At 69.9% G+C, this 191,800-nt stretch carries 186 protein-coding genes, 5 tRNA genes and 1 pseudogene; 101 read left to right on the top strand and 91 right to left on the bottom strand.

Annotated elements, in window-relative coordinates; all coding sequences use genetic code 11:
* Positions 1-501: 501 nt before the first annotated feature.
* On the bottom strand, positions 502-639 hold the full coding sequence (locus tag Afe05nite_RS07385; protein WP_203816210.1) for a hypothetical protein: 138 nt from the start codon (positions 637-639) through the stop codon (positions 502-504).
* 1,807 nt (positions 640-2,446) lie between these two features.
* On the opposite strand from Afe05nite_RS07385, the gene Afe05nite_RS07380 reads away from it, so the two are divergent.
* The 4 genes from Afe05nite_RS07380 (at position 2,447) to Afe05nite_RS07365 (ending at position 5,119) form a co-directional block, all read left to right on the top strand.
* Complete coding sequence (locus tag Afe05nite_RS07380; protein ID WP_203816209.1) at positions 2,447-3,295, top strand: hypothetical protein; 849 nt, start codon at positions 2,447-2,449, stop codon at positions 3,293-3,295.
* A 269-nt stretch (positions 3,296-3,564) separates the two neighbouring features.
* A complete protein-coding gene (gene orn / locus Afe05nite_RS07375) occupies positions 3,565-4,155 on the top strand; it encodes an oligoribonuclease (RefSeq protein ID WP_203816208.1) in 591 nt (196 codons plus the stop codon).
* Positions 4,156-4,244: 89 nt separating this feature from the next.
* A tRNA-His gene (locus Afe05nite_RS07370) sits at positions 4,245-4,320 on the top strand.
* A gap of 94 nt (positions 4,321-4,414) precedes the next feature.
* Positions 4,415-5,119, top strand: a complete 705-nt coding sequence (locus Afe05nite_RS07365) for an alpha/beta hydrolase (protein ID WP_203816207.1) — start codon at positions 4,415-4,417, stop codon at positions 5,117-5,119.
* Positions 5,120-5,134: 15 nt separating this feature from the next.
* Here Afe05nite_RS07365 and Afe05nite_RS07360 read toward each other — a convergent pair whose 3' ends face one another.
* Together Afe05nite_RS07360 and Afe05nite_RS07355 are read right to left on the bottom strand one after the other, a co-directional pair.
* Entirely contained in the window at positions 5,135-6,994 is a 1,860-nt protein-coding gene (locus Afe05nite_RS07360; RefSeq protein WP_203816206.1) for a hybrid sensor histidine kinase/response regulator, read from the bottom strand.
* A 7-nt stretch (positions 6,995-7,001) separates the two neighbouring features.
* Entirely contained in the window at positions 7,002-8,285 is a 1,284-nt protein-coding gene (locus Afe05nite_RS07355) for a hypothetical protein (RefSeq protein WP_203816205.1), read from the bottom strand.
* Between the two features lie 167 nt (positions 8,286-8,452).
* On the opposite strand from Afe05nite_RS07355, the gene Afe05nite_RS07350 reads away from it, so the two are divergent.
* From Afe05nite_RS07350 to Afe05nite_RS07335, 4 genes are all read left to right on the top strand, one after another.
* Entirely contained in the window at positions 8,453-9,301 is an 849-nt protein-coding gene (locus tag Afe05nite_RS07350; protein ID WP_203816204.1) for a S1 family peptidase, read from the top strand.
* Positions 9,302-9,518: 217 nt separating this feature from the next.
* A complete protein-coding gene (locus Afe05nite_RS07345; protein ID WP_203816203.1) occupies positions 9,519-9,869 on the top strand; it encodes a hypothetical protein in 351 nt (116 codons plus the stop codon).
* Positions 9,870-10,063: 194 nt separating this feature from the next.
* Positions 10,064-12,112 carry a cellulose binding domain-containing protein gene (locus tag Afe05nite_RS07340; RefSeq protein ID WP_203816202.1) on the top strand — a complete coding sequence of 683 codons (2,049 nt, stop codon included), beginning with the start codon at positions 10,064-10,066 and terminating at the stop codon, positions 12,110-12,112.
* Between the two features lie 87 nt (positions 12,113-12,199).
* Positions 12,200-13,372, top strand: coding sequence for a hypothetical protein (locus Afe05nite_RS07335; protein WP_203816201.1), 1,173 nt, complete (start codon positions 12,200-12,202; stop codon positions 13,370-13,372).
* Here the strand turns inward: Afe05nite_RS07335 and Afe05nite_RS07330 are convergent.
* From Afe05nite_RS07330 to Afe05nite_RS07305, 6 genes are all read right to left on the bottom strand, one after another.
* Positions 13,369-14,142 (bottom strand): hypothetical protein, encoded by a 774-nt coding sequence (locus Afe05nite_RS07330; protein ID WP_203816200.1) that lies wholly within the window; start codon positions 14,140-14,142, stop codon positions 13,369-13,371. The genes Afe05nite_RS07335 and Afe05nite_RS07330 overlap by 4 nt on opposite strands.
* A gap of 178 nt (positions 14,143-14,320) precedes the next feature.
* Entirely contained in the window at positions 14,321-15,157 is an 837-nt protein-coding gene (locus Afe05nite_RS07325) for an ABC transporter permease (protein WP_203816199.1), read from the bottom strand.
* Positions 15,154-15,945 carry an ABC transporter permease gene (locus Afe05nite_RS07320; protein ID WP_203816198.1) on the bottom strand — a complete coding sequence of 264 codons (792 nt, stop codon included), beginning with the start codon at positions 15,943-15,945 and terminating at the stop codon, positions 15,154-15,156. Before Afe05nite_RS07320 ends, Afe05nite_RS07325 begins: the two co-directional genes overlap by 4 nt.
* Positions 15,942-16,712 carry an ABC transporter ATP-binding protein gene (locus Afe05nite_RS07315; RefSeq protein WP_203816197.1) on the bottom strand — a complete coding sequence of 257 codons (771 nt, stop codon included), beginning with the start codon at positions 16,710-16,712 and terminating at the stop codon, positions 15,942-15,944. Before Afe05nite_RS07315 ends, Afe05nite_RS07320 begins: the two co-directional genes overlap by 4 nt.
* Positions 16,713-16,732: 20 nt before the next feature.
* Positions 16,733-17,806 carry an ABC transporter substrate-binding protein gene (locus tag Afe05nite_RS07310; RefSeq protein WP_239117620.1) on the bottom strand — a complete coding sequence of 358 codons (1,074 nt, stop codon included), beginning with the start codon at positions 17,804-17,806 and terminating at the stop codon, positions 16,733-16,735.
* A gap of 128 nt (positions 17,807-17,934) precedes the next feature.
* Complete coding sequence (locus tag Afe05nite_RS07305) at positions 17,935-18,489, bottom strand: isochorismatase family protein (RefSeq protein WP_203816196.1); 555 nt, start codon at positions 18,487-18,489, stop codon at positions 17,935-17,937.
* A gap of 70 nt (positions 18,490-18,559) precedes the next feature.
* Between Afe05nite_RS07305 and Afe05nite_RS07300 the strand changes: the two genes are divergently transcribed.
* From Afe05nite_RS07300 to Afe05nite_RS07275, 6 genes are all read left to right on the top strand, one after another.
* Positions 18,560-19,681, top strand: coding sequence for a type III PLP-dependent enzyme (locus Afe05nite_RS07300; RefSeq protein WP_203816195.1), 1,122 nt, complete (start codon positions 18,560-18,562; stop codon positions 19,679-19,681).
* 93 nt (positions 19,682-19,774) lie between these two features.
* Positions 19,775-20,095: a PASTA domain-containing protein gene (locus tag Afe05nite_RS07295; RefSeq protein WP_203816194.1), complete on the top strand. Its 321-nt coding sequence runs from the start codon at positions 19,775-19,777 to the stop codon at positions 20,093-20,095.
* A 24-nt stretch (positions 20,096-20,119) separates the two neighbouring features.
* The gene (locus Afe05nite_RS07290) at positions 20,120-21,052 is read left to right on the top strand and encodes a helix-turn-helix domain-containing protein (protein ID WP_239117619.1); all 933 of its coding nucleotides are present in this window, start codon (positions 20,120-20,122) and stop codon (positions 21,050-21,052) included.
* A gap of 437 nt (positions 21,053-21,489) precedes the next feature.
* Positions 21,490-22,578, top strand: coding sequence for a DNA glycosylase AlkZ-like family protein (locus tag Afe05nite_RS07285; RefSeq protein WP_203816193.1), 1,089 nt, complete (start codon positions 21,490-21,492; stop codon positions 22,576-22,578).
* Between the two features lie 164 nt (positions 22,579-22,742).
* Positions 22,743-23,795 carry a glycoside hydrolase family 43 protein gene (locus Afe05nite_RS07280; RefSeq protein ID WP_203816192.1) on the top strand — a complete coding sequence of 351 codons (1,053 nt, stop codon included), beginning with the start codon at positions 22,743-22,745 and terminating at the stop codon, positions 23,793-23,795.
* Positions 23,796-23,879: 84 nt separating this feature from the next.
* Positions 23,880-24,869 (top strand): pectinesterase family protein, encoded by a 990-nt coding sequence (locus Afe05nite_RS07275; protein WP_203816191.1) that lies wholly within the window; start codon positions 23,880-23,882, stop codon positions 24,867-24,869.
* A gap of 7 nt (positions 24,870-24,876) precedes the next feature.
* Here the strand turns inward: Afe05nite_RS07275 and Afe05nite_RS07270 are convergent, their stop codons facing one another.
* On the bottom strand, positions 24,877-25,248 hold the full coding sequence (locus Afe05nite_RS07270; RefSeq protein WP_203816190.1) for a hypothetical protein: 372 nt from the start codon (positions 25,246-25,248) through the stop codon (positions 24,877-24,879).
* A 398-nt stretch (positions 25,249-25,646) separates the two neighbouring features.
* Positions 25,647-26,567, bottom strand: coding sequence for a ricin-type beta-trefoil lectin domain protein (locus tag Afe05nite_RS07265; RefSeq protein WP_203816189.1), 921 nt, complete (start codon positions 26,565-26,567; stop codon positions 25,647-25,649).
* 183 nt (positions 26,568-26,750) lie between these two features.
* On the opposite strand from Afe05nite_RS07265, the gene Afe05nite_RS07260 reads away from it, so the two are divergent.
* A complete protein-coding gene (locus Afe05nite_RS07260) occupies positions 26,751-27,998 on the top strand; it encodes a putative acyl-CoA thioester hydrolase (protein WP_203816188.1) in 1,248 nt (415 codons plus the stop codon).
* Here Afe05nite_RS07260 and Afe05nite_RS07255 read toward each other — a convergent pair.
* The 7 genes from Afe05nite_RS07255 to Afe05nite_RS07225 form a co-directional block, all read right to left on the bottom strand.
* Positions 27,940-29,013 carry a VWA domain-containing protein gene (locus Afe05nite_RS07255; protein ID WP_203816187.1) on the bottom strand — a complete coding sequence of 358 codons (1,074 nt, stop codon included), beginning with the start codon at positions 29,011-29,013 and terminating at the stop codon, positions 27,940-27,942. The two genes, Afe05nite_RS07260 and Afe05nite_RS07255, sit on opposite strands and share 59 nt — an antisense overlap.
* Positions 29,013-29,990, bottom strand: coding sequence for a VWA domain-containing protein (locus Afe05nite_RS07250; RefSeq protein WP_203816186.1), 978 nt, complete (start codon positions 29,988-29,990; stop codon positions 29,013-29,015). The genes Afe05nite_RS07255 and Afe05nite_RS07250 overlap by 1 nt, the downstream gene beginning before the upstream one ends.
* A complete protein-coding gene (locus tag Afe05nite_RS07245) occupies positions 29,987-30,877 on the bottom strand; it encodes a DUF58 domain-containing protein (RefSeq protein WP_203816185.1) in 891 nt (296 codons plus the stop codon). The genes Afe05nite_RS07250 and Afe05nite_RS07245 overlap by 4 nt, the downstream gene beginning before the upstream one ends.
* The gene (locus Afe05nite_RS07240) at positions 30,877-31,875 is read right to left on the bottom strand and encodes an AAA family ATPase (RefSeq protein ID WP_203816184.1); all 999 of its coding nucleotides are present in this window, start codon (positions 31,873-31,875) and stop codon (positions 30,877-30,879) included. The genes Afe05nite_RS07245 and Afe05nite_RS07240 overlap by 1 nt, the downstream gene beginning before the upstream one ends.
* Positions 31,876-31,893: 18 nt before the next feature.
* A complete protein-coding gene (locus Afe05nite_RS07235) occupies positions 31,894-32,748 on the bottom strand; it encodes a S1C family serine protease (protein WP_203816183.1) in 855 nt (284 codons plus the stop codon).
* 67 nt (positions 32,749-32,815) lie between these two features.
* Complete coding sequence (locus Afe05nite_RS07230) at positions 32,816-33,574, bottom strand: ABC transporter permease (RefSeq protein WP_203816182.1); 759 nt, start codon at positions 33,572-33,574, stop codon at positions 32,816-32,818.
* Entirely contained in the window at positions 33,571-34,491 is a 921-nt protein-coding gene (locus tag Afe05nite_RS07225) for an ATP-binding cassette domain-containing protein (RefSeq protein ID WP_203816181.1), read from the bottom strand. The genes Afe05nite_RS07230 and Afe05nite_RS07225 overlap by 4 nt, the downstream gene beginning before the upstream one ends.
* A gap of 80 nt (positions 34,492-34,571) precedes the next feature.
* Between Afe05nite_RS07225 and Afe05nite_RS07220 the strand changes: the two genes are divergently transcribed.
* Positions 34,572-35,354 carry a TetR/AcrR family transcriptional regulator gene (locus tag Afe05nite_RS07220; protein ID WP_203816180.1) on the top strand — a complete coding sequence of 261 codons (783 nt, stop codon included), beginning with the start codon at positions 34,572-34,574 and terminating at the stop codon, positions 35,352-35,354.
* Here the strand turns inward: Afe05nite_RS07220 and Afe05nite_RS07215 are convergent.
* Positions 35,317-36,579: a DUF1479 domain-containing protein gene (locus Afe05nite_RS07215; RefSeq protein ID WP_203816179.1), complete on the bottom strand. Its 1,263-nt coding sequence runs from the start codon at positions 36,577-36,579 to the stop codon at positions 35,317-35,319. The genes Afe05nite_RS07220 and Afe05nite_RS07215 overlap by 38 nt on opposite strands.
* An 89-nt stretch (positions 36,580-36,668) precedes the next feature.
* On the opposite strand from Afe05nite_RS07215, the gene Afe05nite_RS07210 reads away from it, so the two are divergent.
* The 5 genes from Afe05nite_RS07210 to Afe05nite_RS44485 all read left to right on the top strand — a co-directional run bounded on the left by Afe05nite_RS07210 (position 36,669) and on the right by Afe05nite_RS44485 (position 42,310).
* A complete protein-coding gene (locus tag Afe05nite_RS07210; RefSeq protein ID WP_239117618.1) occupies positions 36,669-37,799 on the top strand; it encodes an ROK family transcriptional regulator in 1,131 nt (376 codons plus the stop codon).
* Between the two features lie 188 nt (positions 37,800-37,987).
* Complete coding sequence (locus Afe05nite_RS07205; RefSeq protein WP_203816178.1) at positions 37,988-39,736, top strand: YncE family protein; 1,749 nt, start codon at positions 37,988-37,990, stop codon at positions 39,734-39,736.
* Positions 39,733-40,149, top strand: a complete 417-nt coding sequence (locus Afe05nite_RS07200; protein WP_438867725.1) for a sigma factor-like helix-turn-helix DNA-binding protein — start codon at positions 39,733-39,735, stop codon at positions 40,147-40,149. The genes Afe05nite_RS07205 and Afe05nite_RS07200 overlap by 4 nt, the downstream gene beginning before the upstream one ends.
* Positions 40,146-40,814: an anti-sigma factor family protein gene (locus tag Afe05nite_RS07195; protein WP_203816177.1), complete on the top strand. Its 669-nt coding sequence runs from the start codon at positions 40,146-40,148 to the stop codon at positions 40,812-40,814. Before Afe05nite_RS07200 ends, Afe05nite_RS07195 begins: the two co-directional genes overlap by 4 nt.
* Positions 40,815-40,936: 122 nt before the next feature.
* Positions 40,937-42,310, top strand: coding sequence for a DMT family protein (locus tag Afe05nite_RS44485; RefSeq protein ID WP_275407452.1), 1,374 nt, complete (start codon positions 40,937-40,939; stop codon positions 42,308-42,310).
* Between the two features lie 589 nt (positions 42,311-42,899).
* Here the strand turns inward: Afe05nite_RS44485 and Afe05nite_RS07185 are convergent.
* The 5 genes from Afe05nite_RS07185 to Afe05nite_RS07165 all read right to left on the bottom strand — a co-directional run bounded on the left by Afe05nite_RS07185 (position 42,900) and on the right by Afe05nite_RS07165 (position 48,288).
* A complete protein-coding gene (locus Afe05nite_RS07185) occupies positions 42,900-44,129 on the bottom strand; it encodes a hypothetical protein (RefSeq protein ID WP_203816175.1) in 1,230 nt (409 codons plus the stop codon).
* Positions 44,126-44,644, bottom strand: coding sequence for a SigE family RNA polymerase sigma factor (locus tag Afe05nite_RS07180; RefSeq protein WP_203816174.1), 519 nt, complete (start codon positions 44,642-44,644; stop codon positions 44,126-44,128). Before Afe05nite_RS07180 ends, Afe05nite_RS07185 begins: the two co-directional genes overlap by 4 nt.
* A gap of 115 nt (positions 44,645-44,759) precedes the next feature.
* Positions 44,760-45,749, bottom strand: coding sequence for a polysaccharide deacetylase family protein (locus Afe05nite_RS07175; RefSeq protein WP_203816173.1), 990 nt, complete (start codon positions 45,747-45,749; stop codon positions 44,760-44,762).
* A 370-nt stretch (positions 45,750-46,119) separates the two neighbouring features.
* The gene (locus tag Afe05nite_RS07170) at positions 46,120-47,304 is read right to left on the bottom strand and encodes a Tad domain-containing protein (protein WP_203816172.1); all 1,185 of its coding nucleotides are present in this window, start codon (positions 47,302-47,304) and stop codon (positions 46,120-46,122) included.
* 141 nt (positions 47,305-47,445) lie between these two features.
* Complete coding sequence (locus tag Afe05nite_RS07165; RefSeq protein WP_203816171.1) at positions 47,446-48,288, bottom strand: SGNH/GDSL hydrolase family protein; 843 nt, start codon at positions 48,286-48,288, stop codon at positions 47,446-47,448.
* Between the two features lie 275 nt (positions 48,289-48,563).
* Here Afe05nite_RS07165 and Afe05nite_RS07160 point away from each other — a divergent pair, with 275 nt between their 5' ends.
* From Afe05nite_RS07160 to Afe05nite_RS07130, 7 genes are all read left to right on the top strand, one after another.
* Positions 48,564-49,703, top strand: coding sequence for a hypothetical protein (locus Afe05nite_RS07160; protein ID WP_203816170.1), 1,140 nt, complete (start codon positions 48,564-48,566; stop codon positions 49,701-49,703).
* Positions 49,704-50,064: 361 nt separating this feature from the next.
* On the top strand, positions 50,065-51,267 hold the full coding sequence (locus Afe05nite_RS07155; RefSeq protein ID WP_203816169.1) for an IPT/TIG domain-containing protein: 1,203 nt from the start codon (positions 50,065-50,067) through the stop codon (positions 51,265-51,267).
* 68 nt (positions 51,268-51,335) lie between these two features.
* Positions 51,336-53,000 carry a long-chain-fatty-acid--CoA ligase gene (locus Afe05nite_RS07150; RefSeq protein ID WP_203816168.1) on the top strand — a complete coding sequence of 555 codons (1,665 nt, stop codon included), beginning with the start codon at positions 51,336-51,338 and terminating at the stop codon, positions 52,998-53,000.
* A gap of 88 nt (positions 53,001-53,088) precedes the next feature.
* Entirely contained in the window at positions 53,089-54,819 is a 1,731-nt protein-coding gene (locus Afe05nite_RS07145) for a serine/threonine-protein kinase (protein ID WP_203816167.1), read from the top strand.
* A 214-nt stretch (positions 54,820-55,033) separates the two neighbouring features.
* Positions 55,034-55,237: a transcription antiterminator/RNA stability regulator CspE gene (cspE, locus tag Afe05nite_RS07140; RefSeq protein ID WP_203816166.1), complete on the top strand. Its 204-nt coding sequence runs from the start codon at positions 55,034-55,036 to the stop codon at positions 55,235-55,237.
* A gap of 136 nt (positions 55,238-55,373) precedes the next feature.
* Positions 55,374-55,655, top strand: a complete 282-nt coding sequence (locus Afe05nite_RS07135; protein ID WP_203816165.1) for a hypothetical protein — start codon at positions 55,374-55,376, stop codon at positions 55,653-55,655.
* A 608-nt stretch (positions 55,656-56,263) separates the two neighbouring features.
* Positions 56,264-56,572 carry a MerR family transcriptional regulator gene (locus tag Afe05nite_RS07130; RefSeq protein WP_203816164.1) on the top strand — a complete coding sequence of 103 codons (309 nt, stop codon included), beginning with the start codon at positions 56,264-56,266 and terminating at the stop codon, positions 56,570-56,572.
* A gap of 134 nt (positions 56,573-56,706) precedes the next feature.
* Here Afe05nite_RS07130 and Afe05nite_RS07125 read toward each other — a convergent pair whose 3' ends face one another.
* Positions 56,707-56,856: a hypothetical protein gene (locus Afe05nite_RS07125; RefSeq protein ID WP_203816163.1), complete on the bottom strand. Its 150-nt coding sequence runs from the start codon at positions 56,854-56,856 to the stop codon at positions 56,707-56,709.
* Between the two features lie 154 nt (positions 56,857-57,010).
* Positions 57,011-57,319 (bottom strand): alpha/beta fold hydrolase, encoded by a 309-nt coding sequence (locus Afe05nite_RS07120; RefSeq protein WP_203816162.1) that lies wholly within the window; start codon positions 57,317-57,319, stop codon positions 57,011-57,013.
* A gap of 363 nt (positions 57,320-57,682) precedes the next feature.
* Here Afe05nite_RS07120 and Afe05nite_RS07115 point away from each other — a divergent pair, with 363 nt between their 5' ends.
* The 3 genes from Afe05nite_RS07115 to Afe05nite_RS07105 all read left to right on the top strand — a co-directional run bounded on the left by Afe05nite_RS07115 (position 57,683) and on the right by Afe05nite_RS07105 (position 61,703).
* Positions 57,683-59,365 carry a cellulose binding domain-containing protein gene (locus Afe05nite_RS07115; protein ID WP_438867719.1) on the top strand — a complete coding sequence of 561 codons (1,683 nt, stop codon included), beginning with the start codon at positions 57,683-57,685 and terminating at the stop codon, positions 59,363-59,365.
* A gap of 234 nt (positions 59,366-59,599) precedes the next feature.
* Complete coding sequence (locus Afe05nite_RS07110) at positions 59,600-60,337, top strand: class I SAM-dependent methyltransferase (RefSeq protein WP_203816161.1); 738 nt, start codon at positions 59,600-59,602, stop codon at positions 60,335-60,337.
* 142 nt (positions 60,338-60,479) lie between these two features.
* Complete coding sequence (locus tag Afe05nite_RS07105; RefSeq protein ID WP_203816160.1) at positions 60,480-61,703, top strand: M20 metallopeptidase family protein; 1,224 nt, start codon at positions 60,480-60,482, stop codon at positions 61,701-61,703.
* A gap of 636 nt (positions 61,704-62,339) precedes the next feature.
* On the opposite strand, the gene Afe05nite_RS07100 is transcribed toward Afe05nite_RS07105, so the two are convergent.
* Positions 62,340-62,412: transfer RNA gene (locus Afe05nite_RS07100), tRNA-Lys, on the bottom strand.
* Positions 62,413-62,574: 162 nt separating this feature from the next.
* Here Afe05nite_RS07100 and Afe05nite_RS07095 point away from each other — a divergent pair.
* The 5 genes from Afe05nite_RS07095 (at position 62,575) to Afe05nite_RS07075 (ending at position 67,926) form a co-directional block, all read left to right on the top strand.
* A complete protein-coding gene (locus tag Afe05nite_RS07095) occupies positions 62,575-63,837 on the top strand; it encodes a L,D-transpeptidase (protein WP_203816159.1) in 1,263 nt (420 codons plus the stop codon).
* A gap of 205 nt (positions 63,838-64,042) precedes the next feature.
* Positions 64,043-65,272, top strand: coding sequence for a L,D-transpeptidase (locus Afe05nite_RS07090; RefSeq protein WP_203816158.1), 1,230 nt, complete (start codon positions 64,043-64,045; stop codon positions 65,270-65,272).
* A 73-nt stretch (positions 65,273-65,345) separates the two neighbouring features.
* Positions 65,346-65,753, top strand: a complete 408-nt coding sequence (locus Afe05nite_RS07085; protein WP_203816157.1) for a hypothetical protein — start codon at positions 65,346-65,348, stop codon at positions 65,751-65,753.
* Between the two features lie 199 nt (positions 65,754-65,952).
* Entirely contained in the window at positions 65,953-66,924 is a 972-nt protein-coding gene (locus Afe05nite_RS07080; protein WP_203816156.1) for an MHYT domain-containing protein, read from the top strand.
* Between the two features lie 66 nt (positions 66,925-66,990).
* Entirely contained in the window at positions 66,991-67,926 is a 936-nt protein-coding gene (locus Afe05nite_RS07075) for a 3-oxoacyl-ACP synthase III family protein (RefSeq protein WP_203816155.1), read from the top strand.
* On the opposite strand, the gene Afe05nite_RS07070 is transcribed toward Afe05nite_RS07075, so the two are convergent.
* Genes Afe05nite_RS07070 through Afe05nite_RS07060 form a run of 3 tightly spaced genes read right to left on the bottom strand, consistent with a single transcriptional unit; the run spans position 67,889 to position 69,163 of the window.
* Positions 67,889-68,236 carry a hypothetical protein gene (locus Afe05nite_RS07070; protein ID WP_203816154.1) on the bottom strand — a complete coding sequence of 116 codons (348 nt, stop codon included), beginning with the start codon at positions 68,234-68,236 and terminating at the stop codon, positions 67,889-67,891. The genes Afe05nite_RS07075 and Afe05nite_RS07070 overlap by 38 nt on opposite strands.
* A gap of 29 nt (positions 68,237-68,265) precedes the next feature.
* Entirely contained in the window at positions 68,266-68,706 is a 441-nt protein-coding gene (locus Afe05nite_RS07065; protein ID WP_203816153.1) for a response regulator, read from the bottom strand.
* Positions 68,707-68,761: 55 nt separating this feature from the next.
* Positions 68,762-69,163 carry a DUF2750 domain-containing protein gene (locus Afe05nite_RS07060; protein ID WP_203816152.1) on the bottom strand — a complete coding sequence of 134 codons (402 nt, stop codon included), beginning with the start codon at positions 69,161-69,163 and terminating at the stop codon, positions 68,762-68,764.
* 183 nt (positions 69,164-69,346) lie between these two features.
* On the opposite strand from Afe05nite_RS07060, the gene Afe05nite_RS43625 reads away from it, so the two are divergent.
* Positions 69,347-70,510, top strand: coding sequence for a collagen-like domain-containing protein (locus tag Afe05nite_RS43625; protein ID WP_239117627.1), 1,164 nt, complete (start codon positions 69,347-69,349; stop codon positions 70,508-70,510).
* Between the two features lie 556 nt (positions 70,511-71,066).
* On the opposite strand, the gene Afe05nite_RS07050 is transcribed toward Afe05nite_RS43625, so the two are convergent.
* Positions 71,067-72,290, bottom strand: coding sequence for a hypothetical protein (locus Afe05nite_RS07050; RefSeq protein WP_203816151.1), 1,224 nt, complete (start codon positions 72,288-72,290; stop codon positions 71,067-71,069).
* Positions 72,291-72,442: 152 nt separating this feature from the next.
* Positions 72,443-73,423, bottom strand: coding sequence for a magnesium and cobalt transport protein CorA (locus Afe05nite_RS07045; RefSeq protein WP_307835628.1), 981 nt, complete (start codon positions 73,421-73,423; stop codon positions 72,443-72,445).
* 298 nt (positions 73,424-73,721) lie between these two features.
* Here Afe05nite_RS07045 and Afe05nite_RS07040 point away from each other — a divergent pair, with 298 nt between their 5' ends.
* The 4 genes from Afe05nite_RS07040 (at position 73,722) to Afe05nite_RS07025 (ending at position 77,092) form a co-directional block, all read left to right on the top strand.
* Complete coding sequence (locus tag Afe05nite_RS07040; protein WP_239117617.1) at positions 73,722-74,699, top strand: helix-turn-helix transcriptional regulator; 978 nt, start codon at positions 73,722-73,724, stop codon at positions 74,697-74,699.
* 161 nt (positions 74,700-74,860) lie between these two features.
* Positions 74,861-75,394: a riboflavin biosynthesis intermediates N-glycosidase gene (ybiA, locus tag Afe05nite_RS07035; RefSeq protein WP_498371338.1), complete on the top strand. Its 534-nt coding sequence runs from the start codon at positions 74,861-74,863 to the stop codon at positions 75,392-75,394.
* 5 nt (positions 75,395-75,399) lie between these two features.
* Positions 75,400-76,242 carry an LLM class flavin-dependent oxidoreductase gene (locus Afe05nite_RS07030; protein ID WP_203816148.1) on the top strand — a complete coding sequence of 281 codons (843 nt, stop codon included), beginning with the start codon at positions 75,400-75,402 and terminating at the stop codon, positions 76,240-76,242.
* Between the two features lie 94 nt (positions 76,243-76,336).
* Entirely contained in the window at positions 76,337-77,092 is a 756-nt protein-coding gene (locus Afe05nite_RS07025; protein ID WP_203816147.1) for an SGNH/GDSL hydrolase family protein, read from the top strand.
* A gap of 38 nt (positions 77,093-77,130) precedes the next feature.
* Here Afe05nite_RS07025 and Afe05nite_RS07020 read toward each other — a convergent pair whose 3' ends face one another.
* Positions 77,131-77,682 (bottom strand): GNAT family N-acetyltransferase, encoded by a 552-nt coding sequence (locus Afe05nite_RS07020; RefSeq protein WP_203816146.1) that lies wholly within the window; start codon positions 77,680-77,682, stop codon positions 77,131-77,133.
* Between the two features lie 25 nt (positions 77,683-77,707).
* On the opposite strand from Afe05nite_RS07020, the gene Afe05nite_RS07015 reads away from it, so the two are divergent.
* Positions 77,708-79,171, top strand: coding sequence for a beta-N-acetylhexosaminidase (locus Afe05nite_RS07015; RefSeq protein ID WP_239117616.1), 1,464 nt, complete (start codon positions 77,708-77,710; stop codon positions 79,169-79,171).
* Between the two features lie 13 nt (positions 79,172-79,184).
* Here Afe05nite_RS07015 and Afe05nite_RS07010 read toward each other — a convergent pair whose 3' ends face one another.
* Positions 79,185-80,381 carry a cytochrome P450 gene (locus tag Afe05nite_RS07010; RefSeq protein ID WP_203816144.1) on the bottom strand — a complete coding sequence of 399 codons (1,197 nt, stop codon included), beginning with the start codon at positions 80,379-80,381 and terminating at the stop codon, positions 79,185-79,187.
* Between the two features lie 145 nt (positions 80,382-80,526).
* Here Afe05nite_RS07010 and Afe05nite_RS07005 point away from each other — a divergent pair, with 145 nt between their 5' ends.
* Both Afe05nite_RS07005 and Afe05nite_RS07000 read left to right on the top strand, forming a co-directional pair.
* Entirely contained in the window at positions 80,527-82,401 is a 1,875-nt protein-coding gene (locus Afe05nite_RS07005) for a M48 family metallopeptidase (protein ID WP_203816143.1), read from the top strand.
* A gap of 232 nt (positions 82,402-82,633) precedes the next feature.
* Positions 82,634-83,152, top strand: a complete 519-nt coding sequence (locus tag Afe05nite_RS07000) for a hypothetical protein (protein WP_203816142.1) — start codon at positions 82,634-82,636, stop codon at positions 83,150-83,152.
* Here Afe05nite_RS07000 and Afe05nite_RS06995 read toward each other — a convergent pair.
* The 3 genes from Afe05nite_RS06995 to Afe05nite_RS06985 form a co-directional block, all read right to left on the bottom strand.
* Positions 83,134-84,114: a helix-turn-helix transcriptional regulator gene (locus Afe05nite_RS06995; RefSeq protein ID WP_203816141.1), complete on the bottom strand. Its 981-nt coding sequence runs from the start codon at positions 84,112-84,114 to the stop codon at positions 83,134-83,136. The genes Afe05nite_RS07000 and Afe05nite_RS06995 overlap by 19 nt on opposite strands.
* A gap of 70 nt (positions 84,115-84,184) precedes the next feature.
* Positions 84,185-85,249 (bottom strand): hypothetical protein, encoded by a 1,065-nt coding sequence (locus Afe05nite_RS06990; RefSeq protein ID WP_203816140.1) that lies wholly within the window; start codon positions 85,247-85,249, stop codon positions 84,185-84,187.
* Between the two features lie 15 nt (positions 85,250-85,264).
* Positions 85,265-85,909, bottom strand: a complete 645-nt coding sequence (locus Afe05nite_RS06985; protein ID WP_203816139.1) for a hypothetical protein — start codon at positions 85,907-85,909, stop codon at positions 85,265-85,267.
* 255 nt (positions 85,910-86,164) lie between these two features.
* On the opposite strand from Afe05nite_RS06985, the gene Afe05nite_RS06980 reads away from it, so the two are divergent.
* Genes Afe05nite_RS06980 through Afe05nite_RS06965 form a run of 4 tightly spaced genes read left to right on the top strand, consistent with a single transcriptional unit; the run spans position 86,165 to position 90,266 of the window.
* Positions 86,165-88,891 carry a sensor histidine kinase gene (locus Afe05nite_RS06980; protein WP_239117615.1) on the top strand — a complete coding sequence of 909 codons (2,727 nt, stop codon included), beginning with the start codon at positions 86,165-86,167 and terminating at the stop codon, positions 88,889-88,891.
* A complete protein-coding gene (locus Afe05nite_RS06975) occupies positions 88,891-89,313 on the top strand; it encodes a roadblock/LC7 domain-containing protein (protein WP_438867709.1) in 423 nt (140 codons plus the stop codon). The genes Afe05nite_RS06980 and Afe05nite_RS06975 overlap by 1 nt, the downstream gene beginning before the upstream one ends.
* Positions 89,303-89,689 carry a DUF742 domain-containing protein gene (locus Afe05nite_RS06970; protein ID WP_203816138.1) on the top strand — a complete coding sequence of 129 codons (387 nt, stop codon included), beginning with the start codon at positions 89,303-89,305 and terminating at the stop codon, positions 89,687-89,689. The genes Afe05nite_RS06975 and Afe05nite_RS06970 overlap by 11 nt, the downstream gene beginning before the upstream one ends.
* Positions 89,670-90,266, top strand: coding sequence for a GTP-binding protein (locus Afe05nite_RS06965; RefSeq protein ID WP_203816137.1), 597 nt, complete (start codon positions 89,670-89,672; stop codon positions 90,264-90,266). Before Afe05nite_RS06970 ends, Afe05nite_RS06965 begins: the two co-directional genes overlap by 20 nt.
* Here Afe05nite_RS06965 and Afe05nite_RS06960 read toward each other — a convergent pair.
* On the bottom strand, positions 90,263-91,882 hold the full coding sequence (locus tag Afe05nite_RS06960; protein WP_203816136.1) for an AfsR/SARP family transcriptional regulator: 1,620 nt from the start codon (positions 91,880-91,882) through the stop codon (positions 90,263-90,265). The two genes, Afe05nite_RS06965 and Afe05nite_RS06960, sit on opposite strands and share 4 nt — an antisense overlap.
* A 300-nt stretch (positions 91,883-92,182) precedes the next feature.
* Here Afe05nite_RS06960 and Afe05nite_RS06955 point away from each other — a divergent pair, with 300 nt between their 5' ends.
* From Afe05nite_RS06955 to Afe05nite_RS06935, 5 genes are all read left to right on the top strand, one after another.
* Positions 92,183-92,839, top strand: a complete 657-nt coding sequence (locus tag Afe05nite_RS06955) for a hypothetical protein (protein WP_203816135.1) — start codon at positions 92,183-92,185, stop codon at positions 92,837-92,839.
* A gap of 103 nt (positions 92,840-92,942) precedes the next feature.
* A complete protein-coding gene (locus Afe05nite_RS06950; protein WP_203816134.1) occupies positions 92,943-93,548 on the top strand; it encodes a hypothetical protein in 606 nt (201 codons plus the stop codon).
* Between the two features lie 25 nt (positions 93,549-93,573).
* A complete protein-coding gene (locus Afe05nite_RS06945) occupies positions 93,574-94,626 on the top strand; it encodes a lactonase family protein (RefSeq protein ID WP_203816133.1) in 1,053 nt (350 codons plus the stop codon).
* 239 nt (positions 94,627-94,865) lie between these two features.
* The gene (locus Afe05nite_RS06940; RefSeq protein WP_203816132.1) at positions 94,866-96,566 is read left to right on the top strand and encodes a VWA domain-containing protein; all 1,701 of its coding nucleotides are present in this window, start codon (positions 94,866-94,868) and stop codon (positions 96,564-96,566) included.
* Between the two features lie 92 nt (positions 96,567-96,658).
* The gene (locus Afe05nite_RS06935; RefSeq protein ID WP_239117614.1) at positions 96,659-97,162 is read left to right on the top strand and encodes a MarR family winged helix-turn-helix transcriptional regulator; all 504 of its coding nucleotides are present in this window, start codon (positions 96,659-96,661) and stop codon (positions 97,160-97,162) included.
* An 82-nt stretch (positions 97,163-97,244) separates the two neighbouring features.
* Here Afe05nite_RS06935 and Afe05nite_RS06930 read toward each other — a convergent pair whose 3' ends face one another.
* Positions 97,245-98,378 carry an ROK family protein gene (locus Afe05nite_RS06930; RefSeq protein WP_203816131.1) on the bottom strand — a complete coding sequence of 378 codons (1,134 nt, stop codon included), beginning with the start codon at positions 98,376-98,378 and terminating at the stop codon, positions 97,245-97,247.
* Between the two features lie 74 nt (positions 98,379-98,452).
* Here Afe05nite_RS06930 and xylA point away from each other — a divergent pair, with 74 nt between their 5' ends.
* From xylA to Afe05nite_RS06915, 3 genes are read left to right on the top strand one after another with little or no spacing between them, the layout of a single operon-like run.
* Positions 98,453-99,640, top strand: coding sequence for a xylose isomerase (gene xylA / locus Afe05nite_RS06925; protein ID WP_203816130.1), 1,188 nt, complete (start codon positions 98,453-98,455; stop codon positions 99,638-99,640).
* Between the two features lie 7 nt (positions 99,641-99,647).
* Entirely contained in the window at positions 99,648-101,036 is a 1,389-nt protein-coding gene (gene xylB / locus Afe05nite_RS06920) for a xylulokinase (RefSeq protein WP_203816129.1), read from the top strand.
* Complete coding sequence (locus Afe05nite_RS06915; RefSeq protein ID WP_203816223.1) at positions 101,036-102,499, top strand: MFS transporter; 1,464 nt, start codon at positions 101,036-101,038, stop codon at positions 102,497-102,499. Before xylB ends, Afe05nite_RS06915 begins: the two co-directional genes overlap by 1 nt.
* Here the strand turns inward: Afe05nite_RS06915 and Afe05nite_RS06910 are convergent.
* The 7 genes from Afe05nite_RS06910 to Afe05nite_RS06880 form a co-directional block, all read right to left on the bottom strand.
* Positions 102,407-104,011: a glycoside hydrolase family 13 protein gene (locus Afe05nite_RS06910; RefSeq protein WP_203816128.1), complete on the bottom strand. Its 1,605-nt coding sequence runs from the start codon at positions 104,009-104,011 to the stop codon at positions 102,407-102,409. The two genes, Afe05nite_RS06915 and Afe05nite_RS06910, sit on opposite strands and share 93 nt — an antisense overlap.
* A gap of 9 nt (positions 104,012-104,020) precedes the next feature.
* On the bottom strand, positions 104,021-104,737 hold the full coding sequence (locus tag Afe05nite_RS06905; protein ID WP_203816127.1) for an HD domain-containing protein: 717 nt from the start codon (positions 104,735-104,737) through the stop codon (positions 104,021-104,023).
* Between the two features lie 16 nt (positions 104,738-104,753).
* The gene (locus tag Afe05nite_RS06900) at positions 104,754-105,626 is read right to left on the bottom strand and encodes an MHYT domain-containing protein (RefSeq protein ID WP_203816126.1); all 873 of its coding nucleotides are present in this window, start codon (positions 105,624-105,626) and stop codon (positions 104,754-104,756) included.
* Between the two features lie 164 nt (positions 105,627-105,790).
* Complete coding sequence (locus Afe05nite_RS06895) at positions 105,791-105,934, bottom strand: GPGG-motif small membrane protein (protein ID WP_203816125.1); 144 nt, start codon at positions 105,932-105,934, stop codon at positions 105,791-105,793.
* 39 nt (positions 105,935-105,973) lie between these two features.
* Positions 105,974-106,717 (bottom strand): metallophosphoesterase family protein, encoded by a 744-nt coding sequence (locus Afe05nite_RS06890; RefSeq protein WP_203816124.1) that lies wholly within the window; start codon positions 106,715-106,717, stop codon positions 105,974-105,976.
* Entirely contained in the window at positions 106,714-106,965 is a 252-nt protein-coding gene (locus Afe05nite_RS06885; RefSeq protein WP_203816123.1) for a hypothetical protein, read from the bottom strand. Before Afe05nite_RS06885 ends, Afe05nite_RS06890 begins: the two co-directional genes overlap by 4 nt.
* Entirely contained in the window at positions 106,962-107,531 is a 570-nt protein-coding gene (locus Afe05nite_RS06880) for a nucleotidyltransferase (RefSeq protein ID WP_203816122.1), read from the bottom strand. Before Afe05nite_RS06880 ends, Afe05nite_RS06885 begins: the two co-directional genes overlap by 4 nt.
* A gap of 168 nt (positions 107,532-107,699) precedes the next feature.
* Here Afe05nite_RS06880 and Afe05nite_RS06875 point away from each other — a divergent pair, with 168 nt between their 5' ends.
* Positions 107,700-108,410: a dTMP kinase gene (locus Afe05nite_RS06875; RefSeq protein WP_203816121.1), complete on the top strand. Its 711-nt coding sequence runs from the start codon at positions 107,700-107,702 to the stop codon at positions 108,408-108,410.
* A 1-nt stretch (position 108,411) separates the two neighbouring features.
* Here Afe05nite_RS06875 and Afe05nite_RS06870 read toward each other — a convergent pair whose 3' ends face one another.
* The gene (locus Afe05nite_RS06870) at positions 108,412-109,101 is read right to left on the bottom strand and encodes an SDR family NAD(P)-dependent oxidoreductase (protein ID WP_203816120.1); all 690 of its coding nucleotides are present in this window, start codon (positions 109,099-109,101) and stop codon (positions 108,412-108,414) included.
* A gap of 516 nt (positions 109,102-109,617) precedes the next feature.
* On the opposite strand from Afe05nite_RS06870, the gene Afe05nite_RS06865 reads away from it, so the two are divergent.
* The gene (locus Afe05nite_RS06865) at positions 109,618-110,616 is read left to right on the top strand and encodes a sigma-70 family RNA polymerase sigma factor (protein ID WP_203816119.1); all 999 of its coding nucleotides are present in this window, start codon (positions 109,618-109,620) and stop codon (positions 110,614-110,616) included.
* 63 nt (positions 110,617-110,679) lie between these two features.
* Here Afe05nite_RS06865 and Afe05nite_RS06860 read toward each other — a convergent pair whose 3' ends face one another.
* The 4 genes from Afe05nite_RS06860 to Afe05nite_RS06845 form a co-directional block, all read right to left on the bottom strand.
* Entirely contained in the window at positions 110,680-111,621 is a 942-nt protein-coding gene (locus Afe05nite_RS06860) for a C40 family peptidase (protein ID WP_239117613.1), read from the bottom strand.
* A 399-nt stretch (positions 111,622-112,020) separates the two neighbouring features.
* Positions 112,021-112,338, bottom strand: a complete 318-nt coding sequence (locus Afe05nite_RS06855; RefSeq protein WP_203816118.1) for a DUF3817 domain-containing protein — start codon at positions 112,336-112,338, stop codon at positions 112,021-112,023.
* Positions 112,339-112,349: 11 nt separating this feature from the next.
* Positions 112,350-112,763, bottom strand: coding sequence for a hypothetical protein (locus tag Afe05nite_RS06850; RefSeq protein ID WP_203816117.1), 414 nt, complete (start codon positions 112,761-112,763; stop codon positions 112,350-112,352).
* Positions 112,764-112,786: 23 nt separating this feature from the next.
* On the bottom strand, positions 112,787-112,987 hold the full coding sequence (locus Afe05nite_RS06845) for a hypothetical protein (protein ID WP_239117612.1): 201 nt from the start codon (positions 112,985-112,987) through the stop codon (positions 112,787-112,789).
* A 305-nt stretch (positions 112,988-113,292) separates the two neighbouring features.
* Here Afe05nite_RS06845 and Afe05nite_RS06840 point away from each other — a divergent pair, with 305 nt between their 5' ends.
* Complete coding sequence (locus Afe05nite_RS06840) at positions 113,293-113,481, top strand: hypothetical protein (protein WP_203816234.1); 189 nt, start codon at positions 113,293-113,295, stop codon at positions 113,479-113,481.
* A 48-nt stretch (positions 113,482-113,529) separates the two neighbouring features.
* On the top strand, positions 113,530-114,327 hold the full coding sequence (locus tag Afe05nite_RS06835; protein ID WP_239117611.1) for a GAF and ANTAR domain-containing protein: 798 nt from the start codon (positions 113,530-113,532) through the stop codon (positions 114,325-114,327).
* A gap of 46 nt (positions 114,328-114,373) precedes the next feature.
* Here the strand turns inward: Afe05nite_RS06835 and Afe05nite_RS06830 are convergent, their stop codons facing one another.
* From Afe05nite_RS06830 to Afe05nite_RS06810, 5 genes are all read right to left on the bottom strand, one after another.
* On the bottom strand, positions 114,374-114,682 hold the full coding sequence (locus Afe05nite_RS06830; RefSeq protein ID WP_203816115.1) for an antibiotic biosynthesis monooxygenase family protein: 309 nt from the start codon (positions 114,680-114,682) through the stop codon (positions 114,374-114,376).
* 123 nt (positions 114,683-114,805) lie between these two features.
* Positions 114,806-116,515: an MDR family MFS transporter gene (locus Afe05nite_RS06825; RefSeq protein WP_203816114.1), complete on the bottom strand. Its 1,710-nt coding sequence runs from the start codon at positions 116,513-116,515 to the stop codon at positions 114,806-114,808.
* On the bottom strand, positions 116,512-117,000 hold the full coding sequence (locus Afe05nite_RS06820; protein ID WP_239117610.1) for a MarR family winged helix-turn-helix transcriptional regulator: 489 nt from the start codon (positions 116,998-117,000) through the stop codon (positions 116,512-116,514). Before Afe05nite_RS06820 ends, Afe05nite_RS06825 begins: the two co-directional genes overlap by 4 nt.
* Positions 117,001-117,083: 83 nt before the next feature.
* Positions 117,084-117,674: a class I SAM-dependent methyltransferase gene (locus Afe05nite_RS06815; RefSeq protein WP_203816113.1), complete on the bottom strand. Its 591-nt coding sequence runs from the start codon at positions 117,672-117,674 to the stop codon at positions 117,084-117,086.
* 18 nt (positions 117,675-117,692) lie between these two features.
* A complete protein-coding gene (locus tag Afe05nite_RS06810) occupies positions 117,693-118,193 on the bottom strand; it encodes an HTH domain-containing protein (protein WP_203816112.1) in 501 nt (166 codons plus the stop codon).
* Positions 118,194-118,413: 220 nt separating this feature from the next.
* Here Afe05nite_RS06810 and Afe05nite_RS06805 point away from each other — a divergent pair, with 220 nt between their 5' ends.
* Both Afe05nite_RS06805 and Afe05nite_RS06800 read left to right on the top strand, forming a co-directional pair.
* On the top strand, positions 118,414-119,067 hold the full coding sequence (locus Afe05nite_RS06805) for a response regulator (protein ID WP_203816111.1): 654 nt from the start codon (positions 118,414-118,416) through the stop codon (positions 119,065-119,067).
* A gap of 103 nt (positions 119,068-119,170) precedes the next feature.
* Positions 119,171-120,655 (top strand): hypothetical protein, encoded by a 1,485-nt coding sequence (locus Afe05nite_RS06800; protein WP_203816110.1) that lies wholly within the window; start codon positions 119,171-119,173, stop codon positions 120,653-120,655.
* Between the two features lie 75 nt (positions 120,656-120,730).
* Here Afe05nite_RS06800 and serA read toward each other — a convergent pair whose 3' ends face one another.
* Positions 120,731-121,942 carry a phosphoglycerate dehydrogenase gene (gene serA / locus Afe05nite_RS06795; RefSeq protein ID WP_203816109.1) on the bottom strand — a complete coding sequence of 404 codons (1,212 nt, stop codon included), beginning with the start codon at positions 121,940-121,942 and terminating at the stop codon, positions 120,731-120,733.
* A 131-nt stretch (positions 121,943-122,073) separates the two neighbouring features.
* Positions 122,074-123,018 (bottom strand): phosphotransferase family protein, encoded by a 945-nt coding sequence (locus Afe05nite_RS06790; protein WP_203816108.1) that lies wholly within the window; start codon positions 123,016-123,018, stop codon positions 122,074-122,076.
* Between the two features lie 165 nt (positions 123,019-123,183).
* On the opposite strand from Afe05nite_RS06790, the gene Afe05nite_RS06785 reads away from it, so the two are divergent.
* The gene (locus Afe05nite_RS06785) at positions 123,184-124,017 is read left to right on the top strand and encodes a DMT family transporter (protein WP_239117609.1); all 834 of its coding nucleotides are present in this window, start codon (positions 123,184-123,186) and stop codon (positions 124,015-124,017) included.
* Positions 124,018-124,624: 607 nt separating this feature from the next.
* Here Afe05nite_RS06785 and Afe05nite_RS06780 read toward each other — a convergent pair.
* The 4 genes from Afe05nite_RS06780 to Afe05nite_RS06765 form a co-directional block, all read right to left on the bottom strand.
* Positions 124,625-127,096, bottom strand: coding sequence for a P-loop NTPase (locus Afe05nite_RS06780; protein WP_203816106.1), 2,472 nt, complete (start codon positions 127,094-127,096; stop codon positions 124,625-124,627).
* A 318-nt stretch (positions 127,097-127,414) separates the two neighbouring features.
* Positions 127,415-127,651 carry a hypothetical protein gene (locus Afe05nite_RS06775; protein ID WP_203816105.1) on the bottom strand — a complete coding sequence of 79 codons (237 nt, stop codon included), beginning with the start codon at positions 127,649-127,651 and terminating at the stop codon, positions 127,415-127,417.
* A 583-nt stretch (positions 127,652-128,234) separates the two neighbouring features.
* Positions 128,235-128,627, bottom strand: a complete 393-nt coding sequence (locus Afe05nite_RS06770; protein WP_203816104.1) for a hypothetical protein — start codon at positions 128,625-128,627, stop codon at positions 128,235-128,237.
* Positions 128,624-128,821, bottom strand: coding sequence for a hypothetical protein (locus tag Afe05nite_RS06765; RefSeq protein ID WP_203816103.1), 198 nt, complete (start codon positions 128,819-128,821; stop codon positions 128,624-128,626). Before Afe05nite_RS06765 ends, Afe05nite_RS06770 begins: the two co-directional genes overlap by 4 nt.
* A 176-nt stretch (positions 128,822-128,997) precedes the next feature.
* Between Afe05nite_RS06765 and Afe05nite_RS06760 the strand changes: the two genes are divergently transcribed.
* From Afe05nite_RS06760 to Afe05nite_RS06750, 3 genes are read left to right on the top strand one after another with little or no spacing between them, the layout of a single operon-like run.
* Entirely contained in the window at positions 128,998-129,690 is a 693-nt protein-coding gene (locus tag Afe05nite_RS06760; protein WP_203816102.1) for a hypothetical protein, read from the top strand.
* Positions 129,687-130,313 (top strand): hypothetical protein, encoded by a 627-nt coding sequence (locus Afe05nite_RS06755; protein ID WP_203816101.1) that lies wholly within the window; start codon positions 129,687-129,689, stop codon positions 130,311-130,313. Before Afe05nite_RS06760 ends, Afe05nite_RS06755 begins: the two co-directional genes overlap by 4 nt.
* The gene (locus tag Afe05nite_RS06750; protein ID WP_203816100.1) at positions 130,310-130,888 is read left to right on the top strand and encodes a tyrosine-type recombinase/integrase; all 579 of its coding nucleotides are present in this window, start codon (positions 130,310-130,312) and stop codon (positions 130,886-130,888) included. Before Afe05nite_RS06755 ends, Afe05nite_RS06750 begins: the two co-directional genes overlap by 4 nt.
* 93 nt (positions 130,889-130,981) lie before the next feature.
* Here the strand turns inward: Afe05nite_RS06750 and Afe05nite_RS06745 are convergent.
* A tRNA-Arg gene (locus Afe05nite_RS06745) sits at positions 130,982-131,057 on the bottom strand.
* A 14-nt stretch (positions 131,058-131,071) separates the two neighbouring features.
* On the bottom strand, positions 131,072-132,103 hold the full coding sequence (locus Afe05nite_RS06740) for an alpha/beta hydrolase (protein WP_203816099.1): 1,032 nt from the start codon (positions 132,101-132,103) through the stop codon (positions 131,072-131,074).
* Positions 132,104-132,258: 155 nt separating this feature from the next.
* On the opposite strand from Afe05nite_RS06740, the gene Afe05nite_RS06735 reads away from it, so the two are divergent.
* From Afe05nite_RS06735 to Afe05nite_RS06690, 10 genes are all read left to right on the top strand, one after another.
* On the top strand, positions 132,259-132,951 hold the full coding sequence (locus tag Afe05nite_RS06735; RefSeq protein ID WP_203816098.1) for a single-stranded DNA-binding protein: 693 nt from the start codon (positions 132,259-132,261) through the stop codon (positions 132,949-132,951).
* Positions 132,952-133,061: 110 nt separating this feature from the next.
* Positions 133,062-133,517, top strand: a complete 456-nt coding sequence (locus Afe05nite_RS06730) for a hypothetical protein (protein WP_203816097.1) — start codon at positions 133,062-133,064, stop codon at positions 133,515-133,517.
* A gap of 24 nt (positions 133,518-133,541) precedes the next feature.
* A complete protein-coding gene (locus Afe05nite_RS06725) occupies positions 133,542-134,474 on the top strand; it encodes a cobalamin biosynthesis protein (protein WP_203816096.1) in 933 nt (310 codons plus the stop codon).
* Positions 134,471-136,030, top strand: coding sequence for a cobyric acid synthase (locus tag Afe05nite_RS06720; protein WP_203816095.1), 1,560 nt, complete (start codon positions 134,471-134,473; stop codon positions 136,028-136,030). Before Afe05nite_RS06725 ends, Afe05nite_RS06720 begins: the two co-directional genes overlap by 4 nt.
* Positions 136,023-136,640, top strand: a complete 618-nt coding sequence (locus Afe05nite_RS06715; RefSeq protein WP_203816094.1) for a uridine kinase family protein — start codon at positions 136,023-136,025, stop codon at positions 136,638-136,640. Before Afe05nite_RS06720 ends, Afe05nite_RS06715 begins: the two co-directional genes overlap by 8 nt.
* Positions 136,637-137,683, top strand: a complete 1,047-nt coding sequence (locus Afe05nite_RS06710; RefSeq protein WP_203816093.1) for a M48 family metallopeptidase — start codon at positions 136,637-136,639, stop codon at positions 137,681-137,683. Before Afe05nite_RS06715 ends, Afe05nite_RS06710 begins: the two co-directional genes overlap by 4 nt.
* A 23-nt stretch (positions 137,684-137,706) precedes the next feature.
* On the top strand, positions 137,707-139,053 hold the full coding sequence (locus Afe05nite_RS06705; RefSeq protein ID WP_203816219.1) for a dipeptidase: 1,347 nt from the start codon (positions 137,707-137,709) through the stop codon (positions 139,051-139,053).
* A gap of 13 nt (positions 139,054-139,066) precedes the next feature.
* Positions 139,067-140,527: an FAD-dependent monooxygenase gene (locus Afe05nite_RS06700; RefSeq protein WP_203816092.1), complete on the top strand. Its 1,461-nt coding sequence runs from the start codon at positions 139,067-139,069 to the stop codon at positions 140,525-140,527.
* Positions 140,528-140,553: 26 nt separating this feature from the next.
* The gene (locus Afe05nite_RS44815; RefSeq protein ID WP_307835627.1) at positions 140,554-140,865 is read left to right on the top strand and encodes a hypothetical protein; all 312 of its coding nucleotides are present in this window, start codon (positions 140,554-140,556) and stop codon (positions 140,863-140,865) included.
* 115 nt (positions 140,866-140,980) lie between these two features.
* Positions 140,981-142,507, top strand: a complete 1,527-nt coding sequence (locus tag Afe05nite_RS06690) for an ATP-dependent DNA ligase (RefSeq protein WP_203816091.1) — start codon at positions 140,981-140,983, stop codon at positions 142,505-142,507.
* A gap of 13 nt (positions 142,508-142,520) precedes the next feature.
* On the opposite strand, the gene Afe05nite_RS06685 is transcribed toward Afe05nite_RS06690, so the two are convergent.
* Both Afe05nite_RS06685 and Afe05nite_RS06680 read right to left on the bottom strand, forming a co-directional pair.
* Positions 142,521-143,066, bottom strand: coding sequence for a hypothetical protein (locus tag Afe05nite_RS06685; protein ID WP_203816090.1), 546 nt, complete (start codon positions 143,064-143,066; stop codon positions 142,521-142,523).
* Positions 143,067-143,075: 9 nt separating this feature from the next.
* Positions 143,076-144,047: an SURF1 family cytochrome oxidase biogenesis protein gene (locus Afe05nite_RS06680; RefSeq protein WP_203816089.1), complete on the bottom strand. Its 972-nt coding sequence runs from the start codon at positions 144,045-144,047 to the stop codon at positions 143,076-143,078.
* A 104-nt stretch (positions 144,048-144,151) separates the two neighbouring features.
* On the opposite strand from Afe05nite_RS06680, the gene Afe05nite_RS06675 reads away from it, so the two are divergent.
* On the top strand, positions 144,152-145,780 hold the full coding sequence (locus Afe05nite_RS06675) for a cobyrinic acid a,c-diamide synthase CobB (protein ID WP_203816088.1): 1,629 nt from the start codon (positions 144,152-144,154) through the stop codon (positions 145,778-145,780).
* Between the two features lie 150 nt (positions 145,781-145,930).
* Positions 145,931-146,551, top strand: coding sequence for a TIGR03086 family metal-binding protein (locus Afe05nite_RS06670; RefSeq protein ID WP_203816087.1), 621 nt, complete (start codon positions 145,931-145,933; stop codon positions 146,549-146,551).
* A 444-nt stretch (positions 146,552-146,995) separates the two neighbouring features.
* On the opposite strand, the pseudogene Afe05nite_RS06665 reads toward Afe05nite_RS06670, so the two are convergent.
* Positions 146,996-149,098, bottom strand: a pseudogene (locus Afe05nite_RS06665) (transglycosylase domain-containing protein); the annotation flags it as partial.
* 66 nt (positions 149,099-149,164) lie between these two features.
* On the opposite strand from Afe05nite_RS06665, the gene cobC reads away from it, so the two are divergent.
* The 3 genes from cobC to cobA are packed head-to-tail and all read left to right on the top strand — an operon-like array spanning position 149,165 to position 152,555.
* Positions 149,165-150,217, top strand: a complete 1,053-nt coding sequence (gene cobC, locus Afe05nite_RS06660; RefSeq protein WP_203816086.1) for an Rv2231c family histidinol phosphate aminotransferase CobC — start codon at positions 149,165-149,167, stop codon at positions 150,215-150,217.
* A gap of 56 nt (positions 150,218-150,273) precedes the next feature.
* Entirely contained in the window at positions 150,274-151,371 is a 1,098-nt protein-coding gene (locus Afe05nite_RS06655) for a nicotinate-nucleotide--dimethylbenzimidazole phosphoribosyltransferase (protein ID WP_203816217.1), read from the top strand.
* Complete coding sequence (gene cobA / locus Afe05nite_RS06650; protein ID WP_239117608.1) at positions 151,368-152,555, top strand: uroporphyrinogen-III C-methyltransferase; 1,188 nt, start codon at positions 151,368-151,370, stop codon at positions 152,553-152,555. The genes Afe05nite_RS06655 and cobA overlap by 4 nt, the downstream gene beginning before the upstream one ends.
* On the opposite strand, the gene Afe05nite_RS06645 is transcribed toward cobA, so the two are convergent.
* The gene (locus tag Afe05nite_RS06645; RefSeq protein ID WP_203816085.1) at positions 152,541-153,968 is read right to left on the bottom strand and encodes an alpha,alpha-trehalose-phosphate synthase (UDP-forming); all 1,428 of its coding nucleotides are present in this window, start codon (positions 153,966-153,968) and stop codon (positions 152,541-152,543) included. The two genes, cobA and Afe05nite_RS06645, sit on opposite strands and share 15 nt — an antisense overlap.
* A 137-nt stretch (positions 153,969-154,105) precedes the next feature.
* On the opposite strand from Afe05nite_RS06645, the gene Afe05nite_RS06640 reads away from it, so the two are divergent.
* From Afe05nite_RS06640 to Afe05nite_RS06620, 5 genes are all read left to right on the top strand, one after another.
* On the top strand, positions 154,106-154,660 hold the full coding sequence (locus Afe05nite_RS06640) for a hypothetical protein (protein WP_203816084.1): 555 nt from the start codon (positions 154,106-154,108) through the stop codon (positions 154,658-154,660).
* A 166-nt stretch (positions 154,661-154,826) separates the two neighbouring features.
* Positions 154,827-156,503: an energy-dependent translational throttle protein EttA gene (gene ettA / locus Afe05nite_RS06635; RefSeq protein WP_203816083.1), complete on the top strand. Its 1,677-nt coding sequence runs from the start codon at positions 154,827-154,829 to the stop codon at positions 156,501-156,503.
* Complete coding sequence (locus Afe05nite_RS06630) at positions 156,496-156,897, top strand: acyl-CoA thioesterase (protein WP_275407450.1); 402 nt, start codon at positions 156,496-156,498, stop codon at positions 156,895-156,897. The genes ettA and Afe05nite_RS06630 overlap by 8 nt, the downstream gene beginning before the upstream one ends.
* Positions 156,894-157,556: a DUF8185 domain-containing protein gene (locus tag Afe05nite_RS06625; RefSeq protein ID WP_203816082.1), complete on the top strand. Its 663-nt coding sequence runs from the start codon at positions 156,894-156,896 to the stop codon at positions 157,554-157,556. Before Afe05nite_RS06630 ends, Afe05nite_RS06625 begins: the two co-directional genes overlap by 4 nt.
* A 132-nt stretch (positions 157,557-157,688) precedes the next feature.
* Positions 157,689-158,273 (top strand): type III secretion system chaperone family protein, encoded by a 585-nt coding sequence (locus tag Afe05nite_RS06620; RefSeq protein WP_203816081.1) that lies wholly within the window; start codon positions 157,689-157,691, stop codon positions 158,271-158,273.
* Between the two features lie 51 nt (positions 158,274-158,324).
* Here Afe05nite_RS06620 and Afe05nite_RS06615 read toward each other — a convergent pair whose 3' ends face one another.
* The 4 genes from Afe05nite_RS06615 to Afe05nite_RS06600 all read right to left on the bottom strand — a co-directional run bounded on the left by Afe05nite_RS06615 (position 158,325) and on the right by Afe05nite_RS06600 (position 162,715).
* Positions 158,325-159,581, bottom strand: a complete 1,257-nt coding sequence (locus tag Afe05nite_RS06615; RefSeq protein WP_203816080.1) for a delta-60 repeat domain-containing protein — start codon at positions 159,579-159,581, stop codon at positions 158,325-158,327.
* A gap of 67 nt (positions 159,582-159,648) precedes the next feature.
* Positions 159,649-160,038: a globin gene (locus Afe05nite_RS06610; protein ID WP_203816079.1), complete on the bottom strand. Its 390-nt coding sequence runs from the start codon at positions 160,036-160,038 to the stop codon at positions 159,649-159,651.
* A gap of 21 nt (positions 160,039-160,059) precedes the next feature.
* Positions 160,060-161,448 (bottom strand): MFS transporter, encoded by a 1,389-nt coding sequence (locus Afe05nite_RS06605; RefSeq protein WP_239117607.1) that lies wholly within the window; start codon positions 161,446-161,448, stop codon positions 160,060-160,062.
* 202 nt (positions 161,449-161,650) lie between these two features.
* Positions 161,651-162,715, bottom strand: coding sequence for a mechanosensitive ion channel family protein (locus Afe05nite_RS06600; RefSeq protein ID WP_203816077.1), 1,065 nt, complete (start codon positions 162,713-162,715; stop codon positions 161,651-161,653).
* Positions 162,716-162,907: 192 nt separating this feature from the next.
* Between Afe05nite_RS06600 and Afe05nite_RS06595 the strand changes: the two genes are divergently transcribed.
* Positions 162,908-163,456: an HNH endonuclease gene (locus Afe05nite_RS06595; RefSeq protein ID WP_203816076.1), complete on the top strand. Its 549-nt coding sequence runs from the start codon at positions 162,908-162,910 to the stop codon at positions 163,454-163,456.
* Here Afe05nite_RS06595 and Afe05nite_RS06590 read toward each other — a convergent pair.
* Positions 163,453-164,307 carry a class F sortase gene (locus Afe05nite_RS06590; protein ID WP_239117606.1) on the bottom strand — a complete coding sequence of 285 codons (855 nt, stop codon included), beginning with the start codon at positions 164,305-164,307 and terminating at the stop codon, positions 163,453-163,455. The two genes, Afe05nite_RS06595 and Afe05nite_RS06590, sit on opposite strands and share 4 nt — an antisense overlap.
* Positions 164,308-164,315: 8 nt before the next feature.
* A complete protein-coding gene (locus Afe05nite_RS06585) occupies positions 164,316-164,801 on the bottom strand; it encodes a hypothetical protein (protein ID WP_203816075.1) in 486 nt (161 codons plus the stop codon).
* Positions 164,802-165,033: 232 nt separating this feature from the next.
* Between Afe05nite_RS06585 and ctaJ the strand changes: the two genes are divergently transcribed.
* The 3 genes from ctaJ to Afe05nite_RS06570 all read left to right on the top strand — a co-directional run bounded on the left by ctaJ (position 165,034) and on the right by Afe05nite_RS06570 (position 166,465).
* On the top strand, positions 165,034-165,297 hold the full coding sequence (gene ctaJ, locus Afe05nite_RS06580) for an aa3-type cytochrome oxidase subunit CtaJ (RefSeq protein WP_239117605.1): 264 nt from the start codon (positions 165,034-165,036) through the stop codon (positions 165,295-165,297).
* 64 nt (positions 165,298-165,361) lie between these two features.
* A complete protein-coding gene (locus Afe05nite_RS06575; protein ID WP_203816212.1) occupies positions 165,362-165,769 on the top strand; it encodes a DUF5130 family protein in 408 nt (135 codons plus the stop codon).
* Between the two features lie 129 nt (positions 165,770-165,898).
* Positions 165,899-166,465, top strand: a complete 567-nt coding sequence (locus Afe05nite_RS06570) for a Uma2 family endonuclease (RefSeq protein WP_203816074.1) — start codon at positions 165,899-165,901, stop codon at positions 166,463-166,465.
* A 1-nt stretch (position 166,466) separates the two neighbouring features.
* Here Afe05nite_RS06570 and pepN read toward each other — a convergent pair whose 3' ends face one another.
* Positions 166,467-169,028, bottom strand: coding sequence for an aminopeptidase N (pepN, locus tag Afe05nite_RS06565; protein WP_203816073.1), 2,562 nt, complete (start codon positions 169,026-169,028; stop codon positions 166,467-166,469).
* A gap of 392 nt (positions 169,029-169,420) precedes the next feature.
* Between pepN and Afe05nite_RS06560 the strand changes: the two genes are divergently transcribed.
* The 3 genes from Afe05nite_RS06560 to Afe05nite_RS06550 are packed head-to-tail and all read left to right on the top strand — an operon-like array spanning position 169,421 to position 172,045.
* Positions 169,421-170,617 carry a DUF1015 family protein gene (locus tag Afe05nite_RS06560; protein ID WP_203816072.1) on the top strand — a complete coding sequence of 399 codons (1,197 nt, stop codon included), beginning with the start codon at positions 169,421-169,423 and terminating at the stop codon, positions 170,615-170,617.
* Entirely contained in the window at positions 170,617-171,519 is a 903-nt protein-coding gene (locus Afe05nite_RS06555; RefSeq protein WP_203816071.1) for an alpha/beta hydrolase, read from the top strand. Before Afe05nite_RS06560 ends, Afe05nite_RS06555 begins: the two co-directional genes overlap by 1 nt.
* Positions 171,520-171,574: 55 nt before the next feature.
* A complete protein-coding gene (locus Afe05nite_RS06550; protein ID WP_203816070.1) occupies positions 171,575-172,045 on the top strand; it encodes a ribose-5-phosphate isomerase in 471 nt (156 codons plus the stop codon).
* Between the two features lie 109 nt (positions 172,046-172,154).
* On the opposite strand, the gene Afe05nite_RS06545 is transcribed toward Afe05nite_RS06550, so the two are convergent.
* The 3 genes from Afe05nite_RS06545 to Afe05nite_RS06535 form a co-directional block, all read right to left on the bottom strand.
* The gene (locus tag Afe05nite_RS06545; RefSeq protein ID WP_203816069.1) at positions 172,155-173,063 is read right to left on the bottom strand and encodes an IS5 family transposase; all 909 of its coding nucleotides are present in this window, start codon (positions 173,061-173,063) and stop codon (positions 172,155-172,157) included.
* A gap of 96 nt (positions 173,064-173,159) precedes the next feature.
* Positions 173,160-173,960 (bottom strand): hypothetical protein, encoded by an 801-nt coding sequence (locus Afe05nite_RS45060; RefSeq protein ID WP_438867690.1) that lies wholly within the window; start codon positions 173,958-173,960, stop codon positions 173,160-173,162.
* Positions 173,961-173,989: 29 nt separating this feature from the next.
* Positions 173,990-175,213: a GNAT family N-acetyltransferase gene (locus tag Afe05nite_RS06535; RefSeq protein WP_203816068.1), complete on the bottom strand. Its 1,224-nt coding sequence runs from the start codon at positions 175,211-175,213 to the stop codon at positions 173,990-173,992.
* A gap of 93 nt (positions 175,214-175,306) precedes the next feature.
* Between Afe05nite_RS06535 and Afe05nite_RS06530 the strand changes: the two genes are divergently transcribed.
* A complete protein-coding gene (locus Afe05nite_RS06530) occupies positions 175,307-175,897 on the top strand; it encodes a DNA-directed RNA polymerase II (protein ID WP_203816067.1) in 591 nt (196 codons plus the stop codon).
* 31 nt (positions 175,898-175,928) lie between these two features.
* Here Afe05nite_RS06530 and Afe05nite_RS06525 read toward each other — a convergent pair whose 3' ends face one another.
* From Afe05nite_RS06525 to Afe05nite_RS06480, 11 genes are all read right to left on the bottom strand, one after another.
* On the bottom strand, positions 175,929-176,804 hold the full coding sequence (locus tag Afe05nite_RS06525) for an SDR family oxidoreductase (protein WP_203816066.1): 876 nt from the start codon (positions 176,802-176,804) through the stop codon (positions 175,929-175,931).
* 28 nt (positions 176,805-176,832) lie between these two features.
* Positions 176,833-177,204 (bottom strand): AtzH-like domain-containing protein, encoded by a 372-nt coding sequence (locus Afe05nite_RS06520; protein WP_203816065.1) that lies wholly within the window; start codon positions 177,202-177,204, stop codon positions 176,833-176,835.
* Positions 177,205-177,261: 57 nt separating this feature from the next.
* On the bottom strand, positions 177,262-178,851 hold the full coding sequence (locus Afe05nite_RS06515; protein ID WP_203816064.1) for a SulP family inorganic anion transporter: 1,590 nt from the start codon (positions 178,849-178,851) through the stop codon (positions 177,262-177,264).
* A 3-nt stretch (positions 178,852-178,854) separates the two neighbouring features.
* Positions 178,855-179,520: a cysteine hydrolase family protein gene (locus Afe05nite_RS06510; protein WP_203816063.1), complete on the bottom strand. Its 666-nt coding sequence runs from the start codon at positions 179,518-179,520 to the stop codon at positions 178,855-178,857.
* A gap of 2 nt (positions 179,521-179,522) precedes the next feature.
* Positions 179,523-180,215 carry a biuret amidohydrolase gene (gene biuH, locus Afe05nite_RS06505; RefSeq protein ID WP_203816062.1) on the bottom strand — a complete coding sequence of 231 codons (693 nt, stop codon included), beginning with the start codon at positions 180,213-180,215 and terminating at the stop codon, positions 179,523-179,525.
* On the bottom strand, positions 180,212-181,819 hold the full coding sequence (atzF, locus tag Afe05nite_RS06500; protein ID WP_203816061.1) for an allophanate hydrolase: 1,608 nt from the start codon (positions 181,817-181,819) through the stop codon (positions 180,212-180,214). Before atzF ends, biuH begins: the two co-directional genes overlap by 4 nt.
* Before the next feature lie 97 nt (positions 181,820-181,916).
* On the bottom strand, positions 181,917-182,552 hold the full coding sequence (locus tag Afe05nite_RS06495; protein WP_203816060.1) for a GntR family transcriptional regulator: 636 nt from the start codon (positions 182,550-182,552) through the stop codon (positions 181,917-181,919).
* Between the two features lie 25 nt (positions 182,553-182,577).
* A complete protein-coding gene (locus Afe05nite_RS44480; RefSeq protein ID WP_275407449.1) occupies positions 182,578-182,700 on the bottom strand; it encodes a hypothetical protein in 123 nt (40 codons plus the stop codon).
* 55 nt (positions 182,701-182,755) lie between these two features.
* Positions 182,756-183,262, bottom strand: a complete 507-nt coding sequence (locus Afe05nite_RS06490) for an SRPBCC domain-containing protein (protein ID WP_203816059.1) — start codon at positions 183,260-183,262, stop codon at positions 182,756-182,758.
* The gene (locus Afe05nite_RS06485) at positions 183,259-183,582 is read right to left on the bottom strand and encodes an ArsR/SmtB family transcription factor (RefSeq protein WP_203816058.1); all 324 of its coding nucleotides are present in this window, start codon (positions 183,580-183,582) and stop codon (positions 183,259-183,261) included. Before Afe05nite_RS06485 ends, Afe05nite_RS06490 begins: the two co-directional genes overlap by 4 nt.
* A 306-nt stretch (positions 183,583-183,888) precedes the next feature.
* A complete protein-coding gene (locus Afe05nite_RS06480; RefSeq protein WP_203816057.1) occupies positions 183,889-184,395 on the bottom strand; it encodes a hypothetical protein in 507 nt (168 codons plus the stop codon).
* 102 nt (positions 184,396-184,497) lie between these two features.
* On the opposite strand from Afe05nite_RS06480, the gene Afe05nite_RS06475 reads away from it, so the two are divergent.
* A complete protein-coding gene (locus tag Afe05nite_RS06475) occupies positions 184,498-185,244 on the top strand; it encodes an AraC family transcriptional regulator (RefSeq protein ID WP_203816056.1) in 747 nt (248 codons plus the stop codon).
* Between the two features lie 272 nt (positions 185,245-185,516).
* Here the strand turns inward: Afe05nite_RS06475 and Afe05nite_RS06470 are convergent.
* Positions 185,517-185,587, bottom strand: a tRNA-Gly gene (locus tag Afe05nite_RS06470).
* A gap of 130 nt (positions 185,588-185,717) precedes the next feature.
* Between Afe05nite_RS06470 and Afe05nite_RS06465 the strand changes: the two genes are divergently transcribed.
* The 6 genes from Afe05nite_RS06465 to Afe05nite_RS06440 all read left to right on the top strand — a co-directional run bounded on the left by Afe05nite_RS06465 (position 185,718) and on the right by Afe05nite_RS06440 (position 191,107).
* A tRNA-Pro gene (locus Afe05nite_RS06465) sits at positions 185,718-185,791 on the top strand.
* Between the two features lie 37 nt (positions 185,792-185,828).
* Complete coding sequence (gene tig, locus Afe05nite_RS06460; RefSeq protein ID WP_203816055.1) at positions 185,829-187,178, top strand: trigger factor; 1,350 nt, start codon at positions 185,829-185,831, stop codon at positions 187,176-187,178.
* A gap of 185 nt (positions 187,179-187,363) precedes the next feature.
* Positions 187,364-187,996, top strand: a complete 633-nt coding sequence (locus Afe05nite_RS06455; RefSeq protein WP_203816054.1) for a ClpP family protease — start codon at positions 187,364-187,366, stop codon at positions 187,994-187,996.
* Between the two features lie 11 nt (positions 187,997-188,007).
* Positions 188,008-188,673 (top strand): ATP-dependent Clp protease proteolytic subunit, encoded by a 666-nt coding sequence (locus Afe05nite_RS06450; protein ID WP_203816053.1) that lies wholly within the window; start codon positions 188,008-188,010, stop codon positions 188,671-188,673.
* Positions 188,674-188,932: 259 nt separating this feature from the next.
* Positions 188,933-190,225, top strand: a complete 1,293-nt coding sequence (gene clpX, locus Afe05nite_RS06445; protein ID WP_203816052.1) for an ATP-dependent Clp protease ATP-binding subunit ClpX — start codon at positions 188,933-188,935, stop codon at positions 190,223-190,225.
* Positions 190,226-190,312: 87 nt separating this feature from the next.
* Complete coding sequence (locus Afe05nite_RS06440; RefSeq protein ID WP_203816051.1) at positions 190,313-191,107, top strand: carbon-nitrogen hydrolase family protein; 795 nt, start codon at positions 190,313-190,315, stop codon at positions 191,105-191,107.
* Positions 191,108-191,133: 26 nt separating this feature from the next.
* On the opposite strand, the gene Afe05nite_RS06435 is transcribed toward Afe05nite_RS06440, so the two are convergent.
* Complete coding sequence (locus Afe05nite_RS06435) at positions 191,134-191,349, bottom strand: hypothetical protein (protein WP_203816050.1); 216 nt, start codon at positions 191,347-191,349, stop codon at positions 191,134-191,136.
* Between the last annotated feature and the right edge of the window lie 451 nt (positions 191,350-191,800).

Below are 191,800 nucleotides of genomic sequence, written 5' to 3'. Positions count from 1 at the left end.
GGGCCCACCCGACCCCGCCGCCTACGCGGCGGCCACGGCGATTCCCGGCCGTCCCCCGGCCACCCGGGATCCGGCCCCGGGCGAACCGCTGAGCTACATCAAGCCGACTCCCGGCGGGGCGTTGCCGTTGGGCGACCACCCCTCCTCGGCGGAAGCGTTGTTCGGCCGCCGAGGCGAACGAGGCTCCCGCAAGCGTGATTCGGAGCCGGGCGACATCCCGCTGTTCCAGGCTTCCGCCGTAGGCGCCTGGGTGGCCGAGACCGCAGCCGAGCGAGCCCGCGAGACCGAGGCGACGGCCGCGGCCCGCATGGCCGAAGTGGCGCGGAGGAAGGCCGCTGCCGCAGCCGCCGAGCGAGGCGGAACTGGCACCACCTCACGCGGCGGCGAGACCGCGGGCGGTGCCAAGCGACCGGGGAGCGCACCCGCGCCCTCCGGGGACGATGCCGTTGCGGCCGCCTACGAAGCCGGCGCAGCCGACGCCCGTGCTGCCCGTGCCGCCCATCAGCGCGCCGAGGCGATGTCCGGGGCGTCGTCCACGCCGCCGCCCGGCCGGGAGAGCATGACCGCCCACGAGGCCCGCGCGGCCGGACAACGGGTCTCGGTGATCACCGGCCCGGGAGCCGCCGACTGGGCAGCCACCGGCCTCCGCCGCGCCGACTCCCCACGCGTGGGCCGCCAGCAGACCCCGGCAGCCCGGCCGATCGAACCGCCGACCGTGCCGTCTCCGGGCCCGCCGGCCGAGTCGTCCCCGGCTCTGCCGGCTGTTACGCCGCCGGCTCCGTCGGCTGTTACGCCTCCGGCCGTAGGCGGATCCGTGGCCCCGCCGGCCCCCGCCTTCCCTCAGGTGACGGGTCTCGGCAGCCCCGCCCTGGCGACGGCTGAACGGGTCGTCGATGACGTCGAGCCCGGGTTGTCGGGCGAGCCGCTAGCGGCTGGGGCGACTACCGTGCAGGGCGAAGCCGCTTCCACTCCGGTGACCGATGGGGGCCCGTCGGGCGAGCGAAACGCCGCCCAGCCGCCCCGGTCACCCGCCGAAGCCACACCGGCCGGTTCCACCGCGTCGTCCGCTCGCGTGACGACCACGGACGCCGGCGCCGAGCCGCCCCTAACCGCCAGTAGGGCGCGGCAGGCCGCGGGAGCGGACACCGAGGCCGGCCGCGAAGGCCGCACTCCGGTGTCCGCTCCCAAGCTCCCCCCACCAGTCGCTGCCCCGGTGCCGGCCGCACCGCCCACCCCCGCAGCCGCCGGAACCCACCCCACCGACAGCCGCGGCCGGCACGCCGCCCGCGACGACAACGCAGCTCAGCCCAGCGCCCACCCGCCGGCCCCGGCCCGGCCGCGCCCCGCAGCGCCCGGCTCGGCCGTAGCACCTGGATCGGCCGCCAAGCCCGGCTCAGCCGCAGCACCTGGAGCGGCCGCGAAGATTGGCTCGGCGGCGGCGCCCGGCGCTTCGGCAGCGACCGGAACGCCCGTGCGGTCTGGGAGGCCCGGAATGCCACCGGCGTCCGCAGCGGCCACGCCCCTCAGACCCGCGGTACCACCGACGTCCGGGTCATCAGTGGGGCCTGCGTCGCCGTCAATCCCTGCTGAATCTGCGGTGCCGGGGAAGCCCGATGCTCCTGAGAGGTCGGCGGCACCTGCGTCGTCCGAAGTGTCCACGAAGTCTTCGGCGCCCGGAAGGCCGGAAGCAACCACGAGCTCCCCGACGCCGCCCCCGACGTCCCCGCTTGCGACGTCCGAGGTGCGCCCGAGGTCGTCAGCTCCTGCGACGTCTGCAGCGCCAGCGACGCCCCCTACGACCTCTGCAGTGCCCGCAGCGCCCGCAACGTCTGGAGTACCCGCGACGCCCGCAGCGCCCATGAGGTCTGCAGCGCCCACAGTGCCCGCGACGCCTGCAGCGTCCGCAGCGTCCGCGCCGTCTGGGGTGGGCGTGGCGCCCCTGGGGACGGTGTCGCCTGGCGTTTCGGCGGCGCCGATGCAGTCTGCCGGCCCGGAAAGCACGGCGGCTGGAGCTGATGGTGCCGAGTCCGGCTCGGGGGTTGTCGCTGGGGGCGGGCAGCGAGCGGTGCGGGTGGCTTCCGGTGGCGCGGACGTCCCGTCGGTCATGCATGCGATGGCGCGGGGGGAGCGGATCGGCACCGACCCGCGGGAGGTGCGGGCCGGCGTTGGCCCCCCGGATGAGCAAGCCGACATCGATGCGCGGGTTTCGGTGGGTTCGGCCGGTGGGCGGGCGGAACAGAGCTCGACCACCGAGGCCGGGGCGACGAAAGCGCAGCGGCCCATGCCCGCGCCGGAAGACCCGACGGCCGAGGGGCCCCGGCCGCCGGAGAACCGTCGTCGGCCGATGCCGTCGCCGAGCAGTTCCCGGGACGAGGATGCGCCGCAGGGAGGTGTGGGGACGGCGGGGCCGACTCCGATGGCCGATTTCCCGCTGACTCAGCGTCCGATGCCGGCGGCCGGGGGCGTACGCAAACCGGCTGATCCGTCCCGCCAGGTGCCCGCTGCCTGGCGCAAGGCGGCCGAGACGGTGGCTGCTCGGGCTGCCGCCGTGGCCCAGGCCCGTGGGGCGGAAGTGGCTGCCGACGTGGCTGAGGACGAGGACGCGGAGACGAGGCCGGTCAAGATCACCCGAGCCGGGGTAGCAAAGGCGGCGAAAGCGGCGAAGGCTACCAAGGCGACGAAAACCCGGGCCGACACCGCTACGCCCGCCAAAGGGCCCGCCAAGGCCGCCCAGCCGGCCAAGGTGACTCAGCCGGCCAAGGTGACTCCGGCCGCCAAGGTCACTCAGGCGGCCAAGGTCACTCAGGCGGCCAGGTCGGCTGAGTCGGGCAAGGTGACTCAGGCGGTCAAGAGCGGGGCGCCCGCCAAGGTCACGCCCGCCAAGGTCACGCCCGCGACGAAGGTGGCGAAAGCGGCTACCAAGGCGGCGTCCACCGTGGCGAAGCCGGCCGCGGCCAAGGCCGACCCCGCCGCCCCGGCGGCTTCGAGGGCTCCGGCGGCTTCGAGGGCCACAGCGGCGCGGGGGGCCACGGCGGCTCCGGGGGTCTCGGCGGCTCCGGGGGTCTCGGGCGCTCCGGGGGCCGCGGCGAAACCGGCGAAACCGGCTTCGCCCACCAAGGCGGCAGCGTCGGCCACTGGCATCTCCGGCTATGTGGCGGAGGCGGCTGAGCTGTTCGCGGCATCCGCTCAGCGGCGTCGGCGCGGAACCGTTACAAACCCCGGTGGGGTCGAGCCCGCTCCGCCCGAGCCGGTACGTCGGCGGCGTACCCCGCCGGGTCTGCCGAACGACGACTGACGCCGCTGGAAAAGGCCGCCCCAGGGCGGCCTTTTTGTGTTGCGGCATCCGAAGGGCCCTCCGCGCTGCCGACGTGGAGGGCCCTTACCGGGGGAACGGAGTAACCGAAGGGGGTCTTCGTCCGTTAAGCCCAGTTTAGCCGTATAACGACCAAACTGGGAAGTCCCGGACGGAAAGTGGACAAAGCGCGGCGCGTTCCGTATCGGACCGGACGGGTGGGGGGCCGGGACGTGACAGCGTGGTGGCCTGGGCGGGCGTAGGCTGTCGGCGTGGCTGATCTTCTGGTGTGGATCGACTGTGAGATGACCGGTCTCGATCTGGGCAAGGACAAGCTCATCGAGGTCGCGGCGTTGGTCACCGATCCCGAGCTCAATGTGCTGGGCGAGGGCGTCGACCTGGTCATCCATGCGGACGACGCGGCGCTCGACGCGATGCCCCCGGTGGTGCGCGACATGCACGCCAAATCGGGGCTCACCGAGGAGGTGCGGCGCTCGGCGATCACCATGGCCGAGGCCGAGGAGCAGGTCTTGGCGTACGTCAAGGAGTTCGTCCCCAATCCGCGCACCGCGCCGTTGTGTGGCAATTCCATCGCCACTGACCGGGGTTTCCTGGCCCGCGACATGCCGGCCCTGGACGCGTTCCTGCACTACCGCATGATCGACGTCTCCTCGATCAAGGAGTTGTGCCGCCGGTGGTACCCGAGGGTGTACTTCGGGCAGCCGCCGAAGGGCCTGTCCCACCGGGCCCTGGCCGACATCCGGGAGAGCATCCGCGAGTTGGAGTACTACCGCCGGACGATCTTCGTGCCGCTGCCGGGCCCGGACGTCGAGACGGCCAAGGCGATCGCCGCGGAGCTGTGACCGACTCGTCCGGGTAACCCGCTCGACGAAGCCCGCCGGGTGCCCGCTATGATTGTCCGGCGCGACGGGTTGAGTTCCCGTTCAGCATGGTGGTCGTAGCTCAGCTGGTAGAGCACCGGGTTGTGGTCCCGGGGGTCGCGGGTTCAAGTCCCGTCGGTCACCCCATGCAAGATGTTCGAAAGGCTCGGTCAAAAGACCGGGCCTTTCGTCGTCCGATATCCGATCGTGGTTGCCGATCGTCGTGGCTAGCCTGCTGGGCATGGACATCCTCAAGCCGCTCGTCCTGCCGGTCACGATCCGCCCCGCCGAGCGACTGGGTGCGGTCGATCTCTATCCGCCCGACGACGGGGCGCGGCGCCGGCCGGCGGTGCTGTTCGTGCATGGTGGTCCGGTTCCGGCCGAGCAGCGCCCGACTCCGCGGGACTGGCCGATGTTCCAGGCCTACGCGTCGCTGGTCGCCGGTCGCGGCGTGATGGGTGCCGTGGTCGACCATGGGCTGCACACGCCCGCCGATTACGCCACGGCCGCTGATGACGTGCGCGCGGCGGTGGAGACGCTGCGTTCCGATCCGCGGGTCGACGGCGGCCGCATCGCCTTGTGGTTCTTCTCCGGCGGTGGCCTGCTCAGCGCCGACTACCTGCGCGAACCGCCGGCCTGGCTGCGCTGCGTGGCGCTTACCTACGCGCTGCTGGCCCAGTTTCCGGGTCTGCCCGACGAGCCGCGTTTCCGCCCGGTGGAGGCCGTGACGGAGGCCGGTGACCTGCCGATCGTGCTGACCCGGGCGGGCGCGGACTACCCGCCGGTCCTGGCCGGGATCAAGGCGTTCATCGCGGCCGCCAAGATCCGGCCGGACATCGTCGAGGTGCCGCACGGCCGGCACAGCTTCGACATCCTGGACGACGACGACACTTCCCGGGCGGCCATCGAGCGCGCCGTCGACCTGGTGCTCTCCACCATGAAGTAGGCCGCGCGGTGCCGGCTACGGGCCGGGCGCGAAGAGCTGGTGGATCGCCTGCAGCAGCTGATGGTTCTGGAACGGCTTGTGCAGCAGCGGGGCGTCCGGTGGCAGCTCCTGGCCGCCTGGAGCGGAGCCGCTGGTGTAGCCGGACATGAACAGCACCGGCAGCTCCGGACGGGCGTGGCGGAGTTCGGCGGCCAGTTGGGTGCCGGACATGCCGGGCATGATGACGTCGCTGAGCAGGGCGTCGACCTGAAGGTGGTCGTCGAGGCAAAGTCGGCGGGCCTCGTGCGGGTCGGCTGCCGAGAACACCTCGTAGCCGGCTTTGGTGAGGATGCGGCAGACGATGTCGCGTACGCCGTCCTCGTCCTCGACCACGAGAATGCGCCGCCCCGCCCCGGCCGTCGTGGCCGCCCGGGCCGCGGGTTCGTGCTGGGCCGGCTCGGCACCGCCGATCGGCAGGCGCACCAGCACCGTGGTTCCGTGGCCGAGTTCGGACTCCAGGCTGATCGTGCCGCCGGCGTCGGCGACCACCCCGTAGGCCGTGGCCAGACCCAGGCCGGTGCCTTTGCCCCGGCCCTTGGTGGTGAAGAACGGTTCGAACGCGCGTGCCGCCACTTCGGGCGCCATCCCGGAGCCGGTGTCGGTGATGCGCAGGCAGACGTAGCCGGGTTCGGCGCCGGTGGCGATGGTGAGGCGGCCCCCGTTCGGCATCGCGGCCCGCGAGTTCATCACCGCGTTCATCAGCACCTGTTCGAGCTTGCTGCGATCCATCGTGACCGTCGACAGGTCGGCGGCCAGCTCGGTGCGCAAGGCGATGTCCTCGCCGAGGGTGCGGGCGAGGAGGCGCTGCATGTCGGCCGCGACCACGTTGAGGTCGAGCGACTCGGGGCGGGACGGTTCGAGCCGGCTGAAGATCAGCAGCTGCCGGGTCAGGCCGCTGCCGCGCGCCGCGGCCTGCACGATGGCCTGCACGTCGGACGCGACCGGGCTGTCGGCGAGTTCGTCGGAGAGCACGTCGGCGTACCCGGAGATGATCGCCAGGATGTTGTTGAAGTCGTGCGCGATGCCGCCGGCCAGCTGGCCGAGGGAATCGAGCCGCTCGGCCTGGCGCAGCTGTTGTTCGAGCTGCACCCGGGTCTGCTCGGCGAGGACCCGCTCGGTGACGTCGCGCAGGATGCCCTCGACCGCGCCGCCGGCCACGGCCGCGCGCTGCTCGATCCAGACGGTGCGGCCGTCCCGCCGGCGGAACCGGACGGTGAGCAGGCTCGGCTCCGGCGAGTGCCAGGAGCGTTCCAGGGCGCCCCGGTCCTCCTCGTCGACGACTCCGAAGATCAGCGCCGGGTCGGCGTAGAACTCCTCGGGCGGGTAGCCGATGATCTTCTCCACGGCCGGGCTGAGGTATTCCATGCCGGGAACGGGGTGCAGCCGGTATCGGAAGATCACGTCATGGGCGTGCTCGGCGAGCAGGCGGAAACGTTCCTCGCTGCGCCGCAGCGCGGCCTCGGCCTGCTTGCGTTCGGTGATGTCGGTGGAGATGCCGCAGATCGCGTACGCCGTGCCGGTCTCGTCCCGCAGCGGGAACTTGATGGTCACGTACGTGTGCATGCCGTCGTCGGCGGGCGCCTCCTCCTCCATCTGCAGCGGCTCGCCGCGCTCGATGGCGGCCAGGTCGTTGGCCCGGAACTCGTCGGCGATCGCGGCCGGGAACAGGTCGTGGTCGGTGAGCCCGACGATGTCCTCGCGACGGAGCCGGAAAAGCCGCTCGTACTCCCGGTTGACCAGCAGATAGCGGCCGTCGGCGTCGCGCATGTAGATGACCGCCGAGGTGTGGTCGAGGAGGGCGATCAGCTGCTCGAGTCCGACGAGCTGGGACTTCACGTGAACGTCACCCCACCAGCGCGACCGAGACCGACCGGCCCGACCGTACCCCCGTGGTCGGACTCTTTTCCCCGGTTTCCGCGGTTAGGGCGGCGCGAAGCGGAGCAAGCGGGTGCTGTTTGCGGGCCCGGGTCAGGGTCTCCAGGAACATCTCGTTCATGCCGGTGGTGCCGGCCCGGTTCGACACCAGCGGCCGGTCGCCCAGGCCCGCCTCGTCGCGCTTGCGCTGCGGCTTGAACAGGTATTTCTTGCTCAGCATGAGGTGCGCCCCGGCGGCGCGGGCGTGCGCCGCGAGCAGGCGGTACCAGTCGGCGACGGCCGGCTGGCGGCCGACCAGGCGGCGCAGTTCGGCGGCCGGTGCGCAACGCAGCTCGTCCGGGTCGAGCCTGAGCTCGTCGAGCAGCCGCCCGGGAAGCGTCGGGCGAGCCATCAGAGCTTCCAGCTCGTCGCGCTCGGCGTCGAGAAGGGCCGGGAACAGCCGGCGTACGTGGTGGTCGTAACCGGCCAGGTCGATCCCGAGCAGGAAGTCGCGTTTCAGCGCCTCCGGGTCGAGGGCGCCGCTCGGTGGGATGTCCCCGGTCGTCCAGTGCACCGCGAACTGCCGGAAGACGTCGAGGAACTGCTCCGCCGGCATGGACTCCTCGGGCGGTGCCGCCGCGAAGTCGACGAGCAGCCGTCGCAGGGCCTCCACCAGCTCGGTCGCGGCCCGCAGCCGGTCGACCGCGTCGTCGTCCAGCAGCGGCGCCTCGGCCAGCGGCTCGAGCACGTCGTTGATCGCCAGTTCGATCGCCTCACCCCGCTTGACCAGCAGGAAGAAGTTCTCCTCGCCGCGGGTGCCGGTGTAGGAGCGGATCCGGCCGTCGTCGAACGCGCCGGGCAGCACCGCCATCAGCTCCTCGCCGCGGCGCACTTCGAGGGTGCCGACGTTCCACCGCACCAGCGACGCGAAACTGTCCCGGTCGTAGTGGCCCTCGCCGGTTCGGGCGGCGAGGGCGGCGAAGTACTCCCGGAACGGCATGCCGTCGGCGGACAGTCCGTCGAATGCCCGCTCGGGTTCGGCCTTGCCCGCCGGGTCGTGCTCCTGGTGGTGCCGAGCCACCGAGGCGCCCACGAAACCGAGCCGCACCACGAGGCGTTTGGCCTGGTCGCGGCTGAGTTGGTGGGCCGGGGGCAACGGCGGGAGCAGCGTCTGCGCAACCTGTTCGAGCAGCAGCGCCGGCGGTGCGGCGCCGTGCAGAATGGCGCTGTTCAGGCGGGGAAGTTCCTCGTCGACCCAGGCACCGGGCACCATGGAGTGCCCTTCGACAGGCTCCCTGGATTCCTTAGCGGCGCGGCCGTCGATCTCGCCCCAGATCGATTGACATAGATGACACGCGATGCGAATGTCATGACACCTCTGGTGTCTGCGTGTCGCCGACCCGTCACGCGCTCCACCCCGCAGAGCAGAAGGGACCCTTCATGCGCCTACGACGGGCAATCGCACTCGGCGCCGCCGTCATCGCGGCCGCCACCGGAATCCTCGCCGGCCCCACCCCCGCGGCCCAGGCCGCGCCCGCCCCGGCCCTCGCCGCCGGAACCCTCGCCAACACGATCAAGCTGAGCAACTGCTCGGCCGCGCTGGTGCGTTTCCCCAGCTCGGTAAGCACCGACCGGGCGATGATGCTGACCAACGGCCACTGCTACGAGGGCGGCATGCCGGGCGCCGGCGTGGTGATCCAGAACCGGACCAGCAGCCGCACCGGCTCGCTGCTGAACTCGGCCGGCACCGCGCTCGGCACGGTACGCGCCGACCGGGTCATCTACGCCACGATGACCGGCACGGACGTGACGCTGTACCGGCTCACCTCCACCTTCGCGACGCTGAGCAGCAACTACGGCGCCACCGCCTACACCATCGCGAGCAGCCGGGCGACCGCCGGTTCGAGCATCACGATCCCGTCCAGCTACTGGAAGCGGATCTGGACCTGCAAGATCGACAGCTTCGTGAACAAGCTTCGCGAGGACGTGTGGACCTGGACGGACTCGATCCGGTACGACGCCAACTGCGACACGATCCACGGCACGTCGGGCTCGCCGATCGTCAGCGCGACCAGCGGCCAGATCGTCGGCATCAACAACACCGGCAACGACGACGGCCAGATGTGCACCCTGAACAACCCGTGCGAGGTGGACGCCAACGGCACCACGCACGCCTACCAGGGGCAGAGCTACGGCGAGCAGACCTACTGGTTCACGACCTGCCTCAACTCGAGCCGGGCCATCGATCTGACCGTGTCGGGATGCCTGCTGACCAAACCGGCACGCTGACCCATCCGAAAGTACTAATCGCCCCAGGTCCGGCGGCATTTCGCCGCCGGACCGCCATTTATGAATCGAAATTGTCGCCTGATCAATTCACCTATTCGAGTAAGCGTTTTAAACCGGGCGAATGCCGCATATTGCCTATAGTCATCACATCGGCAATACCCGGATACGAAGAGGTGAATCGATGAATAAAGTCGCCCGTATGATCACGATGTCGGGAATGGCTGCGACCGCCGCCCTGGCGTTCAGCGCCGGCCCCGCCGCCGCCACGTCCGCCGCCCCGGCGCCCGCGGCCGACAAGGCCGGCACTCAGGCGTCCGCCAAGCACGGCCCGTCGTCGACCCGCATCGCCGGTTACTACCGGAGCCCGATCGCGTGTCACAACGCCGGCCGCATCGGGGATTGGCAGAACCGCTGGGACAGCTACACCTGCTACCGCGTGCCGTTCGGCTTCAAGCGGGGCTACTTCGCGCTGCAGGTCCGCTGGGACCGGTTCGGTTTCCCGGGGCACCGTCCCGGCTTCCCGGTGCACCACGGGCCGGGCTTCCCGCACTTCCCGCTCAAGAAGTGACCTGACTCAGCAAAGTCAGATCGGCCGAGGGCCGCATCCCGTCCGGGGTGCGGCCCTCGCGCATTTCCGCAGCGAAATTCACAAGATCACAGGAAATTGCCAGGAAATGTTCACGATATTGACACCTCTCACTTTTAACAGCAGACTGGGAGCGCTCCCATTCCCCTCTTCGAATTCACCCACTTTGGAGAGCCATGCAGTTTGCGAATCCCCGTCGCGCGGCCCTGGGCGTAGCCCTCATCGCCGCGACTGCCCTGGTCGCGCCACCCGCCCAGGGTGCTTTCGCCGCCCCGCCCGGTTCCGCCCGCGCGGCCGCGACCCCGGTCTCGGTGAGTGTCAACGCCCGCGCCGGGCTCGCCACCGTGCCGGCCACCGCGCTCGGTGTCAACGACGCCATCTGGGACACCACGCTCGGCACCGACGCGGTCGCCGACCTGCTCGGCGACGCCGGCGTCAAGATGATCCGCTACCCCGGCGGTTCCTATGCCGACATCTACCACTGGGAGACGCACACCGCGCCCGGTGGCTACGTCGCCCCGAACACCGACTTCGACACGTTCATGGCCTCGGCCCGGCGCACCGGCGCCGAGCCGATGATCATCGCCAACTACGGCACCGGCTCCGCCGGGGAGGCCGCCGCCTGGGTGCGCTATGCCAACGTCACCAAGGGATACCAGGCTCGCTACTGGACGATCGGCAACGAGAACTACGGCAACGGCCATTACGGCTCGGCCTGGGAGGCCGACGACCACACCGACCTCAGCCCGACCCAGTACGCGAACGAGGTGGTCGCCTACGCCGACGCGATGAAGGCGGTCGACCCGACGATCAAGGTGGGCGCCGTGCTCACCATGCCGGCGAACTGGCCCGACGGACTGGTCGGCACCGGTGACTCGGCCACCTGGAACCGGACCGTGCTGTCGATCGCCGGGCCGCACATCGACTTCGCCGACGTGCACTGGTACCCGGGCGGCGGCAACGCGGCCGAGGCGCTCGGCAAGACGCAGTACCTGGACGACTCGATCTACGCGCTGCGCCAGCAGATCAACTCCTACGGCGGGGCCGACGCCGGCCGGCTCGGGATCAGCCTCACCGAGCTCAACGTCGGGGTCGGGCAGAACACCCAGCCCGGCGCGATCTTCCTGGCCGACGCGTACGCCGGCCTCATCGCCAACGGCGTCTTCACGGTGCAGTGGTGGAACGTCCACAACGGCATCGGCACGCCGTCGACGGTGGCCGGGCAGACCGACTACAACGACTTCGGCCTGCTCTCCAGCGGTAACTGCACGGCCGACAACTCGGTCTGCGAACCGCCGCTGAACACGCCGTTCGCCCCGTACCACGCGCTGAAGCTGCTCTCCTCGTTCATCCACCCGGGCGACCAGATGATCCGGGCCGGCACCTCCGACCCGCTGGTCACCGCGCACGCGGCCAGGCGGCCCAACGGCGATCTCGCGGTGCTGCTGATCAACAAGGACCCGGCGGCGGCCCGCGATGTGGCGCTTGACTACAGCGGTTACACCCCGTCGTCGGCGGCCCCGGTCGTGCTCACCTACGGCAACGGCGACACGGCGATCCACTCGGGCAGCGCGAGCACGCTTCCGCCGTACTCCCTGACGCTCCTGACCTTGAAATCGTCTTCCGGGGCCTCGCCCAAGGCGCCGACCCGGCTCGCGGCGTCGGCGGTGACCGACCGCACCGCCACGATCAGCTGGTCCGGCGGGCCGGACGCCGCGAAATACGAGATCTACCGCGCGAACGGCGCGGTGAGCGAGCAGCTCGGCGAGACCAGCGGTACGTCGTTCACCGTGCACAACCTGCAGCCCGGCCGGCGCTACACGGTGAACGTGCTGGCCCGGGACGGCGCCGGTAATCAGTCGTGGTCGTCCGCCCCGCTGACCTTCACCACGGGCGCCCCCGCCACCAGCACGTGCACGGTGAAGTTCGCCGACACCAACGACTGGGGCAACGGTTACGTCGGGCAGATCGACATCACCAACACCGGCGCCGCCCCGCTGAACGGCTGGACTCTCGCCTACACCTGGCCCACCACGTGGCAGAGCGTGAGCAGCGGCTGGAGCGCGACCTGGACGCAGACCGGCACCGGGGTGCGGGTCACCAGCGACGCGACCCTGGCGGCGAACGGCGGCACGGCCTCGGTCGGCTTCGTCGGCTCCTACAGCGGACCCAACCTCTTCCCGGTGGCGTTCACCCTGAACGGCACGCTCTGCTCGATCGCCTGATCAGCCCCTGATCAGGATTTTCCCGACTTGAACGGTGTATGGAGGTGGGGCAGCGACCGATCTGAATCCTTTGGTAATTCTTAAGCCATGTTCAACCTTTCTCGATTGTCGGCCGCCGGTGTGGCCGCGGCTGCCGTAGCCCTCGGCGTCGCGGCCCCGGCGTCCGCCGGCGCCGGTCCACCCACCCAACCACCTCAACAGGTCACCGCCACCGCGCCCCGGATGACCGGCTGTGCCGGCGTCGAGTCGACCCTCGCCTGGCTGGCGGCCCACGACGTGCCCAACGTTCAATGCGCCGAGCAGCGCACCCAGCCCACTCCGGCGGCGGTCGTGAGCCTGGCCGCCAGGGCACCCGACGGCGTGCCGCAGTGGTGCGTCGACCATGCCTTCGACGGCTGGTGGGCCACCCGCACCTCGGCGTGCTCCGTCTCGGACTGGTTCCTGCGTGACTACGACACCGCGAGCCAGCAGGTCACCGGCACCATGGACTTCATCGTGAGTGCCGTCGGCGACATGTCCACCACCGCGTCCCAGTTCGGTCACCGGATGGCCCTGCGGTCGTACAGCCGGAGCGGCACCGCGGTGGGTACCGCCGTCTGGGCCATGAACGACTGCTGGGCCGACTGCGATCTCGCCGACGACTCGTTCCCGCAGCAGCCGATGACCGACGGCGCCGATGTCGGCGGCTGGGCCACCTTCATCTCCATGTCGGACAGCCCCGGCAAGGTCGGCGGCTTCGAATCGAGCATCACCTTCCTCCTCACGAACCCGAACTTCTTCACGCCGGGCATCTTCTCGACCGTCACACTGCCGCGGGGGCGGTGTGACAACGCCACTCCGGGAGCCGCAGGTCCGGGCTGCGTGTTCCCCGACTACGTGCCGGCCTGGTTCGTCGGTCGAGCGGCCCTGCCGGCGTACGCCCGCTTCGTCGACGCCTCGCAGGCCGCCGGTCTGCCGGGCGCGCTCACCCGGCTGACCGACGCCGCCCTCGTCGCGCAGAACGACGCGAAGGTCTGTGTGGGCTGTGCCGGCTATCCGGTCAACACCAGCGACCAGGGTCCGGCAACCGGCGGCGGCACGGCTCGTACGTTCCGTGGGTGCCTGGTCAAGGGTGTCCCGACCGGAGTGACCGGACCGTCCGGTTACAGCCTCTGCCGCCTCCCGGCCGCCGAGAACAGCCGCGCCGCTGCCGCTCTCGACGCCTTCTACATCGACAACCGGGTCATCAAGGCCGACACATTCACCGTGCGGGTCCGTTAAAGACTCTCCTCAGCGGCGCGCAGGGCTGCCTTGCGCGCCGCGTCCACCTGGGTGCGCCAGCCGGCGACCTCCTGGACGACGGTTTCCAGCCGGCGTTGCAAGGCGCGCAACGGCTGCTCGGCGGCCCGGCCACGGCGGTTCAGCAGGCTGGAGTCGAGGTGCGGGACGGTGGGCGGCCGGCCGCCGGTCGTCTCGGCCACCGCCCGGGCGGTCTGGCTCAGCACACGCCGCAATCTGGGCACCGACTGCTGCACCTCGGCGACCAACTCGTCGAAGCGGCGCCGGGCGAACTCGGCCTCGTGCCAGGTGTCGCTCTCCTTGGCCGCGTTGGTCCTGCGGGCGTTCTGCGACGGCTTGGTCAGTGCCGAGCGGATGTGGTCGCGCATCGACTCGACGGACCGCAGTGCCTTGTCGCACTCCTTGAGCGCCGCCAGCAGTTCGCGGAAGGCCAGGTCGTCGCGGCTGAGGAGGGGTTCGAGCAACTCGTCGATCCGGACCGAATATTTCACGTAGCGCTTCGCGGCCGCCTCCACGCTGCTCTGAGCCGCTTTGTGAGCGCGTCTTGCCGCGCGGAAGCGCCGCGCCCGGCCCTCGTCGACGCTGAACAGGCCGCCGAAGGTGCGGTCCCGCCAGTCGGTGCCGGTGCGGGACTCGCCCACCTGCTGCTCGGCCTCCGTGAGCGCCTGCCGGGCGGCGGTCAGCTCGGCTCGGGCCTTACGCAGCAGGGGGAGATGGGGTGCCAGCAGGGTGCGATCACGATCGGTCAGCACATCATCACCATAATGGCTCGGTCCCGGAACCATCCAGTCCAGGATCGGGTTCCCGAGCGGACTCCGCGGCTCGTCGCCCGGTCAGTCGGAAGTGTCGATCTCGGGGAGCCCGCCGCGAGTGGTGTGAACACCCGGACCGAAGCTGACCGCGAACGGATGAGGGCTCGCCCCCGAACGCCTACAGGGTGCGGGCCTGGTGTTCGGGGGCGTAGCGGGTCAGGGTCAGCTGCTCGACGACGCTGATCAGGGTGTAGAGCAGGATCGACGCCACCGTCACGATCGTCACGCCGCTCCACATGCGGTCCAGCTCGAACGTCGTCACCGAGGCGAGCATCAGGTAGCCGAGCCCCTTGCCGGTCGCCAACCACTCCGCCAGCAGGGCGCCGACCAGGGCCAGCGGGGCGGCCACCCGCATCGCCGCGAACAGGGCCGGCAGGGCGCCCGGCAACTGCACCCGCAACAGCGTGGCGTACGGCGACGCACCGTAGGCGTGCATCAGGTCCATCGAGGAGCGTGGCACCGACCGCAGCGCCAGCGAGACGTTCACCAACACCGGGAAGAAGGTCACGATCCCGGCGATCACCGTGACCGCCATCAGGCCGCGTCCGAAGATCAGCGCGATGAGCGGAGTCATCGCGACCAGGGGCACGGCGCGCAGGGCCATCGCGATCGGCAGGAAGGTCTGCTCCACCGGTCGCCACAGGGCGAACGCCAGTGCGGTGACCAGGGCGGCGACGGTGCCGCCGAGCAGGCCGAGGGCGGCGTCGAGGGCGGTGACCCGGCTCGCGTCCCACAGCAGTGTGCGCTCGGCGTCGTGCTCCGGGTCGGTCAGGTACTTCCAGACGTCGACGGGGCCGCGGGTCAGGAACGGGTCGAGGTGCAAGCCCTTGACCAGGAGTTGCCAGACCCCGCAGATGACGATCACCGAGAGGACCGCGCCCCCGATGCCTTTGAGCAGGCGAACACCCGCCCGGCGACCACGCCGGGCCGGCCCGGCTCCGTCGGCGGCGGTCATCCGGCGGACCTCGGGGCCCACGGCGTGAGGAGGCGGCCGACCAGGGCGGTGAGTCCGTAGGCGGCGCCGGACAGGGCGGTGGCGACCAGGGCGATACCCCAGGTCCGCTCGACCGCCAGGCTCTGTTGCGAGTTGATCATTGCTACTCCCAGGCCGGACTCGGCCCCCAGGTATTCGCCGATGATCGCGCCGAGCATGGCTGCCGGGGCCGCGATGCGCAGGCCCGCGAACAGGCTCGGCAGGGATGCGCGAAGCCGTACCTTCCACAGCTGCGTCCACTTGCCGCCGCCGTAGGCACGCACCAGGTCGAGGCTCGTGCGATCGGCGCTGCGCAGGCCGACGAGGGCGCCCACCAGGGTGGTGAAGATGACCGAGAGCGCGGCCAGGATGACCTTCGACTTGTCGCCGGTGAACAGCACGGCGAGCACCGGGCCGATCGCGATCACCGGGAGGCAGTAGCTGACCAGCGCCAACTGCATGCCGGCGCGCTCGATGAGGGGGAACTGGATCAGGAGGAAGGCGAACGCTATCCCGATCGCGTTGCCCCACAGCCAGCCCCAGCCGGCCGACCGCAGGGTGGCTTTGATGTTGGGCCAGTAGAACGACCAGCCGTCGTGCCCGAACTGGCTGAGGATCTTGGTGGGCGGTGGGACCGCCCGGCTGTCGGCGAAGACCGTGCGACCCAGGATCTCCCAGAGGACGATCAGGGTGAGCAGGCCGATGGTGCCGAACAGCCAGCGCGGCGCCCCGGTTCGCCGGGCCGGCGCCAGGACCGACGCCAAGGTCATCCGACGGTCTCCTTCTCCGCCGGGTCCGATCCGAACAGGAGCGCGCTGAGCTGGTCCTCCAACTCGTGGAAGCGGGCGGTGCGCGTCATCTCCGGGGTCCGGGGACGGGGCAGATCGATCTCCACCTGGGCGACGATCCGACCGGGCCGGGCGCTCATCACCGCCACCGTGTCGGCCAGGAAGACGGCCTCGGCGATCGAGTGCGTGACCAGCAGGGTGGTGGTGGCGCGTTCGGTCCAGATGCGCTGCAACTCCAGGTTGAGTCGCTGGCGGGTCATCTCGTCGAGAGCGCCGAACGGCTCGTCGAGCAGCAGGATCCGCGGCTCCACCACGAGGGCTCGGGCGATCGCCACGCGCTGCCGCATGCCGCCGGACAGCTGAGCCGGGCGCGCCTGCTCAAAACCCTCCAGACCGACCAGCTTGATCAGATCAGCGATCGTACGATCGTCCACCTTGACGCCGCTCACCTCGAGCGGCAGCCGGATGTTGGCCACCACCGACCGCCACGGCAGGAGCGCCGCATCCTGGAACGCGATGCCCAGGTGATGGTTGCGACGCGTGGCGGCCGGCTCCTCGCCATGCACGTACGCGTCGCCGGAAGTTGGTTTCTCGAGGTCGGCGAGAATGCGCAGGATCGTCGACTTGCCGCACCCCGACGGCCCGAGCAGCGCGACGAACGCGCCGGCCGGCGTGTCCAGGTCGACGCGGTCGAGGGCGGTGACGGTGGACCGGCGGATCGTGAACTGCTTGGTCAACTGCCGCAGCACGATCCCCCGGCCCTCCTCGCTCAGGACGTCCCCTTGAGGCTCGGATTCTCGGTGTAGATCTCGGTGAGAACCGACATGTCGAAGAGCTTGTCCTTGGTGATCGTGGTGCCGCCCAGGGCCAGCGTCTTGATCGTCTCGTCGATCAGCTCGTCGGTGATCGTGAACAGGCCGTTCTTCTTGGTGTCGGCGGTCGAGACCACGGTGTTCTGCGCGGCCGACTCGAGCACCTGCTCGGCCTCGTCGAGACCCAGGTCCTTGCCGTATTTGGTGGCGGCCAGGTTGGCGCCGGTCTTCGGGTCGGCGAGCGAGTCGGTCCAGCCCTTGATGTCGCCGACGATGGCCGCCTTCAACTTGTCGCGGTCCGACGTCAGGGTGGACTTCTTGACCACGTACACCTCGGACACCATCGGGTAGCCGTGGTCGTTGAGCAGCATCACGGCGGTGTCGACACCCTTGGTCTTGAGCAGGTTCGGCTCGTTGGTGAAGAACGAGAACCAGCCGTCGACCTCCTTCGACACCAGCGGCGACGGGTCGAACTGGGCCGGCACCTTGGTGACCTTGGCCGGGTCGATGTTGTTGGCCTTGAGGAACGCGTTCCACACCGGCTCGTTGGTGGCCTGCACGCCGATCTTCTTGCCGATCAGGTCCGCCGGCGTGCTGATCGGGGCCGAGGCCGGCGACATGATGCAGAACGGGTTCTTCTGGTATTGCGCGCCGACGATAACCAGCCCGGCACCCTTGAGAATCGCCGCCGCCGTGATGTCCGGCGAGGAGATGCCCAGCAGCGCCTTGCCCGAGGCGACCACCGCGTCCTGGCTGACGTTCGGGCCGCCGGCCATCAGGTTTACCGAGGTGAACCCGGCCGCCGTGTAGTAGCCCTTGGTGTCGGCGATGTAAGCGCCCGCGAACTCGACGTTCTTGACCCAGGAGAGCTGGTAGTCGAGGGTGCCGAAGCTCTTGGCCCCGCCGGAGGCCGACGAGGTCGGCGACGAGTCGTCGTCCCCGCAGGCGGCGAGCAGCGCGGAGGTGGTGCCGAGCAGGGCGAGGCCGGCCCCGCCGCGAAGCAGGGAGCGCCGATCTATGTATGAGGTCACGCGGAGGCTCACTTTCCCTGGAGAGGGCACGACGCTAACCAGGGCGTGTTTCACCGCAGTTTCCAGGAAAAGCCCAGCCTGTGGCGACTGGCGGCCTCGCGTGGCACGGTCGGTCGCGGCGGCCGGTCTCAGCCGCGGAAGGTGACCTCCGCGGTGTTCACCGTGCCGCCCGTGCGGCCCGGTGCCCGGTGGAACTTCCAGTAGAGATTGGTGTGGGTGATCACCTTGTCGGGGGTCGGCGCACCGTATTCGGAGAGATCTTCGGTGGTGTGCGCGTCACCGACCAGGGTGACGTCATAACCACGGGTCATCGCGCCGTGCAGGGTCGAGCGGATGCACTCGTCGGTCTGGGCGCCGCAGACGTAGAGGTGGCCCGCCGAGCGCGCGGCCAGTACCTCCTCGAGCGTGGTGTCCTCGAAGGAGTCGGGCCAGCGCTTGTGGACCAGCGGCTCGGAGTCGGCCCGCTTGAGCTCGGCGACGTATTGCCAGCCGGCGGAGTCGATCGGCATGTCGGCGCTGCTGTGCTGGACCCAGATGACCTCGACTCCCGCGTTGCGGGCGAGGTCGACCAGGTCGGAGATGTTGGCGACGACACGGTCCCGGTCGTGGGCGCTAGCCACCACGTCGTTCTGCATGTCGATCACCAGAAGGGCGCTGTCGGGGCGGTTCTCCAGCGTGGTCATGGGTGGACGGTAGACCGGGGGTACGACATTTTGAGGGGGTGAACCCTTCCGCTGATCATCGGGGGACATAGTGGACACGCCCTACCTGCTGGTCGACATCTCCATCGCCGTGGCGCAATACCACCGCATCGCCGCGGCCTTTCCCGGCACGCCCGTCTACTACGCCGTCAAGGCCAATCCCGAGCCGACCCTGCTCATCGAGTTGGTCCGGGCCGGCTGCCACTTCGACGTGGCCAGCCGCAACGAGATCGGCCTGGCCCTCGCCGCCGGCGCCGACCCGGTCACCCTGTCCTTCGGCAACACCATCAAGAAGGCCGAGGACATCGCGTACGCGTACGCCCAGGGGGTCCGGCTCTTCGCCTTCGACAGCCTCGGTGAGCTGGAGAAGCTGGCCGTGCACGCCCCCGGATCGGCGGTCGTCTGCCGGGTGCTCGCCTCCAGCAAGGGCGCGCGCTGGCCGCTGAGCCGCAAGTTCGGCTGCGCTCCCGAGATGGCCCTGGACCTGATCCGCTGGGCGGCCGCGAACGGACTCGACCCGGCCGGGGTGTGTTTCCACGTCGGCTCGCAGCAACTCGACCCGGGCCGCTGGGAACCGAGCATCGCCGACGCCGCGGCCCTGTTCGCCCGCCTCGCCGCCGACGGCATCAACCTGCGCCTGCTCAACTGCGGCGGCGGGTTCCCGGTCGACTACCAGACCGAGGTGGCCTCGATCGACAAGTACGCGAAGGCCATCGACGCCGCCGTGGCGAGCCATTTCCCGGCCCGCCCGGCCCTGATGATCGAGCCGGGCCGGTACATCGCGGCCCCGGCCGGCGTGCTGCACACCGAGGTGGTGCTGGTCTCCCGCAAGTCGTACGCGGACGAGCCGCGCTGGGTCTATCTGGACGTGGGCCGGTTCGGCGGTCTGGCCGAGACCGAGGACGAGGCCATCCAGTACCGCTTGAGCACCCCGCACGACGGCGCGCCGACCGCCCCGGTGGTGCTGGCCGGCCCGACCTGCGACAGCGTCGACATCCTCTACCAGAACGCCGGTTACGAACTGCCGTTGGCGCTGCGCCCCGGCGATCTGGTCCGGATACACGGCACCGGCGCCTACACGGCGACCTACGCCTCGGTCGGCTTCAACGGTTTCCCGCCGCTGCGCACCGTCCTCGACCGGGCCGACCGGGCCGACCGACGGGCGGCGGGATAGGTCGGGCGTGCCAATCTTGCGGTCGCGCTTTAGGTAGTGCCATGGGCAGTCCTGCCGATTCCTGACCGGGGGGCGCCGCCATAGGTTCCGGGCATGCGAAATTCACTGAGACAACGTGTGCTGGGTGCGGCGGCGGCGATCGTCATGGGGGGTGTGGTCACGCTGGCCGCGCCGGTGTCCGCGCAGGCGGCGGGGCCGGCCGGGGCCGCGGTCACGGCCACGACCGTGGTGCCCTACGTGCTCAACGACCCGGCCGTGCTCGCGGCTCGGGAGATCCGGGACGCCGGACTTCAACCGGTGGTCAACGGGCGGACCACCGGCGCCTATGTCATCAGTCAGTCGCCGGTACCGGGGCGGGTGGTGCCGGTCGGCACCACCGTCACGATCCGGACCGTGGTCGGGCCGACGCCATAAAGTGAAACCTTTTACAGTGTGCGCGTGGATTTGCTGCCGCCCGCCGAGGAGCAGGCCTACCGGCTGCTCGTGAAGATGGCCGGGGCGAGTGTCGACGAGTTCGCCGCACGGGCCGCGATCGGGGCGCAAGAAGCGCTCGCCCGGCTGGAGAGCCTGCGGCGTCGTGGCCTCGTCACCGCCGGTCCCGTCTACCGGGCGTTACCACCCGACGTCGCCCTCGGTGAGGTGCTTCTGCGCGAGCAGGAGCACCTCGAGGCGGCTCGGCACGTCGTGGCGGCGCTCAGCGAGGAATACCGCAGCAACACCCGGTGGCGGAGCACCGAACACCTGATGGAGATCGTGGTCGGGGCGCCGGCGTTGCGAGAACGGCTCCGTGACCTGCAGGACTCGGCCAAACAGGAGATTCTCTGGTTCTGCCGGGCCAACCCGATCGCGATGCACGGGCCGGAGAACACCGAGGAGACGCCGGCGCTGACCCGCGGCGTGCGCTATCGCGCCATCTACGAGCGGGCGCTGCTCGAGAAGCCCGGTGAGCTGGCGAGCATCGTCGAGGCGGTCGGGCTCGGTGAGCAAGCTCGTACGCTGCCGGTCCTGCCCGTACGCCTGGCCATCGCCGACCGGAACCTGGCGATCTGCCCGCTCGTGCCCGATGCCACCCGCGGCGCCGGGGAACCGACCGCCGCGCTGATCCGCTCCTCGGAGCTGCTCGACGCCTTGATCGCGTTGTTCGAGAGCTACTGGGAGCGGGCGACGCCGGTGATGGGCGAGTCGACCGACGAGCCGGACCGGTTGCTGTTGTCGCTGCTGGTGGCCGGCATGCCGGACAAGTCGATCGCCACCCACCTGAGCGTGAGCAAGCGGACCGTGCAGCGGCGCCTCGACCGCCTGATGGCGGTGGCGGGCGTGGACAGCCGGGCGGGCCTGACCTTCCAGGCGGCCAAACGCGGCTGGCTCTGACCGTCGTCGCCGAGCGGGATCACGGCGCGACCTCGACCGGCAGCCGCCCCACCGGGCCGCTGCCGGGCCGAATCGCCGCGCTGGGGGCCCGGCCGCACCTCCGCGACATTCCGGACATCGATCGCGGGGGCGATGCGGTCGACGGCGGAGATGGGCGTTGGCACCGTTGCGTGGGGCCAGGCCGAAGAGAACCGCAGGGGGCTGCGGAGGGGGCGGCGTTGGATCGCTCGGGTGGGTGCGGCCGGGGTCCTGGGCGACCCCACCGGGGCCGCGACGCCGATCGGGGCGTCGGGCGGCACTGACCGTTGCCACATGGTGGGTCTCCTTCGGGCAACCGGTGGTGGGGCAGCGGTTCAAATTTTGAATACGTGGGATCTATTATCAAAAGACCCAAACCTGCCGCACAAACGTCATGGCGCGATGTGGACACTCTTCCTGTGGCTCATCAACTCTCCCGGCCGGAGGCGCGGCGGATCGCGGTGCGGGCGCAACTGCTCGACGCGGCCCGGCCGGACAGCCTGCTCGACGTCGTGCACGGCCTGACCCTGCTGCAGTACGACCAGACGGCCGCGGTCGCGCCGAGTCATCACCTGATCGCCTGGAGCCGACTGGGTCCGGCCTATTCGCCGGCCGACCTGACTCAGGCTCTGCAAGCGCGTGAACTGCTCGAACTTCAGGGGATGGTGCGCCCGGCCGGCGATCTACCGCTCTTCTCGGCCGACATGGCGGCCTGGCCGGGCGACTCCGCCTGGCGGGCTGGGCGGCTGGAGTGGGTGCGCGCCAACGACGCCTGCCGCCGCGACATCCTGGCGCGCCTCGCCGCCGACGGGCCGACCGCCGCGCGGGACATCCCGGACACGTGCGTGGTGCCGTGGAAGTCGACGGGCTGGAACAACGACCGCAACGTCATGCAGATGCTGGAGACGATGCTGGCCCGCGGCGAGGTGGCGGTGTCCTCCCGCAACGGCGGCGAGCGCCGCTTCGACCTGGCCGAGCGGGTCTATCCGGGGCTGCCCGCGGTCGAACCGGAACAGGCGCGCCGCCGGCGGGACGAGCGGCGCCTGACGGCGCTGGGCATCGCGCGGGCCCGGGCGGCGGAGACGATGATCGAGCCGAACGGCGTCGGCGAGGCGGGGGAGGAGGCCCAGATCGATGGCGTACGCGGTAAGTGGCGGGTCGATCCCGCCCAGCTGGACCAGCCGTTCGAGGGCCGGGTGGCCCTGCTGTCCCCACTGGACCGGCTGATCTACGACCGCAAGCGGATGCTCGAGCTGTTCGAGTTCGACTACCAGCTGGAGATGTACAAGCCGGCCGCGAGCCGCCGCTGGGGCTACTGGGCGCTCCCGATCCTCGACGGCGACCGCCTGGTCGGCAAGGTCGACGCCACCGCCGACCGGAAGGCGGGCGTGCTGCGCGTCGACGCGATCCACGAGGACGAGCCGGTCGACGAGACCGAGGTGGGCCGCGAGATCGAGTCCCTGGCCGAGTGGCTGGGCCTCGATCCGACCGGTTCGATCGCGGTCTGACCCGTCGGTCCGCACAGACATTGACTTCTAACGTTGTAAAAGACACGCTGAACAGTACGAAAAGCGCTCGGGCCGCACCCCCGACAAGCCTCCGCGCGGCCGGAGCCGGACGCCATCCCCGTTCGCGGCGTCGAACCGGAGGCCATCCCCGACGGATGTGAACCATGCGGAAAGTCCTGATCGCGGCCGGGGCGCTGCTGCTCGCGCTGGCCGGCACGACGGTGCTCGCGCAAGGTGCCGAAGCCGGCCAGACCGGTCTGCGGGCGGCCGACCCGAGCGTGTTGCGCGTCGGTGGCACGTACATCTCGGTGCAGTCGACCGGCGGCGGCATCGCCGTACGCCAAGCGGGCTCGACCGACGCGCTCGCCTCCGCCACCGCTCGGGTGGTCTGGACCGACAGCCGCGGCCGCGGCGAGGTCTGGGCGCCGGAGATCGTGACCGACGGCGGGCGCTTCTACATCTACTTCACCGCCGGTGCCGGCTCCGCCCACCGCATGTTCGTGATCAGCTCGGCCGTCGCGGACCGCGGTTACGGCGGCGAGACGCAGCTGGCGCTGCCCGACGACAAGTGGGCCATCGACGGCACGATGTTCAGCTTCAACGGGCAGCGGTGGTTCGTCTGGTCGGGCTGGGCCGCCGACACCGACGTCGAGCAGAACCTCTACATCGCCCGGATGGGCTCGCCGACCACGCCGACCGGCGCCCGGTATGTCATCTCGCAACCACGGGAGGGCTGGGAGCGGGTCGTCGGCAACCCGTTCATCAACGAGTCCCCGGAGGCGATCAAGGATCCGACCGGCCAGTTGCACGTCGTGTACTCGACGAACGGCAGTTGGAGCGATCAGTACTGCCTGGCCGACCTGCGGCTGCGGGCCGGTGGCGATCCGACCTACGTCTGGGACTGGTACAAGTCCAACGGCTGCCTGTTCGGGTCCAACCGCGCGACGATGATGGCCGGCTGGGATCCGACGCTCACTGTGAACGGGCCGGGGCATCACACGTTCGTACTCCTCAACGGCGACATCGCGACGTCGCCGCCGGCCGGACCGCGTTTTCCGCTGATGTTCCACGCCGTGCCGAAAGGCACGCCCTACTCGTGGAGCAACCGCTACTGGTACACCGGGACGTTCTGCTGGTGGGGCAACACGACCTACCGCCGAGCGAACGTTCCGGGTTCCGACACCGACACGGGATTCAGCCTCAAGTTCTTTGAGTAAGCGCTTTCCTGGGCTAGATTGCATCCAACATTGTCTATCTGGCTCGCGGCGTCGTGGGAACGCGGGCACGGAGGGGGTCCCTTCATGCGCCGTCCCATGCTCGCAGTGCTCACCGTCGCGGCCGTCGCCCTGGTGGCGACGGCCACGGCCGCCCAGGCCGCCACCACCTACGTGGTGGCCACCGACGGATCGGGCAACTACACCACCATCCAGGCCGCCCTGTCCGCCGCCAAGTCCGGCGACACCATCTCGGTGAAAGCCGGCACCTACCGGGGTCAGGTCTCCATCCCGGCGGCCAAGTCCGGCATCACCATCAAAGGCGCCACCGGCACCTCGTCCGACATCGTGATCACCGGTAACGTGCCGCAGTCCACCGGCGGCGCCACCGGCAGCGCGACCGTGCTCAACCTGGCGGCCAACACCACCATCACCGGGGTGACCATCGCCAACACGTACGGCATCGGCAGTCAAGCCCTTGCCCTGTACGCCGGCGGTGACCGGCAGGTCTACCGCAACGTCCGCCTGCTCGGCCGCCAGGACACCTTCCTGTCCTGGGGCGGCACCGGCAGCAAGCAGGTGCGGCAGTACGTCTACAAGAGCTACATCGAAGGCGACGTCGACTTCATCTACGGCAACGGCGCGGTCGTCATCGACAGCACGACGATCAAGTCACTGGACCGCGGCAGCAGCAACAACGGCTTCGTCACCGCGGCGGCGACCAACGCCACCAACCGCTACGGAATCCTGATCACCCGCTCCACCCTGCAGGGCCCCTCGGCGACCCAGACCGTCGCGCTCGGCCGCTGCTGGCACGCGGGCAACGCCGCCGACGCCATCGGCCAGGTGCTGATCCGCGAGTCGACGCTGGGCGGCCACATCCGCCAAGCCGGTGCGTGGCAGGACATGAGCGGCTTCTCGTGGAAGACCTGCCGCTTCAACGAATACAACAACACCGGCGCCGGGGCGACCCACGGCACCAGCGACCGCCCCCAGATGAGCGCGTCGACGGCGGCCGGCTACACCTCGCAGAAATACCTGGCCGGCGCCGACGGCTGGAACCCCGTACAGCCCTAGACCGGCCTCAGATCTCCAGGGCCTGCTCGATGTTGCGCAGCTGATGCCGGGCCATGGCGAGATTGGCCCGGTCCTTGTACAACGCGAGATAGAGAAACAGCCCGTGCCCTGAGCGCGCGGTGAGCGGCCGGATCAGGTGGTACTGCGAATCGAGCGTCACGAGCACATCCTCGATCGACTCGCGCAGGCCGAGCATCTCCATGGTCCGCAGCTTGGCCCGGATCACGTCGGTGTTGGCGGCCGCGGCGGTGGTGAGGTCGAAATCCTTGCCACCGCCGACCGTGCCCAGCGCCATCCCGCTCGTGTGGTCGACGAGGGCGACCCCGATGGCGCCACTGATCTGCATAGCGTCCTTGAGTGCCACGTCCATCTCTGCCATTCGGGTCCCTCCCGCGGGTTCAGCTGTCCCCCGACAGTGCCTCACGTTCGGCCCGCGGCGCCGCACACGATGTCCGATGTGGTCCGTCGACCTCGTGGTCCCTCGGTCACGGTCAGCCGACGATTTGACGACGAGCCGGCCGGAGCGTGTCCGGAATGCCGGAAGGGCGACCTTCTGCAGCAGGCCGGCCCAGTCGCGCGGACACCGGGGCTCCGATCGCTTCCGCGGGCGCCGGCTGAAAGCATGTCCACCACAACTTCAATGAAGTTGTGCGCGGCTCAGCTCAGCAAGGCGATAAAACTCCCAAGGACCATGCTCAGCTCCCGCATTTCGGGCACGCCTCCCACGAAGTGAACTTGATCATGAAGGCGGGCAGCTGGAACGGGGTGCGGGCGGGACTAGGGGAGGGACCAGGTCTGGTTGGCGGCGCCGGTGCAGCTGGCGACCTTCGTGGTTCCGCCGAGCGAGCCCGGGTCGGTCAGGCACTGGCCGGTTGCGGGGTTGACAAGGGTTTTCGACGCACCGGTGCGCCACTGGGCGCTGGTTTCGCCGGCGCAGTCGTCGATGCGTACGGTGCCGTCGTTGGTGGCTTCGGCGCATTTGCCGCTTACCCGCAGGGTGCCGTCGGCGGCCAGGGTGAAGTGCTGGTAGTCGATGTTGGCGCAACTGTTGACCGTGACAGGACTGCCGTCGATCGCGAACAGGCCGCCCATGGCCAGGCATCGGCCGCTCGCGGCGGTCACCGAGCCGGTGCGGTCGGTGGCCGGCGGAGTGGGCGTGACCGAGGCGGGGGTGGACGGCGGGGTGCTGACCGGAGCGGACGTGGCCACCGAGGCTGATGTCGAAGCGCTGGGCGAGGTCGATGCGGAAGGGCTCGGCGACGACGAGACCGGGGTGGACGGCCGGGCCGAGGTCGGAGCGGCGGCGCCTGGTTGGCCGTGCGGCATCTGGGGGAGTGCGGTGCTCGGCTGGGTGGTGGTCGGCTTCGGCGCGAAGATCAGGAAGCCGGCCACGGTGAGCGCCGCCGCCAGACCGCCGACCAGGGCCAGCATGCGCCACGCCAGGATGCGGCGGGTGCTGGGGCGCCGGCGGGGTGGTGGGCCGGCCGGGACGGTGTCGAGTACGGCGGTGTCGTCCACGATCGCCGGTTGGATCACGGTGGGCGCGTCGGCCGGGTCGCGGGGCGCCGGTGTGGTCTTGACGTACGGGCGGACCAGGGCGGTTTCGCCCCGCTCGGCGTCGCCGTCGGCGGTGGAGCCGAAGGCGGGCTCGGGTGCCGAGTCGGGGGACTCGCTCGGGGTGGACGGGGGTGTGGTCATGTCGGGGCCTGAATTCCGTCGAACGATCTCGGGGCGGATCGGTAAGCGAACATACGGGAAATCGGCCTCGAACGGATCAAAGGGGGTGCCTGGATGCATCGGCGTTCGGGGCAACGCATCGACATAATTCGATTGTATGATTTGTCGAAACCCCTGAGGTAAGCGCATTCCTGAGGAGACTCGATGATGCAGGCGATGACGGCGGCGGTGGCGGCGATGGCTTTTGCGATCTCGGGACAGACGGCGCCGGGCACCACGACTCGGCCGGTCCTGTCCAAGGCCGAGGCCGAGCCGTTCACTCCGGAGACCTACTTGCGTTACTCCGGCCTCTACAGTGCACCGGTCGCCGACCCGTGGCGGCCCAAACCGATAGCCACCGGCCGCCCTGACTACCTGGTCGGCGGCCACGGCTTCGCGAGCGTGCAGCAGGCGGTCAACGCGGCGTTCAGGGACGGTGGTGCCGCCCGTCGCTGGATCGGGGTGCTGCCCGGCACGTACACCGGCACGGTTTTCATCCCGGCCGGCACGCCGCCGCTCACGATCTTCGGCCTGGGCCGCCCGGCCGAGGTTCGCCTCGAATTCACCATCGATGCGACGGTCACGCCCGCCGTCTGGGCCGAGCAGGTCAACGCGGCCGGCCGCTATGCCGAGGGCGACCCGGCCTGGCCGATGTTCCGGTCGTGCGCCACCAAGACCAGCGCCACCGCCGGCCTGTGTGCCACCGTCGTCTGGGCGCAGAGCACCGACCTGCAGCTCAAGGGCCTGACCATCACCAACACCCTGCTCGACACCGTCGATCGGGGCACCCACCAGGCGCTCGCGCTGCGCACCGACGCCGACCGCACCCAGTTGGAGAACATGCGGCTGATCTCCCGGCAGGACACGTTCCTGGCCAATGCCGACGACGTCACCCGCATCGCCCGGGTGTCGGTGCGGGACACCTACCTCGAGGGCGACACCGACTTCGTCTTCGGGCGGGCCGCCGCGGTCTTCACCGGCACCCACTTCCACCTGGTGTCTTCGCGCAAAGCCGGTGGCGGCGTCATCTTCGCGCCGAACACCGCACCCAACTATCCGTACGGTTTCCTCGTCACCCATTCCCGGATCACCGCCGACGCGGCCTACCAGACGGCCCCGACCGGATATCTGGGCCGGGCCTGGGACCAGGGTGCGAGCGCGACCGGTTACCTGCCCGGCAGCACCCCGAACGGGCAGTTGGTGATCCGGGACAGCCTGATCGGTGCCGGCTTCAACACGGTCACCCCGTGGGCCTCGGCGGCCACGACGGCTCGCCCGTTCACCGCCCGCATCGACGAGGGCCGCGACCTGAACGACGTCGACCACAACCGCCTGTGGGAACACGCCAACCGGCTCACCGCCGCACCGGCGCCCGCGGCTGGGACCACCACATCGCCAGGAACACGCCGGTGAACGTCAGCAGCACGCCGGCCAGCACGAACCAGACCGTGATCTCGACCTCCTGCTCGTGCAGGCCGATCTCCTTGGGCAGGTCACCGAGCACGTCGGCGAGCTGGTCGGAGTCCTCGGCCCGGAAATAGCGGCCGCCGGTGGTGTCCGCGACCTCCCGCAGCGCGTCCTCGTCGATCTCCTGGTTGCGCCCGGCGCCGCGCCCGCCGAACCCGCCGCCGGGGAAGCCGCCCCGGCCGCCGAACGAATCGCCGCTCACCTGGCTGGGCGAGCACACCATCTGAGCCGGCTCGGTGGTGCCGAAGCCGATCGTGAAGACCCGGATGCGCCGGGCCGCCGCCTGCGCGGCCGCGGTGACCGGGTCGACGCCCGTGGTGTTGGAGCCGTCGGTGAGCACCACGATGGTGTCGGGCTGGAAGTCGCCGAGCGGGCCGGGCGCCACGTCACCGAGGTCGACACCGGTGGCCGCCACATCGGGGTTGTGCTCGGCGATCGCGTCGATGGAGGTGAGGATGGCCTGCCCGATCGCGGTGCCGCGGGCCGTCTTCAGGGTGCCGATCGCGTCGAGCAGCGAGTCCTTGTCGGTGGTCGGGGCGACCAGCAGACCGGCGATGCCGGAGAAGGCGACCAACCCGATCCGGGTGCCGTCGTTCTGCTCCTTGATGAACTTCTGCGCGGCCTCGGTGGCCACGGTCAGCCGGTTGGGGTCGACGTCGGTGCTGCACATCGAGCCGGACACGTCGATCGCCAGCAGGATCGACGTGTTGTTGGACGGCACCGCGATCGACGCCTGCGGCCGGGCCAGCGCGCCCGCCATCGCGATGAGCCCGGCCAGGAACAGCCAGACCGGCACCCGCCGCCGCCACGCGCTGCGGCCGGGAATCGCGGCCTTGATCAGGGCGACGCTGGAGACGGTGACCGCGGAGCGTTTCCGCCGCCGGTTCATCCACCAGCGCACCGCCAGGATCAACGGCACGGTGCCGAGCGCGAGCAGCGCCCACGGCCAGCTGAGCGACATCAGACGATCCTCCCGTGCCAGCGGGTGCCGAGCAGCGCGCCGAGCGCGAGCAGCAGCAGGGCGGCGCCGGCGAACGGCGCGGTCAACTCGAGCGGTTCCTTCTTGCTGGTCAGGCGCAGGTCGATGGACTTGGTGGTGTCGGCGAGCGTGGCCGCGTCGCCGGCCTGCTGATAGGAACCGCCGGTGACCTGGGCGATCCCGCTCAGCGACGCCTCGTCGAGGGTGGTGGCGAGTTGGTAGCCGTCGACCTCGACAGTGCCGCCCTTGACCGTGCCCACCCCGACGGTCTGGATGTGCACGCCGGCGGCCGCCGCCAGCTCGGCCGCGGCCGTGGTGGTGTCGGCTCCGCCGGTGTCCTGCCCGTCGGAGAAGACCACGATGGTCGCCGACGGCCAGTAACCGAGGTCGGGAGCGGGCGCGCCGTCGGCCGGCAGCGTCACCGGTTTGCCGGTGATCGTGCCGAGGGCGACCAGGATGGCCTGGCCGATCGAGGTGCCGCCGCTCGCCGCCGCCCGGTTGATCGCGGCGACCGCGGCCGGGTGGTCGTCGGTCGGCGCCTGGGTGAGCAGCGCCTGTTCGCCGAAGACGACCACGCCCACGTCGACGGAGTCGGGTTGCTGTTCGACGAACTCGGCCGCCGCCTTCTGCGCGGCGGCGAGCCGGGACGGCTGCACGTCGGCGGCCTTCATGCTGTTGGAGATGTCGAACGCGAGCAGCACGGTGCCGGACACGTGCGGCACGGCCACCTCGGCCTGCGGCCTCGCCAGTCCGACAAGCAGGATCGGCAGGGCGGCGAGCAGCAACGCGTACGGCAGATGGCGCCGGACGGCGGCTCTGCGCCCGCTGCCGGTGATGGCGCCGAAACCCGCGGCGGTCAGGGCGGCGGTGCGGCGGCGCTGCAGGATGACGTACGCGGTGATGGCCGCCCCGCTGACCAGCACAGCGACCGCGAGCACGAGCGGGTGGAGGAACGTCACCGGCGCACCCTTCCGGAACGGCGGACCAGGTCGACCAGGGCCGACAGGAGGTCCTGGTCGGTGGTGACGCGGTGGGCGTCGACGCCGGCCCTGCGCATGCCCTCGGTCAGCTCCCGCTCGCGGGCGTCGACCTGGGCGGAGAGCCGACCACGCAGCAGCGGATCGCTGGTGTCGACGAGCAACTGCTCCCCGGTCTCGGCGTCCTCGACCAGGATGACGCCGAGGTCGGGCAGGTCGAGCTCGGCCGGGTCGACGACCCGGATCACGACCACCTCGTGCCGGTGGGTCAGCCGGGCGAGCGGCCGGCCCCAGCCGGGGTCGCCGATGAAGTCGGACATGACGAAGATCAGGCTGCGACGCTTGGCGGTCGTGGTCGCCGCCAGACTGAGCATCTTCGACAAATCGGTTGTTCTGCCCCTGGTCTTCCGGCCGGACGCGCGGAGCAGCTCGTGGGTGATCCGCAGGATCTGGTCGCGGCCGGCGCGCGGCGGGATCACCAGGTGACTGTCGTTGTCGAAAAGGATCGCGCCGACCCGGTTGCCGCCCTGCGACACCACCCGCCCCAGGGCGACGGCCAGCTCGGTCGCGGTCGACTCCTTGCCCGCCTCCCGGCCGAACCGCATCGAGGCCGATCGGTCGATGACCAGCCAGGCCGTCATCTCACGATCCTCGGTGTAGAGGCGCACGTGCGGCTCGTCGGCCCGTGCCGTCACGTTCCAGTCGATGTGCCGGACGTCGTCCTCGGGGGTGTAGAGCCGCAGGTCGGTGAAGTCGAGGCCGGTGCCGTGCCACACCGTGCGATAGGCGCCCTGCAACCGCCCGTCGAGCCGGCGGCCAAGCCGCCACTCCAGGCGCCGCAGCAGGCGCTCCGGTGCGGGGGTGACCATCAGCGGCCCCGGCCGGCCGGCTCCGGGACGGCCAGGTTGGCCAAGATCTTCTGCAGGATCACGTCGGGTGTGACCTCGTCGGACAGCGCCTCGTAGGACAGCACCAGACGGTGCCGCAGCACGTCGACGGCCAGGTCGGTGAGGTCTTCGGGCACGACGTATTCGCGGCCCCGGACGAAGGCCAGCGCGCGGGCGGCCAGGACCAGGCTGATCGACGAGCGCGGGCTGGCCCCGAACGTCACGTAACGACTTAGGTCACCGAGGCCGATCCGGGCCGGATCCCGGCTGGCATGGGCGAGCTGAACGGCGAACTCGATGAGCGACGGATCGACGTACACCTGATCGGTCTGCTGCTGGAGCCGCACCAAGGTCTCCGGGTCGATGATGCGCTGGATCGCCGCGGCGGGCTGCAGAGCCCGCTCGACCACGACGAATTCCTCGGTGGCGCTCGGGTAGCCGACCACCACCTTCATCATGAAGCGGTCGACCTGCGCCTCGGGCAGCGGATAGACGCCCTCGTTCTCGATCGGGTTCTGGGTGGCCATCACGAGGAACGGGTCGGGCAGTTTGTGGGTCTCGCGGCCGATCGTGACCTGCCGTTCCTGCATGGTCTCGAGCAGGGCGCTCTGCACCTTGGCGGGGGCCCGGTTGATCTCGTCGGCCAGCAGCAGGTTGGTGAAGACCGGGCCCAGCTGCACCTGGAACTCGCCGGTCGGCTGGTGGTAGACGCGGGTGCCGACGATGTCGGCCGGCACCAGGTCGGGGGTGAACTGCACGCGGTGGAAGTCGCCCCCGATCGCGGTGGCGAGCGATTTCACGGCGAGTGTCTTGGCCAGGCCGGGCACGCCCTCGACGAGGATGTGGCCGCGGGCGAGCACCGCCACGATGAGCCGTTCCAGGAGCATGTCCTGGCCCACGATGGTCTTCTTGACCTCGTAGAGCACCTTTTCGATCGGGCCGGCGGACGCGGCCGGGACCGCGGCGTCGCTCCAGTTCATGCGGTTGTCCCCTGCTCTCTACAGTGGTGGCGTCCGGCCGTTGCCCTCGCCGGTCGCGCCGAGCGCGGCGCCGATCGGGACGGCGAATCCGATGCCGATGAAGGTGCCCGCCTCGGTCGGGTTGGCCAGCGCCACCACGATGCCGGAGACCTGGCCGCGGTCGTTGACGAGCGGGCCGCCGGAGCTGCCCGGGTTGACCGCCGCGTCGAACTGGACGAGCCCCGAGATGGTGCCGCCCCGCTCCCGGGCCATGGTGCGGTCGAGGCCGGAGACGACGCCGTCGCTGGTGCTGAAGTTGAGTCCGAGCGGGTTGCCGATGGCCACGACCTCGTCACCGACCCGCAGGCCGCCGCCGAGCGTGGCCGGGACCAGGGTCTCGGGCAGTTGGGCGGGGGCCAGGGTGGCGATGTCCTGTGCGTCGTTCTTGCTGGCGACCTCGGCCGCCGAGGTGGTGCCGTCGGCATAGGTGATCTTGATGGCGACGGCCCCGTCGATCACGTGGGCGGCGGTGAGGACGGTGCCGTTGGCGTTGGCGATGACGCCGGTGCCGGTGGCCGACTCGGTCATGCTGTTGCCGCCGGCCTTGCCGGTCGAGGTGATCCGGACGACGGACGGCAGCACTGTCTGATAGACCTCGGCGACGGTGAGCGGGGCATCCGACGACACCGACGGCCTCGGCTGAGCGGGCGCCGCGGTGGTCTCCCGGTCGCCCCGGAAGAGCACCAACGCGGTGATCGCCACCGCCCACACCGCGAGCAACCCGATCAGCAGCCTGCGCCGGGCGGCCGGGCCGGGCATGGTCCAGCGGCGCCGCGGCGGCTCCGGCGGGGGCGCCGGCGGACCGTCGCCCCGCACCGTGATCACAGGCTGCATCCATCGACTGTAGGAGCGAATTCTCAAAGTTGGTTGAGAGTCACCGACGAATTCCTGACCCGCCAGATCAGGTCAAACGCCGATAACGGCGCACCGCGAGCGGTACGAACACCGCCAGCGTCACGGCCGGCCACCCGACCGCCGGCCACAGTTCACCGCCCGGCCCGGGATTGCCGAACAACTCGCGGGTCGCCGACGCGGTGGCGGACAGCGGATTCCACGTGGCGATCGTGCCGAGCCAGCCCGGCATGGTGTCCGGCGCGGTGAAGACGCTGGACAGGAAGGCGAGCGGCCACACCAGGATCTGCACCGCCATCAGCATCTCCGGTTTGCCGGCCACGAGCGCGAGCCAGATGCCGACCCACAGCAGGGCGTAGCGCAGCAGGAGCAGCAGGCCCACCGCCAGCAGGGCGTTGACCGCACCCTCGTGCCAGCGCCAGCCGACCGCCAGGCCGCAGGCGATCAGCACGGTCAGGCTCACCACGGCGTTGAGCATGTCGGCGACGGTGCGGCCGGTGAGCACGGCGGCGGCCGAGATCGGCATGGTCCGGAACCGGTCGGTGACACCCCGCCCGGCGTCGGTGCTGACCGCCTGGAACGTGGACTCGAGGCCGAACGCCATGGTCAACACGAACATGCCGGGCAGCAGGAACTCGCGGTAGCCGCCGCCGCCCGGCACCGACATGGCGCCACCGAACAGGTAGGCGAACATCAACAGCACCATCACCGGGAAGAGCAGACCCAACCCGAGCTGGGCCGGTTGGTTGCGCCACTGCAACAGCGTGCGGCGGGTGAGGGTCCAGCTGTCCATGACGTACGCGGTCATCGGCCTTTTCCCGTCAGTTGCAGGAACGCCTCGTCGAGCGTCGGACGGCGTAGCGAGATGTCCTCGACGTCGGTCAGTTCGCGGGCGGCCGAGGTCAGGGCGGCCACCCGGTCGGCGATCGCCACGCTCACCCGCCGCTGGTCGGGATCGATCCGCGGTTCGCCGGTGCCGATCCGGGCCAGCAGCTCGGCCGCCTTCGCCACCTGCTCGGCGGCGCGGACCACGACGTCGAGGTGGTCGGCGCCCTTGAGCTCGTCGGGGGTGCCGGCGGCGATCACCCGGCCGTGGTCGAGCACCGTGAGACCATCGGCGAGTTGGTCGGCCTCCTCCAGGTATTGCGTGGTCAGCAGCACCGTCGTGCCGTCGGCGACGAGGGCGCGGATCTCCCGCCACACCTCGTTGCGGCCGCGCGGGTCGAGGCCGATGGTCGGCTCGTCGAGGAACAGCACGGCCGGGCCGATGAGCAGACCGGCCGCCAGGTCGAGGCGCCGGCGCATGCCACCGGAATATGTCGAGGCGGGCTTGTCGGCGGCCGTGGCCAGGTCGAACCGGTCGAGCAGCGCGGCCGCCCGGCGCCGGGCGGCCGGCCCCCCGAGGTGGTGCAGACGGCCGAACATCTCCAGGTTCTGCCGGCCGCTGAGCTCCTCGTCGACGGCGGCCCGCTGGCCGACCAGGCCGATCCGGGCGCGCACCCGGTCGGCCTCGCGGACGACGTCGTGCCCGGCCACCCGAGCGGTGCCGGCGTCGGGTCGCAGCAGGGTGCTGAGGATTCGCACGGCGGTGGTCTTGCCGGCGCCGTTGGGCCCGAGCAGCCCGTGCACAGTGCCGGCGGGGACCGACAGGTCGACGTGGTCGAGGGCTGTCGTGTCCCGGAAACGCCTGGTCAATCCGGTTGCTTCGATTGCGGGTCCGCGCATCGTGCTCCTATCACCTTACAGCGTACGGAGTTGGTGGCGCCGCCAGTATAACCACACTCCGTACGCCGTAAGGTGTTCGTGTGACTACCGACTTCACCGGTGGCGGCGACCCGCGCCGCAGCATCGAGCTGCTCTGGGGCCTCGAGCCCGGCCGTCGTCCCGGCCCGAAGCCCCGGTTCACCGTCGCCGAGATCGCCGCGGCGGCCATCGCCCTGGCCGACGCCGACGGGCTGCCCGCACTGTCCATGCGCAAGGTCGCCGACCGGGTCGGGGTCAGCGCGATGTCGCTCTACACGTACGTGCCCGGCAAGGGTGAGCTGATCGACCTGATGCTCGACACCGTGCTCGGTGAGGTGCCGTTGACCTTCGACGGCGTCACCGGATGGCGCGGCCGGGTGGAGCGGGTGGCCCGGGAGAACTGGAATCTCTACCTACGCCACCCCTGGCTGTTGCAGGTCGCGACGAGCCGGCCGCCGCTCGGCCCGCATCTGATCGCCAAATACGACCACGAGCTGCGCGCCATCGACGGCATCGGGCTGACCGACCTCGAGATGGACCTGGTCGTCCAGCTGGTCGGCGACTATGTGCACGGCGCCGCGCGTACCGCCGTCTCGGCCACCCTGGTGGCCCAGCGCACCGGCCTCACCGACGAGCAGTGGTGGGAGCAGGCCGGACCGGTGCTGGAGCGGGTGCTCGACCCGGCCGCCACGCCGACCGCGACCCGGGTCGGAGCCGCCGCCGGCGAGGAGTACAACGCCGCGGGCGATCCGGCCCGAGCCTTCGAATTCGGCCTGTCGTGCCTGCTCGACGGGGTGGCGGCACGGATCAGTCGAGGCCGAGACCCCGGCGGCCGATCGGATTGAGGTCGCTCGTCCGGAACCGGTTGGGCCATTCGCGCTCGTAATGCTCGGCCGGGAAGTCGGACGGGCTCTCACCCTTGGCGAAGGCGTCGCGCACCGACGACGCATATTGCTCGTTGCGCGGGCACCACGGCGCGGCCGGGATGTACATCACGTTGCCCCAGCCCTTCTGGGCCTCGACCGGCGCGACGCTGTGGATCATGTCGCAGTGCCACCAGACCGAGTCGCCGGCCCGCACGTCGGGAATGCCGGAGAGCGCCTCCAGCAGCGGGGAATGCCATTTGTGCCCGGCCGGGAAGACCTGGTTGACGGTGACCCCGCACATGTCGTCGTCGGGGACGTCGGGCAGCAGCGGCCGCAGCATCAGGTAGGCCATCGCTTCCGGGATCGGCACCGTGTGCAGCACGCCCTGGTCATGGTCCATGTCGGAGAGCGCGGTCCAGCCCTGGAACGTGCGGAACGCCGAGCACATCGTGGTGCCCGGATATTGCGGGCCGGACGTGCGGTGGGCGGCGTCCCACGGGTCGTACGCCTCGACGTCGCCGTCGAACAGGTGCCGGAACGCCCGCTGATAGGCCCGGGTCATCCACAGGTCGAGCGTGCCGGGATCGAGGTGGGTGCCGAGCCCGGCGGAGTCGGCGCCCGCGGGCCGCCGCCGGATCCGGTCGGGATAGAGCGAGTCGCGATCAGGATCGAACCACCGCGTGCCGTGCGATTCGAACTTCCACTGCCGGTTGAGAAATGCCTGCACGGTGGCCATCCGGTCGCTCTGCCGTGCCTGCATCTGTGCGGGCGACCAGTAGATCGGGTAGATCTCCGGCTTCGACCCGACACTGCCGAAGAAGTCGTCGCCGGGGCCGCGGTAGTTCTCGAAGAAGTGATTGCTCTCCACGTAGTCGACGATGTCGGCATCCCATTGCCGGGCCTGCTCGCGCTCGAAGTGACCGCGCACCACGAGGCAGCCCCGTTTGCGCAGCTTGGCCAGCTCCCCGGCGGGGACGCGGCCGGCCGCGAGGTCGGCGTAGTCGAGCTCCGGCCAGATGCTCTCACCGGCCCGCCGCGCGGCGGTGATCTCGTCGACGGCGGCCTGCACCCGGCGCTCGACGACGGCGAACACCTGCTCGACGGTGCGACCGGAGGCGGCGATGCGGTCCCGCAGGGCGGCCTTGATCTGGCGGGTGGCGCCCAGGAGGTCGTCGGGGGTCGCTTCCCAGTGCGGCAGGGCCACGGCTACTCCTTCTAGTCAGCTCTCCTTACTTGAAACTGACAGTAGGTCCCACCCGCTTTCCAGGCAAGAGCCCTTACTAGAATTGGCATGTGGCCAAGCCCGCGCTGGACCTTCTCCGCTCCCGGACCGACGAGCACGTGCTCCATGCCCTGATGCGGCACCGTCGCCTGACCCGGGCCGAGCTGGCCGCCGAGGTCGGCATCTCGAAACCCACGGCCGGTGAGAGCGTCCGCCGGCTCACCGAGCGCGGCCTGCTGGCCGACACCGGCGAACGCACCCCGGGCGGCCGGGGCCGGGGGCGCGTCGGCTCGTACTATTCGCTGGCCCCGTCCGTCGGCACCGCCCTGGCGGTGAGCATCGCGCCCGAGGGCGTGGTGGCCGAGGTGGTCGACGCCTACGGCGACACCGTCCGCCGAGCCGAGCGCCCGGTGCGCCCGGACCAGGTCGCGTCCACGCTGCGCGACGTCGTCACCGAAGCGGCCGGGCCGACCGAAGCAGCTCGGCCGGCCGAAGTAGCCGGGCCGGTCGGGCCGGCGGGGCGGGGTGGGCGACCGCGGCTGGCGGTGGTGAGTGCGGCTGATCCGGTCGATCGGGGCACTGGGCGGCTCGTCCACCTGCCCGACTCGCCCTTCCTGGTCGGGGATCTCGACCCGATGGCGATCGTCGGCGCGTACGTCGGCGGGCCGGTGGTGGTCGACAACGATGTCAACTGGGCGGCGCGCGCGGAGCGGGAGAACGCGGGCGACGAGTTCGCCTACCTGTTCCTCGGGCGCGGGCTCGGTTGCGCGATCGTCGGCGCCGGCGAGGTGCGGCGGGGCAGCGCCGGGCTGGCCGGGGAGATCGCCCACCTGCTCACGGTCGGGCCGGACCGGCGTGCCGTCCCGTTCGTCGAGGTCTTCGCTCAGCTCGGGCTGCGTCAGGAGGGCTCCACCGCGATCGACGTCGAGCGCCTGCTCGCCGCGGACGAGTCCACCCGGCAGGTGATCGGCCGGGCGGTCGCCGGGGTCGTCGCGGCGGCGGTCACCCTCGCCGACCCGGGCTTGATCGTTCTCGGTGGCGCGTGGGGTCCCGCCTTGCTGGAGAACATTCGCGCCGCCGTGGCCGACCTGCCCCGACCGGCCCCGGTGCGTCCGGCCACGGCGTTCGCTCAGCCGGCGCTTTCCGGCGCTCGCGCCGATGCTGTCGAACGCCTACGCGCGACCGTCGTCGCCGGGGCTTAGCGGGATCAGCGACCGGCCGACACCCGGCCGGCGGCGGCTTACCGCCACGCTTCGATTGATGCCGGTCTTGCGCGGCGGGTTACGCTGATCCTCAATGTCACTGCATGATGATCGCGGGGACACGGTGAGTGATGACAGTTCTTAGTTATCTGAGCCATGGACTATCCAACCCACGGGCTACCTGAGCCATGACCGATATCAGCCTGCCGACACATGTGCTCACCGAGATCGACAGCCCGATCCGGGAGACCCGGCTGACCGGTGTGGACGAGTTGGGCCGCCTCGCCGGCGGTCACGATCTCGGCCTGGCGGCGGCCGCGCGGGCCGCCCTCGAACGCCTCACCCAGGACGACAGCCGGGCCGTTTCGGTGGCCGCGGCCACGGTTCTCGAACGCACCGCGATCCGGGTGCGGCCCGATCGGGTCGACTTCGGACAGCTGGCGCCCGGCACCCCGCGGGTGGTGGCCGACGTGCTGGTAGACGGGCCGCCGCTGGCCCTCGCGAGTGCCACCGTCACCGTCTCCGGAGCGGGCTTGCGTGCCATGCTCGCCGGCCGCCAGCTGCGTGTCCTGTGGCAGCCTCGCACCGAGTGGCTGGACGGTTCGGTGACGGTGCGCGGGCCGGCCGGGTGGGCCGAGGTGCGGGTCACCGGCCAGGTCGCGGTGACGGTGCGCGGGCCGGTCGACCGGGCCGCTGTCGAGGCGCAGCTGCGCGCCGTCAACGCCACCGCCAACCCGGCCGCCTACGGCCCGTCGCGGGTGACGGTGCTGCCGCCGGCGGCGCCGAGACGCCGCTTCGGTGGGGCGGTGCTGATCGCCGGGTTGACCGCGCTCGTCGTGCTGGGTGGGGTAGGTGTCGCGTGGGCGCTGGTCGGGCCGGATGCCGACAGCAGCCGCACCGCGGTGATCGGCCCGCTGCCCACCGCCTCGGCCCCGGCCGAAACTGCCGGGCCGCCGGAAAGCGCCGGGCCGGCCGAGAACGCGGGTCCGGCGCCCGGTGCGACGATCACGAAAGAGGCGCTGGCGCGGCGGGTCACGAGCCTCGACAAGCCGTCGTGGGTGGCCACGGTCAAGGCCGGCGCCGAGCCCGAAGGGGTGGCCGTCGCCCCCGACGGCGGCACCGTCTACGTGGCCGACCAGGGGGCCAAGGTGGTGTCCATCGTCGACACCGCCACCCGCAAGGTGAGCGAAGTGACGCTGCGGAACACCCCACGGTTCGTGTCGGTGTCGCGCGACGGGGCCAAGGTGTTCGTCTCGATGTACGACACGGCGCTGAGCGGCAGCGGCGTGGCCGTGATCGACGCCGCCACCCGCGAGGTCCGCTACCTGACGAGCGGCCTCATGCCGTACGCGTTGTCGGTCGGCCCGGACGGCCGGGTCTGGGTCCCGATCCACAGCGAGGGCCGGCTCGAGGTCTACGCCGCCGGCGACCAGAAGGAGCTCGGCAGCGTCACGGTGCCGCGCAACCCGCACGCGATCGGCTTCTCCGGTGACCTGATGCGGGCGTTCACCGCCAACCACGAGTCCAACGCGGTCGCGGTGATCGACCTGCGATCCGACAAGTTCATCGGGTCCATCCCGGTGAGCAGGGCGCCGCACAGCATCGCGGTCTCGCCGGACGGCCGCCGGGTGCTGGTCGCCGGGTACGAGGCCGACGCGGTCAACCTGATCGACGCGGTCACGCTGAAGCGCACCGGGCCGTTCCCGGTCGGCAAGGCGCCGCAGAGCGTGGCGTTCTCCGCCGACGGCAAACACGGCTACACGGTCAACGAGGGGGACAACACGATCTCGGTGCTGGATTCGGGCAGCGGCAAGGTCACGGCGACGGTCAAGGTCGGCAGGAGCCCGCGAACGATCGGGATGTCACCCGACGGCCGGTTCGCCTATGTGTCGAACGGCGACGACGGCACGATCTCGGTGCTGCGGGTGGGGGAGTGAGCCGGCGGGACGGTGCCGCCGACGAGGCGTTGGTCCGGCGGATCTACGCGGAGCACGGGGCGGCGCTGCTGGCGTACGCCTGCCGGCTGACCGGCGATCGCGCCCGCGGCGAGGAAGTGGTGCGTGAGGTGCTGCTGCGGGCCCGGCTGCACCCGGAGATCCTCGGTGGCCTGGTCCGGGCGAGCCTGTTCGCGACGGTCCGCGAGATCGCCGGCGGCCCGGCGACCGGTTCACTGCAGCTGCTCGGAGCGGTCGAGACGCTGCCGCCCGAGCATCGTGAGGTGCTGCACGTCCTCTACTTCCAGGGCCGTGACGTCGCCGAGGCGTCCGCGTCGCTGGGCGTGCCCGCCGGTGCCGTCAAGGAACGCAGCTATCAGGCACTCCGGCGCCTGCGGGAGGCGGTGGCCGGGTGAGCGAGCACGAGACGGCGCTGCTGGGAGCGTACGTCCTCGGCGTCCTTGATCTTTCCGAGCAGGACTCGGTGCGAGCTCATCTCGACGGATGCGCGCCGTGCCGGCGCGAGGTCGATGACCTCCGCGAGATGGAGCAGGCGCTGGGCGAGCTTCCGCCGGAGGCGTTCCTGGACGGACCTCCGCCGGGCGGCGATCTTCTGCTCCGCCGGACGATTGATGAGGTACGAGGTGAGCACCGTCGCGAGACGAGGCGGAAGCGGACTCTCCTGGCCGCCGCGGCCGCCCTCGTATTGATCGCGGCTCTCGGCGGTGGCTTGTTGCTCGGCCGCCGCACCGCCGGTGACCCGTCGCCGGTCGCGGACACCGCACCGGCCCGGGTCGGCAGTGCGAGCGTCGCCGCGACCGGAGTGCGCATGACCGCCGAGGTCGCCCCGGCGGCCGGCTGGGTGCGGGTGCGCGTGACGATCTCCGGAGTGCCGGCGGGGGAGGAATGCCGCCTGGTGGTCCTCGCCCGGGACGGCTCACGCGAGCAGGCCGGCAGCTGGCTGGCCCCGGAGTTCGGAACCACCACGGTGGACGGTGCGGCCGTGCTGGCGCCGGCTGACGTGGCCGCCGTGCTGGCGGAGACCTACGCAGGTCAGATACTTGTGACAACCCCTGTTTAGACCCTCGCCTTATCGATGACCGCCACATACCATCGGTGTGTGACGGGTCAATATACGCAGCGTCATATCAGCTCGGGGAAGCTGAGCCGAGTGGACCACTGTGGGTGGTTCCGGTGACCACCATGGGCTGGATCGCTCTGGCCCTCACCATCCTCGGGGCGTTCGCGTTCGCCGCCGCCTCGATCCTCCAGGCGGTCGGCGCTCAGCGCAGCACCGGCATGGCCAAGACGCTCCGCCACCCGCTCTACCTTCTCGGCACCTTCCTCGACATCCTGGCCTGGGGCTGCTCGATGGTCGCCCTCAGTGAACTGGCCGTCTACCTGGTCGAGTCGGTGCTGGCCGGATCTCTCGCGGTCACGGTGGTAGCCGCCCGCGTGATCCTCAAGTCCCGACTGCGTGGCATCGACATCGTGGCCGTCACCGTCTCGGTGATCGCGCTGACCGTGCTGGCCATGTCGGCCGGCCCGCAGGAGACCGTGGCGACCTCCGGCATGCTGCGGCTGGCGTTCTGCGGTGCCGCGGTCACGATCGCGCTGCTCGGCTGGGCCGCCACGAAGTTCGCCCCACCCGGAGTGGTGGCCGGCTTCGCCGGTCTCTGCCTCGGCGGCGCCGCCCTCGTCGGCCGCGCCCTGACCTTCCCCGCGGGTGCCTTCGACAGCTGGGGCTCGGGCCTGCTCACCGTCGTCACGTCCCCGCTGATCGGCGCCCTGCTCGTCTTCGGCGTCACCGGCATGGTTCTTTATGCCGACGCGTTGCAGCGCGGCTCGGTCGGCCCGGTCACCGCCGTACTGTGGATCGCCGAGGTGATCGCCCCCTCCGCCGTCGCCGTCTCCTTCCTCGGCGACACCGTGCGCCCCGGCTGGGAGATGGCCTCGATGGGCGCCGGCCTGATCGTGGTCGTCATGGCCGTCGTCCTGGCCACCGCCCCCGCCACCGCCTCGACCGTGCTGGCAGCCGAAGGCAAGCCCGCCCTCGACCCCGCCCCCACCCGCCACGCCCTCCCGGCCGCCCCCACTCCCGCCGCCAAACCCGCAGCCCCAGCCGGCGCCGCAGCCCCAGCCGGCGCCGCAGCCCCAGCCGGCGCCGCAGCCCCAGCCGGCGCCGCAGCCCCAGCCCCAGTCGGCGCCGCAGTTCCGGCCGGCGCCGCGGCCCTGGCCCCGTCCTTCGCCGCCTCCGCCGGACCACACCCCGCCGGATCGCACCCCGCCCGACCCCACGCCGCCCGACCGCACTCCGAGCGGATCATCTGGTGGGGCCAGCCGCCCATCTGGGTGCCGCCCGAACGCGTGCGCCCGGCCCTGACCGGCCACACCGCCCCCGCACTGTCCTGGGCGCCCCCCGACCACCAGCCGGTCTGGGTCCAGCCCCAACCGTCCGACGCCGACTCGACCGACCTCCCCCGCCCCGCCGCCCCCGATTTCCCGGCTTTCCCCGACACCCCACTCCACCCCGAACCAGCCCGCCGCCGCCCCTGGCACGACCTCCCAGCCGCCTGACACTCGTTCGTCCGCCCGTCCGCCCGTCCGCCCGTCCGCCCGTCCGTCCGCCCGTCCGGCGGCTCTCGGTCCGGCGGCTCTCGGTCCGGCGGCTCTCCGGCCGGCGGGTCGAGGCGTTGCGGCTTGCAGGTCGACCTCACGCGTCCAGTGGGTCGGGCCTTTCTCGACCCGTGGACCGTGCTTATGCGTCTTGCGGGTCGAGCCGTCACGTCCTGCGGGCCGGCCTCATGCACATCGCGGTCGAGCTGTTCTGTTCTGCGGTGTGAGCCATCCCGCCTTGCAGGCCAGGCTCATGTGCGTCCTGCGGACCGGGTCCTTACGACCGGCGGGCTGGGCTCACGCGTCCTGCGGGCTGAGCCCTCACGGCTTGCGGGCTGGGCTCACGCGTTCTGCGTGCTGGGCTCACGCGTCCTGCGGGCTGGGCCCTTCCGGCCGGCGGGATTGGGCTCATGCGTCTCGCAGGCCGAGCCTTCTGTTCTGCGGACGGCTGCAGCGTCACCCCTGACCCGCCCAACGACCGGGAACAGCCGGCCGGTGGGTGGGCGGGTGGCGGGACGCGGCGGTGGGTCGGTGGGTCGGTGGGTCGGTCCTAGGTGGAGCACTGCCAGGTCAGGGGGCCTGCGGATTTGTTGCCGGCCGTGTCGCCCCGGCCTACGACCAAGCCGGTGTCGGAGACGGCGGTGGCGATCGGGGTGAGGCCCTTGGCGACCGGCAGCTTGAGGGGGCCGTCGGCCAGCAGTACGTAGGGGCCGGCCACGACCCAGCCGGCGGAGTTGACTGCTATGCCGGGGCCGACGCCGTCCTGGGCCGGTGGTGGGTCGGCGCCGGCGGGTGTGGGCAGGTGGATGAGTTGGCCGGTGCGGGTGTTCCACAGTGCTGGTTCCATCGCCGGCCACAGTCCGCCGGTCACCCAGTCGCCTCGGGTCTTGTAGGCGGCGTTGGTCTGGCCGGCCTCGTTCTTCAGTTTGTGGCCGCGGCCCTGCTGGTCCCAGACGTAGCCGGCGTCGGCGGAGCCGTTCTTGTAGATGCTGCCGATCACGGTGCCGTCGTCGTTCAGATCGTGGGCGTTGCCGCCCTTGGGCAGCGGCAATTTCTTGGCTTTGGTCGACCCGTTCGCCCAGATGATCGCGAAGCTGTCCGTGCCGCCGCTGTTGCCGCGGGGCTCGACGTTCAGCACGACGTCGCCGCTCGCGTTGATCTCCGGCTGGGGGTAGGCGTGCCAGTTGCCGGCCGGCAGGGCGAGCATCTGGTAGGCGCCGTCGGCCCAGCGGAAGGGGTGGTCCTCGTTGTCGATCTCGATCATGCCGACCACCTGGCCGGCCGCGTTGACGTCGGTGAGCTGGACCGATTTGCCGGGGATGGCCAGCACCTCGGCTTTGCCGCCGGTCCACAGGATCGGCTGGTAACCCCCGTGGGCGTACGCGTGGCCGAGGATGTAGGTGCCGGTCGGATCGACCGCGGTGACCTCGATGTCCTGGAGGCCGTTCGGCACCGGCAGTTCGGCCACCCGGCAGGTGATCGCGGCGACCGGCGTGTCGCGGCCGGGAACCGCATGGGTCGGCGTCAGGTCCGGGGTCAGTTCGGTCGAGGCGGACGCTGACGGGGCCACGTCCAGTGTCGCGTTGTCGAACGCGCCGGCCAGCACCGTGGGCGCGCCCATCAGCACCCCGACGGCCAGCACCGCACCGGCCGCGGCCCGGCCGGCCTTGCGCCGGACCTCGCGTCGACGGCCGGCGTCGAGCAGTTCGTCCATCTCGACCCGGGACGGGGGGACCTCGAGGTCCTCGAGCCGGTCCCGCAGTTCTCGCTCCTCGTTCACGCCCGTCCCGTTCCCCTCGCAACTCGAAGCGGACCCGCCTCGAGAACGCCTCGCAGCGAGGCCAGCCCGCGCGATGACTGACTCTTCACATTTCCGGTCGAGCAGCCGAGCGCGTCGGCCGTCTCCTCCACCGACAGGTCCACGAAATAGCGCAGCACCAGCACGGCCCGCTGCCCCTTCGGCAGCGCCCGCATCGCGGTGACCAGGGCATCCCGCTCCTCGACGGCGTGCGGCGCGGGGGCGGCGCGGTCCGGCACGAAGTTGCCGAGCAACACCCTCGACCAGCGGCGGCGCTTCTCGTCGAGGTAGCGGCGCACCAGCATCCGATGCACGTACGCGTCGATGCTGTCGGCGGCGCTCGCCTTCTTCCAGTCCACGTACAGGGAGGTGAGGGTGGCCTGGACGATGTCGTCCGCCTGATGCTGGTCGGAGCAGAGGATGTACGCGAGGCGGTGCAACCTGGGCAACCTGCCGCTCACGTACTCCACGTACTCCCGCTCGGTGTCCGGCCGCATGCCGCTCCTCCCCCGTGGACCTGTCCGCTGATTTGTCGTAGCCGGGCCCGAAAAAGGTTGCAACAAAGAACCGCCGGCACGCGAGCGCGTGCCGGCGGTTGAGGGTCGACGCTGGTCAGGCGGTCGAGCAGGACACTGTGGGCCAGTTCCAGTTGCCGTTGTGCTGGATCGTCACGCCCCAGTTGTTGCCGCTGCCGTTCGGCTTGGCGGTGAGCACCTGCGAGCTCGGGTAACTGGCGGTGATGTTCCAGGTGGAGAGGACCTTCGCGGGGGAGGGGAGGGTCATCGTCACGGTCCAGTTGTTGGAGCCGGAGACCGCGACGTTGAGGTTGTAGCGGTCGCTCCAGGAGGAGCCGGCCGACAGGGTGGCGGTGCAGTTGCCGTTGCTCGGCGGCGGCGTGGTCGAGCCGCCTCCGCCTCCGTTGCCGTTGCCGTCCGGGGCGACCGCCCGGCCGGTGCTCGGCGAGATCATGCCGGCGCAGAGGTTCTTGTTGGCCAGGGTCTGCGCGATGCGCGGGATGGCGGCGAGGGTGTTCGCCGGCCAGTCGTGCATCAGGATGATCTGGCCGTTGGTGAGCCGGCCGTTGGCCGCCACGATCGCGTCGACGCTCGCGTTGTTCCAGTCCTGCGAGTCGACGTCCCAGATGATCTCTTTGAGGCCGTACTTCGCCTCGACCGACTGGAGAGTCCCGTTGGTCTCGCCGTAGGGCGGCCGGAACAGCTTGGGCGTTCCGCCGCCGGCATTGGCGATGGCCGATTGGGTACGCGATATCTCCGAGTCGATCTGGGACTGGCTCTGCTGGGTCAGGTGCGGGTGGGTGTAGCTGTGGTTGCCCACCCACATGCCCGCGTTGACCTGGGCCGCGACGTTCGACGGATACTGCGCGGCGTACTGGCCCTCGTTGAACATCGTCGCCCGCAGGCCGTTCTGCTTGAGCGCGTTGAGCAGTGCCGGGGTCTGCCCGGACGGCCCGTCGTCGAAGGTGAGCCCGACGTAGCCGTTGCAGGTGGCGGCGTTGGCGGTGCCGGTCACGGCGAGGCCGGCGATGGCTCCGGCCGCGGTCAGCGCGGAGGCCACCAGGGTGGTGATCAGTTTGCGTCGCATCCCGATCACCCGGCCGCACACGAGACGGACGGCGACGTGCGGGTGTCGGTGAGCTGGACGGTCAGGGGGACGGATTTTTCGGTCATGCGCGCTTCCTCCGTGGGAACGGGCAGCGTGATACGCCCCGGTGGTCGTCCGGGGACGTAGTGCGCGTTTGGACACCAGGAGGGCCTCGGGGCTGACCCTCATCGAGCTGAGTCGATGGCGACAGTATTGAACCGGGGGCGACGAAGTGTCAACAAGTTGCGGAAACTCAGCGGTAACCGCGATTACCTGAAACGGCTGTGAGCACCGGAAACTAGGCTCCGGTGCTCACCGCGTACGCAAATCGGGTCGGACTTTGGATTTTGAATTCCGAAAGTTACGGACTTCAGCCGGTGCGCGCAATGACCGTCGCGCCGAAGTTCTGGCCGGTGCCGAAGCCGGTCGGGCGGGTGGCCGGGGTGAGGAGCTTGGTGAAGTAGCCGGTGATGCAGGCCGACGTGATGCACAGGACGTCGTTGATGCCCTGGGCCAGGCCGCCGCTGAGGATGCTGGTCAAGCCTTTGACCAGCCCGCCGAGCAGGGTGTAATAGCCGGTCGGGACGAACGGCGCGAACCCCACGATGTGGTACTGCGGGGCGACCGACAGGATCGGAGAGACCGACGGGATCAGCTTGTCGTAGATCGGCACCAGGATCGGCCGGCCCGCCGCGGCGTAGCCCTGCAGCAGGGGAATGCAGGTCAGGCTGGTGAAACTGAGCAGCGAGGCGCGCGGCAGGTCGTCGACCGCCAGGTTCATCATGCAGTTGCTGTCCGGCGCGCTCAGGTCCTGGTACATGAGCCAGCCGTAACCGCGTGGCACGGTTGTGTTGAGCGGTGTCGTGCAGCTGGGCGCGACCGAGCCGAGCAGGACGGTCGAGCCCGACTTGACGATCGCGCTGTCGGCGCCGGGGGTCGGGGGGTTGAGCCCGATCGTGGTGTAGAGGCCGAGGCCGGACAGCAATGAGCCGATCGGGCTGTAGAAATTGGTGTTGTTGCCGGTCATCCGCTTCCAGTCGCACAGCGAGATGCCGAGCGCGAACACCTTGGTCACCACCGGCGGCCCCCAGTTGACCCGCGCGCACGTGCCCACCTGCTTGCCCTTGTAGTTGATGCCGCTGAGGGCGCCGGCGAAGGTGGGCGGAAGAAGCGTGCCGCCGGTCGAGGTGAGTGTGCTGGTGCGGACCTCGACGTAGTTGCCGATCGACTGACCGGCCGGTGGGGTGAACATCGGCGGGCAGGTGATCGCCGTGTTCCAGGTGGCCGGGCAGCCGGTGTTGTTGATGCAGATCTGGGTGCCGGCCTTCTGGTCGCCGCCCGCATTGCGCCCGGCGAAGGTGGTGGCGAGGGTGGTCTGCGCCGCGCTCGTGCAGAGGTCGCCACGGATGCAGCTCAGCGCGACCGCCATCGAGGCCGCGTCGGCGCCGCTCTGCAGTTGCTCACGCTCCACATAGAGCTGGCCGACGTCGATGACCACCGCGCCGAGGCCCATCACCACCCCGCCGGCCAGCAGGGCCGCCAGCACGGAGGTCACGGCGCCCTGGTCGGAGTCTTTCCGCCGGCGGCCCCAGAGTCCAATTCGTTTGATCGAGAACATACCGACGCCTCACCTCAGCAGGTCTCAGTCCTGACGACCCTATGTGATGTTCGTTGCGGTATGGGTGCTTTTCCGGTTCTACCAGGAAGCACGATAGGTGGCGTCGGCCAGCTCGTTCTGGCCCTTGGCGTTGGGGTGGAAATAGTCGACCGAGCTGACCTCGTCGAGACCGAACCGCACGCGGTGCACGGCGCCGTTGTCCCAGCGGCACCGCTTCCCGTATGCCTTGCAGGCCTGCTGCAGCTGGTCGTCGTAGTCGTCGATGCGGTCGCGGACCTGGCGGCGCCGCTGCTCGTCGGCATCGGCCGTGGAGGCCGGGTCGGCGAACATCGACGGGCAGATCGTCGCGCGCGTCCACACCCGTACGGCCTCGGGACTCGACTTGCCCAACTCCCACAGCCGGTAGAGATCGGGAATGCTCGTCACCAGCACCCGCGACTTGGGCAGGCCCTTCTTGAGGCGGTTCAGCGCGCTGTCCACCTGCGAACGGAAGGTGGCCACCGAGGTCATGCCGCCCACCGTCTTGGCGCACGCGTCGTTCGCGCCGATCAGCACCGTCACGTACGCCGATTTGGCCTTGACCGCCCGCGCCGCCTGGCCGTCGAGGGCGTCGGCCTCGGCGCCCACCTCGGCGAAGTTGCGCGCATTACCTTTGATCTTCGGATTCTTGGCGAGGATGCGTCGATAATGGCTGTCGACGGTGTCTCCGGAACCGGTCGACCAGGAGTTGCGGTTGCACACCACATAGGTGCCGCAGCTCCCCAGTGCCGCGGTGATGGAATCGCCGATCGCGGCCATCGACGAGGGGTAGCCGGATTTCGTCGGCGTGCCGGTCGGCGCGGGACGCGCCGTTCCGCCCTCGCAGGCCAGTGCGAACAACGCGAGCAGAGTCAGCACGACTAGATGCCATCGGCGGATCATGAGCTCCCCGTATGTCACTGATTGCGGTCGTCTCCGCACGATACGTCATCGGTGTCCGGGTTGGTGTGCCGACCATTCGTCCGCGACCTCTGCCGTCCAGGGCGATGGCGGGAGTAGTGTCATCGGCCGACCATCTGCAGGGTCCTTGTTGTGGGGGAGGGTTCTACTTGTCCAGCGCGAGTCTCGCCACGCGTCTCACCACGCGCGAGCGCGTGTGGCTACAGTTCGAATACATCCGTTCGGTCGGGCCGTTGCGTGGTGTCACCGTCGAGTCGATGCGCAGCGCTCTGGTCGGGCTGCACGCGGCCGACCCGACCCACCGTGCGGTGTCCCGCCTCGACCGGGCCAACGCCCAATGGGTCCACCTCGACGCGGCGGCTTTCGCCCGGTACGTCGAAGAGGCCGTGACCGACGCGGACGGCCTCGACATCGTCGGCGCCACCGCGGCCCTGCAGCGCGAGCCGCGCGCCCATCACCCGGTGCGGATGCTTGTCGGCCCGGATTTCGTGGCGCTCAAGATCTCGCACTCGTACGGCGACGCCGGTCCGGTCAACGCGCTGCTCCACGAGCTCGTCAAGGCCGCCGCCGAGGGGCGGGCCGCGTCCATCCGGCCGTCCCTGCCACACCGGGGTGCGCTGCTCAAGGCCTGGTTCAAGGAGATCGTCCGGAAGCCCGACCGGTGGAAGCAGGGTCTCAACCTGCCCCGCCCGCCGCGGCCCACGCCGGAACCTCAGCGGCCCTGGTCGGACGACATCACCTGGCGCACCACGCACTCGGCCGAGGCACTCGTGCAGATGCGTAAGTGGCGAGACGAGAACGCACCCGGAGTGACCACGTCCGCCATCACGTTCGCGGCATTCGCGGCCGCCCTGCGCGACCTCGGTGCCAACCCGAACCTGTCCGGCGGCATCTTCCTCGCCGACGCCCGGCGCTTCCTCGACAAGGGCGTCGACATCGACAGCGACTTCTGCATGGGGATGTGGCTCTCGCCCGAGGACATGACCGATCCGGCCACCATCCACCGGATGCTCAAGGCCGAACTGGCGGTTCCGCGGATCCTCTCGGTGATGGTGCTCGAGGAGACGAAGATCGTGGTCGGTGGCACCAAGAGCATGCCCGACCCGTACCCGACCGAGATCGCCGAGACCGTGCGTGCCCGGCACACGTTCAGCAACCAGGGCCGGCACGACGGGCTCGCCGACCTGCCCTGGGCCGCCGAACCGGCCGAGCGCCACAACTTCAGCGTCCCGACCCTCTGCGAGCCGGACGGGGTGGCGCTCGCCACCTCCGAGATGAACGGGGTGCTGCACCTCGACGCCACCTTCCACGCGTCGACGTTCGACCCCTCGCTGATGGCGAAAGCGCTGGAGATGGTGTGCACCGACCCGGCCGGACTGATCATGGCCAGTCGCTGAGTTCTTCGCTTCACGTCGACCGCCGCCGGGCATTCCCCGGCGGCGGTTTTCGTTGCCCACCGGGTGCTTACGGTGCCCTGGCGTGGCGGGTGCCGGCCCACTGTGGCCGGGGTGTCCCGCCGAGCCGGAGCCGGTCGGGGTATTCGTCAGACATCGCGGGTGCCTGCCGGGGATGTCGCTGAACTGGCTGATGATCATGGTTTGCCCTGCAAGACTTGCGCCGGTAGCTGGGCAAACCTGTTCCGCGGGCGCCTGTTCGGAGAACGGCGGCACGGCGAGTTGAAGGTGGCGCTCGCCCCCAACCGGCCGGAAGAGATCTCAGCCTCCCTCATTCTCGGCAACTCAATGTGGAGGATTGTTGATGAGTACCAAACCTGGGGCGCTCAAGCGTCGCGGAGTCCAGGCCCTGACCGTGGCGGCGGTGGTCGCCGGCGGACTGGCCGTGGCCAGCCCGGCCTATGCGGCGCCGCCGGCGATCACCGGCGTCGTGGTCGCCGGCACCACCTCGAAGGTGGTCGGCCCGGGAACCACGATCCTGATCACCGGCACCGGTTTCGCCGGCATGACCGACAACGCGGCGGCTGCCCCGTGCAGCATCGCGCCGGTCGCCTGGCCGGACGCCAGCTCCGGCTGTTCCCAGGTGCGCTTCCTGGGCAAGGACGCGACCGCGACCACCGGCTACACCCTCGCCACGCGGTACACCGTGGTCTCGGACACGCAGATCTACGCGGTCGTACCGACGATCCCCGTCGGTGACGGCGCCTCGCTCGGCAACCCGCTGGCCGGCACCGGCTCGGTCAAGGTCCAGGTCGTGAACACCATGGCCACCGGCATCGCGAGCGGGGTCAGCGTCTCGACCGCCAGCGAGGTCTTCTACCGCGGCCCGATCACCGCCGCGATCAGCGCCACCGGAATCAACATGAACCCGGTCGGCGGCGGGGTCCTCACCGTCCCGGTGACCGGCGTCGCCGCGCTGACCTCCACGACCTTCCCGCTGGAGAAGATCACCGGCTACTTCGTCAACGGCGTCACCGCCAACTCGCCCCAGGTGGCTCCGGCCACGGTCAGCTTCAAGGACGCCACCAACGTCAACGTGACGGTGCCGCCCGGCAGCCCGTCCGGCAACCTCATCTCGCTGGTACTGGTGCACGACGGCATCGTGGGCACCGCGGACTCCGACTCCCTGAAGTACCCGGCCGTGATCACCGGTGTCCAGTCCTGCTCGGCCAGTCTGAGCACCTGGATCGCCACCCCGACGACCACGTTCCCGACCTGCACCGGAACTGCGAACGTCAGCGGCGCCACCGGAGACGTCAAGGTCACCGGCAAGGGCTTCACCGGCACCGCGTCGGCGGACTGGAACTTCGACGGCGCCGACGGCACCGTGGTCCCGACCTGCGCGATCATCTCGGACACCACTGCCTACTGTCACCTGGCCATCACCACGCCGCCGACCAACGGTGTCGCGGCGGTCACCTTCACCCCGAAGGCGCAGAACGGTGTCGCCGCGGCGACGTTCGTGCCGACCGGCGGCAGCGTCCTGATCTTCACCAGTCTGGTCTGAACCAATTGGCGACAACGGCGGCCCCGATCTTGATCGGGGCCGTCCGCGCGTCCGGGTAACCTCGCCTCATGGCGGATGATCGACCCTGGCTGGCGGCCTATCCGGAGGGCGTCCCGGCCGACATCGCCGAGCCCACCCGGGCCCTCACCGCGAACCTGGCACAGGCGGTCGCCCGGTTCCCGGAGCGGATCGCGCTCGACTTCCTCGGGGCCACCACGACCTACGCCGAACTCGGTGACCAGGTCGCCCGGGCCGCGGAGGCCCTGCGCCGACTCGGGGTTCGCGCCGGTGACCGGGTGGCTCTGATCCTGCCGAACTGTCCACAGCACGTCGTCGCGTTCTACGCGGTGCTTCGCCTCGGCGCGATCGTCGTCGAGCACAACCCCCTCTACACCCCGGCCGAGCTGGCCCATCAGCTCGCCGACCACGGTGCGACAGTCGCGATCTGCTGGGACAAGGTGGCCGGCTCGGCGAACGTGCCGACGATCGTCGGTGTCGACCTGACCGCCGCGCTGCCGCTGGTCAAGCGGCTCGCGCTCAAGCTGCCGCTGCCGCCGGCCCGCAAGATGCGGGCCGAGATGCGCGGTCCGCTGCCGGACGGGGCGTCGAGCTGGGAAGAGCTGGTCGCCGAGGCGACCCCGATCGCCGGCTCGGTGCCGGGGCCGGGCGTCGACGACACCGCCCTGCTGCAATACACCGGCGGCACCAGCGGCACGCCGAAGGGCGCCGTCCTCACCCACCGGAATCTGGCGGCCAACGCCGAACAGAGCCGCGTCTGGGTGCCCGGGTTGCGCGCCGGCGGCGAGACCTTCTACGCGGTGCTTCCGCTCTTCCACGCGTACGGGCTGACCCTGTGCCTCACCACGGCCGTGCAGATCGCGGCGACGATCGTGCTGTTGCCCCGGTTCGACGTCGGCCTGGTGCTCGACGCGGTGAAACGCCGCCCGCCGACGTTCTTCCCGGGCGTGCCACCGATGTACGACCGGCTGGCCACCGCGGCCCGCGAGCGCGGCACCGACCTCAGCACGGTCCGCTACTCGATAAGCGGCGCGATGCCGCTGCCACCGAAGACCGCCGAGACCTGGGAGGCGCTGACCGGTGGCCTGCTGATCGAGGGGTACGGCATGACCGAGACCTCCCCGATCACGATCGGCAACCCGATGTCGGCCGGGCGGCGGACCGGCTCGATCGGCATCCCCTATCCGTCCACCCACGTCCGCATCGCCGACCGCGCCGACGTGGACCGTGACATGCCCCGGGGTGAGCCCGGTGAGCTGCTCGTACGGGGCCCGCAGGTGTTCTCCGGCTACTGGAACCTGCCCGCGGAGACCGACGCGGTCCTGCTGCCCGGCGGCTGGATCCGCACCGGCGACGTGGCGGTGATGAGCGACGACGGCTTCCTGTCGATCGTGGACCGGGTCAAGGAGCTGATCATCACGGGCGGCTTCAACGTCTACCCGTCCGAGGTCGAGGACGTCCTGCGCGAACACCCCGACGTGGGGGACGTGGCCGTCGTGGGTCTGCCTTCCGACCGTACGGGAGAAGAGGTCGTCGCCGTCGTGGTCCCGGCCGAGGGAGCTTCCGTGGACCGGGACGCGCTCCTGAAGTGGGCGCGGGAGCGGTTGTCGGGTTACAAGGCCCCGCGTCGCGTGGAGATCGCCGATGAGCTCCCCCGGAGCCAGATCGGCAAGGTGTTGCGCCGTCAGGTGCGTGACCAACTGACGAGTAACTGAAGCTGCACCTCCGGCTCAGCCGTCCCGTGTATAAAAACACGACGTCAATGCCAGCCGCCGCACGCGCAGCAGAAATGGGAGCGCTCACATGGCCAGTCGGCCGCTGAGACCCGAGGATCCGCGACGGCTCGGCGACTACCGATTGCTGGCCCGGCTCGGCGCCGGTGGCATGGGCACCGTCTTCCTCGCGCGCGATCCGCAGGGCCGGACCGTCGCGGTGAAGGCCATCCGATCGGAGTACGCGGACAACGAGGAGTTCCGGGCCCGGTTCCGCAGCGAGGTGGATCGCGCCCGGCAGGTCCCGCCGTTCTGCACCGCCGCCGTGCTCGACGCCGACCCCGACCACGACACGCCCTACCTGGTCGTCGAGTACGTCGACGGCCCCAGTCTGCAGGAGGTCGTCGAGGAGCACGGCTCGATGCCGGCCGGCGACCTGCACGGCGTGGCGGTCGGCGTGGCCGCGGCCCTCACCGCCATCCACGGCGCCGGCGTGATCCACCGTGACCTCAAGCCCGGCAACGTCCTGCTCTCCGTCGGCCTGCCCAAGGTGATCGACTTCGGGATCTCCCGAGCCCTCGACATCACGAGCCGGCACACCCGCACCGGCCACTGGATGGGCACGGTCGACTACATGGCCCCGGAGCGGCTCGACCCCGGCTTCGGCGCCGCCACCCACAAGGCGGACATCTTCGCCTGGGGCGCGGTGATCGCGTTCGCCGGCACCGGCCGGACCCCGTTCCACGGTGAGACCGACATGGCCACCGGCGCCCAGATCCTCACCAAACCGCCGAACCTCGACGGCGTGCCGCCCTCCTTGGCCGACATCGTCGAGCGGGCGCTCACCAAGGACCCACGCCGCCGGCCGACCGCGAACGAGCTGGTGCAACAGCTGCTGGTGGTGCGCGCCCCGAAACAGGCGCGCTCGCTGAAACTGGTGCGCGTCCCGAAGCCGAGGCCCGCGCCCGCCCCAGCCCCGGCACCGGTCGTCTCCCGACCCGCCCAGCGGTCCGCCGGCCGGCGGTCCGCCGGCCGCTTCGACCCGCGCGACCTGATCGACGAGGTGTCACCCGACGGCCCCCGACGAGTGATACCGACCCCGTCCCCGCGCCGTTCCGGCCTCATCACACCCCGGCGGCTGATCTACGCGTTGGGCACCCTCCTGGTCGGCGCGGTCACCGTGACCACCGTCACAATCAGCCAGGCGGACCGCACCGACCCCGCGAACGACCTGCGGGTCGCTCCCGCCACGGCATCGCCGACGGCGACGACCCCTCTCGCCCAGGCCGGGCCCGCCGTCTCCGACTCGCTGCGCGGCCCCGGCCGGTTCCGGGAGAGCTCCGGTCCCACCGGCCGCTGCCAGTTCCGCGACGGTCGGTTGCGCGCCTCGGTGCAGGGCCGGGCGACCTATCAGTGCGTGGGACCGCCGGAGTCGTTCGCCGCCGACCAGTCGATCAGCGTCAGTCTGGAGCTGGCCGACGACAAGGCGTGCGGCATGGTCTGGTTCCGCTATACGGGTGAACGCGGCTACCAGGTGACCGCCTGCACCGAGGAGATCCAGCTGGAGGAGCTGGGCAGCGCCGTGCTCAACTCCATCGGCAAGGTGCAGACCAAGGTCCTCACCCCGCTGACCCCCCATGAGGTCACCATCGCGGTCCAGGCCCACCACGCCACCGTCTCGGTGGACGGCGTGCCGTCACTCCAGGGTGCCCTCGCCAACTCGGATCTTGCCGCCGGCCGGGTCCAGCTCGGCGTGACGAACACCAGCTCACCGGCCGCCTCTGAGGTGTCGTTCGCCGACTTCAGAGTTCTCGTGGGATGAAAACATGGCCGCTGGTGTGGAAGCTGGCGGCGGATCGCGTATCATGCTTGTGGTGTTGCAGTTTTGATTTCCGTAGACGTTTTCGGCGCCTGTTTGGGGTATCTGAAACCCGGGCAGGCGCTTTCGTTGTTCGTGTCGTTTCGACGCGGGTGATCAACGCGGCGGCGCCGGAGTTCGCACAGTGCGGACTTCATCGGCCTGCGAAGGAGCAGACATGGCTACAGGTACCGTGAAGTGGTTCAACGCCGACAAGGGCTTCGGCTTCATCAGCCCGGACGATGGCGGCGCTGACGTCTTCGCCCACTTCTCCGCCATCGCGACGAGCGGCTTCCGCAGTCTCGACGAGAACCAGAAGGTGGAGTTCGACATCACCCAGGGCCAGAAGGGCCCGCAGGCGGAGAACATCCGCCCGCTCTGATCCACGTTTTACGAACGGCGGCCCCCGGCTTGTTCAGCGGGCCGCCGTTCGGCGTTTCCCGGGCCGGCCGAGTCATCGCCAGGGCACGGCCCGTAGTGAGCATCACTTGTGCCGCGACATCCTGAAGGACGTGACAATGACAACAACCTACTCAGGCCCCGCGAAGCTGATCCTGGTTGACGGCGCATGCATCTCCGGCATGGCTTCCCTGACCACCAACCAGCGCGGCGGAATCAACGGCTGGGGTGGCACGTTCCGGCCCGACCAGATCACGACGGAACTGCGCAGCGCGGGCGAGGGTCTTCAGTTGGAGCTGCCCTACGACCGGGCCGGGACGGTCGACGTCACCGGCATGCGCAAGCTGCTCGCCACGCAGTTGTTGATGTCCTTGACCGGTCAGGGCCCCGCTCCGTTCTGATCACCGGCGCCGTCACCTGTGCATCCGGGTCCGGGGAACCTCGGCCAACGGCCAAGAAAATCTGGGTCGCCGGGACTAGACATTCTTTCTCTGACTGGGTAATGTTTGCCCCGTTGACAGCAGAGATCAGTTGACGACGCTGACGAAAGACCGAGCGTCAAGCAGGGCCCGGAAGTTCGTGGCTCGCTCGGCATGGTGTTTGCAAGTGCACGACAAGACCTTGACGTAATTCCAGGTCAGGGCAACAGGCAGGGCGGCTGATGCAGGTTCGGGGTCGCTCTGTGCAGGAAGATCCGTCGCACGTGGCGGGGCCGTGAGTTCGCGTGGGGCTCCGACGCCGGCGGGATAGCACGTAGGTAACAGTAAGAGATGTTCGCAGAGGAAAGGGAGGGCCGAACGCCGTTGGATCGCCCACCTCGGGTGGACACCGCAAGGTCTCTGAGCAAAATGAGAGCCTTCGGTCACGCTATGCGATCCTCGCACCGCAAGCCTCCAAGCATCACGGTGTGGAAACGACAAGCCGGTGAAACTTCCGGTAGATGGTGTTAAGACCCGTAACCCTGGGCCCCGGCGCGAAGCGCCGGGGCCCTCGTCATGGAGATACCTGGATGGCCCAATCCGAAGACATGCTCGACGATGACGACTACCCCGCCTACACCATGGGCCGCGCCGCCGAGATCGTCGGCGCCACGCAGGACTTCCTGCGTCGCCTGGAAGAGGCGAGACTGTTCATCCCGTTCCGCTCGGCCGGCAAGCATCGCCGCTACTCCCGCTACCAGTTGCGGTTGGCCGCCCGAGCCCGAGAAATGGTCGACAACGGCACCGCTCTGGAAGCCGCCTGCCGGATCATCATCCTCGAGGACCAACTCGAGGAAGCGCTCCGAATCAACCGGAACCAGCAGCGCGACGCTGTGTGATCCCACGCCTCACGGTCCTTCGTCACAAGAGGGGCCGTTTGTCCTATCCGCCGCGCGGCGGCTTCGGCGCCACGCCGACCAGAGCGTCAGCGACGTTGAAACGCTTGGGCGACATGGCGTCGAGGACACCGCGGTCACCCGGCCCGAAGAACGGCCAGTTGTCCGCCGGGACGCTGTCGCCCGGGTAGTTTGTCCGCGCCGACCGCGACACTGAGCATCGTCTTGAGGAGAAGCTCCTCGTCGGCGCCGAGCGAAGCCGGATCAGCCACGTACGCGGAACGCAACACCGACAGTGGACTGGTCCGCGCCTCGGCGCCGCGGTCGCCCGCCTCGACCGGGCCACGAAGTCAGGGTCGGCGGCGCCACCCCCGGTGCCGGCGAAATCCGCAGTGGTCGGGGTGCCGTCGAGGTCACGGGTGCCGCCGAAGCCGTACGGGCTCAGTGGCGACCGGGGAGCCGGCGGATGGGCGGCAGCCAGAATTCGGCGGCCGAGCCGTGGCCGTGCACCAGCAGAATCGGCACGCCGTCGTTCGGTCCGCCGACGAGCACGTTGTAAGTGACGCCGCGGGCCTGGACAAGCCACTCGATATGCTCCGGCAGCAGCCGGGTGCCCCGGATCCGCGGATCGCGACGCTCGTCGTGCCGGCGAGCCGCCACCACGTACGTCTCGCCGGTCTGCGCCATGCGCGCCCGGATCGCCCGCTGCCGTTCCCGGCGCGCCGAGCTGGAGATGCGGTCGTTGACCATGCTCATTTTCTTCCCGCAAGTCCCCATGCCACCGCGCGGTCGAGAATGATCACGAAATGGTCCACGCTGCGTCATCGACGGCTTGTCCTCGGTCGTGCGGCAGGTGACGGCACGGGCGTCGGGCCGAACTCGGAGTCGGGCAGAGCGTGGCTGCCATCGAGGACTGTACCCGCCCGGTGGCAATTCTTCTCGCTGAAAATCTGTTACGCACGTGCGCTCGCGATCAAGGCTTGATATGCCGGAAACCCTCCGGCAATAATGACACATATCGATGGGAGCGCTCCCATTAACGGGCCCCGACCGCGGATTCACCGCCCCGCCGTATGTGTGCGCGCTCCATCGCCCCCACCTGGAGGAAACCACATGACTTCTTGGACGCGTCGCCGGCTTGTGGCCGCCGGGGTGACGATCGGCTCACTGCTGGCCGCGGGGGCGGCCTTCGCCCTCTCCGCGCCCTCCGCCCAAGCCCTGGAGAACGGCGTGGCCCGGACGCCGCCCATGGGATGGAACAGCTGGAACACCTTCGGGTGCAATATCAATGAGACGTTGATCCGGCAGATGGCGGACGCCATTGTTTCGTCCGGCATGGGTGAGCTGGGATATAAGTACGTGGTCGTGGATGACTGCTGGTTCAATCCGAACCGGGATTCGTCAGGCAATTTGCAGGGCGATCCCTCGCGATTCCCGAGCGGGATGAAGTCGCTCGGCGATTATCTGCACGGCAAGGGACTGAAGTTCGGCATCTACCAGGTGCCGGGAACCAAGACCTGTGCCCAGGGCACGGGCGGTTACCCGGGGGCGACCGGGAGCCAGGGGCACGAGGCGCAGGACGCCCGCCAGTTCGCCGCGTGGGGAGTGGACTACCTCAAGTACGACTACTGCTCGGGCAGCGGCACGATAAACGATCAGGTGACCACGTTCGCGAAGATGCGTGATGCGTTGGCGGCGACCGGCCGGCCGATCGTTTACAGCATCAACCCGAACAGTTTCCACTGCTGCACCGGTCCACAGCGGAACTGGGGCGACGTGGCCAACATGTGGCGGACCACCGAGGACATCACCAACAAGTGGGACACCGGCAACACCAACGGTTACCCGATGGGCATCCAGAACATCGTCAACATCACGGTGCCGCTTGCCGGTAACGCGCGGCCGGGGGCGTTCAACGACCCGGACATGATGGAGGTCGGCCGGAGCGGGCTGTCGGACACCGAGCAGCGCAGTCATTTCGCGTTGTGGGCGATGATGGCGTCGCCGCTGATCGCGGGCAACGACATCCGATCGATGACCTCGGCGACGCAGACGATCCTGAAGAACGCGAACCTGCTCGCGATCGATCAGGACAGCCTGGCGCTGCAGGCGACGCAGGTGTCCAACGACGGTTCCCGGCGGGTGCTGGCCAAGAAGCTGGCCAACGGCGACGTCGCGGTCGCGTTGTTCAACCAGAGCGGCAGCACCACCACGATCAGCACCTCGGCCTCGGCGATCGGCCTGACGGGTAGCTCGTTCACCCTCCGTGACGTGTGGAGCAACGCAACCAGCACCACCACCGGCGCCATCTCGGCAAGCGTCCCGTCCCACGGCACCGTCGTCTACCGGGTCAGCCGCACCGGCACGCCGACCTCGCCGCCGCCGACGTCGACCCCGCCCACTTCGCCGCCGCCCACTTCGCAGCCGCCGACGTCGCCCCCGCCGTCGTCCAGCTCACCGACTCCGCCGCCGGCCACCGGCACCTGCCGGATCAGTGACACGGTCAGCGCCTGGAACACCGGCCTGACCTCCAACATCACCATCACCAACACCGGCACCACCGCCATCAGCGGCTGGGCCCTGGCCTTCACGCTGCCGAGCGGCCAGACCATCACCTCGGGCTGGAACGCCGGCTACTCGCCCAGCTCGGGACCGGTGACGGCCAGGAACGTCTCCTACAACGGCGACCTGGCGCCGAACGCGTCTCTGACGATCGGCTACCAGGCCACCCACACCGGCAACGCGGCCGCTCCGGCCTCGTTCACCTTGAACGGCGCGAGCTGCACGGTCGCCTAACACCGGAACGAGCGCGGCCCGGAACCACTGGTTCCGGGCCGCACGCCCGTCTCCGGAACGCGCCGGCGACCGCAGCGCCACCGTCCGTCGGAACGGTCGGAGCGACGAAATGCGGTTGTCCCGCGGCCCGGATCCTGATGTTCTGGGCCGAACGACCGGAGGAGGACGTCATGGCTGACGCAGGGAAGTCCACGCGACAGGAACCCATCGTCGATCCGAAGGAATCCAATACAGGTGGAAGCATCAATCTTTGACGATCCCGGTCTTTTCGGCCGGCTGTGGGCCGACGGCTACGACCACGGGGAACTGGACCCGCGACCGGCCGTCGACTTCCTCGCCGGCCTGGCACCGGGTGGTTCGGCACTCGAACTGGCGATCGGCACCGGCCGGGTAGCTCTCCCCCTGGCGGCCCGGGGACTCGCCGTCGACGGCATCGAAGCGTCGCCGGAGATGGTGGCGAAGTTACGGGCCAAGGCCGGCGGTTCCGACCTGCGCGTCGTCATCGGCGACATGGCCGACGTGCCGGTATCTGGCCCCTACCCGTTGGTCTACCTCGTCTACAACACTCTGTTCAACCTCGTTCGCGAGCAGCGGCAGCGGGACTGCTTCCGCAACGTCGCCCGAGTTCTCGCGCCGGGCGGCGCGTTCGTCATCGAGACGTTCGTGCCCGAGCGGGCCGAAGCCGGCCGGCACGAGCAGGTTGAGGTTCGCGAGGTGACCGAGGACTCGGCGACGATCCGGCTGCATCGGTACGACCCGGCTACGCAGGTGCTCATCAGGCAGACGATCAGATTTGCCGGCGACGGCGTGCACATGGGCCCGTTCGCCATGCGTTACTGCTGGCCGGAACAGATCGACGAGATGGCCGAGGCCGCGGGATTGCGACTGACCGAGCGCTACGCCGACTGGGACCGGCACCCGTTCGACGACACCAGCAAGTCACACATCTCGGTCTACCGCCGCGATCAGTAGCGTCTCTCCCCGCCCGTTTCGTGCTGTGGGCGGTGCCACTCCCCCCGTGACCGGTCACTGGTGAACCCGGCGGCCCGGTGTGCGTCGACCGGGGGGAGCGGCACCGTGCCCGCCCGCACGATCCGACTGGAGACGAGCCGCCATGACGACGATCGGGGTCACCTCACCACTGCGCCGGACCGCGGAGACGCTCCAGCCACGGCTGGTCCAGCTGCGTCGGGACCTGCACGCCCGTCCCGAGATCGGTCTGCATCTGCCGCGCACGCAGGCGGCGGTGCTCGACGCGCTCGACGGTCTCGGCCTGGAGGTGTCCCGGGGCACGGAGCTGACCTCGGTGACCGCGGTGGTCCGGGGCGGGCGGCCCGGGCCGGCGGTGCTGCTGCGCGCGGACATGGACGCGCTTCCCCTGACCGAGGCGACCGGGCTGGACTACGCCAGTCGTACCCCCGGTGTCATGCACGCGTGCGGCCACGACCTGCACACCGCCGCGCTGGTCGGTGCCGCGCACGTGCTGGCCGGGCACCGCGACTCGCTCGCCGGCGACGTCGTGCCGATGTTCCAGCCCGGCGAGGAGGGCTACGACGGTGCGGGGCTGATGCTCCGCGAGGGTGTGCTCGACGCGGCCGGCGACCGGGTGCGCGCGGCGTACGGTCTGCATGTGCTGTCCTTCGGCACACCGCGCGGGGTCTTCCGCAGCCGTCCGGGAACCCTCCTGGGCGGCACCGACACGCTCACCGTGGTCGTGCACGGCGCGGGCGGTCAGGCGGCGATGCCGCACGTGGCGAACGACCCGATGCCCGTGGCGGCCGGGATCGTCACGGCCGTCCAGACGCTTGTCACCCGCCGGTTCGACGCCTTCGACCCGGTCGTCGTCACCATCACCTCGATGGTGGGCGGCGACACCCACAACGTCATACCGGCGGAGGTCCGGCTCACCGGCACCATCCGTACCTTCTCCCGGGCGAACCGGACCCGGATCCGGATCCGGACCGAGCTGACCCGGTTGTGCACGTCGCTGGCGGCGGCGCACGGGATGACGGCCGAGGTCGTCGTCGACGACGGCTATCCGGTCACGGTCAACGACCCCGGCGAGTACGCGTTCGCCGCGGACGTGGTGCGCGACGTGCTGGGCGAGGAGCGGTTCGACCCGATGGCCACACCGCTCGCCGTCGCCGAGGACTTCTCCCGGGTCCTGGAGGAGGTGCCGGGATGTTTCCTGATCCTGGGCGCGACCGCCGCCGACGATCCCGCGAAGGCGGCGCCCAACCACAGCCCCGACGCCGTGTTCGACGACTCGGTGCTCGCCGACGCCGTGTTCGTCCTCGCCGAACTGGCCCGCCGTTCCCTCGACCGTCCGGCCCGATAGTGCACGCCGGTGAGCTCCGCGGAGACCGTCCAGAGACGGTTGCCCAGGGCGGCGTCGCGGGCGTCCGCCGAGGGCTCGACGAGCACCGGACTTTGCGCCACCAGGGGAGTGATGAGACGCAACGTCAGCCGGTTGACGCCGATGGGGCCGGCGCGCTGCCGGCCGGTCCTGGCGAAGCCGGGGTGGGCGAGCATGCTGCGGATCGGTGACCCGGCCGCGGCCAGTCGGCGGTGCAGTTCCAGGCCGAACACCGCGTTGGCGAGCTTCCCGAAGCTCGGCCCCCGCGGCCGGGCCGGTCTGCGAGACGGGCTGCGTGCACTCGACGAGAGGCGACCGGTGGACCCGCCGGACGGCCTCAGCCCTGTGCCGTCGAACGCACGACGATCTCGTTGACGTCAACCCGGGCAACAGCTGCTGGTCGGCGTGCCGGAGCCGGGTAGCCGCAGTGCTGAGGCCCTTGCGTTCCTCGGCTCCTTCGCGGCCTGACGCCGCTTCCGGGCAGCGGTCTTGCCCCATCGGCAACGGGCTTACCGCAGGTGATCCGGGTCACTGTGCGGCCAGCACGACACCTGACCATGATGCACGAAAAAGGCTCTGATCAGGCATTTTACGCCTGATCAGAGCCTTGATCATCGGTGCGCCGCGTAGGACTTGAACCTACAACCCGCGGATTAAGAGTCCGCTGCTCTGCCAGTTGAGCTAGCGGCGCTTGCTCCGGCAACGACGGAAACGTTAGCACGCACTCCGTTGATCCTTAAAATCGGACCCCTCCGATGACGTGCCCGCCCTGAATCAGCCTCAGGGATGATCCGTCCGCTTGCATCCATGGGGCAGGATGTCCCCGCGAACTCGAGAACTGGGGTGCTCAGGGATGGTCGGCATGCGGCGCTCACTGATGATGGTCGTGGCTGCGGCGGTGGTCGCGCCATTGGCGTTGTCCGGCTGCGGCGACAAGAAGTCCGGGACCACGGCCGCCTGGGCGAGCCCCGACGCGAGTTCCAGCGCCCTGCCCGGCGCGAGCAGCAGCGCGAGCGGGGGGTCGATCACCGAGTCGGCCGACGCCCCGATCACGCTGAGTGTGACGCCGGCGGCGGGCAAGAAGGACGTGCCGGTCAGCGCCGAGATCGGGGTGAGCCTGACCGGTGCCAAGGTGACGGCGGTCAGCCTCAAGGATTCGGCCGGCAAGGTCGTCGGGGGCGAGCTCCGGGACGACGGCACCAGCTGGGTGCCGGCTTCCACCCTCAAGGCCAAGACGGCGTACGCGGCGACTGTCACCGCCACGACGAGTTCCGGCCTCACGAAGACCGCGACGACCACGTTCACCACGATGGGCGCGCCGGCGAAGAAGACCGGCACCGGGCTCTACCTGTTCGACAACCGCACCTACGGCGTGGCCATGCCGGTGGTGGTCGAGTTCAGTCCGGGCATCAAGAAGGCCGACCGGGCCGCCGTCGAGAAGCGCATGTTCGTCGAGACGTCGCCGGCCCAGCCGGGTGTCTGGTCGTGGACGTCGAGCGGCACGCAGGCCTATTACCGGGCGAAGGAGCACTGGCAGACCGGCACCACCTTGAAGGTGCGGATCGCCGTGGGCGGTCTGCCGACCGGTGGCGGGCGTTACGGCGACCGGGACCGGGGGGCCACCGCCAAGATCGGCCGCGACCTGGAGATGAAGGTCGACAACGCCACCAAGAAGATGACGGTGACCCAGGACGGCAAGGTCGTGCGTACCGCACTGGTGAGTTTGGGGCGTAAGAGCAAGCCGTCGGTCAGCGGGAACATGGTTGTCATGGACAAACTGGCCGATACCGTCTTCGACACCACCGACACCGACGGTGCGGCCGGCTACCAGACCAAGATTCAGTACGCTCAACGAGTCACCTGGTCGGGTCAGTACGTGCACTCGGCTCCGTGGTCGGTGGGCTCGCAGGGCCGCACGAACGTGTCGCATGGCTGTGTCAATGTCAGTCCTTCGAACGCGAAGTGGCTCTTCGACAACACGCTGATCGGCGATCCGATCACGGTGACCGGCACCGGGGTCAAGCTGGCGTACGGCGATGGGTGGACTCCGTGGAATGTGAGCTGGGCGGAGTTCCTCAAGGGCAGTGCGCTGCCGGTTCCCGACAGTCTCAAATGAGTCTCGGCAGGCAACGATTCGGGGAGCCGGACACGTCTTCTGGGTAGTGAACGAGCAATTCCCGACCCCAGAAACGCCGAAAACGGGCGATTTGTGGATTTGGCCAGTGTTACGGCTCAACCCGACGGCACGAATCCGGGATTGGTCAACTCGCCTTCATAGAGCAGTATTGGGCGCCGGGGACGAACGATGCCGTGAGGGGACCATGAATAACAGTCGAGTTCGCCGGCCGTGGCGGGTTGCCGCAGCCGCGTTGATCGCAGGCACTGTCCTGCTCAGCTCCGGCTGCGGTCATGGCGACAAGTCGCCAAGCTGGCAGGGCGGCGGAGAAAGCGCCCAGGCCGGCGGTGGCGCCGCTACGAGCGCTCCGGCGCCCGAGCCGACCCTCAGCACCGTGGCGGTCACCTCGCCGGCCGCCGAGGCGAAAGACGTCGTGGCGATCACCGACGTCAAATACACCAGCGAGGACCCGGAGAACACCACGGTCAGCGTGACCGACTCGAAGGGCGCCGAGGTCAAAGGCACCCTCGACAAGGACGCCAAGGTCTGGAAGCCGGAGAAGGCCCTCGACTACGGCACGAAATACACGGTGACCGTCAACGGCACCGCGGCCGCGGGCAAGGGTGGCTCCACCAGCAGCACGTTCACGACGATGGCCAAGCCGTCGAAGACCATCCGGGTGACGAGCTTCCTCGGCGACGCCCAGAAGGTCGGCGTCGCGATGCCGCTGATCATCAAGTTCAGCAAGTCGATCCCGGAGAAATACCGCGCCGAGGTCGAGCGCCGCATGCCGGTCACCGCCACTCCGGCGCAGGAGGGCACCTGGGGCTGGATCAGCCCGACCGAGGTGCACTACCGCCCGAAGGTCTACTGGAAGGCCAACTCCAAGGTCTTCTACAAGGTGCAGCTCGCCGGTGTGCCGCTGGGCGGCGACTACTACGGCAAGAGCGATCTCACCGTCGACCTCAACATCGGCCGCTCGTTCGTCATGACGGTCTCCAACAAGACCAAGCAGATGACGGTCAAGCAGGACGGCAAGGTCATCAAGACGATCCCGGTGAGCCTGGGCAAGTCGACCACCCCGTCGTCGAGCGGCACGATGGTCGTGATGGAGAAGCTGAAGCACACGGTCTTCGACACCACCGACACCGACCCGAAGAACGGCTACAAGACCCCCATCGACTTCGCCCAGCGCATCACGTGGAGCGGCCAGTTCATCCACGCCGCGCCGTGGTCCGAGGGCAAGCAGGGCCGCACCAACGTGTCGCACGGCTGTGTCAACGTCTCCGAGGCGATGGGCGCCTGGCTCTTCGACCGGACCATGATGGGTGACCCGATCACGGTCTCCGGCACCGAGGAGAAGCTGAAGGACGGCAACGGCTGGACCGACTGGAGCCTCTCCTACGACCAGTTCAAGAAGAAGAGCTACCTGTAGAACTCGGGTTCGGAAAAGGCGCGGTCGGCGACGACCGCGCCTTTTCTTATGCGTACGTCGATAAAATGGGCAAATGCGACTTCTGGTTGCCGCCGCGGTCGTTCTGTTGGCGGCCGGCTGTGCCGGCGGAGACGACGATCCGGTAGTACGCACCAGCCCCTCCGCCGCCGCCTCCGCCGCCTCGGCCGGGCCGACCGGTGCCGCCGATGATCCGCCCGGCTCGGTGGCCTGCACCCGACTGGCGGTCGCGCTGTCCGCGGGCAGTTTGATGGTGCCCGGAGTGGTGGACGGCATAGTTCAGTCGAGCCGGACCGCCGACGCGCCGCTCGCCGATGCCGCCGACCGGCTCGGGATCGCCTATCGGGCGGCGTCCGCCGCTACCGGCAATGCCGATGAACCGGACAAGATAGCGGCGGTTTCTGCCGCCGGTTCCGACATGTCCGGCGTCTGCGCCGACAGCGGCCTGAGAACCGCCGGTTGAGCGGTAACGAAAGCTGTCGATGCTGCCGCTGACCTGGGGATTCGCGGCTTCCGAGGGCTTCGTGCGTTGTTTCGACATCTGTAGCCGTGCCGTGCTGAAAGTTGACTCACACTCATTCCCAGCCAGGTGATCTAGCAGGCAGGATGCTAGGCCGGGCCAGGTCAAGGGGCAGGACCGGGCCGTTGGGGGAGGACAGGTCATGGCGCAGATCCATCACTTCGATCACGGGTGGGTCACCCCGACCGTCAGCTACGTGCTGTCGGTCCTCGGATCCTCGCTCGGTCTCACCCTCGCCGGTCGGTTCCGCACGGCCCGCAGCGGCGGTGAGCGCACCTGGTGGCTGATCCTCGCCGCACTCGCCATCGGCGGCACCGCGATCTGGAGCATGCACTTCGTCGCGATGATGGGCTTCAGCGTCGTCGGCACGCCGATCCGCTACGACGTCGGCCTGACCGCCGCCAGCGCGATCATCGCCATCGTCGCGGTGGCTGTCGGCCTGGCGATCGCCCTGTTCGGCGAACGGGCCCGCCACGCCCGCATCCTGATCGGCGGCATCATCGCCGGTCTGGGCGTGGCCGCGATGCACTACACCGGCATGGCCGCGATGCGCCTCAACGGCGACATCAGCTACTCGGCGACCCGGGTCGGCCTGTCGATCGGCATCGCCGTGGTGGCCGCCTCGGTCGCCCTCTGGCTCGCCGTCGTGGTGCACAAACCGCTCGCCATCTTCGTCTCGGCCCTGGTCATGGGCATCGCCGTCAACGGCATGCACTTCACCGGCATGACCGCGATGTCGGTCACCGAACACGAGGCGGCCGGCGCGCTCCACGGCTCCACCGCCACCGGCCTGCTCGTTCCGATCGGCCTGACCGTCGTCTTCGGCATCATCGGCCTGGCGTACGCGCTGGTGGCCGCGCCCACCGAGGAGGACCGCGCGGCCGTGGCCTACCTCGCCGCCCGCCGCGAAGCCGGCTTGACCGGCGTGATCCCGCGGCAGCCCACCGCCGGCTCCGCACCCGCCGGCTCCGCACCTGCCGGCTCCGCACCCGCCGCTCCGCTCGCCCCGTTCCCGTCCGGTGAGCCGGGCAACGGCGCCGGAGCTCTCGGCCAGCGCGGCAAGTCGCAGCTCAACGGCGGCTCCTGGACCTATCGGGACCGCTCGTCCCGATAGCGGAGCCGGCACCCGAGGCGGCGGAACTCGCTCAACTTCGGCGCTCGGGTGCCGATCGGTAGCGGTATGGCAGTGGGCATCCTCGGCACCGGTTCCTACCTTCCCACCGAGCGCGTCGCGGCGCCCGGCGAGGCCGCGTCCGACCTGGCCGCCCACGCGGCCCGAGCGGCGATCGCGCACGCGGGGCTGACTCCGGCCGACATCGACTTCCTGATCGTCGCCACCTCGACGCCGGATTCCCCGCAGCCGCCCACCGCCAACCTGGTGCAGGCGGCCATCGGTGCGGGCCGGGCGGTCTGCTTCGACCTCAACGCCGTCTCGGCCGGCTTCGTCTTCGGCCTCGGCCTCGCGCACAGCCTGGTCGTGGTCAACCCGTCCGCCCGTGTGCTGGTGATCGGCTCGGACGTCTACTCGCGGGTGGTCGACCAGGCCGACCGGGCGGTCGCGGCCCGGTTCGGCGACGGCGCGGGCGCCGCCTTGATCGGCACGGTCGGGCACGGGTACGGGATTCTCGACCTCGAACTGGTCTCCCGCGGCACCGGCAGCGGGCTCGTCCGGGTCGACGCCGGTGGCAGCCGCCTACCCGCCTCCGAGAAGACCCTCGCGGACGGCGATCACTTCCTGCGGGTCGACGCGGCCGGGTTCGGCGAATTCGTGGCGTCCGAGGTGCCGTGGGCCCTGGAGGCTCTGCTGCGGCGAACCGGCGTGTACGCGGCGGCCATCGACCACTTCGTGCCGCATCAGCCGGATGCCGCCACCGTCGACGAACTCGTCGGCCTGGCCGGGCTGCGTAATTCGCGCACCCACGTGACCGTCGACCGGCACGGCGATCTGGGCAGCGCGTCGGTGCCGGTCACCCTCGACGAGGCGGCCCGCTCGGGCGCGCTGCGGGACGGCGACCTCGTGCTGCTCGCCGGGTTCGGCGGCGGCATGGCGGTCGGCGCCTGCCTGCTGCGGTGGCACCCTATCGAGGCTGCACCAGCCAGTCCCATGCTTTCTTGAGGGTCAGGCCCTCGTCGTCCTGGGCGGCGCGGGCGGACGGGTCGGTGCTCGGGTCGGGCAGCTCGGCGGCCGCCACCGAGATGATCACGCCGTGCTCGAACAGGCCGTCGACGACGCTTGAGCGGGCGAACCGGTGGCCGGCCGCGGTCTTGACGATCAGTCCGTGGAACAGGTCGGAATGGTCGTCGGCGAGCACGTGCTCCACCTCACCGGCCCGGCTGCCGGACGAGTCGAACACCGGAGTGCCGTCGGCGAGCACCAGGTAGGAAACCGGAGCGCCGAGATCCTCGGGAGCTTGGTTGTCGGTCATGTGCTCCCCGTACCCCGTGGTTGCCGCTCCTATGCGAGCGGACGCTCCCCGGGCAGCGTCGCCACCTCGCGGTAGAACCGGTCGATCTGGCGCACGGTCGATTCGAAGTCGTCAAGACCGAACGGCTTGGTCACGTACGCGTTGGCCCGCTGCTGATAGCTCGACACGATGTCCGGCGCTGCCCCCGACGTCGTCAGTATCACCACCGGGATGGCCTTCAGCTTGTCATCGGTCTTGATCGCGGCGAGCGTCTCGCGGCCGTCCATGCGCGGCATATTGAGGTCGAGCAGGATCAGATCGGGGCGGCGCGCCTCGGCGAACTTGCCCTCGCGACGCAGATAGTCGAGCGCTTCGCGACCGTCGGCGACGCGCTCGACCGTCGTGGGTCGCTCCGACTGCTCGAGCGCCTCGGAAATCATGAGGGCATCGGCGTCGTCGTCGTCCACGACGAGGATCTGCAGATTCCGCACGGGCCGTCCCCTTTGTTTGCTGTGCCGCAAGCATAGGGGCCGGTTTCCCTCCGAACTACTCCTGAGCAGTATGAATTAGCGTCTTCTCGGTAACGGTCGCCGACCCCTCGATCTCGGCGAACCAGCGCAGCACCTGACCCGGTGTCAGGTCGTAGCCGGTGGCGCGCGCGCCGGCCCAGTTCACCCCCACGAGCAGTCCGTCGTGTTCGAGACTGACCATCCAGTTCGACAGCCAGTCCTCGAGCGTGATCGGCACGACCTCGAACCCCTGAAACGTCACGACGTGCTTGACGACCAGCTGGGCCCGGGTCGCCTTGGACCAGAACGGGACGGCTCGCCGGCCGCCCTCCTCGTCGGCGGGTGCCGGATATCCGGCGGCGTCCCGGATGGCGTAGACCCGGCCCTCCTGCGCCACCTCGCGGCGGAACGCGGCCCGGTGGGCTCCACTGAGCGACATGAGGTCTCCCGTCAGTCATCTGTTCGGCCGATTGACCACTAAACATTTTGTACAGGAAAGAGTAGATATGACCGAAACGCGCCCAAAAAGCCCACCGCCCTTGGCAGGTTGCCCATAGTGTCCGTTTCGCCCGAACAGTCTCTCGGCTGCGGGCAGTCCGAACAGCCCATCGGAGGATTTGTAATGAAGAACAGTCGGCGAATCGGAACGATGGTCGCCCTGGCGACCGCGTCCGTCGGGATGGCAGCGGCCACCGCGACGACGCCCGCCGAGGCTGCGACCCGGGGCCCGCAGCCGGTCTCCACCTGGCTGCGCGCAGTTCGCGCCCACACCGACAGCGTGGTCAGCATCAACTGGCGCACCGACCGGCGCATCTGTGACGTCGAGGTCCGCCTCTACGGCCGCGACGTCGACATCGACTACCGCGGTCGCCGCAACTTCGCCACCTTCCTCCGCGGCGACACCCTCCGCCCAGGCCGCACCGACACCACCCTGATCACCGTCAACCCCGACTTCGATCAGGCCGCCGTCGCCCGCTTGCGCGCAGTCATCTCGTACGACGATTGCTCCCGCCGCGCCCGCACCGAATACCGCTCGTTCATCCTCACCCTGCCCGTCCTGCTCAACAACACCCCGCCCGGCCAGGGCGGCTTCCCCGGCGGCCCGGGTATGCCGGGTGGCCCCAGTTGGCCGGGTGGCCCGGGTGGCCCGGGTATGCCGGGTGGCCCTGGTATGCCGGGTGGGCAGGGTACGCCGGGTGGCCCTGGTACGCCGGGTGGCCCTGGTACGCCGGGTGGCCCTGGTACGCCGGGTGGGCCGGGCGCGCCGGGTGGCCCTGGTAAGCCGGGTGGGCCGGGCATGCCAGGTGGTCCCGGTAAGCCGGGCCAGCCGGGTATGCCAGGCCAGCCGGGTATGCCGGGCGGCGGTGGTCAGCCGGGCGGTCCCGGTAAGCCGGACATGCCGGGTACCGCCGGCAAACCGGATATGCCGGGTATGCCGGGCACCCCGGTGAAGCCGGCTGATGGGGCAGGTCCCGCAAAGCCGGCTGATGGGGCCGGGCCCGCGAAGCCGGGGGACCCGGCGGGCAAGCCGGGCGACGTGACCGAGCCTTCGAAGCCGGGGGACACGGCCAGTAATGGCAAGCCGGGTGACGTCACTGAACCCGCCAAGCCAGGTGACACGGTCGGTAACAGTAAGCCGGGTGACGCTGCGGGGAACGGCAAGCCGGGCGATGCGGGTGGTGACGGCAAGCCGGGTGACGCTGCGGATAACGACAAGCCGGGCGGTGATGGCAAGCCGGGCAGGCACGGTCGCGGCTCGGACACCGGGAAGCCGGGTAAGGGCTGAACCTGCGGAATGCGGAGGTGGCTTTCGCGCGGCGGCTGGGAAATGCTGGCACGGAAGCCCGCCGCGGCTGGAGAGACAGCGCCGGAGAGAACAGCGCCGAGATGGCGCTGGAGCGATAGCGCTGAGATACCGCTGGAGCGATAGCCCGGTGGGTTGGTCAAGCGCTTGGCCCACCATGGAAAAGCGCTTTCCCATCTGGTATTTCAATGGAGACGGCTTGTCTACTCCGGCCGACCTGCACTGAACCGGCGACGGTGGAAAAGCCTGGAGCGGCGGTCCGCGGAACGTGCAACTGGCTGCGGAAACGTCTGACCGAATCGGCATCTCGGCGAGTGTGCGAAATCGGCAAACGGGGCGATCGGCCGGGTTTCACCTCATAGGCTTCGGCTGGCGCCGGGCGTTGTTTCTACGCGGTGGATCGGGCGGTATCGAGGATTATTCCAGGCGGCGGAGATTGATTCGCTGACCTCGTTCTGTGCCGGCTGGTCGCCGAACACATAAAAAGGGATGCGCCCGGCCGGATGGGGGGCAGTGCCGGCCGGGCGCAGGTCCTGATCTATCGGTGGGCGAGGATGCCCGCCGGATTTGTGCAAACCACGTCGAGGGCCCGGGTGATCAGCTCGGGGTCGTAGGTCGAGGCGTGGAACGTGGCCTCCAGATGCAGGGCCCCGTCCAGCTCGCTCGTGGTCAGCGTGATGCCTTCGGGGTCACTGTGCGTGGGTACACTTAGGTTTGCTCTTGACCCCGCGTCTACGGTCCAGGGCAGGTCGGACAGCAGGTCATGACGGCCCTGGTTGCTCAGAGTGAGCCGCGGACGGGGCGTGGTGGAGATCTTGCTCGGGTACGGGCCGGGCGTGCCGGCCTCACCGGTCACCGCGATCCGGGCCGAGCGCCGCAGCATCATGCCGAGCACCCGGCCGGACGCCAACTCGGCCTGGAGGGTCTCGTGCACCGAACCCGGGTCGGTGAGATCGCGTGGGCTCAGGCGTACGCCCATGCTGAAGTTGCTGTCGACCCGGGCGTTCCGCGCAAGATAGCGGCGTGCGTCGATGTGTACGACGGCTCCGCTCAGATCCGGGTCGAGTCCAAGATCGCGCAGCGCGGAAACGAACGCCGCGAACGTGATCGCGGTCGTCGTGACTCCCGGTGCCGTACGGTCGCGCCACTGCCGGATGTGCCGGAGGATCTCGCCGGACCGGTCGCTGCGCTGGGTCAGCTGCGGCGCCCAGTCGCGCAGCTCGGCGGCGGGGGAGACCGGGGTCGCCACCTCCCGGGCGGGCCACAGGCCGAACCGCTGCCACCAGGTCTTGACCAGCTGGTAACGGATGTGCCGGTGGGCCGGCGGGAAGGTCGCGGTGCGGCCCTCGGCGGCCGCGCGGACAAGCTCGTGGACGAGTTCGTTGACCGGCTCGGCGTCACCGTAGGCGTTCGAGACCTTGAACGCGACGTAACCGGCGCCGACGACGATGCGCAGCGGGTAGGCACCGCGCGGCTCGGCCTGCAGGCGGCTCGTCGCCTCGTCGAAGTCGACGGTCCAGTCGCCGAGGTCGCTCACCGCCGCACCGGCGTGCAACGCGAACGCCTCGGCGTCCAGGTGCTCCCAGCGGGGGCCCGCGCGGTCGAGCCGGGACACGACCCGGTGCGTGGGGTCGGCGGCGTGCAGGCCGATGAGGGCGGCGCGCATCCGTTCGGCGGTTACGCCGTAGAACGGTCCCACGGTCCGGATCGTCTCGTAAGGCAGCCGCGACTGCTCGCTTGCCGTCAGATCAGTAGCGGACATCAGCCCTCCCTCCGGTTCGATACACGGTCGACCCGTGATCAACGCTAATTACTCGGAGTGAGGGCATCTACGGGAGAGCGGGTGGGATCTCCGGCGCTGTCCGGAGTGGATCCGGCGAATAGTGGTAACCGGCTGTGACCGTTCGGTTGATCTCAGAGCCATCCGGACCGTTTGAGCCGCCAGTACAGGCCGCCGCAGATCACCACGATCGCCCCGATCACTATCGGATATCCGAGGTGCGAGTCGAGCCCCGGCATGTGGCTGAAGTTCATCCCGTAGATGCCGGCGATGACGGTCGGGACCGCGGCGATGGCGGCCCACGCGGCGATCATCCGCATGTCGTTGTTCTGGTCCATCGACACCTGCGCGAGGCGGGCCTGGAGGATCGAGTTGAGCAGGTCGTCGAAGCCCGCGACCCGATCGACGGCGCGGGCGAGCCGGCCCTGCACGTCGACGAAGTAGGGCCGCAGGCCGACCGGCACATCCGGCTGGTCGAGCAGCCGGCCGAGGGGCTCCTGCAGCGGCAGCACCGCCCGCTTGAACTCGACCATCTCCCGTTTCAGCTGGTAGAAGTGGGCGATCTCGGGGGAGCGCTTCGGCACGAAGGTCTCCTCCTCGAGCCGTTCGAGGTCGCGTTCCACCGCCCCGGCGACCTGGAGGTAGTCGTCGACCATGCGGCCACCGATCGCGTACGCCACCGCCCACGGCCCGAGCTTGAGCACCGCCGGTCGTTTCTCCAGGTCCTGCCGCACCGCCCAGAGCGCCCCGGCCGCCCCGTGGCGCACCGAGATGACGAACCAGCTGCCGATCAGCAGGGTGACGTCGCCGGTGTCGACCACCTCGGAGGTCGCGGTCAGCTCCTCGTGCTCCACATATCGAGCGGTCCGCAGCACGATCCGGGTCACGTCCCCGATCGTCTCGAGCGCCGGCCGGTGCCCGCCTTCGACACTCTGCTCGACGAGCAGCTCGTGCAGTCCGAACACCTCGGCGATCGAACGCATCGTCACCAGGTCGGGTTCATGCAGCCCGAGCCAGACGTACGTCCCCCGGCGCCGGGCGACCCCGGCCGCCTCGGTGTAGTGCACCAGCCCGGCCCGCCGTGCGCCACCGGCATAGACCGCGCAGTCGACCACCGCATCGGGGTTTCGTCGCCGTTGCCGCGGGGTTGCCCGCTCGGGCCGAGGATTGATCCCTTCGATGAGCCGCCCGAGAGCCCGCGGAATGATCTCCGCCGTCCCACGCCGCCGCCACCCGAACATGCACCCCTCCACCTGCCGACGCCGCGAGGCTCGACGTTAGCGGCCACCCGCTCGAGCGCCCCGCCCCCACCCCGGCGTTTCCGGCCCGGCCCGCGCGCTGAGCAAGCCACGGGTTGCGGACGCGGGAGCGATGCGGACAGGTTCTGGCCGCATTGTGGTGGACTCTGGGGTCATGGCCAACACCAGCGCGCGCATGTTGCGTCTGCTCTCGCTTCTGCAGACGCACCGCTACTGGCCCGGCGCCGAACTGGCGGATCGGCTCGAGGTCAGTCCGCGCACCCTTCGCCGGGACGTGGAGCGGCTGCGCGACCTCGGCTATCCGGTGGACGCCAACCGCGGTGCCGCCGGCGGCTATCAGTTGCAGGCCGGTGCCGCGGTGCCGCCGCTGCTGCTGGACGACGACGAGGCCGTCGCCATCGCGGTCGGGCTCCGGACCTCGGCCGCGGGCGCGGTGGCCGGCTTCGAGGAGATCTCGGTCCGCGCCCTCGCCAAGGTCATTCAGCTGCTCCCACCCCGGCTGCGCCGCCGGATCGACGCTCTTCAGGCGGTGACCGCGCCGGGCGTCTTCGGTGGCGGGCCGACCCTGGACGCCGAGGTGCTCACCACCCTCGCGCTGGCCTGCCGGGGTGAGGAACGCCTGCGCTTCGGCTATGCGGCCCGTGAAGGCGAGGTCTCCGCCCGCCACGTGGAGCCGCACCGGCTGGTTTCGCTGGGGCGGCGGTGGTATCTGATCGTCTGGGACCTCGACCGCGCCGACTGGCGAAGCTTCCGCGTCGACCGGCTCACCGATCCCGCCGCCACCGGAGCCCGGTTCCGTCCGCGCGAACTCCCCGGCGGCGACCCGGTCACGTGGCTGCGCTCCCGGATAGCGGCGATCCCCACCCGCCATGACGTTTCGATAGTTCTTCATTGCCCGGCTGAGCAGGTGCGAGGCGCGGTCGGCCACTGGGGCGTGGTGGAGCCGCTGCCAGCCGGTCAGGGCGCCGGGACGGAGGGGGCGAGCTGCCGACTTCGGATGAGTGTGGACGACCTGGGCTGGCCGGTGATGGTGCTCGGGGTGCTGGGGGTCCCGTTCACCATCGAGTCTCCGCCGGAACTGCGAGATCGCGCCCGCGCGGCGGGCGAGACCCTGCTGCGCGGCACCGCCTGACGGGTGTCTCCGAACCGTGGTCAGGCTTTGGACGGATCGGCGCCCCCGTGGCGCCGATCCGCACGCAGAAGCTATCGGGCGCCTACGACAGATTCCCGTACTTCATAAGTAAGATCTTATATAAGAATTGTCGAAAATGCTGACCCGGCAAGATGGAGTCCGTGGATGTCGACGAACTGATCGCAAACCCGAAGAAGCGTAAATATCTGTACTTCTGGGGGCATCAACCACAACGTGACGGCAGCGTCGGGGCCGGCTGTCTCAGCCAGTGGTGGCCGGTCGAGTTCACGGTGGACGGGGTCACCTTCCGCAGCGCCGAGCACTACATGATGTGGCGCAAGGCGATGCTCTTCGGTGACCGGCGGATGGCCGAGCGGATCGTCGCCGCCGGGCACCCCCGGGACGCCAAGATGCTCGGGCGCGGGGTGGCCGGCTTCGACGAGAAGACCTGGGTCGAGCACCGCTTCGCGATAGTGGTCGAGGCCGGCCGGGCCAAGTTCGGGCAGAACGACGACCTGCGCGCCTGGCTGTCGAAGACCGGCGACCGGGTGCTTGTCGAGGCCAGCCCGACCGACCGGGTCTGGGGGATCGGCCTCACCGCGACCGACCCACGGGCGGCCGATCCGGCGCGGTGGCGCGGCCTCAACCTTCTCGGCTTCGCGCTGACGCGGGCCCGGTCCGACCTGGCAGAGTAGGCGCCATGACCACCGTCGGTGCCATCGCGCTCCCGCAGAACCCGCCGGAGAGTCTCCGCGCCATCGTCCGGGCCGCCGACTCGGCCGGCCTCGCGGAGCTGTGGCTCTGGGAGGACTGCTTCCTCGCCGGTGGGGTCGCGGCCGCCGGTGCCGCCCTCGCCTGGACGGAAAACCTCAAGATCGGCATCGGCATCATGCCGGCGCCGCTGCGCAACGTGGCCCTGTGCGCCATGGAGGTGGCCGCGCTGAGCCGGATGTCGGGCGGCCGTGTCCTGCCGGGCATCGGCCACGGCGTCCAGGAATGGATGGGCCAGGTGGGTGGCCGCCCGGCGTCGCCCCTCACGCTCTTGCGGGAGTACGCGGGAGCGCTGCGCTCCCTGCTCAGCGGCGAGACGGTAGGCACGGACGGCCGGTACGTGAAACTCGACGGCGTGAAGCTGGACTGGCCGCCGCACTCGGTGCCGCCGATCTTCGTGGGGGCGACCGGCCCGAAGACCCTCGCGCTGGCCGGCGAGGTCGGCGACGGCACGATCCTGACCGGCGGCACCTCCCCGGCCGGGGTCGCCGAGGCGCTGCGGCACATCGCCGGACCCGCCTCGCACGAGCTGGTGGTGTTCGTGCCGGCCGCGTTCGGCCCGGCCGGCCGGCGGCGACTGCTGGAACAGCAGGAGCGCTACGGCATCGACGTCCCGGGTGTCGCCGGCTCGGCCGAGGAGATCGCGGCGGGACTGCGCGAGTTCGTCGACCACGGGGCCACCAAGGTGATCCTCCAGCCCACCGTGGACGAACCGGATCCGGTCGATTTCGTGGTCCGGGTCGCCGCGGAGATCAGTCCGCTGGTCGACTGACCGGGCGACGCCCGTCACGTGTCGCCGCGTTCCGCCCGCCCGGTTGGATAGCCTCGGGCGGCGGTGATCACTGCCGCTGTCGAATGGAGGAAACGTGACGCGGTTCGTGGCGATCGGCGACAGCTTCACCGAGGGTCTCGGGGACACGCTGCCGGATGGCACCGAGCGTGGCTGGGCCGACCTGGTCGCCTCCGGGCTGGCCGCGGGACAGGACGAGCCGGTCGAATACGCGAACCTCGCCATTCGTGGGCGCCTGCTCCAGGCGATCGTCGACGATCAGCTGGAGGCCGCCCTGGCGCTCTCGCCGAAGCCGACGCTGCTGTCGCTCAACGGAGGCGGCAACGACATGATGCGGCCCGGCAGCGACATGTCCCACCTGGTCGCCCTCACCGAGAAGGTGCTGCGTCGCTGTGCCGACGCCGGCGTCAAGGTGTTGCTGCTGGCCGGCGCCGACCCGTCGGCCCGGCTCCCGTTCGGCAGCGTGATGCGCCGCCGGGCCGAGGCGCTGACCTCCGGGGTCGCCCAGTTCGTCGGCGACTACGACATCACCTTCGTCGACGTCTTCCACGACGAGGAGATCCGCCGGGCCGGTTACTGGTCGCCGGACCGCCTGCATCTCAACTCGAACGGCCATCGCCGGGTGGCCGGCCTGGCGCTGACGGCGCTCGGCTATCCCACCGAGGCGCACGTGATCGACGCCGACCTCGACGACCGTGGCGGCCTGCTGAGCGAGGCCCGCTACTACCGCGAGCACGTGCTGCCGTGGCTCAACCGCCGTCTGCGAGGCCACTCGTCCGGCGACAACCGCACCGGCAAATACCTCGACTGGACCCCGGTCAAGGTCGCCTGACCGCTCGCCCCGCGGCGGGTCGGCCGAACGGGCCGGCGTCAGGCCGGGGTGAGGGCGCGCAGGCGCACATAGTCGTCGTGCCAGATCTCGCCCACTCGGAAGCGCTTCACGCCGATCACGTCGAAGTCCTGCTTGGCGTAGAACTTCGCGGCCCGCTCGTTGCGCTGGTTGACCCCGAGCCAGCAGTACTCCGCCCCGGTGGCGGTGGCCGCCCGCAGCGTCGCCGACATCAGCGCCGACGCCACCCCGGAGCCGTGCCGCTCCGGGGCCAGGTAGAACTTGCTCAGCTCGATGCTGCCCTTGCCGCCGACCGCCGCCGCCACGGTCGCGGCCACCTCGGGGTCGGCGATCGGACCGCCGATCAACATCGAATAGCCCACCGGCACCCCGTCCTCCTCCGCGACCAGGATGATCCGTGCCGGGTCCGCCAGGTAGCCACGGAAACTCTCGGCGGACAGGTGCGCGGCGACGAACGCGTCGATGTCGCTCTGCGCCGTGCCCGGTGGACACGCCAGACCGAAGGTGCGGGCAGCGAGGTCATGCAGCAGGCCGGAGTCGGAAAGCCCGGCCCGACGGGTGATGATCGACATGAAAAGACAGTTTAAGGTTCCTCGGGTGCGCGCAACCTTGAGACGGCTCGGTGACGTCATCCCCCTCCCGGTCTCGGTGCGGCCCGACGCGGCCGCGAACTTCCACCTGTCTCCCACGGTCTCGGTGAGCGCCGTGCCGGCCGCCCGCGACATCGCCGAACAGCTGGCTGAGCTGCTGCGGGAGGCCACGGGCCACCCCGTTCCGGTGACCGGTGCCGACGGCTCGATAAGGGTTCTGCTCGAGGGGCCCGACAGCGGGGGCGGCGACGAGGCGTACCGGATCGAGATCGCCCCGGCGGAGGTGACCCTGGCGGCCGCGACCACCCGGGGTCTGTTCGCCGCCGTCCAGACGCTGCGGCAGTTGCTGCCGGCCGCGGGTCAGCGGGCGGAGATCCCCGGCGGCACCATCGAGGACCGGCCGCGATTCGCCTACCGCGGCACGATGCTCGACCTGGCCCGGCACTTCTTCACGCCGGCCGAGATCAGGTCCTACCTCGACACGGTGGTCCGCTTCAAGATCAATTATCTGCATCTGCACCTGACCGACGACCAGGGCTGGCGCCTCGAGATTCCCGGCTGGCCCCGCCTCACCGAAATCAGCGGCGGCGAGGGCACCGGCGTCGACGGCGCCGGCGGCGGCTTCCTGACCCGGCGGGAGTACGCCGACCTGGTCGCCTACGCCGAGAAGCGCTTCGTCACGATCGTCCCGGAGATCGACCTCCCCGGCCACGTCAACGCCGCCCAGGTGGCCTATCCGGAACTGACCGCCGACGGAAACCCGGTCACGCCGCGCACCGACGACGAGGTCGGTTACAGCTCGCTGAGCGCCGACCGGGAGGAGACGTACGCCTTCGTCGAGGACGTCATCCGCGAGGTCGCCGCCCTGACCCCCGGCGAGTTCCTGCACATCGGCGGTGACGAGGCGTTCTCCACCCCGCCCGAGGACTACCGGACGTTCATGTCCCGGGTGCTGCCGTTGCCCGGCAAGTACGGGAAACGCGTCATCGGCTGGCACGAGATGGCCGCGGTCGACCTCCCCCCGGCGGCGGTGCCGCAGTACTGGCGGGTCGAGCCGGCCGACGACGGCGTGGCCCGCGCGGCGAGCCGGGGGCACCAGGTGATCATGTCGCCGGCCGACCGCAGCTACCTGGACATGAAATACGACAAGGACAGCCCGCTCGGCCTGGACTGGGCCGGCGTGGTCGGGGTGGAACGTTCCTACGACTGGGATCCGGCCGACCGGCTGCCCGGGGTGGGGGAGGAGTCGCTGCTCGGGGTCGAGGCCCCGCTCTGGTCGGAGACCCTGCGCTCGCCGGCCGACGTGCAGTTCATGGCCCTGCCCCGGTTGTGCGCGATCGCCGAGATCGGCTGGACCCCGCGGGGGGCCCGGGACTGGCAGTCGTTCCGGGCGCGGCTGGCCACGTTCGGCCCGCGCTGGACCGCCGAGGGCCTCAACTTCTACCGCTCCCCGGAGATCGACTGGGAGTGATCCGCCGGGTGGGTCAGACCACGGCGATGCGCGGGCCGGACGACACCCGGGCCGGGATCCGGGACAGGTCGATCGACAGGTTCTGCGGCGGCAGGTAGTAGTCGAGCCGGGCCAGTCGCTGGGTGATCGTGCTGAGCAGGGCGATCGTGATCTGCTCGCCGGGGCAGCGGTGGCCGGTGCGGGGGTCGCCGCCGCCCTGCGGGATCAGCTCGAACGGGCCCACCGGCCGGTCGAGGAACCGCTCCGGCCGGAACCGGTAGGGCTCGGGCCAGACCCGTTCGTCGTGGTGCTGTCCGTAGACGTCCAGCAGCACCATCGTGCCCTGCCGGATCGGCGTCCGCTGGAAGTGCAGGTCCTGGGCGGCCAGCCCGCCGAGGAACGGGACGAACGGGTAGAACCGTCGCACCTCGTCGGTGCACGCCAGGGCGTACCGATCGTCGTCGGCCACCCGTTGCCGGTGGCCCGGCCAGCGCTCCAGCGCATGCGCCGCGAAGGCCACGAAGTAGCTCACGGCGGTGGCCGGGCGCACGATGTTGAGCAGTTCGACGGCGGCGGTACGGGCATCCATCAGGTAGCCGTCGGCCGTGTGGTGGGCGATCGCGGACAGCGCGTTGGGAGACGGCTCCTCCCGGCGTACGTCCTCGATGAGCCGGGCCAGCCGGCGTTCCTGCCGCCGGCGGGCCAGCCGGGCTCGCGCCTGGCGCGGGCCGGCCGTGGCGAAACCGTCGACCATCGCCACGAGGTCGGCGGCCGGGAGCACTCCGTCCGGTATGCCCACCCAGCGGCGCACGGCCTCGGCGATGACCTCGGCCGTCTCGTCGAAGAGCGAGAACGGTGGTCCGCCCCGCCGGGCGTCGACCGCTTCGTCGAACGCGGTGCCGACGTGTTTGGCGAGCGTGTCGACGCCGTCTCCGATGAGGAGCGAGACGAACATCGCTTTGCGTAGTTCGTGGGCGTGCCCGTCGAGGGTGTGCACCGCGCCGCGCCCGAACAGGGTGTCCAGCACCATGCCCGGGATCGCGTCGTGCCGCTGGATGTGGCCGGCCGCGTAGAAGAACTGAGCCGCGGCCGGGCCGCCGATCGCGACCGCGGGCCGGCCCATCAGCCGGATCGGCGCGGGCTGGCCGTGGGTGCGGCGTCGGAGATCCGGCAACCAGGCATATCCCTTGATCGGGATGGCAGCCGTCTGGTCGCGCAGTGCCGTGGCCATCCGTATCCCCTTCCGTGACCGCCCGGAGCCGGTGCGCAAGACTTTCTTAATTCTTCCCGCCACCGGACTCCGCGTCTGGGTTTTCTGGCGGTAGGCCGTTCTAGGCTGTGCCCGGTCCTGTTCGGTCGAAACGACGGAGGTCGCGGTGCGCGACGGCAAGGCGACGGTCTCCGCGACCCGGTTCGCCGGCTTCCTGGCGGTCGTCTGGCTCCAGGTGGTGGCGGTCCTGGTGGCCGTGCTGCTGGTGCTTCAGGCCCTGCCCGGTGCGGCGGCGGTGCGGATCGCGCTTCCGCTGGTCATCGCGACGGCGGGCCTGCTGTGGTTCGCGACCGTGCGCGCCCTGCGGCTGCGTCGGCCGAGCCCGGCCGGGGTGCCGGTGAGCCGCACCGACGCCCCGGCGCTCTGGTCGATGATCGACGACGCGGCGACCGCGGCCGGGGTGCGCCCGCCGGCTGCGGTGACCGTGGTGGCCGGCGCCACCGTGACGCTGTCGGAGCACGCGCGGCTGGCCGGTCTGCGCGGCGGCCGGCGCGAGCTGTTCCTCGGCATGCCCACGCTGCTGGCCTGGGACGAGACCTGGCTGCGGGCGGCCGTCGCGCACGAGTTGGCGCACGGCTCGCCGCGGCTTGGCCGGTTCGCCCCGCTGGCCTATCGCGGCCGGGCCGCCGTGGCCCGGATCGTGCCGCGCATCCCGCGTCGCAGCCCGTCCGGGCCGCTGCTGCGGGCCTATGCCGGTTGGTACGGCGCGGCTGACGCCCCGTTCGCCCGCGAGCAGGAGTTGTTCGCCGACCGGGTCGCGGCCGAGTTCGCCGGGGGCCGCGCCGCCGCCGGGGTGCTGCGCGACGGTCCGGTCCTCGACGGGCTGCAGCAGATCTTCCATGCGGAATACCTGAGTCCCGGCTGGCAGGCCGGGTTCGTGCCGGACGACGTGTTCGGCGGCTTCCTGCGGGTGCTGGCCGCGCGCGGCGAGGACCTGGCCATGCTGCGGATGGTCGAGCCGCCGGCGCCGGGGCGCTGGGATCCGCATCCGCCGGTGCCGGAGCGGCTGGCCGCGCTGGCCGAGCTCACCGTCGAAGGTCCCGAGCCGGAGCCGGCCGCGGCCGGTGATCTGCTGCCCGAGCTGCCCGCCCTGGGCCGGGCGCTGCAGGCGGTGGCCTTCCCGCCGGCCGGGCGCACGGTGACGAGCTGGGACGAGTTCTTCGGCGCGGCCCGCCTCGCCGAGATGGAACGGGAGGCCGACGCGTCGTTGCGGGCCATCTCCCGGGTGGCCGGCAGCCCGGTCAGGGGTGCTGCCGACGTGCTCGAGCTGGCCGCCGACGGCCGGCTCCGCAAGATCGCCGAGACGGTCTTCGGCGACCTGCCGGCCGAGGAGACCACCGGGCGGATCGCCGAGTTGATCGCCCTGCTGCTGGCGCTGGCCGCGCTGCACGGCGGGGTGGCCCGGTGGCGGCACAGCTGGCTGGGCACGGCCGAGGTGGTCGCGCCCGACGGGGCACCTCTCGACCTGACCGGGGTGGCTGAGCTGGCCACCGATCCGGCCACGGTCGGCGAGGCCCGGGAACGGATCGCCGCGATGGGCATCGACCCGGGCGTCATCGCCCCGGTCGGCGATCGGCCGGTGGCCCGCGTGCCGGTGATCGGTGGGGTGGTCAACGTGCTGGTCGACGGTGTGCGCAGCGACCTGCTCATCGTCGAGACCGGCCTGGTGCTGGTGCCCGGGCTGCCCCGGTCACGTAACGGCGAGGCGAAGCGGCGACTGAGCCGGCTGGCCACCGACGGTGTGCTGGCCGACGGCACCCCGGCCGGCAGCGAGCCGCCGGTGGGCAGCGCGGGCAGCCGGTTCGTGCCGTTCACCGATCTGGCCGGGGCATCGGCCCATCGCAACGGTCGTCGTTCCTGGGAGATGAGCCTGCGCGACGGCGGCACCATCAACGTGCGTACAGCCCTCGACTCCGACGAGTTGCCGGGCGGCTGGACGGCCCTCGACGACGCTGTGGCGTTCCTGACAAGCACCCGCTGATTGAAGCGAGCGACTCGCACACTGCGCGCAAACCGGCATCACCCACCGTGAACCTTCGCGGCCCGCGGTCCGTGACCCATGTCAACACCGTCTCATCCCCGACGAATGAGCGACCGGGCGATCACCTTCAGTCACAATAGCCGCAGCTGTTGTTCGCTTGGCCTTTCCCGAATTGGGTAGTGATGTTGCGGGATGTGGCTGGATGATCGTCTTGACATGGGGGAGGTCACTGATGAATCGGGGACCCGCGGCACTGTCCGGGGCGATCGTCGCAGTAGGACTGGGTCCGGCGATGTGGATGGGGGTGCGGCTCGGCTCGGTCGAGGTCGCGCCGTCGAAACCACCGGCCGTCGTCGGTGAGCACACAGCCGTTCCAGACCGGTTGGTCGGCGGGACGGGCGCGGACCGTCTGCTCGGTGACGAGCCGGAGGTCGCGGCCACGCCGCGGGGCCGAGTGCTGCCGCTGACCGGCAAGCCGTCGCCGTCGTCCAGCACCGCACCGAGTGCGTCGCCGTCGGCCACCACGCCGTCGGCGCCGAGCACCGAGCCCAGCAGCGAGCCGACCTCCACGCCGCCGACCGAGGCCACCACCGCGACCACTCCACCGACCGGCCCCAGCACCGGCGCGACGCCGGGCACCGAGTCGCCGGGCGGTGGCCCGTCCTCGGCCGCCCCGGGCTCCGGCCTGACCCGCAGCGGTGACACCGGCGGCATCGCGGCCGGCTCCGTGGTTCAGGACGGCGTCAAGTAGGTCGCGGCCAGACCCCGGGCCGTTTCGACGAATCGGTCACGTAACTCCGGCGGGGCCAGCACCTCGGCGTCCGCGCCCAGCTTCGACAACTCGATGTGGCCGTGCCGCACCGACTCCACCGGGACGGTGGTGACCAGCCGGCCGTCCTCGTCGAGCGGCCCCGCCGACTCGCGCGCCACCCGGGACATCTCCGGCGGGAAGACGAACGCCATCAGGTCCAGTGCGGGTTTCGTCATGCGTACGGTCGCGGTCATCGTGTAGACGCTCCGCTCGTAGCGTTGCGTCCACTCCTGCCAGAAACCGGCCAGGTCGAAGCCGGCCGGACGTGCGGCCGGCTCGTCGAGGATCACGGCGTCGAGGATGCTGGCGACCCGGTAGGCCGTGGTCCGGTCCCGGGCCGTCGCCACCAGGTACCACCGGCCCGCTTTCAGCACCACGCCGAGCGGCTGCAGCGTACGGGTCACCTCGCGCGGCTGCTTCCACCGGCGGTAGCGCACATCCAGCAGCCGGGCGTTCCACACCGCGTCGGCCACTGTGGACAGGTGCGGTGTCGGTTCGTCGCCCCGGAACCAGCCCGGTGCGTCGAGATGGAACCGGTCCCGTACCCGATCGGCCCGGTCGGCCAGCTCACCCGGCAGCGACGCCCGCAGCTTGAGCTCCGCCGCCGCCAGCACCGAACCGAGCCCCAGCTCGGCCGCCGGGCCGGGCACCCCGGCCAGGAACAGCGTGCCCGCCTCGTCCTCGGTCAGCCCGGTGAGCCTGGTTCGGTAGCCGTCGAGCAGCTGATAACCGCCGGCCGGCCCCCGATCGGCATAGATCGGCACCCCGGCCGAGCCGAGCGACTCGACGTCGCGATAGACGGTGCGCACCGAGACCTCGAGCTGCTCGGCCAGCTCGCGCGCGGACATCCGCCCCCGCGTCTGCAACAGCAGCAGGAGCGAGACGAGACGGCCGGCGCGCATAGCGGCACGCTAACCCGTGAAACGAGGGAAGGGGAGCCGAGGCTCCCCTTCCGGTGTGCGGTGTGGCCGATCAGAGGCCGGTCAGCCGGTTGAGCAGGTCGCGGTAGCCGCGGAGCTGCACCCGGAGCTGCTCGGTGTCGTCGGAGTCGCCGCCGAGGGCGTCCTTCTGCGAGCCGAGTGCTGCGGTGATCTTGTCGACCGCCTCGCCGACCAGGGTGGCGGCGTCGCCGACGGCCTCCTTCGGGCTGTCCACGAAGCGCAGCTGGATGTCGCGGAACCGCTCGGCGAACGAGTCACCCTCGGTGAAGAGCCGATCCACCGGGGTGGGCGCGGAGCTGCCGGGGGTCGAGGCCGCGGGGGTTTCGACGGGTACGGGTACGGCGGCGACGGCACCGACCGTCTCGCCCTCCTTGAAGCCGTCTTCCTCGAACTCGTCGGCCCGGGTGTCGTCCGAGGTGTCGACCGGGGTCTCGTCGACGGCGAGGGCCGGGACCGGCTCGGGGTCGACCGCGACGGGCGCGTCGTCCTCGTCGATCGCCTTGCCGGTGGCCGGTTCGACCGCCTCGGGGCTGCCGAACGTGCCGTCGTCCTTGAGGGCCCCGCTCTCGTCGACGCGGTCGGCGTCGACGGTGCGATCGGCGTCGTCGAGCCGGTCGGTGTGGTCGAGCCGGTCGGTGTGGTCGAGGCGGTCGGCGTCGTCGAGCCGGTCGGTGTGGTCGGTCTCGTCGGACCGGTTGTCGTCGAGCGGGATGTCCACCGGCTCGTCGGCGTGGGTGACGGTGCCGTCCGCGGCGTACGTGGTGGTCACCGGGTCGGAGATGCGCTCGACCTCGGGCTCCTCGGGGCGGTCCTCGGGGCGGTCCGAGGAGCGCTCGATGGTGCCGTCCCGCAGTTCCTGCTCGGCGATCTCGGCGTCGTCGTCACGAACGGCGCTGTCCTGCCGGAACTCGCCGTCGTCGGAGTCGTCCGAGCGGTGCTGCGACTCGCGCTGGTCCGTGCCGGGCTCGCCGGGCGTGTCGGTCCACGGGGAGCCGGCCCGCTGCGGCGGCACGGTCACCGGCTCGGAAGTGGCGACGTCAGAGCGGTCGTAGGCCTGGTCGTCGTTCTCTTTGGCCTCGTTGGAGAAGAACTTCATGGCGGGTGGACTCCCTCAGCGGCTCGTGTCGGTGGCAGCGGCGTCGTTGTCGGCGGCCGTACGGGGAGCGGGCGCCGGCGCTTCGTCGGGAACGGATTCAGTGGTAGCGGTACTACTACTCGTCGACACCGGATCGGTGCCGAGCAGATCGGCGAACAGCGCCCGGTAGTGCACCAGTGCCTGACGCAGGTCCTCGGTGCTGGCCGAGCCACCCTTGTTGCGCTCGCTGATCTCGTGCGCGTCGCGGTAGTTCTGCAACGTGTTGGCGTGCGCGACGGACAGGATGCCGAGCCGCTCGTCGTACTCGCCGGTCGGGTAGCCGCGCTCGGCCATCAGCCGGGTGACGAGCTCGTCGGCGGTGTCGACGGCCTCGGACGGGCTGTCCACGAACTGGATCTGGACTTCTTCCCAGGCCGCGCTGTACCTCGCCTGCGACTCGGGGCTGAGCGCCTTGAGCTCCAGTTCGGCGTGCCGCCTCTCCCGCTCGCGCAGCTCCTTCTCGGCCTCGGTCCGGCTGCCGGTGTCGGCCACCACGCGGTCGTACTCGGGCCCGAAAGTGCTTTGCAGCTTCTTACGCCTGCCGGCTTGCACGCCGTACACGATCGCGGCGATGACCACCAGGACGACGATGATCAGGACGATGGTGAGTGTGGGGGACATCGGCTCCTCCTTCTTCACTCCCGGTATGCCCACTCACTGCCGCTCGTCAATCCTTTTCAAGCGCTCCGCACCTGTTGTTTTGGGTCTGTCACATCCACGACTGCCAAGAGCGTCGGGACTGCGTGGGACAAAAAGGACAGTTAACACATATTCCTGTTGATGAACGGTGGCTCCGGTTGAAGGTTTTACGTATTCTCGCCAAGGCGCACGCGGTCGGTGACGTCCTGCAACCTGCCAACCCTCGGGCGGAGCCTGATGAGAACCCGCAACTGGTCGATCCGTTCGAAGATCATCACCATGGTGACGGTGCCGCTCGTGGCCCTGCTCGCAATGTGGATCTTTGCCACGGCACTCACCGCGAGCCCGGCGCTCAACCTGCTGTCCGCGCGTAATCTCTCCGACACCATCGGCAATCCGGGCGAGGTCATCATCGGTGAGCTCCAGCGGGAGCGCCGCATCACCGTGCAGTTCCTGGCCGACCCGAGCGCCTCGGTCGGCCAGCTCACCCAGCAGCGGGCCGCCACCGACCGGGCGATCGACGACTTCCGCACGGCCACCCGCGACGGCGACGCCTCGGCCGACGCCGGCGACACCCTGCGGCGCCGGATCGACCAGTTGTTCACCGAGATCGGCACCCTGCCCGCGCAGCGCCGGCACGTCGACAAGCGCGAGCTCGACCCGATCGGCGCGCAGAACCTCTACAACGGCATGATCCAGACCGGTTCCGACATGTTCGCGGCCACCGCCACGTTCCCCGACGACGAGATCGACAGGCAGATCCGGGCGCTCGCCACGGTCAGCCGCGGTCAGGAATACCTGAGCCGGGTCGACTCGCTGCTGGCCGCGGTCACGGTGGGCGGCCGGTTCACCGACGAACTGCGGTCCGCGCTGGTGCAGGACGTCGGCACCGCGCGCTACCTGCTCGCCCAGGGCGTCGAGGACATGCCCGAGGCGAGCCGCGCGCAATACCAGAAGCTCAGCAGCGGTGACGCGTTCGGGCAGCTCAACCGCATGATGGACAGGCTGGTCGGGCAGAGTCGCCCGGGTGAGCTCTCGCCCGTCGGCGCGGACACCTGGCACCCGGCCTACGAGAAGTCCGCCCAGCAGCTGCGCGATTTCGAGAACTCCGCGATCGGCGGGCTGGCCGACCGCGGCGCCTCGCTCGCCACCGAGATCCTGCTGCGCCTGCTGGCCGCCGCCCTGCTCGGCCTGATCGCCTTCGCGGTGTCGGTGCTCGTCTCGGTGCGGGTGGGCCGCTCGATGGTCGGCCGGCTGCGCCGGCTGCGCGCCGAGGCGCTCGAGATGGCGACCGAGCGACTGCCCACTGTGGTGCGTCGGCTGCAGCGTGGCGAGAACGTCGACGTCGAGGTCGAGACACCCCCGCTGGAGTACGGCCGGGACGAGATCGGCCAGCTCGGTCACGCGTTCAACGACGTGCAGCGTACGGCCGTGCGGTCGGCGGTCGAGGAGGCGAACGTCCGGCGCGGCCTCAACGAGGTGTTCCTCAACATCGCCCGGCGCAGCCAGACCCTGTTGCACCGGCAGCTCGCCCTGCTCGACAAGATGGAGCGCCGCGAGACCGAGCCGCAGGAGCTGGAGGACCTCTACCGGGTCGACCACCTGGCCACCCGGATGCGGCGGCACGCCGAGGACCTGGTGATCCTGGCCGGGGCCGCGCCCGGCCGCGGCTGGCGCAACCCGGTGCCGGTGATCGACGTGGTCCGCGGCGCGATCAGTGAGGTCGAGGACTACAAGCGCATCGACATCCGGGCGATCGAATCGTCAGCGGTGCTCGGCCGGGCCGTCGGCGACGTCATCCACTTGCTCGCCGAGCTCCTGGAGAACGCCACCTCCTACTCGCCGCCGCAGACCCGGGTGCAGGTCTCCGGTCAGGTGCTGCCGAACGGCTACGCGATCGAGATCGAGGACCGCGGTCTCGGCATGCCGCCGGAGGCGATCGAGGAGGCCAACCGCCGCCTGGTGGAGCCGCCCGACTTCGACCCGGCCGACAGCGCCCGGCTCGGTCTGTTCGTGGTGGCCCAGCTGGCCGGCCGGCACGGCATCCGGGTCTCGCTGCGCCCCTCGCCCTACGGCGGGGTGACCGCGATCGTGCTGGTCCCGGGCGACCTGGTGGTCACCGCGCCGGGGCCGGGCGAACTGCCGGCCGCACCGGACCGCCCGCTTGTCGGCTCGGGCGTCGAGGACCCGCTGCGCCGCTCGCTCGCCGCCCTGCAGTGGCAGGGGGCCGAGGAGTTGCGCGAGATCACCGCGAGCGGCCGGCCGATCACCGTCAACGGCATCATCATGGCCGTCCCCCAGGCCGAACCGGTCGAGCCGAGGACCCGGCCGATCCCGCTGCAGCGCCGAGCCCCGGAGTCCACCCGGGAGAAGTCGGGGGAGATCCCCCGACCGGTGCCGAGCGGTCCGGTGCCGTCGTCGGTCGCGGACGGCTTGAGCTCGGACGGACTGGTGCAGCGCCGTCGCGTGGCCCGGGCGGCTGAGCTCGGCGAGCAGCCCGCGACCGGCGGCGCGGTGCCGACGGCCGCCGACAAAACCGCCGACAAAACCGAGAGTGTCACCGACGACGGTCTGCCCAAGCGGGTCCGGCAGGCCAGCCTGGCGCCGCAGCTGCGCAAACCGGCGTCGGTGGAGCAGGACGAGCCGACCCTGCCGATGCGTTCGCCCGAACAACTACGCAGCATCATGAGCGCGTTGCAGAGCGGCACGACCAGGGGCCGCATCGACGCGGCGAAATATTTAAGCCAACCTTCATCTGAAGATCACCCGAAGCCGAAAAAACCGGGCAACGGGGTACCTCCCGCAGGCGCGTCCTTCGAGGATGCGGCTACCGTCAGCTTCCCGGCGATCGTGCACGTCGCGGTTGCCGAGGAAGCCCGCAACGGAGCGACGACGGCAGCGGACGGCGACCGCGCCGGCAACACCGGGCAGGACAGTTCGAGCAGGCCGGAAAAGGACGCATAGTGACGCAGACGACCAACCAGAGCGCGAAACTCACCTGGCTCCTCGACGATCTCGTCGAGCGGGTGCCCAGCGCGCGGCAGGCGGTGGTGCTGTCGGCCGACGGGCTGCTGATGGGCGCCTCCACCGGCTTGAAGCGGGAGGACGCGGAACACCTGTCGGCGATGGCGGCCGGCTTCCAGAGTCTGGCCAAGGGGGCGAGCCGGCACTTCCGGGCCGGTCCGGTGCGGCAGACGGTGGTCGAGATGGAGCAGGCCTTCCTCCTGGTCACCGCCGCCGGTCAGGGTGCCTGTCTGGCGGTTCTGGCGGCCAGCGACGCCGACCTCGGCCTGATCGCCTACGAGATGGCGATGCTGGTCACCCGGGTGGGGCAGAGCATGAGCGCGCCGGAACGCTCCGCGGTGGCACCCGCCGATGCCGGCTGACCCGCTGCGCCTCGCGCACGACTGGCTCGATCACGACGCCGGGCCGGTGGTTCGTCCCTACGCGGTGACGCAGGGGCGGGTGGCGCCGGCCGGCGGTGAGATCGACATGATGGCGTTCGTCGTGGCGACCGCACCGGAACATCACCGAGGTGTCCGGCTGCAGCCGGAGCACCACGCCATCGTCGCCGCGGCCTGGCAGCCGATCCCGGTCGTCGAACTGGCTTCGACCCTCGACCTGTCGGTCGGCGTGGTCCGGGTCCTGCTGGGTGATCTACGCTCGGCAGGTCTCATCTCGATGTACGAACCCCCGGCGGCGTCCCAGCCGCACGACGTCGACGTACTCAAGGCGGTTGTCAATGGACTCCGTGCGCTCTGACCGCAACGGCGCATCATCGCGCATCCCGGTCGCGCTCAAGATCCTGATTGCCGGTGGCTTCGGCGCCGGGAAGACCACCATGGTGGGCTCGGTCAGCGAGATTCGTCCGCTGCAGACCGAGGAGATCCTCACCGGGGTGGAGGGTGCCGACAGTCTCGACGGCGTGGAGAGCAAGACCACCACGACCGTGACGATGGACTTCGGCCGCATCACGATCACCGAGGATCTTCAGCTCTACCTGTTCGGCACGCCCGGTCAGGACCGCTTCTGGTTCCTGTGGGACGAGTTGTCGCAGGGTGCGCTCGGCGCCGTGGTGCTCGCCGACACCCGCCGGCTGGCCGACTGCTTCCCCTCGATCGACTACTTCGAGCAGCGCGGCACCCCGTTCGTGGTGGCCGTCAACTGTTTCGACGAGCAGCGGTTCGCCGCCGACGCGGTGGGCCGGGCGCTCGATCTCGACCCGGGGGTGCCGGTGGTGCTCTTCGACGCCCGCGAGCAGTTGGCCGCCCGGAATGTCCTGATCGAACTGGTCGAGTACGTCGCCCGGCGCCAGCTGGCGTCAGCCGGGTCGCGTTAGCGGGCCGGGGGCCAGACCACCGGGGCCGGTGCCGGTCCGGGCGGCAGGCAGATCAGCCGGCTGCGGAGCCGGCGGACGGTGCGCTCGGTGGCCAGTCCCCGGGCGACCAGGTCCTCGGGCCGGTAGAACGCGCCGCGGGTCTGCCGGTCCCGCTCGATCTCCAGGCACTGGGCCGGTGGCAGCCGGGCGACGCGGGCCAGCTCGAAGGCGCTTATCTGGTTGAGGTCGATCAGGCCGCCGTCGTCGATCAGGCGCATGTGCAGGTCGGGCCGCCCGACGCCGATCTCGCGGGCCCGGTCGGGGGCGAACGCGGCGAACTGCCGGGCCTGGTCGCGCTGGTAGAAGCCGTCGGCGCGGGCCGCCACGATCACGCTGTGCACCGCGCTGACCACGCCGACGCCGAGTAGGTAGAGCATCTCGATGTTGTCGCCGCCGGTGACCTCGTCGGTGTCCAGCGTCCCGAACGGGTCGATGAAGACGAACACGAAGAATCCGCCCGCGAACAGCGCGAAGTAGATGCCGGCCGCCGCGAGGTGCCATCCGTCGCGCCGCCTGATCCCGGCGTACGCCAGATAGACCCAGCCGAACGCGCCGCAGGTGAACAGCGGGGCGATCAGCGCGACGATGATCTCCAGGGCGGTCCGCAGGCCCCGGCGGGGCGGCAGGTGGACCGGTGCGTGGGGCGCGAACATGTGCACCGGCGGGGGCGGCGGTGGGCTCGGCTGCGGCAGCCGCGGCGCGGGCACCGCCGCGGGCGCAGCCACAGGGGTGTGCGCAGCCACAGGGGTGTACGCGGTCACGGGTGTGGGCGCGGCCACGGGGGTGGGCGCGGCCACCGGCACGGGCGCGGAGGGCGCTTGGTTGCGCAGGATCATCATGTGCGCGGCCCGCATCCGCTCGCCCGGTTCGGCGCCGACCTCGTCGAGGAAGTACTCCCGGGCGTCGCGGTAGGCCGCGAGCGCTTCGGCCTGCCGGCCGACCTGGTGCAGCGCGAGCATCTGGTGCGCCCGCAGCCCCTCCCGGAGCGGGAACTCCTGGATGAGCCGGGCCAACTCGGGCAGCAGAGCCTCGGCGTGCCCGCGGGTGAGCCCCATCTCGGCCCAGCGCTCCCAGGCGGTGGCCCGGGCGTCGGCCAGCCGGGTGCGGGCGGCGTCGAAGACCGGTCCGGTCAGCCCGGCGAGTGCGTCGCCGCGCCACAGGGCCAGCCCGGCGCGCAGGGTGCCGGCCGACTCGGTGGTCTGTCCGGCGGCTTGCTCGGCCTCGGCCCGGCTGAGCGCGGCCTGGAAGTCGTCGGCGTCGATCCGGCCCTCGGCGCGCAGGACATAGCCGCTGCCGGTGAGGGCGAGAAGTTCACCGGGGGTGCGCGGCGCGCGGTCCGGGTCGAGCACCCGGCGAAGGCCGGCGACATATTTCTGTACGACGTTGGCACCGTTCTCCGGCGGATCGTCGCCCCACACCGCGTCGACGATCTGGTGGGTCGGCACCGGACGGCCCGCCTGCAGCAGCAGTACGGCGAGCACCGCTTGCTGTTTGGCCGGTCCGAGCGAGAGCGGAACCCCGTCACGCAGTACCCGCACCTCGCCGAGGATCTCGAAGCGAAGTGGCGCCCCGTTCAACGCTTCCCCCCTGACCTGCTGTGACGTCGCGACGGCAGCGGAACCGCAGCGGGAGGCAGCATAACGGCAGCGGTTATGGTGCTGCGTTCGTCCAGTCTGTGATCCGTCGGCTGCGACACCTCATCACCCCAGAAAGACGACCATGATTACTGCACGCTCGCCTCGCCTCGCCTCGCCTCTCTCTTCGCCCTCGTCGCCGTTTCCTCGTTCACGCTCACCGGATGCGGCGGAGGCACCGATTCCGCCGGCACCCCGGACGCGGGCAAGTCGCCCACTCCGGCCGCGCCCAAAGACGTGCTGTTGAAGGCGGTGCCCGACGTCAAGTCGCCGGCCTTCAAGTTCAAGCTGGCCGGGACGGAACTGCCTTTCTCCGGTGTCGCCGATGCCGCGAACAACGCCTCGGAGATCAACATCGCGCAGCCGCTGGAGGACACCGGCGTGACGCTCAAGATGGACTTCCGGATCGTCGACCAGAAGGTCTGGGTGAAGATCGCCTACGCCGGCAAGAAGGCGGCCGGCCTGCCGACGTTCCCGAAGAAGTGGATGTTCCTCGACCCGGCGAAGCTCAAGGACAAGTCGTGGTTCGAGCCGCAGGACGACTCGGACCCCGGTTCCGCCCGGGTTCTGGTGGAGAACGCGGCAGACGTCAAGCAGACCAGCCCCGGCCACTTCGCCGGCACCACCGACCTGACCAAGGCCACCGACGCGGAGATCCTCGACGAGGCCGCGCTGAAGGCGCTCGGCGCCGCCGCGACCAAGGTGCCGTTCGACGCGGTGGTGGACGAGGCCGGCCACCTGACGAGCGCGGTCGTCAAGATTCCGGCGGCCGGCAAGACCAAGGCGCACAACTACACGGTGTCCTACACCGCCTTCGGCTCCACGCCGAAGCTGGCCGCGCCGGCCGCCGGTGAGCAGCAGAAGGCCACCGCCGGCACCTACGAGATGCTGAACGGCTGATCCGGTAACGGCGAAACCTGTCGGGTCTGATCCTGGTAGCGGCCAAGCAGGCGGTCGCGCGAGTCACGGGGCTCGCGCGGCCGCCGTCCGGACGGCGGGTCTGATGATCGAATGCACCCTCTGCGGCCGTCTGGTGCTGGGCCTCACCGGCTACGACTGGACGGTCGTGCCGTGGATGCTGGCCCCGGCGACCGGTGTCATGCCCGGTCCCTGCCATGTCAGTTGCCTCCAGGAGCGCGGTGCGGCCGGCAGTTGGGCGGCGGCCGTCGAGGCGTACCACCGCGAGCGCTGGCCGCGCTGGCTGGCCGGCGTCGACGCCGGGGTCGGCTGGCGGCTGCACAGCAGCCGCGCCGCGCGAAGGTTCCATCTCTGGCGCTCCGACGGGGCGATGGCCTCCTTCGCGTACGCGGTTCTGACCGTCGCGCCGCACCGGACCGGCACCGACCTCGCCGAGCTCGGCACCGCGCACGCCGCCACCCTGCTGGCCGCGATGGGCACCGACCGTCCCGGGTCGGTCGTCCCGCTGCCCCGGATGATCGAGCGACTGCGGCTCACCGACCGCTACCCGTTCGTCGAGGGCACCGTCACACTTCGCCGAGGTGTCGTCGTGGCCGACCATCCGCTGGCCCTGACCAGGGCTTGTCTGCGGGCGGCCCACCAGCTCGCGGCCGAGGGCGCCGACACGTACCGCTTCCCCTCGGATGGCTGACATCCGGATGTGGTGGGATTCAGGCATGGGTTCCCATGCTGAGTTCGTCTTCGTCGGTGGCTACACGGGTGACAAGGGCGGTGCGGCCGAGGGCATCGTCCGGCTCCGCCGTGACCCGGCCTCGGGCCTGCTGACCCGCCTCGGCGTGGCGGCGCGCACCCCGTCACCGTCCTTCCTGACCCAGCACCCCACCCTCCCGGTGCTGTACGCGGTGAACGAGCTCGACTCCGACGGCACGATCAGCGCGTTCACGGTGGCCGCCGACGGTGAGCTGACTCCGCTGTCGATCCAGCCGACCGGCGGTTCCGACCCGGCCCACCTCTCGGTCACCTCGGACGGCCGGTTCCTGCTGGTCGCCAACTATTCGAGCGGCTCGGTCGCGGTGCACCCGCTCGACGCGGAGGGCGCCCCCGGGGAGCGCACCGACCTGCTCGGGCTCGAGGGCAGCGGCCCCGACGTGGAGCGCCAGCGCGGTTCGCACGCGCACATGGTGGTCGAGGACCGCGCCGGCATCCTGATCTCCGACCTGGGGGCCGACCGGGTGTGGCGCTGCCGGCTCGACCCGGTCAGCGGTCGCCTGACGATGCTGGCGCCCGCGGTCGAGGCCAAGCCCGGCACCGGCCCACGGCACCTGCGCATCGCCCCGGACGGCACGCTGCTGCTGGTCGGCGAGCTGGCGGCGAACCTGTCCTGGTACCGCCCGGCCGCCGACGGTTCGCTGGAGCTGGCGGGCGAGGTGCCGGCCGGCGAGGGTGCCGGCCCGGCCTTTCCGTCGGAGATCGTCTGCGCTCGCGACGGCCGGTTCATCTATGTGGCCAACCGCGGCCCGAACACGGTCTCGACGTTCGCCTGGGACGGCGACGGGGCGGTCAAGGTGGCCGAGACGCCCACCGGTGGGGACTGGCCGCGGCACATGATCCTGGTCGGGGATCACCTCTACGTAACCAATCAGCTGTCACACAGCGTGACAACGTTCAGGATCGATGCCGAGACCGGGACTCCGCTGCCGGTCGGCGAGCCAATGGCCGAGGCCAGCCCGACGTGCCTGCTGCGCTGGACATCGATGCCGATCAGATGATTCGCGAGATAGGGCGTTCGGTGCCCTTGTGGGTAATCTGCTGAAAACGGTCAGATTCCCCTACTGATCGGCATGGCGCCACTACCAAAGGTAACTCTGTCGCAGAGATGACCTAATCCGAGTAACTTTCCGCCGAACGTATATGGCATTCGGGTTCGGTGATGCGCAGTATGGAGCGCGTGTCAGGCCGCCATCGTCGAAATTTCAATCTCCGGGGAGCGGGCGTCGTTGGCGCCGCGATGGCTATCGTCGTCGTGCTCGCCGGGTCATACCTGGGCTACCAACAGCTCGCCGACTCCGGATGCACCGGTTCCGTCCGGTTGACCGTCGCCGCCGCGCCGGAGATCGCTCCTGCCGTCGAACAGACCGCGCAGAAGTGGATCCAGGACGGGGCGAACGTCAACGGCACGTGTGTCGCTGTCTCCGTGACCCCGGTCAACCCCGCGACCATGGCCTCCGCCGTGGCGAGCGAGCACAAGGTCACCCTGACCGGTCTCGGCGCCGCGCCCGAGTCGGTGAAGGTTCCCGACGTCTGGGTTCCGGACTCGTCGACCTGGCTGCTGCGCCTCAAGACCGAGGCGCAGGGCTTCGTGCCGACCGACGGCAAGCCGGTCGCGCAGAGCCCGGTCGTCGTCGCCATGCCCAAGCCGATCGCCGAGCAGGTCGGCTGGCCCGACAAGAAGCTCGGCTGGAAAGACCTGCTCACCCAGGTCACCACCAGCACCACTATGCGTGTCGGCACCGTCGACCCGGCCCGTGACGCGGCCGGCCTCGCCGGTCTGCTCGCACTCGGCCAGGCCGCCGGCACCGGGGCGCAGGCCCAGTCGGCAAAGGTCGGCGCGATCAAGGCGCTCGCCCAGTCGGCGTCCGCGCTCCGCGACGACCTGCTCCAGAAGTTCCCGCACTCGGCCGACACCAACGACATCGCGACCAGCCTGAGTGCTGCACCGCTGTCCGAGGAGGACGTGGTCGCGTACAACGCCGAGAAGCCGCCGGTGCCGCTGGTCGCGCTCTACCTCGACCCGAGCCCGATGCCGCTCGACTACCCGTACGCGATCATGCCGGAGGTCGACCTGCAGAAGTCGGCCGCCGCCACCGGGCTGCGCCAGCAGTTGCAGACCGCGACGTTCAAGAACGCGCTGGCCGTCGCCGGCCTGCGCTCCCCGGACGGCACGGTCGGGTCGGGCTTCGCCGCCCCGCTCGGTGCGCCGGACGCGTCGCCTGCCGTCTCCACCAGCGCCGCCGGCAAGTCCGAGGGCGGCACGGCCGCCGCCGGTCTCGACCCGAGCGCGCTCAGCCAGGTGCTGGGCAGTTGGGCCGCGATCACGCTGCCCGGCCGGGTGCTCGCCGTCTTCGACGTCTCCGGCTCGATGCTCGAGAAGGTGCCCACCGCCGGTGGGGCCGACCGGGCCGCGGTCACCCGGGGGGCGGCGTCGGGTGGTCTTGCCCTCTTCGACGACAAGTGGGCCGTCGGCGTGTGGCTGTTCTCGACCGAGATGGACGGCAAGAAGCCGTTCAAGGAGATCGTGCCGATCAGCCCGCTCTCCTCGGCCCGGCAGAAGCTGCAGGCCTCGATCGGGCAGATCGTGCCGAAGAAGAGCGGTCAGACCGGTCTTTACGACACCCTGCTCGCCGCCTACCAGAACGTGCAGAACAGCTGGCAGCCCGGCAAGGTCAACTCGGTGATCCTCTTCACCGACGGTGAGGACAGCAAGGAAGGCATCACCCAGCAGGCGCTGGTCACGAAGCTGAAAGGGCTGGCCGACCCGAAGCGCCCGGTGCGTGTGGTGATCATCGGCATCGGCACCGGCGTCAACCGCCAGGAGCTCGAGACGATCGTGAAGCCGACCTCCTCCGGTGGCGTCTTCATCGCGGAGGACCCGGCGAAGATCGGCGAGATCTTCCTCGAGGCCATCGCGGCCCGCTCCGGCGCCAACTGAGCCGAGTACGCAGGACGGCCGTCACCACACCGGTGGCGGCCGTCTCCCATTTCGGGCAACCAGTACGTCGACCGCTGGGAGTGGCGAAGCGAATGCCGCCGCGAGGTAAGCTCACCTGCACCATGGCGTTCCACGACGGCCCGGACCCGATCCACGCGGCGGCGATCGACGACGCGGCGCAAGCCCTGCTGTCCGCCTGGGACGCCGCGCGTGAGCAGGTCACCCCCCGGTTGTCCGCGGCCCAGCTCAACGCGCTGCTGGCGGTCGAGCGCGCGGAGGGCGTCAACCTGGGCGGCTTGGCCGCCGAGATGGACATGCTGCTGTCCTCGGCGAGCCGGTTGTGCGACCGCCTGGTGGCCTCGGGAATGGTCGAGCGCGCTCCGGGCCGGGCCGACCGTCGCGAGATCGCCCTCTATCTGACGCCGTCGTCCCGCATTCTGCTTGCCGAACTGCGCCGCATCCGCCGGCTGGCCCTCTCCTCGACCCTGGAGCGGATGTCACTGTCGGGCCGGGCCGCCCTGTTGCGCGGCCTGTCGGAGTTCGCCGCGGCGGCCGCCGAGCCCGCCGTCGGCTCCGCCTCGGCCCGCACGGCGTAGGTCGCCGCACCCGGCCCGGCCATGTCCGCGAGCTCGCGCCGGGCGTCACCACGGCCGCTGCCTGGCGGCGGTGGTGGGCGGGCTAGCTCGTACTGTTCAGGAAGGTCGCCGGGTCGTCGATCAGCTGTTGGATCACGGCGCCGGCGGCGCCCCGCATGGCGGCGTCCGGGCCCAGCGTCGCCGCTCGCAGCGTGACCGGCGCGAGGCTCGCGGTCAGCACCCGGCGGGTCAGCTCGGCCTCGATCCCCGGGCGCAGGCGGGCGAACTCCGGGGCGTAGGCGCCGCCCAGCACGATCACCGAGATGTCGAGCAGGTTCACCACCGCCGCCAGGGCGACGCCCAGGGCGAAAGCGGCCAGGTCGGCGTCGGCGGCGACCTGCTCCTGGCCGGCGTACTGCTCCAGGCAGCCGTTCGCACCGCAGCGGCAGAGGCGGCCGTCGGGGAAGACCGTGACGTGACCGATCTCGCCGCTCCAGCCCCGCCGGCCCCGGTAGAGCTCGCCGTCGAGGACGATGCCGGCGCCGATCCCGATCTCGCCGGAGACGTAGAGGAACGTCGGCTCGCCGTCGCCCGCCCGCAGCTCGCCGAGGGCCGCGAGATTGGCCTCGTTGTCGACCACCACCGGCAGGTCGGCGAGGCCGGGCACCTGGTTGAGCAGCGCCGGGGCGTCCACGTCCAGCCAGTCCAGGTTGGGGGCGACGCGGACGATGCCGCTCGACGTGACCAGACCGGGAACGGCGAGGGCCGCACCCGCGACGGCCAGGCCGTCAGCCGTGGCCGCCGAGATCGCCTGTGACGCCAGCCCGCCCAGTTCGGTCAGGGAGCCGCCGGGAGAGAGGGGGCGCTGGTCGTGCCGGGCGATGAAGCGGTGCCGGACCTCGCCCGTCAGGTCGACCACGCAGGCGGCCAGGTAGTCGACGTTGATCTCGAGGCCGAGTCCGGCCGGACCGGCCGCGCTCAGCGCCAGACCGGCGGCGGGCCGGCCGGCGCCGGTGCGGGGAGCCGGGTCGTGCTCGGTCAGCAGACCACCCGCGATCAGGTCGTCGACGAGCGCCGACACGGTGGCCCGGGTCAGGCCCGTGGAGGCCGAAATGCCCGCTCGAGATGGCCGATCTGCGCTGTTCGCCACGGTTTGCAGGACAAGCGCGAGATTATGGGCCCGCACGCTCGATTGCCGGACCGGGGTCCGAGGAGCATTCATGATCCGGGCGGGCATGCCCTTGACAATGCCACACCGACTCCAAATAATTCAACCAATAAACAAATCAAGTCTGTTACGTGGAGGTAACCATGCCGGTCCAACCCACCCGCGAGGACAAGTTCACATTCGGCCTCTGGACCGTCGGCTGGCAGGCCCGCGACGCGTTCGGTGACGCCACCCGCGCCGAGCTCGACCCGATCGAGGCCGTTCACAAGCTCGCCGAGCTCGGGGCCTACGGCCTCACGTTCCACGACGACGACCTGATCCCGTTCGGCTCCGACGCCGGCACCCGCGACTCGATCCTCGCCGGGTTCAAGAAGGCGCTCGAGGAGACCGGCCTGGTCGTCCCGATGGTCACCACCAACACGTTCACCCACCCGGTGTTCAAGGACGGCGCGTTCACCAGCAACGACCGCTCGGTCCGCCGTTACGCGCTGCGCAAGATCCTGCGCCAGGTCGACCTCGCCGCCGAGCTGGGCGCCGAGACCTTCGTGCTCTGGGGTGGCCGCGAGGGCGCCGAGTACGACGTGGCCAAGGACATCTACGCCGCGCTCGACCGTTACCGCGAGGGCCTCAACCTGGTCGCGCAGTACTCCGAGGACAAGGGCTACGGCCTGCGCTTCGCCATCGAGCCCAAGCCGAACGAGCCCCGGGGCGACATCCTGCTCCCGACGCTCGGCCACGCCATCGCCTTCACCCAGGAGCTGGAGCGGCCCGAGCTGTTCGGCATCAACCCCGAGGTCGGCCACGAGCAGATGTCCAACCTCAACTTCTTCGCCGGCATCGCCCAGGCGCTGTGGCACAAGAAGCTGTTCCACATCGACCTCAACGGCCAGCACTCGGTCAAGTTCGACCAGGACCTGGTCTTCGGCCACGGCGACCTGCTCAACGCGTTCGCGCTGGTCGACCTGCTGGAGAACGGCCCGGTCGGCGGCGGACCCAAGTACGACGGCCCCCGCCACTTCGACTACAAGCCGTCCCGGACCGAGGACTACGAGGGCGTCTGGGAGTCGGCCAAGGCCAACATGCGGATGTACCTGCTGCTCAAGGAGCGCGCTCAGGCGTTCCGCGCCGACCCGGTGGTGCAGGAGGCGCTGCGGGCGAGCAAGGTTCTCGAGCTCGAGACCCCCACGCTCAACCCCGGCGAGACCTACCAGGACCTGCTCAACGACAAGAGCGCCTTCGAGGAGTTCGACGTCGACGCGGCCGGTGCCCAGGGCTACGGTTTCGTGAAGCTGCACCAGCTCGCCATCGACCACGTTCTTCGGGCCAACTGAGGAAGACATGACTCTCGTAGCCGGGATCGACAGTTCCACCCAGTCCTGCAAGGTGGTCATCCGCGACGCGGAGACCGGGAAACTGGTCCGGCAGGGCCGGGCCGCGCATCCGGACGGCACCGAGGTGCATCCGGACGCCTGGTGGGCCGCGCTGCAGGAAGCGATCGAGCAGGCCGGTGGCCTGGACGACGTGGCCGCCGCCTCGGTGGCCGGCCAGCAGCACGGCATGGTGGTGCTCGACGAGAACGGCGAGGTGGTCCGCCCGGCGCTGCTGTGGAACGACACCCGCAGCGCCGGGGCGGCCGCCGACCTGATCCAGGAGCTCGGTGGTGGCGCCAAGTGGGCCGACGCGGTCGGCATCGTGCCGGTGGCCAGCTTCACCCTGACCAAGCTGCGCTGGCTGGCTCGCAACGAGCCGGCGAACGCGGCCCGGGTGGCCGCGGTCTGCCTGCCGCACGACTGGTTGACCTGGAAGCTGTCCGGGTCGACCGACATCAACACGATCAAGACCGACCGCAGCGACGCCAGTGGCACGCTCTACTGGTCGGCCAAGACCAACGAATACCGCCCCGACCTGCTCGAGCTGGGTTTCGGTCGGCTGCTGAAGACGCCTGAGGTGCTGGGCCCCACCGGCATCGCCGGCCACCTGCCCAATGGGGCCCCGCTCGGCCCCGGTGCCGGGGACAACGCGGCCGCGCTGTTCGGCACGGGTGCCGGACCGGGTGACGCGGTCGTCTCGATCGGCACCTCCGGCACCGTCTTCGTGTCGGCCGAGGTGTCGCCGGACGACCCAAGCGGCACGGTGGCCGGTTTCGCCGACGTCACCGGCCGGTTCCTGCCGATCGTGGTGACGCTCAACGCGGCCCGGGTGCTCGACGCCGCGACCAAGCTGCTCGGTGTCGACCACGACCAGCTCTCCAGCCTCGCGCTCCAGGCGCCGGCCGGGGCCGACGGGCTCGTGCTCATCCCGTACCTCGAGGGCGAGCGCACGCCCAACCTGCCCGACGCCACCGGGTCGATCCACGGCCTGACGCTCCGGACCGCCGACCCGGCGCACCTGGCGCGGGCCTCGGTCGAGGGCATGTTGTGCGGGCTCGCCGACGGTCTCGACGCGCTGATCCGGCACGGCGCCACGGCCAACCGGATCGTGCTCGTCGGCGGGGGCGCCCGCAGCGAGGCGGTCCGCCGGGTGGCGGCCGAGCTGTTCGGGCTGCCGGTGCTGGTGCCGCCGCCGGGGGAATACGTCGCCGACGGTGCGGCCCGCCAGGCCGCGTGGGTCGCCCGGGGCGGCGCGGAACCGCCGGTCTGGACGGCGGAGACCCCCGAGACGTACGAAGCGGTGGCCGCCCCACTGATTCGTGAGCAGTACAAGAAGGTCGCTAACCTGCTCAAGTGATGAAGGGCGGCACCGCGCACCGCGCCTACAGCGTCGTGGTCTTCGTGATCCTGGCGTCGCTGGACAACGTGGCGATCGGGTTGGTGCCGCCGCTCTACGGCAGCATCGGGGACAGCCTCGGGGTGGGCGAGGGCCACATCGCCCTCGCCACCACGATCATGTTCCTGATCAGCGCGATCGCCGCGATCGGATTCGCGTACGCCGGGGACCGCACCGACCGCAAACCGGTGCTGATCCTCGGCACCGCGATCTGGGTCGCCGGCACCGCGTGGTCGGGTCTCGCCGAGAGCTACTCGTCGTTCCTGCTCGCCCAGGTCGTCGCGTCGTTCGGCCTCGGCGCCGTCGCGTCGGTCAGCTTCGCGGTGGTCAGTGACCTGATCTCGCCGAAGCGGCGCGGCCTCGTGATGAGCTTCTGGGGCCTGTCCCAGGGGGTCGGCACGCTCGCCGGCACGATGGTGGGTGGCCTGCTCGGGCACACGGACTGGCGCGAGCCGTTCCTGATCACCGCCGGCGTCGGCGTGGTCGCCGGGTTGGCCTACCTGTTCACCTACAACGTGCCGCGCGGCGACAGCCAGCCCGAGCTGGCCGGGGTGGATTACGACGAGCGGATCCACTCCCGAGACCTGCCGGTGATCCTGCGCCGGCGCACCAACATCTGGTTGATCTTCCAGGGCGCGACCGCGCAGATCGCGCTCGGCTCGCTGGTCTGGCTGCCGGTGCTGTTCCGCGCCCGCGCCGAGGACCAGGGCTACTCGGCCGGCACCGCGGTGCTCGTCGGCAGCGTCTTCGCCACGTTGTTCCAGGCCGGTGGCGCGCTGAGCATCCTCGGTGGGCTGGCCGGTGACCGGCTGCAACGGCGTACGCCCCGGGGCCGCGCCCTGGTCGCGAGCGTCGGCGTGCTCGCCGCGGTGCCGTTCTACGTCGTGCTGTTCTTCGTGCCGATGACCATCGACGTGCCCGACGGGGCCGGCTCCGGCGCCGTGATCAAGGCGGTGCTGTCCGACGTGTTCACCGAGCCGTCGGTCGGCCTGTGCCTGGCCACCGCCGTGTTCGCGCTGATGTTGACGTCGGCCAACTCACCGAACTGGTTCGCGCTCATCGCCGACGTCAACCCGCCCGAGCACCGCGGCACCGTCTACAGCCTCGGCAACCTGGTGAACGGCTTCGGCCGGGCGGGTGGGAACGCGATGGTGGCGGTGGTCTTCCGGGGCCTGGCGGGCGCGTTCCCGCCGCCGCTCAACTACGCGGTCGGACTGGCCGGCTTCCAGTTCTTCTGGCTGCCGACGGGCGTGATGTTCTGGCTGGCCAGCAGGACGGTGGCGAAGGACATGGCGGACACGCACGCCGCCCTGCTGGCCGCGGCGACCGGGTCAGACCACGGCCCAGACGGTGACGTCGGTGGGGACACGGCCGTCGGCGTCGAGGGGCTCGCTCGTGAGCAGGACCCGAGCCCCGGCCGGTAGCGCGACCGGGCTCTGGCCGAGGTTCGCGGTCACCAGCACGTCGCCGTTGCGCAGGGCCAGGACGTCCGAGGACGTCTCCTGCCAGACCAGATCTCCCCGCCCGAGCCCGTGCGAACGGCGCAGTTCGAGAGCCCGCCGGTAGAGCTCCCAGGTCGAGCCGGGCACGTCCTGCTGCCGGTCCAGCGCGTATTCCGCCCAGGTCGCCGGCTGGGGCAGCCACGAGGCGTCGGCCGGGCCGAAGCCGTACGACGGTGCGTCGGCCTCCCACGGGATCGGCACCCGGCAGCCGTCCCGGCCCACCACCGTCTCGCCGGAGCGGGCCCGGGCCGGGTCCTGCCGGAACTCGTGCGGCATCGTGGTGTGCTCGGGCAGCCCGAGCTCCTCGCCCTGGTAGAGGTAGGCCGAGCCGGGCAGCGCCAGCATCAGCATGGTGGCCGCGCGGGCCCGGCGCAGGCCGAGGGCGGTGTCCGGTTGCGGGTCCTCGGGGCCGATGCCGTGCTGCCGGCCCTGTCCGACCGGATAGCCGAGCCGGGTGGCGTGCCGGATCACGTCATGGTTGGACAGCACCCAGGTGGTGGGCGCGCCGACGGTGGCGTTCGCGGCCATCGTCGAGCTGATCACCCGGCGCAGGTCAGCCGCGCGCCACGGGGCCTCGAGGTATTCGAAGTTGAACGCCTGGTGCATCTCGTCGGGGCGCACGTAACGGGCGAGCCGGTCGGCCGGGGCCACCCACGCCTCGGCGACCAGGATGCGTTCGGGCTCGTACTCGTCGAGGATCGCGCGCCATTCCCGGTAGATCTCGTGCACCCCCTCCTGGTCCCACATCGGGGGCCGCGGTCCGACCGGGTCGAGGCCGCCCAGCACCGCCGTGGGCTGCGTCCACTCGGCGAGGTTCGCCTCTTTGATCAGGCCGTGGGCCACGTCGACCCGGAAGCCGTCGACGCCTCGGTCGAGCCAGAACCGCAGGATGTCGGCGAACTCGGCGCGCACCTGCGGGTTGCCCCAGTTGAGGTCGGGCTGGCTGACGTCGAACAGGTGGAGGTACCACTGGCCGTCGGGCACGCGCTCCCAGGCGGAACCGCCGAACATGCTGGTCCACGAGTTGGGCGCGGTGGGGCCGTCCCGGAAGACGTAGCGATCGCGCTCGGGGCTGCCGGGCCCGGCCGCCAGCGCCGCCTGGAACCAGGCGTGCTCGCTCGAGGTGTGGTTGGGCACCAGGTCGACGATGACCTTCAAGCCCAGTGCGTGGGCCTCGCTGATGAGCTTGTCGGCGTCACCGAGGTCACCGAAACGGGGGTCGACCGAGCGGTAGTCGGCGACGTCGTAACCGGCGTCGTGCTGCGGCGAGGGATAGAACGGTGACATCCAGACGGCGTCGATGCCGAGCTGCTTCAGGTGCGGCAGGCGCCCGGTGATGCCGGGCAGGTCACCCATGCCGTCGCCGTCGCTGTCGGCGAACGAGCGGGGATAGACCTGGTAGATGACGGCCTCGCGCCACCAGTGGTTGGGCATGTCGTCAGGTTAATCGTCGAGAATGGCGGCGAACCGCTCCTCGGCCAGGTCCAGTTGATCCAGGATGTGATCCTTGGCGGCCACCGACAGCGGGGTGTCCGGACGCCCGACGAGTTCGCGCAGCTTGGGCACGAGCGGCCGATATTTGGTGGCCGCCGAGAGTGCCTTCTCGGCCGTGGTGTGGATGACCCCCACGCCGTTGTCGGTGAAGTCGGACACCTTGATCACCCGTGCCCACGGGTCGCGCTCGAGGCTGCTGGCGACGTGGTCGCGGTACTGCTCGTGGCGGTCGCGGCCGGGGTCGTACTCGGGGTTGGTGACCGAGCGGACCAGTTCGGCGACCCGCGGGTTGAACAGGCGGGCCAGCTCGGCGATCGCCGCGTCGGTCAGCTCCTGGTGGGTGCCGGTGGCGAGCAGGCCGAGCTCGTTCGGGTGGTCCTCGACGGCGTCGTGCAGCAGGGCCGCGACGAGCACGTCGACGTCGCGTACCCCGTAGTACTTGATGATCCGGATCGCGACGCGCAGCAGGTGGTTCATGTAGGGCTCGCGGACGCGCCGGTCCTCGGCGTGCAGTTTCTCGGCGAGTTCGAGGGCGACGCCCAGCCGATCGCGCTCCTCGGGTGGGAAGCCGCCCACCTCCAGGAGGAACCGCTCGCGCAGCCCCGCCTCGCCGTAGACCTCGGTGATCGCATGCAATGGCATCGACAACAGCATCCGGGCCGCCATGCGATCAGAGTAGCGATCAGAGGTTCGTTGTCGACCGGGCCGGCACCGGACGGGGGGAGGGCCGGCGGCCCGCGGGTGCGGCTGACGCCTGCTTGAGGGACCACGGATTGGTGGTTTCCGCGTGCATTCCCCGTTTCGGGGTGCCGGCCCCGTCGGTGAACTCCTCCTCGGTCATCGCCTGGAGCGCGCTCAACGCCACCCCCACTATGGTCGCCGCGGTGAGCACGGTGATCGGCACGATCATGGCGAGCGGCCGGAAGCCGTGCACCGTCGCGATGGCGCCGTCGAGCGAGACCGACATGGCCGCCATGCCGGTGTAATGCATGCCGCACACGGCGATCGCCATGATCGCGGCGGCGCCGCTCACCGGCAGCCAGCCGCGCACCGAGATGGCGAACCAGAGCGCGACCGTGCACGCCACCACCGCGATGATCGCCGAGGCCAGCACCAACGTCAGGTTGTAGTGCACGTGCCCGGCCACGTGCATGCCCTGCATGCCGGTGTAGTGCATGGTCAGCACGCCGCCGCCGGTCAGCACACCGGCCCCGATCACCCGGGGGAGACTGCGCGCCCCGTGCCCGACGATCAGCAGGCCGAGTCCGACCGCGATGACCGCGAAGACGAGGCTCGCCAGGGTCATCACGATGTCGAAGCGGACCGGGCTGGCCGGCACGTCGAAACCGAGCATGGCGGAGAAGTGCATGAGCCAGATCGCGCCACCGCCGATGGAGAACGCGGCGATGCCGAGCCATCGGGTGCGCCGGCTACGCGTACGCGCGTCGCGCGCCCGGGCGGTGCAGAGCAGCCCGAAGAACGAGCCGAGGAACGCCAGCAGATAGGCGGCGATCGGGTTGAAGATCCCGTACGTGAAGTGATGTACCTCGGTCACTGCGGTTACCTCGCGAGGATCGACGAATGTGACCGAGTGATTTACGTCCTGATTCGAGCGCTTCCGTCGCACTGCGGGTGCGGTACGACCGCAAAGAGATACCGGGACCGCCGACGGCGGTCCCGGTATCGGGGGGATCTTCAGTTGTTGTTCGCCGGGGGTGATCAGGTGAAGATGCTGACGCCGCCGGGGCCCACGAGGAGACCGACGACGATCAGCACGATGCCCCAGAGGAGCTGCCGGCGGAACAGCGCGAGGATGCCGGCCACGACCAGAATGACTGCGAGGATCCAGAGGATGAATTCCATGACATCCGGATACCCCTGCCCTCTAAATCGGAAACACGCCTAGGAAGCAACTAGTTCGGCGTCCACGTGCTCGGTCAGGAGCTGGTACACGTTGTACGCCTGCTTGATCACCGGATGGGCGACGTTGCGCACCGGAACGCCGCCCGGCGTACGCCCCCGCTCCGACCCGTGGTGGGCGTGTCCGTGCAGCGCCAGCGCCGTCGGTGCCGCGTCGATCGCCCGGCCCAACTGGTAGCAGCCGAGGAACGCGTAGATCTCCAGCGGCTCGCCGAGCAGCGTGTCCGGCACCGGGGCGTAGTGGGTGAGCGCCACCAGGGCGTCGACCTCGATCGACTTGAGCGCGTTCTCGAGCCGCTCGGCGATCACCTCGGTGGTGCCGACGAAGTCCTTCATCTCCCGCTCGCCGAAGTTGCTGGCGCTGGCCCCGGCGAACCCGCCGCCGAAGCCCTTCACCCCGGCGATGCCGAGCCGGTGACCGTGCAGCTCGAGGACGGTCGTGTCACCCTCCAGCACCGTGATGCCCGACTCGGTGAGCACGTCGGAGACTCGCGCCTGCTGGTCGCTCTGATGGTCGTGGTTGCCGAGCACGGCCACCACCGGCACGCCCAGCCCGCCGAACTCGGTGACGAAGCAGCGTGCCTCCTCGACCGTTCCGTGCCGGGTCAGGTCCCCGGCGATCAACAGGGCGTCGGCGCGCTCGGGCAGTTCCTCCAGGGCCGGGCGGAACCGGCCGAGCACGTCCTTGTCCACGTGAACGTCGCCCACGGCGGCGATCCGGATCATGAAATCTCCTCCACCTCGCTGGGCGCCGACGCCCGGGTGATGCCGATGTCGCAGACGATGTGCACGTCCGGGAACCGCTCGTTGATCTGTCGGCAGATCTCGTCCCGCCGCCGGCCGCTCTCCACCTCGCCGCCCAGCACCAGCAGGTGCTCGCGGCGTTGCACGGTGATGCCGAGCTCGGCGATCCGTCCGTCGGTCAGCATGCTCTGGATCTCGGCTTCGAGATATTCGTCGAGCTGTGTGCTCATCCCTTTCCCCCTTCGAGCGAAACGACGTCCAAGCGATCGAGAAGGATCAGGAACGCCTCGGCGTACGGCGATCGAGCGGTCTCGCGCCGCACCCGGTCCCAGTCGATCTGCTCGCGCAGTGATCGCGCCACCGGGAAGCCGGTGGCGAAGTCGCAGTGGTGCTGGCTGTAGCTGAGCAGCTTGTGCACCATCAGCTGGGTGGCCGAGATCACCGGCATGCTGATCGCCTCGACCGAGATGACCTCGGTGTCGCGCAGCGTCTCGTCGGTGACCGTGGTTTCCACCGGCCGGTGGATCAGGTCCACCATGCGGTCGTCGTCGTACACCTTGACCAGCCAGTCCTCCGGCGGCTGCTCGGTGCGGAAGCCGACCGCGGCGAGCGCCTTGAGCGACTGCTCGGCGTCCTGCGGGCGGATCAGGAAATCGACGTCGTGGTCGCTGGAGTGCCCGCCGTGCGCGTAGACGGCGAAGCTGCCGCCGAGCGCGAACGGGATCTCCGCCGATTTCAGGGTGGAGGCCACCCGCTTTAGCGTGGTGGCCAACCCGGCATCCACGTGGTGCGGCATGTGATCTTCTCCCTGTCGACGAGTGTGGTCTGTACCTTTGTTCCCCTACCCGGCGGTCGTTGCCTTTGAACCCGCCGCACCTTTTCCACTGCTTGGCACCATTTTGGTACGGCGTGGGGAGTGCTTGCTGTGAAACGGACTGGGCAGACCCCGTTACCGTTGGTGAGCATGACTCGCCAACCACGCACGATCGCCCTCGTCGGCATCGACGGAAGTGGCAAGACGACTCAAGCCCACCGGCTCGCCGACGCACTCAAGGCCGAGGGACTGAACGCCGCCTACCGCCGTAACGCGGGCGGTCGTCGCTGGTTCGGCCGACTCTCCGCGCGCCTCGGCCGGGGCGACGACGCCGAGGATCTGCTCGGCCGCCGGGCCATGCTGTTCGTCGAGTCGGTCCTGCGCTGGCTCGCCATTCTGCGGACTCTGCTGCGCCGGGCTCTGACCGGTGAGATCACCGTGATGGACCGCTATGCCGTCTGCCAGTACGCCTCGTTGCGTGCCCGAGCCGCCCAGCCCGCCGCCGAGCGCCGCGCCCGGTTGGCCTACCGGCTGTTCCCGGCCCCCGACCTGACCTTCCTGCTGACCGTGGACCCGCACGTGGCCCAGGAGCGGATCGAAACCCGCGGCTACGACCACGAGAGCATCGAATACCTGTCGGCGGCCGCGACCGCCTACCGCTCGCTGCCGGAATATCCGGACTTCGTGCTGATCGACGCGAACGGGACCCCCGACGAGGTCGCCGCCGAGATCCGCGGTCGACTGCCGCTGCCGGCCGCGGTCACCCGGGCTCGTTCCCTGGCCCGGGCGATGTTGCTGGCCGGTGCTCCGCTGCTGGCCGGCGCGACCGCACTCGGCTGGCAGCTGGCGGAGTCGTCGTGAGTCAGGCCTGCCCGTAGACCGGGATCTGCGCCCCGGTCGTCGGGCTGGACGCGTCGCCCGCCAGGAACACGATGACCGGCGCGATCTCGTCGGGCCGTACCCAGCGGGCGAAGTCGGCGTCGGGCATCGAAGCGCGGTTGGCGGGGGTGTCGATCACACTCGGCAGCACCGTGTTGCAGCGCACACCCTGCTTCTTGTACTCGGCCGCGACCGCCCCCGCGAACCCGAGAACGGCGGCTTTGGCGGTCGCATAGCCGGCCGCACCCGGGAAGGGAGCCACCGCGGCCCGCGACGACACGCACACGATCCCGCCGCCGCCGGCCGCCACGAGATGGGGGAGGGCAGCCGCCGTGACCAGGTAGGTGGGTCGCAGGTTGACGGTCAGCATGTGCTCGAAGTCGGCGAGCGGGGTGTCCGCCACGAGACCGGCCCCGGCGTACGCCCCGGCGAGATTGACCACCGCCCGCAGCGGGGCGCCGGTTTCGCCGGCCGCGACGGAGGTCGCCGCGGTGACGTCCGTCGCATCGGTCAGGTCGGCCTCGACGGCGACCGCGCCCGCCGGCAGTGCCGTCTGCCGACCGGCCCGCACCGGGGCGACCACCCGCCACCCGTCCGCCAGGAAGGCCGCCACCGTGGCGGTGCCGAGCCCGCCCGCGCCACCCGTGATCAGAACCGTCCGCCCGTTGTCCATGGGGATCATGCTGCCCGCTCACCCGGGCGGGGCGGTGTGTTTCTCGTCACCGACCGCTTGGGTAATAGATGTCCATCATCCGGCCGGCTGTCACCCGTGCGGGCGAGTGCTCTCGGCCGAAACATGCCGCATTGTGGCAGGTGGCCAAGTCCGGCTGCGGGCTTATGGATCTTTTCGAAGAGGCTTTTGTTTCAAGCCGGTCGCGAAGCTGTCGATGCTGCACCTGAACCCGGGGAGGCCGTGGGCCGTACTGGGTAGTGACGAGCGTCCCAAGCCTAGTGGTGATGCCCGTCGCTGCGACGGATGAGGGGCCGATGGTGTCATTGAGACCAACGCGGGTATGCGTCATGCTGCGCGACCGAGGTCGGCTGCGGCGCGTGAATGCCGTCGGGGAGCCCCTCTTCAGGAACATCGCACGCGGCTCTCAGGAATCGCTCAGGCATTCGTGACACTTTCGACCCACCAGCCGGAATCAGTGCGAGCAGCCATTTGTTGTGTAGATGCCAGTAGCCGTAAATGAATGAGTTTGCGGACGTGGTTAGTAGTTCAGGCAATGAGGGGACCGTGGGCAACGTGGAGAAGAACACCGTCATGCGGACCGACCAGGTCGCCGAGGAGCGGGACCTGGTCGGCGTCTACCTGCACGAGATCTCCCGGACGCCTCTGCTGGACGCAGCTCAGGAAGTCGAGCTCTCCAAGCAGATCGAGGCGGGCCTCTTCGCTGAGTTCCTGCTGGACGAGGGCGAGGTTCCGCGTGGCGTGAGCCGGGAGGAACTGGAGCGCATCGTCCAGGAGGGGCAGCGCGCGAAGGACCTGTTCATCCGGGCAAACCTGCGACTGGTCGTGTCGATCGCCCGTCGTTACGTGCGATCCGGAATGCCGATGCTCGACCTCATCCAGGAGGGCAACACCGGCCTCGTCCGCGCCGTCGAGAAGTTCGACTACGAGCGCGGTTACAAGTTCTCGACGTACGCGACGTGGTGGGTCCGCCAGGCGATCAGCCGGGCCATCGCCCAGCAGGAGCGCACCGTGCGCCTGCCGGTGCACCTGGTCGAGGACGTCAACCGGATGCGCAACGTCACCCGGCAGCTCGTCCGCGAGCTGGGCGCCGACCCCGAGCCCGACCAGATCGCCGCGGCTCTCGGCGTCACCGTCGAGCGCGTCAACGAGCTCACCCGCTGGGCCCAGGACACTGTCTCGCTGGACACCCCGGTCGGCGACGACGGCGACACCAACCTCGGTGACCTGGTGGCCGACAGCGACGCGCCATCGCCCGAGGAGATCGTGCTGACCGCCCTGGAGCGGCAGCGCATCGAGGGTCTGCTCAACCACCTCGACGACCGCTCGGCCGGCATCATGCGGGCTCGGTACGGTCTGGAGGACGGCCGGGAGCACTCGCTGACCGAGGTGGCCTCGCGCTTCTCGCTCAGCCGGGAGCGGATCCGCCAGCTCGAGATCCAGGCGCTCGGCCGGCTGCGCGAGCTCGCGCGGGCCGAGGGTCTGCAGGCCGCCTGACCTCCGACGAAAACAGGCCGGTACCCCGCGGGGTACCGGCCTTCTTGCTGCTCGGAACAGGCGCTACTTGACTCGGCCGTAGCCGTACGGGGTCATGATGTTTATCGACCTCTTCTTGATCGGCTCGCCCTCCCGGGACGCGTCGATGATCATGCCGCCGCCGACGTAGATGCCGACGTGGCCGAGGCTTCGATAGAACACCAGGTCGCCCGGTTGCAGCTGGGACTTCGAGATGCGCGCCGTGGCGCTGTACTGCGCGGCGGCGTTGTGCGGCAACGACTTTCCGGCGACGTTCCACGCGGCCATGGTCAGGCCGGAGCAGTCGAACGTGCTGGGCCCGGAATCTCCGTAGCCGTAGTAGGCCGGCTTGTTGGCCTGCTTGTACGCGAACGCGACCGCTTCACCGGCCGAGCCCGCGATGTTCGGGGCCGGACCGGCGGCACCGGAGACGCCCGTCTCGGTGGCGCTGCCGAAGGCCTGCTGGCGCAGCGCCCGCAGCTTCTTGATGTCACCCTCGATCTTCGACTTGCGCGCCGCGACCTCGTTGAGCTGGGCCGTCTGCTTGGCCTGCGTGGTCTTCAGCGCCGCCGAGCGCTGGTCGAAGGTCTGGGTGGTCTGGGTGTACGCGTCGATGTCGCGCTGGTTGGCGCGCTGGATGAGGTCCAGGTAGCTCATCCGGTCGACGAGGCCGGTCTGGTTGCTGCTGGACAGCAGAGCCGCCATCGGGCCGATCTTGCCCTGTTTGTAGGACGTGGCCGCGATGTTGTCGACCTGGGCGCTGGCCACCAGGAGCTTGGCCTTGGCCGGGGCGATCGACGCGGCCAGGTTCTTCTGGTCGGCGGCCGTCTTGGCCAGGTCGATCTTGAGCTTGTTGAACGACTCGGTGATGTCCTCGAGCTGGTTCGAAGCGGTGTCGATCTGCTTCTTCAGCTCCGCCTCGGACGGCGCCGCGTGCGCGGGGGTCGCCATGAACCCGCTGACCGCGATCGCCAACGCCGCGACCACGATGGGCCGAAGCCTGGTTCGGGGGTGTGGCACCGGTAACTGGCCTTTCTCCCGCTAAGGCCGCCTGCCGGGTCAGCTGTCGCCGGCGCTTGATGAGGATCAGGGGCTCGGAACACGGCCCTACCGCTTGCGCGGATTCACCCCAGAAACGCGGGTCCCCGGTTCTGTCGCGATGGCACGCGATGTTCGGGGAGAACACGCTGAGTCACCGCGCCGATTGGCGGCGTTGGCCGGTGCCACCGAGGGTTTGTGGCTGCGGACCGATCCAACCGCACCAACTTATCGGCGCGTAAAACAAAATCAAGTTCCGGGCAAGGAATTTAAGGCAAAAGTCAGGAATATGGGAATGATCCCGATAACGCATTGTCAGTTACCGGGAACGCCGCGTTATTCCGCGACTCAAACTGGACTTTTCGCCAACTCGGCCGGGATCCAGACGTGGCTGACCTTACGCTCGGCCCAGAACGAAAGAAACGGGATCGTGCCCGCCGCCATCACGAGAAGCATTCGCGGGAACGCCCAGCCGGCCCGGCGCGCGAGATCGTAGGTGAGCACCAGGTAGATCATGAAGAGGAAGCCGTGGGCGGGGCCGACGGTCGCCACCACGACGTCGTTGTCGCCGAGGTATTTCAGCGGCATGCCGACCACGACGAGTGCGAGCAGGCACACGCCGACGATCCACGCGATGATCCGGTAGCGGGTCAGGGCTCCCTGCACGATGCCACGTCCTAGTTCTTCGAGAAGCCGGGATAGTCGGCCGGGCCGGCCCCGGGATGCCGGGCCAGCCAGGTCAGATAGTCGTTGTAGGCGTCCAGCTCGGGATCGTCCGCGGCCTGGTCGGCGCGCACGGCGACACGAACCGGACGGCCGACCGTAACAGCCGCGCCTGGGAGCCTCGCCGGCTCGTCGTCGGCGGCTTCCTCCTCGGTGGCCGGCGGGCGCAGGGCGAGCTGCACCTCACGCCACCACAGGAAGGCGAAGAAGGCCGCGAACACCGGCCACTCGAACGTGTAACCCCAGCTGAGATTGTTGCCGCCGCTGGCCCGGCTGAACTGCCACCAGCCCAGCCCGAGGCAGCCCAGCACGACGGCGAGGGCAATGAGGTGCCTGGCGATCCACGCCGGCGTCCACAGCACCTTCATGCCCAAAAGGGTACTTCCGCTGCTCAGACCTCGATGAGTCGGAGGGCCTCGGCGGCCTCGTCCTGGGCGTACTCACCCTCCGGCAGGGCGTCGACCCGGGTGCGGGAGATCGCCGGCAGGTCGGCCGCGATCGCGCGGCGCTGCAGGTCCAGGCTGCTGAGGCGCTCCTGGCCCTCGAACGCGTCGTCGAGGAAGGCGTCCAGTTCGCTGAAATCGTCGGTCACGGCGGGTCGACTACCCGCGTCCGAGCCGGGCAAACTCTGTGGCGGGCGTCACACTTGCTAACGGAATCGCGCGCGGTGACCGACCGTTGACTACGAACGTCGGTGTGTCCAGTGTCCCCGGGCCTCACCACTAATGCCTTCACGGAATACCGTTCGGCTGGAGCCGTGTTGTGCCTATCGCCGAGAGGCGACCTGCACACCGACGTCTTGTGAACGACGCCCCCGGGTTCGCCCGGGGGCGTCGTTCTTGTTTCGCCCTCCGGCGGGCCGGATAACTCGCGGCGGGCCGGGGTAAGCAGCCACGTATGACTGACGACCGGATTTCCGAGCGTGCCGCCGAGCTGCTCCCGGAGGAGCGCGCGGCCGGAAGCGACGACCCGCGGGCGCAGGCCGCGGCCATCCTGGCCGACTCCGACGACCGGGAGTTCGACCCGCAGCCGCTCGAGGAGCGCGCCTCCGACGAGACGGCCACGACGGGCGAAGCCACCCGGTAGGGGCAACGAACTTCCGTGCCGGTCGATGGTCGTGGCAATATGCCCCGCGTGTCTGCCCCGAAAAGCCGGATTTCGTCGCCGCTGCGCCGTCCCGCCCGGTTGCTGCGTCGCCCCGCCCGGTTGCCGCGTCGGCCCGGCCGTTCTCGTGACGGTGGGCATTCCGCGGTCCTGAGCGGCCCGCACGCGGTCGAACTGGCCGGTCTCCTGCATGAGCTCTCGGCCCGGCTGCTCGGCGCGCCCAGCTTCGATGCGGCGATCGAGCGGCTGGTCGCCTTCCTGGCCGCCACGGTGCCGGGCACGGTGCGCTGCTCGGTCACGCTGATCGGCGAGGGCGGCCCACCCACCCGCACCGCGAACGGTCCGCGCGGCGAAAGCCTCGACACGATCGCGTACGAGTCGAGCACCGGCCCCGGGCTCGACGCGGCTCGCAGCCACGCCCTGACCGTCGCCGACGACCTGACCGCCGACGCGCGCTGGCCGCACCTGGCCGAACCCGCCGCCACCGCCGGAATCGCGGCGGTGGTAGCCGTCCCGCTCGACGTGCCCCGGGCCGAGGTCGGTGCGGTCAGTGTCTACCTCGACCGGCCCGGCACCCCCGGCCCGGATGTGCTGGTCACCGCGATGGCCCTGGTCAACCAGGCCGAGGTGCTGCTCGGCGAGCTGCGCCGGCGCGACGAGACGAGCACCCACGCGACCGTCGACCGGGCGATCGGCGTGATCATCGCCCAGCGCGGCTGCAGCGTGCGTGAGGCCCACGACGTGCTTGGTGAGACTGCCCAGCGACTCGGCCTCGATCGGCAGGCCGTCGCTGACCGGCTGATCGCCGCGGCCGCCCGCAAGGCCTGACCGCGCCGGTCCGGCCCCGGCTGATCGGGTGCCGGTGGGCGGGTGGCTACTCGGGCTTCGCCGCGTGCTGGATCACTTCGAACTCGAGCAGGGATGCGCCGGCGGCGACCGGGCGGCTGCGCTCACCCGCGTGGGCGGCCCGGCCGGTTCCGGCGGACCAGGACTGGAACGCCTCCTCGGACTCCCACTTGGTGTAGACGAAGTAGCGGTTCTCGCCGGCGACCGGGCGCAGCAGCTCGAAGGCGAGGAAGCCGGGCGCGTTCTCGACGGCGCCCTGCCGGGCTGCGAACCGCTTCTCCAGCTCGGGGCCGGCGCCCTCGGGCACCTCGATAGCGTTGATCTTCACGACAGCCATGGCGCCAACGCTAGACCCCGGGCTCGCCGGGAGCGGGTGGCGGGACACGAAAGAGCCGGGGCCACGTGGCGGCCCCGGCTCTTCGGTGGTGCTCCGGGCGTACTCGAGGAGCGGTTTTGATCTTTAGGTGTTGACCTTGTCCTCGCGCGGGCCGGCGCCGACCTCACCGGGGACGCCATTGCTGTTCTCGGCGGCGAGGATGTCGTCGGCGCGCTGCTGCTGGGCGGAGCGCTGGGAGAGCGGGATCTCCGGCAGGAAGAAGACCACGATCAGGCCGACGACCATGATGGCGAAGGCCATCAGGAAGACCACCTGGATGCCGTCCGAGAAGCCGGCCTTGAACGGGTGGGCGAGCACGTCGGTGAGGTTGTTGATCCAGGAGGTGTCGCTCAGGTCGCCGTTGCCGTTGCTCGTCACCTGCTGCAGGGTCTGCGCCTGGTCCGGGTGGGCCTTGAGCGCGGCCTGGAAATCAGGCGTCGCCGCGGCCGCGGAGAACGAGTCGCGGATCTTGCCGGGGAGCACGTTGAACAGCACGGACAGGAAGATCGCCGTGCCGAGCGTGCCGCCCATCGAGCGGAAGAACGTCACCGAGCTGGTGGCCACGCCGATCTCCCGCGGGTTCACCGCGTTCTGTACGGCGGTGATCATCGGCTGCATGTTGCCGCCCAGGCCGAGGCCCATGATCACCATGATGAGCATGGTCCGCCAGAGCGGGGTGTCGGCGCCGATCGTGGCGAACAGGCCGAGCGCGATCAGCATCAGGGTGCTACCGATGATCGGGAAGATGCGGTAGCGGCCGGTCTTGGCGATCAGCTGGCCGGCGGTGATCGAGCCGGCCATGATGCCGAGCACGAACGGGATCATCTGCAGGCCGGCCTGCGTCGCCGAGGAGCCCTTGACGATCTGCAGGTACAGCGGGACGGTCATCAGGCCGCCGAACATCGCCATGCCGAGGATGGTGCTGGAGGTCGCGCCGACGGCGACCGTGCGGTTGCGGAACAGCCGCAGCGGCAGCAGCGCCTCGTCGCCGTACGCCCGCTCGGCGAAGATGAAGGCGACGATGCCGATCACGCCGACCGCGAAGCAGGCGATCGAGCGGCCGGACGCCCAGCCCCAGTCGCGACCCTGCTCGGCCACGGTCAGCAGCGGCACCAGCCCGACGATCAGGCTGAGCGCGCCGGGCCAGTCGATCCGGTGGTCGGTGCGCTGGTGCGGCAGGTGCAGGACCCGGGCCACCACGATCATCGCGGCCACGCCGATCGGCACGTTCAAATAGAACACCCAGCGCCAGCCGTCCACCCAGAGGAGGGTGTCGGCGCCGGCGAAGAAACCACCGAGGATCGGGCCGATGACGCTGGCAGTGCCGAACACGGCCAGGAAGAGACCCTGATAGCGGGCTCGTTCGCGGGGCGGCACGATGTCGCCGATGATCACCAGAGCCAGCGACATCAGGCCGCCGGCGCCGATGCCCTGGATCGCGCGGAAGGCGGCCAGCTCGTACATGTTCTGGGACAGGCCGCAGAGCATCGAGCCGACGACGAAGATGCCGATCGCGAACAGGAAGAACGGCCGCCGCCCGTAGATGTCGGAGAGCTTGCCGTAGAGCGGCGTGGAGATCGTCGACGTGATCAGGAACGCCGTGGTGGCCCACGCCTGAAGGTTGAAGCCGTGCAGGTCGTCGGCGATGGTCCGGGTGGCGGTGGCCATGATGGTCTGGTCGAGGGCGGCCAGGAACATGCCCATCATCAGGCCGCCGAGCACCGTCAGGATCTGGCGATGAGTGAATTCCGCGCCGGTCTTGGCCGGTGGTGCGGCGGTGCTGGGATTGCTCACGCGATCTCCCGTGGTGGTGTCGCGGCCGAATCGCTGCGCAGACGCGCCTCGACCGCCGTATTGAATTCGGTGAAGAGCTCGACGAAGGCCTCGACGCGTTCGGCCGGCCAGCCGTCGACGGCCTCGCGAAGGAACGCCTCGCGGGCGTCGTGCAGCTGCCGGCAGGCGTCCAGACCGGCGTCGGTGATCGCCAAGCGTGATGCCCGCCCGTCACCCGGGTCGGCCTCGCGCCGGACCAGGCCGGCTTTGACCAGCTGGGCGGCCTGCCGGCTGACCGTGGAGGGGTCGGCCTGCTTGGCCTCGGCAAGGTCGGTCACGCGCATCGGGCCGACGAACCGCAGCGGAAAGAGCAGCATGAGCGCGGAGAACTCCGCACCCAGGTCCGGCTTGTTGAGCATGCTCTTGGCCCGTCCACCGAGCCGGAAGAACCGCATAAGTTCGTCGGCGAGACGCGACGCGGCGCTCGCTAGATCATCCTGTGACACGTGAAAGGCCCCGCAGAAAGCTTGATTAATGCATGCAGCCTACAACTGGTTGGGTGATGAAAGCATCTCGCATGAAGTGACGCTCATCGCATCCGCCAGACCGTCGTCGTCAGCGTCTCGGCTTCCTCCAGCGCGGCCGGTACGGGCACGACGTACTTGGTCAGCGCAGTGAAGAGCCGTTCCGGGAAGTACCCCCGTCCGGGGTCGCCAACCAGGACTTCCACCGAATTTCGACGGGCCTCGCGGAGAATCCTGGTCATCTCGGGCGCGACCGTCGGGCTGTAGAAGACGTCGCCCGCCAAAATCACCTCGGGTCGCTCCGGAGCGTCACTGACCGTGACCTGATTGGCGGCGGCGTTCCGGCGGGCCGCCTCGGTCGCCGCCGGGTCGAGGTCGGTGGCCGCGACATGGGCGGCACCGGCCATCGCGGCGGCGATGGCGGCCACCCCCGAACCGGTGGCGAGGTCGTGGACGCGCTTGCCGGCCACTGTCTCGGGATGGTCGAGAACGTAGCGGGCGAGGGCCTGACCGCCGGCCCAGACGAAGGCCCAGAACGGCGGCGGTTCGTCACTGCGGAACTCGCCGCCGGTGAGGTCGAAGAGGCCCACCCGGCTGCTCTGCAGGTAGAGCGAGATCTCCGGAGCGAGCGGTACGGGCAGCAGGGTGGTCGGCACCCGGCGATTTTGCCCGTCCTAGACGGTGGCCGCCTCCGATTTAGCCGGCTCGGTGCGCGCCATCACCAGCTTCGCGCGGTATTCGCTGCGTGCCTCGGCGGCCCAGGCGGCGTCCTCGTCCTCCAGCAACGGGCGGGTGGACAGGAACGCGGCGGCGCTCAGCGGCTTGGCGGCACTGGCGGCGGACCGCCCGCGCGCGGCCTCGATCAGCTCGTCGAAGCGGGCGGTGTCGACCCGGACCCGGTCGGGGTCGAGACGGAGCCGGCCCCGATTGCTACCGATCACGGAGTCTCGGGAGCTTACGCCCGGTTCCAAATGCTTCCGAAGAACCGACAAGTCGGCCTCAACGGACTTCTTGCTCGTGCCCAACTGCTCGGCCAGCTCCGAGATGGACGCCTCGCCGCGCAGCGCGAGCAGGGCCAGGAGACGCCGCGACCGGTCGCCGCCGAAGTCACGGCCCGCCAGGCGCTCGCCCCGGGTGCGGACCTCGACGCGGCCGAAGAGCTGGATGTCGAACATGAACCGAAACTCTGCGTCTGAGAGAGTTGACCGGCAAGCCCCAACGCGAGGGGTGCAGATCAACCGAAAGACTGGCTATCGCATCCGCTTGGCCTCATCCTTCTGTCGGGCGTACCGGCGGAACGGATCCGCCCCGTCGCAGCGGCAGGCTGTTGGTAGGGCAAAGATGAGAGCTGGTACTCCTTAGACTTCCGAGGTCCGATCGGTTGAAAGGTGGCGCATGAATTACGGCGAAGCGATCAGCGTCCTCGTCGTCGACGGCCATCAGACGTTCGCCGAGCTGCTCGGACACGCTCTGGCCGGCCAGCCGGACCTCGAGTACGTAGGTCACGCACGCACCGGTGCGGAGGCCCTGCAACTAGCCGCACAGCTCCAGCCCAATGTGATCCTCCTCGATCCGGAACTGTCCGATGCGGACGGAATTGCGATTGCTGAGCTGATTCGCGTACGGCAGCCGGACACGCGTGTGGTGATCCTCACTGCAAGCGATGAGCAGGCGCTCGTGGGCCGGGCGACGGCGGCCGGAGCGGCCGGCTTCCTGTCCAAGAACGGGGCGCTCGGCGACGTGCTCAACGCGCTGCGCACGGCGCACGGCGGAGGCATGACCGTGTCCACCGACATCCTGGCCCGGTTGCTGCGTAGCACCACTCCGGCGGTCGCACCGCGTGGTGGCGGGCTCACTTCCCGCGAGGACGAGGTGCTGCACCTGATGGCGGCCGGGCTGGACGCCCGGGCCATCGCCCGGCGGCTCGGTATCAGCCTGCACACGTGCCGCGGTTACGTGAAGGCGGTGCTGGCCAAACTCGGCGCGCACAGCCAGCTCGAGGCGGTTGCGATCGCCACCCGGCGCGGCCTGATCCGGCCCGGCCGGTAGTAACTCCAAGTAGTTCCCGCTTGCACTCATCCGCGTGAACTTCAAATACGTACCACTGTCGGGGATGGCCGGGCTACCGGCGATGCGACAGGGGAGACTCGCTGTGGATCGAGAAGCAGCTGACGACGCGTCCGATGTGGCGGTGGCCGACCCGACGGCCTTCGGCAGCAAACGGGGCGGCCGGGAGGGTGACACCCTCTATCGCCGCCCGCCCGCACACCCGCCGGTCGACACGACCACCGGCGGCTCGTGGTTCACCGACGGCACGGACTTGCCGGCGGAGGAGGAAGAGGTGGCACCGGATTTCGGGCCGGCTACACCCCGAGGCTCGGGTCGAGCCTCATTCGGCTTCAGCGACGGACCGATCTCGCCGAAACGCTCCGCGCCCACCTCGGGCGCGCCGGCCGGATCAGCGTCGCCGACCCCGGCGTACGAACCCGCCGCGCGCGAGTGGGAACCGGTCTTCGAACCGGCTTCCCGTGAACGCGAGCCGGTGTTCGAGCCCGCTTCCCGGGAGCTCGAGCCGCTGCTCGAGATCACCGCGCGGGACCGGGAGCCGACCTCCTACGATCCGGATTCGCTCACACCGGCCGAACTTCCGATCCGGCGCAACGACGCGCCGTCAGCGGGACGCGGCCCGGCTCCGGCGATGTCCAACTGGCCCCCGCCGGCTCGGCTCACGCCCGGCGAGGACACGCTCGGCCGGGTGCCCCGCGCCAACGCGCTGCATGCCCCCTCGGGGGAGTTCGCGAACTGGCGCAGCGACACCGGCTCGCTCGGCGCCGGGGTCCCGACCGGCGCCGGGGTCTCGCACTCCGCCGCCACCGAACCACCACGGCGGCAGTCACGGGGCGTCACCATCGCGATGGTGGTGCTCAGCGCGGTCGTGTTGCTCGCCGGTTCGGCCGTCGGGGTGGTCTACTTCTCCGGCTCCAACGACCACATCGACTCGGTGCTGCAGCTCGGCTCGAGCGACGCCGGTAAACGGACCGCGACGGCGCCGTTGGACAACCGCACCAAGGCGAGCTTCGAGCTGCTGGCCGGCACCAACTCGGTGCACGTGACGATCGGCGAGCTCGGCGACGACCTCTACCGGATCTCCACACCGGACGATGCCGGCATCCTGCCCAACCCGTCGATTCGCAACGACGACGTCAAGCTGCAGGTAAGCAAGGACGGCGACGGCACCGGCGGGGAGATCGAGATCGTGCTCGCGGCCAAGGTGCGGTGGGCGCTGCGCTTCTCCGGGTACGCCGAGAAGCAGGTGATCGACGTCAGCGGTGGGCAGATCAGTGGACTCGAGATGGTCGCGGGGATGCGTACCGCTCAACTGGTCTTGTCCCAGCCCGCCGGGACCGTCCCGGTGAAGATCAATGGCGCGGTCGACTCGCTGGTCCTGAAGTCGCCGTCCGGCAACCCGGTGCGGATCAAGGTGGCCGGCGGCGCGCAGACGGTGGTGGCCGGCTCGAAGACGCTGAAGGACGTGCCGGCCGGTTCGACGCTGACCCCGAAGGATTGGAATGTCGCCAACCGTTACGACATGACGGCCGGCGCCCGGATCACGTCTCTGACGGTCGAGAACGCCTGAGTACGGCAGAAGCCGGCCGGGGACAGCCCCGGCCGGCTTCGTCGTGTCTTCGTATCTCTTGTCGTGCCTTCGGGTCTAGAGAACTCGTAGGCGGACCGTCTGCTCCATGCCGCGCAGCTGGTCGAGAACCTCGGCGCTGTAGTCGCCGCTGATGTCGGTGATCAGGTAGCCGTATTCACCGCGGGTGCTCAGCAGCTGACCCTCGACGTTCACCGAGTGCTGCGCCAGGATGCTGTTGACCTTCGCGAGCACGCCCGGGGTGTTGATGTGGACGTGCACGATGCGGCTCATGCCCTCCTGCTCGGGCAGCGCCACCGACGGCAGGTTGACGCTCAACGTGGTGTTGCCGTCCTGCACGAAGTGGGTCAGCTTGTTCGCCACGAAGTCGCCGATGTCGGACTGCGCCTCCTCGGTCGACCCGCCGATGTGCGGGGTGAGGATGACGTTGGGCAGACCGCGCAGCTCGGAGACGAACTCGTCGCCGCGACCCTTCGGCTCCTTCGGGAACACGTCCACCGCCGCGCCCGCGATGTGCCCACTGACCAGGGCGTCGCGCAGGGCGAGGTGGTCGACGACGATACCGCGGGACAGGTTGAGGAACAGCGAGCCCGGCTTCATCCGCTTGAACTGGTCGGCGGTGAAGAAACCGGCGTTACCCGGCCGGCCGTCGACGTGCAGCGTGACGATGTCGCTGGTCTCGAGCAGTTCCTCGATGGAGGCGCAGCGGTGGGCGTTGCTCAGCGCGAGCTTGTCGGCGGTGTCGTAGAAGGACACGTGCATGCCGAGGTTCTCGGCGAGCACCGACAGCTGGGTGCCGATGTTGCCGTAGCCGACGATGCCGAGTCGCCGCCCGCGGATCTCGTGCGCGCCGTCCGCCGACTTGTCCCACACGCCGTCGTGCATGAGCGCGTTCTTCTCGGTGAGCCGCCGGGTCATCGCGATGATCTCGGCGATGGCCAGCTCGACCACGGAGCGGGTGTTGGAGAACGGGGCGTTGAACACGGCGACGCCCGAGGCCGACGCGGTGAGCAGGTCGATCTGATCGGTGCCGATGCAGAACGCACCCACCGCCATCAGACTGTCGGCGGCCTCGAGGACCTTGGCGGTCACCCTGGTCTTGGACCGGATGCCGAGCAGGTGCACACCCTTGATGCGCTCGATCAGCTCGGCCTCGTCCAAGGCGTTGCGGACGGACTCGACGGAGTATCCCTCGGCCTCGAGCCGGGTCACCGCGTCGTGGTGAATGCTCTCCAGCAGAAGGACTCGCACCTTGGCCTGGTCGCTCATCGTGTTCCGTTCTCGTGAGGTGTGTTTCGGGCCGCCACGCCGAAGCCCGGATCCCCAGCCTAGTGCGCGCCGGGGCGGGGTCCGGACCGGTGTGCCGGACCTCCCATCTGGTGCGATGGCCATGACCGCGATCACGGCCGGCGGCGTGGGGTGGAGCAGAGCCGGGCCCGCAGCCAGGGGCGCAGGGCCTCGGCCTGGCGGCGCTGGAACTCGCGGACCGTCGGGATCGAGGGCGGCGGGGGCTGCCGGTGGGCGTACTCGAAAAAGCCGGACATGCCCGCGAGGAAGCCGGTCACCGCGTCGGGGTCGATGCCTTCCAGCACCCGGGCCGGGTCGCCGCCCTTGACGTAGACGTCGACGGCGAGCATCAGCCGGTCGACCCAGGCCGGCCCGACGCAACCCCACGGCCAGTCGACGATCATCACTTTGCCGTCGTCCGCGCGGACCAGCATGTTGTCGGCGCGGATGTCGCAGTGGGTGAGCGTGTCACCGGTCGCCAGGATCTCGAGGGTCGCCGCCGAGAGGCACCGCAGTTCGGGCATCCGCTCGGCCAGCCAGGGGTCGAGGTCGGCGGGTGGGTCGGCGGCCAGCGCGGCCCAGCGGGTGAAGTTGTCATGGAGGCGTTGCGCCGTCGTCGGCAAGCCGCCGACCGGCGTGGGGGTGACGGCGGCGGCGAGCTCGGTGAGCGCGGCGAGGGCCGCGTCGACCTCCGGCTCGACCCATGGGGTACGCGGTTGAGCGCCCTCGATGTCCGCCAGGACGAGCACCACCCAGGCACCGTCGTCGAACGCCGCCAGCAACCTCGGGACCGGGGCGGTGGCCAACATCGACCGGCTGACGTGGATCTCCATCCGGGCCAGCTCGGCCGACCGCGTGTTGAGCTCGGGCGAGACGGCTTTGACGAACGCCCGTCGGCCGGTCGAGGTGCGGACCCGGGCGGCCGTGCCGGGGGAGAAACCGCCGGGCTGGGTGACGGCCTCGGTCACCGGGCCGCCGCCGAGGACGCCCTCGACGCGGGAGCGGACCTCCGCCGGCAGGTCGAGCCAGCCGATGCGGGTGTGCGCGGATTCCGTCATGGCCCGATGGTGTCAGCCCACCGCGGTAGTTGTCGCCTCGCTTTCCACCGCCCTGGGATGACGCCAAGATCGGGGGAATTAGGGAGGCTGAACCCCGCTGGATTGGGGCAGACTCGAACAGGGGTGGTTATGGCGTCGCTCGGCTGGGCTGTCACGCTGTCCGTTTTGTCCGCCGCAAGCTACGCCACCGCGGCCGTGGCGCAGGAACGCCTGGCCAAGAACGGCCATCGCGGCCCGGCCCGGTGGGCGGTGGCCCTGTTGCTCACCGCCGCCGGCGTCGGCCTGCACGTGATCGCCCTGAACTTCGGCACGGTGGCGATCGTCCAAGCGCTCGGCACCCTGACCCTGTTGTTCGCCCTGCCGATCTCGGCGCTGCGCTACCGCACCCCGATAAGCATTCCGGCCTGGATCGACGCCGGCCTGACGGTGCTGGGCCTCGCCCTGATCATGTCCCTGTCGGTGGACTCCGCCGAGCCGAGCGTCCTGACCACTGCCGACAGCCGCTACGTCGCCCTGCTCACGGTGGTCGTCGTAGTGGCCCTGGTGGTCGCGGCGACGACGGCCAAGCCCCGCATCCGGGCGATGCTGCTGGCCGGGGCGGCGGGCGTCGCCTTCGGCATCTCGTCGGTCCTGTCGAAGTCGGTGATGACGTCGTTCACCGCGGGTGGGGTGGCGGCGCTGCCCATGCTGCTGACCGCCATGGTGGTGCTGCTGTCGACGGCCGGCTACCTGCTGAGCCAGTTCTCCTACCGGGGCGCGGGCCTGGCCGCCCCGCTGGCCACGGTGAGCGTCAGCAACCCGATCGTGGCCGCGATAGCCGGCGTGGTCGTCTTCGGCGAGAGCTTCCGCTTCGGCACAGCCGGCCGGGTGGTGGTGGCCGTGGCCGCGATCGTGATGACCCTCGGCGTGATCGGCCTGGCCCGCCGCACCAGCGGACCGGCCGAACCCGAGGCCGACGACGTCCAGGAGAGCACGACTCTGCGCGAGGCCCGGCACTGAGCGAGGCAGGTCTGGCACTGAGCGAGGCGGGTGGCGCATCAGCGTCACCCGCCTCGCTGTGTCACGGGGGCGCGCCCGGCAGGATTCGAACCTGCGACCGACGGAGTAGGAGATCTGCCGGGCAAGCCGGATCATCGGCCGTCACCCCTAATCATCCTGAACAGGCAAGACGCCGGGTGAAGCTGGCGATCACGTCACCCAAGATCATGTTGGTTCATCGCTGATGATGACGATTATGGGTAACAAATCGGGTAACCAGATCAGGCATCTTGGGACGTGTCTTCAGCCTTCGGCCAACGACTCATGTGCTGGTCAACGATGGCTCAGCCTTGGCTATGGAGATCGATAGCGCATCCACGTCGACCGGCGGCGACTCGACCAGCCGGTGGTTCGCGTCCGGCGGCAGGCAGAAGCCCGGTCAAGCGCGCAGGTCGTAGAGAAGCTTTCTGACTCAGGCTCAAGGTCTCGCACCGTCCATGACGACCAGCATGCCGCCGGCAGAGGAACACTGGGGCGAGGAACGCTGAGAACGAACACCGTTGGTCATGCTGTCGGCGCACTGATCACCGAGCGCAGGGCGCAAGCGCCGACCTACCGACCGAGGTCGTCATCGAGCCTGAGAAACCGACAACTCTAGCCATTTTCGCTGCCAATCACGAAGGGTAGCTTGTCCTCGCTGCCCAGCAAATACCTCGGCGTTTAGGGCTGATTGCCACCAGTCATTCCACCGCCGGACAATGTCTGGGTGCAAAGGCAGGCCTGCGGTGCTGCGTCGCCGGGACCATTCCAATGTATATTGGAAGAAAGTTACGAACGGATACTCGGAATCATGGCGTGCCATTGCGCGCGCCTCCTGAAGCATCGCGACGGCCTCAAGATAGCCGTCTATCAGATCACTTTCTGCTCGTTTTTCCTCTAGGGCCTTACGAAATAAGACGACTGCAAGAGTGTTAAGTGCGAGGGCGTCCCTATGCTTGCCTACCGCTTTTTCTGCCCATGACGCCGCCGCAGCATGTCGTCCGTCGTGGCTTGCGGCGAGCGCTCGCTGTTCCCAGAATCGCGCGTTCCACTCGAACACCTCCTGAAGAGAGGAATACCATCGCTCCAGGTTGGATTGACCAATCCATTTACCCAAAATTTGATAGTCAAGTAATTGCCGCGCCAATCGATAGATTTCGGTTCGAGCGCGAATAGCGGCGACAGACAGGTCCGGTGCAAGATTTAGCGCGAGGCTTTGCGTCACTTCGAAGTTTTGTTCGTCACTGAACGCCGATTCCAGCATATACGAGCCGAAAACTCGATGACGTGGGTAAAGGCGCGCTCGGCGTACTGTCACAACCTCTGAGAAATCTGGATCATCACGTAGCGCTAGATCGAGTTCTTTCGGAGTGAGGCCTGAAGTTGCCATGCACAGGCCAAAAGGTAGCCCATATCCGAGCGCCGACGTTATTGCCGTCGCGTGAAACGCAGTCCTTTGGGTCTTCGAGGCTAGCTGGAGATACCTGCGGCGTACTCGTTCGACGAAACCCTCGCCTTCAGAAAGGCCAGACATGGCAGAAAAAAGTTCGCCGCCGTGGTCGGCCAAGAAATACCTCCGACGCTCGGCGCTGCCTTCGTGTACCAGAACCCCAAGTCGTCCCGGCCGTGCAAGCTTCTCAATCAGCCGGTCGACCTCATTTGAACTAAGTGTGCTTTCAATCGACACCTCGGTATACGAGGGAAGGCTAGCTAACTCTCGCTCAACCTCTTTCATCCTGGAACTGCGCTCAACCATTACCAAATGGACAGGAACCGAAGCCTCTATTGCGCGATCGACAAGGACTCGAAAGTCTGGGGCGAAGTCCGCAACACCATCGACAAATAGAACCGTCCTAGGGAAGTTTCGCGCCCACCAAAGGATTGCGTCGATATTGGGCCGACGTTCTGGGTCTAGGCGGTAGGTCTGCCAACCAGCACTCGCGCAGTCACGCACTAACCTCATAGCCGTGGTCGACTTGCCAGAGAATGGAGGACCCGAAACAACAACTAATTGTTGAGGGCTGGTATGTGCCATCTGATCGATGAGGCTGGTGCGCGCATCGCGAAAGGCATCTAATTCATGGACGATGTCGGTGTATTCGGGCTCATGGCCGGCATAGAAGTCATGATGCCTATCCAGGGTGCGATCATCATAGGGCTCAAGCCTCTCCCACTGATTTAAGAACGCTAGAGCATTCGGGCTTATCAGTTGAGGCGAGCCTTCCGGCGTTGCAGTGACCCTGGCCGCATAACTCGCCCACCTGGACCTGACCTCTTTCATAAATTCCGATGCACCGGCTTGCACCGGTATCAGATTCCATCCGCGAAACCGCGCCTCATCAAATTCGCTTATTGTTCGAAGCACTATGATGGAGGGAGGGCCATCAGCGGAAAGGCGCCCCTTTTCTAAAATTGTTTCGAGGTCTATTTCGCCAGACAGTCGAGCTCCGAGAATTATCGTCGGAGTATCTGCATATCGATCAGCAAATATATTATGCCAACGATGGCGTTCGGTTGCCGCGAGGAGATAGCTCGAAATATCGAATATATAGTTGTCTGGTGCGCTGGAAGCCGCAACGCCGTGAAGATGCACCAGGGTCACCTGCTCGGCCGACGGCACACGGTGAGCGTCTGTCCAGTTGACAGAAACGAGGCGTTGAACAGCGTCATCTTTGAAGGACGTCCGATAGGCGTGTTCTACGACGTCATCAATATTGAGCGTCCAGATATACTTCCACGGGATTGAAACTATATCTCGGTACCAGGCTGGCGCCGAGCAATTCCAATAACGGTTCCGGAGATAATCAGTTAAATTCTCACCGGTGGTCGCATTGCCTCGCTGGCGCGCGAGTGAGAAAACCTGCTGAAGCTTTCCCTCAGGATCCCCAGGAATCCCGAAATCCCGCGCCATCTCGGCAGCCAGCGTCCAGCCAGTCATGGGGGAGCCCATCGGCCCGTTGGCATCAGCGCTGGCACCAGCGCCGAGCAGTAACTGATAGCGGCCCTCAACCATCGCCCGCATTAACGATTCCCACTCATCATCAGTGAGCCAGCTGGCCACGTCGCACTCCCGCATGAGGACTAGTCAAGCTTGATCTTGAGCTGCCACGCCATGATGGCCGGAGTTCAGATCCTATCGATCACAGGCCGCATTCGTATACTCTTCTTCCGCGACGCGAGCGGAAGCTAAGTCCACCGATGACCTATCGTAGGCAAGCGACTCGTGCCTCCTGGATGGTTGCTGTCGGGGCGTTACTCACCCGGGCCTCTGTGCATTTGGCGCACCTGGCTCTGCGTCAGGCCCCGTTCACCAATGCGGGGAGCCTGGTACCAACTGGGACGGCACCGAAACCAGTCCAGCTCGATACCCGATCTCGGCTCAGCCTTCGCGGACGATCTGGCGCACTCGCTCTCGGCTGTAGCCCGTCGCCGCCACGATGTCGACCTGACGCATGCCGGCCTCGTCAGCGTCGCGGATGGCGTCGGCCAGCTCGGCGCGAGCCTGGTCAACCTTGCCTCTGGCGTCGGCAACGATCTGCGCGGCCCGCTCCTGCGCGCGGGCAACTCCGGCCTCGGCCGTGCGAAACTTCTGGACCGCTGCCTCAAGGTCAGCCATTTGGCCATCGTGCCTGGCCAGCCACTAGGCCAACTCGGGTATCCATAAAGTTGGCCAACTCGACATGTTGCCATTTGGCCAAACTGGTGGTGTCATAGTTGGCAAGCGGCAGATAGGTAGCGGTCGACGGGCCGAGCTGGTCCGCCGCGAGACACAGCAAGGCCTCCATGTTAAGCGCGTGGGGGCCTTGCTGCTTATCCGGCCGACGACGCCACGGCTATCCATGAAGCAGGGCGCGGCGACGGGTACTCGTCTTGACCAGGGGAGGGGGGTATGACCCCTTGTGGCTCACGGCGAGGACCGGCGCGTGATAGCACCTCGAAAACTGCCACGGTTTCTGGGTCGTTGTTTCCGTTGCCCGTTCTCCCGGGGGGCGGAGCCCCCGAGTCAGCAAGCTCTACGTCACCGGGGCGGAGCCCCGGAGATACCGGGTATCCCGCGACTCCGTCCCCGTCAATCCTTTTGGCACTGAGAGATAGAAGAGAGAACGCCTACGTTTTCCTAGTTCATGAGGTTGCGCGTTGACCTGTCGGGTCAACTGGTTAGGCTCCAGCGGTCAAGGTTCGGTCGGTTTCCTGACCACTCAGGCCACCTGCGGACCGTGGACGCGGCAAGTCCAGGCGTCCCTCGCCCTCTTGATGGCAACCCAGCGAGGCACCACGAGGCAGCGTGCACCCGACTCGGGAGCAATGAAGCCGCTCGCCTTGGCGTTGCGAATGGCCCTCGACACGGTGTCCGATCCCGCCGGCTCAAGACGGCCGGTTTCCTTATCAGCCCTTCCGAGGATCCGGCACAGCTCGCCCTTCGCAAGCTCGGCGTGTCCCGTCGAGTTCTGATGCCCGATGGCGGCGAACATGACCCGGATCGCCAGAGGTCCAGTGCCCTCGTCGGTAGCCCACTTTTGCATCTTGTGCTGCGACACAGCCACCCACGGGCCGTCGCCGGGAAAGGTGATCCGGCTGTTCGGGTTCTTCATGCGCGGGCTCCCGCCACCAGGGATCGCTCCTCGTAGGTCTCGACGTCGCTGAGCCGGTACAGGATGCGACCGCCCAGCTTGAGGTAGGGAGGTCCACTTCCTTCACTTCGCTGGTTCGCCAGATGGCCGACGGTCACGGACCAGCGCTCGGACAGACGAGCGGGCGTCAGGTGAATGGTCTCTTGCGAGTGCACTCGGCGGTTCTCCTGCGGGTTGAGCGGGTTGAACGGGATGTAGCCATGTGTCTCTTCTCTGATCTCTGGTGGCGTGAGCCCGGGTGATCTCCATCGAAGCGTAGCCACCAATAATGAGAGTGCCAACCCGCTATAACAGTGATTGTGGCAACTCACCATGTGCTAGGTTGACTGACATGCAGAGATCACCTTCAAGCCTGAGCCAGGCTCTGGCGACGGCGGCGGGCTTGAACCTGCCTGTCGTGTGGGTTGGGGAAACCCAGCAGGAAGCGCTCGCCGTGCATGGCCACGACGACGGCGAGCAGGTCTGGCTCGTGGCGTTCCGGCTGACGGCTTCGGGAGATGCGCTCGGCGAGTGGCGTCTCGTTGAGTTCGCCGTCCGTCAGGCCGTCGAATCCGGTACGCCTGCCATGTCGAGCAAGACCATCCGTTCCCTGCCCATCGGCGAGTTGCTGGCAGCCTCCAGGAAGGCACTGAGCGCGCAACTCGCTGGCCCTACGGGTTCGACGGGTCTTCGCTTGGTGAACCCGTCAGCGGTCTATCTAGCGCCCTTCCTGGAGGACGCACGCGGACGGCGGTCGCGTGACGACACGGACTACGCCGGTCTCGCTCTTGAGTACGCGTTTCTGGTCCAGGACGGTGACCGGTCACCCGCGAAGACGCTCGCGACCAAACACGGAGGGGCGAGCGGCACGTGGGCCAACCGCATCGCCGAAGCGCGACGGCGTGGCCTGCTCACCCCGGTGAAGTCGGGTGAAGCCGGAGGTGGTGTGACGGACAAGGCCATGAAGCTGATCAACCCGAAGTGGTCGCCGGAAGACGATGCATTGATTGATGCTCAGATAGCCGAGATGGAAGGTGATGCATGAGCAGGCGAGCCCTTGGTCTCGGCGAGCACGGCGAGATCGAAGCCACCCCGCAGGCGCGGGACGCGGAAGGCAAGTGGAAGCGGGCAGCTACTCCACGCCGTGCCGAGCGTTGGCGAGCGCGTTGCTATCACCGGGGTTACGACGGCATGGTCGGCGAGATCTCCCGGTTCGCTTCCACGAAGCGCGCCGCTACGCAGGCGGTCGAGACGGCCCTTGCCGAACGGGAACGCGGCCATGTCGAGATGACCTCGGGAATGAAGCTGGCGGCGGCGGGAGAGCTGTGGCTGACCCACATCCGGCGGACCGACTCTGGCCTGAGCGCGAGGACAGTCCTGGACTATGGCCGGACCTTCGCCCGCTACATCGACGTTCAGGGCTCAAGCATCCGTGGCCTGACGCTCGTGCAGGTGAACGATCCCCAACGGCTGAGGGCGTTCCTCCAGGTGGTGGCAGATCGGCATGGAACTGGAGCATCGAAGATGAGCCGTAGTGTCCTGTCGGCATCCTCGGGTTCGCCATCGACAACGGCACGCTGTCGACCAACGCGCTTCGCCAGATCCGGGCGGTCAAGGCCCAGGCCGTCAAGACGCCGGTTCGGGAGCGGGACACCGCGCGAGCGTTGACGAAGGGCGAGCGGGAAGCGATCTTCGCGTACGCGGACAAGCTCACGCTGTCGGAGACCATCAATCCGCGCACCCGGCGGAAGCGCGAAGCGGTGGCCGACCTGGTGGCGTTCATGGCGGGTACGGGCGTCCGGATCAACGAAGCTCGCGCCATCTGCAGGGGTGACCTTGACCTTTTGGCGGGAACGGCTCACGTACGTGGAACCAAGACGCGCGGTTCCGATCGGCGGCTCAACCTTCCCCCGTGGCTGCTCGCACGGTTGACGGCGAGGGCTGAGCGGCTCGGCACCGACGGTTTGATGTTCAGCTCGCCTCACCACCTGAACGAGCCGGGGCGGGTGTGGGATCAGAGCAACTCGGCCAAGGCCCTGGCTCGCATCTTCATCGGGGGCGGCTTCCCGTGGGCTACGCCGCATACGTTCCGCCGGACCGTCGCGACGTTGCTCGACCAAGCTGGCGTACCGATCGCGACGATCGCTGACCAGCTTGGTCACACCGATCTGGCTATGACCGCTCGCGTGTACCTTGGCCGTGACCTCATGGGCGACAAGGCATCCGTTGCAGCACTGCTCTGACGTCGCCGTTTCGTCAAAGTAGGTAACAATCTGGGTAACCAGGGGACTAGCCCAAGCATCGGCAGATGCGAAAGCCCTGGTAGATCATATGAATGGCGCGCCCGGCAGGATTCGAACCTGCGACCGACGGATTAGAAGTCCGTTGCTCTATCCGCTGAGCTACGAGCGCTGGCCAGCCACATACTAGGCGGTCGCGGTTTCGTTGTCCTCCGCCTTCTCCGGGGCGCTCTCCTCCGGCGCGGGCGGCACCTCGATCTCCGGCGTTCCCGGTGCCGGCACGAAGGCGTCCACCCAGCGCCCGAGCTCGTGGAACACCGCCGCCCGCACATCTTTGCCGGAGAGCGTCAGATCATGCATGCCGCCGTCGAACCGGGCCACCGTCACGAGCGGGCCCAGGCCCGGCGCCCACCGCGCGATGTGCGCCACGTCAAGCACCGCGTCGGTCACCCGGACGTCCTCCGACCAGGCCTTACCCCGGAACGTACGGGTGGAGCAGGCCACCAGCACCGGCGCGTCGATGGACAGCCCCGCCTGCAGCCGCTGCTGACCCCGGCGGATCGCCTTGAGCCAGCCGGCCGTCACCGGGAAACTCTCCATCGGCTTCCAGGCCAGGTCATATGTCCACTCACCACGGTGGTCGGAGTGCAGGCTCTCGCCGTAGATGGTGAGGCCGGCGGTCGGGATCTTGCGGTAGGGCGTGCGGCCGCTCATCCGCAGCACCGTCGCCATCAACGGGCGCTTGACCAGCCACGGCACGTTGAAGTCGAAGAACGGACTGTTCAGGAACAGCCCGTCGACGAGACCTCGGCCCTGCCGGGAGTGCGACCAGAGCGCCGTGATCAACCCACCGGTCGAGTGGCCGGCCACCAGCAGTTGGTCGTGGCCGTCCTCCTCGCGGATGATCCGGGCCGCCTCGTCCAGCTCCGGGTAGTAGTCGGTGAGGCTGCGCGCGAAGTTCGGCGTCTGGTGCGGCAGCAGGCTGCGGCCGTACTTGCGCAGGTCGAGGGCGTAGAAGTCCCAGCCCCGCTCGACGAAGAAGTCGGCCAGATGGGTCTGGAAGAAGTAGTCCACGAAGCCGTGCACATAGAGCACAGCGCGACGACTCGGATTTTCCCCGCGCCGGCGCACCAGGGTCGCCACCACCGGACCCTCGTCGTCGCTGAGCAGGTTGATCGTGTGCCGCTCATATGGCGGTCCCAGGACGTCGGTCTCCACGCAGCCCAGGTTACCCAGGCGTAGGCCGCGGTCATACCAGATCGAGCGGCCTTCCGGCCGATATCCCCAATCCACAGGCTTCCCCGCAAGATCCCCGGACGGTACGCCGCAGCCGACATGCTCGCCTCCGCAAACGTTCCGACACAGGAGGGCACATGTTCGACACCAACCTCGTAGTCGTGGGTAACGCGCTCACGACCCCCGAGTGGCGCCGTATCGCCAGTTCCGGATCCCTGGTGGCCAACTTCCGGATCGCCTCCACGGCCCGGCGGTTCGACCGGGAGACCAACCGCTGGGTCGACGGCAACAACCTGCGGGTGCGGGTCACCGCGTGGCGCCGGCTCGCCGAGGGCATCGTCACGTCGGTCCAGGTGGGTGACCCGGTGATCGTCTACGGACGGCTCTACACCCGGGACTGGACCGACGACGACAACAAGGCCCGCGTGTCTTATGAGATGGAGGCGTTCTCCATCGGTCACGACCTGGCCCGCGGGCGTGGCCGGTTCTATCGCAACAAGGCCGTTCCGCTGGCCGGCGCGGTGGAGGACGCCGAGGCGGAAGCCATGATCGGCGGCGAGCTGACGCTTACCGTCCCGGCCGGGGACGCGCCGCTCGGCTTCGGCGAGGGGCTGCCACCCTCGGCCGACGAGGAGCCGACCTTCCCGGAGACCGGGCCGACGGCGCCCCTGTCGGTGCCGCCGGGTTCCGAGCCGCCGGTTTCGGACTCGCCGGGTTCCGAGCCGCCGGACGACGACGAGCTCACGCTCGAAGTGGAGCGGCTGGTGGCGGAGCAGCCGGCGGCCGCGCGTCGGAGCCGTCGGTCGAAGCGGGAGCCGGTTGCCGCCTGACCCGTCGGTGACTTCCTCGAACCGGGTGGCCCGATCGTTCCGATTGATCGGGCCACCCGGCCGACCTGCCCGGTTGGGCCGGACCGGGGTGGGGCGGGCAGACTGAACCCGTGCTGTTGAAGGAGATCCGCGCGATCGCGGGCGAGACACTAGTGCTCTCGCCGCACGACCAGGACGCCGAGCACGTCAACACCAACTGGTTCGGCGCTCCACCGCACGAACGCATGGGCCTGTCGGCCGACGAGGTGGTGGCCGCTTTCGAGGAGACGGCCGAACTGCTTCGCGAGCAGGTGGCCGCCATGCATCACGCGGGGCCGGTCACGTTCTATGTCTGGCACCACGGGGAGGCGGGGCAACTGCGCTGTGCGACCCGGTCGTGCGGGCCCGAGGAGCTGCCCTTCCACCTGCCCTACCGGGCCACCGGCGACCTGCACGCGATCGTCACCGAGTTCCTGGTGGATCGCGCACCGGGCGCGATCGTGTGGGGTGAGATAGAGCCGGTGCCGTTCGACGCGACGCCCGAAGCGGCCGAGCACCCGGTCTGGGTGCGCGCGCTGTGCCCGTAATCTGATCAGTTGGGGGATTTGAGGATGGCGAAGGCGGATGCCGCCGGGCTGCTCGCCGGTTTCCTGCTCGACGCCGTTCTCGGTGATCCGCGCCGGTTCCATCCGGTCGCCGGCTTCGGCACGGCGGCCGGTGCGCTCGAGAAGAAGCTGTATGCCCCGGATCGCCGGTCCGGCGCCCTGTTCACCGCCGTCGCCGTCGGCGGGCCCGCACTGCTGGGGCTCGTCGGGGCGGCGGCCACCCGCCGGCGGCCGATCGTCCGGGCGGTCCTGGTCACGGCCGCGACCTGGACGGTGCTCGGCGGTCGCACCCTGCGCCGCGAGTCCCGGATCATGGCCCGCCACCTGGAGTCCGGCGACCTGATGGCGGCTCGCGGGCGGCTCAACCACCTGTGCGGCCGGGACCCGTCGAGGTTGGACGAGTCGGAGCTGGCCCGGGCCACTGTCGAGTCGGTCGCCGAGAACACCTCGGACGCCGTCGTTGCGCCGCTCGTCTGGGGTGGACTGCTCGGTCTGCCGGGACTGCTGGCCTATCGGGCCGCCAACACGCTCGACGCGATGGTCGGGCATCGATCGGACCGATATGCCCGGTTCGGCACGCCGGCGGCCCGGCTCGACGACCTGCTCAACCTGGCGCCGTCCCGGCTCACCGGGTTGCTGACGGTCGCGGTGGCCCCGATCGCCGGCGGGACGCCCCGGGAGACGCTGCGGGTCTGGAAACGCGACCGCGACGACCATCCGTCGCCAAATGCGGGCCAGTGCGAGTCGGCGATGGCGGGGGCGCTGGGCGTACGGCTGGGCGGGCGAAACGTCTATTTCGGACGAAGTGAGGTGCGCCCGTTCCTGGGCGACGGACCCCGGCCGTCGGCCAAGCACCTGCGGCGCGCGGCCCGGGTTTCGGGCGCGGTCGGGGTGGTGGCCGCGGTGCTCGCGGCCGGCCTGGCCCGGGGACGGCGATGAGCGGGGGTCTTCTCGTCGCCGGCACCACTTCGGACGCCGGCAAGAGCGTGCTCACGGCCGGCATCTGCCGATGGCTGCACCGGCGCGGGGTGCGCGTCGCGCCGTTCAAGGCGCAGAACATGTCGAACAACTCGGCCGTCGTCGTCGGGACCGACGGCCGCGGCGGAGAGATCGGACGGGCGCAGGCCATGCAGGCCGCGGCCTGCGGGATCGAGGCCGACGTCCGCTTCAACCCGGTGCTGCTCAAGCCGGGCAGCGACCGGTCCAGTCAGGTCGTGCTGCTCGGCGAGGCGGTCGGCACGGTCACCGCGACCAACTACCGCGACATGCGGGCGCGGCTGGCCGGCACCGCCTTCGCGACGTTCGAGGAGTTGCGCACCGAGTTCGACGCGGTGATCTGCGAGGGGGCGGGCAGCCCGGCCGAGATCAACCTCCGGGACGGCGACTTCGTCAACATGGGCCTGGCGCGGGCGGCCGGACTGCCGGCAATCGTGGTCGGTGACATCGACCGGGGCGGGGTGTTCGCGGCGCTGTTCGGCACCCTCGCGCTGCTCGGCCCCGAGGATCAGGCGCTGGTCGCGGGCTTCGTCATAAACAAGTTCCGGGGCGATCCCGGGCTGCTCAAGCCGGGGCTCGACATGATCACCGCGGTCACCGGGCGACCGGTGCACGGGGTGCTGCCGTTCCACCCGGACGTGTGGCTCGACGCCGAGGATTCGCTGGCCTACGGGCGTACGCTCGGCCGGCCCGGACCGCCGCACGGCACCGAGTGGCTGCGGGTCGCGGTGGTGCGGCTGCCGCGCATCTCCAACGCGACCGACGCCGAGGCGCTCGCCGCCGAACCGGGTGTGCGGGTGCATCTGACCATCGAACCCGGCGACCTCGCCGACGCCGACCTGGTGGTGCTGCCCGGCTCGAAAGCCACCGTCAGCGATCTGGCCTGGCTGCGCGAGCGTGGGCTGGACGAGGCGATCCGGCGGCACGCGGCGGCCGGCAAACCGCTGCTCGGCATCTGCGGCGGCTTCCAGATGCTGTCGCGCCGCATCGACGACGAGGTGGAGAGCGGTGCCGGCGTGGTCGACGGGCTCGGGCTGCTCCCGGTGGACATCGCGTTCGCCGAGCGCAAGACCCTCACCCGGTCCGCCGGGGCGGGGCTGGGTGCGCCGGTGCACGGCTACGAGATCCATCACGGCCTGGTGGTGGGTGGTGAGCCGGAACCGCTGCTGCGCTACGACGACGGGCGGCCGGAGGGGGCGGTGGCCGGCAACGTGTCCGGCACGCACTGGCATGGCGCGTTCGAGAACGACGAGTTCCGGCGGCGATTCCTGACCCGGGCCGCGCGGGACGCCGGCCGGCGCGGGTTCGTGGTGGCGCCGGACACCCGGTTCGCGGCCCTGCGCGGGCGGGCCCTCGACGTGCTCGGCGACCTGGTCGAGGAACACCTGGACACCGATGCGCTGTGGCGGTTGATCGAGCAGGGGCCGCCGCCGGGCCTGGTGTTCGTGCCGCCGGGAGCCCCGACGGCGCCGGCGGCACCCGGCGGCTCGGGTGCTTGACGCGCGGCCGGCCGTCCGGCAGACGTTCGCCGAGCTCGCCGCGTGGGTGCGGGCGCGGCCGCCGCGTCTCGGCCGGGTCCGCCTGGTCGCTGTCGACGGGCCGAGCGGGTCGGGCAAGACGGTGTTCGCGGGCCGGCTCGCCGAGGCCCTCGGCGGTGCTCCGCTCGTGCACACCGACGACCTGCTGGACGGGTGGGACGACCAGTTCACGTTCTGGCCGCGGCTGGAGAGGCTGGTGCTCGACCCGCTGCGCCAGGGGTCGACTCCGACATATCGGGCGTACGACTGGGGCAGCGGGACGTTCGACGGGCCCGAGATCACGGTCGAGCCCGCGCCGGTCGTACTGCTGGAGGGGGTCAGCGCGGCGCGGCGCGGGATCCGTCCGTCGCTGAGCTTCGCCGTTTTTGTCGTTGCCCCTCCTGACCTGCGTTTTCGGCGAGCTGTAGAGCGCGACGGCGACGACAGCGTTGCGTTCCGGGCGTACCTTGAGCGGTGGCGTGCTGCCGAGGACCGGCACTTCGCCGAGGACGAGACCGCCGCCGCCGCCGACCTCATCGTCGACGGCGCCGCGGCGACCGGCGACGACAGTTTCATGAGGCGGGGAAGATGACCGACGAAGAGAACCGTCCGGTGCGCCGGCGGGTCACGCTCACCGGAATCAGCTCGCGGGCCTGGGAGCACCCGGCCGACCGGGGCGCGCTGACCGCCCTGCGCGAGCTGCGCGGCTTCGACGACCTGGTGAAGGCGTTCTTCGGCATGTGGAACGAGCGCGGGTTCCGCCTGCAGTTCCTGGCCGGCGCCATCCGGGTCGATCATCGGCAGTACCCACGGGTCTACCAGCGCTACGCCGAGGCGGCGGCCGCGCTCGACGTGGCCGAGCTGCCCGAGCTGTTCGTGAGCCAGTCGCCGATCATCAACGGTCAGGCGATCGGGCTCAACAAGCCGTTCATCGTGATCACCACGGCGGCAGTGGAGAAACTCGACGACGACGAGCTGCGCGCGGTGCTCGGGCACGAGTTGGGCCACGTGCTCAGCGGGCACGCCGTGTACAAGACGATCATGACGATCCTGACCGCCTGGACGACGAACATCGCCTGGCTGCCGGTCGGCGCGCTGGCGCTGCGCGGCATCATCGCGGCGATGCTCGAGTGGTGGCGCAAGGCTGAACTGTCCGCCGACCGGGCCGGCTTGCTCGCCGGGCAGGACCCGGCCGCGTCGACGCGCCTGCTGATGAAGCTGGCCGGCGGCGGCGACCTGTCGCAGATCGACACCGCCGCGTTCGTGGAGCAGGCGGCCGAATACGAAACCGGCGGCGACCTGCGCGACAGCATCCACAAGTTCGGCATGACGCTGGGCAGCACCCACCCGGTGCCGGTGGCCCGCGCCGCCGACCTGCGCCGGTGGGTCGACTCCGGCGATTACGCGCGGATCCTCGGCGGCGACTACCCGCGCCGCGACGACGACCGGGACGCCTCGGTCGCCGACGAGGTGAAGGCCGCCGCCAACTCCTACCGGGAGAGCTTCGCCAACTCCCAGGACCCGCTCGTCACCCTGGTCCGCAAGGTCGGTGGGGGCGCCGCCGACCTGGCCGGTTCGGCGGCGAAGGGCGCCCGGGACTGGGCCTCCGGCCGAGGGCGGGATTCGAGCAACTGACCGCTAGGGTCGGTTCCATGAGCTTGAGTGAAACCGATCTGCGCGCCGCGATCGCGCGCGAGATGCCCGGAGTCCGTCGCGACCTGGAAAACCTGGTCCGGATCCCGGGCATCGCCTTCGAGGGCTTCGACCACACCCAGGTCGAGCGGTCCGCGGAGGCCGTCGCCGAGCTGCTGCGGGGCTGCGGGCTGGAGACGGAGATCGTGCGGCACGGCGGCCAGCCGGCGGTCATCGGCCGCAAGGCGGCTCCGGCCGGCGCCCCCACTGTGCTGCTCTACGCGCACCACGACGTGCAGCCGACCGGCGACGTGGCGCTGTGGACCAGCGATCCGTTCGAGCCGGTCGAGCGGGACGGCCGCCTCTACGGGCGCGGCGCCGCCGACGACAAGGCGGGCGTGCTGGCGCACGTCGCCGCGTTGCGGGCGTTCGGCGACCAGCTGCCGGTCGGCGTGGTGGTGTTCGTCGAGGGTGAGGAGGAATACGGCTCCGACTCGCTCAACGACATCATCGAGGCGCACACCGAGGAGCTGCGTTCCGACGTCATCGTGATCGCCGACTCCGGCAACTGGGACATCGGCCAGCCCGCGCTGACCACCTCGCTGCGCGGCATCGTCAACCTGTTCGTCGAGGTCAGGGTGCTCAAGAGCGCCGTGCACAGCGGCATGTTCGGCGGTCCCGTCCCGGACGCTCTGATGACCCTGGCCCGGTTGCTGTCGACCCTGCACGACGACGCGGGCGAGGTGGCCGTCGGCGGCCTGGCCGCTCGCGAGGGCGCCGAGGTCGACTACCCGGAGGAGCGGTTCCGGGAGGAGGGCGGCGTCGTCGACGGCGTCCGGCTGATCGGGCACGGCACGATCACCGACCGCATCTGGACCAAGCCGGCCATCTCGGTGCTGGGCATCGACGCGCCCCGCACCTTCGAGGCGGCGAACGCGTTGCAGCCCGCCGCGAAGGCGAAGATCAGCGTACGGCTCGCCCCGGGCGACGACCCCACGTCGGCGTACGCGGCGGTCCGCGCCCACCTGGAGAAGTTCGTCCCGTGGGGGGCCCAGGTCGAGGTGACCCTGGAGGCCGGCGGCTCACCCTGTGTGATCGATGCGACCGGCCCGTTCTACGACGCGGCCCGCACCGCGTTCACCAGCGCCTGGGACGGCACCGCCCCGGTCGACATGGGTGTCGGTGGCTCGATCCCGTTCATCGCCACCTTCCAGGAACTGTTCCCGCAGGCATCGATTCTGGTCACTGGGGTGGAGGATCCTTACTCGGGAGCACACGGCCCGGACGAGAGCCTTCACCTGGGCGAGTTCGAGCGGGTCTGCCTGGCCGAGGCCCTGCTGCTCAAGAATGTGGCGGAGGCGCCGACGAGCTGAAGGAGGGTCGCCGATGGCCGACCTGACGTGTGACGTGCTGGTGGTGGGAGCCGGCCCGACCGGGCTGATGCTTGCCAACTGGCTGGTCAAACTCGGGGTCGACGTGATCGTGGTGGACGGCAAGGACGGCCCGACCCGGGAATCCCGGGCGCTTGTCGTGCAGGCCCGCAGCCTCGAGATCTACGACCAGCTCGGCCTCGGCGACCTCGTACTGTCCGCGGCCCGGCGGGCCGACGCGATCGCGCCCGGGTTCCTCGACCGGGTCTACGGGCGGGTGTCGCTCGGCCGGATCGGCGAGGGCGTCACCCCGTTCCCGTACATCGAGATCCTCGAGCAGAGCCGCAACGAGGAGATCCTCCACGAGAACCTGGGCAAGCTCGGCCTGCGAGTGCGGTGGGAGACACCCGTTACCGCGATGGTGCAGACCGACGACGGCGTCGAGGCGAAGGCCGGCAACGACACCGTCCGCGCCCGGTTCTGCGTCGGCTGCGACGGCGCCAACTCGGCGGTCCGCCGGGCCCGCCGCATCGACTTCGAGGGCGTCACCAACCCGCATCGCTTCTACGTGATCGACGCCCTCGCCGCCGCCGGGATGGTCGAGGGCGCGATAAACGTACGGCCCGGCTCCGACGACTTCCTGCTCGGCTTCCCGATGCCGGGCCGCGGCACCTGGCGGCTGATCGGCCTGGTCCGCGACGCCGACGGCGACGCCCGTTTCACGGAGGAGGACGTGCGGCCACGGCTGCGCCGGTTCGCGGTCACCTATGACAAGGCGCGCTGGTTCGCCACGTACAAGGTGCACCACCGCATCGCCAAGCAGTTCCGTGACGGGCCGTTCTTCCTGGCCGGCGACGCCGCGCACGTGCACTCGCCGGTCGGCGGCCAGGGCATGAACACCGGTCTGCAGGACGCCCACAACCTCGCGTTCAAGCTGGCCGACGTGCTGCACGGCCGGCGCAAGGACCGCTGGCTCGACCGTTACGAGGCGGAACGCCGCCCGGTCGCGCAACGTCTCGTCGGCACCACCGACCGGATCTTCGGCGCGATCACCTCCCAGTCGCCGGTCTCGCGGGTCCTGCGTCGCGCGATAGTGCCGCTGGCCGCCCCGATCGGCGTCCGTCTCGTGCCGGCCACCCGCGCCGGCTCCCGCCTGTTCCAGTACGTCTCGCAGATCCGCATCCATTACCGGATGCTTCCGCCGGCGCAGAACACTCGCGATCCGGTGGTCGGCCGGCGGCTGCCCTGGGCCGGCGACAACTTCGCCGCCCTGCGCTCACTTCAATGGCAGATTCACGCGTACGGGGGAGTGGCCGCGACCGAGGTTCCCGACCTGGGTGTCGCGGTTCACATTTTCCCGGCAGCCCCGCGGACACCGCTGCGACCAGGGCATCTGTACCTCGTCCGGCCGGACGGATTCGTTGCCGCGCAGGCCCTTCCGGGCGAGGCGGCAGAGGCGTTCGCCCATTTGATGTAGGTCCGGGTCCTGTTAGGATCTCGAACATGCGTTCGAATGATGTGCCCGCCGCCGAGGCGGGCAACTCGGTGACCCTGGTGGTGCGCCCGATGCCCGTCGGGCCGCGCCACGCCATCGATCGACTTCGCAATCGTGACCGTCTCGAATCGATCGTCCGGCTGCGCGCCGCCGTGCGCGCGCTCGACGAGGTCGACGTCTCCGGGTGGGACGACACCGCTCTGACCGAGCACCTCGACGAGATCTCCCAGACGCTGTGCGCCATCGACGCACAGCTTTCCCGCGTCGCCGATGCGGTGCGGGCCCGCGGGTTCCGCATCGCGGAGCCACTCGCGGCCTGATTTTCGCGCCCTGTCAACGGGGGAGGGCGCGGAACGTCTCACCAAGCGCGGAGACCGGGGGTCGGGAGCCGTGCGACGAGGCGAAATTGTCGGAGGTGGCTGCCAGGATAGGGCCGTGCGGTTCCTAGACCTGGCGGCCACCTCCGCTGCCGTAAGTGCCACCTCCGGGCGCAAGACCAAGATCGAGTTGCTGGCCGACGCGCTCCGGCGTCTCGACCCGGCGGAGATCGCCGCCGGGTCCGCCTACCTCGCCGGTGAACTGCCGCAGCGGCAGACCGGCGTCGGCTATGCGAGCCTGCGTGACCGGCCACCGGCCGCCGCCGAGCCGAGCCTGTCCGTGGCCGCCGTCGACGCCGCCATCGCCGAGATCTCGGTGGTCGCCGGCGCCGGTTCGCAGGCCCGGCGGCGCGAGCTGCTCGGCGCGCTGTTCGGGGCGGCCACCGCCGACGAGCAGCGGCTGCTCATCGGGCTGTTCTCGGGCGAGCTGCGGCAGGGCGCCCAGGCCGGGCTGCTCGCCGACGCGATCGCCAAGGCGGCCGAGGTCCCGCTCGCCGTGGTGCGCCGCGCGCTGCTGCTCTCCGGTGACCTCAAGCAGGTCGCGGTGGCCGCCCTGACCGGCGGCGCGGCCGTGCTCGCCGAGATCACCCTGCGGGTCGGCACCCCGCTCACCCCGATGCTCGCGCAGAGCGCACCCGACGTCGGCGCCGCGCTGCTGGCCACCGGTGCCCCCGCCGCGGTCGACGTGAAGCTCGACGGCATCCGCATCCAAGTGCACCGCTCCGGCGACGACGTGGCCGTGTTCACCCGCAGCCTCGACGACATCACCGGCCGCATGCCCGAAGTGGTCGAGGCGGTCCGCCGGCTGCCGCTGCGCGAGGCGGTGCTCGACGGCGAGGCGATGACGCTCGGCCCGGACGGCCGGCCGCGCCCGTTCCAGGAGACGTCGAGCCGGGCCGCCACCCGGGGGACGGTGTCGGCCGCCCTGGTTCCCTATTTCTTCGACCTGCTCCACCTCGACGGCACCGACCTGCTCGACGAGCCGGGCCGGGTGCGCTGGCAGGCCCTTGCCGACACGTTGCCGGCGGCCCTGCTCGTCGGCCGCACCACGGTCACCACCGAGGAGGAGGCAGCCGCCGCGTTCGCCGCCGCCCTCGCCGCCGGCCAGGAAGGCGTGGTGATGAAGGCCCTCGAGGCGCCCTACGACGTGGGGCGCCGCGGTTCGGCCTGGGTCAAGGTCAAACCCCGGCACACCCTCGACCTCGTCGTCCTCGGCGTCGAGTGGGGCCACGGCCGTCGCCAGGGCTGGCTGTCCAACCTGCACCTGGGCGCCCGCGACCCCGAGACCGGTGGTTTCGTCATGCTCGGCAAGACCTTCAAGGGCCTGACCGACGAGCTGCTGCGCTGGCAGACGGCCCGTTTCCAGGAGCTGGCCACCTCCGACAACGGCTGGGTCGTCGAGGTCCGGCCCGAGCAGGTCGTCGAGATCGCCTTCGACGGCGTGCAGACGTCCCCGCGCTATCCCGGCGGCGTCGCCCTGCGCTTCGCCCGGGTCCTGCGTTACCGCGACGACAAGCCGGCCGCCGAGGCCGACACCATCGACACGGTGCGTTCGCTGCGGCACGCCGGCGGAGCTGACTCCTGACCGGCGGCTCGGCTCAGATCGCGGCCAGGCTCCGGACGTAGTTGACCTGCTGGTTGATCGTCGTCACCTGGGCCTGGTCGGTCACCGGGATGCGAGCGACGTACTGCCGGGTGCCGTTGGTGACGGTGATCTGGATCGTGCCCTGCGTCACCGTTTCCTTGACCAGCAGGAACAGCAGGCTGAAGACGGTCAGCACGCAGAAGCCGACGATGGCCATCACGATCGCCCACTTCGGGATGCGCTGCGAGTTGAACCAGTAGTCGCTTACCTGCCACTGCGACCCGGCCAGGGGAATGTCGCCGGCCGGCGTGTGCACCGTGGTCGAGGTGACCGCGATCTCGGCGATCTGCACGATTACCGGGCCGGGCGCCGCACCGGAGATCGGCTCGGCGAGGGGGTGGCCGGATCCGGGCCCCGACCCGGGATAGCCGGAAACGGGCGGCGCCGGCGAGGGCGGCAGGGGAGTGTGCGCGGGGTGCGTGGGCGGCACGGGCGACGGGTCGGGGACGGTCCACGGATCTTCCGGGGCGGAACCCCACGGGTCGCTCGGGCTGGTCATGCAAGGACCCTAGTCTTGGCCGCTCGGACCCGCGCGCCTAGCCGCCTCGGCCGCCGCGAGCCGGTCCGCCGCGGCGAGCCGTTCGGCTGCGGCGCGGCGGTCGGCCTCCTCGACCCGGTCGACCGGCTCACGGAGCGCGGCCACGCGGGCCGCCGCACGCTGGTGGTCGGCCTCGGCCACCCGGTCGCGCAAAGTCGGCTTGGCGGGGCGGTCGGCCGCCCTGGGCGCGGCGGAACCCTGCGCCTCCTTGCGAGCCTGCCAGCCGTACGCGAACAGGGCCATCAGCGAGAACATCCACCACTGGACCGCGTAGCCGCCGTTCTGCCAGGCGTCCTCGTGGTCGATCGGAATACGGGTGAAGGCCGCGTCGTTGGCCGGCGTCTGCTCCAGGAGAAGCACGTACGCCCCGTACACCGGATAGGGCATCTCGTGGGCGAGCCGGGGCAGCGAGATCCGCCGGGTGTCCAGCCGGCCGTCGCGGTGCTCGATCGCCGCCGGTCGACTTTCTGACAGGTGAACCTGGCCGACCACGGTGACCTCGCCGGACGGGGCCGCCGGGACGGTCGGGGCGGCGCTCGCCCCGCCCGCGGGAGCCGGCACCCAGCCCCGGTCGACAAGCACCGCCGAGCCGTCGGCCAGCACCAGGGGCGTCACGATCTCGAAGCCGACATCGCCGTCGACGGTGCGTCCGCGGGCCTGGATCTCGTGGGCCGGGTCGTAGCGCCCGGTCGCCGTCACCTTGGTCCAGGCATGGCTTTTACCAGGGGAAGCACCCGCTGCGCCGGCGGTGGTCGGCACCGCCAGGATCGAGGTGAGCGGCACCGCCTGGGTCGAGTCGGCCGCGTCGATCCGGTCGTTGATGGCGCTGCGTTCCTGGTACCGGTGGAGCTGCCAATTGCCCAGCATGACCATGATCACTGACGCGACCACGGTGAGCGCGGCCGCGCCCAGCCAGCGCGGTGTCAGCAGGAACCGGTACACCCTCGCAGGCTACCCGGCGACCGGCGACTGCTCCCGCAGCCGGGTACTGTGCCGATCGGTGGTGCTGTTCACCGGCCCACCGGCCCAGGTCAGGAGAACCATTGATGAGCGCCCAGCCCCGCCTGGTCGTGAGCGCCCCCTCGTCGGGGCACGGGAAGACGGCCGTCGCCGTCGGCCTGCTCGCGGCCTGCGTGGCTCGTGGCATCCCGGCCGCCGGGTTCAAGGTCGGGCCGGATCACACCGACGCGTCGTACCTCGGGCTGGCCGCCGGTCGTCCCGGCCGCAACCTCGACCCCCGGCTGGTGGGCGCGCAGCGCATCGCCCCGCTCTTCGCGCACGGCGCGTCGGGGTCGCAGCTGTCGGTGATCGAGGGCGCGATGGGCCTGTTCGACTCGCTGACCGGGCAGCCGGAGATCGACGGCACGGCGGCGGTCGCGGCCACCCTGCGCGCCCCGGTCGTGCTGGTGGTCGACGTCGCGGCGATGGGCCATTCGCTGGCCGCGCTGGTGCACGGCTTCCGCATGTTCGACGAGATGGTGCACCTGGGCGGGGTCATCCTCAACCGGGTGGCGTCCCCGCGGCACGAGCAGATGCTGCGTACCGCTCTGGACGACATCGGCATGCCGGTGCTGGGCGCGCTGCGGCGCGGTGACCTGCCGAACGTCCTGCCGGCCCGGGCGCACGGCCCGGTGCCGGTCGCGCACCGCACCGTCGAGGCGAGCCGGGCGGTGCGGCGCCTGGGCGAGGCCGTCATCGGCGGTCTCGATCTCGACCGCCTGATGGCGCTGGCGAACGCGGCGCCGACCCTGCCGGGCCCGATCTGGACCCCGAGCGAGGCGGTCGGCGGCGAACTGGGCGGCCAGCGCCCGATCGTCGCGCTGGCCGGTGGCCCGGGTGCTCCCTATACGTACGTGGAGACGGCCGAACTTCTCACCGCGGCCGGCGCCGACGTGGCCGTCGTCGATCCGCTGCGCGACGAGTCGCTGCCGGCCGGGACCCGAGCGCTGATCGTCGGTGCGGGCCTGCCTGAGGGGTACGCCGAGGAGCTCTCCGCCAATCGCCGGCTCTGCAACGCGGTCGCGAAGTTCGCGCACGACGGCTGGCCGGTGGTGGCCGAGGGGGTGGCGCTGCCTTGGCTGGGCCGTGACTTCGACGGCCGGCCGATGTGCGCCGTCATCGACGCGTCGGCGGTCACCGGGGACCAGACCGTCGCGGGTTACCGGGAGGCGACCGCGCCGACCACCTCGCTGCTCGCGCCGGCCGGGGCCCGGATCACCGGCTACAAGCAGCACCGCGCGATCGTCACTCCGCGCGCCGGCTCGGTTCCGGCCTGGACCTGGGCGGGTGGTCATCCCGAGGGCTTCGTCTGGCGGCAGGTGCACGCCTCCCAGCTGGGCCTGCACTGGGCCGCCGCCCCCGAGATCGCCAAGCGCGTGGTGGCGGCCGCGCTCGCCGGTCCGGCCGGCCCGCACCAGCCGCCGCCGCACCACACCCAGCAGCTGCCGATGCCGATGCCGCACCCGATGCCGCCGCCGCACCCGATGCCGATGCTGGCGCAGGAGCCGGTCGCCTACGGCCAACCGGCCTCGCCCGCGGCCTCGGACGATGATTACGAGCCGCAGACGATGGCGTACGCGCAACCGATGCCCGCCTCCGGCCCGGTCCCGGCGCCCGCGTCCGGGCAGGCCATCCTCCCCGACCTGGCCGACACGGCGGACATCACCGTTCCCTGATCGTCGATTCCCTGATCGTCGATCTTGGCAGCGCGGAAGATCTTCGACCGGAAACCCGATCAGCCGCGAAAACGCCCCTCGCCGAGCGCGAAAGTGTCGTACCTCACCCGTAACGTGGGGTTAACGACGACGACTCGAAGGAGGACGACCGTGGCCGACCGTGTGCCGCTGGACTTCGACCCGCCGGTTCGTAAACTGCGAGCTCTTCTGCTGGGCATCGACGACGCCGAGTTGCTCGGACCGACCCCGTGTCCGGACTGGAGCGTGGCCGCCCTCCTCGATCATCTGATCGGCCTGTCCTATGCGTTCACCCAGGCCGCTCGCAAACGCACTGACTCCGCCGGCACCGACGGGCCCCCGCCCGCCCCGTCGGCCCAGCACCTGACCCGGCACTGGCGCAGCCGTCTCCCGGGGCTGCTCGAGGAACTGGCCACCGCCTGGAAAGACCCGGCAGCCTGGACCGGCACATCCCAGGCCGGCGGCGTGACCATGCCCGCCGCCACCCTCGGCGTCGTCGCCATGAACGAGCTGATCATGCACAGCTGGGACCTCGCCCGCGCCACCGGCCAGGAATACTTCGCCGACCCGCGCACGCTCGAGGTGCTGATCGAGTTCCTGTCCCAGAGCCCCGCCGAGGGCACCTCCGGCCTGTTCAGCCCACCCGTCCCCACCGAAAGCGCCACCACCCTGCTCGACCAGGCCCTGACCCTGGCCGGCCGCGACCCCGCCTGGCGCCACCCACCCCGCCGCCGAACCCGCCCGGCAGCCTGAGGCCGGCGCCACAGTTCCGCCCGGCGCCCGGCCCGCTGGTCGGCGGGTCGCTTGCGCTGGGTCGCTTGTGCAGGTCAGCCCGGCTGAGTGGCGCGGCGGGTGGCCGGGTGGTCAGTCGCCGCCGGACTGGGTGTTGGTCGAGCGAGACTTGCTCGGTCGCGGCTTGTCCGGGCGCGAGTCGTGGCCGGAATCGCCGGAGCCGGAGCCGGAGCCGGAGTCGTTGGAGCGGGAGTCGCTGGGGTGGGTCTCGTCGGGGCGAGGGTGCCGGGCTCGGGTGTGACGAGGGCGCGGGTGGTCGGAACGGTCCCGGTTGGAGCGCGTGCCGGTCGAGCTGACGTCGTCGGAGTCGTCGGAATCAGGGGAGTCGGCGCGGGAGTCCGAGGAATCGGAAGCTGAGGAGTCCGAGGACCAGGAGCGGTGCCGGCCGCCCCGTTCGCCGTACGTCATCGCCCTGGTCGGTGGGGTGAATTTGACCTTCGGCTGGCCCTTGAGCGCGTCCTTCATCGTCTGCGCGAATGTGTACTTGGAGATTGTCGACCGGCCCGTGCCGACGTAGTCGTTGGGGTCGTCCGGGTCGGCCACGAACGCCGCGCCCGCCAACTGCGGGGTGAAGCCGCAGAACCAGGCGGTCTTGTTGCTGTCGGTGGTGCCGCTCTTGCCGGCGACGGGGCGCTTCATGGTCGCGTACACCATGGGTGAGGTGCCCCAGCCGTTGCAGGAGCCCCGCGCCGAGCCGTAGCCGGTGGGGCATCGGGCGGCGTCCGTCGCCGCGCGGGCGACGTCGACGCTGACCACCCGGTGGCAGCGGGGGGCGGCGACGACCTTGCCCTGGAACTTCGTGTCGGTGCCGTCGCGGTTGCGGATGCTCTTGACCGGCAGCGGCTCGCAGTAGTTTCCCTCGGCGGCGAGGGTGGCGAAGACGTTCGCCATCTCGATCGGGGTGGCGTCGCTGACGCCCAGGGTGAACGCGCCCCACCCGGCGGCGTGCTCCGGGGTGGCCAGTTTCCGGTCGACGTCGGTGCGCCAGCGCAGGCCGAGCCGCTCGGCCATCTCGACCGCCTTGTCCGCGCCGACCTTCTCCTCGAGCTGCACGAAGTACGTGTTCACCGACTTGCCGAAGCCGCTCCACATGGTCTGCCGGCCGGTCATCGACTTGCTGGAGTTCTTCGGGCACCAGCGGCGGCCGCAGGTCGCCGGGCCGGGCGCGGTGATGTATTTCGAGTAGTACCGCTCGGGGGCGTTGAAGCTGGTGTTCAGCGGCATTCCGGCGTCGAGGGAGGCCAGCAGGGTGAACACCTTGAACGTCGACCCGGCCTGGTAGCCGGCCATCGAGCCGCCGCCGAGCAGGGGGTTCACGGTGTTCGGGTAGTTGGTGTTCTTCTTCGGGTTGGGTGCGAGCGAGTAGTGTCGGTTGACCGCCATGCTGACGATCCGGCCGGTGTTCGGCTCGATGATCACTTGGCCGTGGGCGAAGCGGCTCCGGATCCGCTCCTTGTCGAGCACGTGTTTCATCGCCGACGCCTGGATGCGGGGGTCGATCGAGGTGATCACCCGGTAGCCGCCGCGGCGCAGGTTCTCCTCGCGTTCCTCCGGGCTGTCGCCGAACGCCGGCTGTTCCCGCCACCACGACTTGAGGTAATCGCAGAAGAAGCCCCAGTCGTTGCGCTTGCCCCGGATCGACAGGCAGTCGTTCGGCGGCGAACTCAATTTCAGGTCGATCTTCGCGGCTTTCGACTCGATCGCCTGGGCGGCGGTGATCGTGTGCATCTTCAGCATCTGGTCGATCACGTAGTTGCGCCGGTTGATCGCCGACTCCTGGTCGCCGACCGCCGGATCGTACGCGGACGGGGCCTTGACCAGCCCGGCCAGCAGCGCCGCCTCGTTGAGGTCGAGATATTTCGGCGCCTTGGAGAAGAACACCTGTGAGGCCGCGAAGATCCCGTACGCGCGGTGGCCGAAGTACGCCGAGTTCAGGTAGCGCTCGAGGATCTGCTGCTTGGAGAGCCGTTTCTCGAGCTCGACGGCGAGCCGCATCTCGCGCAGTTTGCGCTGGGTGGTCTGCTCGGTGGCTTCGAGGGCCTGCTTCGGGGTCTTCGCGCTGTCCCGTAAGGCCATCCGGACGTACTGCATGGTCAGCGTGGAGGCGCCCTGGGAGACGCCGCCGGCCTGCTGGTTCGCCACGAACGCCCGGGCCACGCCTTTGGCGTCGACACCGTGGTGCTCGTAGAAGCGGCTGTCCTCGGACGCGACGATCGCCTGCGCGACGTACGGCGACATGTCGTCGAGCCGGGTGGGCCGCCGGTGTTCCTCGTAGAACATCGTGAGCAGGGTTTTGCCGTCGTTCGCGTACACGTAGGTGGTCTGCGCGGTGGGCGCCTCGATGAGATCCTCGGGCAGGCCCTGGAGCGCTTCGGTGCCGGCTTTGACGCCGATGCCGGCGAGGGCGGCGAGGGGGTAGGCGAGACCGGCGACCACGAGACCCGCGATCAGGCCCGCACGGATGAGGGGAGCAATTTTTCCGGCAGCCACAATCCGAAGGTATGACAAAAGCGTTCATGTCCTGACGAAACGGCCGAAGTGAGATGTGGAATACCGTGCGGCATCCTGGGAGCCATGACGTTCGAGCTCGGGCACCACGGCGACCAGGAAGTGGGCGGCGGTCTGCTCGACCTGGCCGTCAACGTGCGGCACGAGCCGATGCCGGCCTGGCTGTCCCGCCCGATCGCCGACTCGTTGACCGAGCTCCGGGCGTACCCCGATGATCTTGAAGCGACGCGGGCCGTCGCGGCCCGGCATGGCCGGGACCCCGCCGAGGTGTTGCTGACCGCCGGGGCGGCGCAGGGATTCGTGCTGCTGGCGCAGGCCCTGCGGGGTGTCCGGCGGCCGGTCGTGGTGCATCCGCAGTTCACCGAGCCCGAGGCCGCGCTGAGCAACGCCGGTCATCAGGTTCATCGGGTGGTGCTGCGCGAGGAGGACGGGTTCCGGCTCGACGCGGGGGCCGTGCCGGAGGAGGCCGACCTCGTCGTCCTGGGTAACCCGACAAACCCGACATCGGTGCTGCATCCGGCTTCCGAGATCGCCGAACTGGCCCGCCCCGGCCGGGTGCTGGTCGTCGACGAGGCCTTCGCCGACATCACGTTCCGTGCCGGCATCGCTGGGGAGCCGGAGAGCCTGGCCGATCGGCGCGACGTCGAAGGACTCGTCGTCCTACGCAGCCTCACCAAGACCTGGGGCCTGGCCGGCCTGCGCATCGGTTATCTCCTCGGCCCGGCCGAACTCCTGTCGCGGCTGCGGACCGCGCAACCGCTGTGGGCCGTTTCGACTCCCGCACTCGCCGCCGCGACCGCCTGTGCGTCACCCACCGCGATCGCCGCGGAACGCGAGATCGCGGCGCGCGTCGCGGCCGAGCGGGATCATCTGCTTCGCCGACTCGCGCACGTGCCGAACCTCACGATCGCCGGTTCCCCGGCTGCGTCATTTGTTTCCGTACGCCTGCCAGGTGCCGCCAAGATTCGCCTTGAGCTGCGAGAACGCGGCTACGCGGTCCGCCGGGGCGACACCTTCCCGGGCCTGGGCCCCGATTGGTTGCGGATCGCCGTGCGCGACACTGCGATCACTGATTCTTTCGTGGCGACCCTGACCGATGTGATCGAGGAGCGAGCGTGACCCGCGTATCCCTGGAGTCGACCGTGGCGGCCGTCCGGCCCGCCGACCAGCCGGCCATGGCCGCCGCCCGCGAACTGCAGGCCCGGCTCACCAAGCCGGCCGGTTCGCTCGGCGCCCTGGAGGAGCTGTCGGTGCGTCTCGCCGGCCTGGCCGGCGCCTGCCCGCCGCCGCTGCCGACCCCGGCCGCTGTCGCGGTCTTCGCCGGCGACCACGGCGTGCACGCGCAGGCCGTCTCGGGGTGGCCCCAGGAGGTCACCGGGCAGATGGTCGCCAACTTCCTGGCCGGCGGCGCCGTGGTGAACGCGTTCGCCCGCCAGGCCGGCGCCTCCGTCACGGTGGTGGACGTCGGCGTCGCGACCCCGCTGCCGGCCGCGCTCCGCACCGAAGCCGCCCACCCCGATGCTGGCGTGCCCGATGGTGGCGTGCCCGATGCTGGCGAGCCGGGCGCCGGTGTGCCCGGATCGGGGGCGCCCGCGCTGGTCGAGGCGAACGTCCGGCGCGGCACCCGGGACATGACCGTCGAGCCGGCCCTGACCCGCGACGAGGCCCGCGCCGCCGTCGAGACCGGCATCCAGGTGGCCGAGCGGCTGCTCGACGCGGGCGCGAAGGTCCTGCTCACCGGCGACATGGGCATCGCCAACACGACGCCCGCCGCCACCCTGATCGCGGCCTTCACCGGCTGCACCGCCGAGCAGGCGACCGGTCGTGGCACCGGCATCGACGACGCCATGCACGCTCACAAGATCGCTGTCGTTCGGGCGGCGCTCGACCGGCACGCGCCCGACCCCGCCGACCCGCTCGGGGTGCTGGCCGCGGTCGGCGGCCTCGAACACGCCGCCATCGCCGGGTTCATCCTGGCCGCGGCCGCCCACCGGGTCCCGGTGATCGTCGACGGCGTCATCGCGGCCTCGGGTGCCGTGGCCGCCGCCGCGTTCGCCCCGGACGCCGTCGCCGCGATGGTCGCCGGTCACCTCTCGGCCGAGCCGGGCGCCGCCGTCGCGCTCACCCATCTCGGTCTGGAGCCGCTTCTCGACCTCGGCATGCGTCTGGGCGAGGGGAGCGGTGCGGTGCTGGCGCTGCCGGTCGTCGCGGCCGCGGTGCGGGTGCTGCACGAGGTCGCCACGTTCGACTCGGCGGGAGTGTCCGAAAAGTGAGTCTCTACCCCATGGCGCTACGCCTGACCGGCCGGCGGGTGCTCGTCGTCGGTGGCGGCGCGGTCGCCTCCCGGCGGGTTCCGGGGCTGCTCGCCGCCGGGGCGCGGGTGGAGATCGTGTCACCCGAGCTGACCCCGTTCCTGCGTGGTCACGTCGACGCCGGACGTGTCGCGTGGCACGAGCGGCGGTTCGAGGCGGCCGACGTCGAGGGCGCCTGGCTGGTGCATGTGGCGGTCGACGACCCGGTGGCGGCGGATCAGGTGAGTGCGGCCGCCGAGGGGCAACGGATCTTCTGCGTACGGGCCGACGACCGGGAAGCGGCCACCGCGTGGACGCCGGCCGTCACCCGGCACGGCCAGGTCACGGTGGCGGTGACGGACGGGGGCGACCGGCGGCGCGCGATGGCCGTACGCGATCTGGTGGCCCTGGCCCTTGAGTCGCAACCACCGGTGGCGCTGGAGTACAAGGGTGTCGCCCTCGTCGGCGCCGGTCCCGGTGACCCCGAGCTGATCACCGTGAAGGGCCGCCGCCTGCTGGCCGCCGCCGACGTGGTGGTGGCCGACCGGCTGATCCCCGGGCTGCTCCTGGGCGACCTGCGGCCGGAGGTCGAGCTGGTGGACGCGGCCAAGATCCCCTACGGCCCGTCCGCCGCCCAGGAGGAGATCAACCGCATCCTGGTCGAGCGGGCGCTGGAGGGGAAGTTCGTGGTGCGGCTCAAGGGCGGCGACCCCTACGTCTTCGGCCGTGGCGGCGAGGAGGCCATCGCCTGCGCGGCCGCCGGCGTTCCGGTGCTCGTCGTCCCCGGCGTGACCAGTTCGATCGCCGCCCCCGCGCTGGCCGGCATCCCGGTCACCCACCGGGGCGTGGCACACGAGTTCACCGTGGTCTCCGGTCACGTGGCGCCGGACAGCGGACAGTCGCTCGTCGACTGGTCGGCGCTGGCCCGGATGCGCGGCACGATCGTGGTGATGATGGGCCTGAAGAACCTGCCCAAGATCGCTGCCCGGCTGATCGCGGAGGGCCGCCCCGCGGACACCCCGGCGGCGGTGGTGCAGGAGGGCTCGACACCCGATCAGCGCTCCCTGCGCAGCACTCTCGGTACGGTGGCGGACGACGCCGCGGCGGCGGGCCTGCGCCCACCGGCCACGGTCGTCATCGGTGCGGTCGTGTCAGCCCTCGGGTGATTCCTTGTCGTCCTTGTCGTCGGTCTCGGCCGAGGCGAGCTCGTCGAGGAACATCCGCGCCCACTCGGCGACGTCGTGCTGGCGCACGTGCCGCTGCATGACCCGCATGCGCCGCTTGAGCTCGGCCGGCTCGGCCCCGACCGCGCGCAGCAGGGCGTCCTTGACCCCGTCGGGGTCGTGCGGGTTGCACAGGAACGCCTGACGCAGCTCGGTGGCCGCCCCGGCGAACTCGCTGAGCACGAGCGCCCCGCCGCTGTCGCCGCGGCACGCGACGTATTCCTTCGCGACCAGGTTCATGCCGTCGCGCAGCGGGGTGACCATCATGACGTCGGCCGCGACGTACATCGCCGCCAGTTCCTGCTTGCTGTAGGACTGGTGCAGGTAGTGCACGGCGGGGACACCGACCCGGGCGAACTCGCCGTTGATCCGGCCGACCTCGCGTTCGACCTTGACCCGCAGCGTCTGGTAATGCTCGACGCGCTCCCGGCTCGGGGTCGCGACCTGCACCATCACCGCGTCGCCAACCTTGAGCTTGCCGTCGGCCAGCAGCTCGCGGAACGCCTTGAGCCGCAGCTCGATGCCCTTGGTGTAGTCGAGGCGGTCGACACCGAGGATCACCGTCTCGGGGTCGCCCAGCTCGGCGCGGATCTGCTTGGCGCGGGCCTGCACGTGGGGATCGGCCGCCATCCGCTCCATCTCGCGGGTGTCGATGCTGATCGGGAAGGCGCCGGCCTTGACGCTGCGCCCGTCGACCTTGATCGACTGACCCTCGTAGCGAAGACCCAGCAGGTGCCGGGCGAGGCGTACGAAGTTCTGCGCCGCCAGCCGCTGCTGGAAGCCCACCAGGTCGGCGCCGAGCAGGCCGCGCAGCACCTCGGCGCGGAACGGCATCTGCATGAACAGCTCGATCGGCGGGAACGGGATGTGCAGGAAGAAGCCGATCTTGAGGTCGGGGCGCAGCTCGCGAAGCATGGCCGGGACCAGCTGGAGCTGATAGTCCTGCACCCAGACGGTGGCGCCCTCGTCGGCGACCTCGGCCGCGGCCTCGGCGAACCGCTGGTTCACCAGCCGGTAGGCCTCCCGCCAGCGGCGCTTGTACACCGGTGTCTCGACCGCGTCGTGGTAGAGCGGCCAGATCGTCGCGTTGGACTGGCCCTCGTAGTAGCGCTCCAGTTCCTCGGCGCTCAACGGCACCGGGTGGATGTTGATGCCCTCGAGCTTGAACGGCTCGGGCGCCTCTCCATTGCCACCGGCCCAGCCGATCCAGGTGCCGCCGTGCTCGGTCAGGACCGGGTGCAGCGCGGTTACCAGCCCACCCGGGCTGGTGCGCCACTGTTTCTCGCCGTCGGAAGTAGTGACTTCATCGACTGGCAGACGGTTGGCGACTACGACGAAGGAACTTCGTTCGGCCACGCTGAGTGCACCTCCGGGTCGTTTTCGTTCCCACCGCGAGCCTACTGTGCGTAGTACCCCTGGGGGCGCCCAGTATCACGCGGCTTCTTGACCGGCCTTGGATGGACCGGTTGGCCGCCGGGTGCCATCCTGGGCCGGTGACACCGTCCGACGATCTTTCCCCGCCCCGGCGGCCGATCTTCTTTCCTGTGGTCATCGCCACGGTTTTCCTGACGATCATCGGCATGACCGCCGGATTCGTGCTGGGTGAGCGGCATCGGGACCGGTTGCGGGCGGCGGACCCGCAGGACACCACCGACATCGTCACTCCCTATCCGGCCGATTCCTCGTACGCGTCGGGACCGTCCGGCGCGCTCTGCCCGGACGAGACGATCGCCTTCGCCGCCGCGAACGGATACCCCGCCGATCTGCGACAAATCTTCAAGGCGGTCACGAACAACGACACCAACGTCTGGATCTGCGAGGACAGCAACGGCCAGCTGTACTACCAGTCGCAGACCAAGGCCAGCAGCGGCGTGTTCGACCAGACCGCGAACGCGCTGTTCCTGCCCCGGGCGAACCGCCAGGGCGACAACGAATACTCGGCGGTGGCCTCGGACGGGGCCAAATTCTTGATCAACTCGAAGCAGCTCCGGATCACCTTTCCCGACGGGCGCAAGCCGCAGGTGAACTCCGTGGAGTCCTGGGAGTGAGGGAATCCGTACCGGCCCGCCGGGGTTGTGTTCTGCGGCCGGAAGGGCACCTGGAAAGATTGCCCCTGCATTCGGCATCTCGGCCGACGTCCACCACCCCGTCCACCACCCCAGGCGGACTGAAGACCTGACAATTCAGATCACGATCACGGAGGTAGGGCACACTGTGGCCCAGTACATCTACACCTTGGAGAAGGCGCGCAAGGCGCACGGCGACAAGGTCGTGCTCGACAACGTGACGCTGAGCTTCCTGCCCGGGGTCAAGATCGGTGTGGTTGGCCCCAACGGTGCCGGTAAGTCGACCCTGTTGAAGATCATGGCCGGGGTCGAGCAGGTCAGCAACGGCGAGGCCAGGCTGATGCCCGGCTACTCCGTCGGCATGCTGGCCCAGGAACCGCCGCTGAACGACTCGAAGACCGTCCTCGGCAACATCGAGGAGGCGGTCGCGGAGACGAAGGCCAAGCTCGACCGGTTCAACGCGATCGCCGAGCAGATGGCGACCGACTACACCGACGAGCTCATGGAAGAGATGGGCAAGCTCCAGGAGCAGCTCGACAACGTCAACGCGTGGGACCTCGACTCCCAGCTCGAGCTGGCCATGGACGCGCTGCGCTGCCCCCCGCCGGACGCCGACGTCACCCAGCTCTCCGGTGGTGAACGCCGCCGCGTGGCGCTGTGCAAGCTGCTGCTCGAGGCGCCCGACCTGCTGCTGCTCGACGAGCCCACCAACCACCTCGACGCGGAGAGCGTGAGCTGGCTGGAGCAGCACCTCGCGAAGTACGCCGGCACCGTCATCGCCATCACCCACGACCGGTACTTCCTCGACAACGTCGCGACCTGGATCCTCGAGCTGGACCGCGGCCGCACGTTCCCGTACGAGGGCAACTACTCGACCTATCTGGACAAGAAGGCGCAGCGTCTCGCGGTCGAGGGCCGCAAGGACGCGAAGATGAAGAAGCGCCTCACCGAGGAACTCGAGTGGGTGCGGTCCAACGCGAAGGCGCGGCAGACCAAGAGCAAGGCCCGCCTCGACCGGTACGAGGAGATGGCCACCGAGGCGGAGAAGACCCGCAAGCTCGACTTCGAAGAGATCCAGATCCCGCCGGGCCCGCGCCTGGGCAACACCGTCATCGAGTCTCAGGACCTGACCAAGGGCTTCGACGGGCGCACGCTCATCGACCACCTGTCGTTCTCGCTGCCGCGCAACGGCATCGTCGGCATCATCGGCCCGAACGGCGTCGGCAAGACCACGCTGTTCAAGACGATCGTCGGGCTCGAGAAGCCGGACGAGGGCAGCGTGCGGATCGGCGAGACGGTGAAGTTGTCGTACGTCGACCAGAACCGCTCCGGGCTCGACGGCACCAAGACGGTCTGGGAGGTCGTCTCCGACGGGCTCGACCACATGATGGTCGGCAAGGTCGAGATGCCGTCCCGGGCGTACGTCGCCGCGTTCGGCTTCAAGGGCCCCGACCAGCAGAAGCCGGTCAAGGTGCTCTCCGGTGGCGAGCGCAACCGGCTCAACCTCGCGATGACGCTGAAGATCGGCGGCAACGTGATCCTGCTCGACGAGCCGACCAACGACCTCGACGTCGAGACGCTGTCCAGCCTGGAGAACGCTCTGCTCGAGTTCCCCGGCTGCGCCGTGGTCATCTCCCACGACCGGATGTTCCTCGACCGGGTCACCACCCACATGCTCGCGTGGGAGGGCACCGACGAGGACCCGGACAAGTGGTTCTGGTTCGAGGGCAACTTCGACGCGTACGAGAAGAACAAGATCGACCGGCTGGGCGCCGACGCCGCCCGTCCGCACCGGGTCACCTACCGCAAGCTGACCCGTGACTAAATTCGTCCACGACGTGCCCGTGCGCTGGTCCGATATGGACGCGTACGGGCACGTCAACAACGCGCGCTTCCTCACCCTCTACGAGGAGGCGCGCGTGGAGATGTTCTTCCTCGGCGCCCGCAAGCACGGCCTCGGCTCGTTCGAGGAGGGCATCGTGATCGCCCGGCACGAGATCGACTATCTGCGGCCGGTCAACTACGGCGAGCCGGTCCGCATCGAGATGTGGATCTCGGAGCTGCGGGCCGCCTCGTTCTCCGTGTCCTACGAGCTGTTCGACGCCGGCGTGGTGGCGTCCCGGGCGAAATCGGTATGCGTGCCGTTCAACCTGGCCAACAGCCATCCCCGTCGGCTCTCCCAGGCCGAGCGCGACTTCCTCGAGCCGTACCGGGCATGAGTGTGGCGCACGGTCTGCTCGCGGTGCCGGACGCCGGCGCCTTCCTCGCCCGGCTGACCAGGCTCGACCCCACCGCCCCGGTGCGGTTGCGCGGCTCGACCGGGCGCACCGCGCTGTGGGCCCGGCTGCCGTGGGATGTCCTGGTCACCCGTGAGGTGGCCGGCCGAGGCCCGGACGACGCCACGGTGTCGGCCTCGGAACTGCTGTCCGTGCTGGCCCGGGGTGGTGACGAGCTGCCGGCTCGGCGCGACGCGGCGTGGCGCTGGCCACTGCCGCCGGCGCTGAGCGAGACGGTCGAGTCGGTGTCGGCGGCGGAGCTGACCCGGTTGGCCGCCGCGGCGGCCGGTACGCTGCGGGAAGTCACGGCGGGCGGTCTGGCCGGCCGGGCGGTCGGCCAGCGGGCGGTACGCGACGCGCTCCTCGATCACGTGGCCCTGGTCGTGACGCCGCCCGACGGGACGCCTGTCGAGGTGTCCCAGCGCCTTGTTCAGGCGATATCCCGGATGGGTTTTCTCGGTCCCGAGGGCTCCGACGGGCCGGATGCTCGAGTGCGGACGGCGGGCCAATGGGTGGGTCTTTCCGCACCATATGGAGTTGCCTGGCTACAGCCCGTGGGTAAATTGACCGTTATGCCTATAGGTGGTCACCCAAAAGGGTGATGCCACCTCATCCGACCGGTCCCGCCCTCCGGTTGGGGGGATGACCTCCGCGACCTGTACGGGTACCGTCGGCAGCCGGATCCACTTCGCTACGTCCGGCGGTGGGTCTGCTGGGGAGTGAGGTGCGCAACGATGCCGTGGTGGTCATGGCGTCCGGGTTCGGCGGCGGGCAACGCGCCGGAGACCGATGGCGGTTCGACGGTGCGCAGCACCGTTCGCGTCGGGGTTCCGGCTCAGCGCGAGCCGAGCCGGGTAAGCATTGTTCCGGCCGACGTGGCCAAGTCCGAGGAGTCCGAGCAGATCGCTCCGGTGACGCTGGCGCGCATCGGTAAGGCGCTCGACATGCTCGACATCCGGTTCCTCGCCGACGGCGGCGGCAGCCTCCTCGCGATGTGGGAACGGCACGCGGTGCTGTTCACCCTCGAGGGCCCCGACGACGAGATCCTGGTGATGCGGGCGCGTCCGCACGCGACCGTCCCGCCGGACTGGGCCGACCGCGCCTACCGGGTGGTCAACGAGTGGAACCACACCCGCCGCTTCTGCAAGGCCTACGTGGGCGACCCGACCGAGCGGGGTCAGCTCCCGATCTACGCGGAGCTCCAGGTCCCGCTGGCGGCCGGCGCGCACGACGCCCTCGTGGTGGAGATGCTCGACTGCGGCGCCGCCGTGGCCACCAGCTTCGTGGATTGGCTCCACGACGAGGGTGCGCTGCTCTAGCCCGTACCGCGGCGGCCCGCCGGGTTCCAGAGCCCGCCCGGACCATCCGGTCTAGACCGGGAACATCCCGATCCGGCCGTGATACTCGTGCCCGAGCTGGTCCGTGTCCGACCCCACCAGCAGGCCGTGCGGCACCACCAGGAAGCACCGGACGCCCACGCCCCGGCTCCGGGTCGGGTTCCACGGCAGCGCCCGCCCGGTCGACGGATTCACCGCGCCGATGCCGGGCCGGGCGACCGCACCCGGGCCGGGCCCCCTCGCGTCGGTGCCGTACGGGTTGTCGAAGTAGCGCTGGTGCCCACCCAGGTAGACGGTCGACCCGGTGACCGCCACCGCGTACAGCGAGTCCCCGCCCGTACGCTGCACCCAGGTCGGATTGTGCCGCCCGTTGCCGCCGGCCTCGAAGCGGGCCGCCGAGTCGCACAGCGAGGTCGGCGACGAGGCCCGGCCGGTCGCCGCCACCACGAAGTAACCGCCGTCCGGCGAGAACTTGATCTGCCGCAGGTAGGTGTCGAAGCCCTTCATGCACGCCGGCTTGTAGGCGTCGGTGTACCAGTTGAGCAGCGTCGCCGCGGAACCGGAGACGTCGAACATGACGATCTGGGTGCGGTCGTAGCCGCTGGCCCGCAGCAGCGCGCCGACCGCCACCAGCCGGCGGCCGTCGGGGGAGATGTCGAAGTGCTCGACCCGGGTGCGGGACAGGCCGGGGGCGGTCAGCCGGGCGTCGAAGCCGGTGTCGACGGCGCCGGAGGCGGTGCTCACCCGGGCCAGGGCGGTCCGGTTCACGCCGTTGATCGCGGAGAACGTGCCGGCCACGTACAGGCTGGAGCCGCGGGCCTGGAGCGCCCGTACGTCACCCCAGTTGATCTGCGCGTTGAAGGACGAGACCCGCTGGCCGCTGCCCGGGTAGAGGCGGGTGAGGCCGCGCTGGGAGACGCGGTTCACCGATTTGAACGCCCCGCCGGCGTAGACGGTGCTGTCGGGGCCGGCGGCGAGTGCGTAGACCGCCCCGTCCACCTCGGGGGCGAAGGCGCGGATCACCCCGTCGCGGAGCCCGAAGGCGAAGATGTTCTTCCGGGCGTACGTGTGTTGCCGGCTCGAGTCGGTGACCTTGGTGAAAGCACCCCCGACCACGACCGTGTCGCCGACCAGCGCCATGCTCCAGACCGTGCCGTCGAGAACATGCGGGGTGAAGTCGACCGGGTTGGCCGAGACCACCGTCGACTGGGCCGGGTCGGCCCCGGCCGGTTGCGCGCACACCATGGCGGCGGCTACGAGAACGGCGGCGGCAAGCAGGCGACGGCGCATTGCGGGCGACTCCAGGTGATCGGTGTTTGTCCGAGGACCAACGATCGACCGCCCGCACCGGAAACTCTCAGGCGTTGACCATGAAGTACGCCGCCCGCTCCAGGTAGTCCCAGAGTTGGGTCCGCAGCGGCTGGGGTAGATCGAGGGAGTCGACCGCGTCGCGCATGTGCTTGAGCCACGCGTCGCGGGCCGCGACGTCGACGGTGAAGGGGGCGTGCCGCATGCGCAGCCGCGGGTGTCCACGGCTGGCCGAGTAGGTGTTCGGGCCGCCCCAGTACTGCATCAGGAACAGGGTCAGCCGGTCGGCGGCCGGACCGAGGTCCTCCTCCGGGTACATCGGGCGGAGAAGTGGATCGTCGGCCACACCCGCGTAGAACCGGTCGACGAGCCGGCGGAACGTGGGCTCGCCGCCGATCGCTTCGAAGAACGTGATCTCGTCGGGGGTCGGTGCGCTCACCCGTCCATCCTGCCAGGTCGGTCAGGGGTGCTTGGGTGTGACGCTCGTCGTGCGCACGGGCGCGGCCTCCGGGGCGGGTGCGGGGGCCGGCACGACCGGCGTCGTGGCCGGCGGAACCGGAGCCGGCGGAACCGTGGCGGCGGCCGCCTCCATGGCCCGGGCGAAGGTGCGGCGGCTGGGCCAGCCGACGGCGAGATAGCTCATCACGAACGTGCCGACGACGCTCCACAGGCCGACCACCAGCGGCAGCCGGAACCGGTCGGCGAGCACGCCGGTGATGATGATGCCGGAGAACTGGGCGAGCTGGAGTCCGGCCTGGACCACGCCGAACGCCCGGGCGCGGTAGCCGTGCGGGAGCATCAGCACGAACCGGCCGTTGAGCGTCGGCGACAGCCCGCCCGCGGCGGCGCCGGAGAGGATCACCAGCAGGACCACGATCGGCAGGGGCGGGCTGAACGCGGCCGGGGCCAGGGCCAGGCAGCTGAGGATGGCGAGCGGGCAGACCAGCCGGTCGCGCCGGTCCGCGCCGGCCAGCCGGGTCAGGAGCAGACCGCCGATGACGAAGCCGATCGGCGCGGCCGCCATGATCAGGCCCTGGTAGAGGCCGCGGGACGTCGAGTTGTCGGTGCCCTCGGCGGCCCACGCGGCGGCCAGCCCCTCGGGGGCGACCGAGAACATGCTCATCAGGCAGACCATCAGCACGATGGCGCGCAGCACCGGCCGGCCGAAGACGAGCCGGATGCCTTCGCCCGACTCGTGCAGCAGGTGGGTGCGCTGCGCCTCGGTGCGGGCCGGGGGGCGGTGCTGGATGCCGCGGGCGATGACCAGCGCGGACAGCGCGAACGTGCACACGTCGACGCCGAGCGCGACCCGGGGGCTGAGCACCGTCGCGATGGTGGCGCCGGCCAGGTATCCGAAGAGCTGGGCGGCCTGGGTGGTGGTCTGGTTGACGGCGATCGCGGTGGCCAGCTTCTCCCGCCCGACCAACTGCGGCAGCAGGGCCGAGCGGGCCGCCTGGGTGGGCGGCATGCCGAGGCTGGCCAGGAAGACGAGCACCAGCATCAGCCAGATCGGCACGTGCGGGACCAGCAGCAACCCGATCGGCACCATCCGGGCCAGGTCGGCGACGATCAGCACCCGGCGGTAGGGATAGCGCTCGGCCAGCGCGGACAGCAGTGTGCCGCCGATGATCCAGGGAATGAAGGAGACGCCGAGGGCCGCCGCCGACAGCAGCACCGAGTCGGTCTTCTCGTAGACGAGAACGGTGACGGCCGCCTTGGAGAGGTAGTCACCGGCCCAGTTGACAAGCAGCGACGTGTAGATCGCCCGGTATTCGCGGACGGCGAAAACGTCCCGGAACGTAACCGGTCTGTCGGCCCGGTCGGGCCGTGCAGCGGGGTCCTCGGACACCAGGTCCTCCATCGATCTCGGCACTCGCCGGGTCACGACGATTGCCGGGCACGGCCCGCGGGTTGCCCGGCGGAACGTGATGCCGCATGTGCAGATGCTCACGCGGATTCTGCCCGATCGTCCGAGTCGATGCTAGGGCGTACGGCCGGATCGTTGGCCGTTCAGCCGACCCGGACCATCCCCCGGAGGTACTAATCCCTGCTCAGCGTGAATCGGTCCCGGGTCCGTCAGGCTGAGAAGGTCGTGGATATGGCGGCGGCACCGCACTGCGTGGCATCAATCGAGAGGCGGCGATGCGTTCGGAGAAGCCGCCGACCTCCAGCGCCTCGGTCAGCGCGCGGCGCAGATCGCGCTGGACGGCGACCTGACCGGCGGCGGTCGTCTTGGCGATGGTGCGGATCACCGCGCCGTCCACCGTCAGCTGCTCCACACCGACCACGTCCGGCGGCTCGATGAACTCGGTCTGGTGCTCCTCGGAGTCGGCCACGGTCTGCGCCGCCATCCGCAGCGCGGCCATCGCCTCCTCCGAGTTGACGAAGCCGATCGGGATGTCGATCACGACCAGGGCCCAGCCCTGGCTCTTGTTGCCGACCCGCACGATCTCGCCGTTGCGGATGTACCAGAGCACGCCGCGCATGTCGCGGACGGTGGTGATCCGCAGGCCGACCGACTCGACCACGCCGATCGCCTCGCCGAGGTCGACCGTGTCGCCCACCCCGTACTGGTCCTCGAGCAGCATGAACAGGCCCGCTATCAAGTCCTTGACCAGGCTCTGCGCGCCGAAGCCGAGGGCCACGCCGACGATCCCGGCACTGGCCAGCAGCGGGCCCAGGTTGAAGCCGAGCTCACCGAAGACCAGCAGCACGGCCATGGTGAAGACCACCGCGGTGACGAAGCTGCGCAGCACCGAGCCGATCGCCTCGGCCCGCTGACGGCGCCGCTCCGGGATGAACTGGCCCTCCTCGGCCGTCTGGGCGGTCTTCTCCTTCAGCGGCCGCAGCAGCGCCGGCATCGAGGCGCGGCTGGTGCTGTTGGCGAGCCGGCGGATCGCCCGGTGCAGCAGCCAGCGGATCAACAGCGCGATCAGGATGATCGCGAGGATCCGCAGCGGCTTGACGATCACCCAGTAGCTGGAGTTGGCCAGCCACTGGTTGCCGGTCCAGTCGAACACACGGCTGCACACCAGATCGGTGTCACAGGCCTTCGTCGTGTCGATCGAGGAGAAGACGTCGGGCGAGGGCGTTGGGGTGGGGGCTAGCAGTAACACGGGGAGCCACCGTACCCGGCGAGGCTGGGCCGGCTTCCAGGTGGCACACAGCACGCCGACCTCAGACGTTTACCGGACGGCTACGGATCGCGCTCGCAATTTGGTCATTCATCAGGGACTATTGGCGCACGGACCCTGGAAAAAGAGACAGCAGGAGCGGTTGCTGACGCCTCCACCTGAAGGGTGATCGCGATGCCTGACATACGACCCGCAGTGGGCTCCTCCGCGTTGGTACTGAACGCCACCTACGAGCCGCTGTGCGTCGTATCGGTGCGTCGAGCGACCATCCTCGTGCTGACCGCCAAGGCCGAATGCGTCTCCGACGGCGACGGCATGCTGCACTCGCTGCACACCAACCTGCCGGTTCCCTCGGTGGTCCGGCTCACGCGTTACGTCAAGGTGCCTTACCGCACGCACATCGGCCTGTCCCGGCGTGCCATCTTCGCCCGCGACGGCGGCCGCTGCGCCTACTGCCGCGGCTCGGCCGAGACCATCGACCACGTGTTCCCACGCAGCCGAGGCGGGTTGCACGCCTGGGAGAACGTGGTGGCCGCCTGCGCCAAGTGCAACCACAGCAAGGGCGACAAGACGCCCGCGGAACTCGGCTGGCGGCTGCATCAGGTGCCCGCGGCCCCACGCGGGGTGGCCTGGCGGGTCCTCGGACACCGCACGCCGGACCCCCGCTGGGCCGACTGGCTGGACCTTCCTGCCGCCCCGACCGCACAGGTCGAGGCGGCTTAATTGTCTCTGGTGCCGACCAGCGAGGCGAACACCACGACGTTGTCCTGGTAACCGGTCTTGCCGCCGACCCACTTGCCGCCGCACGTCATCAGGCGCAGTGACGGGCGGCTGAAGTCGCCGTAGACCCGCTGCATCGGCAGCTTGCCCTTGTCGAAGTGCTCGACCGAGTTGACCTCGAAGACCGCCACCGAGTTGTCCGCGCGCAGCACCTCGATGCGGTGACCGGCCTTGAGCTTGGGCAGGTTGTAGAAGACCGACGGCCCGGTCCTGGTGTCGGCGTGCCCGACGATCAGGGCCGGCCCGAACTGACCCGGCGTCGGCCCGCCGTCGAACCAGCCGGCCTCGTTGTGCCTTTTCAGGGGCGGCACGTCGACCGAGCCGTCGCCGGCCAGGCCCACGTCGAGGATCGGCGCCTCCAGCTTGATCGACGGGATGGTGAGGCGTTCCGGCCGGCTCGGGTCGAGCACCGGGAAGGCGCGCGGCGGCGGCTCGTCACCCGCTCCGGCGCCGAACAGGCTCGGCAAGTCGAAGCTGGACGCGGCCCCGATGCCCATCGCGACCATGAACAGGCCCAGGAACACCAGGGCGAGCACGACCAGCCCGACCGGCCAGGGCCGCTTGCCGCGGGTCGGCCGGGGCGGCGTCCTGGGCTCGGGCCGGGGGTGCGGGGCTCGGAACGGGGGCCGGCCCTGGGCGGGCCGCGGAGCGGGCAGTGGCCCGGTGATGGTGCCGGGCGGTGGAGCGGTGATGGTGCCGGGCGGCGGTGTTGCGGTGATGACCTGGGCGGGCCGTTTGCGCAGTACCGAGTCGGGCATCCGGGCGCCGGGCAGCGGCGTCGGTCGGCGGGGCACCGACGACCTCAGCCGAAGCGGCGGCGTCGCAGGGTCACTACCCAGAGGGCTACGCCGGCACCGATGACGGCCAGACCGGAGGCGATCAGGACGGGTGCGTTGCGGCCGGGAGCCATGCCGCCGCCACCGGTGGCCGGGCCCCGGGCCGGTTCGACCTTGGCGACCACGTGCAGGGTGGCCGAGGCGGTCTTGCCGTCCGGGCAGCGCAGGTCGACCTTGTAATCGCCGGCCCGGGTCGCGGACGGGACCCGGACCGTCGCGGTGAGCAGGCCGTACTGCGGCGTCACGGTGACCGCGCCGAACAGCGCCGACGAGACGGTGGCCGCTTTGAGGTTGTCGTCACAGGAAGCGCGGAGCCCGACCTCGTCACCGGCCGGCACCGTGCTCGGGTTGATCTCGAGGTAGACCGATGCGGCTCGCGCCGCGGACGCGTCGAACAGGACAAACACGCCCATGAACAGCGCCGCCAGGGCGGCCGGGACGGACAGTCGCATGTGATCCCCCTCCTGCCGTTCGCGGAGCACGGGGGCACGAACGGCGCGTGAGGGTGATTTTCGCACCTGAAGGCCATCCGCGCGTAGATCCCGACAGCATGAGAGCCTGGTTTGGAACCCGACGGTCCGGGACGACTAGCTCTCCGCTACCGTGACAGTTGTTCGGATCAACTGGAAACACAGGCGCCTGGGGGCGTTGAGGTTGTCGATATCAAGCACTGTTCTGGTCTTCGTGGTCATCCCGCTGGGTGTCATCCTGCTGGTGGCCGCGCTCGTCTTCTCGGGCAGTGACCGCGGTCGGCGCACCCGCCGCTACCGTCCGGGCCGGCCCTACGACTTCCAGCCGATGTGGTTCCTGGCCTCGCCGGAGCAGGTCGGCGCGCTGGCCCACGCCGGTCAGCACCAGGCCCGCGCGATCGAGGCCCCGATCCTCGAGGACGCCACGGGTGCCCCGGTCCTGGCCGGCTCGACAGGAGGCGCAAGTGACAGTTGGTGACATTCAGGCCGAGCAGGGTTCGCCGCAGGGCAGCACCGCGCTGGAGAAGCCGGGCGGCCCCACGCTGTCGGCCGCGCCCGAGCTGACCGGCCCCGCCGGCGGCGACCAGCTCGCCGACGGCCCGTTCACGGTCCGGCAGCTCCTGCGCCTCGACGAGGCCCTGCGCCTGGCCGACAAGCAGAGCGGCCTGACGTTCAGCGTCTACATCGGCGAGTTCGAGACGCCCACCCGCGAATTCGCGGAGAGCCTGCACAAGCAGATCGACGGTGCCGAGCGCGCCGTCCTGATCGCGGTTTCGCCCAACCAGCGCCGACTGGAGATCGTCACCGGTAAGGACGCGCGTAAGCGCATCTCCGACCGGGACGCCAAGCTGGCCGGCCTCTCGATGGCGGCCGCCTTCGCGGGCGGTGACCTGGCCGGGGGAGTGCTCTCCGGCATCGACCAGCTGGCCTCGCACGCCGGCCGGCACTGACCGGCCTCGTCGAAAGGCCCCGGGAATCCCGGGGCCTTCTCGTATGTGCCAGATCACTCGGAAAGCCAGCGGTAACAACCGGCTGTTAGTAGGATTGCACTCCGCGTACACCCCAACGACGGAGGTGTGATGACGACGCAGGCCGCTAGTCCGCCGGTCCGCTGGAGTGCCCCCGACGGCCTCTGGACCGAGCCTGATCTGCACCTGTTCCCGCAGGACGGACACCGCTACGAGATCGTCGACGGCTGTCTGCACGCGACACCCCCGCCGTCGGAGGAGCACGAGGCGATCGTCCGCGCCGTCGTGAGCACCCTGCGCGCGGCGGCTCCGCCCGGCTGGTGGGTGTGCGGCCGGCTGGGCGTGCAGATCGGCAACAGCAATCTGGTGCCCGACGTCACGGTGCTGCGGCCCCGCTCGTCCGGCTCGATCTGGAGCGACCCGGCCGACGTGGCGCTCGTCGTCGAGGTGGAGTCCGGCGCGACCCGGCGCTACGACCGCATCCTCAAGCCATCGTTGTACGCGGAGGGCGGCATCCACGCGTTCTGGCGGATCGAGCCCGGCCATGGCACCCCGGTCCTGCGCTCGTACATCCTCGGTGGCACGCGTTACCGCAGCGACAACAGCATCGAGGGCGCCGAGCCGGTAAAGCTCGACGCCCCCTTCCCGATTCATCTGGCCCCGGCGGCCTGGGCCTGACTCAGCCGGCCGCCGCGGTGTCGCGGGCGCGGGCCTTCAACGCCCGCAGCACGCCGTCCCGGCCCTCGGCGACCAGCCGGCGCAGCGACGCCGGCTGACCGTCGCGGGCCAGCCACGTGTCGGTCAGCGCGATGGTCTCCTCGCTGACCTGAAGGTACGGATAGCCCATCATCACGAACTCCTGGGCCGGCTCCGAGTCGGACCGGGCCCACACGTCGGCCACCACGTCGAAGAACTTCTTCGCGTACGGCGCGGTCAACTCGACCTGCTTGACGCTGTGGAAGCCGGACAGCAGCGACCGGTTGAGCCAGTTCGGGATGTCCGCCTCGCCGGTCAGCTGGGCCCACACCGCCGCCTTGCTCTCCGCGGTCGGCACCAGCGCCCGGGCGATCGCCGCCTCCCGCTCACCGCTCGCGGTGCGGTCGCCGGCCAGCTCGTCCTCGATCTCGTCGAGCGACGCGGCGCCGAGCGCGGAAAGCGACTGCAACAGGGTCCAGCGCAGCTCGGTGTCGACGACCAGGCCCTCGGGCACGCCCTCACCGGCGAGCCAGCCACGCAGCACGGCCTGCTCGGCCGGGGTGCGAGCGGCCGACACGAACGACCGGGCCCAGCTCAGCTGCCAGCCGCTGCCGGGTTCGGCGGCGGCCAGCGCGGTGCGGGACAGCTCGGCCAGCGCCGCCCAGCCCTGCGCCTGCCAGGCCGGGTCGGCGTATTGCGAGACGGCGCTGGCGGCCTGCCGGAACGTCCAGGTGGTCAGGTTGATGTCGGTCTCCAGGGGCAGGCCGGAGCAGACCAGCGTGACGTAGTCGCGGGCGGCCAGCTCGGCGTCGCGCAGCATGTCCCACGCCGCGTTCCAGACCAGCGCGCGGGCGAGCGAGGAGTCGATGCCGCCGATGTGGTGGACCACCGCGGCCATCGACCGCTCGTCCAGGCGCAGCTTGGTGTACGACAGGTCGTCGTCGTTGAGCAGCAGCACGTCGGCCGCGCGCACGCCCTTCAGCGCCGGGATCTCGGTGTGCTCGCCGGAGACGTCCAACTCGAGCAGGTCGCGGCGGATCAGCCGGTCGCCGCTCAGGTCGTAGAGGCCGACGCCGATCCGGTGGGTGCGCAGGGTCGGGTAGTCGGCGGGCGCCTCCTGCTGCACCACGACGCTCGCATAGGTGCCGTCCGCGGCCAGCGAGACGAGCGGGCGCAACGTGTTGACCTGGGCGGTCTCCAGCCACTGGGCGGCGAACTTGCGCAGCTCCCGGCCGGAGGCCGCCTCCAGCTCGGTGAGCAGGTCGTCGAAGGTGGCGTTGCCCCAGGCGTGCTTGCCGAAGTAGGCGCGCAGACCGGTCAGGAACGCGTCCTGCCCCACGTAGGCGACGAGCTGCTTGATGACGCCGGCGCCCTTGGCGTACGTGATGCCGTCGAAATTGACCTCCACGGCCTCCAGGTCGGGCATCTCGCAGTAGACCGGGTGCGTCGACGACAGCTGGTCCTGGCGGTAGCCCCAGCTCTTGCGGACCGACAGGAACGTGGTCCAGGCGTCGGTGAAGCGGGTGGCCTCCGAGTTGCACCAGTGGCTGGCCCACTCGGCGAACGACTCGTTCAGCCACAGGTCGTTCCACCAGCGCATGGTTACCAGGTCGCCGAACCACATGTGGGCGAGCTCGTGCAGGATCGTGTTGGCCCGCTGCTCGTACTCGAAGTCGGTGACCTGCGAGCGGAACAGGTAGTGCGCCTCGGCGTGGGTGACGCAGCCGAAGTTCTCCATCGCGCCCGCGTTGAAGTCGGGCACCCACAGCTGGTCGTACTTCGGCAGCGGGTAGCGCACCCCGAACTGCTCCTGGAAGAAGTCGAAGCCCTGCTTGGTGACCAGGTGCAGGTCGTCGGCGTCGAGATAGCGGGCCATCGAGGCGCGGCAGAAGTAACCCATGTCGATGCCGTCGTGGGTGAACCGCACCTCGTGGTAGGGCCCGGCGCAGATCGCGGTGATGTAGGTGCTCATCCGCTCCGACGGCGTGAAGTTCACCGTCTTGGCCCCCGGGCCGGCCTCGTCGACCGAGGCCACCGGCATGTTGGAGATGGCCTTCCAGTGCTTCGGGACGGTCACGTGCCAGGTGAACTCGCTCTTCAGGTCGGGCTGGTCGAAGCAGGCGAACACCCGCTGCGCGTCGGCCGTCTCGAACTGGCTGTAGAGGTAGATCTCCTTGTCGACCGGGTCGGGACTGCGCTGCAGACCCTGCCCGCTCGCCGAGAAGGCGAAGTCGGCGTCGACCACCAGCTCGTTCTCCGCGGCCAGACCGCGCAGGGCCAGGCCCCGCTCGGCGGAGAAGCCGGCCAGGTCGAGCGGCGTGCCGTTGAGCGTCGCCGAGCGCACCGACTGCGCCGCCGTCTCGATGAAGGTGTCCGCGCCCGGCTCGACGCACCGGAAGGTGACGACCGTGGTGGAGCGGAAGGTGCCGTCGCCCGGATTGCCATGCCCGTCGGTGAGATCCAACGTGATGTCGTATCCGGTCACCTCGAGCAGGCGTGCGCGATCGGCGGCCTCCACCTGGGTCAAGTTTCGAACTCCGGCCACAGCCACTCTCCTTAAGAGCGCATCGAGCTTTTCATCGCCAGACTATGCGGAGGACCCGGGTGAAGGCGCACCCGGAGTGCACGGTTCTGCGGGAAACGCACCACCCGCACGGACTACCGGTCGTTGGATGGGGGTAGCAGACATCAACTGAACGACCGGAGGCAGACAGATGTCCGATACGGAGACGGCCGCGTCGTCGACTTTCGCGGTCCACCGCGGGGACTGGGCCGATCTGGCCCCCGAGCTGGCAGCGATGGTGGCGCCTCCGGTGAGTGTCTCGGCGACGCCCGTCGAGCGCCCCGTGGGGGCGTGGCGAAAAGCACAGTTAGCCAGGTCACGCGGGAACATGCCGGGGACGCGGCATCGACGCCCGACCCGGTAGGTTGCGGCCCATGACGACGGTCGTGCATTCGATCAGCCGGGCCTGGCTCACCACCGGCGAAACCGGCGCGCAGAACTACGACGAGTTCGCCGACGACGCCGAGATCACCGCCATCATCACCGCCAACCCGCACAGCGCTCTCGCCGTCGAGATGCCGCACCTGGCGCCGGACAGCCTGGGCAAGTCCTTCACCGCCGCGCTGCCCGAGGCGGTCGCCCGGCTCGCGCTGGAGCGGGCCGAGGGCGGTTATGTCCCGGCCGAGCAGGTCGTGGTGCTCTACCGGATCACCGCACCGGGCGAGCCGGCCGCCTACGGCCTGTGGAGCATGGTCGACACCGACCAGATCTCCGCCAGCGCCGACGAGGCCGGGTTGGTCATCCGGAACGAAGAGGTCTTCATCGAGAAGGTCCGTGAACGGGTCGCCCTGGCCGGTGCCCTGAGCACGCTTCTCTCACCCGTACTCCTGCTGCAGACCGCCAAGGGTGACGAACTGCACGCCGCCCTGGCGGCGGCCACCGAGGCGGCGGGCGAGCCCGCCGCGACCGACACCGACCAGACCGGACGCACCCACGCCATCTGGCCGATCGGCCCGGGACCGCTCCAGGACGAGCTCACCGCGCTCGCCGGGGGTGGCGAACTGGTGGTGGCCGACGGCAACCACCGCAGCCTGGCCGCCCAGACCGGGCAACTTCCCCGCTTCCTGGCCGTGATCACCACCCCGGCCTCGGTTGCCATCCAGCCCTACAACCGGCTGGTGAGCGAGCTGCCGATGCAGCCCGACGACTTCCTGACCCGGCTGCGCGCCAGCGGCGCCGAGCTGACCGAGCGGCCGACGCTCGGGTCCCCGGCCAAGGGCATGGTCGAGATCTACCTGGACGGCCGCACGTTCGCGGTGGCCCTGCCGGCCGATCATGATCGGCCGGAGGTGGAAAACCTGGACCACGCGCTCGTCGAGCGGGAACTGCTCGGCGACGTGCTCGGACTCGACCCGGGCGACAAGCGGATCTCCTACATCGGCGGGGACTACTCGTCCGATTGGCTGCGCGGCGAGGTCGACGCGGGTCGCGCCGAGCTGGCCGTGGTGATCGCGCCGGTCACGGTCGACGACTTCGTGTCGGTCAACCTCGAGCGGCAGAAGCTGCCCCGCAAGAGCACCTGGTTCACGCCGAAGGCCCGCGGCGGCCTCGTCCTGGCCCAGCTCGACTGATGCTCCATCCTCAGGTGACGGCGGCGGGCGCGCTGCGCCGCCGGCCGGCGGCCGGCCTCGACCCGCTCGCCCGGCTCGAGGCCACCCGGGCGGCCATGGAGGAGGCGGTCGACCTCGAATGCGGTCCGGCGTTGCCGTTGCCGGTGGTGGTCGACGTGGACGCGGACGGGGTGCCCGGCCGCCTTTATGCCGCGAAGCCCGATGCACCGCTGTTCGTCTACCTCCACGGCGGTGGCTGGTGTTACGGAAGCATCGAGACCGTCGACCGGATGTGCCGACGCATCGCCGACAGGTCCGGTGTCTCCGTCTTGTCGGTCGACTACCGCCTGGCCCCGGAACACGTCTTCCCGGCCGCCCTGGACGATGTCGAGACGGTCCTGAAGTTCGCCCGGAACGCCGACCTGGGCGTCGACCCGACTCGGCTGGCCATCGGCGGGGACAGCGCGGGCGCCCAACTGGCCACCATCGCGGCGAGACGCCAGCGCGACGCCGCGACCCCGTTGGACCAGCAAATCCTGATCTATCCGGCGCTCGATCCGATGACCGCCGGCGAGTCCTACGCCGAGCTGGGCGAATACGGCCTCGACCGGGCCTCCATAAAACTGGCCTGGGAGACCTACGTCCCCGACCCGAGGCTGCGCCTGACCCCCGACGTGGCTATCTTCGCCACCCCCGACCTGGCCGGCATGCCACCCACGCTGATCATCACGGCCGAGTACGACGTGCTCCGCGACGAGGGCGCCGACTACGCGGACGCCCTGGCCGCCGCCGGTGTCCCGGTGGTGCACACGCGCTACATGGGGATGAACCACGGCTTCGCCCGCAAGCTCGCGGTGATCGACGCCGCCCGGGCCGCGACGGATCAAGTCGCGTTCTCGCTGCGCGCGGCCCTGTTGTTTTGAGGCGGCTCCGCCGCCTGCGTGCCAAAAGTGGAAGAGGTTCTGCGACACTTCGGATATGCGTGTCTACCTGGGTTCGGACCATGCCGGTTACGAACTGAAGATGCACCTCGTCAACCACCTGGCCAAGCAAGGGCATGACGTCGTAGACGTGGGACCCCACGTCTACGACCCGGAGGACGACTATCCGGCCTTCTGCCTGAACACCGGCGCCAAGGTGGTCGCCGACGAGGGAAGTTTCGGCATCGTCATCGGCGGTTCCGGCAACGGCGAGGCGATCGCCGCCAACAAAGTCGACGGCGTCCGCGCGGCCCTGGTCTGGCGCGCTGAGATCGCCCAGCTGGCTCGCCAGCACAACGACGCCAACGTGATCAGCATCGGCGCCCGCGAACACACCCTCGACGAGGCGACCTCTTTCGTCGACACGTTCCTGGCCACCCAGTTCTCCGGCAACCCGCGCCACTCGCGCCGCATCGACCAGATGACCGAGTGGGAAAAAACCCGCGAACTTCCCAAACTTCCTTCTTGACGTACGAGCTGCACAGGCCCCGTGGCGCACGGCCGGCCGGGTGCGTGGCCAGCCCACCACCCGGCTTCCGGCCCGGCCTCGGCAAGACCGGCCGCCCCGCTCGACCCGGCTAGGGCGCGTCTCGAAGTGCGTGTAGCCACTCGTTAATGGCGGTGATGTGCAGGGTGGCTTCGTAGCGGACGGCGAGTTTGTCGAACCGGGTGGCCACGGCTCGGTGACGTTTGAGGCGGTTGATGCCGCACTCGACGGCGTGGCGTTGCCGGTAGAGCTGCGGGTTGAAGGCGGGTGGGCGTCCGCCGCGGGAACCCTTTGCCAAACGGTGGGCGTCCTGGTCGGTCTTGCTCGGAATGCAAGCTCTGATCCCACGCCGGCGTAAGTAGCTGCGGTTCGCGCGAGAGGTGTAGGCCCGGTCTGCCAACACCAGATCGGGTCGCACTCGTGGTCGGCCAGGCCCGAGACGAGGCACCCGGATGCCAGCCAGTACAGGTGCGAACTGAGGGCTGTCACCACGGTGGCCCGCGGTCAGCAGCATCGACAACGGCCTACCGCTTTGCTCGCAGGCCAGGTGCAGTTTCGTGGTCCAGCCACCGCGCGAGCGTCCCAGTGCATGATCGGCCGGCTCGGGTCGGACACCGCCGGCGGGCTCGCGCTGCACACCGCGCCGGGCGCCGGCCGCATGCTGGTGAGCTCTGGCGATGGTCGAGTCCACGCTGACATCCCAGGTGATCACCCCGGCAGCATCCGCACGGGCCTGCAACCCGATCACGATCTGCGCCCATATCCCGGCACGCTGCCAGCGCCGGAACAGCGCATAGACCGCCTGCCACGAGCCGTAACAATCCGGCACGTCCCGCCACGGCGCGCCCGTGCGTACTCGCCAGCGAATCCCATCAATCAACTGTCGTTTCGTCCATCGCGACGGCCGTCCTGACCGCTTCGGCGCAGGCAGCAACGCCACCAGCAGCGCCCACTGCGCGTCGGTCAGATCGAACCGCCTCGTCACCGCTAAGGTGGCCACGAGGTCTCCGGTATTCAGGTTCTTCTTCGTCGATGAACCCTCTACCGGAGACCTCTTCGTCTATCGATGACCGACACACCTACTTCGAGACGCGCCCTAGCGGTTCCGGGGAAGGTCCTCCCGGGGCACCCAGTTGCGGCGCACAATCACCAGATTGCGGTCAGCGTCGTCCAGATGCGCGTCGGTGATCCGCGCCGCGTCCCGAGCCCGCAGCGCCGCCCCCACACTGACCTGCGACGATCCTGACCCCACCAGCCCGCGCAGCCCTCGCTCGTTCTCCCGCTCGTCGCCGCCCGGCCCGGCCCCGCCGCCGCCCGGCCCCGCTCCCGGCCGCCTGGGGTAGCCCGGTCGCGACCGCTCCGGCACCTCCGCCCGCACCCCCGCACCCGGCCGTTCCCCCGCGCCCGGCAGTCCAGCGCGTTCACCCGCGCCCGGCGCGCCCGCGCTTCCCCCCACGCCGACCGGCCCCGGAAGCTCCCCCGCACTACGCGGGCCCGGTCGCTCACCCGCGCCGGCCGTGCCGGGCCGCTCACCCGCGCCGGCCATGCCGGGCCGCTCACCCGTGCCGGCCGTGCCGGGTCGCTCACCCCGGGCGGGAGTGCCTGGGCGCTCACCCGCGGTGGGCGGGCCTGGACGCTCACCCGTGCTGGGCGCCCCCGGGCGCTCACCCCCAGCGGCCGGGCCGCTGGGGGCGGCCGAGGCGTCCCGGGCGGCGGCGGTGTCGAGGCCTGGGTCGTCCAGGGCTGGGGCGTCGGGGTCCGGGTCGGCTACCGGGGTTGTCGACGCGCTTCCCGCGGGCGGCTCGGGGGGTGTGTCGTCCGTGGGCGCGAAGGCGGACGCCGTGCGGGACGACGAAGGGGGACGCACGCGGCGGCGTCGGCGCTCGGGCTCGGCCATGTCGCCGACGGTACCGCCGCGGGGGTCACTCAGAACACCTCGATGGGGTTCGGCATGCGCTCCCAGCCGAAGGCGGTGGCCGGGAAATTGTCGGTCAGGCGTTGCACGCGGCCGGCTGCGGCCAATGCGCCGAGCGTGGGGCCGCCCAGGTAGACCGCGCCGAGGTCGGTGATCGAACAGGCCAGGTCGGCCGGGTCGGTGGTGCGCACGCAGGTGGCCTTGTCGGGTCCGGCGGTCAGGCGCCAGCGCCCGCTGTTCCGGGTGATCAGCGGGTCGGTGACCTCCAGAACGACGTCGAACGGGGCGAGGTAGCGCCTCGCCTCGAGGGCGGCCGGGAGGTCGATGACGCGGATCCACAGCCCGTCGCTGTAGGCGCGGCCCAGGCGGCGGGGCTCGTCGACCAGGTATTGCAGGGGCTCGTCCAGGGCGGCGGAGTCGTAATAGGCGCTGCGGGCCAGGTCGATGCCGAGCAGGAAGCGCCAGAGCTCGGTGTAGACGCCGGGGTCGTCGGCGACCACCTCGACGACCCGAGTCTGCCCGTTGGGGCCGTAGTCGTCCCAGTTGTTCTTCACGCGCCACAACGCGTAGCCCTGCGGGCCGTCGGGGCCTTCGTAGAGCACCCCCTTGCGGGCCGTGGCGCCGTCGCGCCAGTCGCTCGGATCCCACAGGCGGTAGTCCCACCAGGCCCCGGGGCGGCTCGACCAGCCGATCCGGCCGGGGCGGGCCTGGTCGTAGACCTTCCTGAGCTCCTCGACGGCCTCGGTCGGCTTGACGATGCGCAGCCGGCCACCGGGGGCCGGGACGGCCGGCGTGATCCGCACCTCGCGGGTCATCGCGTCGAGCCGGAGGCGGGAGGCTGCCGGGCCGTACCCGAAGCGGGGGTAGATCGTCGTCTCGCTGGCCCACAGCACGGCGACCGGTTCGCGCCCGGCCTCGGCGATGTCGGCCAGCTGGCGGTGCATCATCGCGGTGAGCAACCCGCGGCGGCGGTGGGTGGGCAGCACGCCGACGCCGGTCACGTGGGCGGCGGGGATGATCGCGCCGGGTACGGTGAGGTCACGGGTCAGCACCGTGGTGTGCCCGACGACGGCGCCGTCGTCATCGGCGACCAGTGACCGTTCCGGCTCCCACAGCCGGCGGTCGAGCGCGCGGGCCTCGTCGTCGAAGTCGTGGTGAAAGACGTAACCCTCGAGATCGACGACCGCGGCATGGTCGTCGTTGGTCGCTTGACGGATGCGCACGGAATCGTCCATAGGCACTTGTGTAACGGACCGAGCGCCCTACGGCCAATGATTATGTCGGCTCGCTACTCTCGACGGCGGGGGCGACACAATTGAGGGGGAAGTATGCCGGAGCAACCGCAGTGGTCTGAGCGGACGCTCGACATGCCACCGCAGGATCCGTGGGCCGATCACCCCACGACGCCTGACGGGCCGGTGGTTCCGTCCGCCGACGAGAAGGTCGCCGGGTACAACCCGTTCACCCAGGGCCGCGCCCGGGTCAACGAGCCGCCGCAGCACACGCAGCGCTACGCCGACCACGACCCGACCGGGGTCGGCTGGCCGGGTGCCGAGGCGCCGGCCGGGCACCGCGGGATGAGCTGGCGCTGGAGCGAACTGCGCCGCGGCAGCGAGTGGACCACCGCGGCGGTGCTGTTCGCGTTCGTGTGCTGGGGCGTGTGGGCGCTGTCCGGTGGTGGCGCGCTCGGCACGCCGCTCATCGTGTTCGCGGTCACGCTTGCCGTCGCGGTGGGCGTGTTCTGCCTCGCCCGGGTGGTCGGCTACTTCGTGCTGGAGCGCCAGTTCGGCCGGCAGCGCCGCACCGCCCGTGGCTCCCACCTGGTCACCGCGCTGTTCCTGGCCGGCGTCGGCGTCGCCGATCTGCAGCAGACCCAGTGGGTGATGGACGCCGTCCACTGGGTGACCGACCACGTCTAGGCGATCGGCCCCGCCGAGCTGACGACAACGTCTAGCTGACCGGTTTGCCGCCGGTGATGCCGAGGATCTCGCCGGTCGTGTAACTGGACTCCGGGCTCGCGAAGTAGACGTAGGCGGGGGCCAGTTCGGCGGGCTGTCCGGCGCGGCCGAGTGGGGTGTCGCCGCCGAAGCTCGCGACCTTCTCGGCGGTCATCGTGGCCGGGATGAGTGGGGTCCAGATCGGGCCGGGGGCGACCGCGTTGACCCGGATGCCCTTCCCGGCCAGTTCCTCGGCGAGCGCCTTGGTGAACGCGACGATGCCGCCCTTGGTGGTGGCGTAGTCGAGCAGGGCGGCCGACGACTGGTACGCCTGGATCGACGCGGTGTTGATGATGGTGGCGCCGGGGCGCATGTGCGGGACCGCGGCCCGGCACAGCCAGAACATGGCGTACAGGTTGGTCTTCATCACCCGGTCGAACTGCGCGGTGGTGATCGCGGTGATCCCGTCCGGCTGCTGCATCTGGTAGGCGGCGTTGTTCACCAGGATGTCCAGGCCGCCCAGGTCGGAGACGGCTCGCTCGATCAGGTCGACGCAGTGTTGCTCGTCGCGGATGTCGCCGGCCACGGTGACCGCCTTGCGCCCGGCCTTCGCCACGTAGGCGGCGGTGTCCCGGGCGTCGGACTCCTCCTCGGGCAGGTAGGAGATGAGCACGTCGGCACCCTCGCGGGCGTACGCGATGGCGACCGCCCGGCCGATGCCGGAGTCACCGCCGGTGATCAGGGCCTTGCGGCCGGCCAGCCGCTCGCTGCCTCGGTAGCTCTCCTCGCCGTGGTCGGGGCGGTCCGGCATGGCGCTCGTCAGGCCGGGGGGCTGCTGGTCGCCGCCGTCGAGCGAGGGTTCGGGGTATTTGCTGCGGGGATCGGTCATGTCCCCGATATGCCCTGGTGAATGGCGTTTATGCAACCGGTTCGGAGACGTGCGCGTGCACTATCCGCCAGCCCTCGGGCAGCCGCACCCACGTCTGCGACTGGCGGCCGAGCACGTCGCGGCCGGGGTAGCCGAACAGGGTCGTGACGATCGCGGTGTTCATCCCGTACACCTGGATCTCGGTGTCCTTGAGGCGACGGCCCGGCGGCAGGCCGCCCTGCACGCGCCGCCACCGGGACTGTTCCTCGAGGCCGGCCTGCTGGTCGGCGATGCCGTAGCGCAGCGCGCGGGGGGCGAAGAAGCTGAGGATGCCGTCGACGTCGTTCGCCACCAGGGCGCGCTCGTAGGCCTCGAAGGCGGCGCTGACCTCGGCGATGACGTCGGGCCGGTCGATCTCCACGCTCGGTCCTTCCGGTTGGGGCGGTCCGGTCCCCGCGGGGACCGGACCGCCGGGGAATCAGGCCTTGGCCGGCACCGGGACGCCGCCCTCGGGCGCTTCGGTGAAGGTGTTGCCCTCGACCTCGGGTGTCTCGTCCGGGTCGGGGACCCGCGGGGTCGGTCTGGTGAGGGCGAAGAGCACGCAGATCGCCGCCAGGAACAGGTAACCGAGGGCGACCTGGCCGTTGGCGTTCCACTGCACCTTCTCGGCGTGGATCAGGCCGACGAAGGTGAGCACCGCGCCCGCGCCCGCGCCGATCGCCGCGTGCCAGAACCGCTTGTCGATGATGAACACGACGATCGCGCCCAGCACCAGACCGGCCAGGATGGCGCCCTCGCCGAGCGTCTTCAGGCCGTCGTAGACGACGCCGGCGCCGGTCAGGGCGTCCGTGCCGACCTGCGCGGCGGTGGTGCCGGCGGCGGCCAGGGTGTTGTCCATCTGGCCGGTCGCCCACTGGGCGATGTTCGGGATGAGGGCCGCGACCACCGCGGCCGCGTGGGCCCGGGGGGTCGCCTGGAACGCCTGCGCACCGATCAGCAGACCGATGTAGAGCAGGATCGGCACGATCGCCGCGGTCGGGAAGATCGAGCCGAGCAGGCCGAACAGGCCGAAGAAGCAGAGCAGCGCGATGACGATGCCGGTGGCCATCGAGTAGCCGGTGCGGCCGCCCGCGGCCTTCCAGCCGGGGTGCCCGACGTAGACGGCCGGCGGGAACGGTGAGCCGAGGCAGGAGCCGATGATCGCGCCGGCGCCGTCGGCCAGCAGCACGCTGCGCAGGTTGAAGCGGTCACCGGCGGTGGCCGCGCTCTCCACGTTGGTCATCGCCTCGGTGAAGTTGTAGACGCCCAGCGGGATCGCCGTGGCCAGCAGCGGCGCCATGTCCTTGAGGCCGTCGATCAGCAGGTCGAACTTCAGGTGCGGGAAGGCGAACGCGATGTCCTTGGCGGCGGCGGTCACGTCGGGGACGCTCATCGCGCCGCCGATCCAGCCGATCGCGGTGCCGGCCAGCAGCGCGACCAGCCCGATCGGGATGTTGAAGGGCAGCTTGATGTCGGTGAGCAGGCCGATCAGCAGCAGGCCGAAGACCGGCAGGGCGATCCAGGCGGCCTTCCACATGTTGCCGGCCGGGTTCATCGAGATGAACGTGATCGAGATGCCGGCCAGGGTGCCGAGGAGCGCGGCCTTGGGGGCGTACTTGCGGATGTACGGTCCGACGAACGCGCCGATCAGCACGATGACGCCGATGATGAAGGCCCAGGCGATGCCCGCCGTCCACGCCCGGATGGGGTCCTTGGTGGTGAGGTAGATCGGCAGCATGATCACGAAGATCACGATGAACATGTGCGGGACGCTCGGCCCGTACGGCATGGCCGTGACGTCGCTGCGGTTCTCCTTGGCGGCCAGCCGCCGCGCCAGGTAGGTGTAGTAGATGTTGCCCGCGACCAGGGCGATGCCGAGGGCGGGAAGGATGACGCCGAAGACGTCGCCGGCCGGCATCTTGATGACGCCGATGCAGAGTCCGGTGAGGGTGAGGACGTTGACCAGGACGTTGACGCCGAAGCCGAAGAAGGCGTTGGTGTCCCCGCGAACCCAGTAGGGCAGCTTCATTCTCTACTCCGAAATGGCAGCGATCACTGAGGGGGATTCGGCGACCCAGCCGAAGATGCCGCCCTGGGCGGCGATCATCTTGAGGCCGACCTGCTGGAACTCCGGGAAGTAGGAGCCGACGCAGTCTTCGAGTACGAGGCACTCGTAGCCGCGGTCGTTGGCCTCCCGGACCGTGGTGTGCACACAGACCTCGGTCGTGACACCGGTGACGATCAAGCTTGATATTTCGGATTTCTCCAGGATGTCGGACAATTCGGTGGCGTAGAACGCGCCCTTGCCCGGCTTGTCGATCACCATCTCGCCCGCGATCGGCTGGAGTTCGTCGACGATGTCGTGGCCGTATTCGCCGCGAATCAGGATCCGGCCGAACGCCCCCGGGTCGCCGATTCGCATGCTTGGTGCGCCCCGGCTGAGCTTGGCCGGCGGGCAATCCGACAAATCGGGTAGGTGGCCCTCGCGGGTGTGGATGACCGGCAGCCCGGCCGCGCGCCAGGCGCCGATCAGGGCGGCCAGCGGCTCGATCGTGCGACGCAGCTGCGACACGTCGTTGCCGAGGCTCTCGCCGAAGCCGCCGGGCAGAAGGAAATCGCGCTGCATGTCGATGACGATCAGGGCGGTGTGGTTCGGGTCGAAAGTGAACGGGCCGGGCCGGGCGTCGACGGTTGACATGGTCAGGCCTCCGTGGCCGCGATGACGGCAGTCGATGTGGAGACGCAGCCGAAGACGCCGCCCTGCATGGTCACCATGTGCAGTGCGGCGGTGTGGTTGGCCGGATCGGTGGCCCCCGTGCAGTCGCTGAGGATCAGGCACTCGTAACCGCGGTCGTTGGCTTCCCGCATGGTGGTGTGCACGCACACGTCGGTCGTGATGCCGGTGAGGATCAGGTGGGTGATGCCGTGCGTCCGCAGCACCAGGTCGAGGTTGGTGGCATAGAACGCGCCCTTGCCGGGCTTGTCGATCACGACCTCGCCGGCGGCCGGGGCCACCTCGGGGACGATCTCCCAGCCCGGCTCGCCGCGCACCAGGATCCGGCCGCACGGTCCGTCGCCGCCGATCTCCGCCCCGATCCGGGCCGACCGCCACCGCTTGTTCGCCGGCAGGTCGGAGAGGTCGGGGTCGTGTCCCTCGCGGGTGTGGACGACCAGCATGCCGAGCCCGCGGACGTGGTCCAGCAGCTTGGCGGTGGCCGGCAGGCCGGCCCGGGTCAGCTCGATGTCGTAACCCATCGAGTCGACGTAGCCGCCCTTGCCGCAGAAGTCGGTCTGCCAGTCGATGCAGATCAACGCGGTCCGATCGACGGGAACCGACCCGTCGAACGGCCACATGTACGGGTCGGCCTCGACCGGCCCGATCGTTGCGGTCATGAGTTCGCTCCTCCCATCCGGTGGTTCCGCCAGCCGCCGCTGGCGGTGATGTCCAGGGCGCCGGCCACCGCGTATTCCTCGCAGAGGAAGCCGGTGACCTCGGTGCCGTCCTGCATCGCGACCCGGCCCAGGCCGAGCGGGGCCTTGATGCCGGTCAGGAAACCGCCCACGCCGCTCGCGGGCAGTTGCCACAGCTCGACGTCGATCGCCGCTCCGCCGGCCGCCACCCGCACCAGGCCGGGCGCGCCGGAGGGCAGGACGTAGAGGCGGTAGCTGGGCGCGGTGCGGGCCGCGCCGATCAGGGTGGCGCCACGTTCCAGCAGCTCCCCGTTGCGCGGCTGGCCGCTCAGGTGCAGCCCGACGACCGCGATCGTCATGACGTCGCCGCCGGTCAGCGACCGCGCGTGGTGTCGCAGGGTCTCGTCGCTGAAGGCCGGCCCGAACAGGGTCAGCGAAGCCGGCCGGCCGTCGTGGGTGAACCCGTGCGGCACGGTCACGGCAGCCATGTTGAGCAGGTTCGCGAATTGCGTATAACGACCCAGGTCGAGATTGCGGCCGATCGGGTCGGCGGCGATCTCCGCGTGCGTGTAGGTGGTCCCGATCGTCGGCAGGACCAGGACGTCAGCGGTCTGCCAGATCTCGTCCGCGGCCAGCTTCAGCTCCTGGAGGCGGTGCTGCGCACGGAAGGCGTCGGCGGCGCTGAACCCGTACCCGGTCCGCAGGATGTCCCTGGTGATCGGCAGGACCGCATCGGGGTGGGCCTCGAGGAACTCGCCCAGATCGGCCAGCCGCTCGGCCACCCACGGGCCGCGATAGAGCAGGTCACCGGCCTCCAGCAGGGGTCCGATGTCGACCTTCAGGTCGCCGCCGAAGCGCGCGAACGCCTTCTCCTGCCCGGCGTCGCCGAAGAAATCCAGGCTCGCCGGCACGGCCACCCGAGGATCCAGGATCAAAGGCCGTTGTCCGGTACGGGACCATGGGTCCCCGGCAACGTGGCCGCTCGCCGTGCGCATCACCCGGCCGGCCGTTCCGAGGTCCGGCGCGAAGATCGAGACGCAGTCGAGGGAGCGGCAGGCCGGGACCACGCCGAGGGTGCTCAGCAGGCCGCGTGTCGGTTTGAGTCCGACGATGCCGTTGAGGGCGGCCGGCACCCGGCCGGAACCGGCGGTGTCGGTGCCGAGGGCGAAACCGACCGTGCCGTCGGCCACCGCGACGGCGCTTCCCGAACTGGAGCCGCCGGAGATCAGGCCGCCGCCGAAGACGCTCTGCGGTGTGCCGTAGGGGGAGCGGGCGCCGGTCAGACCGGTGGCGAACTGGTCCAGATTGGTCTTGCCGACCGCGATCGCGCCGGCGTCGAGCAACCGCTGGACGACCGGGGCGGTGCGCTCCGGGGAATAGCCGAACCCGGGACAGGCGGCCGTGGTGGGCAGACCGGCGACGTCGATGTTGTCCTTGACCCCGAACGTCAGCCCGGCCAGCGGCAGGCTCGGGTCGATCTCGTCCGCGCGGGCATGCAGCTGGGCGGCGGAGAAGGTGCTGATCCAGACACCGTCCGTTTTGCCAAGCTTTGCGAGCGTTTCCTCGACGACCTCGTGTACGTCCACATCGTCGATTGTCGACAATCCTGTTTCGGCATCCGCCCGGTTTTGTAACGGGGCCGTTTCGCTGCGTCTTTCCGTGGCCGGCGCCCCTCCGCGGCGGCTACGTGAGGTACGTGCGCGCGCCGTGCTCGCTCAGTGCCGCCCGAATGCCCTCGGTGTCGCCCGCGTCGATGGCCCCGAACAGCCGTTCGTGGCGCGCCACACCGTCCTCGGCGCGGGCGGTCTCGGCCTCCCGCCGCATGTTGACCGCCATGTAGAGCTGGATCCGCACCAGGATCGACTCGTACAGCCCGGCCATCTGCTTGTTGCCGCCGAGCCGCACCACCTCGGTGTGGAAACGCCGGTGCGCGTTCGCCAGCTCGAGCCGGTCGTCCGCCTCGGTGGCCTTGCGCATCACCTCGAGGGCCGCCCGCAGCCCGGTCAGCTCGGGCCGGGCCGGCATGGTCGCGACCGCGTGCCGCTCCAGGACGTCCCGAACCTCGTAGAGCTCACGCACGTCGTCGTCGGAGAGCGTGGCCACCCGGGCGCCGCGGCGCGGGATGTGCTCGACCAGGCCCTGCTGGGCCAGAAGGCGCATGGCCTCACGCAGGGGTGCCCGGCTGATGCCCAGGCGGCGGGTCAGTTGTTCCTCGACGAGTCGTTCGCCGGGATCGGTGCGCCCGCTCAGGATGTCGCGCCGCAGCCGGTCGACGGCAAGCTCGACGAGGCTGTAGGCGGCCAGCTCTCCGTCGCTCACCCTTGGCAGTGTGCCAGCCCGCCGCTCAGCGCTCGGCGACGCCGTCCTCGTTTTCGCCCTTGTCCTTCCGGCCACGGATGGTCGGCCAGAAGGCCGCCACGATCATGGCGACCCCGATCACGATGAGTGACAACCAGAGCCAGGTCATTCGCGGACCCTACCGGCCCGGCCCGGATTTCCCCAGGGCCGGACGGCGGGATCGATCACTCGACGAAGTTCTTACCGGTCTCCACCAGCGTCTTCAGGTCGCTGAGGATCCACGCCCAGCCACCGCCGGCGCCGCTGTCCTCGGTGCCGGCCACCATCGCCGCGGTGGCCGGTGCGCCGGTCAGTTCGTGGGTGACGGTCAGTTTGCAGACGCCGGGCTGCATCCGGGCGTCCTCGATCTCGTACGTGACGGTCGTGAACGGCTCGGCCGCGGTCGACGGGTCCATCAGCATCCGCCAGGTCTGCACCAGCCGCCGCGGCGGTTCGACCTCGAGCACCTCGCCGTCCATGATCGTGTCCGGCAACTCGAACCCGTTGGCCGCGGCGAACGCCTTCATGTCGGCGGTGGCGGTCCCGTGGAACGAGCCACCCTTGGTCAACTCATAGTGCGCGGGCGCCATGTACGCGTATCGCGAATTCCACTCCGGATCGGTGATCGCCGCCCAGATCTTCTCCGGCGTCGCCTTGATCCAGATCCGGTAGACCTGCGTCGTCTCGCTCATGATTCGTCTTCCTCCAGCGCGTGCTTCAGATCGATGAGGGCCGTGACGTGGTGCTCGGTGTACTTGTCGATCCATCGGTCATGGATCAGCCGGATCGGCACCGGGTTGAGGAAGTGCAGCTTCTCCCGCCCGGACCGGCGCGTGACGACGAGGCCGGCCTCCTCGAGCACCTTGAGGTGCTTGGCGACACCGAAGCGCGTCATCTCGAGCTCGGACTCGAGCTCGGTGAGGGTGCGCCCGTCCCGCTCGAAGAGCAGATCGAGCAGGAACCGGCGACTCGAGTCGGCGAGGGCCTTGAACACCCGGTCGTCGTCCTCCATGACGCAAAGTTATGAGACCAAAAGGTCACATGTCAAGTCCGTCGCGGTCCGTGATCACGGACTGATCTCGGGGTCAGATTTAAGGCCCCGCTAATAGACGCGCATCGAAGACGAGCGTTACCTTGACTGCCGGGTTACTGGAAAGCTTCAAGATTGGAAGTGCTCCCAGTTCCGCCGGTGCGTCCCCGCTGCGGGGACGCCAGATACTCCCCGGCGTCGGAGTTCTTCCTCTTCGTCGGTGTTGAGACGGCACAGCGCCGGGTGGCGGCCCGGCGCTGTGCCCCTTCTACCGGCGCTGTTGCTCTTCTACCGGCGGGCGGCCCGCATCTCCTGCACGAGCCGCCAGGTCTCGCCCTGATCGTCGGAGACGTAGCCCAGCCAGCGGAAACTCTCCCGGGTCACCTCGGTGAACAGCCACCGGATCGGCCGCCCGTCCGGTTGCGTGCCCTCCTGGACGATGTCTCCGTCGTCCCCGCCCCGGCCGGTCAGCGTGAAGATCTTCGAGGTCGGCGAGAACCAGACCACGGCCCAGCACTTGCCGGCCGGGTCGTAGTGCCGCACCGTGCTGCCGGTCACCCGGCGCGGACCGCCGTCCGGACCCGGCCCGGTGAACCACATGACGTCCTGCACGGTGTGCCCGGCCAGCACCCACCCGAACGTCCACACCACCGTTCCGGTGACCCATTCGGCCCGGTCCTCGGCGTAGAAGCGGTTGACCACATCCCAGGTGCCGATCAGCCGCCCGTACAGCTCCATCTCCGGCTCGTGCCCCACCCAGGGCCGGTCAGCGACAAGTTCCTCAACCAAAGTCATGCCCGCCAGCGTCGGGCCGCCGCCCGCTCGCCGTCTTGAACCTTCTTGCGCCGCCCCGGGTCCGGGGTCGCCGGACCGGTCCTGCCCGCCTAGCGTGACGCTGTGCTCGACCACAGCCTGCTCGTGCGGACCCCGTTCGGCCGGGTCGCGGCCGTCCGCTGTCCCGGCGACCATCCGGCGTGGAGTCCCGAGGAACCGGTCACCTCCGCCTCGGTCGTGCTGGTCCGCCGCGGCGTCTTCCTGCGCAGCGTCGACGGCCGGACCTCGGTCGCCGACGTGACCACCGGCTACCTCCAGCGCCCGGGGGAGTGCCAGCGCGTGGCCCACCCCGCCGGCGCCGACGTCTGCACCGCACTCACCGTCCCCGACGACCTGGCCGACCGGCTCGCCCACGCGGGCGCCGCCGTGCACGTCTCCGCGGCTGCCGACCTGGCCCACCGCCACCTGCTCGCCGACCCCACCCCCGACCGCGTGGCCGAACTGATCGACGCCCTGCTCCCGGCTTCGCCGGCGCTGTCGTGGCCGCGCGCCGCCGCGATCGACGAGGTCCGGGTCCGGCTGCACGCCGACCCCTCAAGCGACCTGCCCACCCTGGCCGCCGCCGTCGGCTGGTCGCCCTGGCACCTGTCCCGCATGTTCCGCCGCACGACCGGCTGCACCCTTCGCGCCTACCGCCGCCACCTGCGGGTCCGAGCCGCCCTCGACGAACTCCCGGACGCCCCCGACCTGGCCGACCTGGCCGTCCGCACCGGCTTCGCCGACCAGTCCCACATGACCCGAGCCGTCCGCCAGGAGACCGGCCGAACCCCCGCCGCCCTGGCCCGCTCCCTGCACCCACCCGCGAAATAACCCACCCCGACCGCGCCCCCATCACCCTCCCCGCCCGCGCCCGCGCCCGCGCCCCGCGCCCCGCGCCACCACCCAAGCGTGCCGGTGCCGTGCCCGCACCAACTCCCGTGCCCAGATCAGGGCCGTGCCCACACCAGGGCCGTAACCACACCAGGGCCGTCACTCACCCGGGGCCGTAACCATGCATCGGGGGGTTTGGGGGCTCGGCCCCCATCGAGGAATGGCGACGAGAAAAGGCCCACCGAAGTGTGGGCAGGGTTCGGCCATCTCGGAGCGGGCGACGAGAATCGAACTCGCGTAATCAGTTTGGAAGACTGAGGCTCTACCATTGAGCTACGCCCGCGAGCCCCGGTTGGACCGGGGTCGCTCGCCCAGCTTACTGAATCACCTCCCGGTCGCGCGAACCGGTATTGCCTACCAGGTGACTCCGAGGCACGCGGGGGAAAGCGGACCGCATACACTGGCCACCGCCACGGGGTGTGGCGCAGCTTGGTAGCGCACTCGCTTTGGGAGCGAGGGGCCGTGGGTTCAAATCCCGCCACCCCGACTGACATCAACTATCCGCAGCAACTAGGAGTACGCCTGTGAAGAGCACCGTCGAGACTCTGAGCCCGACCAGGGTGAAGCTCGCCATCGAGGTGCCGTTCGACGAGCTCAAGCCGAGCCTGCAGAAGGCGTACCGGGAGATCGGCGCGCAGGTGCAGGTGCCGGGCTTCCGTCGTGGCAAGATTCCGGCCGCCGTCATCGACCAGCGGGTCGGGCGGGGCGCGGTTCTCAACGAGGCCGTGCAGGAGGCGATCCCTCAGCAGATCCTCGCCGCGGTCCGTGAGCACGACGTGAAGACGCTCGGCCGTCCCGAGGTGGAGATCACCGAGTTCGCCGACAACCAGCCGCTGAAGTTCACCGCCGAGGTGGACGTGCGCCCCGAGATCGCGGTCCCGGACCTGTCCACCATCACGGTGACTGTTCCGGCCATCGAGGTCGGCGACAACGAGATCGACGAGCAGATCAAGGGCCTGCGCGAGCGTTTCGCCACCTTGAAGACCGTCGACCGGCCCGCCGCCGAGGGTGACTACGTGCAGCTCGACCTCAACGCCACCGTCGACGGCGAAGAGGTGCCGGGCGGCTCGGCCAACAACATCTCCCACGAGGTCGGCAGCAAGCAGTTGCTCCCGGGCCTCGACGAGGTGCTGGTGGGCATGGTCGCCGGCGCCGACGCCAACTTCACGACCGAGCTGGTGGGCGGCGACTTCGCCGGCCGCGACGCCGAGGTCAAGGTGACGGTGCGCAGCGTCAAGGACAAGCAGCTGCCCGAGATCGACGACGAGTTCGCCCAGCTGGCGAGCGAGTTCGACACGCTCGAGGAGCTCCGCAACGACCTGACCGAGCGCCTGACCAAGGTGAAGAAGGTCGAGCAGATCTACGCCGCTCGCGACGAGGCGCTCAAGCAGCTTGTCGAGACGGCCGAGATCCCCGCCCCCGAGGGTGTCGTCAAGGATGAGGTCGAGGGTCGCAAGCAGGCCATGACCGACCAGCTGGAGCGCATCGGCGCCAGCCTGCAGGACTACCTGACCTCGGAGGAGAAGACCGAGGAGCAGATCGACCAGGAGCTGACCGAGGCCGCCCAGGAGGGTGTCCGCATTCAGCTGCTGCTCGACACGATCGCCGACGCCGAGGACGTTCAGGTCTCCGACGACGAGTTCGGTCACGAGATCGTGCACCGGGCCCAGCGCGCCCAGATGCAGCCTCAGGAGTACTACGACCAGCTCGTCCAGTCGGGTGCGGCGGCTGCCGTGTTCGGCGACGTGCGCCGGGGCAAGGCGCTCGCCTCGGTGATGGAGCAGGTCACGATGAAGGACTCGGAAGGCAACACGCTCACCCTCGACGACCTCCGGGCCGCCTCGGAGGACGAGCACGCGGGTCACAACCACTGATTTGTCGTTGACGACCGGCCGTCGCCTCACCGGCGGCGGCCGGTCGTGTTTCCAGGGGCGTGCGCTGTCAGCGAACACCTGCCCGAGCGGGAAGCTGATGCGCAATCGACCGGTTAGGTTGGTCGTACGACGGACAACCTGCCGGGCGGAAGCTCGACCGGCACAGTCAGCTGTGAAGGGCTGCCATGACCGATCTCCACATCCCCGCGAGCCCTGTGCTGCGTGGGGGCGAAAGCCTTAGTGGCAACCTCGACGACTCGGTCTTCAACCGCCTGCTGCGTGAGCGGATCATTTTCCTCGGCAGCGAGGTGACCGACGCGGTTGCCAACCGCATCTGCGCGCAGCTGCTGCTGCTTTCGGCCGAGGACCCGGAGCGGGACATCAACCTCTGGATCAACTCGCCGGGTGGTTCGGTCTACTCCGGCATGGCGATCTACGACACGATGCAGTTCATCGACAACGACGTGCAGACCGTCGCGATGGGCATGGCCGCGTCGATGGGGCAGTTCCTGCTTTGCGCCGGCGCCGCCGGTAAGCGCTTCGCGCTGCCGCACGCTCGGATCATGATGCACCAGCCGTCCGGCGGCATGGGTGGCACCGCCGCCGACATCGCCATCCAGGCGGAGCAGATGCTCTACACCAAGCGTATGTTCCAGGAGCGGATCGCGTTTCACACCGGTCAGTCCCAGGAGCAGATCGCTGAGGACTTCGACCGGGACCGTTGGTTCACCGCGCAGGAGGCCAAGGACTATGGCTTCATCGACAAGGTGATCACCACCGCGACCGAGGTGCCCGAGGGCGCCGGAACGCTGAACTGAGGAGCTGAAAGATGACTGACCTGACTATGCCTCCCGGGTTCGCTCCGGTGCAGAACCGCTATGTGCTGCCTTCCTTCGTCGAGCGTTCCTCGAACGGGATGATGAAGGAGACCAACCCGTACAACAAGATGTTCGAGGACCGGATCATCTTCCTCGGCGTCCAGGTGGACGACGCGTCGGCCAACGACGTGATGGCCCAGCTGCTGACGCTGGAGAGCTCCGACCCCGACCGCGACATCACGATGTACATCAACTCGCCCGGTGGCTCGTTCACGGCCATGACGGCCATCTACGACACCATGCAGTACGTCCGCCCGGACATCTCGACCGTGTGCCTGGGGCAGGCCGCCAGCGCCGCCGCGGTGCTGCTCGCCGGTGGCACCCCCGGTAAGCGCCTCGCGCTGCCGCACTCGCGGGTGCTGATCCACCAGCCGGCCACCGAGGGCGGCTACGGCCAGGGTTCGGACATCGAGATCCAGGCTCGTGAGATCCTCCGCATGCGCACCCAGCTGGAGGAGATGATCGCTCGTCACTCCGGCCAGGCCGTCGAGAAGGTCCGCAAGGACATCGACCGCGACAAGATCATGACGGCGGCCGAGGCCAAGGAGTACGGCATCGTCGACACCGTCCTGGCCAGCCGGAAGAAGACTCTGCAGTCGGTGGGTTCGGGTAGCTGAGCAAGACGCTGCTCCACGGTCCGCCTTCGGGCGGCGGCGGGGCGGTTGGACGTGCCTGTCAGGGGCCGGCCGGAGCAGGTTAAACTGGCCGACCCCTGACACGCCCGTTTTGGGGGGTCGGAGAACAGCCCTTTTGCGGGTAACGTCAAGCATGCAGCCTCAGTAACGCGGCTCGGCAGACGATGAGATGGCAACGAGGCAAACTTGCCTCGTCCCAGCGGTCGGCGTCAGCCGGCCGATGAGCTCAAGGAGACCGTAGGTGGCACGGATCGGCGACGGCGGCGACCTACTGAAGTGCTCCTTCTGTGGGAAGTCCCAGAAGCAGGTCAAAAAGCTCATCGCGGGGCCAGGCGTCTACATCTGCGACGAGTGCATTGACCTCTGCAACGAGATCATCGAAGAAGAGCTGGCCGAGACCGGCGAGGTGAAGTGGGAAGAGCTTCCCAAGCCGATGGAGATCTGCGCCTTCCTCGACAACTACGTGGTCGGGCAGGAACAGGCCAAGAAGGCTCTTTCGGTAGCGGTCTACAACCACTACAAGCGGATTCAGGCTGAGTCGAGCGGCGCGCCCGGTGGCGGCAGTGACGTCGAGGTGGCCAAGTCCAACATCATGCTCATCGGGCCGACGGGTTGCGGTAAGACGCACTTGGCGCAGACCTTGGCCCGCATGCTCAACGTGCCGTTTGCGATCGCCGACGCGACCGCGCTGACGGAGGCCGGCTACGTCGGCGAGGACGTCGAGAACATCCTGCTCAAGCTCATCCAGGCGGCCGACTACGACGTCAAGCGCGCCGAGCAGGGCATCATCTACATCGACGAGGTCGACAAGATCGCCCGCAAGAGCGAAAACCCGTCGATCACCCGTGACGTCTCCGGCGAGGGTGTCCAGCAGGCCCTGCTCAAGATCCTTGAGGGTACGGTCGCCAACGTCCCGCCCCAGGGTGGCCGCAAGCACCCGCACCAGGAGTTCATCCAGATCGACACGACGAACGTGCTGTTCATCGTGGGCGGCGCATTCGCCGGTCTGGACCGCATCATCGAGTCCCGCGTCGGCCACGGGGGTGTCGGGTTCGGTGCGCACCTGCGCTCCATCTCCGAGCGCAACACCGACGACATCTTCAGCCGGGTCATGCCGGAAGACATGCTGAAGTTCGGCTTGATCCCCGAGTTCATCGGCCGTCTGCCGGTGATCACGACGGTGCGCAACCTCGACCGCGAGGCGCTCATCAAGATCCTGACCGAGCCGCGGAACGCGTACGTGAAGCAGTACCAGCGCCTGTTCGAGCTCGACGGCGTGGAGCTGGAGTTCGACGAGGGTGCCCTCGAGGCCATCGCCGATCAGGCGATGCTGCGTGGCACCGGGGCGCGTGGTCTGCGGGCGATCATGGAGGAGGTCCTGCTCTCCGTGATGTACGAGGTGCCGAGCAACCCCGACGCCGCCCGGGTGGTCATCACCCGCGAGGTAGTGCTGGAAAACGTCAACCCGACAATCGTTCCCCGGGAGTTCGTCGGCCGTCGCCGCCGCCCGGATCGCGAGGAGAAGTCGGCCTGATCTTCACCCCACGAGCACCGCGTACGGCTCCGGCCGGCGCGGTGTTCGTGCTTTCCTGGCCCGGTCGCCAGTGCGTAGGCTCGACTCATGCGAGTAGCGGTGTGCCAACTCAACTCCCGTGCCGATCGTGCCGACAACCTGCGGGTGGCCCGCGGTCTGCTGGAGCGGGCCGCCTCCGCCGGTGCCGAACTCGCGGTGCTCCCCGAGTACGTCGATTACCTCGGCCCGGGAAAGACCGCGCCGGCGCCCGAATCGATTGATGGGGAGTTCGCCCAGTTCTTCGCCCGGGCTGCGCGCGAACTCGGCATCTGGGTGCACGCGGGGTCGTTCCATGAGAGCGGGCCCGACGAGGAACACACGTACAACACGACTTTGGTGTTTTCGCCCCTGGGGGAGCGGGCGGCGACGTACCGCAAGATTCATCTCTACGACGTGGAGATCGCCGGGCGGGTTTCCTATCAGGAGTCGCGAACGGTGGCGCCGGGCGAGGCGCCTGTCGTCGCCGATGTCGCGGGTGTCGCCACCGGGCTGTCCATCTGTTACGACCTGAGGTTCCCGGAGCTGTATCGCCGTCTGGCGATCGCCGGCGCCCGGGTCCTCGTCGTGCCCGCGGCGTTCATGATGCACACCGGACGGGACCACTGGGAGGTTCTGTTGCGGGCTCGTGCGATCGAGAACCAGTGCTACGTGGTGGCGGCCGGCCAGATCGGCGACCACGAGCCGGAACGAACCTGTTTCGGGCGCAGCATGATCATCGACCCGTGGGGGACGGTCCTTGCCCAGGCGCCCGACACCGTGGGGATCGTGACCGCCGAGATCGACCTCGACCGCCTCGAGCTGATTCGCAGCGAGCTAACGAGCCTGGCCAACCGCCGTCTGTAGACGCTCGGCCACCGGGGTAGTGCGCGTCACAGGAGCTGTACGAGATAGCCGAGCACCGCTACGCCGATGACCGCGCTGCCGGCCAGGAGCATCGCGCCGCCCATCCGCGAGGGGCCGCGACGGATCAGGCGCGACACCGACACCACCAGCGTGACCAGCACAAGTGCACCGATCACGAACTGCCACATGGGGAAGACGAGATCCAGGAGTGCGTCGCCTGCCAGTGTCGGGGATTCACCCATGGGCCCACTCTGTCATGGTCGGCTGCCGGCCGCGGGGGCCTCGTGGAAGAGATCGTCACGGGGGTCGATTTGCATCACCGGCACATGATCCCGTAACTTTCTCTTTGCCCACGGGAAACCGGGACGGAACGGCACGAAAGTGACGGTCCACCCCGCTCCGGCGGGCCGCGGAGGCAGGCGCTAAGCTTGCCGAAGCACCGGGCGAGGCTGGTTCGAGGTTCTGAGAAATCAGGATTTGCACTAGCGAGAACGACCGGGTAGAGTAACAAAGCCCGCAGGGAGCCGGGCGGACTGATCGCCTAGACGCGATCGTCGGCCGGTCCTGCTGGGCCACCTCTACGAACTTTCCGCTTTACGCGGTTAAGTTTTGCGGAGAAAAACTGGGCGGTGCTACCAAGATCTAGGATCTTGCGCTGGCGAGGCCGACCGGGTAAGTTTGAGCGGTTGCCCC

The sequence above is a fragment of the Paractinoplanes ferrugineus genome, assembly GCF_016862195.1.
Lineage (GTDB): Bacteria > Actinomycetota > Actinomycetes > Mycobacteriales > Micromonosporaceae > Actinoplanes > Actinoplanes ferrugineus.
Note: the sequence above shows the minus strand (reverse complement) of the source record. Positions and strands in the feature narration are given on the sequence as shown.

What these genes read in the sequence shown, in the direction of transcription:
- Afe05nite_RS07275 (WP_203816191.1), top strand. Translation starts at nt 23,880, where the DNA reads ATGCGCCGTCCCATGCTCGCAGTGCTCACCGTCGCGGCCGTCGCCCTG.
- Afe05nite_RS07305 (WP_203816196.1), bottom strand. Translation starts at nt 18,489, where the DNA reads ATGACCACGCTGGAGAACCGCCCCGACAGCGCCCTTCTGGTGATCGAC.
- Afe05nite_RS07115 (WP_438867719.1), top strand. Translation starts at nt 57,683, where the DNA reads ATGACTTCTTGGACGCGTCGCCGGCTTGTGGCCGCCGGGGTGACGATC.
- Afe05nite_RS06885 (WP_203816123.1), bottom strand. Translation starts at nt 106,965, where the DNA reads ATGAGCACACAGCTCGACGAATATCTCGAAGCCGAGATCCAGAGCATG.
- Afe05nite_RS06455 (WP_203816054.1), top strand. Translation starts at nt 187,364, where the DNA reads ATGACCGATCTCCACATCCCCGCGAGCCCTGTGCTGCGTGGGGGCGAA.
- Afe05nite_RS07120 (WP_203816162.1), bottom strand. Translation starts at nt 57,319, where the DNA reads ATGGTCAACGACCGCATCTCCAGCTCGGCGCGCCGGGAACGGCAGCGG.
- Afe05nite_RS44480 (WP_275407449.1), bottom strand. Translation starts at nt 182,700, where the DNA reads ATGACCTGGCTCTGGTTGTCACTCATCGTGATCGGGGTCGCCATGATC.
- Afe05nite_RS07205 (WP_203816178.1), top strand. Translation starts at nt 37,988, where the DNA reads ATGACCGATATCAGCCTGCCGACACATGTGCTCACCGAGATCGACAGC.
- Afe05nite_RS07165 (WP_203816171.1), bottom strand. Translation starts at nt 48,288, where the DNA reads ATGATCCGCCGATGGCATCTAGTCGTGCTGACTCTGCTCGCGTTGTTC.
- Afe05nite_RS06755 (WP_203816101.1), top strand. Translation starts at nt 129,687, where the DNA reads ATGAGCAGGCGAGCCCTTGGTCTCGGCGAGCACGGCGAGATCGAAGCC.
- Afe05nite_RS07320 (WP_203816198.1), bottom strand. Translation starts at nt 15,945, where the DNA reads ATGACCTTGGCGTCGGTCCTGGCGCCGGCCCGGCGAACCGGGGCGCCG.
- Afe05nite_RS07325 (WP_203816199.1), bottom strand. Translation starts at nt 15,157, where the DNA reads ATGACCGCCGCCGACGGAGCCGGGCCGGCCCGGCGTGGTCGCCGGGCG.
- Afe05nite_RS06810 (WP_203816112.1), bottom strand. Translation starts at nt 118,193, where the DNA reads ATGTTCGACATCCAGCTCTTCGGCCGCGTCGAGGTCCGCACCCGGGGC.
- Afe05nite_RS07230 (WP_203816182.1), bottom strand. Translation starts at nt 33,574, where the DNA reads ATGACCGCGTACGTCATGGACAGCTGGACCCTCACCCGCCGCACGCTG.
- Afe05nite_RS07265 (WP_203816189.1), bottom strand. Translation starts at nt 26,567, where the DNA reads ATGACCACACCCCCGTCCACCCCGAGCGAGTCCCCCGACTCGGCACCC.
- Afe05nite_RS07130 (WP_203816164.1), top strand. Translation starts at nt 56,264, where the DNA reads ATGGCCCAATCCGAAGACATGCTCGACGATGACGACTACCCCGCCTAC.
- Afe05nite_RS07240 (WP_203816184.1), bottom strand. Translation starts at nt 31,875, where the DNA reads ATGAACTGGAGCGACGCCGCGGTCCCGGCCGCGTCCGCCGGCCCGATC.
- Afe05nite_RS06980 (WP_239117615.1), top strand. Translation starts at nt 86,165, where the DNA reads ATGAGAACCCGCAACTGGTCGATCCGTTCGAAGATCATCACCATGGTG.
- Afe05nite_RS06675 (WP_203816088.1), top strand. Translation starts at nt 144,152, where the DNA reads ATGAGCGCCCAGCCCCGCCTGGTCGTGAGCGCCCCCTCGTCGGGGCAC.
- Afe05nite_RS43625 (WP_239117627.1), top strand. Translation starts at nt 69,347, where the DNA reads ATGAAGAACAGTCGGCGAATCGGAACGATGGTCGCCCTGGCGACCGCG.
- Afe05nite_RS07085 (WP_203816157.1), top strand. Translation starts at nt 65,346, where the DNA reads ATGCGACTTCTGGTTGCCGCCGCGGTCGTTCTGTTGGCGGCCGGCTGT.
- Afe05nite_RS07235 (WP_203816183.1), bottom strand. Translation starts at nt 32,748, where the DNA reads ATGCAGCCTGTGATCACGGTGCGGGGCGACGGTCCGCCGGCGCCCCCG.
- Afe05nite_RS07180 (WP_203816174.1), bottom strand. Translation starts at nt 44,644, where the DNA reads ATGCGGCCGGACACCGAGCGGGAGTACGTGGAGTACGTGAGCGGCAGG.
- Afe05nite_RS45060 (WP_438867690.1), bottom strand. Translation starts at nt 173,960, where the DNA reads ATGGCCGAGCCCGAGCGCCGACGCCGCCGCGTGCGTCCCCCTTCGTCG.
- Afe05nite_RS06585 (WP_203816075.1), bottom strand. Translation starts at nt 164,801, where the DNA reads ATGCGACTGTCCGTCCCGGCCGCCCTGGCGGCGCTGTTCATGGGCGTG.
- Afe05nite_RS07145 (WP_203816167.1), top strand. Translation starts at nt 53,089, where the DNA reads ATGGCCAGTCGGCCGCTGAGACCCGAGGATCCGCGACGGCTCGGCGAC.
- Afe05nite_RS06945 (WP_203816133.1), top strand. Translation starts at nt 93,574, where the DNA reads ATGGGTTCCCATGCTGAGTTCGTCTTCGTCGGTGGCTACACGGGTGAC.
- Afe05nite_RS06570 (WP_203816074.1), top strand. Translation starts at nt 165,899, where the DNA reads ATGACGACGCAGGCCGCTAGTCCGCCGGTCCGCTGGAGTGCCCCCGAC.
- Afe05nite_RS07020 (WP_203816146.1), bottom strand. Translation starts at nt 77,682, where the DNA reads ATGTCGATCATCACCCGTCGGGCCGGGCTTTCCGACTCCGGCCTGCTG.
- Afe05nite_RS06970 (WP_203816138.1), top strand. Translation starts at nt 89,303, where the DNA reads ATGCCGGCTGACCCGCTGCGCCTCGCGCACGACTGGCTCGATCACGAC.
- Afe05nite_RS07070 (WP_203816154.1), bottom strand. Translation starts at nt 68,236, where the DNA reads ATGACCGACAACCAAGCTCCCGAGGATCTCGGCGCTCCGGTTTCCTAC.
- cobC (WP_203816086.1), top strand. Translation starts at nt 149,165, where the DNA reads ATGACGTTCGAGCTCGGGCACCACGGCGACCAGGAAGTGGGCGGCGGT.
- Afe05nite_RS06890 (WP_203816124.1), bottom strand. Translation starts at nt 106,717, where the DNA reads ATGATCCGGATCGCCGCCGTGGGCGACGTTCACGTGGACAAGGACGTG.
- Afe05nite_RS07350 (WP_203816204.1), top strand. Translation starts at nt 8,453, where the DNA reads ATGCGCCTACGACGGGCAATCGCACTCGGCGCCGCCGTCATCGCGGCC.
- cspE (WP_203816166.1), top strand. Translation starts at nt 55,034, where the DNA reads ATGGCTACAGGTACCGTGAAGTGGTTCAACGCCGACAAGGGCTTCGGC.
- Afe05nite_RS07105 (WP_203816160.1), top strand. Translation starts at nt 60,480, where the DNA reads ATGACGACGATCGGGGTCACCTCACCACTGCGCCGGACCGCGGAGACG.
- Afe05nite_RS06995 (WP_203816141.1), bottom strand. Translation starts at nt 84,114, where the DNA reads ATGCGCGCCGGCCGTCTCGTCTCGCTCCTGCTGCTGTTGCAGACGCGG.
- Afe05nite_RS06905 (WP_203816127.1), bottom strand. Translation starts at nt 104,737, where the DNA reads ATGGCGGCCCGGATGCTGTTGTCGATGCCATTGCATGCGATCACCGAG.
- Afe05nite_RS06435 (WP_203816050.1), bottom strand. Translation starts at nt 191,349, where the DNA reads ATGGGTGAATCCCCGACACTGGCAGGCGACGCACTCCTGGATCTCGTC.
- Afe05nite_RS07270 (WP_203816190.1), bottom strand. Translation starts at nt 25,248, where the DNA reads ATGGCAGAGATGGACGTGGCACTCAAGGACGCTATGCAGATCAGTGGC.
- Afe05nite_RS06515 (WP_203816064.1), bottom strand. Translation starts at nt 178,851, where the DNA reads ATGAAGCTGCCCTACTGGGTTCGCGGGGACACCAACGCCTTCTTCGGC.
- Afe05nite_RS06990 (WP_203816140.1), bottom strand. Translation starts at nt 85,249, where the DNA reads ATGAAGTTCTTCTCCAACGAGGCCAAAGAGAACGACGACCAGGCCTAC.
- Afe05nite_RS06910 (WP_203816128.1), bottom strand. Translation starts at nt 104,011, where the DNA reads ATGCCCAACCACTGGTGGCGCGAGGCCGTCATCTACCAGGTCTATCCC.
- Afe05nite_RS06940 (WP_203816132.1), top strand. Translation starts at nt 94,866, where the DNA reads ATGGCTATCGTCGTCGTGCTCGCCGGGTCATACCTGGGCTACCAACAG.
- Afe05nite_RS06595 (WP_203816076.1), top strand. Translation starts at nt 162,908, where the DNA reads ATGCCTGACATACGACCCGCAGTGGGCTCCTCCGCGTTGGTACTGAAC.
- Afe05nite_RS07225 (WP_203816181.1), bottom strand. Translation starts at nt 34,491, where the DNA reads ATGCGCGGACCCGCAATCGAAGCAACCGGATTGACCAGGCGTTTCCGG.
- Afe05nite_RS06875 (WP_203816121.1), top strand. Translation starts at nt 107,700, where the DNA reads ATGACTCGCCAACCACGCACGATCGCCCTCGTCGGCATCGACGGAAGT.
- Afe05nite_RS06850 (WP_203816117.1), bottom strand. Translation starts at nt 112,763, where the DNA reads ATGAAGGTGCTGTGGACGCCGGCGTGGATCGCCAGGCACCTCATTGCC.
- Afe05nite_RS06625 (WP_203816082.1), top strand. Translation starts at nt 156,894, where the DNA reads ATGAGTGTGGCGCACGGTCTGCTCGCGGTGCCGGACGCCGGCGCCTTC.
- biuH (WP_203816062.1), bottom strand. Translation starts at nt 180,215, where the DNA reads ATGACCGCAACGATCGGGCCGGTCGAGGCCGACCCGTACATGTGGCCG.
- Afe05nite_RS07040 (WP_239117617.1), top strand. Translation starts at nt 73,722, where the DNA reads ATGGCCAACACCAGCGCGCGCATGTTGCGTCTGCTCTCGCTTCTGCAG.
- Afe05nite_RS07160 (WP_203816170.1), top strand. Translation starts at nt 48,564, where the DNA reads ATGCGCAGCGCTCTGGTCGGGCTGCACGCGGCCGACCCGACCCACCGT.
- Afe05nite_RS06770 (WP_203816104.1), bottom strand. Translation starts at nt 128,627, where the DNA reads ATGAAGAACCCGAACAGCCGGATCACCTTTCCCGGCGACGGCCCGTGG.
- Afe05nite_RS07355 (WP_203816205.1), bottom strand. Translation starts at nt 8,285, where the DNA reads ATGGTGCCCGGTGCCTGGGTCGACGAGGAACTTCCCCGCCTGAACAGC.
- Afe05nite_RS06950 (WP_203816134.1), top strand. Translation starts at nt 92,943, where the DNA reads ATGATCGAATGCACCCTCTGCGGCCGTCTGGTGCTGGGCCTCACCGGC.
- xylA (WP_203816130.1), top strand. Translation starts at nt 98,453, where the DNA reads ATGCCGGTCCAACCCACCCGCGAGGACAAGTTCACATTCGGCCTCTGG.
- Afe05nite_RS06440 (WP_203816051.1), top strand. Translation starts at nt 190,313, where the DNA reads ATGCGAGTAGCGGTGTGCCAACTCAACTCCCGTGCCGATCGTGCCGAC.
- Afe05nite_RS07010 (WP_203816144.1), bottom strand. Translation starts at nt 80,381, where the DNA reads ATGGCCACGGCACTGCGCGACCAGACGGCTGCCATCCCGATCAAGGGA.
- Afe05nite_RS44485 (WP_275407452.1), top strand. Translation starts at nt 40,937, where the DNA reads ATGGGCTGGATCGCTCTGGCCCTCACCATCCTCGGGGCGTTCGCGTTC.
- Afe05nite_RS06865 (WP_203816119.1), top strand. Translation starts at nt 109,618, where the DNA reads ATGAATGAGTTTGCGGACGTGGTTAGTAGTTCAGGCAATGAGGGGACC.
- Afe05nite_RS06620 (WP_203816081.1), top strand. Translation starts at nt 157,689, where the DNA reads ATGCCGTGGTGGTCATGGCGTCCGGGTTCGGCGGCGGGCAACGCGCCG.
- Afe05nite_RS06550 (WP_203816070.1), top strand. Translation starts at nt 171,575, where the DNA reads ATGCGTGTCTACCTGGGTTCGGACCATGCCGGTTACGAACTGAAGATG.
- Afe05nite_RS07345 (WP_203816203.1), top strand. Translation starts at nt 9,519, where the DNA reads ATGGCTGCGACCGCCGCCCTGGCGTTCAGCGCCGGCCCCGCCGCCGCC.
- Afe05nite_RS06530 (WP_203816067.1), top strand. Translation starts at nt 175,307, where the DNA reads ATGCCGGAGCAACCGCAGTGGTCTGAGCGGACGCTCGACATGCCACCG.
- Afe05nite_RS07340 (WP_203816202.1), top strand. Translation starts at nt 10,064, where the DNA reads ATGCAGTTTGCGAATCCCCGTCGCGCGGCCCTGGGCGTAGCCCTCATC.
- Afe05nite_RS07000 (WP_203816142.1), top strand. Translation starts at nt 82,634, where the DNA reads ATGAATCGGGGACCCGCGGCACTGTCCGGGGCGATCGTCGCAGTAGGA.
- Afe05nite_RS06895 (WP_203816125.1), bottom strand. Translation starts at nt 105,934, where the DNA reads ATGGAATTCATCCTCTGGATCCTCGCAGTCATTCTGGTCGTGGCCGGC.
- Afe05nite_RS06560 (WP_203816072.1), top strand. Translation starts at nt 169,421, where the DNA reads ATGACGACGGTCGTGCATTCGATCAGCCGGGCCTGGCTCACCACCGGC.
- Afe05nite_RS06510 (WP_203816063.1), bottom strand. Translation starts at nt 179,520, where the DNA reads ATGTCAACCGTCGACGCCCGGCCCGGCCCGTTCACTTTCGACCCGAAC.
- Afe05nite_RS06760 (WP_203816102.1), top strand. Translation starts at nt 128,998, where the DNA reads ATGCAGAGATCACCTTCAAGCCTGAGCCAGGCTCTGGCGACGGCGGCG.
- Afe05nite_RS06450 (WP_203816053.1), top strand. Translation starts at nt 188,008, where the DNA reads ATGACTGACCTGACTATGCCTCCCGGGTTCGCTCCGGTGCAGAACCGC.
- Afe05nite_RS06915 (WP_203816223.1), top strand. Translation starts at nt 101,036, where the DNA reads ATGAAGGGCGGCACCGCGCACCGCGCCTACAGCGTCGTGGTCTTCGTG.
- Afe05nite_RS44815 (WP_307835627.1), top strand. Translation starts at nt 140,554, where the DNA reads ATGCGTTCGAATGATGTGCCCGCCGCCGAGGCGGGCAACTCGGTGACC.
- Afe05nite_RS07075 (WP_203816155.1), top strand. Translation starts at nt 66,991, where the DNA reads ATGGCAGTGGGCATCCTCGGCACCGGTTCCTACCTTCCCACCGAGCGC.
- xylB (WP_203816129.1), top strand. Translation starts at nt 99,648, where the DNA reads ATGACTCTCGTAGCCGGGATCGACAGTTCCACCCAGTCCTGCAAGGTG.
- Afe05nite_RS06805 (WP_203816111.1), top strand. Translation starts at nt 118,414, where the DNA reads ATGAATTACGGCGAAGCGATCAGCGTCCTCGTCGTCGACGGCCATCAG.
- Afe05nite_RS06720 (WP_203816095.1), top strand. Translation starts at nt 134,471, where the DNA reads ATGAGCGGGGGTCTTCTCGTCGCCGGCACCACTTCGGACGCCGGCAAG.
- Afe05nite_RS06535 (WP_203816068.1), bottom strand. Translation starts at nt 175,213, where the DNA reads ATGGACGATTCCGTGCGCATCCGTCAAGCGACCAACGACGACCATGCC.
- Afe05nite_RS07335 (WP_203816201.1), top strand. Translation starts at nt 12,200, where the DNA reads ATGTTCAACCTTTCTCGATTGTCGGCCGCCGGTGTGGCCGCGGCTGCC.
- Afe05nite_RS07365 (WP_203816207.1), top strand. Translation starts at nt 4,415, where the DNA reads ATGGACATCCTCAAGCCGCTCGTCCTGCCGGTCACGATCCGCCCCGCC.
- Afe05nite_RS07030 (WP_203816148.1), top strand. Translation starts at nt 75,400, where the DNA reads ATGACCACCGTCGGTGCCATCGCGCTCCCGCAGAACCCGCCGGAGAGT.
- Afe05nite_RS07060 (WP_203816152.1), bottom strand. Translation starts at nt 69,163, where the DNA reads ATGTCGCTCAGTGGAGCCCACCGGGCCGCGTTCCGCCGCGAGGTGGCG.
- Afe05nite_RS06735 (WP_203816098.1), top strand. Translation starts at nt 132,259, where the DNA reads ATGTTCGACACCAACCTCGTAGTCGTGGGTAACGCGCTCACGACCCCC.
- Afe05nite_RS07095 (WP_203816159.1), top strand. Translation starts at nt 62,575, where the DNA reads ATGGTCGGCATGCGGCGCTCACTGATGATGGTCGTGGCTGCGGCGGTG.
- Afe05nite_RS06555 (WP_203816071.1), top strand. Translation starts at nt 170,617, where the DNA reads ATGCTCCATCCTCAGGTGACGGCGGCGGGCGCGCTGCGCCGCCGGCCG.
- Afe05nite_RS06615 (WP_203816080.1), bottom strand. Translation starts at nt 159,581, where the DNA reads ATGCGCCGTCGCCTGCTTGCCGCCGCCGTTCTCGTAGCCGCCGCCATG.
- Afe05nite_RS06880 (WP_203816122.1), bottom strand. Translation starts at nt 107,531, where the DNA reads ATGCCGCACCACGTGGATGCCGGGTTGGCCACCACGCTAAAGCGGGTG.
- Afe05nite_RS06710 (WP_203816093.1), top strand. Translation starts at nt 136,637, where the DNA reads ATGACCGACGAAGAGAACCGTCCGGTGCGCCGGCGGGTCACGCTCACC.
- Afe05nite_RS07245 (WP_203816185.1), bottom strand. Translation starts at nt 30,877, where the DNA reads ATGGTCACCCCCGCACCGGAGCGCCTGCTGCGGCGCCTGGAGTGGCGG.
- Afe05nite_RS06685 (WP_203816090.1), bottom strand. Translation starts at nt 143,066, where the DNA reads ATGACCAGCCCGAGCGACCCGTGGGGTTCCGCCCCGGAAGATCCGTGG.
- Afe05nite_RS06775 (WP_203816105.1), bottom strand. Translation starts at nt 127,651, where the DNA reads ATGGCTGACCTTGAGGCAGCGGTCCAGAAGTTTCGCACGGCCGAGGCC.
- Afe05nite_RS07255 (WP_203816187.1), bottom strand. Translation starts at nt 29,013, where the DNA reads ATGTCGCTCAGCTGGCCGTGGGCGCTGCTCGCGCTCGGCACCGTGCCG.
- Afe05nite_RS07380 (WP_203816209.1), top strand. Translation starts at nt 2,447, where the DNA reads ATGCCGGCGGCCGGGGGCGTACGCAAACCGGCTGATCCGTCCCGCCAG.
- Afe05nite_RS06840 (WP_203816234.1), top strand. Translation starts at nt 113,293, where the DNA reads ATGACTGACGACCGGATTTCCGAGCGTGCCGCCGAGCTGCTCCCGGAG.
- Afe05nite_RS06985 (WP_203816139.1), bottom strand. Translation starts at nt 85,909, where the DNA reads ATGTCCCCCACACTCACCATCGTCCTGATCATCGTCGTCCTGGTGGTC.
- Afe05nite_RS06485 (WP_203816058.1), bottom strand. Translation starts at nt 183,582, where the DNA reads ATGGAGGACGACGACCGGGTGTTCAAGGCCCTCGCCGACTCGAGTCGC.
- Afe05nite_RS06870 (WP_203816120.1), bottom strand. Translation starts at nt 109,101, where the DNA reads ATGGACAACGGGCGGACGGTTCTGATCACGGGTGGCGCGGGCGGGCTC.
- Afe05nite_RS07090 (WP_203816158.1), top strand. Translation starts at nt 64,043, where the DNA reads ATGAATAACAGTCGAGTTCGCCGGCCGTGGCGGGTTGCCGCAGCCGCG.
- Afe05nite_RS06490 (WP_203816059.1), bottom strand. Translation starts at nt 183,262, where the DNA reads ATGAGCGAGACGACGCAGGTCTACCGGATCTGGATCAAGGCGACGCCG.
- Afe05nite_RS06790 (WP_203816108.1), bottom strand. Translation starts at nt 123,018, where the DNA reads ATGACGGAATCCGCGCACACCCGCATCGGCTGGCTCGACCTGCCGGCG.
- Afe05nite_RS07155 (WP_203816169.1), top strand. Translation starts at nt 50,065, where the DNA reads ATGAGTACCAAACCTGGGGCGCTCAAGCGTCGCGGAGTCCAGGCCCTG.
- Afe05nite_RS06935 (WP_239117614.1), top strand. Translation starts at nt 96,659, where the DNA reads ATGCCGCCGCGAGGTAAGCTCACCTGCACCATGGCGTTCCACGACGGC.
- Afe05nite_RS06830 (WP_203816115.1), bottom strand. Translation starts at nt 114,682, where the DNA reads ATGGCTGTCGTGAAGATCAACGCTATCGAGGTGCCCGAGGGCGCCGGC.
- Afe05nite_RS07295 (WP_203816194.1), top strand. Translation starts at nt 19,775, where the DNA reads ATGCGAAATTCACTGAGACAACGTGTGCTGGGTGCGGCGGCGGCGATC.
- Afe05nite_RS07260 (WP_203816188.1), top strand. Translation starts at nt 26,751, where the DNA reads ATGATGCAGGCGATGACGGCGGCGGTGGCGGCGATGGCTTTTGCGATC.
- Afe05nite_RS07080 (WP_203816156.1), top strand. Translation starts at nt 65,953, where the DNA reads ATGGCGCAGATCCATCACTTCGATCACGGGTGGGTCACCCCGACCGTC.
- serA (WP_203816109.1), bottom strand. Translation starts at nt 121,942, where the DNA reads ATGAGCGACCAGGCCAAGGTGCGAGTCCTTCTGCTGGAGAGCATTCAC.
- Afe05nite_RS07050 (WP_203816151.1), bottom strand. Translation starts at nt 72,290, where the DNA reads ATGTCCGCTACTGATCTGACGGCAAGCGAGCAGTCGCGGCTGCCTTAC.
- Afe05nite_RS06655 (WP_203816217.1), top strand. Translation starts at nt 150,274, where the DNA reads ATGGCCGCCGCCCGCGAACTGCAGGCCCGGCTCACCAAGCCGGCCGGT.
- Afe05nite_RS06525 (WP_203816066.1), bottom strand. Translation starts at nt 176,804, where the DNA reads ATGACCGATCCCCGCAGCAAATACCCCGAACCCTCGCTCGACGGCGGC.
- Afe05nite_RS06700 (WP_203816092.1), top strand. Translation starts at nt 139,067, where the DNA reads ATGGCCGACCTGACGTGTGACGTGCTGGTGGTGGGAGCCGGCCCGACC.
- Afe05nite_RS07175 (WP_203816173.1), bottom strand. Translation starts at nt 45,749, where the DNA reads ATGCGACGCAAACTGATCACCACCCTGGTGGCCTCCGCGCTGACCGCG.
- Afe05nite_RS07135 (WP_203816165.1), top strand. Translation starts at nt 55,374, where the DNA reads ATGACAACAACCTACTCAGGCCCCGCGAAGCTGATCCTGGTTGACGGC.
- Afe05nite_RS06965 (WP_203816137.1), top strand. Translation starts at nt 89,670, where the DNA reads ATGGACTCCGTGCGCTCTGACCGCAACGGCGCATCATCGCGCATCCCG.
- Afe05nite_RS07150 (WP_203816168.1), top strand. Translation starts at nt 51,336, where the DNA reads ATGGCGGATGATCGACCCTGGCTGGCGGCCTATCCGGAGGGCGTCCCG.
- Afe05nite_RS06480 (WP_203816057.1), bottom strand. Translation starts at nt 184,395, where the DNA reads ATGACTTTGGTTGAGGAACTTGTCGCTGACCGGCCCTGGGTGGGGCAC.
- Afe05nite_RS06725 (WP_203816096.1), top strand. Translation starts at nt 133,542, where the DNA reads ATGGCGAAGGCGGATGCCGCCGGGCTGCTCGCCGGTTTCCTGCTCGAC.
- Afe05nite_RS07280 (WP_203816192.1), top strand. Translation starts at nt 22,743, where the DNA reads ATGCGGAAAGTCCTGATCGCGGCCGGGGCGCTGCTGCTCGCGCTGGCC.
- Afe05nite_RS06930 (WP_203816131.1), bottom strand. Translation starts at nt 98,378, where the DNA reads ATGCCCGCCCGGATCATGAATGCTCCTCGGACCCCGGTCCGGCAATCG.